The sequence below is a fragment of the Actinacidiphila glaucinigra genome (assembly GCF_035918135.1).
Taxonomy (GTDB): Bacteria; Actinomycetota; Actinomycetes; order Streptomycetales; family Streptomycetaceae; genus Actinacidiphila; species Actinacidiphila glaucinigra.
In genome coordinates this window covers 8,618,526-8,843,841 of the sequence record NZ_CP109144.1, presented here as the reverse complement: position 1 = coordinate 8,843,841, position 225,316 = coordinate 8,618,526, and the positions used below count along the sequence as shown (strand labels likewise).

The following is a 225,316-nucleotide window of genomic DNA, read 5'->3' as shown; positions in this document are numbered from 1 at the left end:
CGCCGGACAAGCGGCCGCAGCCGTTGGCGGCATGCGTGGATCGGCCCACGTCGGCGGCTCGGCAGGTTCGCCGACCGACCACCGAACACGCCCTATCCGGGGCATATTTGACTAACTGTCAGCCGTCCTCGGGTCACCTCGAGCGCGTGCGGCCGCCCTGGCTGAAACCGCCCGGGCCCTCGTGCCGGACGACGTCAGGGGCCCGAAGGCCGTGGCGACGGTCAGAGCCAGGTCGTCCCGAGCCAGGCGACCGCGACAGCGGTCGCCAGCAGGACGATGTTGAGACCGATCTGCCGCGTCTCCCCGCGCGAGACGTGGACGACGATCCCGCCGACCTGGACCAGAACGAGTCCGATCGCCGCGGCGATGGCCAGCCAGGGCGCGATACCGGTCAGCGGTGGCAGGATCATGCCCGCCGCGCCGAGAAGCTCCGCCGTCCCGATGAATCTGACGAGCGGCATGGGAACGCGATCGACCCAGCCCATCATGGGCTGGAGCCGTTCCCGGCTCTGCGCGACCTTCTTTCCGCCCGCGTAGAGGTAGAACACCGCCAGCAACACGGCGACGATCCAGAAAGCGACGTTCACAGTGACCCCCTGCGCGACGGTGCCGGGCGTAAGTGGCCTCATCATGGGTGACTGTCGGCGGGCCTGCAAAAGGCACACGGATGTGCGCAAGGCACAGGGAGTTGTGATGTCGCAGTACGAGCACACCTGCATGATTCGCGGCGACGGCGGACGGACGATCCGCGCGGTGCTGGACCGTATCTGCGACAAGTGGACGCTGCTGATCGTGGTGACCCTCGACCAAGGGCGCCTGCGCTTCTCCGACCTGCACCGCCGGATACCCGGCATCTCGCAGCGGATGCTGACGCTGACCCTGAAGAACCTGGAACGCGACGGCCTGGTGTCCCGCGCGGCGTACGCCGAGGTCCCTCCCCGAGTCGAGTACGCGCTGACCCCCATGGGGCAGAGCCTCATTCCGCCCGCCCTCGCTCTCGCGGGCTGGGCCACCGAGCACATCGCGCAGATCGAGGCCAGCAGAGCCGCCTACGGGGAGCGGATGTGACCTTTCCGGACTCGAAACAAGTTGATCGTTGCGTCATGCAGCAATTACGCTCTTGCATGGTCAAGTAAATTGTCGGCCTCCCGGACCGGGACCGCCCGACGAGGACACCTGACACGGCACCGGTCTGCCACGCACCGGGAAACGACAGGACGAGCGGCCCATCGGCGCCGCCCGAGCAGAGGAGGACTCCGGGGTGACCGGCAGATCGCACAACCCGTACGGCTTCTGGTACCGGCTGGCAGCGGCCATCGCGAAGCCCGTGCTGTTCGTCCTCGTGACACACCGGTGGCGCGGGCACGAGCACATACCCGCCGAGGGCGGTTTCATCACCGCCGTCAACCACATCTCGTACTTCGACCCGCTCACCTACGGGCACTTCCAGTACAACAGCGGCCGGCCGCCCCGCCTCCTCGCCAAGGCGTCCCTCTTCAAGATCCCCTTCGTCGGCATGGTGCTGCACAAGACCGGTCAGATCCCCGTCCACCGCGGGACCGCCGACGCCGCCACCGCACTCCGGGACGCGATCGCGGCCGTGAACAAGGGCGAGTGCGTCGCGGTCTACCCCGAGGGCACCGTCACGCGCGACCCGAAGCTGTGGCCGATGACCGCCAAGACCGGTGCGGCGCGTATCGCGCTGACGACCGGCGCGCCCGTGATCCCGGTCGCCCAGTGGGGTGCCCACCGCATCGCACCGCCGTACGCGCGCGGAGGCCGCGGCAACCGCCGCGTGTGGCTGGTGCCCCGCCAGACGGTGCACGTCGTGGCCGGACCACCGGTCGACCTCAGCCGCCACCACGGCAAGGACATCACCCCCGACGTCCTCAAGGCCGCCACCGAGGACATCATGGCCGCCATCACCGCCCTCCTCGCCGACATCCGCGGCGAGCAGCCGCCCGCCGAGCGCCACTCCACGCGCCGTTCCGCACGTCAGCACGCCGAGTAGTCGTGCGACAGCCGCCACCAACGAGCGGCCGTCCCGGGTGGAGCGGGTCGGACGCCGGCGCGTGACGGAGGCCGGCCGGGTCGCCGACAGCGACGAGCCGACCCCGACGACGAAGCTGCGACGCTCGCGGATGGCCCGGAAGTACGCGGAGATCGTCGAAGGCCTGTACCGGTGGCGGACGATGGGGTCCCCCGGGGCACCCACGGTGTCCCGGCGGCGGCCCCGCCGTGAGCCGGCCGCCACGACGTGCGCCAGGGCCTCTCGGTCGGTTGTGAACACCCTTCCATGACCCGGACTCGTTCGGCAGGTCACTTCACGGCGTTCCGGTCCGGTGCGTGAACGCGATCACGTCGATTACTCGCCGGCGATCCCGCGCAGCATGTCAGGCCGGCTCGAAGCGGCTCCGGAAGACGCCGCCGTACTCCCCGGGCGTCTCCCAGCACGTGTAATGACGGCCAGGAAGATCGGACAGTTCGATCCCCAGTTGCTGCGCCAGGTCGGCGGCACTGGTGTTGCGGGTCCGAGAGGGGTCATCGGCAGCTTGGTAGAGGGCATTGGCGCCGCGCAGTTCGATCACTACGTACTCCACACGCCTCCCCCCGCTGACCGCCGGTTCCCCGTAGTGGTGCTCGTGCCGGGCATCCATGGCCTACCCACAGAGCCCGCATTGAAGGTCGCCCCTGAGGTGTGCACGGCAGGCATCGTACGGCTCGCTCGAACCACATGCGGCCACCAGCCCTCACCTCAGAACCCCCGGGCATCGGTTCACCCGGCGGCCCCGCCCTCATGACCGATCCGAGAGGAACGCCCTAGGTCGTGTCGCCAAATGAACGTCGGCCGCCCGGAGGGCGGGCCCAGCGGCGTCTGGTGCGGTGCATCGCAAGGCGGAGAGTCGTCCTCGTAGTGGGCTACTCGGACGATTCGACAACGCAGCGAGGTGCCGTGCCAGGCGCCGCTGGGCAGGCGGGCATTTGACGACACGGCCTAGCCGCGTCGCCGCGCCTTCGCCGGGGTACGCGTGGCCGCGATGGGCTCGAGCAGCCGTCGCGGGGTGTTGATCGCGCTGGAGACGGGATCGAGGTCGGTTCCCCCCGGCTGGAAGCCGGGTCCCGGTTCGACGCGGATGTCCGGGACCGGGACGGCCGCGCCGCAGTCCTCGCAGCGTCCCTCGTGGTCCAGCACCCCGCCGTCGAGGTCGTGGCGGAGGAGGCGCTTGGTGCCGTTCGGGGAGTAGAAGGACTCTCCCCAGTTCATCAGAGCGTGTACGGCCGGCCACAGCGCGATGCCCTTGGCCGTCAGCCGGTACTCGACGCCGCCGGCCGCGTCGTCGTCGCGGGTGAGCACGCCTTCCTGCACGAGCGTCTTCAGCCGGCCGGTCAGTACGGCGCGCGGGATGCCGAGCTGGGTGACGAAGTCCCCGAACCTCCGCACCCCGTAGAACGCGTCGCGGACGATCAGGAGCGTCCACCGCTCTCCGACGACTTCAAGCGTTCGCGCGAGGGGGCAGTTCCCGTCGGCGTAGGTGTTGGGGAGGGTCATGCCCTCGATTCTACCAGCGGCGGTTCACTGACCGAACCGATCGGTGCTACGGTGAGAACGAGAGCAGTTCAGTCACTGAACTGACCGCATCGGTCCCGGGAGCATGCGCATGTACCAGTTCCTCGTCTCCTTCACCGTCCAGCCCGATCACCGCGCGGACTTCGTGCGGGCGGCGCGGAAGACCGCACGGGACTCCCTCGCGAGCGAACCCGGCTCCCGCCGGTTCGAGGTCATCGCCGACGAGGAGAACCCGGACGTCTTCTACCTGAACGAGGTCTACGCGGACGTCGAGGCGTTCAACACCCACGCCAGCGGCCCGCACTTCGCGGCGTTCTTCGCCGAAGCCGGTGCCTACGCCAAGGGCCCCACCTGGCTCATGAGGGGCAACCACGTCGACGACAGCGCCGCCGTCCGACCCGGGGAGAGCGGGAGACGGCCAGGCCCGAGGGCGTGAAGCGCACACGCCGGTACGTCCTCGCGGAGCGGCCCGCCACACCGGTCGGGCCACTGCGGGAAGGCGTCCCGCGCCACGAGGAGGACGTGCCCGTACCGCCGCAGCTGCTCTTCGACGGTACGAACACCGGCCGGCTCCTCGTGCGCATCTCCCACTCATGATCCACGACGCCGTACGGGCCGCCCGGTCGAGCCCCGGCACGACAACACACCCACCACGAAAGCCGAGGTCCCACATGCCGTCCGTACTCGTCACCGGAGCGTCCAGAGGCATCGGGCGGGCCATCGCCGTGGAGCTGGCGGACCGCGGCCACCGAGTGATCGCCACCGCCCGCAGGCCGGAAACGCTGGCCGACCTTCCCGTCGACCAGCGCCTGCGCCTCGACGTCACCGATCAGGAAAGCGTCGACCGGGCCGTCCGGGACGCCGGCGACATCGACGTACTGGTCAGCAACGCCGGGGAGACCGTGCGCGCGCCCCTGGAGAGCGTCCCGCTCGCGGAGGTCGAACGGCTCTTCCAGCTCAACACCCTGGGTGCGCTGCGGGTGGCGCAGGCAGTGCTGCCCGCCATGCGCGAGAGGCGCGCGGGCCGTCTCGTGTTCGTCTCCAGCATCCAGGGGCGTCTGGTGCTGCCGATGATCGGCGCGTACGGCGCCAGCAAATGGGCACTGGAGGCACTCGCCGAGACGCTGGCCATCGAGGCGGGTCACTTCGGCGTCAAGGTGAGCGTCGTACAGCCCGGCGCCGTCTCCTCCGGTGGCGGTGAGCGGGCGAAGGTGTTCCTGTCGGAGAACGATCCCTACGCCCCGCTCTACGAGGCTCTGCCCGCGCTCCGGGGCGAGCTCATCACCCCCGAGGACGTGGCCGCCGCGGTGGCCGACACGATCGAACGGGCCGCGCCCGCGTTGCGCGTGCCGGTCGGCGCGCCCGCCGAGAAGGTCCTGCGCGCCCGCAAGGAGGCCCCGGAGAACGAACCCTTCCTCGCGGCGAAGATCAACTGGTGAGACTGCCGGAGGCGCCCCTCGCCCGCCACAGGTCGCGGAGCAGCGCGATCTCGGCCATGTGGTGGATGAGTTCGAGGTTGGCCCCCGCCAGCACGGCGGCGAACGGCTCGTCGGGGTCGGAGCCGTACGGGTACTGCGAGAAGCCGATCGTGTCGAGCTGCTCGTCGGTGACGGTGGCGACGCTGCTACGCCAGCGGTCGATCACGGTCCAGAACCGCTCGAGTGCCACGGTCGCGGACGGCGTGAAGTCGACCAGCAGTTTGGGCTCCTGCCGCCGTTCGCCGAAGGTCCACTCCCATCCGCCCGCGAAGCAGAAGTGCAGGTGTCCCAGGCGCCACGCGATGGTGGTGACCGGCGTCTCGTCGGGCTCCGCCGGACCCGTGTGGGCCAGCACCTCCTCGACCCGCGCGACGCTCACGCTCCAGTCCTCGGCGATCTTGTCGACGCTCATCCCGCCGGCGGCCTGCCGGGCGACTTCCGCGTATTCGCTCGCCGGAATGTCCGGGGCGCCCAGGTCGAGCACCCACTCCCCCGGCCCGAACGCCCTGGGCGTCGTCGCCGCACCGCGCTGCCGGATCGACCAGCAACCGGGCACGGGCTCCCAGAGGTACTCCTCGTCGCCGAGGCCCGCCAGCCGTACCCGGGCCATCTCCCTGGCATGGTCGAACTGGTCGAGCAGCAAGCCCAGTCGGTCGGTCCGCACGCCCTCTGTCGCCATGGGCCGGCTCCCTTCGCCTCGGTCTCACATCTCGTCGCGCTCCGGCGGAAGCTAGCGGCTCGCGGCCGGGGACGCGAACGATTTACGGGCCAACGAACGGGTAGGGCTCGCCTCCTGACGTGCTTTCAGTGTCTCGCGCACGGTGCCCGGTGGTGTCCTGGATCAGATGCGGACGCCGAACTGGAACGGCATGTTGTTGATGGACTCGTAGCGCACGAACGTGCCGGTGCGCGGCGCGTGCAGGACCAGGCCGTTGCCCGCGTAGAGCCCCACGTGGTGCAGGTCGCCGTAGAAGAGGACGAGGTCCCCGGGCATCAGCTGGCTCATCGACAGCCGCGTACCGGCATTGGCCTGCCCCTGGGAGGGCCGCGGTATCCGGGCACCGGCCTGGGCGTAGGCCCAGGAGGTGAGGCCGGAGCAGTCGAAGGCACTGGGACCGGACGCGCCGAAGACGTACGGCAGGCCGGTCTTGGTCTTGGCGGCGGCGAGGGCCGCGGCGGCCAGCGAGGAGGCCGGGAGGTCGTTGCCCAGGTCGACCCGCTCGTCGGAGCGGTTGGCGCGGTCGTCGGCGGCGGCAAGAGCGGTGCGCTGGGCGGCGGTCAGCGAGTTGAGCAGCTTCTGCGCCTCACCGAGCTTCGCCTGGACTTCCTCCTTCTTCTCGCCCAGTTCGGTGCGGGTCTCGTCGAGCTCGTTGAGCTTGCTCGCGGCCTCCGCCTTCTGCTGGTTGAGGGTGCGCTTCTTCTCCGCGATCTGCTGGAGCCCCTCGGCCTGCTTGGTGCTCAGCTGGTCGAGCGTGGACGCCTTGTCGAGGTAGCTGTCCGGGTCGGCGGAGAGGAAGAGCTGGAGCGACGGGTCGATGCCGCCGCTGCGGTACTGGGCGCTGGCCAGGGTGCCGAGGTCGTCCTGCAGGTCGTTGAGCTCGGACTGCTCGCGGGCCACCTCGTCCTGCAGGTCCTCGACCTGCTTCTGCAGCTTCTGCTGCTTCTCCTTGGCGCCGTTGAACTTCTCGGTCGCCTGCTCGGCCTGCTCGTAGAGGCCGTCGACCTTGGCCTTCACGCTCTTGACGGAGGGCTTGGCGGGAGCGGCCTGGGCCGCCTGCGCGGACAGGGCGACGGCCGCGGCGGCGGTCGCGGTGAGCACGGTGACACGTGTGCGACCGGTCTGCTTGGGACGACGGTGGGACGCCACTGGCGCGGGCTCCTTCTTCCTCCAGCCGCCTGCCGCATGCCTCGCGAACTGCGTTCCCCGTCGCACGCACGGCATTTCGGATCGGCGGGACCTCCACCGCCATCCTGAATGGATGATCGACCGGGTGGAGGTCCGGGGCACGACACTAATCATCAACGCGCGGGGGAATCAAACCCCTGGAGGGAAAAGGCCGAACAGCTGTTGTTTCTTTACCCACTCCAGCACTTCTGTGACAATGTGGCGCAGGTCACACCCTGAAAAGTTGCCTCAGAGCCAGGAGATTTTCGGCCGAACCCGCGGCGGCATCAGACGCCCATCGCCAATACCCCGGACGGGATTTCCCGTATTCGGCGCGATGTGAAATGGCAATGCCCTTTTCCGGTGGCTCGCTGTCGGACCGGGGCGGTCGCCGTCGGCGTACGCGGGCATCGCCATGTTCTTCGCCTGGGGTCACGGGGCACTCTCCGGCGGATTGGGCATCCAGGAAACCCGCGAACTCACAGCGAGGCCGGCCCTATGACGGCAACTGCCGAGGTGAACGCATCGAGGAGTCCGTGCGCGGTGGTCCTCCCGCGCAATGAGCGCACTCCCTCATTCGACATGGTGCGGGGACAGGTCAGTCCGGCCATTGTCGTCCCGGCTCCGGCAACCGTGGTACTTATGAACAGAACAATTCAGGTCGCGCCGGCGCACGCGTTCCGGGGGCACTGCCAGTGCCCCATTGCATACTGACGCCCCCGCAGATGGCGGGCCGATGCACCCGGGCGGCGGGGATACCGCCCGGGTGCGAGCGGGGCGGGTCAGCCGCGCGAGAAGAGCCCGATGCCCTCGGGAACCGCGCGCTCGGCGCCACCGGTGGGGTGGTTCCGGACGACCGGCGCGCCGGAGACGGCGTCACGGGTCACGAGGGTGGAGGAACCGCCGCCGTCCAGGTTGACACCGTCCTCGGCGCCCACTGCCTGGAAGACGCCCGCGAGTTCGGCGATCGTCAGACCGGCGCCCGCCTCCGCGGTTCCGTCGAGCACCAGGAGGTGGAGCAGCCGGCCGTTGTCGCCGATCGCCGCTCCGGTCCTGGTCGCCACGGCCTTGGTGTCCAGGCCGGGAAGGGGTGCGCCGTCGCGCAGGACGGGGTAACCGCCGACCGCGAACTTCAGGCGCTTGCCGCTGGTGCTCCTCAGCTTGTCGGAGACGCGGACGCGCTCGCCCATCCGGAGCGTGCGGAGCTCCGCCGCGCCGGCCTCACGGCCGACCAGGACCACCGTGCCGGGCTCGATGGCGCCGGCGCCGATCGTGTCGGACTGCGAGACGACTCGGCCGTCCCGCACGGTCACCTCGTAGGCGTCCGTGGTGCACGCCGCGGCGCGCAGGGTGTCGGTGCCGCACACGGCGCGCCGGCGCGACACGTCTCCCCAGTGGGAGTCGAAGGCCCCGATCCCGCCCTCCGCGACGGCGTACTGGTTCAGCCCCTCGAGGTCGAACCGCTTGCCCTTCCGGGCCCGCACCGTGCCGTCGAGGGTGAGCTCGTCCAGCCGCGCCTTGTGGTCGTATCCGACGCCGATGACGTCACGGGTCGACGTGCCGGGCGGCAGGCCGGGGCCGAAGCGCTGACCGTTCGGCACTGCCGCCTTGAGGGCCACGCCGTCCGAGATCGCCGGTCCGACCGCGGAGCCGGTGGCCTGGACGCCGGGGTGCTGCGTCTCGTCGATGTTGAAGAAGTCGGCGTTGACGCCGGCCACCGCGCCCTGGGCCGCCACGAGCTGCGAGAGCTTGGCACGGGCCGCGACCTTCCCCGGTGAGAGCAGTCCCACGGAGACGTGGCGGTCGCGCAGGTCGGCGGTGACCACGTGGCCCGTGACGGTGCCGTGCGACGCGGTCACCGAGAAGGACTGGTAGGTGATGCCCGGCGCGACCGTCACACCGTCCGCCACCCGCACCCGCCCGACGGCGTCCGCCTGGCCGGCCCCCATGCCGAGCATCATCGTCGTCGTCGTGATCACCGTCGCCGCGGACACGGCTACCGCGCGGACCCGACCCATCGGTCTCGTCATCTGATGTCCTGTCGTCTTTGCGTGCATGACGCACAAGTACTGGCCGGAGCAATCAGAAGGGGCCCGGTGGAAGGGCTGGTAGCAGTTTCCTGACAGGTCGACGAACCCTGGCGGACCAGGGACATCGTCGGCCCGTACGGCGGGACTTACCGCCGCCGGGGGCGTTTCAGGTCATACGTCGTCGAGCCCGCGACCGCGGACCGGGTCCGGGAGACCGGCGCCATGGCCGGTACGGCGGGACCGGCTGCCGGCAGGGACAGTCGAGGGCTTCCTGCCGCCCTCGCCCATCACCCGCACCGCGGCGCGTGTGGTGGCGGCGACGCCCTGGACGTTCACGGCGAACTGGCGGTCGAACGCGGCCACGTCGGCGTCCTCGGCGTCGACCTGGCCGGTCACGAACACTCCGGCGTTGTTGACGAGGAGGTCGAGACGTCCGAACGCGTCGACCACCGAGTCGACCAGGCGCGCGGCCTGTTCGGGGTCGGCCTGGTCCGCGGCGAAGGCCACACCGCGCACTCCGTGCGCCTCGATGGCCTTCACCACCTCCTGGGCCTTCTCGGCGGACGCCTGGTAGCTGATGGCGACGTCCGCTCCCTCGCGGGCGAGCCGGACGGCCGTGGCGGCGCCGATCCCGCGGGATCCGCCCGTGATCAGTGCGGCCTTGCCGGTGAGTGCTCTCTCGGTCATGAGTGTTCCCGTCCCCGGCCATGCGTCGGCCGGCGTCGAAGGGGTGGTGGTGGGGCCGGCCGTGTCGCCGGTGGGAAACCGGCCGTGCGGTCTCCGGGCGATGGCGCGGTCGGAGCCGCCCGGCCGTCCGTCGGGTGCATCCGCTGTCCCCGCGGGCCCGTGCCAGGTGCTCGTGAGCACGGTCACGACGGTCGGTGGGGTATTTATTGAGTGCTTGCTCAATATATAGCCCTCGCAACTGGGCCTGTCAAACATGCGGAGCACGCCGGACAAGGGGCCTCGGGGAGCGGTGTCGAGCCACGTCGGCGCCCGTCGGGCGCGCGCCTGAACCAGGGGTCACTGGCTCAGTCGCCCACGCCTGACCCGCGCCGACGCGGATACGGACGTGGATGCGGACAGACCGCACCCCTCGACCCGGCGGGGGGTCGAGGGGTGCGGGGGACGGGCACAGGGTCCTTCGGCTCACGCCTCCCAGGGCAGGCGGCGCATGGCCAGGTCGACGAGACTCAGCAGCGTTTCGCGGTCGGCGCCCGAGGCCGCCTCGACGGCAATGCCCTCCGCGAGGGCGACCACGTACCGTGCCGCCACGCGGGGGTCGACGTCCGCGGAGAGCTCTCCGTTCGCCTTGGCCGCGGCGAGCCGCTCCGCGAGCATGACCTGGGCTGCCTTGCGCCGGGCGCAGAGGTCCTCGGCGATCTCGCGGGACTCGCCGCCGGTGGCGAGCGCGCCCTGCACCAGGAGGCAGCCGGCCGGAGTGGCCTCTCCCGTGGTGCTCTCCGCGGCCCCGGTGAGCCAGCGGTGGACGACCTCGCGGACGCTGTCCGCCTCGAGGCCGTTCGGGCCGTAGGAGAAGACGGTGGCGACGTACCGGTCGACGACCTGCTTGAACAGTCCGGCCTTCGAGCCGAACGCCGCGTAGACGCTCCCCGGCTTCAGGCCCGTCGCCTCGGTGAGGTCGGCCATGGTCGTGCCGTCGTAGCCCTTGGCCCAGAAGACGTTCAGCGCCGCCTGCAGGACCTCGTCGACTTCGAACTGGCGGGGTCGCCCCCTCGCCATGGCCCACCTCCGAATTGCGAAGTGCGCATTCAATATAACGCGTGCCGCCCCGGCCCGGCCCGCGCGGCTATGCGAGCGCCGACCCCGCCTTCCACTGCTCCCAGGACATATTCCAGCCGTTGAGGCCGTTGTCCGGGGCGATCGTCCGGTCGCGGGAGTGCTTGACGACGACCACGTCGCCGATGAGGGAGTTGTTGTAGAACCACGCCGCGTCCTGCCCGGAGTCACCTCCGCCCTGGACGTCGTTGAGCCCCACGCAGCCGTGGCTGACGTTGGAGTTGCCGAAGACGGAGTCCTGCGCCCAGTAGTTGCCGTGGATGAAGGTGCCGGAGGTGGACAGGCGCATCGCGTGCGGGACGTCGGGGATGTCGTACTCTCCCGCGTATCCGACCGTGGCGCCGTCCATGCGGGTGCTGGTGAACTTCTGGGAGATCACCATCTGCCCGTTGTACGTGGTGCTGCCCGGCGCGCCGGAGGTGATCGGGATGGTGCGGACGGTGTCGCCGTCGCGGACGACGCGCATGGTGTGCGTGCCGGCGTCGACGGTGGAGACCTGGCGGCGGCCGACGGTGAAGCGGACGGTCTTGTCCTGGGTCCCGTAGGCGTTCGCGGCGCCCTTCACGCCGTCCAGGCGCAGGCTCAGGGTGACCTTGGTGTGCGCCTTCCAGTACGTCTCGGGGCGCAGGTCGAGGCGCTGGTCGCCGAACCAGTGGCCGACGACCTCCTGGTCGCCGTCACTGGTGACGCGTATGCCGCGTTCGACGGCCTTCTTGTCGGTGACCGGCTTGTTGAAGTTCAGCGAGACGGGCATGCCGACGCCGACCGTCGAGCCGTCCTCGGGGGTGAAGGTGCCGATGAGGCGGTCGTCCTTCGCGAGCGTGGTGAAGGACAGGCTGCGGGTCTGCTTGCCGCCCGCCTCGTCCGACGCGTGGACGACGAGGCGGTACGCGGTGCCGTAGGCCAGGGCGGCGTCCGGGGACCAGCGGCGGTGGTCGGCGGCCGCGGTCCCGCGTACCGGGTCCCCGCCCGCGGTGGTGAGGGTGACGGAGGAGATCGTCCCGCCGGAGACCTCGATGTCGCCCGCGCTGCCGATGGACGCGTGCTTCTCGCCGTCGGTGGCGCCCGTGGTGAGCTTGAAGGCTGCCGCGGCGGCCCGCGGCCCGGTCGAGGACGCCTTGGTGGAGGGCGCAGCCCCTTGCGCGGCGGGTGCGGTGCCGGACTGCTGGCCCCCGCAGGCGGTGAGCACCGACGCTCCGACGACGGCGAGTGCGATCACGGTGAGGTTGGAATGGGACGACACGCTTGCTCCTGTTGGCCGCGGAACTGTCATCGGGCGAGAGAGGCCGCGTCGCCCATGACGACGACGGGGTGGTCGGCGGGGTTCAGCACCCGCAGCAACTGCTTCATGTGCGCCTTGGCGATGCTGACGCAGGCGTGCGTGGGGCCGCCGTGGTCGACGTGGATCCAGATGCCCATACCGCGGTTCGCGCCCATCGGCACGGCGCCGTTCATCGGCGACGTACCGGGCTGCCGGTTGTAGTTGATGGCGATGACGTAGTCGAAGGAACCGGCGAGAGACTCACCCAAGAAGCCAGTGGCGTTGGTGGAGAACGCGTTGGAGCGGTGGTAGGTCAGCTTGGTGCCGGGGTCCGCCAGGAGTCCCCCCGCGTCGGTGAGACCGAACACCCCGATGGGGCTGTGCAGATCGCCCTCGTAGTGCTCGTCGGTCCAGCCCTTGTAGCCGTTGTGCGCGTCCCACACCGCTCCGGGACGCCAGCCGCCGTCGACGCGCTCGTAGAGCACGACCTTGGACTTCGGGGACTTCTTGCCGGCTCCCGTGACCAGGACGACCTGCCGGGCGTTCGCCGGGATCTGCGACAGGGTCTTGGGGCCGAGCCCTGGCAACCGGTCGGGGTACTGCGGCCTCGGCGGGGCCGTCGTCGGCGGCGCGGCGGGCGCATCGGCCGGCTGCCCGGTCGCCGGCGCCGCGGCGTCCTGGACGACCGCGGCCGTCTCGGGGGCCGGAGTGGGGTTCCCCTCGGGCAGGTGCTGGTAGGCGGCGATGCCGAGCGAGGAGACGACGACGGCGGCGGCCGCGGATATGTAGGGCTTGTGGAGGCGCATGGGTGCAGGGCTTTCTCGGGAGAACGGGAGATCGTCGGGGAGTCGCGTGGCGGGGCTCGCGGTCCTTGAGGACCGGGTGGTGTCCGCGGGTGATGCGGCCCGCACGGCATCGCAGCCCTTGGCGTGGGCGCGGCCCTGGGCTGCGGGGGGGGTCTCACACCCGTTCAACCGGGCGGACTCCAGTTCGGGTTGCCCCGATGTCGGGGACCGCGCCGGGTCGAGGGGACCGCGTCGGCCACCTGGGCGGCGGCAGCCCTAAGGAGGGGACGCCGGCCGTCACCCGGGGATCCGCCGCGTCGCGTCAGCGGCGGATCCCCGGGCCCGTCAGTCGGCGCCCGCAGGCGGGCGAGTCGTCGTGGTGCGGGTTCTTCCTCCGGGCCGCGCGGGCCCGGTTCCGGGCTCAGCTGCGGGCGTTCCCCGGCACGGTGATCTGGCGCTCGCCCCAGCTCATCCTGGTGGTCGCGTTGTAGTTCACCGTCATGCCGGCGGCGAGCCCTGCTTCCTTGGCCCGGGCGGACGGGTCGACCAGTACGAGCACGTCGCTGAGCATGGCCCCGGTCGACGGGTCCACGATCAGCCGCTCCCGTGTCGTCCCCAGCGGTCCGCGGTAGCTGACGGGGAAGTCGACCCCGACTCCCTCACGTCCCAGGGGATCGGTGACCCGTCCGGTCACCCGGACTCCGGGCAGATCCGCCATCACCCGGTACGCGGCCGCCCGGACGCCGGGTTTCACGGGCATGGTGACGAGGTTGCCCGCCTGGCGCAGCATCCAGGCGCTGCGGTTCGAGGTGCCGGTGTCGGCTCCGTTGTCCCGCGCGTAGAGCCGCTCCAGGTGGCGGCGCAGTTCCGCGCTGGTGGACGGCAGTGCGCGCAGGTCCTTGTACGTGACGTTGTCGGGGCCGACGGCGTAGATCTTGTCGTCGACGTTCGTCCGCATGACCATCGGCCGCCTGGTTCCGATCACGGTGACGAGCCTGCCGGTCCCGGCCTTCTTCCCGACCTCGATCTCCACCTTGCTCGGCGAGCCCGCGGCGCGCCAGCGGTCCTTGTCCGCCGCGGTCCGGGGTTCGGTCACGGAGTCCAGGCCGGAGACCATCAGGCTTCCGGTTCCGGGCCGCACGCCCACCGACCACTCTTCGGTCGACGCGCTCCGCACCGCGAAGAGGTGCCCCTCGTCACCGGCGACGTCCACGTTCTCCGATCGCGTCGTGGTCTGCCAGTACGTCCCCTCCGTGACGGCGCTCTCCGCCTGCCGGGCCGCGCTGAGCAGTTCGATGTGGCCGTCGACGCGGAGGTCCGCGCCGTCGCCCGGCGCGTCCGTTCCGGCGGAGGACGGCGGCTGGGCGGTCGGCCGGTCGGCGGGCTCCTGCCAGTCGACGGCGCTCACGACCACCACGGACGCCGCCACGGCCGCGAGGGCCGCGGCTCCAAGCGGCCGGAAGGCGCTTCTGCGGCGCGGGGCGAGGAAGCGCGCCGTGCGGCCGTCAGTCGCCCCGGCGACGATGCGCGCCAGGTCGTCCCGCTGCCGCGCGGGGTCCACCAGCCGGGACGGGTCCAGTTCCTCGGGCCGTGCGTCCGCGAGCACCTTCAGGACGTCGGGCCGCCCGGACGGCTTGTGGGTGTTCTTCACGCGGGTGCTCCTTCGCGGTGGCTGGGGTACGGGGTCTCTGCGGGAGGTGCGGACGCCGGCTCCGCCTCGGAGGCCGCCGCGGGAGCCGCCCCCAGGGCCTTCTCCAGTCGGCGACGGGCCCGGTACAGCCGGACGGTCAGCGTCGCGGTGGTGCAGTCCAGGACCTGTGCGGCCTCCCGGGCGCTCAGGCCGTGCCAGGCGAGCAGCGTCAGGAGTTCCCGGTCGGCCTCCGGCAGGCCCGCGAGGGCCTGCAGCGCGTCGTGCCGGAGGGCGACCTCCGCCGCGACGTCTCCGGCATCGGTCCGCGCGCCGCTGCTGATGCGCTGCGCTTCCTCGGCGGCGAGGAGGTACTGGTGGGCGTCCCGGCGGCGCAGTTCGCGCACCAGGTTGCGTGCCACGCCCAGCAGCCACGGCAGCGCGGGGTCGGGGACGTCCCGCACCCGCCGCCAGGCGACGGTGAACGTCTCGCTGGTGATGTCCTCGCCCACCTGCCGTCCGACCAGGCTGGTGGCGTAGGCAAGCACACGCGGATAGCACTCCTCGTAGACGTCCCGGAAGCGTTGGGCATGTGTCACGCGCCGTCCCCTCATCTCGCACTCTCACCGTGCAATGAGCGCGGCGGCCCGTTTCTTACATCCCAGGGCGAGATTTTCCGCGGATGTGGTTCACATCACGCCGGGGGCGGGGTTCCCGGCGGTGGTCGACGGCCTGGACGGGTGAGGTCGTCGCGGCGTGCGCCGGTGCGCGGCCCGGCAGCCCGGGCGGAAAGGGCCGGGGCGCCCCGTGGACGTGGCGCGGCCGATGCCCCGGGGCTGCGCTCGTCACCTCCGGCGATCGCGGGATCCCCGGGACCGGCAGCCGCCCGGCGGCCGGGTGCCGGATCCGCGCGGCCCATGTGTCGGCGGTCCCGTTCACGTCGCGGCGGATGGTCGTCGAGGGGGCGGATAGCGGAGGTCGCAGGTGCTCCACCGCTCCGTGACCGCGCGCGGCACGCCCGGCCGACCACCCGCAGCAGACCGTGGACCCACCTCCGGCAGCGCGGCGCACCGCCGGGCCCGACGACGGCCGCCGCCCCGTGAAGGGGCGGCGGCCGTCGGGGAGAGCAGGTCAGTGGGGTGCGGCCGCCGGCTCCAGAACGAAGACCGGGATCTCACGGTCGGTGTTCTTCTGGTACTCCGCGTAGTCGGGCCACGCCTCCACCGCGCGGTCCCACCACTCGGCGCGCTCGTCCCCCGTCGCCTCGCGGGCGGTCATGTCCTGGCGCACGGGGCCGTCCTGCAGCTCCACCCGGGGGTCGGCGACCAGGTTGTGGTACCAGACCGGGTGCTCGGGGGCGCCGCCCTTGGACGCCACGACCGCGTAGCGGCCGTCGTGCTCCACGCGCATGAGCGGCGTCTTGCGGATCCTGCCGGACTTGACGCCCAGCGTCGTCAGGACGATCACCGGCTTGCCGCGCAACGTGGTGCCGTCGGTCCCTCCGGAACCCTCGTACAGCTCGACCTGGTCGCGGACCCACTGCTCGGGGCTCGGCTGGTACTCACCCACCAAGGGCACGTCGTTCTCCCATCTCTGTATGCGACATCGCCAACCTCAACATCCTCACCCACCTTCCGCCTTCCCGGCGGCACCGCCGCTACGCGCCACCGGTCCCGCTGCCGATCACCCGGACGGCGGGAAGGCGGTCATCGACGTCCGTTCACACACCCGCGACACGCGAAATGGCTCTGTCATGTCTCGGCCACACCATCCGTAACAGCCCGCCCTGAAGATCGGCGTGCACACCGGCAGATCGAGAGAGGGCGACTCATGACGCAGGGGCAGCCAACAGGGCTCGACCGCAGGGGATTTCTGCGCACCGTCGGCATCACCGGCGGTGCCGGAGCGATGTTCGCCACCATGGGCGCGCTGGGGCTCGCGCCGACGGCCGAGGCGGCCGGCCGCGGCAGCGACTTCCGCGCGCCGAGCACGGCCGACTTCCACCTCACGGGACGCAGAGCGGGCAGGGTCGTCGTGCTGGGCGCGGGACTGGCCGGGCTGACGACCGCGTACGAACTGGGCAAGGCCGGGTACGACTGCACGATCCTGGAGCCGCGCGACCGGCCGGGCGGCCGCAACTACACCGTGCGCGGCGGGGACACCCACACCGACCTCGACGGGCGCACCCAGACCGCGGGCTTCTCCCCGGGCCAGTACCTCAACGCCGGACCGGCCCGGCTGGCGCAGTGGATGGTCACGCTGGACTACTGCCGTGAACTCGGCGTCCCCATCGAGGTCTTCACCAACTCCAACGCCGACGCGTACATCTACCACGAGTCGGCGGGCATGCGGCCCGGGCAGCCCGTGCGATACCGCACCGCCAAGGCCGACACCTTCGGGTACGTCAGCGAACTCCTCGCCAAGGCCACCGACCAGGGCGCCCTGGACCAGGAGCTGACCGCCCAGGACAAGGAGCGGCTCCTGTCGTTCCTGGAGGACTTCGGCGAGATCGGCGGACGATCCGACGGATGGGCGTACGCAGGGGGCGCCAACCGGGGCTACGCCACCTGGCCCGGCGCCGCGGGCACCCCGGGGGCCCTGCTCGGGGAGCTGCCCACCGCCTCCGAGGTCTTCGCCTCGGGTGTCGGGCGGCACTTCGCGTTCGAGTTCGAGTTCGACCAGGCGATGCTGATGTTCCAGCCGGTCGGCGGCATGGACCGGATACCGCGGGCCTTCGCCCGCGCCATCGGCGATCACCGGATCCGCTACGCCTGCCAGGCCACCTCGCTGGTGCAGTCGGCGGACGGCGTCGCCGTGGGCTACACCGACCCCGGCGGACGGCCGCGGCGGATCGAGGCGGACTACTGCGTCGCGGCCATGCCACCCCATCTGCTGGCCGGGCTCACGCACAATCTGGGCCCCGACGTACAGACCGCGCTCACCACCATCCGCCCCTCGTCGGCGGGCAAGATCGGCCTGGAGTACCGCAGCCGCTGGTGGGAGACCGACCACCGCATCTACGGCGGCATCACCGAGACCGACCTGGACCTCTCCCACATCTGGTACCCGTCCTACGGTCACCACGGCAAGCGCGGCGTCATCGTCGGCTACTACAACACCGGTGCCAACGCCGACGCCTATGCCGCCCTGACGCCCGCCGGGCGCGAGGCTCGTGCCGTCATGCAAGGTGTGAAGATCCACGGCGAGAAGTACCGCAGCGAGCTCTCGAACTCCTTCTCCATCGCCTGGAAGCGCGTCCGGCACCTCGAAGGCGCCTGGCACAGCATCCCCGGCGGCACCGACGCCGCCGTCTACAAACCCCTCAACGAGCCCACCGGACGCGTCCTGTACGCGGGCGACTGGCTGTCCTACATGGACGCCTGGCAGCACGGCGCGATCCTCTCCGCCCGCAAGGCCGTCACGGCGCTGCACAGCCGCGCGCTGAAGGCCTGATCGCCGCCTGGGCCGGACGAGGTGTAAGGCCGGATCTCCCGGCCGGACACCTCGTCCCGGCGAAGGTGCCGCCCGGCGGTCGGCCGCCGCGCGGCCCCCTCGGGCGACCGGGTGCGCCCGTGGCGCTACCCGGTGTGTCCCGGACCCCGGTCCCCGGCCGGCGGCAGCGACCGGATGGCACGCCCGCTCACCTCGCCCGGTACCACGCGGATCCACAGCGCCCGCGTCCCCCCGGCCCAGGGTTCGCCACCGGGCCGCCTGCCGAGCGCCTCCGCGGCGGCGGCGTCGGTGATCGGCTCGGCGGCACCCCTCACCAGGACGCTCCAGCCGAGACGGTTCCCCTCGTCGACGAAGTCGGTCTCGAAGGCGAGCTTCGTGCCGGGTGCGACGGCCGCGGCACCGGCCGGATCCGTCCGGTAGACGACCGTCCGCCCGTCGACCAGGAAGTTGACGGGCACCAGCACCGGAGCCTCCTCCCCCGTACCGGCCGTGTGGGCCACGCGGCCGATGCCGTGGGTGCCCAGCCGTTCCCAGCACTCGCGCTCGGACAGGCGCTGCAGCACCGGCCGGGCCGCCGGGCCGCCCCGGCCCGGCGGCGCCTGACGGGGGCCCGAGGCCAGCTCCTCGTACGACACCCCGAGCACGTGGGCGACCCGCTTCAGCGCGGCGGCGTCGAAACCGGAGCCCAGCTCCTCGACCTGCCGCAGGTAGGCCGTCGACATCCCGGCCCTGGTGGCCAGCTCCTCGCGGGACATGCCCAGTTGCTCCCGACGCACGGCGACACGACCGGCCACGTCCTCGCCGTTCGAAGAGCCTCCGCCCGCCGGGCCGTCCTGGTCCGGACCACCCTGCACAGCCACTCACCTCCCGCGTCGCGTTCTCCCTTCAGCGCAGCAGACGCACCGGCCGCCCGCCAGTCCAGAGCCGGCGGACGCCGGCGGAGGTCAGGCGAGGGCCGGCTCGCGGGTGGCCGCGGCGAGTCCTCCGGCCCGCGACAGCAGCTGGACGCAGGCGGCGCACAGCAGGCCGGTCGCCGACAGGGCCAGCCAGGGCAGCCACGGCTTGTGGCTGTCGTCGGCGATGCCCCAGATGGCGCCGGTCGCGAGGTTGCCCACGGTGATGCCCACGCCGGAGACGGTGTTGTACCAGCCGTAGTGCGTGGCGACGAGGCGTTCTCCGGAGAGGGTGACGATGGTGTCCATCTCGAAGGGGTAGACCACCGCACTGCCCACCGCCAGCACCGCGACGGCGGTCACGAGCAGGGCCACCGCGATGACGGCGTCGGACGTGCCGCCGGACGGGTCGGGGCTCACGGCGAGGGGCGTGAAGGCCAGTCCCATCAGCAGGATCCCGCCGACGATCGCCTGCGGTCCGCTCCAACGCGCGCGGACCCAGCCGGTGATCCGGAGCTGGCCGAGGACGGCCACGACCGCCGAGACGATGAACAGACCGCTGGTGACGGCCTGTCCGCCGCTGCCGAGGAGTTTGTGCGCCTGCAGGGGAAGGGCCAGGTAGACCTGGAAGGACAGCACGTAGGAGCCGATCATGGCCAGCGAGAACAGCATGAACGGCCGGTTGCCCAGCACCTGCCGCCAGGAGCCCAGGACGCCCGCCGCCGCGCCGGAGCCGCCGACGTGTCCCGGCCTGCGGTCGGGCAGGGCCCGGCACTGCAGGACGGTGAGCACGGCGAAGACGGCCGCCGCCGTCAGGCACACGGCGCGGAAGTCCAGGGCGAGCAGGGCCAGGCCGACCAGGGGGCCGATCAGGACGCCCGCCTGGTAGAAGACGTTGAACAGGGCGAAGCCCTCCACCCGCCGATCGCCTGCCTCCACGGCCAGGTAGGCGCGGACCGCGGGGTTGAACAGCGCGCCGGCGAACCCGGCGGCGGCGGAGGCCGCCACCAGGGCGGGCAGGGAGTCGACCAGCCCCAGCAGCGCGAAGCCGAAGGTGCGCAGCGTGCAGCCGATGACGATGGGCGTCTTGTAGCCGAATCGGTCGGCGATGGTCCCGCCGAGCACGAACATGCCCTGCTGGGAGAAGTTCCGTACGCCCAGGACGAGGCCGACGGCCCAGGCGGCCAGACCGAGGCCGCCGGCCAGGTGGTCGGCGAGGTAGGGCATGAGCATGTAGAAGCCCAGGTTGATGGCGAACTGGTTGGCCATCAGCAGCCGGGCCGGGGTGTCGAAGGAGCGGACCTGCCGCCACAGGCCCCTCATCGGGCGCCCTCGAAGGGCATGCCGTCGAGCCGGGTGTCCGGCGCGGCGGCCAGCGGGTCCCGGACGGTGGTGCAGCGGGTCCAGCGGCCGACCACGGTCTCGCCCGGGTGCGCGATCTCGTCGGGATCCTCGGACGGTTCGTGGTGCAGCAGGCCGTGGTCCCGGCAGTAGGAGTCGTCGAAGACGGTCCCGACGTAGCGTTGCGGGCCGTCGGGGAAGATCGTCACGATCCTGGTCTCGGCAGGCAGCGTCCGGGCCAGCCACCGGGAGACCAGGGCGACGGCACCGACACTCCAGCCGCCGGTGGCGTAGTGGTCGCGGGCGAGGCGCCGGCTGGCCCACACCGCCTCCGCGGCGGCCACCCAGTGCACCTCGTCGAAGGCGGGGTAGTCGACGTTGCGGGGATGGATGCTGCTGCCCAAACCGCGCATGAGCCGTGCGGCGGGCGGCTGGCCGAAGATCGTCGACCCGGTGGTGTCGACGCCGACCAGCCGCAGGTGCGGGAAGAACGCGCGCAGCGGGCCGCTGACCCCGGCCGAGTGTCCCCCGGTGCCGACGCTCGCCACCAGGACGTCGATGCGGCCGAGCTGGGCGACGAGTTCGTGGGCGAGGACGGCGTAGGCGGCGACGTTGTCCGGGTTGTGGTACTGGTCCGGGCACCAGGCGGCCGGCTCGGCGGCGAGGAGTTCCCGCACCCTGTCGCGGCGGGCCTGCTGCCAGCCGCCCACCGGGTGCGGTGCGGTGACGACGTCGACGGTCGCCCCGTAGGCGGTGAGCAGGGCGACCAGGGGCGGTTCCATGCCGGGGTCGGTGACCACCGTGACCGCGTGCCCGTGCACGGCCCCCGCGAGGGCCAGGCCGAGGCCGAGCGTGCCGCTGGTCGACTCCACGATCGGCGCGCCGGGGAGGAGTTCGCCGCGGGCGCGGGCGGCCTCGATCATGTACAGCGCGGAGCGGTCCTTGATGCCGCCGGGGTTGAAGCCCTCGAGTTTGGCCCAGAAGCCGCGGCCGTCGGGGACGAAGGGCGATCCGACCCACAGCACGGGCGTGTTGCCGACCAGCCCGGCCGGGGTGCGGCGCGGTGGCGCGGTGGCGGCCAGCAGTTCGGCCGGGGAGGTGGGCGTGCCGGGATAGGGGAGGGTGCTCATAAGTGCTTCTCCTGCCGCCGTCGCCGTGGCGCGGCCGCTGCTCGTACGGGTCCTGGGGGCGCGTTCGGCCGTGCCCGCCGCGCGGTGCGCCGGGCCGGGCCGGGGCGCTGTCAGGTCCGCGATACGCAGAGCAGGCTCAGTGTCGCGGGGCCGGACCGTGCGGGTGCGCAGGGATGTCCGGCGCCTCCGGGCGCGGCCCGGGCGGGGTGGATCGCCGGAGCCGGTGCCCGCGGTGCGCCCTCGACGCCGGGGGCCGCGGGAGCGTCGGCCCATCGGGGGCGGGGATCGGGCAGCCGGTCGAGGGCGACTCCGCACAGCGCGTGGTGGTCGTCCTGCGGCCTGTTGCCGCGGGCGAGGTCCTGGTCCGGGAGCGCGGCGCCGCCCCCGGGCCGGCAGAGGGACGGGTCGGACGGGGCGGCGGCGAGGGTGTCGTTGCCCGCGCGGTCCGGGCCGTGCGCGCAGGCCAGCAGATGGATGCCCGTCAACACGAGCATGCCCAGGAGCAGGAGCACTCCGCGCGGGGAGACGCGCCGGCCCACTCGCCACATCATGCTACGTACAGTAGTCGATCACTCGCCGTACGCAGCCACCCGCCCGCGCCGCGGGGACGTGTCATCGGGGCGGCAGGTCGAGCCGCCGGAAGCGGCCCGGCGGGACGGACCAGGTCCGGCCGCCGAGGCGGACCCGCAGGGGTGCCGCGGCGGAGGCGGGGACGGCGATGCTGACGCGGTCCCCGTCGACGTGGATCCGCACGCCCCAGTGGTCCCGGTAGCGCACCGTGAAGGCGAACGGCGAGAGCTGCGGCAGCGGCACCGGATCGAGCCACAGGGCGTCCTCGCGGGCGTCCAGGCCGGTCAGGCCGCGCTGCACGAGGTCGAGGGTGCCGGCCATGGCGCCCAGGTGGATGCCCTCCTCGGTGGTGCCGCCCTGGATGTCGGTGACGTCGCCCAGCAGGGCCTCCTCCGCGCACGACCATGCGCCGGTCCGGTCGGCCCTGGCCAGCACCCAGGCGTGCACCAGTCCGCTGAGGGTGGATCCGTGACTGGTACGCCGCAGGTAGTAGTCGACCGTCGACCGCCACGTGCCGTCGTCCATGGGATACCCCAGACGCGCGAAGAGGCGCTGCAGTTCGCCGGGTGGGAACAGGTAGCCCAGCATGAGGACGTCGGCCTGCTTGGACGCCCGGTAGCGGTTGACGGAGTCCCCCTCGGCCTCCAGGATCCGATCCAGCCGGCGGATGTCCCCGTACCGTGCGCGGCAGCCCTCCCAGTCCAGCTCCTCCAGCTCGCCGTAGCCGTCGAACTGGCTGAGCACACCGTCGTGGCGAGGGACGAACAGCCTGCGCGAGACGTCCTCCCAGTGGTCCGTCTCCTCCGGCCCGAGGCCCGTGCGCTCGCGGAGTTCGTCGCGGCGCGGTGCCGGGAGGGTCCGCCACAGCTCCAGGGTCCGGTCCATCACCCAGGCGGCGGTGACGTTGGTGTAGGTGTTGTCGTCGACGCCGGGCGTCGCGGAGCCCGGGTAGCCGTCGTGGTACTCGTCGGGTCCGACGACACCGCGGATGCGATAGCGGCCGCCCGTGTCGCAGTCGGGGTCCCAGGTGGCGAGGCAGGCCCAGAAGCGGGCGATCTGCAGCAGCGTCTCGGCGCCCTTGGTGTACAGGAACTCCGTGTCGCCGGTGGCCTGGCCGTACCGCCAGATGTTGTAGGCCACGGCGGAGCCGACGTGGCGCTGGAGCCTGGTGTGGTCGGGCAGCCAGCGTCCCGAGCGCGGGTTGAGGTGGAGGGTCTGGGTCTCCTCGCGTCCGTCGCTGCCGCTCTGCCACGGGTACATGGCCCCGACGCAGCCCGCCTGTTCCGCCGCCCGGCACGCCTCCTCCAGGCGGCGGTGGCGGTACTCCAGCAGCGCCCGGGACACCTCGGGGAAGTGCAGGTCCAGGTAGGGCAGGACGAACAGCTCGTCCCAGAAGACGTGGCCGCGGTAGGCCTCTCCGTGCAGTCCCCTGGCGGGCACGCCCACGTCGAGTTCGGCGGTGTGCGGGGAGAGGGTCTGCAGGACGTGGAAGGCGTGCAGCCGCAGGACCCGTCCGGCCTCACCGGGGACGTCCAGGCCGGCGCGGCGCCACAGCCGCTCCCACGCGGCGGAGTGCGAATCGAGGAGGCCGGCGAAGTCCGGGGCCCGCTCGACCCGTTCGAGGGCAGCGTGCAGCGGGTCGCTGATCGCCCGGTCGCGGGAGGTGTGCAGGGCGACCGTCTTCTCGACGACCGCCGGACGGTCCGGCCCCACCGGGACGGTCAGCCGGAGGACCGCGGTGCGCTCCCCCGCGTCCGACGACCGGGCGGCCGCCGGATGCGGCGTGGCGTGCGTACGGGCGGCGAGCGCGACGCCGATGTCGGAGGCGGTCGTACGGCACCGCAGCCAGACCGTGTCGGGTTCCGAGGTCCCGGTGCGCACCCGGGTGAGGTGACGGCCGTTCAGGTCCCCGTAGCGGGCGACGCCCGCGTTGCACACGTCGCCGTCGAGTGCGGACTCCACCTCCAGGTCCGCGGCCCAGCCTCCCTCGGCGCGGAAGACGGTACGCAGGGCGGCGAGGTGCGGGTCCTGCATGTGCACCAGCCGGGTCTGCTCGACGGCGAGGATCCGCCCGCGCGGGTCACGCAGCCGGAACGTCCTGGCGAGGGTGGCGTGTTGGAGGTCGAGGTCCTGCCGGTGCTCCAGCAGCGAGCCGTCGTCGGGGGTGAACCACGCACCGCCGTCGCCGAGTCTGAACCTCAGGGGCAGCCAGTTGGGCAGGTTGACCATGTCCTCGTTCGCGACCTTCCGCCCGGCGACGGCGGAGTGGAGCCGGTTGTAGCAGCCGGCGGCGTAGGTGCCGGGATAGTGGTGGGGGCCGGCGACGGTCTCCGGGGCGGCGCCGCGGGTGGCGAAGTAGCCGTTGCCCAGGGTGCACAGTGCCTCGCGCAGGCGTTCCCGGGCGGGGTCGTAGCCCTCGTACGACCAGGTCCACTCCCCCATCGTCGCCCCTTTCCGGGATCCGGCGGCCGGGGTCCTCCCGTCCAGTCTCCCCCGGATGCACATGCCCCGCCCGAGGTGGCGGTGAGGGGCGGCCACGACCGGCAGGTCCGCCTGATCGAGCGGAGCGAGCAGCACACTGCGCCGGCGGCGGAGACCGGCGTGGGTGGTCGTCACGGCGCGCAGGGCCGTCGCCCAACTCGTCCGGCGCCCCGGGCAGGCACCTCGGCCGAGAGCTCCAGGCCCGGCCTGCGCAGGCGGGCCCGCTCCTGCCCGGAGGTTGCGATGTGCCGGGACATGCGGGCCTCGTCCTCGACCCGGTCGGCGGCTCGCAGCGCAGCGGAGACCGGTGCGCGCATGGGCCACTCGGCCCGGCCGGAGGGACGCCCGGCCGTGTCGGTGGCCCCACCGGCCCAAGCGGCGCCGGGTGGAGTCGACCGACAATGGGACCGGACCCGAGGGCACGCACTCCACCGTGTGCGGGGAGGCGGGGACGATGCACCACCGCAACGCCGGCGATCTGACGACCGGGGCGGTCGCTTCCGTCCGGCTGGCTCCCGCACACCGGTGACCCGGCCGGAAATGGCGGCAGCGGTCCAGGCACCGTGGTGAGGAGGACACGATGTTCGTCTACGGCCACATGAACGGCTGGGGCTGGGCCCTGATGTCCCTCGGCTGGCTGGTGCTGCTGGTCCTCGTCGTCCTGGCCGTGACCGTACTGCTGCGGCACGCCCCCGACGGCGGTGCGGGTCGTGCCGCCGACCGGGATCACCCGGGTGCGCGGGCGCTGCTCGCGGAGCGGTACGCCCGCGGCGAGATCGACGACGAGGAGTACCGGAGTCGGCTCGCGGTACTGGAGGACGCCACGGCTCACCGGCAGGGGTCGAGGTGACCGGACCCGGCACGCGTGCCGGCCGCGCCCGGCACGCCCGTCGAAGGAGGCGGCCATGAAGCCCGACCGGCATCCGGCGTCGGTGGGCGACGTGATGACCAGGAAGGTCGTCGCGGTCGCCCTGGGCACGTCGTTCAAGGAGATCGTGCGGACCCTGGAGCAGTGGAAGGTCAGCGCCCTGCCCGTGGTGGCCGAGGGCACCCGGGTCGTCGGCGTGGTCTCCGAGGCGGACCTGCTCCGCAAGGAGGAACGCCGCGAGGACGACGCCCCGCCCGTCGGCGCGGTCCCGGACAAGGCGTCCGCGGTCACCGCGGGGCAGCTGATGACGGCTCCGGCGATCACCGTGCGCGAGGACGCGCCCCTGGCACAGGCGGCGCGGGCGATGGCGCTGCACCGCGTGAAGCGGCTGCCCGTGGTCGACGCCGACGGCGCGCTGCGGGGCGTGGTGAGCCGGGGGGACCTGCTCAAGGTGTTCCTGCGGACGGATGAGGACCTCGCCCGTGACGTGCGCGGACTCCTCGCGGGGGAACTCCTGCCCGAGGCCTGGCAGTCCGTGGACATCGAGGCGGCCGACGGGGTCGTGACGGTGAGCGGCCTGCTCACCGACCGGTCGCTGGTGCCGGTCGTGGCCCGGATGGTGCGCTCCGTCGAAGGTGTCGTGGACGTGCGCTTCGACCTCACCTCGGGCCGCGTGTGAGGCTGGGCCGCCCACGCGCCCCGGCCGGATCACGGCGACGACCGGATGGCACTCACCCCTCCAGGACAAGGAAAGGACGTGACCGCCATGACGAAGCATCCCGCGACCACCGCGACCGGGGACATCGGGCGGCGCATCGCGATGCGCCGTGAGGAGCTGGGCCTGTCCCAGGAGGACGTGGCGGCACGCACGGGTATGGCGCCGGGCTATCTGCGGTACGTCGAGCAGGATGCCACCGCCGCTCCCGGCGTCGCGACGCTGCGCGGCCTGGCCAGAGCGCTGGACACGAGTGTGTCCGCGCTCAGCGGCGGCGACGCCGATCTGCCACCCGGCCGCGGGCGGGCGGCGGGACACGCGGAACTGGTGGAGCTGGGCGGCGAGGAGTGCTGGGAGCTGCTCTCCACGCACGGGGTGGGCAGGCTCGCCCTGTCGATGCCCGAGGGGATCACCGTCGTGCCGGTCAACTACTGCGTCGCCGACGGCACCATCGCCTTCCGCACCTCTCCGGCCGCCACCCCCGCGGAAGCCACCGACACCAAGTGCGCCTTCGAGGTGGACGAGGTGGACGACGCCCTGAGCCAGGGCTGGAGCGTGCTCGTCCGCGGCATGGCGCACACGGTCACCGACGCCGTAGGCGTCAGGCGGCTCGACGAGCAGGCCCGCACCGGGCCGTGGGCCGGCGGGGAACGTGATCTGTGGCTGCGCATCACCCCGTCGAGCGTGACGGGCCGCCGCATCGTGGTGGGCTGACATGCCGACGCAAGGAGGCCGCGCATGAGCGACACCGCCTACGGAGCGGGGACGCCCCACGCACCGCACGGGGAGGTCGTCGTGGGGGTCGACGGATCCGATCCCGCCGTGCGCGCCCTGGACCAGGCGGCCGAGGAGGCACGCCGGCGGGACAGCGTCCTGCGGATCGTGCTCGCGCTGCCGTGGCCCGATCCCGGCAGTGTCGGGTTCGGACTGGACACCGATCGCGACCGTCCGCCGGGCGAAGCGGCCCGGGTGATCCTGGAGTCGGCCGCCCGGCGGGTGGCGGACCGGCACCCCGGGCTGACCGTGGCGCTGGAGCAGACGGCCGAGCCCGCGGCCGCGGCGCTGGTGCGCCTGGGCCGGACCGCCGCCCTGACCGTCGTCGGCACCCGGGGCCGCGGCGGCTTCGCCGGGCTGCTCCTCGGCTCCGTGGGGCTGCGGGTGGCGGCGCACACCGCGGGCCCGTTGATGGTCGTCCGCGGTGAGGACGCCGCGGCGCGGCGGGGCCTGCTGCACGACAAGGTGCTGCTGGGTCTGGAGGACGAGAGCGACGCCGAGGCCGCCCTGTTCGCCTTCGAGGAGGCCGAACGGCGCGGCGCACGACTGCGGGTGCTGCACACGTGGACCCATCCGCACGTTCCCCTCGGCGAATGGCCTGCGTCCCACCGGCACGACGTGGCCGTGCAGGCCCGGCAGCACAAAGAGCTGGCCCGGTTCGCCGTGTCCAAGCCCGCCGAGCGCTTTCCGGGCGTCGCCGTACGGGTGGACACCGCTGCGGGACACGCGGCCGCGGCACTGGTGGAGGCGAGCCGCGCGGCGGATGTGGTGGTGGTCGGCGCCCACCGGCGGGAGGGCCGTCCGCTCGGAATGCGACTGGGGCCGGTGACGCACGCGGTACTGCACCACGCGCACTGCCCCGTCGTCATGGTCCCGATCGTCTGACCGCCGGGCCGCGCCGCCGGGCCGGCCGTCTCCGCCCCGGCGGACGCCCGCCTCCGGTACCGGCCGGACCCGCACAAGGGCCGGAAGGCCCCTGCGCACGGCGGTTCCGGGGAAGCAGGCTGGGGACGGGGACCGGGCCCCACCCGGGAGGAGGACCTCATGCACGGCAGCCCGCACGTCGTCAGCGACGTGATGACGCGATCCGTCGTCGCGGTCGGCCGGGACGCCTCGTTCAAGGAGGTCGTCACGACGCTGGAGGAGTGGAAGGTCAGCGCCCTGCCCGTACTGGAGGGCGAGGGCCGGGTCGTCGGAGTGGTGTCCGAGGCCGACCTGCTGCCCAAGGAGGAGTACCGGGACAGCGACCCTTCCCGCTACGAGCAGATGCGGCGGCTGCCGGACCTGGGCAAGGCGGGCGCCACCACCGCCGACGAGCTGATGAGCGCCCCCGCGGTGTGCGTGCACGCCGACGCCACCCTGGCCCAGGCGGCGCGCGCGATGGCGCGCCGGCACGTCAAGCGGCTGCCGGTCATCGATGGTGAGGGAATGCTGTGCGGCATCGTCAGCCGGGGCGACCTGCTGAGGGTCTTCCTGCGTCCGGACGGCGAGATCGCCGAGGAGGTCGGCCGGGAGATCGTCGCCTACCTGTTCCCCGGTGAGCCCCCGCCGGTGCGGGTCCGCGTCGAGGAGGGCGTCGTCCATTTCTCGGGCCCGCCGGGCGACCCGTCGCTGGTCCCGGTGGCGTCGCGGTTCGCCCGCGCGGTGGAGGGCGTCGTCGACGCCGTCTGGGACCCGAGAACGGACGACGATCAGCCGGGTCCGATCACCGTGCGCGGCAGTCCGCGGCGCCTCGGACCCCCGGGATCGAGGAGATGAGCGGCATGGCACCGAAGCCGTTTCCGGCCGCCCCTGGTGACATGGGGCGACGCGTGGCCAAGCGGCGCGACGAACTGGGTCTGACCCGTGAGGAGGTCGCGGCCCGGGCCGGCATGGCCACCAGTTATCTGCGGTTCATCGAGGAGCAGTCCACCGCCGCTCCCGGACCGGGGACGATGGGCACCCTCGCGGCGGCACTGGACACGACGGTCACGGCGCTCAGCGGAGGGGAGGCCGACCTCCCGCCCGGCCGCCGCGGACGCGCTTCGCCGCACGCACGCCTGGTGGAGCTCTCCCCCGGCGAATGCTGGTCGCGGCTGGACGGGCACGGTGTGGGCCGGGTCGCGGTGACGACTCCCGGTCACGAGGCCATCCTGCCCGTGAACTACAGCGTGGTCGACCGTTCCGTCGTCTTCAGGACCGCTCCGGGCTCCGGCCCCGCCGAGGTCGTCGGAACGGAGGTCGTCTTCGAGGTGGACCATGTGGACGAGGCGCTCAGCCAGGGCTGGAGCGTCCTGGTGCGGGGCCTCGCCCGACGCGTCGAGAACCCGGAGGCCGTACGGTACCTGGCGCAGCGGGTGTACAGCGGCCCGTGGCCGGGGGACGACGACCGCATCATGTGGGTCCGCATCGAAGCGGGCGCGATCAGCGGCCGCCGTATCGACATCCCCTGACGCGCCCGCTCCGTCGCCGCCGAGTCCGTCCGGCTCTGGCGTACACGGCGCTCGTCGGTGACGATCGCTGGGACACGGGACGACAGGCCGGCGTGGCGCTGCGGAAATCCGCCGTGGCCGGCGCCGCGACGGCGGCTCGGGCGTGGGCCGCGTCTGGGACCGACTGCCCCCGGTCCGCGACCGCGCCTGGCCCCGCCTGCGCCCACCGCGACCCCCGCCACCGGCCCGGGGAGCCGAGCTCCTCGGGCCCTGACGTCCTTCGAGAAGGAGCCCGGCACGCAGAGGTGGATCACGGTGTTGTTCCCGCGCCCGCGAAGGGAATCTGCGCCGCGTCGCCCGCCTGCCGGCCCAAAGGGTGCTGCCACAGGCCCTGTGCCCGGAGCTTCGGCAGGACCCCCTCCCCGAACCAGTACGCCTCCTCCAGGTGCGGATAGCCGGAGAGGATGAACTCCTCGATGCCGAGAGCGTGGTACTCCTCGATCCGCTCGGCGACCTCGTCGTGGCTGCCGACCAGCGCGGTACCCGCACCGCCACGGACGAGGCCGATGCCGGCCCACAGGTTGGGATGGACCACCAGGCGGTCGCGGCTGCCGCCGCGGTGCAGCTCGAGCATGCGCCGCTGGCCCTCGGACTCGCTGCGAGACAGTCCGGCCTGGACGGCCGCGACGGTCTGCGGGTCGAACCCGGCCAGGAGCCGGTCGGCCTCGGCCCAGGCCTGCTCGGAGGTGTCGCGCGTGATGACGTGCAACCGGATGCCGAAGCGCAGGGTACGTTCCCGTCCGGCCGCCAGGCCCCGGATCCAGGCGATCTTCTCGGCGACCTGCGCGGGCGGCTCGCCCCAGGTGAGGTAGACGTCGGCGTGCCGGGCGGCGACCTCACCGGCCACCGGCGAGGAACCCCCGAAGTACACCTCGGGAACCGGGTCGGGCACCCGGGCGAGCTTCGCACCCTCGACCTGCAGGTGCTCACCGCGAAGGTCGACGGACTTGCCCTCCCACAGCCCCTTCACGACCTCCAGGAACTCACCGGTGCGGCGGTACCGCGCGTCCTTGTCCAGGAAGTCGCCGTACGCCCGCTGCTCATGGCTCTCTCCCCCGGTGACGACGTTGAGGAGCAGCCGTCCGCCGCTCTGGCGCTGGAAGGTGGACGCCATCTGGGCGGCGAGCGTCGGCGAGACGAAGCCGGGCCGGAAGGCCACCAGGAACTTCAGCCGTTCCGTGTGCCGGCTGACCATGGCCGTGGTGAGCCACGCGTCCTCGCACCACGCGCCCGTGGGGGTGAGCGCGCCGACGAAGCCGAGGTCCTCCGCGGCGCGGGCGATCTGGCTCAGGTAGGCGATCGTCGGCGGCCGGTCGCGGCCGGACCCTGTGGCGGGGGTGCCGTGGCCGCCTCCGACGACGTGGCGGCTGTCGCCGTTGGTGGGCAGGAACCAGTGGAAGGTGAGGGGCACGAGAGCTCTCCGATCGGGGTGGTCCGTCGCAGCAGGCCGTGCCGGGGCGGCCTGGTGCCGTTGAGCACGTACCGGCCGATGTGCTGGACCTTCCAGCGGGCCGGGTCGTGCAGCGTGTGGGGGCGGGCATCGCGCCAGTGGCGGTGCAGGCCCAGGGAGTTGACTGCCGACCGGGTGCCGGAGACCTCGAAGAGGGCGCTCGCGACCTCCACCGCGGTTTCGGCCGCCGTCACCTTGGCCGCGGCGGCCGAGGAATCGGTCAGGTCGGCACGCTCGGCGTCCACGGCCTTCGCCGCGGCGGCGAGGAGCGCGTCGGCTGTCTCGTGCCCCTCCTCGACACGTCCCGCTCAGCGGCGCCCTTGCGGAAGTCGGCGGCGAGGGCCTCGGCGTCGTCGGTGATGGTGCTCGCGGCTCTCATCCCGTGGCCGCCAGAAGGGTGGGGTGACCGCCGAGCGCACGCGAGAACTGGTCCGTGACCTGCGACAGCGCCTCGGCCGAGGCGGGGGCCACGGTCAGTGCCCCGTCGTCGCCCACGGTGATGTCCTTGTCGAGGGTGAACCAGCCGGGCGTGATGTGCGCGGGGTTCATGGAGCTCAGCACGGGGCGCAGTGCGTAGTCGATGGCCAGGACGTGGGCGGTGGTGCCGCCGGTGGCCAGCGGGAGGACGGTCTTGCCCGCGAGCGCGTACTGCGGGAGCAGGTCGAGCAGCGACTTCAGCAGCCCGGAGTAGGCGGCCTTGTAGACGGGGGTGCCGATCACGACACCGTCCGCCCGCGCGAAGAGGCCCACAGCCTCGACGATCGCCGGATGACCGAAGTCGGCGTGCAGCAGGGCCTCGGGCGGGAGTGTGCGGACGTCCAGCGGGATCACTTCGTGCCCCTGGGCGGTGAGCCGGTCGTCCAGGTGGCGTAGCAGCCGCGCGGTGCGGGACGTTGCGGAGGGGCTTCCGGAGACGGACAGGACGGTGGCCATACCGGGACCTTCCAGGTGTCGGGGTGGAGTCGGTGAGCGGTGCGGGTGAGGGCGGGGCCGCCGCCGGCGGGCTGGGCGGCCTCCGACTCGCGGACGAGGGGCAGTACCCGCTTGCCGAAGTACTCGGCCTCCTCCAGGTAGTGCGGGAAACCGAGGAGGAAGAGGTCGACACCGAGACGCCGGATTTCAGGCGCGCCGGAGAGGCGTTCCCGGGCAGGCGGCGGTCACGGCAGAAGGCGGCCGCGGAAGGAATTCACAAGGGGATCGACGGGCGCGTGCGAGGGTTTCCCTCGGGCGCGTTCAGGCCCGGCGGCGACAGAAAGAGCTGGAGACACGCTCGAGGTCGACGTGGCGTCGCCGCGTGAGGTCCTGTCGCTTCATGTCTTCGATGGAACAGCAGGAAGCCCGGCCGGTCAAGAACGCCCGGATGCGATTCCACATGCTGAGAGACGGTATTCACGAGCCTGTGACAGGGATTCCCTTGAACCCGGCCCGCTTCCGGCGGCACTCTCCTGCCGTGCGCATCGAACAGCTCGAGTACATCGCCGCCGTGACCCGGTCGGGATCGCTGCGGCGTGCCGCCGAGGAATTGCACCTGTCCCAGCCCGCGCTCAGCGAGACCGTGCGGAACCTGGAGCGCGAGCTCGGGGTGGACCTGCTGGAACGCAAGCGGTCGGGGGCGAAGATCAGCGACGAGGGCAGGGAACTGCTGCCGCACATCCTGAGTGTGCTGGAGGCGGTCGACCGGCTCCGTGGCGCGGCCGGGGAGCAGCACCGTGTCAGCCGCATGGTCCGGCTCGGCACGGTCAACAGCGCCACCGTCCCGTTGCTCATCCCGACCGTGCGGGAGTTCCGGTCCTCGCACCCGGTGACGCAGGTCGAGGTGGTCGGTGCCCAGCAGGCGGACATCCACCGCGGGTTGCTGGAGGGCGGCTTCGACCTGGGGTTGGTCAACTACCTGCGGGACGACGACATGCCCCAGGGAATCGAGTCCACCGAGCTTCTGCGCGGCCGTCCCGTGGTGTGCGTCCGTCCCGACAGTCCGCTGGCGGCCCTGGACGCGGTCGACACCGACAGCCTCCTCGCTGAGCCGCTGGTCGTGATGCGGTCCGGCTACGTCATGCACCGTTTCGTGCACCGTCTGCTCGGCGGGCGGACGCCGTCCTTCTCGTACTCCACCGACGGCGCGGAGATGGGAAAGCTGATGGTCGCCGAGGGTCTGGGGGCCGCCGTGCTGCCGGACTTCAGTGTGGTCGGCGACCCCCTCGAGCGCAGCGGTGCGATCACGGCGCGCCCGCTCGCGGGGGACGCGACGGAGGTGCTGCTGGTGGTGCAGCGCCGCCACTCCGGCTCCGTCCCGCGGGCCGTACGCGATCTCCACGAGTTGTTCGTGCGCAACGCCGCGGCCCTCGGCGCCTGTTCGTGACGTCGTACCGGGGGGCCTTGACACTCCCGGGGCCCGACGACGTACGTTGAACCGACATCGACCGGACGGGTGGAGGCCCTCGATGCGTGCATCCGGCGCGGCACCGCGACGTGCCGGTGACGCGCGCCTGATCACCCGGCGGCATGTCGACTACTGCCGCACCTCCTCCGCGGTCTGTCCTTCCGCGCACCTCTGAGCCCTGCCGGCCGGCGCGGCCGGCCGTTCCGACGTGGCCCCACGGCCGCGGGTTCCCGTGCTCCCGGAAGGACCGCCCGCCCATGTCCCGTCCCCCTTTGCACCTCGCCGTGGAGATCGACGGCGAGGGCGCCCACCCCGCGGCCTGGCGCCGCGCGGACCACGCCCCCGACCGGCTCCTGACCCCGCGCCGCGTGGCCGGCGTGGCCGCCGTGGCGGAGAACGCCGGGTTCACCCTCCTCACCCTGGACGACGGCGTGCTGCCGCCCGGGGCCCCGCCGGATCCGGTGGGCCGTATCGGCGCGGTGGAACGGGCGGCTTTCATCGCCGCGTCCACGAGCACGATCGGGATCACGCCCGTCGTGCCGGTCACCTACGCCGAACCCTTCCACGTGTCCAGCCAGCTGGCGTCCCTGGACCACGTCTCCGCCGGTCGCGGGGGGTGGGTCGTCACCGAGGAGGACCATCCCGGGGCGGCTCGCGCCTGGGGGCGGCCGCCGGTCACCGACTCCCGCGCGCGGGCGGCGGAGACCCGTGACGCCGTGGAGGTGGTGCGGGCTCTGTGGGACTCCTGGGAGGACGACGCCGTCATCCGTTCGGTGGCCACCAGCCGCTACCTGGACCGTGACCGGCTCCACTACGTCGACTTCACCGGGGAGTCGTACGCCGTGAGGGGACCGGCGATCGTGCCGCGCCCGCCGCAGGGGCAACTGGTCGTCCTGGGCCGGCCACATCTCGTCCCCGCCTCCCAACTCGACGTCGCCCTGGTCGCCGGCCGGGACGTCAGGGCGGTCACGGCGGCCGCCGCTGCCGCGGGCACACCTCGCGTCTTCGCGGAGGTCGAGGTCGCGCTCGACACCCCGGCGGCCAGTGGTGCCGAGCGCGTCGCGGACCTGGAGCGGCACGCGCCGTGGACGGACCGGGGCCGGCTGCGGCACGTCGGATCCGCTGAGCGACTGGTCGCGTTGCTGCACGACCTGCGCGGTGCCGTCGACGGCGTGCGTCTGCATCCGCTGGTGCTGGACGAGGACCTCTCCGTGCTCTCCCGGCTCGTCCTGCCCGCCCTCGCCGAGCGGCGACTCGTCGCCCGCCCGCTGCCCGGCACGTCGCTGCGCTCGGCTCTGGGTCTCGCGCGCCCCGCCAACCGTTTCGCCGCCGCGGCCGCCCAGGAGGACGCCCGATGACCCGCACCGATCCTCTCGACGTCCCCCGGCCCCACGCGCAGTTGCATCTGGGGGTGTTCTTCCAGGGCGTCAACCACTGGACCGTCTGGTCCGCACCGGAGAGCGGCTCCCAGATCGATCCCGCTTCGTTCCGCCGGGTCGCCCGGACCGCCGAGCGGGGCCTGTTCGACGCCTTCTTCCTCGGCGAGGGGCTCCGGCTTCGCGAGGTCGACGGCCGCATCCACGACCTCGACGTGGCCGGACGGCCGGACGCGATCACCCAGCTCGCCGCGCTGGCCGCCGTCACCCGCCGTATCGGCCTGGTCAGCACCTCCAACTCCACCTTCAACGAGCCCGCAGACCTGGCCCGCCGCCTGTCCGGGCTCGACCTGCTCTCCGAAGGCCGCGCCGGGTGGAACGTGGTGACCACGGACAACGCCTGGACCGGCGCGAACTTCCGCCGCGGCGGCTACCTCGACCACGGCGACCGTTACCGGCGCGCCGAGGAGTTCCTCACCGTGGCCCGCGCCCTGTGGGACGGCTGGGAGGACGGTGCCGTCGCGGGCTCCGCGTCCGCGCCCGCCTGGGCGGTGCCGGGCGCCGTGGGCCGCGTACGCCACCAAGGGGCGCAGTTCGACGTCGACCTCACTCCGACCCTGCCGCGCAGCCCCCAGGGGCACCCCGTCGTCTTCCAGGCGGGGGACTCCGGTGAGGGTCGCGACTTCGCCGCCCGCAACGCCGACGTCATCTTCTCGGCGCACGGCACCGACTTCGACGACGCGCTGGCCTTCGCCGCGGACATCCGGCGGCGGCTGCGCGCGGCCGGGCGACCCGAGGACGACCTGCGCATCCTGCCCGGCACGGAGATCATCATCGGCGCCACGGAGGAGGAGGCGCGGGAGAAGAAGCACTGGATACGGTCGCAGCAGGTCACACGCGCCACGGCGCTGGGAATCGCCGGGCTGCTGTGGGGCATCGACCTGTCGGAGCGTGACGCCGACGGGCCGTTACCGAAAGAGGACCCGGTGGTCGGCGAGAACGACGGCTCCTTCGGTGCCCGGCGCGTGACCGATCCCCGCGTCGTGGTCGCCGAGTGGCGTGCCAAGGCGGAGGCACACGGCTGGTCGCTGCGCGAGACCGTCATCGCGCTCGGCCCCCAGCGCGGCCATGTCGGCACGCCCTCCGGCCTCGCTGACAAGTTCGCCCACTTCGTACGGCACGGGGCTATCGACGGCTTCAACGTCACGCCCTACCTGATCCCGGACGGTCTCGACGACATCGTCGACCTGCTCGTTCCGGAACTGCAGGAACGCGGCGTCTACCGCACCGGGTACACCGGTTCGACGCTCCGCTCCCACCTCGGCCTGCGAGAACCGCTCGCCCGCCGTACCGTGTCCGCCCACCGCGCGGCGGGCTGACCGGGCCACGGGATCATCGAGCGTCAGCGTCACGCACCGGCCGCCTGACCGGCAACCGTCCGGCGCGGTGGGGTGTTCCAGGCTCCAGGCTCCAGGCTCCAGGTGAAAGCCCGGCGGAATCACCCGCGATTCCGCAAGCGCGTGGCCCGTGGGCGGGGCCCGAAGAAGGGGAGGACCGGCATGCGCCACAACAGCGACCTGAGTGCCTCCCTCGCGGCGGCGACGCTGTTCTGCGGCCTCTCCCGCCGCCGCCACATCGATCTGCAGCGTTTCACCGGCTGCCTGTGTCCGGGCTGATCCGGATCCGCCCGGCCGGCTGACCTCCCCCGCCGGCCACGGCCACTGCCTTCCGTACCTCCCGGCAGGTGTGTCCGGTGCGTCGTCCCGCGCCACCGGACCCCTCCCTTCCCCAAGGCCTTCAGACCAGCGCTGATCCGTCGCGGCGTCGTGCCCGGCGGGGCGGCACGTCCGTGCACGGCCACGGCTCGCGTGGCCCGGTGTGCGGTGACACGAGTAGGAGAACCCTCCGTGACAGCTCATCAGCGTTCCCGATCCACCCGGTGGACGGCTCTGCCCGCCCTTCTGACCGCCGGCATCCTGCTGACCGCCTGCGGGCCGAGCGGCGGCGATCCCGGCGCCGGTACCGGCCGGGCCCGGCCCGGTGGCACCCTGACCTTCGCCGTGGGTTCCGACGCGGGGTGCGTCGATCCGCAGCAGGTCGGCAGCAACGACACCATCTACTCGCTGCGCCAGGTCGTGGACTCCCTGACCGACCAGGACCCGGAGACCGGGAGGATCGTGCCGTGGCTGGCCGAGAGCTGGGAGGTCAGCCCGGACGCGACGACGTTCACCTTCCACCTCAGACCGGGCGTCACCTTCAGCGACGGATCACCGCTGACCGCGCAGGTGGTCAAGGACAACTTCGACGCCGTCCCGAAGCTCGGCGCCCTCGCCATCCTCGCCCAGGGATACCTGAGCGGTGTCGAGAGCACGAGCGCGGTCGACACGCTCACGGTCCGGGTGAGGTTCAAGAAGCCGAACGCGCAGTTCCTCCAGGCCACGTCGACGCACTCGCTGGGCATCGAGTCGTCGGCGAGCGTGAAGAGGACCCCGCAGCGCCGTTGCAGCCAGGGCGTGGTCGGCTCCGGGCCCTTCGTGCTGGAGCGCTACGTGCAGAACCAGTCGATCACCCTGGCCAAGCGCACGGGGTACGCATGGGGTTCCCCGCGCTGGCGCAAGAAGGGCGAGGCGTACCTGGACCGGCTGGTGTTCAAGGTGGTGCCCGAGGCGGGGGTGCGGGCCGGCAGTCTGCGGTCCGGCCAGGTGGACGCGATCGGCAGCGTCGGCAGGGCGGACGAGGCGACGCTGAAGGGCGGTCAGGTGACGCTGCAGCGCCGGGCGAACCCGGGCGTCGTGTTCGGTCTGGGGCTCAACAACTCCCGGCCGGTCCTGAAGGACGCCGACGTACGGCAGGCGATCCGGTACGCCGTCGACCGGAAGCAGATCGCCGACACCGTGTTCCCCACCGGCACCCGGCCGGCGACCAGCGTCCTGGCGCACACCACGCCGGGCTACCGGAACCAGGGCCCCGACCTGGCCCACGACCCCGCGAAGGCGGCCTCCCTGCTGGACGCGGCCGGCTGGAAGCCCGGACCCGACGGCATCCGCTCCAGGAACGGCACCAGGCTGAACCTGACCGTGAAGTGGTTCGCGAACGCGGCCACGAACCAGCCGGCCCTGGAACTGGTACAGCAGCAGCTCAAGTCGGTCGGCGTGGACGTGGTGCTCAAGGAGCTGCAGATCTCCCAGATCGCCCAGGTGCAGCAGGCCGGTGACTTCGACGGGCTGTGGGGGAACGTGACCCGCGCCGACCCCGACATCCTGCGCAGCTCGTACTCCACCGGGCTCGCCAACGCGTACCGTCTGCCGCCGAGCCCGCTGGACTCGGTGCTGGACCGGCAGGCGGCGACGACCGACGCGGCCGAGCGGACCCGGCTGGTGGGCGAGGCGCAGCGGTTGCTCGTCCGGAACGCCTACTCCGTGCCGGTGGTCGAACTGCAGACCCAGCTGGGTGTGTCGAGGAAGGTGCACGACCTCGACTTCGACGCCTCCAGCCGGATCCAGCTGCACGACACCTGGATCGGCTAGCGCGTGTACCGCTACGTGATCGCGCGCCTCGCGCAGGCGGCCGGGGTGCTGTGGGCGGCATACACCGTGTCGTTCCTCGTCCTCGACTTCCTGCCGGGCGATCCGGTCTCGGCGATGGCGGGAGCCGGATCGGACTCGGCCGAGATCGAACCGGCGCAGCTCGCCGCGCTCCGGCACCGGTACGGATTCGACAAACCGGTACTGGCGCAGTACGCCGACCACCTCGGCCGGGCCGTGCGCGGTGACTTCGGCGACTCGGTCACCACCGGCCGACCGGTCTCGGCGACCCTGGCCGACGCGCTGCCGCAGACCCTGCAGCTCACCGGGGCGGCGCTGCTGCTCGCGGTGGTGCTCGGCGGCGGGGTGGCGGTGCTGGCGACCTCCACCGGGCACAGGTGGCTGCGGCAGTTGCTCCTGTCGCTGCCGCCGCTCGGGGTGTCGGTGCCGACGTTCTGGGTCGGGTTGGTCCTCGTCGAGGCGTTCTCCTTCCGGCTGCGCTGGTTCCCGGCCTTCGGCAACGACGGGCTGCGCGGGCTGGTGCTGCCCGCGGTGACACTGGCCGTCCCCACCGGCGCGCTCGTGGCGCAGGTGCTGGCCAAGAGCCTGCTCACGGCGCTCGACCAGGCCTACGTGGAGACCGCCCGTGCCAAGGGCGCCGACCGCTGGCGCGTCCTGTTCCGGCACGCGCTGCGCAACGCGTCCCTGCCGGCCCTGACGGTCGTCGGGCTGCTGGTCGGGCAGCTCGTCGCCGGTTCGGTGGTCGTGGAGACGGTGTTCTCCCGCGACGGCCTGGGCCGTGTGACGGCCGCCGCGGTCACCGCCCAGGACATCCCGCTCGTCCAGGGGGTGGTGGTGTTCGGGGCGCTGGTCTTCGTGCTGTCGAACCTGGCCGTCGACCTCGTCTATCCGCTGCTGGACCCGCGGGTCGTGGTGGCCTCGAACAGGAAGGCGCGTTTCGCATGAGCCAGAGCCTTGTCGAGGATTCGGCCGAGGCCGGGCCGGGCCCGGCACGACCGGGCGGCCCGGGACCCGGTACGGGCCCGGGACCCCGCCGCCGTGCCGGGGCACGGCAGGTCCTGCGGTTCCTGCTGCGCCCCCCGGGACTGGCGGCCTCGGCCCTCGTCGTCGTCCTGGTGGTCCTGGCCTCGTTCCGGCCGGGGCTGTTCACCTCGCGCGACCCGTTGGAGGGGGTACCGTCGCAGAACTTCCGCGGTCCGAGCGGCGAGCACTGGTTCGGCACGGACGAGCTGGGACGTGATCTGTTCTCCCGTGTCGTCCACGGGGCGCAGCTCTCCCTCAAGGCGACGCTGATCGCGGTGGGGGTCGCCTTCGTGGTCGGCGGCCTGCTCGGGCTGCTCGCCGGCTTCGTCGGCCGCTGGGTCGACGACGTCCTGATGCGCGTCGTGGACGTACTGCTGTCCATTCCGGCGCTGTTCCTGTCCCTGGCCCTGGTCACGGCACTGGGGTACGGGACGGTGAAGGTGGCCGTCGCGGTCGGGATCGCCAGCGTCGCCGGGTTCGCCCGGGTGGCGCGCTCGGAGGTGCTGCGGGTACGGCAGGCGGTGTTCGTCGAGGCGTCGCGCTCGTGCGGGGCCCGCTGGTACTCGGTGCTGGGCCGGCACGTGCTGCCCAACGCCGCGGGCCCGGTCGTCGTGCTGGCGACCCTCGAACTCGGCACCGCGATCCTGTCCGTGTCCGCGCTGAGCTTCCTGGGCTACGGCGCTCCCCCGCCGGCACCCGAGTGGGGGACGCTGATCTCCCACGGCCGCAACTACCTGGGCAACGCCTGGTGGCTCACCGCACTGCCCGGCCTGGTCATCGCCGCGACGGTCCTGGCCACCAACCGCATCGCACGCGCGCTGGACGGCGAAACATCCCGGCGGCGATGAACGCTCACCCGACCGACGCGACCCGAACGGACGAGGACATGACCACACCTCTGTTGGAGATACGCGGCCTGACGGTGTCGTACGACACCCGCGGCGGCCCTGTGCCGGCGGTGCGGGGCGTGGACCTCGACGTGCTGCCGGGTGAAGTGGTCGCGGTGGTCGGCGAGTCCGGGTCCGGCAAGAGCACGACCGCACACGCGATCACCCGGCTGCTGGCCGCGAACGGCAGGATCGACGCAGGCACGGTCCGCTTCGGCAGGCACGACCTCACCACCCTGCCGGAGGCGGAACTGCGGAGGGTGCGCGGTGCGCAGATAGGTCTCGTGCCCCAGGACCCGTCGGTGTCGCTCAACCCGGTCAAGCGCATCGGCGAGCAGGTCGCCGAGGTCCTGCGCATCCACGGGCTGGCGACCCGTCGCACTGCACCCTCGGAGGCGATCGACGTGCTGGGCCGGGCCGGGCTGCCCGATCCGGCGATCCGCGCGCGTCAGTACCCGCACGAGCTCTCCGGCGGCATGCGCCAGCGGGCGCTGATCGCCGTGGCCGTCGCCGCGAATCCGCGACTGATCGTCGCCGACGAGCCGACCAGCGCGCTCGACGTCACCGTGCAGCGGGTGATCCTCGACCGGCTCCAGGCCCTCACCGCGGAGCACGGCACCGCGGTCCTCCTCGTGACCCACGATCTCGGGGTCGCCGCCGACCGGGCACAGCGTGTCGTCGTCATGTCGCAGGGAAGGGTCGTCGAGACCGGCCCGACCCGCGCCGTCCTCGAGGATCCGCAACATCCCTACACCCGGCGGCTCCTGGCGAGCGCCGCCGGCCTGAACGCGGCTCGTCCCACGGCGACGGCCGGCCCGCCCGACGCAGGCACGCCGGCACCGCCGCTGGTCGACGTCCACCGTGCCGTCAAGGAGTTCCGGCTGCCACGCGCGGCGGGCGGTTCCCGGACGCTGCGCGCGGTCGACGACGTCAGCTTCACCATCCACCGGGGCCGGACCCTGGCCCTGGTCGGCGAATCCGGCTCCGGGAAGTCGACCACCGCCCGTCTGGTCCTGCGCCTGACGGATCCGACCGGGGGGCGCATCCTGTTCGACGGCGCCGACGTCACGGCCACTCGCGGCGAACGGGCGAGGCAACTGCGCCGCCGGGCCCAGCTCGTCTACCAGAACCCCTACGCCTCGCTGGACCCGAGGTTCTCCATCGGCGAGGTGATCACCGAGCCGTTGCGCGCCTTCAAGGTCGGCGACCGGCGCTCCCGGCTGGTCAGGGCCCGTGAGCTCCTCGACCGGGTGGCGCTGCCCGCCTCGACGCTGGACCGCCGCCCGGCCGAGCTGTCCGGCGGGCAGCGGCAGCGCGTGGCGATCGCTCGTGCCCTCGCGCTCTCCCCGGACCTGGTGGTGTGCGACGAGCCGGTGTCCGCGCTCGACGTGTCCGTCCAGGCACAGGTGCTCGATCTGCTCGCCGAACTCCAGGCCGCCACCGCGGTGGCGTATCTGTTCATCTCGCACGACCTGGCAGTGGTACGGCAGATCGCCCACCAGGTGGCCGTCATGCGGTCCGGGCGCATCGTCGAGACCGGGACGGCCGAGGAGTTGTTCACCCGCCCCCGTCACCCGTACACCCGAGAACTGCTCGCGGCGATCCCGGGCGGACCTCGCCCCTCCGCTGCCGCCGAGCCCACCATGCCGTGAGGAGAGCGCATGACCACCCCCAGGATCACCTCCCTGGCCTTTCTCACCCCGGGGAACTTCGACGACGACGATCCGTACACCGGCCTGGAGCACACGCTGCAGCTGTTCGAGTACGGCGAACGGCTCGGCTTCGACGGCGCCTGGATCCGGCAACGCCACCTCGAACACGGTGTGGGCTCGGCAGCGGTGTTCCTCGCCGCGGCCGGGCAGCGCACCCGGCGGGTCGAGCTCGGGACCGCGGTCATCCCGATCGGGTACGAGAGCCCGTTCCGGCTGGCCGAGGACCTGTCGCTGGCCGACGTGCTGTCGCGGGGGCGGCTCCAGGCCGGCTTCAGCACCGGCATGCCGCACGCCGAGCTGCTCGGCGACCTGGTGCACGACGGCGACTGGCGCGGCCTGGACCTGTCGTACGGCAGGATCGCCCGCCTCGTCGACCACCTGCGCGGCCACTACCTCGGTGGCCCGGACACGGTGATCCAGTCGCCCGGGAACACCCAGCGGCCACGGTTGCAACCGCACAACCCCGCACTGGTGGAGCGGATCTGGTACGGCGCGGGCAGCGTGCGTTCGGTCCGCTGGGCCGCCGGGAACGGGCTGAACCTGTTGTCCGGCAACATCGTCAGCAGCGAGGGCACCGCCGACTTCACGACGGCCCAGTCGACCCTGCTCTCCGAGTACCGGCGCGCCCTCGGCGATGCCCGGCCGGCGGCGCGGGTGGCACTGGGGCGTGTGATCGTGCCTCTCGACAGCGCCGACGCGGTCACCCGGGCCCGCTACCAGCGCTACGCGGCCGGCCGGCACGAGCGCACTCTGGCCCCGCGGGCCTTCGGTCCGAAGCGGATCCTGTTCGCTCCCGACCTGGTCGGAACCGCCGAGCAGATCCTTGAACGCCTGACCGCGGACCCCGTGCTCGCGTCGGTGACCGAACTGCGGCTGGAACTGCCCTACGAGTTCCAGCGGGAGGAGTACGAACAGATCCTGCACGACGTACGGCATCTGATCGCGCCCGAGCTGGGGTGGCGGCCCGCCGAGGACGACCTGCCCGCCGGACGGCCCCTCCCGGCCGGACGGTGACGCCGCGGCCGCGCCGGACCGCGTCCCGCGCCGATGCGGGCGCGGGACGTCACGGGACGCGGGCGACTCCGGCGTAGATGCCGCTGTCCTCGGGGGAAGGTGACCGGGGTGTCCTGTACCACTCCGGGGCCGTCACCAGGCCGGGGGCGACGAGGTCCAGCCCGTCGAAGAATCGGGCGACTTCGGGGCGGGTGCGGAAGCCGAGGCGGATGCCGCCCTTGGCGTACTCGGCGGTGACCTGCGCCGCGAGCTCCGGGTGGAGGTCGGACGCGGCGTGCGACAGCACGAGGTGGCTGCCCGGGGGTAGGGCGGACAACAGGGTGCGCACGATGCCGTGCGCGTCCTGTTCGTCGGGGACGAAGTGCAGCAGGGCGATGAGCGAGAGCGCGACGGGCCGGGTGAAGTCCAGGACACCGCGCGCGTGTTCGAGGATCTCCTCAGGACGGTGGACGTCGGCCTCGAGGAAGTCCGTGAAGCCTTCGGGACGGCCGGCCAGCAGCGCCTGGGCGTGGTGCAGCACGAGGGGGTCCTTGTCGCTGTAGACGACCTTCGCGGCCGGTATCACGCGCTGGACGATCTGGTGCAGGTTCGGTTCGGTGGGGATGCCCGAGCCGATGTCGAGGAACTGGTCGACGCCCTGCGCGGCGAGCCAGCCGGCGGCCCGCTGCATGAACTGCCGGTTCTGCCGGGCCGCGTCACGCGCCTCGGGCGGCAGCTTCTCGCCCACCGCCTCATCGGCGGGGTAGTTGTCCTTGCCGCCCAGCAGCCAGTCGTACACGCGTGCCGGGTGGGCTCTGCCGGTGTCGATCCGCGGCGGATGGGGGGTGCCGGTCGTCATGACGGACTCCGTCGCGCGAGGGGGGTCGTTGTGCTGTCGATCTCGGCAGTCTGGCACAGCAAGCAGCGCCTGAACATGGCCACTTGGCCGCTGCGACGCGCGTCCACGGGCTTTGGCGCCACAAATGGCGACATCTTCGGGTGCTCCCGAATTCACTGCACAACGATGGCACCAATGGGTGCGAGCGACTGCCGCAGCCTTGTCGAAACTTTCGCGGAAAGCGGACCCCGGGATCGCATCGATGTCGAATTCACATGTTTCCGGCGAGTAAACTTCCCTGCGGCTCCACGACACCTCGGGCGCATCGCCGCCGGATGAGCGAACTCGCAGGTCAGTAAGGTGTCCTGAGGCTCTTTCAGGTAATGGGCAACGGCCGCCATTACCTGGTCCCCGAACCACGCCCGCCAACTCGGAAATAACGCAGGCTACAGTCTGTTAGTTCGGCGTTCAAGTGCTTTACACGGACTCTTCAAGGGTGATCAGATTCCCCCGATAGTCCATCCTGGAGGGCAATGTGAGACCCCGTTTCCCCCGAAGATCTGCAGCGGCCGCAGCCACAGCTCTCGTCGCCGCTCTCGTGACACCCGGAGCGGCGCACGGCGCTCCTCCCTCCGCGCCGGCCGCGGTGACTTCCGAAGCCGCGGCCGCGGCGCAACGCCCGCCCACAACAATCACGTTGATCACCGGCGACAAGGTGACGGTGGCGAAGGGGCCGAAGGGCACGGCCCCCGCGGTGCAGGTCGAGCGCGCACCGGGGGCCACGGGCGCGGTGCGTGTCGCCACCGAGGGCCGGGACACCTACGTGTACCCCGACGAGGCGATGGCGTACATCGCGACGGGACGCCTGGACAAGCAACTCTTCAACGTGACGCAGCTGATGGCCCAGGGCTACGACGACGCGCATCTCGGCGCGCTCCCCCTGATCGTCACGCGCACCGAGGGCTCCGCCGCCCTCAAGCGGCGCGCCGAACTGCCGGGGGCGCGGACCACGCTCAGCCTTCCCTCCGTCCGCGGTGAGGCGGTCCGCACCGAGCGGTCGAAGGCCGCGGACTTCTGGGCGGCCCTCACCGGCAGCGCGCAGGACGGTGGTCAGCCGTCGGCGCGCCTGGCCGCCGGGGCCGACGAGGCAGACGAGTCCGGGGAGGAACCGCGCTTCTCCGCCGGCGTCGACCAGGTGTGGCTGGACGGCAAGGCGAAGGCGACACTCTCCGACACCACGGCGCAGGTCGGGGCGCCCGCCGCCTGGGCCGCGGGCGGCACCGGCGCCGGAGTGCGGGTGGCCGTCCTGGACAGCGGGGCGGACACCACCCATCCGGACCTGGTGGACCGCATCGTGGCCACCCGCAGCTTCGTCCCGGGTGACGACGTCATCGACCGCAACGGGCACGGCACCCACACGGCGTCCACCGTAGCGGGCACGGGCGCCGCGTCGGGCGGCAAGGAGCAGGGGGTCGCGCCCGGCGCCGACCTGCTGGTGGGCAAGGTCCTCGGCGACAACGGATCCGGGACGATATCCGGGATCATCGCCGGCATGGAGTGGGCGACGCGGACCGAGCACGCCAAGGTCGTCAGCATGAGCCTCGGCGTCAGCGGCTGGCACACCCAGGACGATCCGATGAGCCAGGCCGTGAACCGGCTGAGCGCCGAGACCGGCGCGCTCTTCGTCATCGCCGCGGGCAACGACGGGCCGGGGGCCTACAGCGTCGCCGCGCCGGGAACGGCCGACGCCGCGCTCACCGTGGGCGCGGTCGACGCGTCCGACCATCTCGCCGAGTTCTCCAGCGCCGGACCGCGCATGAACGACGACGCCCTCAAGCCCGACATGACCGCCCCCGGAGTGGACGTGCTGGCGGCGCGCTCGCAGTACATGGAGTGGGGCGAGGGCTTCTACCGGGTCGACAGCGGCACGTCCATGGCCACGCCCCACGTCGCGGGGGCGGCCGTGCTCCTGGCGCAGAAGCACCCGGGGTGGACGGGGCGGCAGATCAAGGACGCCCTGATGGGCACCAGCGTCCCGACCCCCGACTACAGCCCCTACCAGGCAGGAAGCGGCCGGCTGAACGTGGCGGCCGCGTACGGCCAGGACCAGGTCGTCGCGACCGGATCGGTCGACGCGGGGCTCGTTCGGTGGTCGCCCGGTACACAGCGGCAGCCGGTCAAGCGGAAGATCACCTACACCAACACCACGGCCCGTCCCATCACATTGCGGCTCTCGGTCGACCGCGGCGGCTCCCCGGCGCAGGCGTTCGCACTGTCCGGCGACCGCGTCACGGTGCCGGAGAACGGCACGGCCACCGCAGAGGTCGTGGTGAACGCCCAGGGCCTCGCGGCGGGCCAGTACGCCGCCCGGGTCACGGCGCGCCACGCGGGCGGTGAGGTGCACACGGCGGTGGGGATCTCCGTCGAGTCCGAGAAGCACGACCTCACCATCCGCCTGAAGGACCGTGACGGCCGGCCCGTGAGCGGCGAGGTCGAGATCAGGAGCGCGGACGGCGCGTCCACGTACATGTGGATCCCCGACGGGTCGCTCACCAGCCGCTGGGCTCCCGGTTCCTACATGGTCTCGTCGCTGGCGGACGTGCAGGGCCTGGGCGGCCGCCACTCCCTCGGGCTCGCGGTGCTGACGGCCCCCGAGGTCGAGCTCACCGGCGCCCGGGTCGTGGAACTCGACGCCTCCCGCGCCCGCCAGGTGAAGGTGGCCACACCCCGGCCGACCAGCGTGGTGAGCAGCAGGATCGACCTGTACCGCTCCTTCACCTCCGCCACGCCTACCCCCGGCGACGGAAACGCCCTGCGCGAGAGGATCTGGCCCTCGGCGGCCTACGACAGCCTGTGGGCGCTGCCGACCAAGGACAAGGTGAGGAAGGGCAGCTTCGCCTTCACCACCAGGATCCGCGCCGAACAGCGGCCGCTGGCGATCACCTACCGCGGACGCCTCCTCGACGACGCCCTCGTGCAGCCCGGTTCCCGGCCGCTGCGGGACGGCACCTCCCGTCTCGACGCCGTCTTCGCCGGCAACGGCACGCAGGCCGAGTACACCGGAGTGTCCGCCCGCGGCCGGGCCGTGGTGATCCGCGGCGGCGACGCCGTGACCCCCGCCGATCGGGCGGCGGCGGCGCGTGCCGCCGGTGCGGCGCTCCTCCTCGTGGTCAACGACGGCGAGGGCCGCGGGAGCGACTGGTACGGGGACCCCGACAAGGTGACGGCCGGGCAGCTCCCGGTCGCCTCGCTGACCCTGGACGAGGGGGAGGCGCTGATCAAGGAGATCGCCTCCGCGGGCCGGAAGGGCCTGCGGCTCGCGGTCGAGGCGCATCCGGCGCCGGCGTACCTGTACGACCTCCTCGACCAGCACCTCGGCGGGGTTCCCGCGGATCCCTCCGCGAGGACGGACGCCCGCAGCCTCGCCCGCGTCGACCTCGACTTCACCCCGCCCCCCGGACGGCGGGTCACCGAATCGCGGCTGGACTTCCCGTCGTACGACTACGCGCCGTACAAGGGGTTCTCGCCCAACGCCCTTCCCGCCGACGTGGTCGCGCCCGGACGGCGCACCGACTTCGTCACCGCGGGGGTCCAGTGGCAGCAGAACGCCGGGCTGGAGGGCTGGGGCGGTTCGTCGACCGACCTGGTGACCTACCGGCCGGGCAGCGTTCAGAAGGACCGCTGGTTCGGGCCGATCACCCGGCCCCGCATGATCACGTCCGATCTGCCCTACCGCGGCGAGAACGCGATGAGCGCCTACATCCAGGGCTTCGGCGACGCGGGGTCGGCGCACAGCGGCGGATCGGGCATGTACCAGGCAATCTCGTTCTACCAGGGCGACCGGGAGCTGTCCCGGATCGAGGGCTACCCCTGGTTCGGGGTCGGTGACCTGGCGCCCGAGAAGCTCCCGTACCGGCTGGTCGTCGACACCAAGGGCGACACCGCGCTCAGCCCCTACTCGACCGCCACCCGCACCGAGTGGCGCTTCACCTCCGGCGCCCCCGAGACCGTCCAGGCCGTCCCGTTGGTGCAGTTGGACTACGGCACGGACCTGGACGCCGAGGGCAGGGCGGAGCGCAGGACGGAGCTCGCCGTCACCCCGGTCGTGCTCGGCAGTCAGGCTGCCGGGGACGCGGTCTCCTCGGTCCGGGTCGAGGTGTCCTACGACGACGGGGCCACCTGGCTGCGGCAGGGACTCAAGGAGAAGAAGGGCACCTGGCAGGCGTCCCTGAACGCGCCCGGCCGCGCAGGCTACGTGTCGATCCGTGTCACCGCCGAGCAGCGCAACGGCGGCGGCGTCACCCAGACCGTCACCCGGGCCTTCGGCCTGAAGTGACACCGTGAGGGGCCGGTGCCCGGTACGACCACGTACCGGGCACCGGCCCCTTCGCGTTTCCGAAGCCAGCGATCTTGCGTAGAGCACTCAATAAATTGCGTTACCTCCGAGCGCACCGTGCGCCGACGCCGCCCCGCCCAGGGGCCACCCGAAGGATCTGCCTGGTGCTATGCCGCCGGCGCGTACGACTCGCCGCGCGCAAGCGCTCCGCAAGCAGCGCAAGCACAGACCGCCCTCAACTGCGCCCGGATTACGAGCTGTTGACAAACCCGAGACGTCCGAGAAACCTAATGACGCGCTTTCCGCAAGAAGTTGACTGCCTTACTCAATTGGCGTGCATGGCCGGCTCTCGTGTCGGGACGGCACCCTTCGGTCCCTGCTTCCCGCGCTTCCCCTGCTCCCCCTGGTTCCTCCTCGCCCGCCCGCCGCGCGCCCCGCCCCCCACGGAATAGAGGACCCCATGCGTTGGAGACCCCTCGGCCGACGGTCGCTGTCCGCCGCCGCCCTGGCCGGGCTCATGACCCTCGCGCTGTTGCCGATGTCCGCCCCCGCGACGGCAGCCCCCACGGCCTCGGACGCTGCCGCCGCCGACGTCAACCTCGCCCTCGGCCGCCCCGCCACCGCGAGCGGCTCCCACGGCGAGTACCCGGCCGGGAACACCACCGACGGCACCCAGGCCTCCTACTGGGAGGGCCCGGCCGGCTCCTTCCCCCACTGGGTGCAGGTCGACCTCGGCGCGACCCGCAGCGTCGACCGGATCGTGCTCAAGCTGCCCTCCGGATGGGAGACCCGGACCGAGACGCTCTCCCTGCAGGGCAGCACCGACGGCTCCTCGTTCGGCACGCTCGCCGCCTCGGCCGGACGGGTGTTCAACCCGGCGCAGGCCAACACCGTCACCGTGGACCTGGCCACCCCCTCCGACGCCCGGTACGTCCGCGTCAACGTCACCGGCAACACCGGCTGGGGTGCCGCTCAGTTGTCGGAGCTGGAGGTGTACGGCGAGGAGGGCGGCCCGACCGACCCTCCGCCCACCGGCACCAACCTGGCGCGCAACAAGCCGGTCGAGGCCACCTCGTCGGTGCACAACTTCGTCGCCGCCAACGCCACCGACGACTCCACCTCCACCTACTGGGAGGCGGCCGGCCACCCGGCGGACCTCACAGTCAAGCTCGGCTCGGCCGCGGACGTCACCGGCGTCGTGGTCAAGCTCAACCCCGACCCGGTGTGGGGGGCCCGCACCCAGGCCGTCCAGGTGCTGGGCCGCGCGCCGTCCGGGACCGGCTTCACCTCGCTGCGCGACCGAGCCGACTACTCCTTCAGCCCCGGCACGGGCAACGCGGTGACCATCCCGGTCAGCGGGCGCTGGGAGGACGTACGGCTGCGGTTCTTCGCCAACTCCGGCGCGCCCGGCGGTCAGGTCGCGGAGTTCCAGGTCGTCGGCACCGCCGCGCCCGCTCCCGACCTCACCGTCACGGGCCTGAGCTGGTCGCCGGCCACCCCGTCCGAGCGGGACGCGGTCACCGTGAACACCGGGGTCCGCAACGCCGGCACCGCGCGCTCCGCGGCGACGACCGTGGACGTGAGCGTGGAGGGCACGGTCGCCGGGTCCGCCTCGGTGCCCGCCCTCGACCCGGGCGAGTCCGCCACCGTCGCCGTCTCCACCGGCACCCGTGCGGCGGGCAGTTACGCGGTCTCCGCGGTCGTCGACCCGCGCAACACGGTGGCCGAGCTGGACGACAGCAACAACAGCCGCAACGCCGCGGACCGGCTGGTCGTCGGCCAGGCCCCCGGACCGGACCTCGAGGTCACCGGCATCACCACCAACCCGGCCAATCCGGCGGTGGGTTCGTCCGTCTCCTTCACCGTCGCCGTGCACAACCGCGGTACGACGGCCGCGGCGGCGGGTTCGGTGACCCGGCTCCAGGCGGGCTCCACCACGCTGAACGGCACGACCGGCCAGGTCGCGGCGGGCGCGACGGTGAACGTCGCGATCAGCGGCACCTGGACGGCGACCACCGGCGGCGCCACGCTCACGGCCACCGCGGACGCCACCGGGGTGGTCGCCGAGACCAACGAGAACAACAACGTGCTCGCCAAGCCCCTCGTCGTCGGGCGCGGCGCGGCCGTGCCGTACACCGAGTACGAGGCGGAGAACGGCCGCTACCAGGGCACCCTGCTGACGGCCGACGCCAAGCGGACCTTCGGGCACACCAACTTCGCGACGGAGTCGTCGGGCCGCAAGTCCGTCCGGCTCGACTCCGGTGGCCAGTACGTCGAGTTCACCTCCACCACCTCCACCAACTCCATCGTGGTCCGCAACTCCATCCCCGACACCGCGGGCGGCGGCGGATCGGACGCCACGATCAGCCTCTACGCCGACGGCGCCTTCGTGCAGAAGCTGCCGCTGTCCTCCAAGCACAGCTGGCTGTACGGCAGCACCGACGACCCGGAGGGGCTGACCAACCGGCCGGGCGGCGACGCACGGCGGCTGTTCGACGAGTCGCACGCGCTGCTGTCGCGCACGTACCCGCAGGGCACCACCTTCCGGCTGCAGCGTGACGCGGGCGACTCGGCCGCCTACTACGTCATCGACCTGATCGACCTGGAGCAGGTCGCTCCCGCGCTGAGCAAGCCGGCCAACTGCGCCTCGATCACCGAGTACGGGGCCGTCCCCGGCGACGGGCTCGACGACACCGACGCCATCCAGCGGGCGGTCACCGCCGACCAGAACGGCCAGATCCCCTGCGTGTGGATCCCTGCCGGGCAGTGGCGCCAGGAGCAGAAGATCCTCACCGACGACCCGCAGAACCGGGGCCAGTACAACCAGGTGGGCATCCGGGACGTCACCATCCGCGGCGCGGGCATGTGGCACTCCCAGCTCTACACCCTGACCCCGCCGCAGAACGCCGGGGGCATCAACCACCCGCACGAGGGCAACTTCGGCTTCGACATCGACCACAACACCCAGATCTCCGACATCGCCATCTTCGGCTCGGGCACCATCCGCGGCGGCGACGGCAACGCGGAGGGCGGCGTCGGCCTCAACGGGCGCTTCGGCAAGGACACGAAGATCACCAACGTCTGGATCGAGCACGCCAACGTCGGCGTCTGGGCCGGCCGGGACTACTCCAACATCCCCGAGCTGTGGGGGCCCGGCGACGGGCTGGAGTTCACGGGGGTGCGGATCCGCAACACCTACGCCGACGGCATCAACTTCGCCAACGGCACCCGCAACTCCACCGTCTTCAACTCCTCGTTCCGCAACACCGGCGACGACGCCCTCGCGGTGTGGGCCAGCAAGTACGTCAAGGACACCTCCGTCGACGTCGGCCACGACAACCACTTCCGCAACAACACGATCCAGCTGCCCTGGCGCGCCAACGGCATCGCGGTCTACGGCGGCTACGGCAACACCATCGAGAACAACATCGTCTCCGACACGATGAACTACCCGGGCATCATGCTCGCCACCGACCACGACCCGATCCCCTTCTCCGGCCAGACCCTCATCTCGGGCAACGCCCTGTACCGAGCGGGCGGCGCGTTCTGGGGCGAGGCGCAGGAGTTCGGCGCCATCACGCTCTTCGCCCAGGCCACCGACATCCCTGGGGTGACCATCAGGGACACCGAGATCCACGACTCGACCTACGACGGCATCCAGTTCAAGACGGGCGGCGGCTCCATGCCCGGTGTGAAGGTCACCAATGTCCGCATCGACAAGTCCGTGGGCGGCTCCGGCATCCTCGCGATGAGCGGCGCCCGCGGCAGCGCCACCCTCACCGACGTCACGATCACGAACTCGGCCCAGGGCGACGTACTGATCGAGCCCGGCTCCCAGTTCACCATCACCGGCTCACCGAACGGCGCGTCGACGGCGCGCAGGTCCCTCTGAGACGGGCGGGGTCTCCGGCTCACCACGAGCCGGAGACCCCGCGTGGTGTCACCTCCGCCTGCCGACCGGCGCCCGCGCCAGGAACGTGTGCACCACGCCGGTCTGCCAGCCGGGCAGCGGCAGGACCCGGACCTGCGTGAATCCCGCCCGCCGCATCCGTGCGGCGAAGACGTCGGCGGTATCGAACGCAAGGACGCTGCGCCACAGGTGCTCGTACAGGGAGCGGTCCCTGGTCAGGCGTGCGACGGGCAGCAGCAGTCCCCGGCACACCGCCGTCCACACCGCGCGATGACGCGGCCGCCCGCTGAGGGTGTACTCGTGGATCGCGATGCGCCCACCGGGGGCCATCGTGTCGCGCACCCGGGCCAGGACCAGATCGGGGTCGGCCACGTTGCGGAAGAGGTACGCGGCGAACACCGCGTCGAACGGACCGGCCGCCCCCGCTTCTGCGAGCCGCTCGGCAGGGGCGTGGAGGAACGTGACGCCGGGGTCCCACCGCTTGCCGGCCGCCACCCGGAGCATGCCCGCGGAGGAGTCGACCGCGGTGATCCGGGCACGCGGGGCAGCGGTGAGCAGGGCGGCGGTGGACGCGCCGGTACCGCACCCCAGGTCCAGCAGCCGCATCCCGCTCCCGCCGGCGGGCAGTCCCAGCCGCCGGGCGGACCGTCGCAGATGGGCGTGGTAGCCCGGATTGGCGGCGACCATCCGGTCGTAGAGCGTGGCGGCGTGATCGAACGCGGACGCGAGTTCACCACCGTGCATCACGGTCATGACGGGCTCCTCTGCTTCCGGGACAGGTGACGGGACGAACGCGCACCACGTCCGGCCGCTGTCCATCCCACCCCCGCTCCCGTCGAGGCGCACTTCGGCGGAGCACGTGCACGGACGGGTCAAGAACCGCGTGTCCGGCCCGGCCGTCATCCCTTCCGGCCGCGGAAGCGGCGATCATCGCCACAACCGCTCCGCACGCACCACCGTCCGGGAGGACCCCTTGTCCGAGGCCGGTACCGGGAGTGCCGTCGACGTCGTGATCGTCGGGGCGGGCGCCGCCGGGCTGTCACTGGCACACCGTCTGACGGCCTCGCCGGGCCCGGGGGGCCGCCCTGCGTCGCTCGTGCTCGTCGAGCCCCCGAAGGGTTCCCCCGGACGCTCCCCCGCACGCACATGGTGCTTCTGGGGGGACGAGCGCGACGAGTTCGACAGCCTGGTGACCGCCCGCTGGCACCGGCTGCGGATCACAGCCAGGGACGGCCACCGCGTCTGCTTCACGTCCCCCCGTGCCTACCAGATGATCCGTTCGGTCGACTTCCTCCACGGAGTCGGAGGTCTGCTCGCCCGCCGGCCCGGCGTACGGAGGGTGGAGGCGACCGTGGACCAGGTGCGTGACGTGCCGGGAGGCGCCGAGGTCACCGGCCACGACGCGGCGGGCCGTCCGGTCCGGCTCCACGCCCGCTGGGCCTTCGACTCGCGGCCCCCGCGCGAACTGCCGCCGGCCCGCACCACGCTCCTGCAACACTTCAGGGGCTGGTTCGTCACCGTGCGCGCCGACCGCTTCGAGCCCGGCGTCGCCGATCTGATGGACTTCCGCACCGCTCAGCCCGCCCAAGGTCTGTCCTTCGCGTACGTGCTGCCCTTCAACCGCCGCGAGGCCCTGGTCGAGTACACGGAGTTCTCCACCGCGCCACTGACGGAGTCCGCCTACGACGCGGCGCTGGAGGACTACGTCCACCGCGTGTGGCGGCCGGCCGGCCACGTGGTCACCGCGGTCGAACAGGGCATCATCCCCATGACGGACGGGCGCTTCCCCCGGTCTGCCGGAGAGAGCGTGTTCCGTATCGGTGTTGCCGGCGGTGCCACCCGGCCCTCCACCGGGTACGCCTTCGCGGCCATCCAGCGGCAGTCGGCCGCGGTCGCCGTCTCCTGGCACGCCGGCCGGACCCCGCGGCCACCGATGCCGCACGCGGCCCGCCACCGCCTCATGGACGCCGTCATGCTGCGCGCCCTGGCGACCGGCCGGGCCGGTGGGGCGGCCTTCTTCGAGGACCTGTTCAGGCGCAATCCCCCGGAGCGGGTACTGCGCTTCCTCAACGGCACGTCGACCCTGCGCGACGAGTGGGCCATCGGTCTGGGCACACCGGTGCCGGCCATGCTGCGTTCGCTCCTGGAACTCCCGCTGCTCCCGCGACGAAAGGCCACCGCATGCCCCTGAACCCCCCGTTCCGGCCGACGCGCCCGGGCCGCGACCGCAAGGCCGTCCTGTGGCCGGCGCGGGACGGCGCCGACCGGGTGCCGGCTCCCGCACCACACGCGGCCGTCGTGGGTGGAGGCATCGCCGGGATCGCGGCGGCCGTCGCGCTCGCCGAGCGCGGCGTGCGCGTCGACCTGCTGGAACGTGAGGACGTCCTCGGCGGCAGGGCTGCCGGATGGCGGACCGCTCTGGCCGACGGCCGGCAGGTCACGATGAGCAGGGGCTTCCACGCCTTCTTCCGCCAGTACTACAACCTCCGCGCGTTGCTCCGCCGGGCCGACCCGCGCCTCGACCGACTGCGGCCGCTCGCCGACTACCCGCTGCAGCGCGCCACCGGCGCGCGCGACAGCTTCCGCCACGTGCCGCGTACACCGCCGTGGAGCGTGCTGGGTTTCGTCGCGCTCAGCCCCGGCTTCCGCTGGTCGAGCCTGGCCCGGATGAACCCGCGGGCCGCCCTGCCGCTGCTGGACGTACGCGTCCCGGACGTGTACGAGCGGCTGGACGGGGTGAGCGCGTCCGCCTTCCTGGACGAGGTCCGTTTCCCGGAAGACGCCCGGGACCTGGCGTTCGAGGTGTTCTCCCGCAGCTTCTTCGCCGATCCGAAGGAACTGTCCGCCGCGGAACTGGTGCTGATGTTCCACATCTACTTCCTCGGGTCCTCCGAAGGACTGCTGTTCGATGTGCCCGGCGAGCCGTACCCGCAGGCGCTCTGGGACCCGCTCGCCGACCACCTGTCCGGTCTGGGGACCCGCGTCCGCACGGGCAGCACCGTCCTGGCCGTGAGCCCCGACGCGGAGGGTTTCCGCCTGGCGGTCGCCGCCACCGCCGCGTCCCGGACGCCGAAGGAGCACCGGTACGACGCGGTCGTACTCGCCCTCGACACGGCCGGCCTGCGGGCCGTGGTCGCGGCATCGCCCGGTGTGGGAACCCGCGGTTGGCGCGCGGGTGTCGAACGGCTCCAGCCGGCCCCGCCGTTCCTGGTCTCGCGCTACTGGCTGGACCGCCCCGTACGGTCCGACCGGCCGGGATTCCTGGGGACGAGCGGGTACGGCCCGGTGGACAACGTCACCATCCTCAGCCACTGGGAGGGAGAGGCGGCCGGGTGGGCGAGGACGACCGGTGGCTCGGTGGTGGAACTTCACGCCTATGCCGTCGGCCCGGCAGCCGACCGCAGCGCCGTCCAGGACGCCATGCGGCGCGAACTGTCACGGATCTACCCCGAGTGCGCCGGGGCGGCCGTGGTCGACACCCGCCACGAATGGCGGCAGGACTGCCCACTGTTCTCCGTCGGCGGCTACCGGGACCGGCCCGCGGTGCGCACCGCCCACCCCCGCCTGGTGCTCGCGGGCGACCACGTGCGCACCGCGCTCCCCGTCGCCCTGATGGAACGCGCGGCCACGACGGGAACGCAGGCGGCGAACGCCCTCCTGGCATCCTGGGGAGTGCGCGGCCACCCGCTGTGGTCGGTCCCGATGGGCGGGCGCAACACCGTCATGCGCGCCCTGTCCCGCTGGGGCTGAAGGCGTTGTGCCCCCACTGCGCACGAGACGGAACCTCAGCCGGGGAACCGGCCCTGGCTCCTCAGGGCGTAGCGGCGCTCGGCATAGGCCAGGTCGTCGCGCCAGAGGCGGGCGGCGCTGCGCCGCATGAGTGGCCGCAGCAGCGGCGCGCTCCGGCGCGCAAGGGCGAAGCCGGGGCGCGGTGAGTGGGCGACGACGGCCTCGGTCACGGCGGTCCGGGGTTCGCCGTCGCTGCCGGGGCCCAGGGGGGTCGCGTGGGTCTCGACGACGCTGGTGGCCCCCTCCCCGGAGACGATGCGCATCACCACGGTGCGCGGCCCGGGTGCGGTGAACTCGGCCCGCACCGGAACGCCGAGACGTCCGCGGACCCGGAAGGAGACGTCGACCAGGAAGCGGTCCGCGGCGGCGTCGGAGGCGTCCGTGCCGTGCGCGGCAGGAGCGTCGACGACGGTGAGGTCGGCGAAGGAGTAGGGGTGGAACCATGCCCCGTGCCACGGGTCCAGCCGGTTGGCGACCACGTCCTCGGGCTCGCACCGCCCCGCGACGGTCATGACGGCCGCCAGCGAGGCTCCTGGGGCGGGGCGCGCGGGGCCGGGCGGTGCCGGTGAGGGTTCCTCACCACCGACGGCGTCCAGCCGCACCCACACCAGGAGGCCGTCGTCGTGGGCCGGGTAGGGATCCCACCCCGGGTGTCCCGAGGGCTTGAGCGCGAGGCCGTGCCAGTGGCAGACGATCGTGCCGTCCCGCACGAAGCTGTCGCACAACGGAGCACCCAGGTGCGGGCAGGCGCCGGGAGCGGCTCGTACCTGCCCCTGCCGGTCGCGCCACAGCACCACCTCGAGGCCCGCCACGCACCTCCCGGTGATGCGGCGCCCATCGACCTCGGTGCTGGCGGCCACCACGTACCAGTTGCCGGACGGACGGGCCTGAGCACGCTTCAGCGCGGACGCGATGAGGGCGGGCCTGGCGTCACGCCAGGTGGGCGACTGGTCCTGCCACTTGCCGCCGGTGAGCAGGGCCAACGGATGGAACGGACGGCCGGAGCGGCTCATACGGTCGACTCCTCGGGCGTGTCTGATGTGGCGCCGCACGGCACCGGCCGCGGGCATGCCCGGTGGGTGACGCGGCTGGAGACGACGCCGGCGAGACCGCGGGCGGCTTCGCGGACGCGGTGGTGCCGGGGCACGGCCACGCGACGGTGGAGCACCGGGTAGTCGGCGGCCTCGATCTCGTCGAGGATGCCCCGGTAGAGCACCAGGGCCGTTCGGACGCAGGGGCGCGAGACGGGAGCGAGCATGGGAATGCCGACGGCGGCCCGCCGGTAGACACCGCGGGTGAGGGCGGCGGTCTCACGGAGGGCGCTGCGGACCCGCGGGTCGGTGGTACCGCGCCCGCGGCACCAGGTCAGCAGCGCGCGATCGGCCCCGTGGGCGGTGAGGATGTCGCCGGGGATGTAGACACGGCCACGGTCCAGGTCTTCCCCGACGTCGCGCAGGAAGTTGGTGAGCTGGAAGGCGACGCCGAGGGCCGCCGCGGCGGGGGCGGCCTCCTCCCGGGAGGTGACCGTCCCCAGCACCGGGAGGACTTGCAGGCCGATCACCGCTGCCGACCCGTGCATGTAGCCGGCCAGATCGGCGTAGGTGGGGTACCCGGTGACGGTCAGGTCCATCCGCATGGCGGCCATGAAGTCGGTGAACAGCGCGTGGTCGAGCCGGTGCCGGCGGACGGTGTCGGCGAGGGCGGTGACGACCGGATGGTCCGCCCGGCCCCTGCGCAGCCCGTCCAGCAGCACCGTCTCGAGGTCGGCGAGGTCCCGTTGCCGGGCCGCGGGCGCTCCGCCGCCGGGGCCGTTGTCGACGTCGACGATGTCGTCGGCCCACCGGGCGAAGCCGTAGAGGGCGTGGACGAAGGGGCGGCGGTCCGGGGTGAGCAGCCGGGTGGCCAGGAAGTAGGTCTTGCCGTGCCGCGCGTTCAACGCGCGGCAGCGCGTGTAGGCGTCCCGCGTCGCGGGCTCGGTGATCCCGGCGGCGTCGAGTTCACGGGCCGTCACAGGACGCTCCGTCGTGGCCCCCGCCGTGCCACCACCCGGTCCCCCGCGATGCGGGCGGCGGCGAGCTTTCCGGAGATCAGCACGGTGGGCACTCCGACACCCGGCACGGTGCCGCAGCCGGCCAGGACGACGTTCCCGGCGCCGTGGACGAGGTTGCGGGAGCGAAAGGGCCCCGTCTGGGCGAAGGTGTGCGCGGCCGAGAAGGGCGTGCCCGCCGCGTGCCCTTCCGCTGCCCAGTCGGCGGGCGACACGGTGCGCAGGGTCTCGACGGATGCCTCGAACCCCTCCAGTCCGCGCTTGTCCAGTTCCTCCATCAGGCGATCCCGGTAGGCGGGGGCCTCCTGGCTCCAGTCGACGCGGCCGGTGGCCAGATTGGGGCACGGGGCGAGGACGTAGTGCAGGTGCCGGCCCTCGGGCGCGAGCGAGGGATCGGTGGCGGTGGGGCAGGTGATGAGGAGGGAGGGGTCGCTCATGAGGCGTCCGAGACGGGTCAGTTCGTCGAAGGTGCGGGTCCAGGCGTCACCGAAGGAGAGGGTGTGGTGCGCCAGCTGCGGCCAGGTCCGGCGGGTCCCGGCGTGCAGCACGAACGCGGAAGGGGACCAGCGCAGCCGTACCGGCCGCCGGGGGACGCGGCCCAGGAGCCGGTGCACCACCGGCAGGTCGGGCGTCAGCACTACGGCGTCGCAGGGGATCCGTTCGCCCTCACCGGTGCGCACGGCCGTCACTCTGCCGCCGTGGCCGCGTTCCAGGGCGGCGACCTCGCTCCCGTAACGGAGGTCGGCCCCGGCGTCGGTGGCTTCGGCGGCGAGGCCGCGGGCGACGGCGTGCATGCCGCCCCGTGGGAAGTACACGCCGGCGACGGTGTCCATGTAGGCGATGACGGCGTACGCGGCCAGCGCCCGGGCGGGTGGCACCCCGGCGTACAGGGCCTGGAAGGAGAACACCCGCTGCAGGCGCTCGTCCTGGACGAAGCGCGCGATGCCCGGCTGGAGCCGGCCGAATCCACCGAGCGCCGCCAACCGGGCCAGGTCGGAGGTGAGAAGGGACAGGGGCGAGTCGAAGTTGACGTCGATGAAGCTGCGCATCTGCACCCGGTACAGCTCGCCCAGCCAGGACCGCAGCCGCCGGTACCCCTGCGCCTCCCGCCCGCCTGCGAACCGGGCGACCTCGGCCTCCATCACGTCCGGGTCGGTGTGGACGTCGAGGGCGGAGCCGTCGGCGAACCGCGCGCGGTAGGCGGGGTGCAGCGCCCGCAGCTCCACCCGTGAGGCGAGAGAGCCGCCGGTGGCCGCGAACGCCTCTTCGAGGAGGTCGGGCATGGTCAGAACCGTCGGGCCGGTGTCGATGCGGTAGCCCTGGAGCTCGAGCAGACCGGCGCGGCCTCCGGGTCCCGCGGCGCGTTCCAGGACGGTCACCCTGCGGCCGGCGCCCAGCAGGTGGAGGGTGGCGGCGAGCCCGGACAGCCCGGCGCCCACGACGACCACGTGGTCGGTGGGGCCTTGGATGGTCCTCATCATCGGCGGTCGTCCTCGCGTTCGGGGGCCCGGCGGACCGTGGTGGAGGTCATACGAGGGCCACCGCGCCGATACGGCGGGCCAGCCCGGCCAGAGGGCGGATGCCCCGCGGCGCGAGGAGACCGGTCGTGAGGAGAGCGGCGGCCTCGTCGGCCAGTGCGGCGATCCGGGCCTCCACCGCCCGCACCGCGCCCAGTTCCCGCAGCAGCCCGCGGAAGGCCTTCACCTCCGTCTCGTCCGCGAGGGGGTTGCCGAGCGTGGCACGGACGCGGGCCTCTGCCCCGGGGGAGCCGGACCGCCGGGCCAGTTGCACCGCCACGGCGGTGAGGTAGGTGGGCTTTCCCGAACGGACGTCGTCGCCCGACGGCTTGCCGGTCTCCGCGGGGTCCCCGTAGAGGCCCAACAGGTCGTCGCGGAGCTGGAAGGCCAGTCCGGTCCGGCGGCCGAACTCGTGCAGGACCTCGGTGGTGCGGTCGTCCGCGCCGGCGGCGACGGCGCCCACGGCCAGTGGACGGGCGACGCTGTAGAGCGCGGACTTCAGTTCGGCGGTGCGCAGCGCCGCCTGCGGGTCGTCGGAGCCTTCCGCCTGCAGGCGCAGCTCCATGTGCTGGCCCACCACCATCTCCGAGCGCATGGTCTCCCACAGCCCTTCGACCCTGCGCCTCACGGCGGTGTCCATCGGAACCGTCCTGAGCAGGTCTTCGGCCCACACCAGGGCCAGGTCCCCGGTCAGCACGGCTTGGGCGAACCCGTAGGCCACCGAGTCCCCCGACCAACCCGCGCGGCGGTGCTCATGGCTGAAGTGGGCATGCACCGCGGGGCCGCCGCGGCGGGTGTCCGAACGGTCCATCACATCGTCGTGGATCAGCGCGCAGGCCTGCAGCAGTTCCAGGGCCGCCCCCAGCCGAACCGGCACCGCGGCCTCGGCCGCCGAAGCCGGACCGCCGGCGGCGAGCCAGCCCCACCACACGCATCGTGCGCGCAGCCGGGCCCCGCCCCGCGAGACGAACTCCGTCAGGACGCCGGCGAGAGCGACGTCCGCGGCCGGCACACCTGCTCCGGTGAGGCGCCGCTCCGCCATATAGGCGGACAGCTCGGCCTCGACCGCTTCCACAACCTCGGTGTCCGCTCCCGCATCCGAGCTTCCCACGGCGGCCTCTCGGTCGGTGTCCCGGGCGGCCGTGCTCCGCGCGCGAAGACAGCTCCCACTGGTGGCCGCTTCCCGCCCCCGCGGCTTCGGCGCCTCGCGCCCGCCGGGAGGGCGTCCCCCATGGCGGCGCACGTTCACCCCGCGGGGTCGCACGGTCGCTCCCGACTCTGGCACCGGCCCGGCCACCGCGCATCCGCAGGCCGCCCGCGCGGGCGGTCGGGCCCTCGTCAGGCCCCGCAGCCGGTCCCCGCCCCACCGGGAGCGGCCGGAGATCACGTGCCGCTCGATTCGTTCGAGTCGAGGGCCCTCGGCGGCCCTGGTCGTGGATCTGCGGGATGGATGCTCGGCGGATGACGCCGCGCAGGGCCGCACGCCCGGCATCTGGCGTGCGGCCGTTGCCCCGCCGCGGTTGGAGGTGCCGCAGCGCGACGGCGGACAGCCGGTCAGCCGGCCGGCGCCGCCTTGCTGAGTTCGGGGGCCGGCGCGGTCCCCGCGTCGCCGGACGCGGCGCGGGCGGCGGGGATGGCCGCGGCAATGACCGCGGCGACCAGCGCGATGCCGCAGCCGATCACCAGGCCGGTGCGGAAGCCGCTCTCGGAGGTGAAGGTGTGGCCGCCCGCGGTCGTGGTCATCTGGGAGAGGACGACAGCGATCACGGCGGCGCCCACCGAGGTGCCGAGCGAACGCATCAGGGCGTTGAAGCCGTTGGCGGCGGCGGTCTCCGACAGCGGGACCGAGCCCATGATCAAGGCCGGCATCGAACCGTACGCGAGTCCCACGCCGCTGTTGACGACCATGACCGCCAGCATCAGGCCCCAGGCGGTGCCCGTCAGCGCCAGCGACAGTCCGTATCCGGCGGCGAGGACCACGGCGCCGCAGATCAGCGTGAACTTGGGGCCGCGGGAGTTGGTCAGCTTGCCGCCGAGGGGAGAGACGATCATCATCATGATGCCGCCCGGCAGGAGCCACAGACCCGCCGCCAGCATGGACTGGCCGAGGCCGTAGCCGGTCGCCTTCGGGAACTGCAGCAGCTGGGGGACGACCAGCATCCCGGCGTACATGCCGAAGCCCACGAAGACCGAGGCCACGTTGGTGATCAGCACCCTGGGCCGGGCCGTGGTGCGCAGGTCGACCAGCGGGTCGCGGGTGCGCAGCTCCCACCATCCCCAGGCCGCGAGTACGACGACGGCGGCACCGAACAGGCCGAGCGTGGTCGCCGACCCCCAGCCCCAGTCGGCGCCCTTGGAGACGGCCAGCAGGAGGCAGACCAGTCCGGCGCCCAGGCCGAGCGCGCCGGGCACGTCGAAGCGTTGGCCCTTGGCTCCGGCGGGAACCTCGGGGATGAAGAACCAGATCAGCACCGCGACGACCGCGGCCAGGCCCGCGGAACCCCAGAACAGCACACGCCAGTCGGCGTACTGGGCGATGGCCGCGGCGATCGGCAGGCCCAGGCCGCCGCCGATGCCCATGGAGGCGCTGACCAGGGCGATGGAGGAGCTGAGCTTCTCCGCGGGGACCACGTCGCGGAGCAGGGCGATGCCGAGCGGCACCATGCCCATGCCCATGCCCTGCAGACCGCGTCCGACGATCATCGGCACGACGGACGACGACAGGGCGCACACCACCGAGCCCGCGATGAGCGGCACCGAGCAGACCACCAGCATGCGGCGCTTGCCCACCAGGTCGCCGAGGCGTCCGAAGACGGGCACGCACACCGCCGCCACCAGAAGGGTGGCGGTGATCACCCAGGCGGCGTTCGAGGAAGAGGTGTGCAGGATCTGCGGCAGCTCCGTCAGCAGCGGGGTGACCAGCGTCTGCATGATCGCGGCGGTGATGCCGGCGAGGGCCAGCGTGGCGACCACGCCCCCGGCACGTGCTGTGGGTTGTGGGGCGTTCATGACGGCACTCCTCGCCTGGCGGTCGTACGTTCGGGATCGATGTGCATCGTACATAGGAAGTGCATCACGCACATGATGTGGCTGGTGCACGCCTTGTGCGAGGATGGCAGCGGGCGCCGAGGACGCACACCGGCGGCCCGGTGAACGGCAGGAGGCGGAAGGCACATGGGCAGGTCCACCCACGACGTCGAGTACGAGCAGATGCTCCTCAGCCGCCACGAACTGCTGCGCCACAGGTCCGGCGCCCTGGACCGCAGCGCCTACATCCTCCTCAGCCGGATCCGGGTCCAGGGGCCGATGTCGATCGGCGAGCTGAGCGAGGCCTTCGCACTCGACACCTCCACCCTCAACCGGCAGACCGCCGCGGCCATGCGCGCCGGCCTCGTGGAGCGCATCGCCGACCCCGAGGGAGGGATGGCCCGCAAGTTCCGCATCACCGCGCAGGGCGCCCGGATGCTCGACGGGGAACGGGACGCCATCATCGGCGGCCTGGACAAGGTCATGGCCGACTGGCCGGACCAGGACATCGCCGCCTTCGCGGGCTACCTCAGGCGCTTCAACACCGACATCGAACGCCTCGCCGGCCGGCCCTGGCCCCGCCCCTGAACCGGCACAGCCGATCGCCACAGCTGACTTCCATAAATAAATTCAGGTGTTAGCCTGAGTACGCGGGCCTGCTAAGGCCCGCGTTGTCGAGCTGCGTACGGAGCCCTGCCGAGAGGGCGTGTCGTAAGGAAAGCCGTATGGACATCAAGGGATCAGTCGCCCTGGTGACGGGAGCCAACCGAGGGATCGGGTACGCGTTCGCCCGGGCGCTCCTGGAGCACGGCGCCGCGAAGGTCTACGCCGGCGTCCGCGATCCGAAGAGCGTGACCGACCCGGACCTCGTCCCGCTGCGGCTGGACGTGACGGACGAACGACAGGCGGCCGCGGCGGCCGAGACCGCGGGCGACGTCTCCATCCTGGTCAACAACGCCGGCGTCGGCGGCGCCACCAGCGGACTCCTGACGGGCGGCCTCGACGGCGCCCGCCAGGCCATGGACGTCAACTACTTCGGCACATGGGCGGTCTCCCAGGCCTTCGCCCCGGTGCTGGCCCGCAACGGCGGCGGGGCGCTGGTGAACATGCTGTCGCTGGCCTCCTGGGTCGGGCAGCCGCAGTTCCCCGGTTACGCCGCGTCCAAGGCCGCGCAGTGGTCGCTGACGGACGCCCTGCGCAAGGGCCTGCACGGCCAGGGCACCCTGGTCGTCGGCGTGCACTGCGGATTCGTGGACACCGACCTGAGCGCCTGGACGGACGCGCCGAAGATCAGCGCCGCCAGCGTCGCCGAGCTGACCATGGAGGCCCTGACGCACGACCGGTTCGAGGTCCTCGCCGACGAACAGACGCGAACCGTCAAGGCCGCCCTCGCACACCCCCCGACGGTGCCGGCCGCCTGATCCGGCGCTCCGGCACGTCGAGCGGTCCCGCCCGGTGGGGCGGGACCGCCGCCGTCCGTTGCGCGCACACCATGACGCGCCAGGGGTTGTCAGGGTTTCCCTGACACCCCTACGGTGTCAGGGAAACCCTGACACCGTAGGAGTGACCCGTGACACCCTCCGACACCCAGGACGAATTCAGCCGCTGCTCCTTCTGCGGCAAGCCGGACCGCGAGGTCGAGAAGCTGGTCGCAGGCCCCGGAGTGCAGATCTGCGACCAGTGCGTGGCGCTGTGCGCATCGATCATCGACGGGAGCGCGGGCACCCCGGCCCGGCCGCCCGCCCCCCTGTGGGCGTCACTGACCGACCCGGAGATGCTGGGTCACATCCCGCGCGTCGCCGCGCACATCGACCAGGCCGAGACCGATCTGCGCTCATGGGTGCAGGAACTGCGGCGCCGTGGCGTCACCTGGACCCGGATCGGCGAAGCCCTCGGCATCACCCGCCAGTCCGCATGGGAGCGGTTCTCCGGCGAGGAGTGACCGGATCCCGCGGGCCCCCCCGGCACCGTCCGCCGATCGCCCCCGCCGGCACCGAACGACGCACCCGCACGCGCATCCACCCGACCGGGACCGCGGAATAGAACCGTCCGGTTGAACGTAATAAGGATGCAAAAGACGCTGGTCAAGCCACCCCGTCGTCCCAGTGGCGGACAGGGGGCTCGGTCGGCGTGGAGAGTGCGGACCTGCCTGGGAGGCAGCAGTGGGCATACGGCGGACGACCCTTCCGGGCATCGGGACGCAGTACGACGTGACCACGCGCACCGGGCAGAACCTGTCGGTGGTGGTGCACCAGGACGGACGGAGGTTCCTCGGCTTCTACGAGGCGGACGATCCCGACGCCTGCCGGATGTCGGTCCCGCTGGAGGCCGAAGAGGCCGCCGGGCTGGCGCGGTTGCTGGACCCGACGCCGCTGGAGGCGGTGCGGACGGACGGCATCGGGCTGGTCACCGAGCAGATCCCGGTCGACTCCAGGTCGCCGTACGCCGGGCGGCCGCTGGGCGACACCCGGGCCCGGACGCTGACCGGGGCCTCCGTCGTGGCGGTGATGCGGCGGACGAGCGCGCACCCCTCGCCCGGGCCGGACTTCCGGCTCGCGATCGGGGACATCCTCGTGGTGGTCGGCACGCGTGAAGGTGTGGACGCCCTGGCCGCGATCGTGGCGGGGAGTTGAGGGTGCACGACACCACCGCGCTGCTCGTCGAACTCGGTGCCGTCATCCTCGGGCTGGGCATCATCGGGCGCTTCGCGGGCCGGATCGGGCTGTCGCCCGTGCCGCTCTACCTGCTGGCCGGGCTCGCCTTCGGGCAGGGCGGCCTCGTACCGCTGTCGGCGAGCGAGGACTTCATCTCCGTGGGGGCCGAGATCGGGGTGGTCCTGCTCCTCCTGCTGCTCGGGCTGGAGTACAGCGCCTCGGAACTGGTCGGCAATCTGCGCGCCCAATACCCCTCGGGGGTCGTGGACTTCGTCCTCAACGCGGTACCGGGCGCCGTGGCGGCGCTGCTGCTGGGGTGGGGTCCGGTGGCCGCCGTCGCACTGGCCGGGGTCACCTGGGTCTCCTCGTCGGGCGTCATCGCCAAGGTGCTCACGGACCTCGGCAGGCTCGGCAACCGCGAGACGCCCGCGGTGCTCGGCGTCCTGGTCATCGAGGACCTGGCCATGGCGGTCTACCTGCCGCTGCTGACGACCCTGCTGGCGGGCCTCGGACTCGCGGCCGGAGGGGTGACGCTGGCGATCGCCCTCGGCACGGTGGGCACGGTGCTGTACCTGGCGTTGCGCCATGGGCGACTGCTCAGCAAGGCGGTCTCGTCCGACAACCCCGAGATGCTGCTCCTGGTCGTGCTCGGGCTGGCGCTGGTGGTGGCGGGCATCACGCAGAAGCTCCAGGTGTCCGCGGCCGTCGGCGCGTTCCTGGTGGGCATCGCCCTGTCCGGTGAGGTCGCCAAGGGTGCGGGACGTCTGCTGACCCCGCTGCGCGATCTGTTCGCCGCCGTGTTCTTCGTGTTCTTCGGGCTGTCCACCGATCCGGCGGCCATACCGCCGGTGCTGCTCCCGGCGCTGGCCCTGGCGCTGGTCACCACGGGAACCAAGATCGTCACCGGTTGGTACGCCGCCCGGCGGGCGGGCGTTCATGCGCGGGGGCGGCTGCGGGCGGGCGGCGCCCTCGTCGCACGCGGCGAGTTCTCGATCGTCATCGCGGGCCTCGCCGTCGCCACGGAGCCCCGTATCGGGCCGCTGGCCACCGCGTACGTCCTGATCCTGGTCGTCGCCGGTCCTCTGGCGGCCCGCTACACCGAGCCCGCGGTCGCCGCGCTCGGCCGGCTGCTGGGGCGGGACGCGTTCGCACAGCCGGTGCCGGAAACCGTCGAGGCCGTCGAGGCCTTCGGCACGTTCGAGGTGACGCCGCCCGAGGACTCCCCCGCCCGGCGGTGAGGGCGATCGGCGGTCATCTCCGATCGAGATGACTGACATCGTGAGCCATCTCCTTAACAGGGGAAGCAATCCTCCGGTGCGGGCGCTGCAGCAGTCGGCCGGGCAGCGCGAGGAGTCGCGCGACCGGCACTCCGCCCGCCCGAACCGCACCACCGGTTCCCGTCACGAGAAGGGCCCTCGTGTCCCCTGCGTCCAAGACCCCTTCCACGCGGCGTCCGGCGCCCGCCGCGACCGCCCAGGGCGTTCCCGGATGGCTGGTCGTGCTGCTGGCCGTCGCTTCCGGGATGACCGTCGCCAATCTCTACTACGCCCAGCCGCTGCTGTCGTCGCTGAGCCGGGTCTTCCTCCTCGGCACGGCGGCAGCCGGCACGCTGATCACGGTGACCCAGATCGGCTACGTGGTAGGGATGCTCTTCCTTGTCCCGCTCGGCGACCGGCTGGAGAAGCGCCGGCTGGTCACCGTGCTGCTCGCCGTCACCACCGTCGCCCTTGCGGTGGCGGGGACCGCCGCGGACTTCCCGGTGCTGCTCGTCGCTTCCCTGGTCAGCGGCGCCACCTCCGTCGTCGCGCAGATCCTGGTGCCGTTCGCCGCGGGCCTCGCGCCCGACCACGCCCGCGGCCGCGTCGTCGGCCGGGTGATGAGCGGGCTGCTCGCCGGGATCCTGGTGTCCCGCACGGTCAGCAGCCTGGTCTCCGACGTCGCGGGCTGGCGCTACGTCTACCTCGGCTCCGCGGTCCTGATGGCGCTCCTGGCCCTGGCGCTGCGCGCCGCCCTGCCCCAGCACGCCCCGACGACCTCCCTGCCCTACTCCCAGGTCCTGCGCTCGACGGTCCGGCTGGTGCGGACGCATCCGGCGCTGCGGCGCCGGGGGCTGTACCAGGCGGCCATGTTCGGCGCGTTCAGCGCCTTCTGGACCACCGTCTCCTTCCTGCTCACCGGTCCGTTCCACTACTCGCCGATCGGCGTCGCGGTCTTCGCGCTCGTGGGCGCCGCGGGTGCCGCGGTGGCACCGCTGGCCGGCCGCTGGGCGGACCGCGGACTCGTACGTCCGGTCACCGGCATCGCCTTCGGCGTGGCGGCCGCGGCCTTCGCCGTGGCGGGCTTCGGGCAGCACAGCATCGTCCTGATCGCCCTCGCCGCGATCCTGATCGACATGGCCGTGCAGACCGCCCTCATCCTCGGACAGCACACCGTCTACCAGCTCGACGCCGCCGCACGGTCCCGGCTGAACAGCGCCTTCATCGCCGTCTTCTTCGCGGGAGGCGCGCTCGGGTCGCAGCTCGGGTCGCTCGCGTACCACGCGGCCGGCTGGACGGCGGTCAGCGCCCTGGGGGCCGCGCTTCCCCTGATCGGCCTCGCCTACTGGGCGACGGAACGCCGCGCCGCCCGCGAGGGCGCGCCGACCGCGACCGCGCAGGACTCGACCGGGCAGGCCCCGTCCCGCTGACCGCGCTCAGCCGCGTCCCCCGGCCGCGGTGCGGGGGGTGATGTGGCGCAGCAGCGCCTCGACGGCGGGCGCCGGATCGCCTCCGGGCCTGACCACCATGACCTTCCAGGAGGGCGCGTGCCGCTCGAAGCGGCGTGCGGCGAGGTCCGGGAAGCGGGCGGCGATCGAGGCGGGCATGATGCACACCCCCAGGTCGTGCCGGACCAGCTCGGCCGCGGCGACGATGTCGTTCACCTCGAACACAGGGGTCCGTTCGGTGGTGGCGGCCCGGAACGCCCGGTCCACCTCGGAGCGGATCGCCCAGCCGGACGGGAAGTCCACGAAGGGCAGGCCGGAGACCTCCTCGAAGGTCACCACGTCGTCCTCGGCGAAGCCGCGCCCCGGCGCGGCGACCAGGAGCATCTGCTCGCGCGACAGCAGGCGGGTCACCAGCCCCCGTTGCTGCTGCCGGTCGAGGGCCACCACGGCGAGGTCCACCGTGCCCTCCCGCAGGGCCTGCCGGATGTCGGCCACCGCCGCCTGCCGCAGGCGCACGGTCACGCCGGGGTGTTCCGCGCGCAGGCGGGCCAGCGCCCGGTGCAGACCGGCCCAGACCCCCTGCATCGTGCCGACGGTCACCAGGCCCCGCAGCTCGCCCCGTACCGCGTCGACCGCCGCACGGGCCTCCTCGGCCGCGCGCAGCGCCGCGCGGGCGGCCGGCACGAACGCCTCCCCTGCCGGGGTCAGCGACACCCGGTGCGTGGTCCGCTCGAAGAGCGCGCTGCCCAGTTCCCGCTCCAGCGCCCGTACGGTGCCGGACACCGCGGACTGCACGACGTGCAGCCGGTGGGCGGCCGCCGTGAAGCCGCCCTCCTCGGCGACCGCGACGACCACTTCCATCTGCCGCAGGTCCATGCGTACCAGCTGCCTTTCCGTCGACCGGCCGGAAGCCGGTCATCTCCGCCGGCGATGATCCACCGCTTCCAGCATCGCACCGGCCGCCCGGGCGGCGGCCGACCCGCGCGGCATCGGCCACCGCACGTGACGGTGCGTCAGAACGCTGCCGACCCGACGGCCGCGCGCCGTCCGCCGGGCGCGGAGGAGAGGTGGGACCGTGCCTCACCGCACGCGTCGAACAGGTTCGCGACGCACGCCGTTGATCGCCCCCACGTGGCGTTCTCTCCGCGTACGATCACCCGATGGCCGACATGACCGAAACCACGCCCGGCTGGCTGTCTCCGGACGACCTGGAGCTGACCCGCGCACGCATGCCGATCCTCTACGTCGACGCCGTGCCCGTGCGGGTCGACGACAGCGGGGAGGTGACACACATCGGTCTCCTCCTGCGCATCGGGCCGGACGGGAGCGTCAGCCGCGCCCTCGTGTCCGGGCGGGTGCTCCACCACGAGCGTGTCCGCGAGGCACTGGTCCGCCATCTGGAGAAGGACCTCGGGCCCATGGCGCTGCCCCGCATCCCGGTCTCCCCGCAGCCCTTCACCATCGCCGAGTACTTCCCGACGCAGGGAGTGACGCCCTTCCACGACCCCCGGCAGCACTCGGTGTCGCTGGCCTACGTCGTCCCGGTGGCGGGCGACTGCCACCCCCGGCAGGACGCCCTCGACCTGGTGTGGTTCACCCCGCAGGAGGCGTCTTCGCCGCAGCTGCAGCAGGAGATGCAGGGCGGTCAGGGCGTACTGCTCCGGCAGGCCCTCGCGCACGTCGGCTGCCTCTCCTGAGTCCCGTGGCGGCCCGGGCGGCCCGCCGCCCGCGCCGCCACGCATAAGGGATCACCGCACGGGTACGGGGAGGCACGAGGGGGGCGACCGGCACCGGTTGCCGGCGCACACTCCGATCGCACGGGCCCCGGTCGCCTTCCGGCCTCGGGAGCCCGCCCCGGGAGGCACCCTGATGAAGCTGTCGTTCCTGCAACCGCTGTTCACCCGGCCGGGCCCGTGGGCGAGCGCCTACCTGGACACCTCCCGGGACGTCGAGGATCCCGACCGCGTCATCGCACGGCGCTGGCGGCACCTGCGGGACGACCTCACCGCCCACGGCGCCGACCCGGCCACCGTCCACGCCCTCCACGCCGCCGTGGGCACCGACGACGACCTGCCCGGGCGGCACGGCCAGGCCCTGTTCGCCACCCGCGGGGAACTCGTGCTGGCCGAGGAACTGCCCGAGCCGCCGGTGCGCGACACGGCCGGGCTCGAGACCCTGCCGGACGCCCTGCCGCTGGTGGTGCAGCGCGCCCCGGACGTGCCCTATCTGGAGCTGTTCGTCGGCCGCACCGAGGACGGCGACGGCATCCGGGTCGCCGCCCGGACCGGGCGCTGGCCGGCCGGACGCCCCGACCCGGATCCGGCCGTCCGGCAGACCGTCCCGGTGGAGGACTGGCCCCTGACCGCGCCACAGCTCGCCGGGGACCTGAGCGACCTGGCCGACCGCGGCGCGGCCGAGGTGCTCGTGCTGGGCCGCGACCCCGGCGACCCCCGGACGGCGGAGGTGCTCGTCCACCACATGCCGGAACGCCTGAGGAGCGACCTCGTCACGGTCGGCACGGCGCGTCCCGGCGGCACTCCCGGCCAGGCCCCTCTGGAGGAGCTCCTCGCCCGTGAGCTCGGCGGCCGCCTCAACGCCGCCGACCGGGCCTGCCTGGAGGCGTACCGGGTGCAGCGATCCCGGGACCGCACGGCCTGCGAGGGCACCGCGGCCGTCGTCGGTGCGCTGCGGGGCGCACGGGCGGCAGCGGTCCTGGTCAACGATCCCCCGCCGTCGCCCGGGTGCCTGTGGGCCGGGCCGGAGGAACCCGCCGGGGCCACCCTGCTGCGCGCCGCGGCGTGCAGCGGTGCGGAACTCGTGGTCGTGCCCCGCGGCACGCTCGCCCTGGACGACGGAGTCGGTGTCCTGCTGCGCCGGAGCGACCCCGGTACGTAGCCAGCGGCCTGCGGAATCGGCGGTGACCCAGCCGTGTTGTACCCACAGGTACAACGAGAGGGACGGGGATGGACACCGTCGAAGCGGGTCAATGTCCGGGCCGGCAGCCCGTGCCGGCCCAGGAAGAAAGCTGGACGCTCTCCTATCGGCCCGAAGCCCCCGCAGAGGCCCGCAAGCTCACCAAGGAAGCTCTGCGACGCTGGCAGGTACCGGCAGTCACTGCGGACGGAGTCCTGCTGGTCGTCTCGGAACTCGTCACCAACGCCTTCGAATACGCACGGCCGCCCATCGTGCTCCATCTCGGCCGCGACCGGAGCACCGGGCAGGTCCGCGTCGAGGTCACCGACGGCGGACCGGCCCCCGCCATCGGGGAATGGGCCGCGAGCTGCGGCGACTGCGAACACGGCCGGGGCCTGACCATCGTGGACCAGGTCGCCTCGGCGCACGGCGACCGCTGGGAGACAGGCCGTGCCACCCACTGGGCCGAGCTCGCTCCCGCGGCCTGACGGCGGCGGCGCGTACGCCGGGGTGCGTCGACCCGCGTGCGAGGGGTAACCGCGTTCCATGCAACCGGAACGGATCCACATGGCCCTGCCCCATGACTATCTCGTCGGCACCGTGCCGCTCATCGTGGGCGTCGCACTGGTGGTCGTCCTCATCGCGGCGGTGGCCGTCGGGCGTCGCGTACGCCGGAGGCAGCCACCCCCGGAGCGGAGCCCGCAGCCGCGTGCCTCCTCCTGGCGTACCCGCCGGGAGCACGACGCCGGCAGCACGGACGAGCACGGCTGACACCCCCTGGGAAGGGGCGGCGTCGCGGGCATCGCGCGTCCCCGCAACTGGACGTCGATCACCGGCTTCCGCTCCTGCCCGGGTCCGCGACCGGCGACAGGGGCGTCACCCCCCGCATCGCCGCACGGTACGTCGATTCGGCCGCACCTCGAGCTCCTCGACGCGGTCCGCGCCCCCGGGACAGCCGCTGCGCCTGGGGCCCCGAGCCGGAGAGCTCTGCTGACCGGGCACGCGGCCGCCGTTCCGCCCGGTTGCCGGGGGATCACGCCACTCGCATGGTGGAAGGACAGCCGCCACGCGCACGGCCCCACCGCCGACCGGGAGCGCCGCATGTCCCACCACCTCGACTCACCCCTCGCCCGGCAGGACCCCCGTCTGGACATCACCGACCTGTACGTCTTCCGCGGCGAGCGCGGCACCGTCTTCGTGACGAACCACTGCCACTCCCTGGCAGGTGAGGACGTCCCCCGGGGCTTCCATCCGGAGGGACGGTACGAGATCAAGATCGACGCGAACGGCGACGCCGTCGAGGACCTCGCGTACCGGTTCGTCTTCGCCGAGCGCGAGGGCGGCGGGGCGCAGACCTACGAGGTGTACCGGCTGGCCGGGCCCGAGGCGCGCGACCCGTCCGCCGAGGGGACCGTGATCGCCCGGGGCCGCACCGGCGGCACGGTCGGGACGGACGGCGGCGCCCGGGTGTGGTGCGGCGAGGCAGGCGACCCGTTCTGGATCGAGCCGGACGTCCTGCACGCGGTCGGCCACGCCTTCAAGGAGGGGACGACCGTCGATCTGTCGGGCTGGAACCGCGACGAGGCGAAGAACCTGTTCGCCGGCCACACGGTGTACTCCATCGTCCTGGAGGTCACCGACGAGGAGTTGCTGCCCGTCGCGGGTGAGGAACCGCGGATCGGTGTGTGGGCGCTGGACTCCCTCGCCACCGACGCGGGCGGCTGGCGCCCGGTCAACCGGGCCGGACTGCCCATGATCCACCCGCTGTTCACGCAGTTCGACGAGGAACTCGGGGACCGCCTCAACCAGAACGTCCCCGCCGACGACCTCCGGCTCCACGGCGACGCCGTCGTCGACGCGGTGGCGGGTGTGGTCCGCGCCTACGGCACGGCCCAGGACCCCCATGCGTACGCCGAGTTCGTCGTCGGCTGCTTCTGCCCGAACCTGCTGCCGTACACGATCGGCACACCCGCGTCCTTCGGCTTCGCCCGGTGGAACGGCCGGTCGCTGACCGACAACGCGCCGGACGTCATGTTCTCCTTCGCCGCCAACGCCCCTGTCACGCTGGGCATCGGCAGGGAGTCCGTCACGTCGAAGCCCGGCTCCTCGTTCCCCTACGTCCCGGCGGCGGCCTGAGGCACCACCGGTCAGGCGCCCGGCAGGGGTTCCCGCAGGAGGGCCTGTCCCGCGGCGCGGTGCTCGGCGGCGGCGGAGGGCTCCGTGGCGTCGAGCACGGCCGCGATCCCCTCGTGGGCCATCGCCTCCTCGTGGCGGTACCCCACCCTCGGCGCGAGGTCGAGCGCCTGCCGGTGCAGTCGCAGTGCCTCGTCCGGCAGGCCCGCGAGCCGGCATGTCTCCCCGTAGCCGTTGAGGAAGTGGATCTTCCACTGCTCCTCGAAGATCTCGTCGAGCAGCGCGAACGCCTCGCGGTGGCTGGCCAGCGCCTCCTCGTAGCGGCCCATGCGGCGCAGCGCGACGCCCAGGCAGTTCAGGCACCATGCCTCGTTGTGCCGGTGCCCGTCCTCACGGGCCAGGGCGAGCGCGCGGTGCAGATGGCCGAAGGCGTCCTCGGGTTCCTCGCGGGCGACGGCCACCCCGAGGGTGATGAGCGCGGTGAGCGCGGGCGGCCACGCGGGGTCGGTGTGCGGGGTCTCCAGCGCCTCGCGGGCCAGCCGCGCCGCCTCCTCGCGGTGTCCCGACTGCAACAGGGCCCAGGCCTCGTAGGCGGTGGCGTGGGCCGTGCCCATCGGGCAGCCGGCGTCCGCGTACAGCTTCCCCGCCAGCCGGAACTGTTCCAGCGGCTCCTCGACGTATCCCTGGTCCCACCCCAGGTAGCCGCGCCGCATGGTCAGTTCGGCCTCGGCCAGGACGTCCCCGGCCTCCGCCACCAGGGCGGCGGCCGCCTCGTACGCGGCGTCGGCCTCCGCCATCCGGCCCGCGTTGTAGCGGGCGAAGCCCAGGTCGCTGTAGGCCTCGCCCAGTTGCCGCGGGTCCCCCAGGCGGCGGGCGGCGGCCAGGGAGCCCTCGAAGAGGACGTTGAGCCGGGTGGTGCCGCAGCGCCGGGCGAAGTACGACCTCATGAAGCGCGGCAGCTCGCACACGTGCGCGTCGGCCCCGGCGGCGAGGGCCGCCTCGAAGGCCGTCAGCAGGTTGCTGTACTCGGCGCCGAACCAGGCCAGGGCCGTGTTCTTGCCGGCGAACTCCGGCAGCTCCGCCGGCGCGGGTCCCGAGCAGGCCACCCCGCTGCGGGACAGGAAGGGCATGGTGGCGTCGGCGGCGGCGGCTGCGTGCACGTAGTAGTCGAGCACCCGGAGCAGGGCCCGTTGCCGTGCGGCCGCCGGGTCCTGCTCGGTGGTCGCCCGCAGCGCGTGCCGGTGCACCAGGTCGTGCAGCCGGTAGCGGCCGGGGGCCGGCTGCTGGACCAGGTGTGCGTCGAGGAGGTCCTCGAGCATCGCCCGGGCGTCGCGCAGCGGCACGTCGGCGAGAGCGGCCACGACGTACTCGTCGAAGGCCGAGCCCGGCAGCAGGCTCAGCAACCGGAACAGGCGGCGCTGGTCGCGGTCCAGCTGGTTCACGGACATGGCGAACGCGGTGTCGAACTCGCTGGGGCCCTCCGCCATCCGCTCGACGAGGATGCCCACGGTCCAGCCCGGCCGGTGCCGCAGCCGTGCCCCGGCGAGCCGCAGCGCCAGCGGCAGGTTGCCGCACAGCCGCAGCACCTCGGCCGCCGCCTGCGGTTCGCGGGCCAGCCGTCCGTCGGTGCCCGCCGGCTCGCCGCCGGCGCGGGCGAGCAGTTCCGCGCTGTCCTGCGGGGTCAGCACGTCCAGCGAGACCGGCGGCACTTCTTCCAGGCCCAGCAGCCGGTTGCGGCTGGTGACCAGGGCGACGGAGTGGCCCGCGCCGGGCAGCAGCGGGCGGACCTGGTCGGCGTCGGCGGCGTTGTCCAGGACGACGACGGCCCGCCGATGGGCCAGCTCCGACCGCCAGCAGGCGGCGAGTTGCTCGACGCCCTCCTGCGGGATCCGCTCGGAGGGGACGTCGAGCGCGGCGAGCAACGCCCGCAGCGCGGGGTCGGGGTCGAGTGGCCTGCGGCCCTCGGTGAAGCCGTGCAGATCGAGGTAGAGCTGGGCGTCGGGGTAGTCGGCGGCGAGGCGGTGCGCGGCGTGCACCGCCAGGCAGGTCTTGCCGACACCGGCCATGCCGTCCACGGCGACCACCCGGCCGCCGGCGACCGCGGCGAGCACGGCGGCGAGTTCGGTCCGGCGCCCGGTGAAGTCGGGCGCGTCGCGCGGGAGATCGTTGCGAGGCGGGCGCGGGGCCGACGCGGGCGGCGTCGGGGGATGGATCTGGCGGCTGGTCCTCGGGGGCGCCGGCAGCGGGTGGGAGGCCCGTTCCCACAGGGGGCGCAGCGGGCGCGGGTCGCGTGTGACGAGACGGCAGAGCGCGACGACGGCGGGCCAGGGCGCGGTCCGGCCCGTGAGGTAGCGCGACAGCGACGACGAACTCAGCCCCGTGTCCCGGGCCAGGGCGCGTACGCCGCGCCCGGAGAGCTCCTGGAGCATGCGCAGCCGCGCGGCCAGCTCCTGCGGTGGGTCGGCCTCCGCCGTCCGTTGCTGCGCAACCACCCGTCCCCCGCCTTCCTGTCCCACCCCGGCTGAACCCGTCCGGGCCGCATTCCCGCTGTACACGGCCGCCCCGGCTGTCCCACGGCGTCCCACCGCCGTCGCCGTGGCAAGGCCCGCGCGCTGTCATGGAGTCACGCCCCGGGGCACGGGGCGCCGAACCGGAAGAGGGAGAACCACGATGCAGTCCCGTATGCAGAACCCGGCCATGGTCCTGTCCGGCGCGATGCAGCCCATCCAGGAGCTGATCAAGGCCGTGCACTCCGGCGGGGTGGACGGGCAGACGCTGGAGCTGGTGCACCTGCGGGTGAGTCAGATCAACGGCTGCAGCGCCTGCGTCGACGGCGGCGCGAAGACGGCGCGCAAGGCGGGGGTGAACGACGAGCGCCTGGCCACGGTCGCCGCATGGCGGGAGGCCCCGTACTTCAGTGAGGAGGAGCGGGCGGCGCTGGCACTGGCCGAGGCCGCCACGCGGCTGGCCGACCGTCCCGGGGCGGTCGGTGACGAGGTGTGGGACGCCGCCGCCACCCACTTCGACGAGAAGCAGCTGGCCGCGATCGTGCTGATGATCGGCGTGACCAATCTGTTCAACCGGCTCAACGCCACGACCCGGCAGATCGCCGGCGCCTGGGGATGAGGGGCGCGGCGTCCGCTCCCGGGCCGCGGGCGCGCCCGGGGCGGACCCGCACGGGGCGGGGCTGACAGAGGGCCCCGCCGGGCCGGGGCGACAGGTCGGAGGGCCGTGTCACACCGGCGGGAGCTGCCCGGTCAAGAGGTGGACGGCTCAACTTCTTCCTGGTGCGCCGTCCGGGCACGACCGACGGGTGAGGAGGCGCGCCATGCGGCACATCGCCAGGGCCGTGGCGGCGATCGGGGACGCGCGTGGACCCGGCCACGAGAGGTACGCCCTCGCGCCGCGGTGCCCGCTTGCGACGGCGTGTCGCGCCACCTCGGCGGACAAGTGGCTGGTGGGGTTCCGGGTCGGCGCCGGGGGAACCGCGGCCACCTGGCTCTACTACGTGGTGGATCATGCGAACGACGCGATGGACGCGAAGGAGAAGGCCATCTCCATGGCCGGTGACGAGATCGACGTCCCTCGCCCGCTCGGGCGTGACGGCGTGGGCAGGACGGAGATCCGGCTCATCCACGACGACGGGATCGGGCCACGACGTCTGCTGCCCTGCCCGTGACGGGGCTCCCTCGGCGAGGGCGCCCCGCACGGGCAGCGAACGCGGCCGCCGCCGGTGCCCGGACGTGGTCCGGGCACCGGCGGCAGCGGGGGTGCGCGCTACTACTTGGTGAGCGGGGAGAGCTTCGGGTCGTTGGCGTACGCCTCGGCCGCGTTCTCCTTGGTCACGATGACCGGCGGGAGCAGGTACGACGGGACGACCTTGCTGCCGTTGTTGTACGACTTGGTGTCGTTGATGGTCGGCTTGCCGCCCTTCTGCAGGGACTGGACCATCTTGATGGTCTCGGCGACGAGCTTGCGGGTGTCCTTGTTGATGGTGGAGTACTGCTCACCCGCCATGATCGACTTCACCGACTCGACCTCGGAGTCCTGGCCGGTCACGACCGGGACCGGCTTGCCGGCGCCCTTCACCGAGGTGATGATCGCGCGGGCGAGGGTGTCGTTCGGCGAGAGCACGCCGTCGAGCGTCTTCTTGCCGGTGTAGGTGGAGTTCAGCAGCGAGTCCATGCGGCTCTGGGCGTTCTCCGCCTTCCAGCCCTGGGTCGCGGTCTGCTTGATGTCGGTCTGACCGGAACCGACAACGATGTCGCCCTTGTCGATGGCGGGCTTGAGCACCTCCATCGCACCGTCGAAGAAGACCTTCGAGTTGTTGTCGTCCGGCGAACCGGAGAACAGCTCGATCGTGTACGGGCCCTTCGCCTTCTTGGCCTTCATGCCGTCCAGCAGCGCCTGACCCTGCAGCTGGCCGACCTTGAAGTTGTCGAACGCGATGTAGTAGTCGACGTCCGGCGTGTTGGTGATGAGGCGGTCGTAGGCGATGATCGTCGCACCGGCCTGCTTGGCCTGCGCCACCTGCGTGGACAGCTGCGAGGCGTCGGTCGCACCGATGACGATGACCTTCGCGCCCTTGGTGACCATGGAGGAGATCTGCGCCTGCTGGTCCGCGACGGTGGTCGAGGCACCCGCGTACTGGACGTCGGCCTTGAAGCCGGCGTCCTTCAGGCCGTTGGTGAACAGGTCACCGGCGAGCACCCAGTTCTCCGAGGTCTTCGCCGGCAGCGCGACACCGACCAGTCCGTCCTGCGCGAAGCCGCCCTTGGCGTCGCTGGTGTCCTTGCCGGTGGAGCCCTCGCGTTCGTTGGAGCACGCCGTGCCCAGGGCGAGCAGCGCGGCGGCGCCGATCACGGCGATGCCTCTGGTGATGGTTCTGCGCATGTGGGTTGTGCCCTTTCCTGGTGATGCGGGAGAGACGAGCGCCGCCTGGTGCGGCACCCTGGGGGGTACTGCCGGTCGGTCAGCCTGCGACCGGAGCCTTGTCGGGGTCGGAGGCCGGGTTCGGCGGGTCGACCGGTGTGGACGTCTCGTTCTGGCGGAACGGACGCATCAGGGTGCCGATGATCGAGAAGCGCCCCTGGCTCTTGCTGTAGACGTCGAACGCGACGGCCAGGAGGAGGACCAGGCCCTTGATGATCTGGACCATGTCCGAGCCCACGCCCTCCAGTTGGAGGCCGTTGTTGAGCAGCGCCATGACGAGACCGCCGACGATGGAGCCGCTGATGGTGCCGAGACCACCGGACACGGCGGCGCCGCCGATGAAGACGGCCGCGATGGCGTCGAGTTCCCAGCTCAGACCGTCCTGCGGGCCGGATGCCGCGGAACGGGCCACGAAGATCATGCCGGCGAGCGCGGCCAGCACGGACATGTTCATCATGACCAGGAAGTTGACGCGCCGGAGCTTGACGCCGGACAGCTCGGCCGCGCGGGAGTTGCCTCCGACGGCGTAGATGTGCCGGCCGCCGATGGTGTTGCGGGTGTAGTACGAGTACGCCAGCACCAGGGCGATCAGGATGATGCCGGAGATCGGGAAGCTGGTGCCGACCCGGCCGCCCGCGAAGCGCAGCGTCGTGAAGACGATGATGCCCACCATCACGGCCAGGCGGATCCCGGTCACCCACAGCGGCGCGGCGTCGGCGTGCATGACGCGCCGGGTCTGCCGGGCCCGCCACTCGCGCCAGGCCACGCCCGCGCAGGCGAGCAGGCCGAGCAGCAGCGTCAGGTTGTTGTAGCCGGTGTCCGGGCCCACCTCGGGCAGGAAGCCGGCACCGATGTCACGGAACCCGGTCGGGACCGGCACGGTGTCCGCGTTGCCGATGTACTGGTTGCCGCCGCGGAACAGGAGCATGCCGGCCAGGGTGACGATGAACGCCGGCACTCCCACGTAGGCGACCCAGAAGCCCTGCCAGGCGCCGATCGCCGCGCCGACGAGCAGGCCGAGCAGGATGCCCAGGGGCCAGGGGAGCGAGTGCTCCTGCATCGTCTTGGCGACCACGATCCCGGTGAACGCGGCCACCGAGCCGACCGACAGGTCGATGTGCCCGGCGACGATCACCATCAGCATGCCGATGGCCAGGATCAGGATGTAGGAGTACTGGCTGACCACGGCGATGAGGTTGCCGGAGGTCAGGGTCAGTCCCCCCGTCCAGATCTGGAACAGGAGCACGATCGCGACGAGCGTGGCGATCATGCCGAACTGGCGGGCGTTGGAGGCCGTGCCCCCGAAGAGGTTCTTCTGCAGGTCTGAGATGCGGCTCATGGGCTCGGTGTCTTCTTCATAGAGGTCATCTGTTTCATGAGGAGTTCCGGGTTCGCGTCGCGGCGCGTCACCTCACCGGTGATGGCGCCTTCGAACACCGTGTAGATGCGGTCGCACAGTCCGATGAGCTCGGGCAGCTCCGAGGAGATGACGATGACGCCCTTGCCCTCGCCCACCAGCCGCTGGATGATCCCGTAGATCTCGTACTTGGCACCCACGTCGATGCCGCGGGTGGGCTCGTCGAGGATGAGCAGGTCGGGGTCGGTGAACATCCACTTGGCCAGGACGACCTTCTGCTGGTTGCCGCCGGAGAGCTTGACGACCTCCTCGTCGACGCCGGGTGTCTTGATCCGGAGGTTCTGCCGGTACTCCTCGGCGATCCGGTGCTCGCGCACCGGGTCGATGACCTGGTGGCGGGAGATCTTCGACAGCTTGGCGGCGACCATCGAGGTCTTGATGTCGTCCAGCAGGTTGAGGCCGATCGACTTGCGGTCCTCGCTGACGTAGGCGAGGCCCTGCCGGATGGCCTCCGACACCGTCTTGAGGTGGATCTCCTTGCCGTCCTTGAAGACCCGTCCCGACAGGAAGGTGCCGTAGGAGCGGCCGAACAGGCTCATCGCGAGTTCGGTGCGCCCGGCGCCCATGAGGCCGGCGAAGCCGACGATCTCACCGCGCCGCACCGTGAAGGTGGAGCCCTTGCACACGAGCCGTTCGTCGGAGGCGGGGTGCCGCACGGTCCAGTCGCGGACCTCGAAGAACACCTCCCCGATGTCGGGAGTGTGGTCGGGGAACCGGCTGTCGAGTTCCCGGCCGACCATGCCGCGCACGATGCGGTCCTCGTTCACACCGTCGGCCTCGACGTCCAGGCTCTCGATCGTCCGGCCGTCGCGCAGGATGGTGATGGTGTCGGCGACCGCCTCGATCTCGTTCAGCTTGTGCGAGATCATGATCGAGGTGATGCCGCGGTCCCGGAAGCCGCGCAGCAGGTCGAGCAGGTGCTGCGAGTCGGTCTCGTTCAGGGCCGCGGTCGGCTCGTCGAGGATGAGCAGCTTCACGTCCTTGGCGAAGGCCTTGGCGATCTCGACGAGTTGCTGCTTGCCGACGCCGATGTCCTTGACGAGCGTGTCCGGGTCCTCCTTGAGGCCGACCTGCTCCATCAGCTCCAGCGCCCGGTGCTGTGCGGCCTTCCAGTCGATCGAGCCGCGTTTGCGCGGCTCGTTGCCGAGGAAGATGTTCTCCGTGATCGACATGCCGGGGACCAGCGCCAGTTCCTGGTGGATGATGACGATGCCGGCCTGCTCGCTGGCCCGGATGTCGTGGAACCTGACGGTGTCGCCCCGGTAGACGATCTCACCGGTGTAACTGCCGTGCGGGTGGACGCCGCTCAGCACCTTCATGAGGGTGGACTTGCCTGCGCCGTTCTCGCCGCAGATCGCGTGGATCTCCCCCTCCTTCACCACCAGGTTGACGTCCGCGAGCGCCGTCACGCCCGGGAACGTCTTGGTGATGGACCGCATCTCCAGCAGTACCGGGGCGCTGCTCATGCGCGGAGCTCCACGCCGCGGACGCCGCGAAGATCACGCGGGCCCGCCTCCCCTGGGATGCGACATTTCGTGGACATCAACTTGCCTCCGATGACACTGCGCCGTGCCTCCATGCCGGACCTGTTACGGCTTGGGCACCGGACTTTAAATCCATTTGTTTTACTAAGTCAACGCCCTTGAGCGGTATCGTCATTGCGGCAAGAGAGGAACGCGTGTGCGGCAAGCAGGAACAAACCTCCCCAAAGTCGGGCGGTACAACCGGGCGGTGGTCCTGGACCAGATCCAACTCGCGGACGGGATCAGCCGGGTCGAGATCGCCCAGAAGACGGGCCTGACCCCGCAGACCGTCTCGGGGATCGTGCGCCGTCTGCTGGACGAGGGGATCGTGCGCGAGGACGGGGCCAGCCGGGGCGCCGGCGGCGGCAAGCCCCGCACCACCCTGCGGGTCAACGCGGACGCGGGCAACGCCGTCGGTCTCGTCTTCGACCCGGTGGAACTCACCTGCTCCGTGGTCGACCTGCTCGGACGGCCGCTGGTCGTCAAGCGGCGCCCCACGCCCCCCGGCGCGGATCCGACACACGTGGTGGCCGCCATGGCCGACCTGGTCGCCGAGGTGCTGACCGAGGCCGACGTACCGCGCGGCAACGTCCTGGGGCTGGGCCTGGCCACCCCCGGCCCGATCGACCAGCGGAACGGCATGATCGTCGCCCCGCCGCAGCTCGCGCACTGGACCCGGGTGCCGCTGCAGCAGATGCTCAGCGACGCCACGGGCCTTCCGGTGACCCTCGACAACGACGCCACCGCCGCGGCGGTCGGCGAGCGCTGGTCGGGCGCGGGCCGGGGCGTGGCGAACTTCGCCTATCTGTTCTTCGGCACCGGCATCGGCGGCGGACTGGTCCTCAACCACCAGGTGTACCGGGGCGGTTCGCTCAACGCCGGCGAGTTCGGCCATTCCACGGTGGTGTCGGACGGGCCCGAGTGCTACTGCGGCAACCGGGGCTGCCTGGAAGGACTGGCGAACCCGTCCGCGATCGTGGCCGAGACGCACCGCCGCCTCATCGACAAACCCGGCGGCAGCGTGCTGTCACCGGCGTTCGACCGGGACCCGGCCTCCGTCGACCACGCCGCGGTCCAGCTCGCGGCGGGAGCCGGTGACCCGGTCGCGGCCGCGGTCGTCGACGAGGCCGCGCAGCACGTCGCCACGGTCGCGGTGACGATCGCCAACTTCATCGACGTGGACCTCATCATCCTCGGCGGTCACGGCATCCAGCACGTCGAGTCCCGCTACGTCGACGCGGTCGCCTCCGCCCTGACCGCGAAACCCCTGGCCCGGCACATCCGCGTCGTCCAGGTCGCGGCCTCCCCGCTCGGCGCCGACGCGGCCGTCGTGGGCAGCGCCGCGCTCGTACTGCACGCCACCTACTCGCCGCAACTGTCGTCGCTCGTCCTGGACTGACGGAGGACGGATGACGGGCGGACGACGGGGGTCACATGGGGTGACGTCAGCGGGCCAGCGCGCCGATGAGGCGCTCGACCGCCGCGACGTACCCGGAGTTGTCCAGTTCGGGATCCCAGGCGGTCTGCAGCGCCAGCCCCTGGTAGATCGCGACGAACACCCTGGCCAGGCCGTCGGCCGGCCACGCGGCGTCCAGTTCGCCGCGCTCCTGGGCCGCCCGGACCAGGTCGCCGACGACTGCGCGGGGACGGTCCACACCCTCGCGCGCCACCGCGTGCACCCGCGGTGCCCGCAGGGCCTCGGCCCAGATCTGGACGCCGAGTTGCACACGCTGCCGCTCGTCGGCGTCGGCCAGCGAGCGCAGGAGTTCCAGGTAGCCGCCGGCGACGCCCGGGAAGGCGTCGGCGGGGTTCCCGGCGGGTTCGTCCAGGTGCAGCCTGCGGGCCTGCTGATCGTGCCATTGGTCCGCGATGGCCACGACCATGTCGTCCTTGTCGGCGAAGTAGCGGTAGATCAGACCGGCGCTGAAACCGGACTCGGCCGCGATGTCCTGGATGGTGGTGCGGTGGAAGCCCGCGCGGGCGAAGCAGCGGGCGGCGGCGTCGAGGATCTGCGCGCGCCGTGCCCGCAGATGCTCCTCACTGACCTTGGGCATCACCTCACCTCGGCCTGGGCGATGCGGTAGAAGGGCGCGGCCGGCTCGTGCCGCCCCAGGGGCTCCAGATAGTGCGCGGCGGCCTCCCTCGCCGATCGGTCCAGGGTGAGCTCCAGCCCCCGCTCGGCGAGGTACGCCGGGAGTTCGTCGGGGACGAAACCGAAGGTGAACGGCTCCCCGGCCGCACGCACGGTGTCCGCCCAGGCGGTGACGCCGTCGAAGTCCCCGGTTCCGTCCAGGGCCCGCCGGTCCATGTAGGTGAGGACGATCCGGCTGCCGGGCGCCAGCGCGGTGGCGAGCGCCGTCAGCGTGGCGTGCACCGATGCCGCGTCGAGGTAGTTCGTCACGCCCTCCCAGACCACCACCGCCCGGTCGTCGCCCGGTCCCGCGTCGCGCAGCACGTCGCCGAGGTCCTCCCGCATCAGGTCCGCCGGAACGAACCGGACGCCGCCGCCCGGTCGCCCCGCACGGGCGGACCACGCGCCGGCCAGTCCGCGCTTGACCGTCTGCGTCGCCGGGTGGTCGACCTCCAGGACGGTGGCGGTGCGCGCCGCGTCCAGCCGGAAGGCCCGGCTGTCGTACCCCGCGCCGAGCAGGACGAGGTGCCGGGTGCCGTGTTCCAGGGCGTCCACGACCAGGTCGTCGATCAGCCGCGTGCGGACCACGGCCGAGGCGCGCGGACCGGCCGGCCAGCGCCGGTCGATCCGGCGCTCGAGGAACCGCGCCACGCCCGGGCAGCGGGCGACCGTCAAGGCCAGGCGGTGGCCGCGGCCGAGGCACGAGGCGGCGTACGGGTCGGTGAACAGGCGCGGCCCCCGGCGCACCGACTCCAGTGCCCGGAACAGGGCGACGTGCTGCGCTGTACGGCTGGCTGTGCTCTGCATGGGCCCATCATAATGAATGGACGTCCATTTTTTGTCCGGGGCTCCGGAACGGCCTCCGGCAGCAGGCCGTCACTCCTCGTCGGTAGGGGTCAGCCCCACCTCGAACAGGGCCCGGGCGGCCGCATCGGTCCGGCCCGGCAACCGGTCCACCCGCACCTCGCGGATACGGAATCCGAGCCGCCTGCAGGTCTCCGTCAACCGGGGCAGCAGGGCCGTGCCGGTGCGGTAGGTCAGTGGCAGTTCGGAGACCGTGGCCGTCGCGCCCGGCGGCAGGCGGCACAAGACGGGGGTACCCGCGCACCGCGTCCCTGCGCACGAGGATCAGGGCGCCGGCGACGCCGACCAGCGTGTGGGTACGCAGCCCCCGCAGCCCCGCGCTCCTCGGCTGGGCCGCCCGCTCCCGGCCGATCAGGGTGGACAGCACCAGGGCCGGCCCGAGTTCGGCCAGTTGCCGCAGACCCTGCCCGTTCGCCACGTCCCACAGCGGCGCCGCCACCTCGGCCATGCGCACCCCCACCCCACGCGACGGCGTCCGGGCGGGCGCCGCTACCGGTAACCCCACTCGTGTGCCCCGGACACGGAGGGCGAAAAGCACCGGCCCGGGATCGGCGCGGGACCTGCCGTCACGCCAACGGGAGCCTGACGCGCAGCAACGCGCCGCCCTGCGGGGCCGATCCGGCGTCGGCGTGCCCGCCGTGCCGCTGGACGATGTCACGGACGATCGCCAGGCCGAGCCCGGCGCCTCCCGCGTCGCGGGTGCGTGACTCGTCCAGCCGGATGAAGCGGTCGAAGACGCGTTCCCGGTCGGCCTCCGGGATGCCCGGGCCGTCGTCGGTCACCTCCAGGACGGCCCACCGGGCGTCACGGGTGACGCGCACCGCGACCGACCCGGTCGCGTGACGCCGGGCGTTGTCCAGGAGGTTGTCCAGGACGCGTTCCAGCCCCTGCCGGTCACCGCGGACCGTCACGGTCTCCGGGGCCTCGACGGTCACGGGCACCGCGCCCGAGCGCAGCGCGACCTTCTCGCGGGCCAGTTCGTCCAGGGCGACCGGCTCCATGGGGGTCTCCTCCCCCGCGTCGAAGCGGGCGAGCAGGAGGAGGTCGGAGGCGAGCGTCTGGAGCCTCGTGACGTCGTCCACCGCGCTGTCCAGGTCCAACAGGGCCGGGTGGGCGGCCGCCACCTCCAGTTCGGTGCGCAGCGCCGCGATCGGGCTGCGCAGTTCGTGGGACGCGTCGGCCACGAAGCGCCGTTGCCTTTCGACGGCGGCCTGCAGGGCCGTGAGCGTCTCGTTGGTGGCCCGCGCCAGCCGGGCCACCTCGTCGCGGGCCGGGGGCACGGGCACCCTGCGGGAGAGGTCGGTGCTGGAGGTGATGGCCTCCATCTCGGCGCGGATGGCGTCGACGGGGCGCAGCGCGTTGCGTGCGCCGAGCCAGGTCACCGTCCAGACCACGGCGAGCATCACGGGCAGGCCGGCCGACAGGAAGACGACCGCCGTGCGGACGGCGTCCTGTTCGGCGGAGAGGGAGGCGCCCGCGGTGACGGTGTAGCGCTCGCCGTCGCGTTCCCCCGAGAGGGCGGCGAACCGGTACGACGCCTGCCTGCCGTCCACGGTCGCGGTCCCCGTGCCGTACTCCGCCTCGGTCTCCGTGTCGCCGTCGTCGTCCGGGTCCGGCACCGGCGCACCGGTGATCTGCCGGACGTCCTCCCCGGCCGCGAGGAGGGTGCCGCCGCCGTCGGTGACCCGTACCGGGTACTCGTCGCCGTCCGGCAGGTCGAGGCGGTCGTACGGGGTCCCGGCGGCGATCTCGGCGGCCACCTCGCGCGCGGCGACCTCGGCCCGCAGGCCGGCCTGCCCGGTGAGGTTCGCCCGCAGGGCGAGGACGAGGCCGAGGCCCGCGAGGACCAGGGCGACGCCCACCACCGCGGTCGCGGACAGTGCCGTGCGGGCGCGGACGGACCTCATCCGGCCTCCATCACGTATCCGGCGCCGCGGACGGTGCGGATGGTGGCGGCCCCGAGTTTGCGGCGCAGCGCGCTGACGTAGACCTCGACGATGTTGGGGTCGCCGCTGTAGGCGAAGTCCCACACGTGCTCGATGATGTCGGCCTTGGTGACCACCTCGCCGGCGTTGAGCACCAGGTGCTCCAGCACGGCGAACTCCCGTGCGGTGAGCGGGACCTCGGCCCCGTCTCGGGTGACCCTGCGGCGGCCGGGCTCGACGGTCAGCGCACCGATGGTGACCACGGGTGAGCCGCCGTGGGAGCGCCGCCGCAGCAGCGCGCGGACGCGGGCCAGGAGCACGACGTACGCGAAGGGCTTCGTCAGGTAGTCGTCGGCGCCGGTGTCCAGACCCTCCGCCTCGTCGTACACCCCGTCCTTGGCGGTCAGCATCAGGATCGGGGTGTCGTCGCCCGCGGCCCGCAAGGCGGCGCAGACGCGGTAGCCGTTCATGCCGGGCAGCATGATGTCCAGCAGGATCAGGTCGTAGGCCTGCTGCGCGGCCTGGTGCAAAGCTTCGGCGCCGTCGTGCACCACGTCGACGCCGAAGCCCTCGGCTGTCAGCCCCTTGGCCAGTGAGGCGGCAAGGCTGCGCTCGTCCTCCACGATCAGCAGGCGCATGGGTACAGGGTGCCAAAACGCTCCTGAGGATTCCTTCAGGATCCTTCAGCGTGGCTTCAGGTGCGGCGGGCGACCGTGGTGGTCATCGGATCACCCACGGAAGGGACACATCATCATGAGGCGCAAGACGCTGATCGCCACCGCGGCCGCCGTCGCCGTCCTGGCCGGAACGGGAGGCGTCGCGGCGGCCGCCATGGCGGACGACGACCGTGAGCGACCCGCCGCCGTGGCCACCGACGACCGCGACGACCGCGACGCCGGTGACGACAAGGCCCGGGACGGCGGCACCCGCACGGTGAGCCTCTCCGACGCGGTCACCGCGGCACGGGCCGAGGCCCCGGGCACCGTGGTGTCGGCCGAACTGGACGAGGACCGCGGACGCGCCGAATGGGAGGTCGAGACGCTGGCCGAGGACGGCACCTGGCACGAGGTGACGATCGACGCCGCGAACGGCAAGGTCGTCACCACCCGCGAGGAGCAGGACCGGCAGGACGCCGACGAGGCCCGGGACGCACTGCGCGGCTCACGCACCGACCTCGTGGAGGCGGCGAAGGCGGCCGCCGGCGCCCACCCCGGTACGGTCACCTCCGTCTCCCTCGACGACGACACCCGCGGCTGGGAGGTCGAACTCCACGAGAACGGCACCGAGCACGAGGTCCGCGTCGACCCGGCCACCGGGGACACCACCTGACGGTGGGCCCGGGGCGCGGGACTCAGATCCGCGGCTCGGGCGGGAAACCGGTCCAGCGAAGCCCCTCCGGCAGGTGGCGCATGTCGTTCTGGACCAGGACGGAGACGGGCCGCCCCGGCATGTAGCGGATGACGGTGAGGGCCGCATTGGCCTGGTTCACACCGAGCCACCGCCATGCCGGGGCGTCCATGGCATGCCTCACCAGCCAGCCCACCAGGAAGTTGTGGGTGACGACCAGTTCGTGCCGCTCCCGGTCGCCCTCGGCGGGGCCGGTGAACTGCTCCAGCGCGCGCAGGGCCAGCGAGGGACCGACCGCGCGCTCCTCCGCCGTGGCGCCGTCCAGGAAGCGCAGGAGGTGGTCGGCGCTGTCCGGGGGCAGTTCCTCCCGCCGCGGGAAGTACGGGACGTAGTCGCCGGCGGTCTCCGAGACGCGGAGGTCGGCACCGTCCAGGTGCTCCCCGATCAGGGCCGCCGTCTGGGCGGCCCTGGGCAGCGGGCCGTGGTGGACCACGGAGATCGGCCGGCCCGCCAGCCGGCGGCCGAGCAGGTCCGCCTGGCGGCGCCCGTCGTCCGACAGCCCGCTCTCGTCCGGCAGTGCCTCTCCGTGCCGGACCAGATAGAGGTAGCGTGTGGCCGCAGCCGCCATGCCCGGGCTCCTTCGCGAAGCGTCGTGATCGTGTGGTCGTTCCCGGGCACGACGCCGTGGCCGCCGTCCCCGGTTCCCGCGGGCGGTGCGTCAGGGCAGCAGGGCGAGGGCGCTGTACCAGACCGGGCCCGGGTTGAGGCGGTCCGGGTGGAGCTGCAGCATCCGGTCGTAGAACGGGCGGGGGCGCGGTTTCTCCGCGAGCAGCCGCTGTGCGTCGAGCAGGTAGTCGCGGGTCTGCTCCAGGATCACGGGGTCGTCGGGCAGGGCCTTGTTCTTGTGGCCGGCCACGACCGCGCGCGGGTTCAGCGCGAGGACGGTGCCGATCGCGGTGAGCCACTTGTCGATGCCGCCGCCGGCGCTCTCCCGCAGGTACTGGTGCACGCCGTTGTAGGCCACGTCGCCGGCCACCACGAGGCCGATCGACGGGACGTGCAGCACGGTCGTGTCGTCGGTGTCGGTGTGGCCGGTCTCCACCACGTGCAGCGGGTGCCCTTCCAGCGCGAACCCGTCGTCCGGGACGACCCGGTAGACCACGGGGCTGTCCGGGATGAGCCCGGGGAAGTCCACGTCCCATCTGGTCCGGCGGCCCTCGCCGGCCTGCCGGTGCATCAGCCCGATGGTGCCCTCGGTCGCGTACGGCACCGCCCCGGGGAAGCGCCGCAGCAGCAGGCCGGTGCCGAACCAGTGGTCACCGTGGCCGTGGGTGGCGTAGACGTGGGTGAGCCGCCGGCCGGAGCGTTCGATCCAGTCGCCGACGTCGCGCACCTGGTCGCGGGTGAACGGCGGGTCGACGAGGACCGCTTCCGCGGCGCCGAGGATCAGGGTGGACGTCAGCGGCGAGGAGTGGATGGCGCTTCCGTCGGGCAACCGGGGGCCCTGGGCGCGGCGCAGCCCGTCGCACACGTGGGTGTCGTAGCGGAGATCCGTCATGCCGGTTCAGCCGAGCCCGGCGGGCACCGGCGCCTCCATCAGGGCCAGCAGGCGGGCGACCTTGTGGTCGAGTTCCAGGCCCACTCGGGTGATCTCCTCGCTCCCGTAGCTGCGGAAGTGGGAGCTCGGCTTGTCGATCACGAATCGCGGCCCGTCGGCCCCCCGGTAGATCTCGGTGCGCAGCGGCGCGTGCATCATGGCGGAGGGGTCGTGGCGGAACATCCGCTCGGCGATGGCGTAGTTGCCCATGAGGTACATCACGAACGGCGTCGCGTCCCCGGCGAGGGTCATGAGCGCCGTTCCCGCGTTCTTCCAGAAGATCATGAATCCGTGGGGCGCGTTGCTCGCGGCCAGGGCGAGGGCGCTCTCCCACGTGCCGCCGGAGCGGATGACGTCCTGGACCTCCGTTTCCCGGTAGTCGGGCACGAGGGACTCGTAGCGCCGCACGGCCTCCTCGAACGTTCCGGGCAGGGGGACGTCGAACCTGGTGACGTCGTAGTCGACCGTTCGTGCCTCGGACACCTGGATCACCTCGGACGGCACGGCGCACCGCCGCGCCCTCCTCCCATCGTCCCTCCGCGGCACGTCGGCGCAACTCCGTGCTCACACCCAGTTGCGCCGGGCCGCCGCGACGCCCGCGCCGAACCGGTTGGTGGTGCCCAGTTCCGCGTAGAGATCCTGGATCCGCCGGCGCAGGGTGCGCGTCGAGACACCGAACTGGCGGGCGATGGCGTCGTCCTTGACCCCGGCGGCGAAGAGCGCGAGCAGGTTCCGCTCCTCATCGGTGGGTTCGCGCACCGGGTCGCCCGGGTCGCCCGGGTCGGACGGCCGCGGCGCCGACGGCTGCTGGGAGCCCGGTCCGGCCAGCGGGACGGCGCCTGCCCAGTAGCGCTCGAAAAGCTCGGTCAGGGCCTCCAGCAACGGGGGCGCCTCGGTGTAGAGGGTGTCGGTGCTGTCGGGACCCAGACTCAGCGACACCATGGCCGCCGAGCGGTCGGCCATGGTCAGCTTGATCGGCAGCGAGGACACGACCCTGGCCTCCTCGCCGCGCGACACGAGGCTGCCCAGCTCCTGTCCCCCGCCGTCCTCGTCGAAGCTGGCGGCCGCGTAGACGACCCGCACCCGTACGCCGCGCCGTACGGCGGCCTCGTCGAGCGGCCCGTTCGGTGCGAAGTGGAAGGGGGGCCGGGCCAGGCCGCAGATCTCGTACGTGGCGGTCTGGTTCAACCGGTAGTAGCAGTCCCCGACTTCCTCCGGGCCGCTGATCGTCCGTGTGGCGGGTTCGCCGGCGCTGGACCGCCTGGCCTCGTCGAACAGCGCTCCGAGCGGCCCGGTGGCGTCGCGTATGGCGGCCAGTTGGCGTTCGCGGGACTCCACCAGTGCCCGCAGCGCGTGACGCGGATCCAGGGTCAGGTACTCGCCGGAGGAGCGGCGGCTGAGCAGTCCGGAGTGGTGCAGGCGTTCCAGCAGGGCCACCGCCGCTCCGGTGCCCAGCCCGAACGCCGCGGTGACGTCGTCGGCCGTACCGCCACCGTGGGCGAGCAGACCGCGGTAGACGGCCTCCGCCCCCGCGTCCAGTCCGACCAGCTCCAAGGGTGCGGCGCCTTCCGTCATCGTTCTCCACCTCTGACCTTCGTGCACGTGAGCGAACTGACGTCATATCACCAACGTGTGATAAGTGTGGCGCGGTACGGCGGCCGCTCACACCGTGCAGTGTGTCTCGCTTGCCGATCATTGCGCCGCTTTGCGCCCTGTCCACTTGGTGACATGGCACAGAAGTGCCAAAGGGCCGCCTTTACAGGGATCCGAACGGATGGCTGACTGCGTTCAACCCCAGCCCATCGATTCCATGAGGTTCCCTTGCGCATGCCTCCGTCCCGCAGACGCGGGTTGACAGCCGCCGTCGCCGCCCTCGTGGTGCTGACGGCCACGGGTCCGGTCGCGTCGGCCGACTCCTCGGCGACATCCCCCTCCCCCACCGCGACCGGTACCGCTCCCGCGGCCGTGCGCACCGTCACGCTGATCACCGGTGACAAGGTCACCGTGACCGGGAACGGCCGCACAGAGTCCGTCACCTCGGTCACCGGCCCGAACGGCAGGACCGCCGGCGCCCACGTGATGTCGGTGGGCTCGGACACCTATGTGTATCCCGAGGCCGCGGTGCCCTACATCGCGTCAGGAGCCCTGGACGAGGGGCTCTTCAACATCACCTCGCTGCTGGCGGACGGTTACGACGACGCCCGCACCGACCGGCTGCCGCTCATCGTCACCTACACCGACGCCGCCGCCCGCTCCCGCACCGCGAAGACCCCGGAGGGCGCGCGCAGGACGCTGACCCTCAGCAGCATCCAGGGCGCGGCGATCTCCGCCGAGCACGACCGGGCGGCGGACTTCTGGTCCTCTCTGACCGGTGCCGGGGCGAAGGCCGCCGGGACCGCCGCGAAGACGGCGGACGGCGCACGGCTGGCCGGCGGCGTCGCCAAGGTGTGGCTGGACGGCAAGGTCAAGGCCACGCTGTCCGACACGACGGCGCAGATCGGCGCCCCGGAGGTGTGGGGCGGCGGGGACACCGGGCAGGGCGTGGACGTCGCCGTGCTGGACACCGGCATCGACGCCGCGCACCCGGACTTCGCCGGCCGCATAGCGGCGACGGAGAGCTTCGTGCCCGACCAGGACGTCACCGACCGGCACGGTCACGGCACCCATGTCGCCTCCACCGTCGCCGGCACCGGCGCCGCCTCCGGTGGCACGGAGAAGGGCGTCGCCCCGGGCGCGTCCCTGCACATCGGCAAGGTCCTGGACGACTTCGGCAGCGGCCAGGACTCCTGGATCCTCGCCGGCATGGAATGGGCCGCTCGCGACCAGCACGCCAAGGTCGTCAGCATGAGCCTGGGCGGTGACGCGACCGACGGCACCGACCCGCTCAGCGAGGCGGTGAACCGGCTCAGCGAGGAGACCGGTGCGCTGTTCGTCATCGCGGCGGGCAACTCCGGCCCGGCGCCCTACACCGTGAGCGCCCCCGGTGCCGCCGACGCCGCGCTGACGGTGGGCGCGGTCAACGGGCCCGGCAAGGGCGTGGACCAGCTGGCGGAGTTCTCCAGTCGCGGCCCCCGCGTGGGCGACAACGCCGTCAAGCCCGACCTCACCGGCCCGGGGGTGAACGTGCTGGCCGCGCGCTCGCAGTACGCCCCTGAGGGCGAGGGCGCGTACCAGACGATGAGCGGCACCTCCATGGCGACGCCCCACGTCGCGGGCGCCGCGGCCCTGCTGGCCGCCAAGCACCCCGGCTGGACGGGGCAGCAGCTCAAGCAAGCCCTGGTCAGCACCACCGCGAGCACCCAGCGGTTCAGCCCCTTCGAGGCGGGCAGCGGGCGCGTGGACGTCGCCGCCGCCGTGAAGGCCACGCTGGTCGCCTCCGGTGACGCGTACGCGCAGACGCACTACCCGTACACGCCGGGCCAGACGGTCCGCAAGGACGTCACCTACACCAACTCCGGCGCCGAACCGGTCACCGTGGACCTGTCGCTGAACCCGGGCCAGCTGCCCGAGGGCCTGTTCACCCTGACCGAACCGCGGCTGACCGTGCCCGCCCACGGCACCGCCTCCGTGGGCGTGATCACCCACCTCGACGCGGCCGAGGACAACGGCGCCTACTCCACCCGCCTCGTCGCCACCGGCGCCGACGGCACGGCCCTGGCCCGCACCACGGTCGGGGTGAACAAGGAGGGCCGCCGGACCATGCTGACGGTCTCCGCGAAGGACCGCCACGGCAAGGCCCTGCCCGGCACCCTCATCCTCAAGGACGTGGAGCGCAACACCGCACCCAAGGCGTTCGCCGTCGACGCCTCGGGCCGCATCGACCTGCGCCTGTCCCCGAGCACCTACTCCGCGTGGCTGAACGCCGACGTGCCCGGCATCGACGGTACGCACACGCTGGGCTTCGCGATGTTCTCGGCGCCGCAGATCGACCTGGACGTGGACCGCACCGTGCGGTTCGACGCCGCGAGCCTGCGCAAGGCGGCCGCCGTCACGCCGCAGCCGACCGCGAACGAGTTCATGCGAGTGGACCAGTACCGCACCAACGGCGACCTGTTCCCGTTCCTGGACAGCTACATGCCCGAGTACTGGCGCTACGACAGCCTCTGGGTGACCCCGACGCCGAAGGTGACGAAGGGCTCGTACCACTTCGCGACCCGCTGGCGGCAGATCCAGCCGCCGCTGACGTTCTCCTCCGGCTCGCAGACCTACGACGACGTCACCATCCAGAGCATGTCCCCCAAGCTGGGGGACGGCACGGGCACCTACCGGGCGGTCTGGGCCGGTGACGGCTCCGCCGCGGACTTCGGCAAGGCCAAGGTGCGCGGCCAGATCGCGGTCGTCCGCCGCAGCGACACGGTGTCCGCCCCGGACCAGGCCGCCGCGGCGGCGAAGGCCGGCGCACGGCAGCTGCTGATCCTGAACAACGGCTACGGCAAGTACGACCCCTGGGCCGACCTGCCCGACGCCGCCCCGCTCCCCGTGGCCTCGCTCGGCACCGACGACAGCGCACGGCTGCTCAGCCGGCTCCGCAAGCCCGGCACAGCGACGCTGAAGGTGGTCTCGCACCCGTACCCGCGCTACGCGTACGACCTGATCCGCCACCACGACGGAGCGGTCCCGAAGGACCCGTCCTACCGTCCCCGCCCCGGGGACCTGGCCCGCATCGACGAGTCGTTCCGCAACAGCACGCAGGCCGAGGCCGTGGCGTACCGCGAGGACGTGTCGCTCGTCTTCAACCGGCCCACGCTCATCCAGGCGACGCGGGTCGCGGCCCAGGGCACCCTCACGTCCTGGGTCTCGGCGGGCGACGACGCCCGCTGGATCTCCTCCGCCGCCATGCGCGACCTCGGCCAGCGGGGCGTGACGCGCACCTACAAGGCGCGCAGCACGAACACCGAGACCTGGTTCTCGGCGATCCAGCACCCGCGGGTGCTCAACGACGGCATCAGCTGGACGGCTCCCTACCGGGTGGGCGACATCATCAGCACGTCCGTCCTGCCGGCCTGGGGCGACTCGGGCGGTCACTCGGGCGTCGCCTGGGTGGACGGCAACACCTCGAAGGTCTCGCTGTACCAGGGCGACCAGCTGCTCGGTGAGGACTACAACGAGCGCATCGTCACCGCCGAGGGGCTGTCACAGGACCCGCAGCCCTACCGGATCGTGGTGGAGGGCGAGCGGAACACACCGGACCGCCCGTACTCGACCCGCACCCGTACCGAGTGGGGATTCACCTCGAGCACCGCGGACTACTCGGTCATCACGCCCCTGCCGCTGGTGCAGCTCGACTACGCGGTGGCCGTCGACCTGTCGGGCAAGGCCCAGCGGCGGACCGGCCTGACGGTCACCGCCTCGCACCTGAAGGGCGCGGCGGGCGCCGGGGCGATCCGCACGGTGACCCTCGAGGTGTCGTACGACGACGGCGCCACCTGGCGCAAGGCGACGCTGCGGCAGTCGGGCGGCGGCTGGAAGGCGCAGCTCGACGCGCCGTCGCGGGCCCGCTTCGCGAGCCTGCGCACGACGGCGCGGGACTCGAAGGGGAACAGCGTCAGCCAGACCCTGATCCGCGCCTTCGGCGTCAAGTAGCCGAAGGCGGTACGGACGAAGGGCCCTTGTCCCCGGTGCGAACCGGGGACAAGGGCCTTTCCAGGGGTGTCGGCTCGGGTCGGGGCCGACGCGACGCGGGAGGCGTTGAGGAGGGGGTCGTCCTCCCGCGCCGCGGTTCAGGGGTGGTTACCCGGTGAATCCGATCCGGGTCCAGTCGGTGTCCTGGAACCCGAAGGCGCCGTAGTTGGCCACGTCGGACTTGGCCGCGACGATCTGCGGGCGCTGGTAGAGCGGCAGGTTGGCGGCCAGCTTCCACAGTCCGGCGTCGGCGGCGTCGAGGTCGGCGAGATAGGCGGAGTGGTCCACCTCGGTGCCGGCCTTGTGCATGTCGGCGTCGATGGCCGCGGTCCCGATGCGCGCGTAGTTCTGGCCGATGTTCCCGTGCTTCGGGGAGACGAAGGTCGCCGCGCCGTTGGTCAGCGGGAAGAACGGCACGGAGCCGATGCCGCTGAACAGCGTGAGGTCGAACTTCCCGGCGCTGACGTCGTTGAAGAAGTCGTCGCTCGGCTTGACCTTGGTGTCGAGCGTGACGCCCACGTTCTTGAGCATCGCCGTGAACAGCTGCGCCTCGTTGGCGGCGATGGGTGTGCCCGACGGGATGGTCAGGGTCAGCTCCAGCGGCTTGCCGTCCTTCTCGCGGACGCCGCCGTTCATCCGCCAGCCCGCCGCGTCCAGTTGACGCCCCGCCTCGGCGGGGTCGTAGCGGCCGAGCGAGCCCGCGTTGTCGCGGTAGGCGACGTCGTTGTTGACGAGGAAGTGGTTGTCGAGGGGCTTGGCCGGGAAGGGCAGGCCGTTGAGGTCGGCCTTGCCGATGGCCTGGCGGTCCAGGGCCATGAACAGGGCCCGGCGGACCCGGACGTCCTTGAGCAGCGGGCTCCGGCCGTTGACGACCATCTGGCGCAGGTTGGGGGCGCCCGCCACACGGATGGAGGTGTGCGGCACCTTCTGCGCCTGCTTGTAAGCGGCCACGTCCGGCCCGATGTCCTCGACGTCGATCTCGCCCGAGGCGAAGGCCCCGGGGGTCGACGCGGCGTCCAGGGTACGGAAGTTGATGCCGTCGAGCACCGGCTTCGGACCCCACCAGCGGGGGTCGCGGACCTCGGAGACGACCTTGGTCGTCGGATCCATCCTGCTGATCTTGAACGGGCCGGCGGTGACGGGGATGCGGTTCTTGTAGCCGGTGTCGAACTTCCGCGGGGTGTCGATCTGCGACGCCGGGTACAGCGGCGAGAACAGCGTCTGCCACTCGGAGAACGGCGTGGCGTAGGTGACGACGACGTGCCGTGCGTCGCTCCCCTGCGCGACCGAGGCGATCTGCTCGTAGCCGGAGGTGCTGACGGGCGTGTACTTGGGGTTCCTCCCGTTCTGCGCCTGCCAGTCCGCCCGGAAGTCCTTCCAGGTGATGGGGGTGCCGTCGGACCACCGGGCCCTGGGGTTGATCGCGTAGGTCGTGACCTGCCTGCCGTGCTTGACGGCGGTGGCCACCTCGCTGAGGTAGTCCGGGTTGGGGGTCCGCTTGTTGTCGGGGGTGCTGTGGAAGAGCGCCGGCAGCAGCGGGGCCATCGTCGTGGTCACGGCGACGGTGTTCTGCGACGCCGCGTTGAGGCTGTTCCACTGGGTGGCGTACTCGTCGACGGGGAAGTTGAGCGTGCCGCCCTGCCGGAGTTTCGCCGGGTCGACGGGGTTGATCTGGTTGAGCGTCGCCTTGGGCGGGGCCTTCGGCGCCGACGAGTTCGCGTCGCCCTTGCCTGCGCCGCACGCGGTGGCGCCGGCGAGGAGACCCGCGGACACCACGACTGCCGTGGCCAGCCTTACGGACTTTCGGTTCAACGGGACTCTCCTTGTGGGTTCCGTGGGTGGGGTGTCCGCCGCGCGGGGCGGCCGGGGCGCGGATGCGTCACGGGCCGTGGATGTCCCACGGGCCGTGGGCGCGTCACAGGACCTCCAGGGCGGCCGCGAAGTGGCAGGCGGCGCTGTGGTCCTCGCCCAGGGCCCCGGCGGCGGGGTCCTCGGTGTCGCACCGCCCGGACTCGGCCGGCGCGAGGTCGCGGTACTTGGGGCAGCGGGTGCGGAACCGGCAGCCCGAGGGGGTGTCCGCGGGGCTGGGGAGGTCGCCCTGCAGGATGATCCGGCGGCGCTGCCGCTCCTTGCGGGGGTCGGGCAGGGGTACGGCCGACAGCAGGGCCTGGGTGTAGGGGTGGGCGGGGCGGGCGAAGACGTCCTCGACGTCGCCGGTCTCGACGATGCGGCCGAGGTACATGACGGCGACGCGGTCCGCGATGTGCCGGATGACCGACAGGTCGTGCGCGATGAACAGGTAGCTGAGACCGAGTTCGGCCTGCAGTTCGTCGAGCAGGTTGATCACTCCGGCCTGGATCGAGACGTCCAGCGCGGACACCGGCTCGTCCAGCACGACCAGCTTGGGGTCCAGGGCCAGCGCCCGGGCGATGCCGATCCGCTGCCGCTGCCCGCCGGAGAACTCGGCGGGGTAGCGCTCGGCGTGCTCGGGCAGCAGCCCGACGAGGCGGAGCAGTTCCGGGACGCGCTCGGCGATGCGTGCCCGGTCCCAGCCGTGGGTGCGCAGCGGCTCGGCCAGGATGTCGCCGACCGGCATACGGGAGTCCAGTGACGCCATCGGGTCCTGGAACACCACCTGCAGGTCCCTGCGCAGCTCCCGCCGTCCCCTGCCGTCCAGCTGCCCGACGTCCTTGCCGAGGACGGCCACGCTGCCGGCGCTCCGGCCGGCGAGGTCGAGGACCTGCAGCATGGTGGTGGTCTTGCCGCAGCCGGACTCGCCGACCAGCGCGAGGGTCTCGCCCTCGCGGATGTCGAAGTCCACGCCGTCGACCGCCCGCACCGTGCCCACGCGGTGCTTGAACACCGAGCCCCGAAGGAGCGGGAAGTGCTTGGTGAGGTTGGTGACCCGCAGGACCTCGGGCCGCTCGGCGCGCGGGAGTCCGCCGGGGCGGCGCGGCGAGGCGGGGGTGGGGAACATGCCCGGCGACGGGATCCCGCCGGGCACGTCGATCTCGTGCCCGCGGTGGCAGGCCGTGGCGTGCGCGGCCCCCCTCGCGACGGCCCGCAGAGCGGGCTCCTCGGTACGGCAGCGGTCCACGGCCACCGGGCAGCGCGCCGCGAAGGGGCAGCCCGCCGGCAGGTCCACCATCGACGGCGGCGTGCCCTCGACGGGGGTCAGGGCCGTCCGGTCCCCGGCGTCCAGCCGCGGCACCGAGCCGAGCAGGCCGATGGTGTAGGGCATGCGGGGCGTGGCGAACAGCTCGTCGGCCGTCCCGGTCTCCACCGGCTTGCCGGCGTACATGACGACCACCCGGTCGGCCGTTCCGGCCACCACCCCGAGGTCGTGGGTGATCATGAGGATCGCCGCTCCGGTGACCTCCTGGGCCTTCTTCAGGACCTCCAGCACCTGCGCCTGGATGGTGACGTCGAGCGCCGTGGTGGGCTCGTCGGCGATGATCACCTCGGGGTCGTTGGCGATGGCCATGGCGATCATCGCCCGCTGGCGCATGCCGCCGGAGAACTCGTGCGGGAAGGCGTCGACGCGCCGCCCGGGGTCGGGGATGCCCACCAGGTCCAGCAGTTCCAGAGCCCGTTCGCGGGCCTGGGCGGCGGTGAGGTCCTGGTGGATCCGCAGGGCCTCCACCAACTGGGTGCCGATGGAGAAGACGGGGGTGAGCGCGGACAGCGGGTCCTGGAAGACCATGCCGATGTCACGGCCGCGGATGCCGGACATCTGCCGGTCCGGCAGCCCGAGCAGCTCGCGGTCCCCGAGCCGTACGGAACCGGTGACCTCGGCGTCGTCCGGGAGCAGTCCGAGCACTGCCGTGGCGGTGACGGACTTGCCCGAGCCGGACTCGCCGACGACGGCGAGGGTCTCGCCGGCGCGGAGCGTGAAGTCCACGCCGCGGACCGCGTGCACCCGTCCGGCCTCGCCCGGGAAGGACACCCGCAGGTCGCTCACGGTCAGGACCGGGCTGCCGGCGGCGGGCCGGGGGGAGGGGACGCCGAGGACGGCGGTGGGGTGGGTCATGGGGTGACTCCTTCCTGTGTGGCTGCCGCCGGGACGACTGCGGCGGTGGGCTTGCGGCGCGGGACCCGCCCGGCGCGCGCATGGCGCGACCTGGGCGTGCCCGGCCGGGCGCGCCTGCGGGACTTCGCTCCGCGCGCCGTCGGGTCGAAGGCGTCCCGCAGTCCGTCGCCGATGAACGCGACGGAGAGGCCGATCAGGACGAGGAAGGCGGCGGGGAAGAAGAACAGCCACGGGGAGGTGTTGGCGTCCGGCGTTCCGGCGGCGATGAGAGTGCCGAGCGAGACGTCGGGCGCCTGGATGCCGAACCCGAAGTAGGACAGCGAGGTCTCGCCGAGCACGATCGCGCCGACCTGTACGGTCGCGTCGATGATGAGGATCGAGGCCGCGTTGGGGAGGATGTGGCGGAAGATGACGACCAGCGGGTGCACGCCCATGTAGCGCGCGGCGAGCACGTACTCCCGTTCCCGCAGGGTCTGGGTCATGCTGCGCACCACCCGGCCGGTGATCATCCAGCCGAACGCCGCGAGCAGGATCACGAAGAACAGCCAGGTGCCGTGCTGGAACGCCGGTGACAGCACCGCGAGCAGCAGGAACGCCGGGATCACCAGCATCAGGTCGAGGAACCACATCAGGACCCGGTCGGTCCAGCCCCCGAAGTAACCGGCCGAGGCGCCCACCACCGCGGCGATCAGCGTGGTGAGCGGCCCCCCGACGAGTCCGACCACCAGTGACTTCTGCAGGCCCCTCAGCGTGAGCGCGAACAGGTCCTGGCCCGAGTGGGTGGTGCCGAACCAGTGCGCGGCGCCGGGCCCGGTGTCCAGACTGGCGAAGTCGTTGTCGTGGTACGTCCAGTGCAGGAAGGGCGGTACGGCATACGCCAGCAGCACCAGGGCGATGACCAGGGCGATGCCCACCAGGGCCAGCCGGTTGCGGGCGAAGCGGGCGAGGACGAGCGCGCCGCGGCTCCTGCTCCGGGGTGGCGCCGGCGTCCCGGCGGCGCTTGCGGGGGTGGTCATGGGGGAAACTCCTCGAGTCGGGCGATCCGGTCGTTCACCTGGGTTCACGTCTGTTCACCTGGGGCGACGTGGGCCTTCTCAGGTGCGGACCCGTGGGTCGAGCGCCGCGTAGACGAGGTCGGAGAGCAGTCCCGCGATCAGGACGATGCCGGCGGTGAAGATCGCCACGGCGGCGACCGCGTTGACGTCGTTGCTGGTGATGGAGTCGACCAGCCACTCCCCCATGCCGTGCCAGCCGTAGATCTCCTCGGTGAAGGTGGCGCCGGTGAACAGCAGCACGACGTTGTAGACCACCAGCGGCATCACCGGGATGACCGCGGTGCGCAGTCCGTGCCGCAGGACCGCCTGGCGGCGCCGCAGCCCCTTGGCGCGGGCCGTCCGCAGGAAGTCGCTGCCCAGGACGTCGAGCATGGTGCCGCGCTGGTAGCGGCTGAAGAACGGGATCTGGGCGAGCAGCAGGGTCAGCGTCGGCAGCACGAGGTGTTCGAGGTTGTTGAGGACGACCGGGAGGGTGCCGTGCACTTTCGGGTCGTACATCCCGATGTACTGCACCAGCGGCCCGTCGCCGGCGGTGTCCAGGGTCCGCAGTCCGACCGCGATCACCACGACCGGGGTGGCCAGCAGGACGTAGGAGACGATCGTCGACACCCGGTCGGACGGCCGGTACTGCCGCAGCGCGTTCCAGGCGCCCACCGCGACGCCGCCGACGGCGCCCAGGACGGTCGCGACGAAGAGGAGCTCGGTGCTCACCAGGACGCGGCGGCCCAGCTCGGTGTTGACGGACGCGCCGTCGTATGTCCTGCCGAAGTCGCCGTGCAGCACGATCCCGGTCAGCCAGCGCCAATAGCGGAGGTACACGGGTGTGTGCGGGTCGAGGTTGTAGCCGTGCAGGATCGTGTAGATCGAGTGCAGCGGCGGCCGGGGATTCTTCGACAGGTAGTTGATGTCGGGGTGGAGGGTGAAGGATGCGAGAAAATACGTCGCGCTGGCCGCGATGAACACCAGGATTGCGTAGTTGCCGAGGCGGCGCAGTAGGTAACGGCCCAACGTGCTTTCTCCTTCGTATGGCCCGCGCTGTGAGCAGGGCCTTCAACCGAGTCGGCGGGGGGCTCGCGAACAATGGGTGGCCATCGCCCGACGGCTCGGTAAATATCCTCCTGCAACCCGCATACACACCAGGCAATCCACGCACAAAGAATTGGCAATGCGCATTGTTGGACGGAATTACAGAAAAAGGGTTCCGGGTCTCCGGGAATTCCCTCTATGACGTGCGCCACCTTATTCGGCGCTTATCCGGCGCGCCGCTGCGGGCAGCACGAAGGGCGGGCGCGGAGTCGGCTCCGCGCCCGCCCCGGGGGTCGTCCGCGTCAGTCCACCGCGAGGGTGAAGACGTGGAGGTCCGTGTTGTCCGGCAGCTTCACGCTCGCGATGGTCCTGCCCTCAGGCGCCGCGAAGGGCTTGGTCGCGAAGACGTACGTGGCCACCGGATCCTTGTCCGCGCCTGCGACGTTGCGGTAAGCGGTCCTGGCGACCACCTCGTTGCCGAAACGGACGCTGCCGCCGCCCCCTCCCACGGTCCAGTCGGTGAAGGACAGGTCGACGGCGTCACTGCCGCCGTCGGTGTAGGTGACCGTCGCCGTCGTCTGCTGGTCGCCGTTGACCGCGCTGCCGACGAACGACAACCGCGAGGCAGGCGCGGACAGTTCGATGGTCTGGCCGGTCGCGGAGGCGTTGTCGGGGCGGCCGGCGGGCGAATCGGGCCAGGTGAAGGCGAGGCCTCCGGTCACCGTGCCCTGCGTGCCGCCGGTCAGGCCCGCCGCGGCGAGCGCCTGACGGGAGTAGCTCCAGCCGCCGCCGTCGTAGTCCGCCTCGTCGTGGTCGCCGGAGTCGTCGGAGACGCCCGTGCTGTTGTACGCCGCGATCAGGGAGCCGGGAGCGGCCACCGTCAGGGACACCGGCTGCTCGTACGACGTGTCCCCGTAGGTCACCGCGACCTTGGCGTCGTAGAAGCCCTGCTTGACGTCCCCGGCGGTGGACAGGGTGATCTCCTGGGATCCGTCCGTGAACGTCCCCTCCGAGGGGGACGCCGTGACGCCGTCGGGCACCTCGACCCGGAAGCGCACCTGCGGTGCCCGGCCGCCGCGCAGCGACAGGGCGCGGATGCCGACCTCGGCGCCGCCGCCCGGGGCGATCGTCGCCGTGGTCGGGCCGATGCCGACCTGGTACGGCTGCTCGCCCTCCCGGAAGGAGGGCGGCGCGTCGGACGCGTCCGTTCCCCAGGTGCGGTCCGCGGTGCCCGACAGCGTGTAGTCGAGCCGGCCGCCGTCCTCGACGAAGGAGGCGGGCAGCCACGGCCGGTCACTGGCACGGCCGTCGACCTTCAGCGACCGCACGTACGGCGCGTCGGCCGCCGCGCCCGCAGCGCGGATGGAGATGTCGTTCCCTGCGGGGCGTTCGATCTCGATCCGCGGGAACAGCGGTGAGCCCAGGACGAGTTCGGCGCGGGAGGGCACCTGCGGGTACATGCCGAGGGCCGAGAAGACGTACCAGGAGGACATCGCTCCGAGGTCGTCGTTGCCGGGGATGCCGCCCGGCTGCGTGGACCACAGGGCGCCCATCGCGGCTCGCACCGTCTCCTGCGTCTTGTAGGGCTTGCCGGCATAGGCGTAGAGGTACGGCACGTTGATGGAGGGCTCGTTGTCCATCTCCGACTTCTCGCCGCCGCTGCCGGTGAACGCCCAGCTGCCGTCGGCCTTGTGGAAGAAGGCGTCCAGCCGGTCGAGGGCCTCGTCACGTCCGCCCATCGCGGCGAACAGCCCGGCCGGGTCGTGCTGCACCATCCAGGTGTACTGGGCGGCCGTGCCCTCCACGAAGCCGTTGCCGGTGCCCGGGGTGAAGCCGGTGACCCAGCTGCCGTCGGCCGCGCGGTTGGCGATGTAGCCGCCGCTCGGGTCGGCGGCGAGGTTGAAGTTGTTCTGCCACCACTGGGAGCGCCGGGCGAAGTCGGCGGCGGTGCGCTTGTCCCCCGCGGCCGTGGCGAGCTGGGAGAGGGCGAAGTCGGCGCCCGACATCTCCAGGGTCTCGGCGGCACCGCCCCAGGCGTTGGACACGGACGGCATGTAGTGCAGCTTCAGATACTTGTCCAGGGAGGGGCGCTGGCCCACGGAGAGGATGGGCTTGCCCGCCGGCGAGAGGTCCCGCTCCGTCGGCACGGTCGCCGCCTTCACCAGGGAGCCCAGTGCGCCGCGCAGGTCGAAGTCCGTGCCGCCGAAGGCCCGGATCCCGGCGAGGGCGGCGGGCGACGGGTCGCCGTTCATGACGTGCGTGCCGGCCGCGCCGTGCAGCCAGCGGTCCCAGACGCCGCCGTTCTGCCGGGCGAACTCGTACAGCGACTGCGCGATGTCCGAGCCGGTGCGCGGGCTCAGCAGGGTGAGCAGCTGGACCTGGGAGCGGTAGACGTCCCAGCCGGAGAAGGTGCCGTACTGGGCCTGGTGGCCGCGGGCCACCGTGTGGACCTCGCCGTCGCTGCCCCGGTATCTGCGGTCGCTGTCGCTGATGACGTTGGGGTGCATCATCGCGTGGTAGAGCGCGGTGTAGAAGGTGGTTCGCTCGGCGTCCGTGCCGCCGCCCACCTTGATCGCGCCCAGCCGGTCGCGCCAGGCGCGGCGGGCCGCGTCCCGCACCGAGCCGAAGGAGCGGTGCCGGGGGTTCTCCGCGGCGAGGTTGGCCTCGGCGCCGGCCTGGCTGACGTACGAGATGCCGACCTTGACGTTCACCGGTCCGCCGCCGGGCGCGAACTCCACCCAGCCGCCGGCGCCCTTGCCGGCGACCGGGTTCCCTCCGTCGGCGAAGCCGCCGGTGCCGCCGGAGGCGCTGGTGGAACCGGGGGTGACCTTGTCGTCCTGCCAGGTGCCGGTCGTCTTGAAGGAGCGGTCGAAGCGGGCGGTGAAGTACAGGGTGTAGTAGGAGCGGCGGCCCTCGGGGTCGAGGTAGCCGCAGAAGTTCCCGGAGGTGACGGAGCCGGAGACGGTACGGGTCTTCGGGTCGATGGACACGGTCGAGTCCGTGGACCCGACCTCGGAGTTGGCGGTGCGGATCAGCAGGGAGGCGGGCTTGTCGGCGGGGTAGGTGAAGCGGCCGGAGCCCGTGCGCGCGGTGGCCGTCAGGTCCGCGGTGACGCCGGAGGACAGACCGACCTTGTAGCGGCCCGGCTCGGCGGTCTCGTCGGCGTGCTTGAAGCCGGCGGCGTACACCGCGTCCTCGGTGTCCACGGCGGGCGAGGTGGTGACCTGTCCGGCGTACGGCATGAACGGGATGTCGCCGCTGCCGCCCGCGCAGCCGGTGCCCGACATGTGGGTGAGGCTGAAGCCCCGGATGCGGGGAGTGTCGTAGTGGTAACCGCCGGGCGCCGTGGTGCGGGTGGCGTCGCCGCCGGTGGTCTCGGGGCTCCAGGACAGCATGCCCTGCGGCACGACGGCGCCGGGGAAGACGTTGCCGCCGTTCTTGGTGCCGATCAGGGGGTCGACGTAGGAGGTGGGGTCCTGCACGAGATCGGGTGGCGGCGCGGCGGGCGCCGCGAGGGCGGGAGTGGCGCCGCCGACCGCCAGGACGGCGGCCAGCAGCACGGACGTCGGACGCAAGCGCATGACGCGGCCCTTCTTCTCACGGACGGGTCGCGCGCCACGGTCACACAAGCCGCGGGGACAGTAACGCGCTCCACCGGCGTCCCGGAAGACCGCCTCGGCTGCACGTCAACTCCCTTGACAACGTTGCCTCCTGGGCCGGTATAGTCATGCGCAGCTCAAATGACAACGTTGTCTCGCATCACGGTTCCACAAGCCCCCCACGCACGTACCGGCACCGCCGTTCCCCCCTCCACCTCACCGCTGCCGTCCCGACCGTACCCGCCCCGAGCGCATCCCCGCGTCCAGGACGGATTGCCGTTGCCCACGCCGTCGACGCGTTCAGCCTCCCTTACAACCTCCGGGAACTCGCTCGGCGAGGCCGTGCCGGCGTGCGCGATACCGGCACCCTCCCCGCAGACACATGAGAGGTGCCACGGCGGTGACAGGGTTCGATCAGAGTGAACGACTCATCTGGGCCGGCAGAGCTGCGGCTTATGCGCGTTCGTACGCATCGCTGTGCGCTCACCCGGTGCCGCGGTTGCTGGACGTCGCGCAGGTGCGTCCGGACGTACGGGTGCTCGACGTGGGAACGGGTCCCGGGACGGTCGCCCTGGCCGCGGCCACCCGGGGTGCGGCCGTAACGGCCGTCGACGCGGAGCCCAGCATGGTCGAACTCGCCTGCGGGGCGTCGGGAGCGATCGACTTCCAGATCGCCACCTTGCCCGAGCTTCCCTTCAGTGACGGTGAGTTCGACTCCGTCACCTGCAACTTCGTCCTCAACCACGTGGGCCGGCCCCGGCGCGCGGTGGCAGAGCTGCTTCGCGTGGTGCGGCCGGACGGCTGGATCGCGCTGACGATCTGGCCGGTGCCCCCTGCAGCAGGGCAGGACCTGCTCGGCCGTGCGATCCGGGCTGCCGGCGCTGTTCGTCCGGCCCACTTGCCGACGCTCGCGCCCGAGGAGGACTTCCCACGTGACGAGGAGGGCCTGACCGATCTCCTCCGCGCGGCCGGCTTGCGGGAGGCCAGGTGCGAGACGCTCCGGTGGGACCACCGGACCACTGTCGAGGAATGGTGGAGCGGTCCCGCGGCCGGTGTGGCGTTCGCCGGACACCTCGTGCAGAGCCAGTCCTCGGGGACACGGTCCGCGATCGAGAGAAACTTCCGCAGTTTCAGCGAGGAGTTCACCGACGCGGACGGCATGCTCACGCTGCCGCACGCGGCCTTGCTGGCCTGGGGACGCCGTTGAAACCTTGCGCTCACCGTATTCCGGGCGCCGTCATCCACGAGGCACGGGCCGGGTGAACGGAGACGTGACGGAGCCCGGGAGCGGTATCCAGCTGCCCGGGCTCCTGAGGTGCCACCCAATTGCGCACACCGGCGGCGTTTAAGAGCCGCGGATCATTCTGAGATCGACGTGTTCTACCTTTGAACTACCGCGCCACGGAAGAGGCGCAGAGGGGAATTGAACCCCCATCCGTCGATGATCGTCCGCGCTCGGTCGATCCGGCGTTCGGCGGCGAATGCTGAGACTGGAGCGAGAGTCTGAGATTCACGGGGCTGCCTCTACCGATTGGGCCACCCCGGCGTGTGATGCCGGGGGAGGGACTCGAACCCCCACTGATACCCCTGGTCAGCTTCAACGTCAGTTTCAGCTTGCGCTCTCGGCGCACCCCCCGCTCTCACGGGGGGCGTTGATGAGGCTACCCGAACAAGTAGCCGAAGACCGCATCCCCCACGCGCTGGTCGGAGACGTCCGCGCCGTTGGCCTCCTCGCGGGCGAACTTGACGGCCTGCTGCAGCTTCTCGACCCTGCCGAGCAGCTCGTTCACGCGGCGCGCCGGCAGCGCGCCGGAGAACTTCACAGTCGTCCAGTACCCCACGGGCACGTCCTCGTAGTACACCTCGACCTGCGCCGGGTGCTTCTCCGTGGCCTCGGCCTTCACGTGGTTGCGCGGCACCTTCCTGGTGCGGATCGTCCGGACCGGGTCGGTCTTCCAGCAGTCCGTCGACGGGTCCGGGTTCCACGACTCCGACGCGTCGAGGACCGGCAGCTTGCGCACGAACGTGTGCAGGTCGGTGAGCTGCTTCTCCAGGAACAGCAGGTACGGGACGGGCACCTGCGCGAGCAGCACCCGCCCGTCCACGACCACGTCCGCGGCCGCGGTCCGGTTGGCCCAGTCCTTGGTCGCCGTCACGTCGAAGAGCCGCGTCAGGGTGCCCCCGACCGCGTGCAGGACGTCCTCTGCCTTCACCTGGACCCGGGTGGACTCCGGGGGCAGTTGCTCGCCCTCCTCGTCCTTGGGCTGGTACGTCCGCGAGATCCCGGCGAGCAGCGCGGGCTTCTGGACGTCGTGATGGGCCTGGGTCAGTTCCTGGAGGGACTTGGACTTGACGCCCTTTTCCACGGCGATGATCTGATTGAGCTTCGGCACGTCATGGAAATTAGCAGTGCCCGGTGCGCACACACACCCGATTTTCCGACGGGGGCGGACATCCGTTCGATGACCGCGCGCGGATATCGTCGCCGCATGCCCGAACTGGTCGCGCCCACCGTCCTCCTGCATGCCGCCTGGCTCGAGGCCCACGACGAGTGGGGGCCCGGCCGGCACGAGGACGGCTTCGGGCTGGGGCCGTCCGACGAGGTCGGCTCGGCGGACGGGTTCGCGGCCTGGGTGACGATGCTGGCCGGGCAGTCCGGTCCGGAGGCCGTGGCGGCGGGCCACGCGTGTACGTACCGGTGGATCGTCGAGGGCGACCGTGTGCACGGCGGCATCGCCCTGCGGCTGGGGCCCGACGACTACGTGCTGCGGTTCGGCCACATCGGCTACGGCATCCGGCCGTCCTCGCGCCGCCGTGGACTGGCCACCTGGGCCCTGGGGCGGATGCTCGACGAGGCGCGCGGACTGGGGCTGGAGCACATGCTCGTCGTCAGCGAGGCCTCCAACACCGCCTCCGCGCGGACGATCGAGCGCAACGGCGGCGTCCTCGAACCCGGAGGTGCCCGGGAGGCCGGGGCGGGCGCGGTACGGCGCTACCGGATCACGATCGCCTGAGTCGACGCCGCCTCAGGGGTGCAGCGCCCGCTGCAGGGCCTCGACGGCCAGCGTGCGGGCGACGACGGTCGCCTTGGAGTCGCGGAGGCTGTCGAGCATGAGGAAGTCGTGGACCATGCCGAGCACCCGGACCGCGGTGACGTCCACGCCCGCCTCGCGCAGCTTGGCGGCGTAGGCCTCTCCCTCGTCGCGCAGTACGTCGGCCTCGTCGGTGATGACCAAGGTGGTGGGCAGGCCGCGCAGCTGCTCGACGCCGGCGCGCAGCGGGGACGCGTAGATCTCGGCGCGCTGCCCGGGGTCGCTGGTGTAGGCGTCCCAGAACCACTTCATCCCGTCGCGGGTGAGGTAGTAGCCCTCGGCGAACTGCTGGTAGGAGGGCGTGTCGAAGTCGGCGTCGGTCACCGGGTAGAGCAGCACCTGGGCCGCCACGTCGATGTCGCCGCGGTCCTTCGCCATCAGCGCGAAGACGGTCGACATGTTGCCGCCGACCGAGTCGCCGCAGACGGCCAGGCGCGAGGCGTCGAGCTTGCGGTCCTCGCCGTTGCTCAGGATCCACTTCCCGACCGCGTAGTTCTGCTCGATCTGGGTGGGGTACTTCGCCTCGGGTGCCAGGTCGTAGACGGGGAAGACCACGGCGGCGTTGGTGCCGACGGCGAGTTCGCGCACGAGCCGGTCGTGGGTGTTCTCGTCGCCGAACACCCATCCGGCGCCGTGGATGTAGAACACCACCGGGAGAGTCTCCGTGGCCCCTTCGGGGCGGATGATGCGGGCCCGGACGCTGCCGTACTCTCCGGCGTCGACGGTCACCCATTCCTCGTCCACCGCGGGCTTGGGCACGCCCTCCCCCGCCTGCAGGTCGTCGAGGATCCCCCGGCCGCTCTCCGGCGGGACCTCGTAGATGCGCGGGTGCTGTGCGGTGGCGTCCGCCAGTTCCTTGGCCGCGGGTTCCAGGACGGGCGCCGTTGACGGGGATTCGGGCATGGTGAGCCTCCTGCCGGGGATTCCGTTCATGGGGTGGCGAATGCGGTCGCAAGGGGCCGTGCCGGCCGCTTTTCCATCGTCCCTCGGCGATTCGGCGCCGCAACTCCGGGAATCCACGCGGTCGCAGAGCGCTGACGGCAGGGCCACAGGCTGTCACGCCGCAGCGCGGCGGCGTCCCGCGGCGTGGTGTCTCGTGCCCGGCGGGGCCCGCTCCCTACGATGCGCGGGTGCGATTCGCGATGTCCATCCCGCAGTTCCACGCGGACGGCGAGTTCGATCCGGCCGCGTTCCGGACCCATCTGACACGCGTCGAGGAGCTGGGTTTCCACAGCGCCTGGGCGCAGGAACAGCCGCTGGGTACGAGGCCGCAGCTCGGGCCGCTCGAGGCGATGGCCTTCGCCGCGGCGTGCACGCAGCGGCTGCGCCTGGGGTGCTCGGTCCTCGTGTCCACGCTGCACAGTCCGGTGCATCTGGCCAAGAGCATCGCCTCGCTGGACCAGCTGAGCCGGGGCCGGATCGAGGCGGGCTTCGGAACGGGCGGCCCGCGGCGGCCCTTCGCGGCGTTCGGCGTCGCGCCGGAGCGTTATGCGTCCCGCTTCTACGAGGGCATGGAGGTCATGACCCGGCTGTGGCGGGACTCCCGTGTCGACTTCTCCGGGGAGTTCTGGCAGTTGGACGATGCGGCGATGGAGCCGAAGCCGTTCCAGAAGCCCTTTCCTCCGCTGTGGTTCGGGGGCAGCGGGCGTACCGCCCTGCGCCGCGCGGTGGCGAGTCCGGGGCTCTTCACCGGCTTCTTCGGCGCGGGTCAGGTCCGGACGGAGACGTTCGCCGAACAGGTCGGGACCGTGCGGCAGGCGCTGGCCGAGAGCGGCAGGCCCCTGGAGGCCTTCGGGATCGCCAAGCGCGTCTACATCGCGGTGGACGACGACTCCCGTCGCGCCCGCGACCGGATCGACGCGGAACTGGCGGCGCTGTACATGAGGAAGTCACCCGGGATCGAGGCCGCCGCGATCGCGGGGACGCCCGCGGAGTGCGTCCGCTCACTGCGCGAGGTTGTCACCGCCGGCGCGGAGCTCATCCTGTTCACGCCCCTGTTCGAGGCCTCCGAGCAGACCGAACGCCTCGCCGCCGAGGTCCTGCCGCGGCTCGGCTGACGCGGCGGGACGGGGCGCGCCTCCGCCAGGAACGAAGCGCGGCGGCGAGCAGATCGTGGGTCGCGGTGTCGAAGGCCACCAGCGTGATCCCCCGGACCCCGGTCGGCGTCGACCTGCGGACGGCGACCGCGATCCCCGCCGCCTCCTCCGCCGGATGTCCGTGGACGCCCGTGGCGATCGCGGGGAACGCGACGCTCGCCGCCCCCGGTTCGTCGGCGACCTCCGGACAGCGGCGGTAGCAGGAGGCGAGGACCTCGGCCTCTCCCTGGTCGCCGCCTTCCCACACCGGGCCGACCGTGTGCATCACGTGCCTGACCCGCGGTCCGAGGTCGGAGGCGGGCGTCGCCGTCGCATCACCCGGTGGACAGGGACCGACGGCGGCACCGGCCTGCGCCCGTCGCGGCCCCACTGCCCGGTGGGTGGCGCCGTCCACGCCACCGCCGCCCATCAGTGACTCGTCGGCCTCGGTCACGACGGCGACGGTGTCCTGAGCGGTGATGTCGCCCTGCTCAACGTCGATCACAGACATGCCCTGATCAGGCCGGACCGCCTGATCGTTCGAGTGTCCGAAGGTTGTTGTATGGTGCAGAGCCATTGATCGTTGTACAGGTTTTTACCCCCAGGGGGGAACTTTTCATGCGTATTCGTCGCCTTGTGGCGATCACCGCTGCGACCGGCACGCTCGCGCTCGGTCTCGCGGCCTGTGGTGACTCCGCCGAGGACGCCGCGCCGAAGGCCGGGTCGACGCAGGGCTCCGCCAAGCCGGCGGAGAAGAAGGAGGCCACCCCGGTCGAGGCGCTGCAGAACGCCACCAAGGCCGTGGAGCAGCAGGCTTCCGCGAAGGTCAGCGTCGACGCCGTCGATCCGGCGGATGGCAACACCAAGGCCGAGGGCACGCTGAGCTGGGAGAAGGGCTCCGAGGCGGCCGAGCTCAGCATGGACGCCGCTTCCGACCCCGACCTGCAGGACATGGCGGGCCCGGACGGCAAGGTGCACATGACGATGGCCGACGGCGGCGTGTACCTCCCCGTCGAGGGGGAGATGGCAGAGGCCGCGGGCGGCAAGAAGTGGCTGAAGCTCGACGGCGCCTCCGCGGAGGACAACCCGGCCGCCGACCTGCCGCACGGGCCCGCCGCGGCCCTCGCCGCCCTGTCCACCGCGCCGGACCTCGCCGAGGCCGGGAAGGAGCAGGTGGCCGGCGCCGAGGCGACCCACTACACGGGCACGGTGGACATCAAGAAGCTCGCCGCGGACACCGCCGTCCTGGAGCTCATCGGCAAGGACGAGCGTGACGCGTACGTCAAGGAACTGCGCACCACCGGCCTCAAGAACACCGTCAAGATCGAGGCGTGGATCGGCGCCGACGACCTCGCCGTGCAGACCGTGGAGTCCGGTACGACCGCCAAGGGCGCGGCCAAGCTGACGATCGGATACTCCGGCTACGGCAAGACCTCCGCCATCAAGGTGCCTCCGGCCAAGGACGTCACCACGTTCGCCGAGATGCTGCAGAACGCCGCCCAGGGCTGATCCCCTCGTGTCGGTGGGTGCGCCGCGACCGCGCGCACCCGCCGGCCGCGTGGCACAGCCCCGCGCGACCCCTCGGTCCGACGGCGTACCGCCGGACCGCTTCGCCGCGGTCGGCGACCCCGGAGCCCGCAGCCTGGGGCGGCGCGCGCAGCCCGTACCCTGAGGGGGCGATGAACCTCTTCAGCACGCCGTGGGGCGCACTCGAACTGACCCGATTCCCCGCGGAGCCGCGGGAGACGCTGCGGGCGTGGGACGCCGCGGACGACTACCTGTTGCGGCACCTCGCTGAGACGGGCACGGACCTGACGGGCACGATCGTCGTCCTGGGCGACCGCTGGGGAGCGCTGGCGACGGCGCTGGCCGCACACCGTCCCGTGCAGATCACGGACTCCCACCTCGGGCAGCAGGCCACGCGCGCGAACCTGCGGCGCAACGTGCCGGACGCCGAGGTGCGGGTGCTGACCACGCGCGACGAGCCGCCCGCCCGCATCGACGTGCTGCTGGTCCGGGTACCGAAGAGCCTCGCCCTGCTGGAGGACCAGCTGCACCGGCTGGCGCCAGCGCTCCACCCGGGCACCGTCGTCCTGGGTACGGGGATGGTCACCGAGATCCACACGTCCACGCTGCGGCTGTTCGAGCGGATCGTCGGGCCGACCCGGACCTCCCTGGCGGTGCGCAAGGCACGGCTGGTCTTCAGCACCCCCGATCCGGCGGCGGCCCGCGGGACGAACCCGTGGCCGCTGCGGTACGCGCTGCCCGACGGCATCGGGCCGTTGTCCGGACACACCGTCACCAACCACGCGGGAGTGTTCTGCGCCGACCACCTCGACATCGGCACCCGCTTCCTGCTCGAGCACCTTCCGGACCGCAAGGGCCCGGACCGCGTGGTCGACCTGGGCTGCGGCAACGGTGTGGTCGGCACCGCGGTCGCTCTGGCGAACCCCGACAGCGACGTGCTGTTCGTCGACGAGTCGCACCAGGCGGTCGCCTCCGCCGAGGAGACCTTCCGCGACAACGCCGGCCCCGGGGGCAGGGCCCGGTTCCTCGTCGGGGACGCCGCCGACGCCGTGGCCGCCGTCCGGCCCGAGGGGGCCGACCTCGTCCTCAACAACCCGCCGTTCCACTCCCACCAGGCGGTCACCGCCGCGACCGCCCAGCGCATGTTCGTCACCGCCCGGTCCGCGCTGCGGTCCGGGGGCGAGTTGCTGGTCGTCGGCAACCGGCACCTCGGCTACCACGTGCGCCTGCGGCGGCTCTTCGGGAACTGCGAGGTCGTCGCGTCGAATCCGAAGTTCGTGGTCCTGCGGGCCGTCAAGGTCTGACACCGGGCCGCCGCACCCTTGAGGCCGCTGGAACCGGGCAGGCGTTCCCCATGGTGGACGAGACCTACGGCGGCGGCGGAGCGGAGGCGGGCGGGCACCGTACGGTGCCGCACACCGCCGATGTGCGGATCGAGGCGTGGGGGCCGACCAGGGAGCAGTGCCTGGTCGAGGCGGTGATGGGGCTGGTCGCGTGCTTCGCGGACGTCGCCGGGGTGCGGCCCGCGTGTGTGCGGCGGGTACCGGTGGCGGAGGCCGCCGACGACGATCTGCTGGCCGACCTCCTCGACGAGGTCATCTTCCGGCTCGAGGTGCACGGGGAGGTGCCCGTCGACGTCGAGGCCGAGTCGGACGACGACGGCGGCGGGCTGGACGTACGGATGGCGGTGGCCGACGTCGGGTCGGTCGAGGTCGTCGGCGCGGTGCCGAAGGCCGTTTCTCTGGGCGAGCTCCATCTGGCGCCGGGCCCGTACGGCTGGACCTGCGCGGCGACCGTCGACGTCTGACCGCCCGTCCTCCGGAAGGTGGCTACCCCTTCACCACACCGAGGGGCACCAGGCGGACGACCCTGCGGCACAGTCCGGCGCCCTCGCTGGCCTCCACCACCGCCGAGACGTCCTTGTACGCCTCCGGGGCCTCCTCGGCGAGGCCGCGCCAGGACGAGGCGCGTACGGCGATCCCGCGGGCCTCCAGCCGCGCCCGCAGCTCCCTGCCGCTGACCCCGCGCGCGGCCTGGTGCCGGCTCTTCTCCCGGCCGGCCCCGTGGCAGGTCGAGTGGAAGGCCTCACCGCGGGGGACTCCGGTGAGGACGTACGAGCAGGTGCCCATGGTGCCGGGGATGAGCACGGGCTGGCCGAAGCCGCGGAGGTCGGCGGGCAGGTCCGGATGGCCGGGCGGGAGCGCCCGGGTGGCGCCCTTGCGGTGGACGCACAGGGTGCGCGGCGCCGCGTCCACCTCGTGCTCCTCGATCTTCGCCAGGTTGTGGGACACGTCGTAGACGAGCGTGAGACGGACGCCCGCCTCGCGGCGGAAGACGCGGCGGGACAGCTCGCCCAGCAGCTGACGGTTGGCCCGGGCGTAGTTGGCGGCGGCGGCCATCGCGCCGAGGTAGGCGCGGCCCTCGGGCGAGTCGACGGGGACGCAGGCGAGCTGCCGGTCGGGGACCTCGATGCCGTAGCGCCGCATCGCGCGGTCCATCGCCCGCACGTGGTCGGAGCAGATCTGGTGGCCCAGTCCCCGGGAACCGCAGTGGATCATCACGCAGACCTGGCCGAGCGCGAGGCCGAAGGCGGCGGCCACCGGCTCGTCGTAGACCTCGGCGACCTCCTGCACCTCCAGGAAGTGGTTGCCCGAGCCGAGGCTGCCGACCTGCCCGAGGCCGCGTTCGCGGGCGCGTGCGCCGACCTGGGCGGTGTCCGCGTCGGCCACCGCGCCGTCGTCCTCGCAGCGGCGCAGGTCGCCGTCCTCGCCGTGGCCCTCCTCCACCGCATAGCGGGACCCGCCCGCCAGCACGCGTTCCAGCAGGCGGTCGCTGCCCAGGTGCCAGACGGCTCCGGTGACCGCGCCGCGCGGCGTGTCCTGGCCCAGTCCGTCCATGATCGCGGGCAGGGCGGGTCCGATCGCGGCACGGTCGCAGTCGGCGGCCAGCAGCCGTACGCCGCAGGAGATGTCGAAGCCCACCCCGCCCGGGGAGACCACGCCGCCGTCGGCGACGTCGGTCGCGGCCACCCCTCCGATGGGGAAGCCGTAGCCCCAGTGGACGTCCGGCATGGCGTACGAGGCTCCGACGATGCCCGGCAGCGCCGCCACGTTGACGACCTGCTCAAGGGCCTTCTCTGCGTGGCTCAGCAGGTCGCGCGAGGCGAACACGACGCCGGGCACGCGCATCGGCGCGCGCCGGGCGATGCGGAAACGGTAGGGGTCCTCTTCCACGACTTCCATCACAGCTTCCATCACAGCCTCCGAAGCCGGCCGGCCGGCGAACACACCCCCAGGTGTCGCGTTGCCACAGCCGGCGGCCTCAAACGGCGCCCCGGCCGGATCCGGGTTCCGGACGTAGCATGAGAAAACGAGCAGGAACGCACTCACCTGCGACGGTCCGGCCACGGCGGTCCCGGTGCGACCGCGCCGGGGCACGGCGCCAGTCCGGCGCTCCACCGAGGAGCAGCTCATGATCCATTCAGCCGATATCCGCGAGTGGCGCGACCGCGACGTCATCGACCCCAAGGGTCACAAGATCGGCGCGCTGGAGGCGGTCTACGTCGACACCGCCACCGACGAGCCCTCCATGGCGACGGTGCGTACCGGGCTGCCCACGCGGCAGCGACTGGTGTTCGTCCCCCTCGACGAGGCGGTCGTGGGGCCCGGCTACGTCCAGGTCGCCCAGTCCAAGGGGCTGGTGAGGAAGGCTCCGTCCATCGGGACGGACGACGTCCTGCCCGTCGAGCAGGAAGTGGAGATCTTCCAGTACTACGACATGGCCTACCACCCGGGCGCCGGCGGCGAACGCAAGCTCGCCCGGCGCTGAGCGCACCACGTCGCGCCGGGAGGTGTTCCGACCATGGCGCTCTTTCTCTTCCTGCTTCTGGCGGCCGTCGTCCTCGGCCTCGTCGGTGTGGTCGCCGACGGTCTGTTCTACCTGCTGATCATCGGCATCGTCGTGCTCGTGCTCGACCTGGTCTTCGTCGGGGTCAGGTGGCGGCGTTCGCGCCGCGGTCTCCTGCGCTGACGCCGGCCGGCCGAGATGAGTGGCGCACAAACCGGTGGGTAGCAGGCATCAGATACGAAGAGTCCTCCGTGCGAAGAGGGAATCCGTCATGACGGACCAGAAAGCCGCCGCCCGCCCGATCGGGCCCGACAGCGACCTGGAACAGGTCTTCGAACTCGCCCAGCAGCTCCGTGTGGACTCCGTGCGGGCCAGCACCGCGGCCGGCTCGGGCCACCCCACCTCCAGCCTGTCCGCCGCCGACCTGATGGCCGTACTGATGGCCCGTCATCTCAGCTACGACTGGCGGCAGCCGAAGAACCCGGCCAACGACCACCTGATCTTCTCCAAGGGACACGCCTCTCCCCTGCTGTACGCGATGTTCCACGCCGCGGGCGCCGTCGACGAGCACGAACTCATGACGACGTACCGCACGTTCGGAGCGCGCCTCCAGGGCCACCCCACGCCCGTCCTTCCCTGGGTGGACGTGGCGACCGGATCGCTGGGCCAGGGCATCGCCTACGGCGTGGGCATCGCCACCGCGGGACGCGACCTGGAGCACGAGCCGTACCGGGTGTGGGTGTTGTGCGGCGACAGCGAGATGGCCGAGGGCTCGGTCTGGGAGGCCCTCGACAAGGCCGGCCAGCGTCAACTGCCCAACTTCGTGGCGATCGTCGACGTCAACCGGCTCGGCCAGCGCGGCCCGACGGAACTGCAGTGGGACACCGAGGCGTACGCCCGCCGCGTCGAGGCCTTCGGCTGCCGCGCCCTGGTCGTCGACGGCCACGACCTCCAGTCCGTCGACCGGGCGCTGACCACCGCCGCCGACAGGCAGGGGCCCACCGTCATCGTGGCCAGGACCGTGAAGGGCCAGGGCGTCCCGGAGGTCGCCGACCACGAGGGCTGGCACGGCAAGCCGCTGCCGCCGGACCTCGCGGAGCACGCCATCGCGGAGCTCGGGGGCGTACGTCACCTCACCGTCCGCGGCCCCCGGCCGCCCGAGGCCGCGCCGCGCCCGCCGACGGCGGCGACGGCCCCCATGGACCTGCCGCGCTTCCGGCTCGGGGACGAGGTCGCCACCCGGGTCGCCTTCGGCAAGGCGCTCGTCGTCGTCGGCGTCCGCCCCGACGTCGTGGTGCTGGACGCCGAGGTCGGCAACTCCACGCACGCGGAGGACTTCGGCAAGGCCTACCCCGACCGGTACTTCGAGACGTACATCGCCGAGCAGCAGATGATCGCCTCTGCCGTGGGCATGGCCGTGCGCGGTTACCGTCCGTACGCCGCGACGTTCGCGGCCTTCCTCACGCGGGCCCACGACTTCATCCGCATGGCGGCCATCTCGCAGATCTCGATGGCCCTGTCGGGCAGCCACTGCGGCGTGGAGATCGGTGCGGACGGGCCGTCGCAGATGGGCGTGGAGGATCTGGCGATGATGCGCGCGGTCCACGGCTCCACGGTGCTGTACCCCAGCGACGCCACGTCCGCGGCGGCACTGACGGCAGCCCAGGCCGACCTCGACGGCATCTCGTACCTGCGCACCACGCGCGGGGCGTATCCCGTGCTGTACGGGCCCGACGAGTCCTTCCCGGTGGGCGGTTCCAAGACCCTGCGGCAGTCCGGCGACGACGAGGTCACCCTCGTCGGGGCCGGGGTCACGCTGCACGAGTGCCTGGCGGCGGCGGACGCGCTGGCCGGTGAGGGCGTCACGGCCCGGGTGATCGACCTGTACTCGGTCAAGCCCGTGGACGCCGACGCCCTCGCGCGCGCCGCCCGCGACACCGGTGCCCTCGTCGTCGCCGAGGACCACCACCCCGAGGGCGGCCTGGGCGAGGCCGTCCTGTCGGCCCTCGCCGCACGGCGCCAGGGCCCGGCCTTCGCCCACCTGGCCGTCCGCGACCTGCCCGGCTCCGGCACGGCGGAGGAACTGATGGACGCCGCCGGCATCTCCCGCACGCACATCGCGGAGGCGGCAAGGCGCCTGGCCTCGGGCTGACCCCCGCCGCGTCCGATACGAGCACCGGCGGCCGCCGTCCCCCGTGACGGCGGCCGCCGCGGCGTCCGCCGGCCCGCGCCGAGCGCGCCGCGCCGGGCAGCCCGTCACCTGGACGGGCTAACCGGGTCGCCGGCCGGGGCGCCCCTCGGCTGTACGCCGGGACCGGCCCCGGGCCCCGGGGCACGCCCCGGCCCCGGGTCCCTCGCCGGGCGATCTTCCTCCGCGTCGCCCACGCTGGTGCCGGTGCCCGCCCACCCGGCGGCGCCGCCGCACGGCAGGGCGGCCTTCCCGGCCGCCACGACACCCCCACAAGGGAGCAGGCATGACATTGACGACGGATGCGCTCATACCCGCGCTCGAGGATGTGCGGGAGGCACACGCCGCGGTGGTCGACCGGTTCCGGGCCGACATGGCCGTCACCCCGGTCGGTCCCCATCGGCAGACCCTGGAACGTCATGCCGCCCAGACCCAGCACCACATCGCCCGCATCGACACCCACGTCCGGGACATGCGCCCGCGCCATCTGCTCCGGGACACCGGCGACATGGTCCGCACCGCGTCGGCGGGCGCGTTCCACACGGCGATGGCGCCCCTGCACATCGGCGCCCGCATGGTCCGCGGGATCCTGCCGGGAGGGGCGCACACCGACGAGCACCAACTGCTCAGGAACACCGAGGACGAGTACACCGCCACCGCGCGGGCGCTCGCCGCCTGCCGCGCCGGCGAGAGCATCGCCACCCTCGCCCAGGACGACCGCGCCTCCGCGCTGTTGAGCACGCTGCGCCGGCAGGACGAACAGCTCCTGCGCGAGCTGGAGTCCAGCGTCGAGGACCAGGCGCTGGCGCTGGCCACCACGGCGGCCGGCGACGGCCACCACCCCCGCGGCGCGGCCGGCATCGCCGACGCCGCCGTCCGCACGCTGCGCACCACCGCCCAACGGCTGCAGGCCGTCTGGACGGGCGGCGGGCAGCCGGCGGCCCGTCCCGCCGGCGACGCCGAGCGCCCGGCCGGAAAGGCCCCGAGGGCACACGCGCCGATGGCCCGCACCGTGGACCTGCCGCTGGCGGACTACGACCGGCTGCCCGTCGCCGAGATCATCCAGCGGCTGCGCATCTTCTCGCAGGCGGACCTCTCCATGATCGAGGACTACGAACGGGAGCACGGCGACCGGGTCGGCATCCTGAACGCCATCGAGAACCTGCGCGCCAACCAGCCCTGGCCCGGCTACGACACCATGAGCCCGGATCAGATCACCGCGCGGCTGCGCGGAGCCGAACCGCTGCTGGCCCGGCAGGCCATGGACTACGAGCGGCAGCACCGCGGGCGTCCCGACGTCATCAGCGCCGCCAAGCAGCGCACCCGCGCCGTCGTCTGAGCCGCCGCTGCACGAGGTCCCCGCCGTGGCACCACGGCGGGGACCCTCGCGTGGGCCCGAAAGGCGGTTCAGGCGGCGCGGTTTGGCACCGTCCCGTCCGGGCAGGCGCGGGCCACGAGGCGAAAGACGCCGCATCCCGAAGCGGATGCCGACCCGGAAGGTGGGCACATGTCGACGGTTGAGGAGTCGGTCGAGGTCGCGGTGCCGGTCACGACGGCGTACAACCAGTGGACGCAGTTCTAGGAGTTCCCCCACTTCATGGAGGGGGTGGAACGGATCGAGCAGCGCACGCCGACCCTGACGCACTGGGTCGCCAAGGTCGACGGCGTGACGCGCGAGTTCGACGCCGAGATCAGCGAGCAGATCCCCGACGAGAGGGTCGCCTGGACCACGGTCGGCGGCGACGTCCACCAGGCGGGGGTGGTCACCTTCCACCGCCTGGACGACAGGCACACCAAGGTGATGCTGCAACTCCGGCACGAGCCGCACGGCGTGGCCGACACGGTGGCCGACAAGCTCGGCGTCGTCAGGCGCCAGGCCAAGGGCGACCTGAAGCGCTTCAAGGCGCACATCGAGGCCCGCGGCATGGAGAGCGGCTCCTGGCGCGGCGCGGTGTAGGCTCCGCCGCCCGCGGCGAGCCCGAGGCGCAGGTCCCGGACACTCTTCGGTGTCCGGGACCTGCGTCGTCCGTTCGCGCCGCCATGGACGACGGCAGGCGGGGTAGGCGTACTTGTGCCGTCACGGAGCAGAAGGGAGCACTCCGATGGCCGACGCATCATTGAGGGCCGTCGGCTGGGCACGGTCGTTCCCCGTGTCCGGCGGGGTCAGGGCCGGCCGCCGGTGGACGCGGGACCATCTCGCCGCCCTGGACTGGACGAAGGACGCGCCGGACACGGTGGACGACATCCTGCTGGCCGTGTCGGAGCTCATCACCAACGCGCACGTCCACGCCCACAGCGACGCCGAGGTCGTCCTCACCTGGGACAGCAGGTGCCTGCACGTCAGCGTCCACGATGACGACGACACGGTGCCCGCCCCGCGCGACGCCGATGAGAACGCCACCGGCGGGCGCGGCCTGGCCCTCGTGGACGGTCTCGCCGACCACTGGCAGACGCACGCCCAGCACCACGGCAAGACGATAACGGCGTGCTTCACGCCGCCCGGCCCGAAGCGGGAGGGCTGGTAGGCCTGGGCCGCTTCCGTCGTTCGCCGCATGAGCCGCTGAAGAGCCACGCCTCAACTGACCATCGCCGCGCGGGGATTCCCTCTGACGGCCTTGCCGCGTGGGTTGGCCGGCCGCGGCCGCCCGTCAGGGACGGAAGACGACCGAGGAGTGGGGGAGCGGAGCGTGGTGCACGAACGCCGAGTTGTACGCGCAACGGTCGTCGTAGGCCTGCCGGCGGCGGGCCTGCTCGATGAGCAGGCCGTCGGCGTTCTCCGTGCGGCGGTTGCTGCGGCGCAGGAGCTTGACGACCAGGTACGTCACGAAGGACACGAGCAGGAGCAGGAGGATCCCGCGTTCGACCACAGCAGCTCTCCCCATGTGTCAGCAGCTATATCATCCGCATCGTAGCCGCGGGATGGTGGCTTGTCCCTCCCTCTTGAGCCTCATTTGAGCTTGCGGGAAACCCGGTTGGCGTCAGGGGGCCGCCGGGCAGACGGTGACGGCCGCCTTCAGCGCGCCGGGGTACCGCTCCGCCGCCGTCACGGCGTTCGGCATCGCGGCCTCGGGCGTACCCCGGTCCACGGCGAAGTGCGTGAGCGTCGAATTCACCGGCCCGATCGGCTTCCTGACGGTGCACCGGACCTCCCGGCTGGTGCTCAACGCGGGCTGGGTGGATGCCCGGCTCCCCGATGAGGACTGGGACGCATGGGACGAGACCGACGAGTCCGACGAGGACGCGGACGGGGCGGCGTGACGCGAGGCCGCCCTGCGCCGCGCTCAACGACCCCTGCCGTTGCGCCGTCGCTTCACCGGCACGCTGGGACCGGTCCTGCTCGCGGTCACCACGGCAGGGTGCGCCGATCCGGCCGCCACCCCCGGGGCCGTGGGCCGGGACCGCCAGGGGAAGGGCTTGCGCCGGCGGCGGTCCTGACGAAGCCGGCTGCCTCGGGGACCTCGCAGGACGCCCTGCGCGCGGCCTCGGCACGGGCCCTGCCACTGACACCCGATCAGATCGAGCTGCGGGGCGCCCGCTTCGATCCTCTGCGCGACGTGCTGGTCGGCGGTGGCGGGGGGCGGGTCTGCGTCAACGGCTCCGTGGACGACACGGGGAAGGCGGACGCCGAGGTCGTCGGGCGCACCGCGGACGGGGCGTGCCTGCCGGGGCTGGGCGGGCATCGAGCCCGCCCCGTCAGGCGGTCGCCTCGTCCAGCAGTTCCAGGACGTGCCGGTAGGGGCGGCCGGTGGCGCGGGTCATGCCCATCTCGCAGGTGCGGTTGCACGAGGCGTACGCGTCGAACGCGCCGGCGGTGATCTCCGCGGCCTGGGCGGCCGTCGCGGACTGAGTGACCTCGGGGTGGAGCAGGCCGCGGTCCCCGGCGAAGGCGCAGCAGCCCCAGTTGTCGGGGACGGTGACCTTGTCACTGACCGCGGCCGCGACCTGGCGCAGGGCGGCGTCGATGCCCAGGTGGACGGTGGAGCAGGTGGGATGCAGGGCCATGGTGCCCATGCGGCGCGCGGCGGGCAGGGCGGGGAGCAGGTGCTCGGCGGTGAAGGCGACGCTGTCGACGAACCGCAGGGCCGAGTAGCGGGCGCGCTCGGACTCCGCGAGGGTGTCGGCCAGTTGCTCGAGACCGTGGGTGCAGGAGGAGGCGTCGCACACGACCGGCAGCCGCCCGCCGTCGCTGGCCTCCCACAGTGCCTCCAGGGTCCGCCCGGCCATGGTGCGGTGCCCGTCGGTGTAGCCCTTGGACTGCCATGGCGTGCCGCAGCACAGGCCGGTCAGGCCGTCGGGGACCGTGACCTGGACGCCGGCGCGTTCGCACAGCCGCAGGAAGGCGGCGGCCGCGCCGCCGAAGTCCCCTTCGGGGGCGAAGACGCTGCCGATGCAGGCGGCGAAGAACACCGCCCGCGCCCCTTCGGGGTTCCGCGGGGCGGGACGGGCCGGGCCACCGCGCGGGATGTCGCCGGACCAGGTGGGCACCAGCTCCGTCGCCCCCAGCTTGCGGACCGCGCCGGTGGCGCCGCGCAGGACCGGGGCGGGCAGGACGTGGGCGGTGTTGAGGGCGGCGCGCACACCGGTGACAGCGCTCCCCCAGTGCCGGGCGGTGGTGTCGCCGAGGCGCTGGGCGGTGGGACTGTGGCGCTGCGCGCGCAGGCGCTTCATGACGGCGCCGGTGTCGATCGTGACGGGGCAGGCGGTGACGCACAGGCTGTCCGCCGCACAGCTGTCGACGGCCGCGTACGCGTAGTCCGCCTCCAGGGCGCGGCGGCGTTCCTCGTCGCCGGCGGCGGTGGCCAGGGCGATCTCGCGCTGCAGGGCGATGCGCTGCCGGGGTGTGGTGGTGACGTCGGCGGTGGGGCAGACCGGCTCGCAGTAGCCGCACTCCACACACGCGTCGACGGCCGGGTCGACCGGGGGGACGCTCTTGAGGTCGCGCAGGTGCGCGGCCGGGTCGTCGGTGAGCAGGACGCCGGGGTTGAGGATGTCGTGGGGGTCGCAGAGCCGCTTGAGCTCGCGCATCACGTCGTACAGTTCGTCGCCGTACTGGCGGTGGACGAAGGGGGCCATGGCGCGCCCGGTGCCGTGCTCGGCCTTCAGGGTGCCGCCGGCGTCCAGGACGAGGTCGACCATGGCGTCGGTGAAGCGGGCGTAGCGCTCGGTCTCGGCGCGGGTGTCGAAGTCCTGGGTGAGCATGAAGTGCAGGTTGCCGTCGCGGGCGTGGCCGAAGATGACCGCGTCCTGGTAGCCGTACCGGTCGAAGAGGCCGATCAGGCCCTCGCAGGTGCCGGTCAGCCGCTCCATGGGCACCGCGATGTCCTCCAGGAGGGCGGTCGTCCCGGCGGGGCGCGCTCCGGCGACGGCCGTGTACAGGCCCTTGCGCAGGTGCCAGAGGCGGCCGCGGACCGCGGCGTCGCGGGTGAGCGCGGCCCCGGTGACGGCGGGCAGCCGGTCCAGGACGGGCCGGGCGGCGGCCACGGTGGCGTCGAGCGCTTCGGCGTCGTCCTCGGCGAACTCCACCAGCAGGGCGGCGTGGCGTTCCACGCGCAGCCCGCGCAGTTCGTCGACGGGGTCGGCGGCCTGCTGTGCGACGCGCAGCGAGGCGGCGTCGAGGAGTTCGGCGGTGCGGGCACCGGCGGCCAGCAGCGCGGGCAGGGCGTCGGTCGCCTCGGCGAGGCCCGGCAGGATCAGCAGGCCGGTGGCGGTGTGCGGCAGCAGGGGGACGGTACGGAAGACGGCCTCGCCGACGAAGCCGAGGGTGCCCTCGCTGCCGATCATCAGGTGGGCGAGGATGTCGGCGGGGTCGGTGTGGTCGAGGAACGAGTTGAGCCCGTAGCCCATGGTGTTCTTCATCGCGAACAGCCGCTCGATGGTGGCGCGTGAGGCGGCCGAACCGCGGACCCGGTCGCGCAGCCGGAGCAGTCCGGCGTGCAGGTCGGGCTCGTGGGCGCGCAGGGCGGCGTCCGCGTCGGGTGCGGCGGTGTCGACGACGGTGCCCGAGGGCAGCACGAACTGCAGCGACTCCATGGTGCGGTAGGCGTTGTCCTGGGTGCCGCAGTTCATGCCGCTGGAGTTGTTGGCGACGAGCCCGCCGATGGTGCAGGCGCTCTCGCTCGCCGGGTCGGGGCCGAGCCGGCGCCCGTGGCGGGCCAGCCGCGCGTTGGCCTGGCGCACCGTGAGTCCCGGCTGCAGCCGGATGCGCAGGCCCTCGTCGAGGACCTCGGCGGAGCGCCAGTGCGTACGGACGTCCACCAGGACGCCGTCGCCGCCGGCTTGCCCCGCCAGGCTCGTACCGCCGGAGCGCAGCGTGAGCGGCACCCCGGCGCGGCGCGCGCCGGCCATGAGCGCGCCCACCTCGGCGGCGGACGCGGCGCGCACCACGGCCTGCGGCGTGAAGAGGTACGGCGAGGCGTCATGGGCGGCCGCGACCCTGCGGGGCACGTCGGTGGAGACCCGGGAGGGGTCGGCCACGCAGTCGGCCAGCCACCCGGCCGGGCCGGGGTCGGCGGTGCGGGACGTGGTGGCGGGGGTGGCGGCGGAGGTGCTCATGGTTCCTCGGGTACGACGGTACGACGCGGGGCCTGCGGCGCTCAGTGGGCGGGGTCGGTGATCCGCAGCAGGCGGGGCGGCTGCGCGGCGGGTTCGGGCAGGCGCAGCGGGGCCAGGCCGGGGGTGATGCTGCCCAGCAGCGTGGCGCGGCGGGCGCCGGTGCCCGAGGTGAGGGTGCCGGGCAGGCCGTTGACGGTGAGGAAGCCGAGCACGGCGAAGGCGAGGGCCTCCTTGGCGTCGGAGGGCAGGCCCAGGTCGTCGCTGGGCCGCAGCGTCACACCGGGCAGTTCCTCGCCGATCATGCCCATCAGCACGGGGTTGTGGGCGCCTCCGCCGGACACGACCAGGCTGGTGACCCCGTGGGCCCGGCAGGCGTCGGCGACGGTGACGGCGGTGAGCCTGGTCAGGGTGGCGAGGACGTCGTCGGTGCCGGGTGTCGGCACGGCGGCCAGGGCCCGCTGCAGGTACGGCAGGTGGAAGAGTTCCTTGCCGGTGCTCTTCGGTGCGGGCCTGCGGTAGTAGGGGTCGTCGAGGAGGACCTTGAGCAGGTCGGGGTCGGTGCGTCCGGCGGCCGCGCGGCGGCCGTCCTCGTCGTAGGCGGCGGCGCCGCCGGTGAAGTGGCGTACGGCCGCGTCCAGCAGGGCGTTGGCGGGGCCGGTGTCGAAGGCCAGGGGCTCCGCGCCGGGGGCGACGACGGTGATGTTGGCGATGCCGCCGAGGTTGAGCGCGGCGGGCACTCCCGGGAGCCCGCGCAGCAGCAGGGTGTCGGTCATCCCGACCAGCGGGGCGCCCTGGCCGCCCGCGGCCACGTCCCTGCTGCGCAGGTCGGACACGACCGGCAGCCCGGTGGTTTCGGCGATCCAGGCCGGCTGGCCCAGTTGCAGGGTGCCGCGGACGGTTCCGTCCTCGACCCAGTGGTGCATCGTCTGGCCGTGGGACACGACCAGATCGGCGGCGCCCCCGCACAGCTCGTCGAGCGCGCGTGCCGCGGCCCCCGCGAAGGCCTGTCCGACGCCCGTGTCCAGGGCGCAGACGTCCTGGGTGGTCGTCGTCGAGGGCGGCAGCGTGGCGGTGATGAGGTCCCGCAGTCCGTCGGCGTAGGGCACGGACAGATGGCCGAGCGGCCGCATGAGCAGGGTCTCGCCGTCCAGGGTGAGGTCGGCGGCGGCCGCCTCGATGGCGTCGTACGAGGTGCCCGACATCAGGCCGATCACACGCATTGCTTCTCCCAACTCTTGTGTGCGGGGCGGTCGTGTGGTGCCCCGGGGTGGGGGCCGCCCGTCGGCGGCCCCCACCCCGGGAGTCCTCATTCGACGCCGGCGCCCGCCGCGACGCGACCCGGACCGGAGCCGGACTCCGGTCCGCCGCCGGCCAGCTCGGCCTCGTGCACCTCGCGGACCTCGGGGGCCTGGTGGAACAGGCTCATCACACCGCCGATCACCAGGGTGATCACCACGCCGATCGGCACCAGCCACTGGGCGGCGATGGCGGTCGGCACCGTCGCCCCCGCCACGGTGACGTCGATCTTCACCGAGCGCACGATGTAGGTCATCACGCCGACCGTGACCAGGAAGGCGACGACCGCGTCGACCTCGTTGGCGCGCCTGATGATCCGGCCGAGCAGGAAGGCGCCGAGCAGCGCGCCGTAGGTGTAGCCCGCGATGGTCAGGCCGGTGAGGTAGACGTTGCCGGTGCTGGTGCTGAAGGCGCAGGCGAAGACCGCCATGAGCACGGCCCACACCAGCGTCATCACCCGGGCGAGCTTGAGCAGCGACTCCTCCGACGGGGTGCTGCGGAAGAAGCTGTGGATGATGTCGGCGACGGTCGAGTTGGACATGGAGTTCAGCGCGGAGGACAGGGAGCCCATCGCGGCGCCGAGGATGCCGGCCACGAGCAGACCGGAGATCACCACGGGCAGCCCGTGCAGGATGAAGTTCGGGTAGAGGTTGTCGGAGCTGTGCAGACCCAGCTCGGAGAAGCTCTTGCCCTTGTTGTACGACCACAGCAGCGCGCCGACGAGCGAGAAGGCGGCGAACTGGAGGGTGACGAAGACACCGGAGGCGATCATGGCCTTCTGGCCGTCGCGCAGCGAGCGGGTGGCCAGGACGCGCTGGACGATCAGCTGGTCGGAACCGTGGCTGGCCATCGCGAAGATGGCGCCGCCGATGATCGCGGTCGGCAGGGCGAACGGGCTGGTGAGGATGTGCGCCAGGTCGAAGTTGGTGTCGAACAGCTTGAAGTGGCCCGAGTGCAGGGCGTCGGAGAAGCCGCTGCCGCCGACGTGGCCGGAGAGCACGGCGATGGCGAGGATGGCGCCGCCGAGGTAGAGGCCCATCTGGATGGCGTCGGTCCAGATGACCGCCTTGATGCCGCCGAGGTAGGTGTAGACGACGGTGATCACGGTGAGGACGACGATGATCAGGCGGTAGCCCGCGTGCACGCCGAACTCGTCGAGCAGCAGCTTGATCGGGATCGCGGAGGCGAACAGGCGGACACCCTCGGCGAGGAGGCGGGTGAAGACGAAGGTGATGGAGGCCAGTCCTTGCAGCTTCAACCCGAATCTGTTGCCCAGGTACTGGTAGGCGCTGACGAAACCGCCGCGCTTGTACAGGGGGATCAGCACGGTGGCGACGACCACGCGGCCGATGACGTAGCCGAGGGCGAGTTCGACGTTGCCGAAGCCCTGCCCGCTGTAGGCACCGCCGGGCACGCTGATGACGGTCAGCACGCTGGTCTCGGTGGCCACCACGGAGAAGGAGACGGTCCACCAGGGCATGTGCCCTTCGCCGACGAAGTAGTCCTTCGCCGTCTTCTGCCGTCCGGCCAGTCGCAGTCCGATCCACGCGATGGCGATCAGATAGACGACGATCACGACGAGGTCGAGTTGACGCACGCTCGCTCCTAAACAACAGCCGGCGGGATCACCGGCATGGTGGGGACAGTAGGTGACGTCGTCCGGCCGACTCGGACGACGTGGGGTTCGTGCGGCACGGTGGCGTCCCGTGCCAGCAGGCGCGCGCCGTCCAGCGGGTCCCCGAGCGGGGGCCGCGGGTCCAGCGGTCGCGGGGAGGCCTCCAGCGCCGCGCGCAGCGGCGCCATGAGCGGTTCGCCGAGGCCGGTCAGCCCGCCGGTGACGGTGACGGGCAGGACCTCGCCGCCGATCCGGGCCGCGGCGGCGAGTACGGCCTCGCCGAGCGCGGTGGCGGCGTCCCGGACGATCATGTCGGCGACGGGGTCGCCGGATGCGGCGGCGTGGGCGACGTCCGGGGCGAAGGAGGCCGCGGTGCGGGCGGGGTTGCCGCCGGCGGCCAGGGCGGCGGGCAGCGTGTCCGGGTCGCCGAAGCGCCGGGTGGCCGCGGCCAGCAGCGCCGTGTCCGGTCCGCGGCCGTCGTGGGCCCGGAGCGCGGCCCGCAGGCCGGTGACCCCGATCCACGCGCCGCTGCCCTCGTCGCCGAGCCACGGGCCCCAGCCGTCGACGCGGGCGTACGAGCCGTCCTCGCCGATGCCGATGGCGACCGAGCCGGTGCCGATGGCCAGCACCACGCCCGTACGGCCGCCGAGAGCGCCCGCGTGTGCGGTGACGGCGTCGCTGGTGACGGCGACCTCGTCCGCGGGCAGGTCCTGGAGCAGCAGTTCGGCGAGGGTGCGGGCGGCCTCGGGGGCCGCGGCCGCTCCGGCGGCGCCGACGCAGACGGCGGCGAGCCGGCCGGGGGTGTGCCGCTCGATCAGCGGCCGGACGGCGGCGAGCACCGCGCCACGCGCGGCCTCGACACCGCCCTCGGCTGCGAGTCCGGGTGCCCCCGGAACCTCGTGGACGGGGCCGGCGGTGCCGTCCGTGCTGATGAGCACGGCACGGCAGCCCGTCTTCCCCAGGTCCACAGCCACTGCTGCTGTCATGCGGCACGCCCTCGTGTCGTACGGGATCCGGCACGGCGGGTGGTCACGGTCGGCGGTGACCGGTGCGGATCGCGGTGCAGCGAGTATCGGAAGGCAGACCTCCGTATGTCAATAAGTAACTTCACGAAATGCATCACGTAAATTTTTGACGCAGCCGACGGGGCGTGGTTACGCTGACGCCACCCACTCAGGAGGGAACCCATCCATGGCCTCCCAGGACCCGACCCGCACCTCCGCGCAGCCGGCACAGGAGACCGCCTCCGGCGGCGACACCCTGGCCCGTATCCGCGCGGCCCTGCCCGGCCTGGCGCCCTCCGAGCGGCGGGTGGCCGAAGCCGTCCTGGCCGATCCGGCACAGGCGGCGGAGCTGTCCATCAGCGCCCTCGCCGAACGGGCCACCACCTCCGTGGCCACCGTCATGCGCTTCTGCCGGACGATGAAGCTGGGCAACTACCCCCAGCTGCGGCTCGCCCTGGCCGCGGCCGCGGCCCGCGAACACGCGCTCGGCGGCGAGCGCCCGACACCGGGCACCGACATCAGCGCCACCGACACCCTCGAACAGATCGTCCACAAGATCGTCTACAACGAGGTCCGCGCCCTGGAGGACTCCGGGGCCGGGCTGGACATCGAGGCGCTCGGCCGGGCCGTCGACGCCGTGGCGGGCGCCCGGCGCGTGGACATCTTCGGCGTCGGCGCCAGCGCCTTCGTCGGACAGGACCTGCACCAGAAGCTGCACCGCATCGGCCACATGGCGTTCATCTGGACCGACCGCCACGCGGCTCTGACCGCCGCCGCCCTCCTCGGCCCCGGCGACGTGGCGCTGGCCGTCTCCCACTCCGGGGAGACCGAGGACACCGTCGAGCCCCTCCAGGCGGCCGCCGAACGCGGCGCCACCACCATCGCCCTCACCAACGTCCCGGGCTCCACCCTCGCCGACAGCGCCGACCTGGTGCTCGCGACCTGCGCCCGCGAGACCCCCTTCCGATCCGGCGCCACCGTCAGCCGGATCGCCCAGCTCGCTGTGATCGACTGCCTGTTCGTCGGCGTCGCCCAGCGCTCCTACGACGCGACGACCGCGGCGCTGCAGAAGACCTACGGAGCCGTGCAGCGCCGCAGGCGCCCGCAACCCCAGCGCCGCACCCCGGCCGACGACTGACGGCCGGCCCCGCACCACACCCCAGCACCACCGAAAGGACGACCGCGCCGTGGACCTCAGCACACTCGGCACCGAGACCCGCAACGAGCGGACCGCCGAACTGGACCGCATGCCGGTCTCCGAGCTCCTCACCGTGATGAACGCCGAGGACCAGACCGTCGCCCTCACCGTCCGCGAGGCGCTCCCCGACATCGGCACCGCCGTCGAGGCCATCACCGAGTCCCTGCGCCGCGGCGGCCGCCTCATCTACCTCGGTGCCGGCACCAGCGGCCGGATAGGCCTGCTCGACGCCGTCGAGTGCCCGCCGACGTTCGGCACAGCGCCCGAGCAGGTCGTCGGCCTGCTCTCCGGTGGCCCCGGCGCCTTCATCGTGGCCGTCGAGGGTGCCGAGGACGAGCCCGCCCGGGCGATCGCCGACCTCGACGAGATCGGCGTCAACGAACGGGACACCGTCGTCGGCCTCGCCGCCAGCGGCCGCACCCCCTACGTCATCGGCGGCCTCAAGCACGCCGCGACGCGGGGTGCCGTCACCGTCTCCGTGGCCTGCAACCGCGACGCCCTCGTCAGCCGCTACGCCGACATCCCGATCGAGGTGCCCACCGGCCCGGAGATCCTCACCGGCTCCACCCGGCTCAAGGGCGGCACCGCCGAGAAGATGGTCTGCAACATGCTCTCCACCGCGTCGATGGTCCGCGTCGGCAAGGTCTACGGAAACCTCATGGTCGACGTGCGCGCCACCAACAACAAGCTGGTCGACCGCGCGAGGCGCATGGTCGTCCAGGCCACCGGGGCCGACCCCGACACCGCCGCCGAAGCCCTGACCGCCGCCGGCGGCCACGCCAAGACGGCCATCGTGATGCTGCTCACCGGCGCCACCGCCGAGGAGGCCGCCCGGCGCATCGAGCAGGCCCACGGCGACACCCGCACCGCCGCCGGCCAGGCCTGACACCGGCGCCCGCCGGGCCGGGGCGGCCCGGCGGTCCGCGGCCACTCACGCCACGGGCGCCACATCCGGAACGCCGCCGTCCGCGTAGGCCCCGGTGATCGGGGGAATCTGCCGCACATCGCGGCGGTTTCCCCCTGGGGAGGCGAGCCTCCCCACACACGGCCAAGGACGAGACGATCCCGACATGCACGCAGCGGAACCGGGGGGCACACACAGCGGCCCGGCAGCGCACCAGGGCGGGGTCATCTCCGTCGACCCCGACGGCCGCGTCGACGGCTGGAGCGCCGGAGCCGAGAGCATCCTCGGCTACCGCCGGGACGAGGTGATCGGCCGCCCCGCGCTGGACCTCGTCGACACGGACGCGCGCCGGGCCCTGGCATCGGGTCTGACCGACCGCCGCTGGGCGGACCGGGCCGTGTTCCGGGACAAGGCGGGCCGCCGGGTGGAGGCCGACGTGCTGATCCGGCCGGCCTCCGCGGACGGAAGGTCCACCGTGTGGTTCGTCAGCGGGCCGCGCGGTCCGGCGGCGGACGAGGACACCGGCGGCGGTGACTGGACCGGCGCCGGCGGCATGGTGGAGCGGGCCTGGTCCCAGTCGTCCGCCGCCATCGTCGTGTGGTCCCCCGGCCTTCGCCTCCTGTGGGCCAACGAACGCACGGTCCGGCTGTTCAGCGCCGACGTCGACCGGATGCGGGGGCGCCTGCTCACGGAGATCCTCACCCCCGACAGCCAGCACTACGCCGTCGAGGAGGCGCTCCGCCGCGCCCGCGACACCGGCACGGCGCAGTACGTCCTCACCCACGAGCAGGTGCCCGGCGAGAAGCGGCCCCACGAATGGGCGATCCACATCGACCCCCTCCGGGACGAGGGCGGCACCCTGGTGGGGCTCTGCTCCATGGCGCGTGACAACTCCGCGGAATTCTGGGCCCGCCGGCGCCTGGTCCTCCTCAACGACGCCCGCCGCAGCATCGGGCTCTCCCTCGACGTGGGCAGGACGGCCCAGGAGCTCACCGACCTCGCGGTGCCCGACCTCGCCGACGTCGCCATGGTGCATCTGCTGCCCCAGGCACTCGAAGGCGGCGGTACGGCCTCCCGCGACCCGGTGGAGGTCCGGCTCGCGGCCGCGAGCGGGCGCGAGTGGCCCCTCCCCCGGCCGGACCGCCTCCCCGACGACCCGGGCACACCCCCCTGGCACGTCGTGGACCGGCGGTCCCTGCCCGGCCGCGCGCTGTCCGAGCGGCGGGCCGTAAGGGTCGACCTGCCGCACGAGGCCGCGATCTGGGCCGAGCGCGAGGGCGGCTTCGACCGGGACGCGCGCGGAGGAGCCGTCTGCGCCCCGCTGACCGCCCGGGGCAGCACCCTGGGCGTGGTGACGTTCCTGCGCCGAGGGGCGGCGTTCGACTCCGACGATCTGCTGCTCGCCGAGGAACTGGCCGCCACCACCGCCATCTCGATCGACAACGCCCGCAACTACCAGCGCGAGCACAGCACCGCCCTGACCCTGCAGCAGAGCCTGCTGCCCAGGGAACCGCCCGCCCAGAACGCGGTCGACGCCGCGTACGGCTACCGGCCCGCCGACCTCGCCGCGGGCGTGGGCGGCGACTGGTTCGACGTGATCCCGCTGTCCGGCGCGCGCGTCGCCCTGGTCATGGGCGACGTCGTGGGGCACGGGGTGCGGGCGGCCGCGACGATGGGACGCCTGCGCTCGGTCGTCCGCACCCTCGCCGACGTCGACCTCCCCCCGGAGGAGCTGCTCACCGGCCTCGACGACATCGTGAACCGGCTGGACCGGGAGACGCAGGCCAACGCCCCCGATCCGGAGGTCGGGGCGTCGGTCCTCTACGCGGTGTACGACCCCGTCTCGCGCCGGTGCCGGATGGCCCGGGCCGCCCACGTGGAACCTCTGCTGGTGCTGCCCGACGGCACGAGCCACCGGGTGGAACTCCCCGAGGGACCGCCCCTCGGGCTGGGCGGGCTCCCCTTCGAGTCCGTCGAGCTGACCCTGCCCGAGGACTGCCTGCTGGTCCTGTTCACCGACGGGCTGGTGAAATCCCGGCAGCAGGACCTCGACGAGGGGATCGCCAGGCTCCAGGCGTCCCTGGCCACGGCCTCGTCCTCGATCACGGCGGTCTGCGAGGACATCATGGACGCCCTGCTGCCCGAGGGCGGCAGTGACGACGCCGCACTGCTCGTCGCACGGCCCCGCGCGCTGGCCGCGGCCGACGTCGCCCACTGGGACGTACCGGCCGATCCCGCCGCCGTCGCGGCGGTACGCGAGGAGGCGAGCGCGCAGCTCACGGCCTGGGGACTGGAGGACCGGGCATTCGCCACCGAGCTCATCGTCAGCGAACTCGTCACCAACGCCCTGCGGCACGGACGCGCCCCCATCCGTCTGCGGCTCATCAGGGACCGCTCCCTGATCTGCGAGGTCACCGACGGGAGCAACGCCGCCCCCCATCTGCGCCGGGCGCGCACCTACGACGAGGGCGGGCGCGGGCTCTTCCTGGTGGCGCAGCTCTCCTCCCGCTGGGGCAGCCGGCCGACGGACTGCGGGAAGACCATCTGGGCGGAGCAGCAACTGGACCAGGCCGGCTGAGCCCGGCCGCCGCCCTTCCGGACGGGCCGCGGCACCGCACCGCCGATAGAGTGAAGATCACGGGGGCAGGGCGACCACGGGAAGGCGGCGACGGCCATGACCGGACGGTTCGGCTACCGGCGGATCTACGAGGACGCCTCGGCGCAGGAGGGCAAGCGCGTGCTCGTCGACCGGCTGTGGCCCCGGGGCGTGAGCAAGGAGCGGGCCCACCTGGACGAGTGGCTCCGCGACGTGGCGCCGTCCTCCGACCTGCGCCAGTGGTACCACCACGACACGGAGCGCTTCCCCGAGTTCCGCGACCGGTACATCACCGAGCTGGAGGACGCCGACCACCGGCCCGCCGTCGAGCACCTGCGCGACCTCGCCGCCCACGACAGGGTCACCCTGCTGACCGCCACCAAGGACGTCGACCACAGTGAGGCGGCCGTGCTCGCCGACTGGCTGGACTCCCCGAGGGCCGCACGGTCCTCGGGAGGGTAGTGACGGGAGGCAGGCCGGGGGCGCCACCGTTCGCGGGCCGCTCTTCGTCGTGTCCCCGCGCCTCGCACCGTCGGCGCACCATGGTCCCGGACCCCGAACGGCGCGCTAGCGTGGACGCATGCGCCACGTAGTGACCGATGCCGACACCGCCACGACGGCGGGCAGCGGCGACGTACCCGTGCTGTCCACACCGCAGCTCATCGCCTGGATGGAGGCGGAGACGGTGCACGCCGCGGCACCCTTCACCGCGGTTGGCCAGACGACGGTGGGGACGGCGCTGCGCGTCGAGCACGTCCGCGCCACGCCGGTCGGCGGCAAGGTCGACGTCTCCGCCGACCCTCCGCCCTCCCCCACCGGGCGCCGCCTCACCTTCCGGGTCCGGGCCGTGGACGACGCGGGCCGGCTCGTCGCGACCGGCGAGATCGACCGTGCCGTCGTCGACCGTGAGCGTTTCCTGGCGGCCGCACTCGATCCGGAGCACCCCGGCGAGGCATCCTGACGGAGGGGGCTCGGCCCCGGCGCCCGTGGGCGCGTGGGTCAGTGCTTGAAGACGTCCTTGGTCCTCTCCTTCGAGCCCCGCATCCTGCCGCGCGATTCGAGGGCCGCGCCCTTGGCCGCGAGCTTCTCCTTGTGCATCGCGTGGGCCGCCTTCCGCACCGACTTCCCGACGACCTGCTCCATCTTCGCCTTGGTCTTCTCTCCCGCGCTCATCTCGGCACCTCCACGACCTCTCACCGGCCGCGTGCCCGTACGGCGGTGGCTCAAACCCCCTGCCGCGAGGACCCGAAGGCGCGGGTTCCGGGCCGTAGGTCAGGGGGCGTCATGACGTGGCGGCTGGTGCGGGGGGGGACACCGTGATCGGCAACCTCGGCGACGACGGCTGCGACATGCCGTTCTTCCTGCTCCCCTGCACGCCCGAGCCGGGTTGGCGTTGCAGGACCTGGAGCTCACCCTCGAGGACGTAGAGGGCCGCAAGGCCTCACTGCGCGTCTGGCGCAACTGCTTCCTGCACATCTGCGGACCGGACGCCAGGTTGCGCCACTGAGTCCGCTCCGCCGGGTCAGAGCAGCGAGGCGGTGACCTCGGCGAGGCGCCGCCGGTACTGCGCGTCGTAGGCCTCGGCGGCCGCGCTGGCCTCCTTCTCGCCCTCGAAGTACCGGCCGGTGACGCCCTCCGTCTCGGGCGCGTCGACCAGGCGCCGGGTGGCGGCGACGCCCTGCTCCAGGGAGTCGACCACCTCCATCCCCGAGCGCCGGGACATGGCGGTGGGCATGAAGGTCGCCGGGTGGACGCTGTTGACGGTGATGCCGGTGCCGGAGAGTTCTCCTGCGAGGTCGAGGCTGTGGCAGATGAGCGCCAGCTTGGAGCGGCAGTAGGCGGCGACGTCGGTGTAGCCGCGGGTGAGTTCGGGGTCGTCGAGGTCGAGCGGCTGCTGGCCGATGGAGGCGACGTTCACGATCCGCGAGGGCGCCGCGCGGTGGAGCAGCGGGAGGAGCTCCCGGGTCAGCACCACCGGTGCCAGGTAGTTGACGGCGAGGCGCAGTTCGTGTCCGTCGGCGGACGTCTGCCGCCGGGTGCCCTCCGCGTGGAAGCCGACACCGGCGTTGTTGACGAGCACGTCCAGCCGGTCGTGCCGTGCGGCGATGTCGGCGGCCAGGCGCCGGACCTCGGCGAGCGAGGAGAGATCGGCCCGGTGGGGCTCGCCGCCGGTGGCCGCGGCGACCTCGGCGAGGCGCTCGGGGTCGCGGCCGTGCAGCAGCAGGGTGTGCCCGCCGTCGGCGGCGAGGTCCTCCGCGAGGGCGCGGCCGAGCCCGTCGGACGCGCCGGTGATGAGGATCGTGGCCATGTCGTACACCTTTCGGTTCCGGGGGCACGGCGGGTGCCGCCCGATGGAGCGGGGGTGACGATCCACCCGTTGACCTGCGGCGGAACGTTCCCGACCCTAGGTCGCACATCCATCGGCCGGCCAATAGGATCGTCGGCATGGCTCATCAGCATTCCGATGACAAGGGTGTCCGGCCGGACGAGGGGACGGCCCCCGGCCCGCCTCCCGGCGCCCCACTGGACCTCGGGCTGCTGCGCACGTTCCTCGCGGTCTACCGGGCCCGTTCGCTCACCACGGCCGCCCGGACGCTGCGCGTCTCGCAGCCCACCGTGACCGCGCAGGTGCGCGCCCTGGAGCAGCAGCTCGACCGGCAGCTCTTCGAGCGGCTCCCGCGGGGCGTGGCCGCCACCTCGGTGGCCGACGAACTGGCCGGGCGGATCGCCGGACCGCTGGACGCGCTGGCCGAGGTCGCCGGCCGCGGGCACCCGGGCCCCGATGCGCCCCAGGAACCGGTGCACCTGGCGGGGCCCGCGGAGATGCTGTCCGTCCGGGCGCTGCCCGTCCTCGCGCCGCTGGCGGCCGGGGGCGTGCTGCTGCGCGTCACCACCGGCCTCGCCGAGGACCTGCTCGAGGGCCTGCAGGGCGGCCGCTTCGACCTCGTGTTGTCGGCGGTGCGGCCGCGCGGCCGTACCCTGGCCGCCGTCCCGCTGATGGACGAGGAGTTCGTGCTGGTGACGACGCCGGAGTGGGCCGCCGGGATCGGGCCGCTCACCTGCGACGACCCGGGCCCGCTGCGCGAGGTCCCGCTGGTGGCGTACGCGGAGGACCTGCCGATCCTGCGCCGGCACTGGCGCCACGTCTTCCGCACGCGCCTGAGCGCCCGGCCCGCGGTGGTCGTCCCCGACCTGCGCGGCGTGCTCGGCGCCGTCGTCGCGGGCGCGGGCGTGACGGTGCTCCCCCGTTACCTGTGCGAGGCGGAACTGGCGTCGGGCGCGCTGGTGGAGTTGCTGACGCCGGAGGATCCGCCGATCAACACCGGCTTCCTGGTCGGACGGGCGGGCGCCCCCGCCCGCGCGCCCGTCACCGCCGTGCGTGAACGGCTGCTGGCGGCGGCCCGCGACTGGTGACGCCGACCCCCCGGCCGCCGCAGCATATCTGACACTACGTCAGCTCTCGCCCGGAACGGGGGTCCACCAGGAGCACCACGCGCCCGACCGCGGGGTCGAACCCGAGTACGGGGTTGCCGTAGTCGCCCTCGGGCGACATCAGTACCGGCTTGCGCAGGCGGCGGCCGATGGCCCGGAGGAAGGCGCACAGGACGTCCACGCCCCTCTGGCCCCGCAGTTCGCGGAGGTCGACGTCGAAGCCGACTTCGCCGGCCGAGAACAGCCGGAAGACCGCAAGCACATCCGGAACCGGCGAGACGTGCAACGTCGCCGTCTCCGCGTCCTCCTGACGCACCAGGACCTCCGCGGCCCGGGGCAGTCGCCCGGCGACGCCTCCCTCCGCGTACGTCCACGCCCACCCGCGTGCCCGGACGGGATGGAACACCGCCTGCCAGTCCTCGGCCGTCGTGCCGGGCACGCACACGTCCGGAAGGCTCCCCGTCAAGTGGGGGTCGAAAAGGTCCTGGACGTCGTCCCACAGCAGATCCGGCACCGCACCATGCTGCCCGCCGGCAGATCCCGGCCGCACCTTTGTTTCGCCGTGTGCCCCGGCTCCCGGTCGCGGCGGGCCTTGTCGTCACACGACGGCGTTCGGGCCGCCCCGCGATGACACAACTGTGCCATGGCACAAGAGCGACGCCTGGATCCCTTGAGCGGGGACGCGGCCACCTCGAAGATCAAGGGCCGTCCACTCTTCACATGGCTTGAGGAGTTTCCTTGCCCACGGTTCACATCCCCCGGCCCAGGCCCGGGGCGATCACGCTCGGCGTGGTCGCCGCCCTGGCACTCGGGGTCATACCGGCCACGGCCGCCGTATCCGCGGACCACGCCGGTCGCGGGCCCGCCGCCGGTGCCGCACAACGCTCACCCGGCAACGGCGGCACGCACACCGTCACCCTGATCACCGGTGACAAGGTCACCATCGGCACCGCGCCCGACGGCACCGCGATCCGGTCCTTCGAGGGCGTGAACGGGACCACCACCGGTTTCCACCGCGCCGTCGTCGACGGGGCCACGTACGTCTACCCCGACGCGGCCCTGCCCTTCGTCGGCGCCGGCACGCTGGACAAGCAGTTGTTCAACGTGACGAAGCTGATCGCCGACGGTTACGACGACGCGCACTCCGCCCGGTTGCCGCTCATCGTCGGCTACACCGACGCCGCGGCCCGGTCCCGGACCCAGCCGGCCATGGCCGGTTCGAAGGTCGTCCGCCGACTGGACAGCGTCCAGGGCGCGGCCGTCACCCAGGACCGCGCGCAGGCCTCGAAGTTCTGGTCCGCGCTCACCGGGGGTCCCGGTGCCGCGGCCCGCTCGGCGAAGCCCTCCTTCGCGGGCGGGATCGCCAAGATCTGGCTCGACGGGAAGGTGAAGGCCGACCTGGCCGACTCGACGGCGCAGATCGGGGCGCCGGAGGTCTGGGCTCAGGGCAACACCGGAGAGGGCGTCAAGGTCGCGGTGCTCGACACCGGCGTGGACGCCGAACACCCCGACCTCGCCGACCGGATCAACACCAGCGCCAGCTTCATCCCGGACGAGCAGGACACCCTCGACTACCAGGGTCACGGCACGCACGTCGCCTCGACGATCGCCGGTACGGGCAGCGCGTCGGACGGCAAGGAGCGGGGCGTCGCCCCCGGTGTCCGCCTGGACATCGGCAAGGTGCTCAACAGCGAGGGCAGCGGCCAGGAGTCCTGGATCATCGCCGGCATGGAGTGGGCGGCCCAGGACCGGCAGGCCAGGATCATCAGCATGAGCCTGGGCGGCGGCGGTGACCACACCGACCCGATGAGCCAGGCGGTCGACCGGCTCAGCCGCGAGACCGGCGCGCTGTTCGTCATCGCGGCGGGCAACAGCGGCCCGCACTCCATCGGCAGCCCCGGTGCGGCGGACTCCGCGCTGACCGTCGGCGCCGTGGACTCCTCGGACCGGCTGGCCGACTTCTCCAGCACCGGCCCGCGTGCCGGCGACGCCGGGCTGAAGCCCGAGATCACCGCGCCCGGCGTCGACATCCTGGCGGCCCGCTCCCACTACAAGCGGGGCTCGGGCTACTACACCACGATGAGCGGCACTTCGATGGCGACGCCGCACGTCGCCGGTGCTGCCGCGCTGCTGGCCGCCGCCCACCCGGACTGGACCGGCCCGCAGTTGAAGGAGGCGCTGGTCAGCAGCGCCAAGGCCACCCCGTCGTACTCCCCGTACGAGGCCGGTGCCGGCCGGCTCGACGCGCCGGCTGCCGTCCGCACCTCGGTCTTCGCGACCGTCAGCGCCTTCTCCGGCTTCTACGCCTGGCCCCAGAAGTCAGGTGCGACCGACGTCCGGAAGGTGACGTACACCAACACCGGTGACGCACCGGTCGGCCTGAACCTGGCGATCGACTCGAAGGCCCCGGCAGGGCTGTTCACCCTCTCCGAGGACAGGGTCACCGTTCCGGCGCACGGCACGGCCTCGGTCTCCCTGACCGCAGAGCTGGACCGGCTGCCGCTCGACCAGTCGGTCAGCGGCATGATCACCGGCGCGGACGGCACCGGAACCGTCCGGGCCAGGACCCTGATCGGCGCCGCCAAGGAGGGCCGTCGGCAGACGCTGACGATCAACGCCAAGGACCGCTCGGGCAAGCCGCTGGCGGGCCGGGTCATGCTCACCGCCGAGGGCCTCTTCACGACGATCGACCTCGACGAGTCCGGCACCGGCACCGCGCGGCTGCCCGTCGGCACCTACAGCGGCTGGCTCACCGCGGACGTCCAGGGGGCGGGCGGCCCGCACTCCCTGGGCATGGCGCTGCTGGCCTTCAACGACGTGAGCCTGGACCAGGACCGCACCGTCACCCTCGACGGCCGCAAGATGCGTCAGATCCTGGCACGTGCCCCGCAGCAGACCACCGCCGTCGCCCCGCGCCTGGACGTCCACCGCTCGTTCGGCGACAGCCTGGTCGAGTCCTCGATGCTGCCCAACGAGACGTACGACAGCATGTGGGCGCTCCCGACCGGCAAGAAGGTCACCGACGGCGAGTTCGAGTTCGGCGCCCGCTTCCGCCTGGAGCAGCCGGCGCTGACGGTGGGCACGGCGACGAAGACCTACGCCGACCCACTGGTCAAGCGCGGGGCCGAGCCGCTGTCCGCCGGCACCCGCACGCTCACGGCGGTCTACGCCGGTGAGGGCACGGCCGCCGAGCTGGCCCGCCACAAGCCGCGCGGCAAGGCCGTGGTGGTCCGGGGCGGCGACCCGGCCGGGATCCAGGCACAGGCGGAGGCCGCCGCGGCGGCGGGCGCGCAGGTGCTCGTCGTCGTCAACGACGGCATCGGCCGGCTGCAGCCGTGGGACGAGTCCCCGTGGAGCCCGGAGAGCCCGGCCCCGCTGACGGTGGCGACCCTCGACGCCGACCAGGGCGCCGACCTGATCGGAGCGCTCGGGCGCGGCACGGTCAGGCTGAAGGTCGCCTCCAACCCCACGACCGACTATGTCTACGACGTGGTGCACCACTGGTCCGGCGCGGTACCGGCGGACCCGACCTGGCGCGTCACCCAGCGCGACCTGGGCAAGGTGGACGTCTCCTTCCGGAACCACCGTCAGGGCAAGGCACTGGAGTTCCGCCCCGACGTCTGGCGCGGCTGGGTGGTCGGCAACCAGCTCACCGCTCCCGCCCAGGGCGACCGGACCGACTGGGTCACCGCCGACGCCAGTTGGCTGGACGACGCCTTCATCGCGGGCGAGACGGGGCAGCACTCGATGGACCTCCTGCGCTACCCGGCCGGGAAGACGGCCGAGGTCAGCTGGTTCGGCCCGATCCAGCGGCCCCGGATGGGCCCGATCGGCTACCAGCCGGTCCGCTACCTCGACGGGGTGTACATCCCGGCCCCCGGCTGGGGCGACTCGGGCTCGGGCCACGTCGGCGAGGCCTACGCCAACTACAAGGTGAAGGACTGGATGTCGCTCTACCAGGGCGACCGGCAGCTCGACTGGGGCAATGCCGAGTACCTGCCCGTCACCGGGCTCGCCCCCGAGCGGCTGCCCTACCGGCTGGTGGTCGACAACGACCGTGCGGAATGGACCGCCCCGTACTCGACGCACACGCTGACGGAGTGGAACTTCACCTCCGCGGCCACGGGCAGCGAGTCGGCGGTGTCCCTGCCGCTGATCCAGCTCGACTACGGCGTGGACACCGACAAGGCCGGCCGGGCCGACCGGCACGCCGGGCTGACGGTGACCGCCTCGCACCTGCCCGGCACGACCGCCGCCATCGGGAAGCCCTCGCTCGAGGTCTCCTACGACGACGGGAAGACCTGGCAGCGGGCCGGCCTGGACCGCTGCGGTGACGGCTGGCGGACGGGGCTGCGTGCCCCGAAGTCCGCGGGCTTCGCCACGCTCCGGGTCACCGCCCGGGACGACGCGGGCAACACCGTCTCGCAGACGATCACCCGGGCGTTCGGCCTGCGCTGACGCACCGACGCACCACCTGGCGGGCGGGACCGCGAGCAGCGGTCCCGCCCGCCGGCGTCTCGCGGCCGGGTCCGGCCGCGAGACAGCGCCGGGTCAGCGGCCCGCGGGCGGGACGCCGGCGCCCAACGCGGCGACGGCGTCGAAGAAGCGGAGCGCCTGGCCGACGAAGTCCTCGCGGGAGAACTCGAGGCCGCCGTCCGCCCAGTTGAGCAGGATCTGGTTGACCCCGCCGACCACGGCCATGGCCATCGCGGTCACGTCGGCGCCGGGGGCGTTCCAGTCCTCGCGGAGCAGGGACTCCACGAGCGAGGCGAGGTGGCGGAGGCCTCGGCGTCGTTCGGCGGCGGTGAGCGGCCCGCCGGCGAGGGACTCGACGAGTTTGATGCGGCCCTTGCGGGGGTCGTCGACGACGCCTCCGGCCAGGACGTCGAGCATGCCGCGTGCCCGGTCGCGGCGCGTGCCGGCGACGGCGAGGACGAGGCCGTCCGGCTCGCCAACGACTCCGCGTACGGTCTCGCGGGCACGGTCTGGACCGCCGACCCCGAGCACGGCACGAGCGTCGCCCGGCGCATCCGCAGCGGCACCGTCGGGATCAACGGCTACGTGCCGGACATCGGCTCTCCGTACGGCGGCATGAAGTCCAGCGGCCTCGGACGGGAACTGGGCCCGGAGGGACTCCAGGCGTACCAGCAGTTGCAGTCGGTCTACCAGCCCTGACGTCCGTGTCATGCCGTGGCGGCTGTCACCGGCCCGAAGATCGTCACCTGCTTGACAGGTGACGCCGCCTGTGCGACCGTCGGCATCAGCCGCGGTGGTATCCGACTCCGCCGATCCCCCACCGGAGGATTCCCGTGAAGGTGCTCAACGTCATGAAAGTGGCCACGGTAACCGTGGCCATCGTCACCGTCGCCTGCGGGTGTTTCCTCCAGGTCTTCTGAGGACGACGCAGCGAGAGAGAGGACCGGCATGCCGAACACGCAGAAGGCCGTCAAGGTCGTGAAGGTGGTCAGGGCCGCGGACAACGGCGCGACGACGCGACGGGCCCGCTTCGGCGCCCTGCCCGAACGCGTCCGGCCGGAGGACACCACCGAAGTGGTCCCCATAGTCGAGCGCTATCCGTCGCAGGATCTCTACGACCCCGAGAAGTGGCTCACCTGCAGGTGGGTGTAGCCGCGGGCGCCGCGCCCCCGGGCGGACTCAGGTCCGCCCGGGGCGCGGCCGTGGGACCGCCACGGCTCACCGCCGCCCGGCGGCCCCCAGGAGCCTGCCGAGGGGACCCTCGTGGAGGCCCTCGCTGGTGAGGGCGTGGTAGAGGATCACCACGGCGATGCAGACCACCCCCACGACGGGGGCGATGAACCAGCCGCCGATGCCGCAGACCACGTACATGACGAGACCGGTCAGCGGCCGGATCCTCTGCGTCTGGAGGTAACGGGGCGGCACCCCGGGCTGCAGCAGCTCCGGATGCTCCCGCAGGTAGGTGAACACCCCCCACCACGGAGCCGACATGACAGCCGCGACCAGCGCGTACAGCACCACCGCCACGCGCTGCCCGTGGGGGTTCCCCGCGTCGCCGAGTGCGTCCCCCAGCACCGCGGTGGGGAACGGCACGATGACGGCGCTGAAGAGGATGGCGAGGTTGATCCACAGCAGGCCGACGTCCATGCGCCGGATGCGGCGGAACAGCCCGTGGTGGTTGAGCCAGATGACGCCGACGTAGACGAACGAGACGAGGAACGCCACGTAGGCGGGCCACGCGGCGGCGAGCCCCGGCACGAGTCCGCCGGGCCCGTGGTGGGGATCGTAGAGGTCGAGGACGAGCAGCGTGATCACGATGGCGAACACGGCGTCGCTGAAGCCCTCGACCCGGCTGGTGTCCGACAGGCGCATGCCGTCGTCGGCGGCCGGGCCTGACGGGACGTCACGATCCGGTGGGTTTGCCATGGTGTGATCCTATGGACCGGGGTGCGGGGGCGATCAGAGGTCGTGCAGCATGTCGGCCGCGGGGGCGCCGAGGGCACGACGCGGCGGTCCGGTACCTCCGGTGCGGGATTCCCGCTTCCTTCGTTGGCCATTCGAGCTGCGCATGCCCCATCGGTCGCGGATTCCCTGGGTGTTGATCAAAGATGGATTGATGGACTACAGCTTTGAGGTCGTCATCGTGCCGGTGACGGACGTCGACCGGTCGTCGGCGTTCTACACGGAGCGCGCCGGGTTCGTCCTCGACGTCGACTACGCACCCGCCGACGGCTTCCGCGTCGTACAGCTGACGCCGCCGGGGTCGGCGTGCTCGGTGCAGATCGGCGTCGGCCTCACCGATGCCGTCCCGGGGTCGCTGCGCAACCTCCACCTGGTCGTCGACGACATCGAGCGGGCGCGCCGGGAACTGGCGGAACGGGGCGTCGCCGTCGGCGAGGTGCGGCACAAATGGCCGGTCGGGGAATGGCGGGGCGGCTTCCGGCCCGGAGTGGACCCGGAGCGCCGTGACTACGCCAGTTTCGTCGGCTTCGCCGACCCGGACGGCAACACCTGGGTGGTGCAGGAGCGCGGTTTTCACCGCGCTGCATGAGCCGTGGGGTCCCATGGGTGCCCGCGGGGGCCCGCCGTCACACGGGGGTCGTTTTCGGCTTATGTACGTTTCGAACAGTTCGGATAGATTTTACATATGGCGACACTGCGGGCACTGGAGTGCCTGGTGGCCCTGGTCGAGGAGGGTTCGGTCACCCGGGCCGCGGCCTCCCTGCACATGTCCCAGCCGGCGCTCTCCCACCAGGTCGCGGCGCTGGAGCGGGAACTCGGCACCCCCGTCGTCGAGCGGCTGGCCCGTGGTGTGCGGGTGACGGCGGCCGGCCGCGCCGCGGCCGAGGAGGCACGGATCGCGCTGGACGCCGCGGCCCGGGCCGTTCGCGTCGGACGGCAGGTCGGCGCCGGCAACGGCGGGCGGCTGCGGATCGCCTGCGCGGAGACCATGACGGCGTGGCTCCTGGTGCCGGTGCTGCGGCGCTGGCGCGCGCGCCGGCCCGGGGTACGGCTGGAACTGACGGAGTTCACCAGTGCCGACCGCATGGTGGAGCATCTGATGAACGGCGCCACCGACCTGGTCGTGGGCCCGGAACCCACCGCGACCACGGCCCACGTCGAGGTGCTGGGACGGGAGGAGATCGTGGTGGTCACCTTCCCCTCCCATCCGTTCGCCTCGCGGGTTTCGGTCGCGGTCGAGGAGCTCGCCGACGAGCCCTTCGTGCACTACGACCCGGACAACGGGATGGCGGTCTGGGTGGACCGGTTCGCCGCAGCGCACCAGGTGAGCCTCAGCCCCGTACTGAGGACCCGCAGCCCGCGCACCGCCGCCCAGCTCGCGGGCGCGGGAATGGGGGTGACCCTGGTGCCGGTCTCCGCCCTGGCGGGCCGCCCGGCGGCGGTCGTCCGGCGGCTGGAGCCCCGTGTGCACCGCGAGATCGTGGCGCTCACGCTCACGCCTTCGGACGCCCTGGTCCGGCGGTTCGTCGCCGACCTGCGCGGCCGGGGGCTGCCCGAGGTGGACACGGCCGCCGCGCTCCCGACCGCGTAGGCCCGCCCGGATCGGCGGTCCGTCGGTGGTCACCGGATACACAACCCGATCACAGCGCCCGAGGAGGCCCGAGATGACCGGCACCGTCCACTACCGCACCGTCAAGGTCAACGGCCTGGAGGTCTTCCACCGGGAGGCCGGTGACCCCCGGGCCCCCGTCCTGCTGCTGCTCCACGGGTTCCCGACGAGCTCGCACATGTTCCGGAACCTGATCCCCGCCCTCGCCGACCGCTACCGGGTGATCGCCCCCGACCACATCGGCTTCGGCCAGTCGGCCATGCCCCCGGTGACGGACTTCCCGTACACCTTCGACGCCCTCACCGACGTCACCTCCGGCCTGCTCGAACACCTCGGCGTGGACCGGTTCGCCATGTACGTCCAGGACTACGGCGCCCCCATCGGATGGCGGCTGGCGCTGGCGGACCCGCGGCGGATCACCGCGATCGTCAGCCAGAGCGGCAACGCGTACACGGAGGGCTTCGCGAGGCCCTTCTGGGACGGCCTGTTCGCCTACGCCGAGGACCCGAACCCCGGGACCGAGGCCGCGGTGCGCGGCGCGCTCACCCTCGAGGTCACACGCTGGCAGTACCTGAACGGGGTGGACGACCCGAGCCTGGTCAGTCCCGACAACTGGGTCCACGACCAGGCGCTGCTGGACCGCCCCGGCAACGCCGAGATCCAGCTGAGCCTGTTCCGCGACTACCCGCGCAACATCGACGCGTACCCGGCGGTCCACGAGTACTTCAGGGACTCCCAGGTCCCGCTGCTGGCGGTGTGGGGCGAGCGCGACGAGATCTTCGGACCCGACGGTGCCCGCGCCTTCCGGCGGGACCTGCCGGACGCCGAGGTCCACCTGGTGGACTCCGGGCACTTCGCGCTGGAGAGCCACCTGGAGACGGTCACGGAGCACATCCGGGGCTTCCTCGGCCGGGTCCTGACCTGAGCCGCGGGACGCCGCCGGGGCCCGGCGGCTCAACCGGCCGGGGTGCGCCCCGCGCGGCTGCGTGCGTAGTGGCGGGCGACGCGCGTCCGGTTCCCGCAGATGTTGCCGGTGCACCACTTGCGGCGCCTGTTCCCCGCCAGGAACAGCATCGAGCACTCCGGGTTGGCGCAGCGCCGCAGGAGCCCCAGCCGGCCGGGACTGCCGAGCAGCGCGACGGCCTCGGCCGCGATCACGGCGAGGGCGGCGTTCCCTCCGTACTCGGTGTGCCGCCGGGAGGTCTCCCGCAGGCCTTCGGGGGTGACGACGAGCCGGGGGCTGACGGGCGCGGAGGAGGCCGCGGCATTGATGTCCTCCACCGCGGCGGGGTCGACGGGCCTGCCCTCCAGATGGGCGTCCAGCGCCTCCCGGACGGCCGCGCGGAGCCTGCGTGTCGCCACCGGATCGGGGGCCGGTCCCGGGGGGAGCCTCTTCGCCTGGATCTCCCACCAGGCGGCGGCCGCGGCCGGGGTCTCGAGCAGGTCGACGGCCGGGCGGCGTGCGGTCATGACGGTGTCGGCGAGGTCCAGCACGACCAGGGGCTCGCCGCCCATGGGGAAGCCCGCGGCCTGCAGCTCCTCGATCCCCACATGAACACTCACGCGCCAAAGGTATCCATGAGGACACCGGGAAACCAACGGATCCCGGACCCCGGATCCCGGAGCGCCGAATCGCGAGGCAGTCGAGTTACGAGGCACTCGCATCCACAAGACGAATCCTTGATCACTTGTTCGGCGTCACTAACGGTTCTAACGTCGAAATAACCATTACAACCGCCCACGAGGAAGGAAGGGCCATGGGACTGTCCTGGCAGCAGGGGCCGCTCTCCACCACCCGGATCGGACACTTCCTGGTGCCCGATCCGCTTCCCGAACGGATGCTCTTCGCCGAGCGCCTGCGACGCCGCATGAGGGTCCGCTTCGCGGGCGAGTGGATCGCCGACAGCGAGGACGTGGTGCTGCTCCACGAGCCGGGCCGCTACCCGGTCGCGTACTTCCCGCGTTCCGACGTCCTGCCGGAGGCGCTGGTCGCCGGGGACCACGTCACGCGGCACAAGGACCTCGGGGAGACGGCCTGGTTCGCGGTACGGGCCGGCGGCCGGACGACCGAACGCGCCGCCTGGGAACTGGTCGCCCTCCCGGACCACGCGGCCGACCTCCGGGGACGGATCGCCTTCGCCTGGCGGGCGATGGACGCCTTCTACGAGGAGGACGACCGCATCCTCGGCCACGCCGCCGACGCCTACCACCGCATCGACGTCCGCAGCACCTCCCGCGTGCTGGAGGTCCGCTCCGGGGGCCGTGTCGTGGCCCGCTCCGAACACCCCGTGGCGCTGTACGAATCGGGTTTCGCGCCCCGGTGGTACGTGCCCCGCGCGGACATCGACCAGACGGCGCTGACCGCCGTCGAGGACCGGACCTTCTGCCCGTACAAGGGGATCGCCGACTACTACGACATCGGCGGCGTCCGGAAGGCGGCGTGGTCGTACCGCGACGCCTACCCGGAGGTCGGCCGCGTCGCCGACCTGGTCTCCTTCGAGCCGGACAAGGTCGAGGTCACCCTCGACGGCAAGCGGCTGGAACCGGAGCCGGGTCAGCAGGTCCTGCCGCACGGCGTGGACCGCGGCCTGGACACCGACGAGGTACGCCGCCGCTGACGGCAGCGCACCGACCGCACGCGACGAGATCGAGGGAGAGTCCCATGTCAGCTTCTCTGCAGGACCGGACGGTCCTGGTCGTGGGCCGCGGCAGCGGCATCGCCCGGGCGGTCGTCGACGCGGCGCTCGCCGAGGGCGCCCGGGTCGTCGCCGCCGGGCGGACGCCGGGGGACCTGGAGGACGCCTACCACGGCACGGACGTCACCGTACGACGGGTCGACCTCACCGACGAGGCCTCGATCGCCGCACTCGCCGAGGACCTCGGCGGTGTCGACCACGTGGTCTCCACGGCGTCCGCCCGGGCCCGCGGGAAGGTCTCGGAACTGGCCCCCGAGGCGATCATCCTGTCGTTCCACACCAAGGTGGTCGGGCCGATCATGCTCGCCAAGCACTTCGCCCCGCGCATGCCCGAGGACGGCTCCTTCGTCCTGTTCTCGGGCGTGGCGGCCCTCGAACCCGACCCGGGCTTCCTCGCCGTCGCCGCGACGAACGGCTCGGTGAACACCGTCACTCGGTCGCTGGCCGTCGAGCTCGCCCCGATCCGCGTCAACGCCGTATCGCCCGGCACCATCGACACCGGCGCATGGGACGGGCTGGGCGACGCGGGCAAGTCCGAGCTCTTCGCCCGCCTGTCCGGCAGCAACCCCGCGCGGCGGATCGGCACGCCGCGGGACGTCGCCCAGGCCGTGGTGTTCGCGATGACCAACACGTTCATGACCGGGGTCTCCCTCGCGGTCGACGGCGGCCAGCCGCTCGTGTGAACGACGGCCCGTGAACCGGCGCCCGCTCCCCCGGGACGCACAGCACCGTTGACCGAGCGGCGGCGGTCCCCCTGCCACCTCGGCCCCAACGGCCGGTCCCCGCACGGCGGCAGTGACGCGCCGGAGCGTGGGGGCCGCCCGTCGTCCTGCCCGCGCCCCTCGGTCTGCTACCCCGCGCCGCGCGGCTCGAGGGCGTCCAGCTGCCGGTCGTGCACCCTGCCGAGCAGGAGCAGCGCCAGCACGGCGCCGACCAGGGCGCAGAACATGTCCCACTGGGTGTCCCAGACGTCCCCCTGCGTGGCGAGGAACGCGTCCGCGGCGTCGCCGCCGATCAACGCGGCCCACCACTCGAGCAGTTCGAAGAACGCGCTGAAGGCCATGCAGGCGCAGACGGTCAGCGGCGCGAGCCACCTGCTGCCGCGCAGCGGCGAGGTGCGGACGAGGATCTCGCGGACCAGCACGGCGGGCACGAAGCCCTGCATGAGGTGCCCGATCCGGTCGTACGGGTTGCGCGACAGGTCCAGGGTGTCGCGCAGCCACTCCCCGAACGGAACCTGGGCGTAGGTGTAGTGACCCCCCACCGACAGGACCAGGGCGTGCAGGGCGAGCAGCGCGCACAGCAGCCCGGTCAGCGGGAACCTGCGGCGCAGGGCGACCGCGAGCGGCACCCCGATCATGATCCAGAAGGTCTCCAGCACCCATGTGCCGCGGTCACGGGGCTGGATCCCGGACACCACCAGGGCGGCGAACGCGAAGGCGGCGGCCGCCACGGGCAGGCCGACACGCCGGACGGGGACGGTGAGGTCTGTCATGCCCCCCAGGGTCGCGAGGTGCGGCACGGAGGCGCATGAGTACGGCTACTCAGCTTGGAGACGCAGCTCACACCGGGCCGTGTCACTGGGCCGCGGGCTGCCTCGTCCCAGGGGGTGAGTCCGTGGACGACCACGGACGGCGGACACCTGAGGAGCACACCATGGACGCGCGACTGGACTACTTCGCCGACCCGACCGCGGGCAAGGCCCTCAAGCACTTCATGGCGGTGGGCAGGGCCTTCAAGGAGTCGTCCCTGCCCGCCGCGACGCAGGAACTCGTGGCGCTGAGGGTCAGCCAGATCAACGGGTGCGCCGCCTGCGTCGACATGCACACCAAGGAGGCCGCCGCCGCGGGCGAGACCCCGGTACGGCTGCACCTGGTCGCGGCGTGGCGGGAGGCCACCGTCTTCACCGAGGCCGAGCGTGCCGCCCTGGAGCTGGCGGAGGAGGGCACCCGGATCGCGGACGCGGGCGCCGGGGTCCGCGACGAGGTGTGGGCGCGCGCCGCCCGGCACTTCGACGGCGAGCAGCTGACCGCCCTGGTCCTCCTGGTCTCCTTCATGAACGCGGTGAACCGGCTGAACGTCATCACCCGGCAGCCGGCGGGTGACTACGAGCCCGGCCGGTTCCACTGACCGGGACCGGGGGAAGGGGAGCCGGCGTGAGCAAGGTGGAGGACTTCGAGGAGCTGCGGCCGCTGCTGTTCTCGATCGCGTACCGGATCCTCGGCAGTGTGGGCGAGGCCGAGGACGCGGTGCAGGAGACGTGGCTGCGCTTCGACGCCTCGTCGACCCGGCCCATGTCGACGAAGGCGTTCCTGTCGGCGGCGGTGACACGCGTGTCGATCGACGTGCTGCGCTCCGCGCGGGTGCGGCGGGAAGAATACGTCGGGCCGTGGTTCCCCGAGCCGTTGCTGAGCGACCCGTACGAGGATCCGGCGCGTTCGGCGGAGCTCGCCGACTCGGTGTCGATGGCCGCGCTCCTGCTGCTGGAGCGGCTCAGCCCGCTCGAGCGGTCGGTGTTCGTGCTGCGCGAGGTGTTCGGCTTTGGCTTCGGCGAGGTCGCCGAGGCGGTGGGGCGTTCGGAGGCGGCGTGCCGTCAGCTGGTGGTCCGGGCGCGCCGGCACATGGAGGCCGGGCGGCCGCGGTTCGCGGCGGACCGCAGGGCACGGCAGGAGCTCGCGCAGCGGTTCTTCGACGCGCTGAAGGACGGCGACGTCGGCGCGCTGCGGGAACTGCTCGCCGCCGACGTGCAGCTCGTCGGGGACGGCGGCGGCAGGGCGCCGCAGCTGGCGCGGGCCGTCGTGGGCGCGGAGAACGTGGCCCGGGTGCTGGGCACGGTCTTCCCCTTGCTGAGCCGGGTCGACGTGACGTTCGAGCCGCGAGAGGTCAACGGCCAGCCCGGGGCGATCTTCCGCGACCGGGACGGCAGCGTCCTGCACACCCTCACCCTCGACGTGCTCGACGGAAGGGTCCAGGCCGTCCGCACGGTGCTCAACCCCGACAAGCTGGGCCACCTCGGCCCGGTCGCCGACGCCTGGGCCGTCCACCGGGAGGTGAAGCGGGCGCGCCGGCGGGTCGATTGACGGGTGGGTCGCCGGGGGGCAGCCCGGCCGGGGCCGCCCGGGCCGGTCCTGGCTCCGCCCCGCGACGCCCCTCCCCCCGGCGAAACCGTGTGCGCGGGCCGGGAAGGCAACCTACGCTCCGGCCATGGACCTTCGCGAAGAGCTTCCGGGCGACGCCGAGTCGGTGCGGGACGTCCATCTGCGGGCGTTCGGCGGCCACGGACGGGCCGTGGCCGACCTCGTGGACACCCTGCGCGCGAGCGTCACGCCCGCGGACGGGCTCTCGCTGGTCGCCGAGCACGACGACCGGGTCGTCGGGCACGTCATGTTCACCCGCGGCCTGCTCGACGCCCCGCGGCGGCTGGTCGACGTGCAGGTGCTCAGCCCGCCGGCCGTCCTGCCCGAGCACCAGAGGACGGGCATCGGCGCGGCGTTGGTCCGGCACGGCCTGCGGACCCTCGCCGGGCGGGCCGTCCCTGTCGTCTTCGTCGAGGGCGATCCCGCCTACTACGCGCGCCTCGGGTTCCTGCCCGGCGGCGACCACGGCTTTCGCAAGCCGTCCCTGCGCATCCCCGACGCGGCCTTCCGGGCGATGGCGCTCCCCGCGTACGAACCCTGGATGACCGGCACCCTCGTCTACGCTGAGCCGTTCTGGAGGCACGACGCGGTCGGCCTGCGCGACCCGGCGGCGCCGGAAAACCATGTGCCACGCGGCGCCCCGCAACCGACAATCCACGCGTGGCCACCATGAACGCCGACGGCACCGAACGGGGCCGGCATCCCCGCCCCTCCCTGACCGCACAGGCCGGGCGCGCCTACGGCGCGATCCCGCCCACGGCGCTGGTGCTGCTCGGCATCGTCAGCGTGCAGGTGGGCTCGGCACTGGCCAAGCACCTGTTCCCCGAGGTGGGCAGTTTCGGTACGGTCGCGTTGCGGCTCTTCTTCGCGGCGGCGGTGCTGACGCTGTTCTGGCGGCCGTCACTGCGCATGAACGGCCGGGCGTGGACGGTGGTGCTCGGCTACGGCGTGATCCTCGGCTCGATGAACCTGTGCTTCTACCTGGCGCTGGCCCGGATCCCGCTGGGGATCGCGGTGACGGTCGAGTTCCTCGGGCCGCTGGCGGTGGCCCTGGCCGGGTCGAGGCGGTGGCTGGACGCCTTCTGGGCGGTGCTCGCGGCGGGCGGCGTCGTCCTGCTGATGGAGGGGCGCGGCGAACTCGACGCTGCCGGCCTCCTGTTGGCCCTCGCGGCGGGAACGTGCTGGGGCCTGTACATCCTGGTCGGCGCGGCGCTGGGCCGGCACACCGCGGAAGGCAACGGCCTGGCCCTGGGCATGGCCGTCGCCGCCCTGGTGACCGTGCCGTTCGGCGTGGCCGACGGCGGAACGGCGCTGGTTCAGCCGTGGGTCCTGCTCGCGGGCCTCGGCGTGGCGCTGTTGTCCTCGGTGATCCCGTACTCGCTGGACCTGGAGGCACTGCGCAGGATCCCGCCGCGTGTGTTCGGCATCCTGATGAGCCTGGAACCGGCGATGGCGGCCCTCATCGGCCTCGTCGTGCTCCAGGAGTCGCTGCACTGGTCGCAGTGGATCGCGGTGCTGTGCGTGGTGGCCGCGTCGGCGGGCGCCGCACGCGAGGCGCGCCCGGACGCGTGAGCGCCGGCAGCGGGGAACCGTACGCGGCCGGTTCACGCACGGCGGGCTCGCCGGTAAGGGTTCCGCCGACGGGCGAAGGCCGTGCGGGCCTGAGCCGGTTGTACTGCGGATCGAAGCCGAGCAACCCCATCGAGCCGGCGAGCGCCGCGGCGAAGGCCGAGGCCTCGTCGGCGCTCGCCGGGGCCGGGCCGTCCAGGCTGTGCGAGGTCGCGGCGGTCCGGGCCGAGGAACGCGCGCCGGACGGGGAGTTCGTCGACCCGGACATCGCCCGGGTGATCGTGGAGGAACCGGCAGAGTGCGCCGCCGACACGGGACGCCGGGGCGAGGGCGTCTGCCGCCGGGGCGGGTGAGCGGGCACCCGGCTCCCGGGCCCGGTGCCGCTCAGCGCGCGGGGACGGGGAAGAGCATGCAGCTGCTCGTGGCGTGGGCGAGGAGGCGGTCCGTGGCGTCGAACAGCTCGGCCTGGGCGAGGGCGGTGCGGCGGCCCTGGTTGAGGACGGTGCCGACGGCGCGGACCTTGCCGGTGTCGACGGTGATCGGGCGCAGGAACTTCAGGTTCAGGTCGAGCGAGGTGTAGCCCATGCCCTCCGGGAGGACGGACTGCACGGCGCAGCCGGCGGCCGAGTCGAGGAGGGTGGCGTAGACGCCGCCGTGCACGCTGCCGATGGGGTTGTAGTGCTCCTCCCCCGGTTCCATGGCGAAGACCGCGCGGCCCTCCTCGACCTCCTCCAGGGTGAAGCCGAGGGTCGAGGCGATGGGCGGCGCGGGAAGCCGCCCGGCCAGCACGTCGCGCAGGAACTCCAGCCCGCTGGTGCGGCCGACCGCGGCCGCCGAGACCTCGGGGTCCCCCCACTCGAACGTGCGCGACCTCGCCATGGGGCGTTCCCTCCCTGACCGACTGACTTTGACAAGCGAAGTTAGCCAGCCGCACATCTGGATGTCAATGCCGAAGCCAGCCTACGATGACCGCATGACCTGGCTGGACACCAGTACCGAGAACTGCACGGTGCAGCGCACCCTCGACCTCGTCGGCGAGAAGTGGTCGCTGCTGGTGCTTCGGGACGCCATGAACGGCGTGCGCCGCTTCGACGACTTCCGCCGGCACATGGGACTGTCCGAGGCGGTCCTGGCGGACCGGCTGCGCAAGCTGGTCGCCGCGGGGATCCTGGACACCGTCCCGTACCGCGAGCCGGGCAGCCGTACGCGCAACGAGTACCGGCTCACGCCCAAGGGCTGGGACCTGTGGCCCGCGATGATCGCCCTCAAGCAGTGGGGCGACCGGTACACCGCCGACCCCGAGGGCCCGCCCCTGGAGGTCCGCCACCGCGACTGCGACGAGCCCGTCGAGGCGGTCGTCGTCTGCGCCGGCGGCCACGACGCGCTCGCCCCCCGGCAGGCCTACACCCGGCCCGGTGCCTCCGCCCGCACGCCGGGCTGAACCCCGCACACCGGGTGGAGTCGGCGAAGCCCTCCGCTCCGCAGCCACCGTGACGGGCGTCGACACCCCCTCCCCCGTACCCCCCGCCGAGGGCGTCGGCGTCCAGGCCACCGGTCAGGACGCTCCCCCGGTCCCCGATGGCCTCACGAGCGCGAAGCCGAAGGGGCAGGGCCCCCGCCCTCCCCCGCTTCGTGCAGTGGCTCCGTTGTCGGTGCCATGACGATGATGGCAGGGTGGATGGCCCGTACACATTGCCGGTTCCCGGCAGCGTCGACGCCTTGTTGACGGCCTGTTGACGGCGGGGCGCCCGGAACTAGAGCGGCTGGTCGGGCCAGCCGAGCAGCCGCGCGCCCATCGCCGCGGTCTCCAGGGTGTAGCGGTGCAGCGGGTCGCCGGGGTCGTAGCCGGTCAGCACCTTGATGCGCTCCAGGCGGTACGTGAACGTCCGGACGCCGAGGCCGAGCCGGCGCGCCGCCTCCGCGTTGACGTGCCCGGCCTCGGCGTGCGCGGTGATGGTCTCCAGCAGCGGTCCGGCCCCGCCCCGCGCCTGCTCCAGCGGCCCCAGAACGCTGTGGACGAGGTCGGCCATGGCGGCCCGGTCCCGCATCAGCACGGGGAAGACCAGCAGTTCCTCGGCGCGCAGCACGGGGGGATGCAGGCGCAGCCGGTCGGCGACGTCCAGCGCCCCGAGGGCCTCCTCGTAACTGCGCACGATGCCGCTCGTGCCGGAGTGGGTACGGCCGACCGCGACGCGGCGGGCCACACCGTACCCGGGGCCGGGGCGCAGCGCCGTGTCGGCGAACGCCTCGAAGACGGCGCGCTCGCCGCCGGGCGCGATGCACACCAGCCGGCCGTCCTTGCCGGCCACCAGGACGTCGCGGTGGCCGAAGCGGCCCACCAGTTCCCGCTCGACGCGCCGCACCACGGGCTGGCTGTCCTCGTAGGCGTCCTCGCCGCGCGCCACCGCCACCGCGTGCCCGCGGCCCAGCCGCAGGCCGAAGCGCTCGGCGCGCTCGGCGAGCCGTCCCGGGTCGCTGCGCCCGTACAGCAGGTCGTCGACGAACTCCCCGCGGGCCGCCTCGTCCTGACGGACCAGGAGCCGCTGGGCGCGCTGGTGGCCCTCGCCGAGCGCGAGCACCGCGGCGTCCAGGGCGGTCAGCACCGCCTCCCCGGCCCGCTGCACCTCCGTGGCGGAGTCGGCGGCCGCCACGCCCCGCAGCGTGCCCCACGCGTCGCGCGTCGCCGCCAGGTACGCGCCGACGAGGCCGCGCAGTCCGCTCCCCCCGCCGCCCGCGCGCTCGCCGGACCCGCGGAGCGCGTCGAGTTCGTCCCGTCGCAGTCGCCGGCCCGTCACCGAGACCTCGCCCAGCATCCGCGCGTACGCCTCGAGCTCTTCCTCCGGTACGCCCCCCATGCTCCCGTCCCCCTCCAGGCACACGTCATTGCCGTCCCCCGGCAACCTGGACCGTATCAACCTGCCCGGTCGGACGATCGACACCCCCGCGGCGGACGCTGTGCCGATGGGGACCAACGCCCCTTCCCCACGGGCGACTTGACGTACGGCCGTTCGAGGGACGATGATCTCCGCACACTCCCCAGGTCTCCCCCCGTGGCCTGGGGAGTGCTGCGTTCAGCGGTCCGCACCCGCGGCGAGCAGGTCGCCGGAGGCGGTGCGCCGGTAGACCACGCGGCGGTCGACGCGGGTACCGGTGACCAGTCCGGCGTCGCGCAGCACGGCCAGGTGGCCGCCGACGGTGCCGAGGGACAGACCGAGGTGGGCCGCGAGTTCGCTGGTGGTGGCAGGACGCTCCAGTTCCCGGAGGATCGTCGCGCGGCCGGTGCCGATCAGCCGCCCCAGAGCTCGCCCGGGTTCGGGGCGTGGCGCGGCCCCTGCGGCACCGCGAGCCGGGTAGACCAGCGCGTACGACGCCGGAGGTGCCTCGCACAGCCATGTGCCCCGGGAGAGGGCGGCGACCGGTACGAACAGCATCCCGTCGTCGCCGACGACCCGGTCCGGGGCACCCCGGTGGCTGAAGCGGATCGCGTCCGCGCCGACCCAGGCGCTGTGCCGGCTCATGTGCTCCAGTGCGCGGGGCCAGCCGTAGGCGGCGAGCAGCCCTGCCCGGTGGGTGATGTCCCGCTCCAGCAGGGCCCGGCGGCGTGGCCAGTCGGGGGCGACGTGCGCGGTCCAGGTGTGCCGGAAGAGCTCGGCGGTCCTGGCGGCCCAGTCGCGTCCGGTCAGCCAGCCGAGGTCGTGCTCCTTCCAGCTGTGCGCCACCGACTTCTCCAGCTCGGCGCGCACCTGTGCGTCGGGCACCCTGGCCACCTCGGCCAGTTCGCCGTCGATCGTGGTCCGCATGCCGCCCGCCGGCGGCAGGACGATGTGCGCCGGCATCCACTTCGTGGACCCCAGCAGCCGCACCAGGCCCTTCGCGAAGGGGTCGGCGTCGAGCGCGGCACGGAACGTTCCATGGTGGCGGTCGTACCAGGAGGCCAGCCACGGGTCGCAGTACCCCGCGCCCAGCACATGCAGCGACGCGAGGGTCTCGGCCAGCGGCGACAGGGCGAACCGGGACCGCGACAGGGCCAGGGGACTCAGTCGCAACAAGGTCATCTCTCGCCTCCCGCCGAAACGATAGTGCCCCGCGCGGCGCCTCCAGCAGACTCCGCCCGTGCTTCCGTCCCTTCCGCCGCACCGCGACTTCCGCTGGTTCCTGACCGCCCAGACCGTGTCCCTGCTCGGCACCGCGATGGCCCCCGTCGCCCTGGCCTTCGCGGTCCTCGACGCCTCGCCCGGCCTCGGCGACCTCGGTGTCGTCCTCACCGCGTACATGGTGCCGCTGCTGGTGTTCCTGCTCGTCGGGGGCGCCACGGCCGACCGTCTGCCGCGCCGCACGGTGCTGGTGGCGGCGAACCTCGGTTCGGCCGTCACCCAGGGCGCCGTCGCCGCGCTGCTGCTGACCGGGCGGTACGCCCTGTGGCCGGTGGCCGCGCTGGGGTTCCTCAACGGCGTCCTCGCCGCCTTCACCACGCCCGCGCTGCGCGGCATCGTGCCCGAACTCGTCCCCGGGGACCGGATCCGGCAGGCGAACAGCCTGCTGGCCTCGGCGCGCAACGCCACGAAGATCCTCGGGCCGAGCCTGTCCGGCGTTCTGGCGGCGTCCGTCGGCGGCGGACCGGCCATCGCCTTCGACGCGCTGACCTACCTCCTCGCCGCCGGGTGCCTCACCCGCCTGTCGTCCCTCACCGCCCCCACCGCCGCACGCCGTCCCTCGCATCTGCTCGCCGACATCCGCGAGGGCTGGGCCGCGTACCGCCGGATCCGCTGGGTGTGGACGGTGTCGCTGTGCTTCTGCGTGGTCAACCTGGTGCAGGTCGGCACCTGGCAGATCCTGGGCCCGGTGCTCACCCGGCAACTCGCCGACGAGGCCGCCTGGGGCTTCGTGCTCAGTGCGCGCGGCGCCGGACTGCTGGTGATGAGCACGCTGATGTACCGGCTGGCGGCCCGTCACCTGCTGCGGCTGGGTGTGCTGGCCGGCGTGCTCGGCGCGCTGCCCCTGCTCGCGCTCGGTGCGCACCTGGGTGCCCCGTGGCTGATCGCCGCCGCCTTCACCGCCGGGCTGGGTTCGTCGGTCGCGGGCGTCGGCTGGGACACCTCCCTCCAGGAGCACGTTCCGTCCGGCACCCTGTCGCGTGTGTCGTCCTTCGACGACCTGCTGTCCTACATCGCCATTCCCGTCGGCCAGCTCAGCGTGGGGCCGCTCGCCGACCGCATCGGGGGGTTCCGGGTCGCCGCGGCCGCCGGAGTCGTGTACGCCGCCGCGGCCCTGGCCCCGATGGCCTCGGCGGCCGTGCGGCGCCTGCCTCACGGCCGTCCCGCCGCGGCGGGAACCGGCGACGGAGCCGCGGCCGCGCCGCCCGAGCCGATCGGCCGTTGACGGCTCCGACCGTTCCGGTCGGCACCTGCGCGGCAGACCACAGAGGCGGCGCGAGGAGGGCCGCAAGAGCCCACTCGGCTGTTGAGTCGCCACATGCCGGTATCTGCGGGTACCGGCTGCGGATGCACCGCTGGCGGTCGGGTGGGATCACGCGGTAACGATGTGCCACACCTTCCGCCACCGGACATAGGTCACGCTGCCCACCGCCGGCCGGCCACCCCGACCGGCGAGGCCGCCCGGGCCGCCGGAGCTCCCGGACGATCGCGGTTGGCGCGATGTCCCCCGGCCGTCCGCACCGTTCGTTGCTCACCCCGGCACATCGGGGCCCCGCGCCGTCAGCCCGCGGGCAGCAGGACACCCGGGTTGAGGATGCCCGCCGGGTCGAGGGCGGACTTGGCGGCGGTGAGGGCCGCGGCGAAGGGGCCGGGGCGCTGGGTGTCGTACCAGGGGCGGTGGTCGCGGCCGACCGCGTGGTGGTGGGTGATCGTGCCGCCGTGGTCGGCGATGGCCTGGGAGACTGCGGCCTTGATGTCGTCCCACTGGGCCACCGTGCTGCCCCAGCGTCCCGCGGCGTAGATCCCGAAGTAGGGAGCGGGCCCGTCGGGGTGGACGTGGCTGAAGCGGCAGGTGACGACGCCGGTGCCGCAGACGGTACGGATCGCCTCGTTCGCGGCGTGCGTGACCGCCGCGTGGAGTTCCTCGAAGCGGTCCCAGGTGCAGGCGGTCTCGAAGGTCTCCACGACCAGGGACTGCTGGGCCAGGGCGTCGCGCTGGTAGGGCATGCGCAGGAAGGACGAACGCCAGGAACGGTCCGCCCCGGCTCCCCTTTCCGCGGCCGCGCCGCCGGCACCCGTGTCGGTGTGGCGGGCCGGCGCGGGCAGGTGGCCGCCGTGGTCCCGGCACAGTTCCAGGGCCCGGTCCATCCAGGGTCCCAGCGGGTGGTCGGCCGACTCGAAGGCCAGGATCAGGACGCTGCCGCCGGTGGTGACGCCCGCGTTGACGAGCGCCTCGGCGGGGTCCAGCAGACGGCAGTTGGACGGGTGGAGCCCGGACTGGGCCAGGACGCGGGTGGCCGCGACGGCGGCGGTGAAGTCGGCGAAGTGGACGGAGGCGTCCGCGCGCCACCGGGGGCGTCGCTGCAGGCGCATCCAGGCCTCCGTGATGACCCCGAGGGTTCCCTCGGAGCCGAGGAACATCCGGTCGGGCGACGGCCCGGCGCCCGAGGCGGGCAGCCGCCTGGACTCGCCGGTGCCGGACGGCGTGACGACACGCAGCGCCTGCGTGAGGTCGTCGATGTGGGTGTAGAGGGTGGCGTAGTGGCCGCCCGCCCGGGTGGCCAGCCAGCCGCCGAGGCTGGAGTACTCGAACGACTGCGGGAAGTGACGCAGCGTCAGCCCGGAGGGCCGCAGCTGGTCCTCCAGGTGCGGGCCGAGCACGCCGGCCTGGATGCGGGCGGACCGGCTCACCGGATCCACCTCCAGGACGCGGTCGAGGTGCCCCGTGTCGAGGGTCACCGCCGGGCGGCCGTCGGCGAGGCGGGGTTCCACGCCGCCGACGACGGAACTGCCGCCGCCGAAGGGGATGACGGCGATCCCCTCGCGGGTGCACCAGTCGAGGAGGTCGGCGACGTCCTGCTCGGTGCGGGGGCGGGCGACGAGGTCGGGGGCGTGGCGCAGGTCGCCGTGGAGGTTGCGGACGACGTCCCGGAAGGCTTTGCCGTGGGTGTGCGCGGCGCGGTCGTGCGGGGTGGCGGAGCACAGGCGGGCCAGTGACCGCGGCGCCGTGACCCGTACGGGCGGCAGGGCGAGGGAGGCGACGTCCGGGGGGAGGTGGACGGTGAGGTCGGCGTCCGGGAGCAGGCCGGCCACCCGGTCGGTGAGCGCGGTGCGTTCGGCGCCGCGCACCGCGTGCTCGACGGTGCCCCATCCCCACCACGAGCGTGTTCCGGTGTGCGTCATGTCTGTCCCGCCCCTCGCCTCGCTGCGATATGACCGGCAAGTAAATTACCACCGGGTCACATCCTTGGGGAGAGTGAACTGACCTCGAGGTCAGTTCACTGCCTACAATCACGGACGTGGCGAACGCGCGAACCCGTACCGCCGGGACCAAGGGCGTACCCCGCGCCGAACGCGAGGAGCAACTGCTCACCGCGGCCGTCGAGGAGTTCGGCCGCCATGGCTACGGCGGCGCCTCGATGGCGGCCATCGCCGAGCGGGTCGGGGTCACCAAGCCGCTGCTGTACCAGTACTTCGGGTCCAAGGACGCACTGTACGCCGCGGCCCTGGAGCGGGTCGCCGGCTCGCTGACGCGCGCGCTCACCGCCGCGCTGGTCCCCGGTGTGACCTCACTGGCAGCGCCGCTGTCCGTGCTCGGCGCGATCTTCACCACGCTGGAGGGGCAGCGCCACGCCTGGTTCGTGCTGTACGACCGGACCTTGCCCGCCACGGGTGCGCTGCGCGAGGCGGCCGAGCGCCACCGTGCCGCCATCGACGGTCTGGCGGCCGCGGGCAGCGCGGAGTTCCTCGCCGCCCGCGGGATCGGCGACCCGCTGGACTCCGACGCGCTCAAGCACCTGTGGACCGGCACCGTCAGCACCCTGGTCACCTGGTGGATCCACCATCCCGGCGAGTCCGCGCGGGAGATGGCGGAGCGCTGCCGGCGGCTGATCGCCGCGATCGTCGCCTGACGCGCAACGCCCCGTCGACGCCCCCGTCCCCGCCCCGGCCACGTTCAGAGGGTGACGAGCCGTATCGCCGCGAGCAGGGTCAGGGCGACCGTGACACGCTCGAAGACCTTCGGGCTGATACGGCTGATGGTCGCGCGGCCGGCGACGGCCCCCGCGAGCACCGCCGGGGCCGCCATCGCGCCGAAGAGCAGGGTGTCGGGCGTGATCAGCCCCAGGGCGGCGCTGAAGGGCACCTTGAAGGCGTTGAGCAGCAGGAAGAACCAGGCGCTGGTGCCGAGGAAACCCAGCATGGGCAGCCCCACGGCCAGGAAGTACAGCGCCATGATCGGGCCCGCCGCGTTGGCCGTCATCGTGGCGAAGCCCGCCAGGATCCCGGCGCCCGCGGCGACGGCCCTGTGCTGGGCGACCGGGTCGTCCGGGCCCCGGCGCCGGCTCCACCAGTGGACGGCGAGCATCGACAGCAGCAGCGCGCCGATGAGTTCGCGCATCCGCGTGTCGTCGACCCGGTCGACGACCACCGCGCCCAGCAGCACCCCGACCACGACCCACGGGAAGAGCCGGACCAACCGGCCCCAGTCGGCGTGCCGGCGGTACGCGGCCACGGCCACCACGTCGCCGACGAGCAGCAGGGGCAGCAGCACGCCGGTGGACAGCTTGGCCGGCAGGACCAGCGCGAACAGCGCCACCCCCACCGTCCCGGCCCCGGACACCCCGGTCTTGGAGTAGCCGACGAGGAAGAGGGCGAGCAGCGCCACGGCCCACTGCGCGGGGTCGAGCGAGGGCATCAGGGCCGCCGGGGGGCGGAGGGTACGAAGGTCACGGCACGTTCTTACCTGGCCCCCGCCGTGCCGCCGCGGCCGGGGTGTGCCCCGCGGCAGGGCCGGGGTGGGCCCGCCGCCGCGGCCGGGACAACTGCGCCGTGACCGCTCCCGGTTGTCACCGAGGGTTCCCCCCGGGTCCGTCGTCGCGTGGGCTGCCCGTCCCCGTACGGGTCTGGGATGACGGATCAAGGACCGGGCAGCGCCACGCACCGCCCGGTGGAGACGAACGTCAGGAGAACGCATGTCCGTCACAGCCGCCGAACCGCGTGACAGGGCGCGCCGGGTGGGGAAGGCCGCGCGGAGGGGGGCGGTGTTCGCCGCCGCCCTGGCGCTGGTCGCCGTCGTCCCGCCGGCCCTCGCGGGGGCGCAGTCGCCCGCGGACTCCGGCACGCACGGCATCGCGTGGACGACGCAGCAGGTGGCGCCCGGCCTGGAGGTCCGCAGCGGCGTGCTGCGGGACCCGTCGGCCGCCGGGGTGTGGACGGTGACCGTGCAGGCCCCCACCGTCAACCGGCTGACCGGCGCCGCCACGTGGGCCCCGCTGGGTGACCGTGCCTGGGCCGACGCGACCGCCGGGCGGCTGCGCGAGGCCGGGCTCGAGCCGCGGCTCGAGGCGGTGGAGTGGGACACCTACGCCGACACCCCGCGCGGCGTGATGGGCTGGCAGGTCCGGGTCGGCCGGTACGCCACGCAGGCCGAGGCGGGCACGGCGAACGCGGCGGTCGTGGCGGCCGGTTTCCGCACGTCGACGGAGTGGACCGGTTACGACGGGCGGCAGGCCGCCGACGGCGAGCGCATCCACGTGGCCGTGGTGGACCCGGCGCGGCTGCGCGGGTCGGTCGCGGTCAGCGACGGCGGCAACGTCGCCGACCGGGAGAAGACCTCGGTGGTCGCCGGCCGACTGGGGTCGCTGCTCGGCGTCAACGGCGGCTTCTTCATCACCTCGGACTCCGACGGCGTCCAGGGCACCGTCGCGGGTCTGTCCGCGGTGGACGGCAAGCTGGAGTCGATGGCGGTCGGCTCGCGGGCGGCGCTGGTCCTCGGCGACGGCGGACGGCGGCCGCGGATCGCGGACCTGTCCACCACGGTCACCGTGCGGGCCGGCTCCGCCCGCCACGCGGTGCAGGGCATCAACCGCCTGCCGGGCAAGGTCCGCAACTGCGGCCGTCCCGGTGGCGTCCCGACCGAGCAGCCCCGCCACGACACGACCTGCACCCTGGCGGACGACCTCGTGGAGTTCACCCCCGCGTTCCGTGCGGCGCTGCCCACGGGCAGTGGCGCGCAGGCGGTGCTCGACGCGCACGGGACCGTGCTCTCCACCGGCGCCCGCGGCGGGTCCGTCCCCGAGCGCGGCACGGTGCTGCAGGGCACCGGCGCGGCCGCGGCGTGGCTGACCGAGCACGCGCGGACCGGCAAGCGGCTGGTCGTGAAGGAGGTCGTCCGGGACTCCGAGGGACGTCGGGTCCGGCTCGGCCGCGGCGACAGCATCGTGAGCGCGGCGCCCACCCTGGTGGAGGACGGCCGTGTCCACATCGACGCCGCCACCGAGGGCACCCTGGACCCGCTGGACCTCTCCTTCGGTTTCGCGTGGTCCAACGTGCGCCAGCCGCGGACGATGGCCGGCATCGACGTGCGGGGCCGTCTGCTGCTGGTGACGGTGGACGGGCGGCAGCCCGGGGTGAGCGAGGGCTTCACCCTCGGCGAGGCGGCCCGCTTCATGACGTCGCTGGGCGCGGTGCAGGCCCTCAACCTCGACGGTGGCGGCTCGTCGGCCATGGTGGTCGAGGGTGTCCTGGCCAACGTCCCCTCCGACGCGACCGGTGAGCGTGCCGTCGGCGACACGATCCAGGTCCTGCCGGGGCGCCGCGGCGAGAACTGACCCGGGGCCGGTACGGCCCGGCCGCCGCCGACGACCTCCGACCGCCCCGGGGCCCGCTCCCGGGGCGGTCCGCCGGTCCATCCATCGGACGGGCGCTTCTTCGTCGCTTTTGCCCCGGTATGATGCGCTTCGTGATCATGTCCGGATGGCTGCGGCGCCGACGTGCCCGCCTCGACGGCCGCTGGGGCGTCGGCCGGCCGGCCCCGGTGATCCTGACCGTGCTCATCGCCGCCCTGGCCTTCTCCACCCCGCGCGAGATCGCGATCAGCCGTCTGCTGCCCGTGGCACCCGCCCTGGCCGCCGCGATGTGGCCGGTGCTGGCGACCGTGCTGCTGGGCGCGTTCTGCCTGCTCGTCATGGTGGGCCTGAGCTTCGTCTACACGGACCTGGGCACCCCGTACACCGGGGCCGCCATCGTCGCGGTCACCCTGGCGGCGGCATACGCCAGCCATGTACGGATCCAGCGCGAGGAGGCGCTCTTCCACGCCCGGACGGTCGCCGACGCGGCGCAGGCGGTACTGCTGCGGCCGCTGCCGCGGCAGATCCAGGGCATGGAGATCGAGTCGCTGTACCTGGCGGCACAGGAGCAGGCGCGCATCGGCGGCGACTTCTACGAGGTGGCCGACACGCCGTACGGGGTGCGGCTGCTGATCGGCGACGTACGCGGCAAGGGACTGTCCTCCGTGGGCGCGGCCTCCGCGCTGATCAGCTGTTTCCGGGAGGCGGCGCACGACGAGCCGGACCTGCGGGGCATCATCCACCGCCTGGAGACGAGCATCGGGCGCCACAGCTCCGGCTACCCCGGCGAGGACCTGCCGGAGCGCTTCGCCACCGCCGTGATCGCCGAGATCCCGCACGACGGCGGCCGCCTGCGGCTGCTCAACTGCGGGCACCCCCCGCCGATCATCGTGCACGCCGGCCGCGTCCGGGTGCTGGAGCCGAGCGCCGCCTCCCCGCCACTGAACCTCGCCGACCTCATCGGGGACCGCTACTTCGTCGACACCCACGCCTTCGCCGCCGGCGACCAGTTGCTGCTCTACACCGACGGCGTCACCGAGACCCGCGACCGCACCGGGGCGTTCTTCCCGCTGCCGGAGTGGCTGCTGCGCCAGAGCCCGGCGGCGCCCCGCGAACTGCTGGACCGGCTGCACCGCGAACTGGTGCGCTACAGCGGCGGGCGGCTCGAGGACGACATCGCCGCGCTGGCCGTGCGCCGGCCGGACGTCCCGGCCGGCGACGCCCCGTAAATCGCTGTCGCGCGGGCCCGGTCCGGTTCTACGCTCGCCGCCATGCCCCGACCCCAGGGATTCTCCTACCGCCGGCACGGCGACGGCACCGTGGTCGTCACCCACGGCGCGCACACGGCCGCCGTCCTGCGCGGGGAACGCGCCGAGCGGTTCCTGGAAGAGGTGGAGCGCGGCGACGCCCAACTGGTCATGGCCCGCTGGACCGGCAACTACAAGCGCGGCAACGAACGCGGCGCCCGCGCCCACCCCCGCAACCAGGGCTGACGGGCCGCGGCCCCGCACTCGCTCCCCGCTTCCGCCGTACACAAAATGTACAGACTCGGTCCCTTTTGTAGTCTTTCCTTATGGAACGTCGTCGGCCGGCCGGTGCCGGATCCGCGACCGCGGTGGGCGCACCGCGGGTGAGCCTGCGTACCGAGCAGCGTGACCTGACCCGCAACCGGGTCCTGGACGGGGCGGTCGAGGTCTTCGCCGCCAAGTCGTCCGTCGCCGCCACCATGGAGGACATCGCCCGCGCCGCCGGCGTCACCCGGGCCACGGTGTACGCGCACTTCCGCGGCAAGGCGGAGATCGTCGCCGCCTTGACGGACCGGGTGTACCAGGCCAGTGACGCCCTCTACGCCGAACTGGCCGCCGTCCCCGAGTGGACGCGCGTCGCCGTACGCGAGTGGCTGGAGCACGCCGCGGCGAGCTGGCGGGCCCTCGCGCCGACCATCCGTGTCCTGCTGGCCGCCACCCCGTCGGCGGCCGGTGACGACGGCAGCGCCCGCGACCGCTACCTGGCGGCGCACGAACGCTACGTGGCCCTGCTGACCGCCGCGCCCCGCCGATGGAAGCGCGTCACCCCCGCGCAGGCCCGGCAGCGGGCCCTGATGGCCGTGCTCCAGACCGGGTCGTTCCTCACCGCCTGGATCGCCGGCGGCCTTCCGGTCGACACCGACGACCCGCTGGAACTCCTCGCCGACGACCTGTGCCACCTGCTGCGCCCCGCCCTCGCCGGCCGGCCCGCCGCGCCGCGCCGTCCCCCCGGCCCGTCGTGAGGACCGCACCCGACCCCCCGAGTCCACTGGAGGCATGCGCCATGGCCGCGACCGAGCCCCGCAACTACCCCTTCACCGAAGCCGACCGGCTGACCGTCGACCCGGCCTTCGCCGGACTGCGCAGGGACGAGCCGCTGTGCCGGGTCCGGTTCCCCTACGGGGAGGCCGCCTGGCTGGTCACCCGGTACGAGGACGTCAGGACCGTCCTGGGCGACCCCCGGTTCAGCCGGGCCGAGGCCGTCCACCGCGACGAGCCGCGCCTGCGGCCGCACCGGGGCCTGGAGGGCAGCATCCTCGACCTCGACCCACCGGACCACACCCGGCTGCGGCGGATCGTGGCCAAGGCCTTCACCGCCCGGCACATCGAGCTCCTGCGGCCCCGCACCGAGCAGATCGCGGCCGAACTGGCCGACGGCATGGCCGCCCGCGGCGCGCCCGCCGATCTCGTGGCGGACTTCGCCCTGCCGCTGCCCGTCACCGTCATCTGCGAACTGCTCGGCGTCCCCCTGGCCGACCGCGCCGACTTCCGCACCTGGTCCGACGCTCTGCTGTCCACCACCAAGTACACCCCGCAGGAGATCCAGGACTGCACGGACGCCCTGATGGCCTACATGGCCGGGCTGATCGCCGAACGCCGCACCGCGCCGCACGAGGACCTCCTCGGCGCGCTGGTCGACGCCCGCGACAACGGCGAGCGCCTGTCGGAACGGGAACTGCAGGTCCTGGCGGTCTCACTGCTCGTCGCGGGCCACGAGACCACCGCCTCGCAGATCCCCAACTTCGTCTACACCCTGCTCACCCACCCCGAGCAGCTCGCGGCGCTGCGCGCCGACCCCGGCCTCGTCCCCGGCGCCGTCGAGGAACTGATGCGCTACGTCCCCCTGGGCAACGGCGCCGGCATGCCCCGCTACGCGCTGGACGACGTCGAACTCAGCGGCGGCACCGTACGCACCGGGGAGGCGGTGGTGGTCTGCCCCGTGTCGGCCAACCGCGACGAAGCGGTCTACACCGACCCCGACCGGCTCGACGTGCTGCGCCAGGAGGCCTCCCACGTCGGGTTCGGGCACGGACCGCACCACTGCCTGGGTGCCCAACTGGCCCGCATGGAACTGCAGGTGGCCCTGAGCACCCTGCTCGACCGGCTGCCCGGACTGCGCCTGGCCGGGCCGGAGGAGAGCGTCCTGTGGAAGTCCGGCGTCGCGCTGCGCGGACCCGAGCGGATGCCGGTCACCTGGGACCGGGCCCGAGACGCCTGACGACACCCGACGAGACCTGACGACCCCGAAGGAGGTGCACCATGACCTGGCAGATCGAGGTGGACCGGAACACCTGCATCGGCACCGGTTCCTGCGCCGGAATCGCCCCCGAGCACTTCGAGCTCCGCGACCGCAAGTCCTGCCCCAGGCACCCGACGGCCGAACCGGACGAGCTCCTGGTCGACGCCGCCGAGTCCTGCCCGGTGGAGGCGATCACGATCCGGGACGCGACCAGCGGGGAACTGATCGCGCCCGAGCCGTAGGGCCCGGGCGGCCCTCAGACCAGCGTGCGGGGGCGGAGCTCCGGCTCGGTGGAGGCATCGGTCATGACCGCGTAGACGCTGCCCTCCTGCCCTGCCGCACCCCCGTGCCGCCCGTCGGGGGTCAGCGCCAGCGCCCGCAACTCGGACCGGAACTCGTCGGGCAGGCCGGCCGCCTCCTCCAGGGCGACCCGGCACGCGTCGGCGGGCTCCTTGCCCAGCGCCAGCAGGTCGACCACCGTACGCGCCGTCCCGCCGCGCAGGCTCAGCTCGCCGCGGCCGGTGCAGGCCGCCCCGCCACCGCGCAGATCGCACCAGTTGCCCGCCCCCGGGACGGCGGAGTCGCCCACCCGTCCCGGGTACTTGAAGGGGTAGCCCGAGGTCGAGACGCCCACGCACATCTCGCCGTGCGCGTCGAGCGCGACGATGTTGATCGTCCCCCACGGCCCCTCGTGCGGCGCCATCCGCCGTACCAGCTCCAGCGCCGCCCGCCGGTAGCGGTGGTCACCGTCGACCGCGGGGGTGTTCTCCCCCTCCACCGCCTCGGCGGCGGTCAGCAACTGCTCGCGCCACATGGCCCGGGACTCGTCGGTCAGCAGTTCGGCGCCCTCGAACCCGTTCTCCCGGGCGAACAACGCCGCGCCCTCCCCCACCAGCAGGCAGTGCTGCGGCAGCCGCTCCATCACCGCGCGCGCCACCGAGATCGGGTTGGGGAACCCGCGCAGCGCGCCGACCGCGCCGAACCTGCGGTCCGAGCCCGTCATCACGGAGGCGTCCAGCTCGACGACGCCCTGCGCGTTGGGCAGCCCGCCGGTGCCGACGTAGTGGTCGGTGAGGTTGTCCTCGCAGCGGCGCATCGCCGCCTCCACGGCGTCCAGCGCCGTCCCGCCCCGCCGCAGCACGTCCATCCCGGCCGGCAGGCCGACCTCGCTGCGCTCGCTTCCGATGATGACGGGCTGCGTCATGGCGTTCCCTTCGATGGCGGGTCGGGCCGCGCGGGCCGCCGGCGGGCCCGGATACCCGCGACGACCTGGTCCGACGTCGCCGCGAGCCTAGCGGGGGGCTCGCGGACGCCGGTCAGTGCCCGGGGCCGGCCGCCAGGGCGCGCAGGTCGTCGCGAATCGGCCGACGCAGGCGTGCCGGTCGGTGCGGTCCTCGTCGGGCAGGCCGCCGGTACCGTCCAGGAGGTGGACGCCCAGCCGCGTCCGTCCCGCGATCCGGGCCCTGGCCTCCCACTCCTCTTCCCGGGACAGGCCCCGCAGCGTATCGCGGCGCCGGCCGCGTCCGGCACGTCCCGGTCCGCCCGACGGTCCTCACGGCGGCGGAACCTCCCCCTGCCGCCGGCGGATCCGCCCAACGCCCCGTACACCTCCTGGTCCATCCCCAGGGGGAAGAACCACGCCCCTTCGTCCCCGCCCGGCATCTCCATGCGCGTTCCGTACCCAGGGCCCGGGGCCCGTATTCACCCGTCCGGCCCTTTCGCCGAGCGCGGAGGGAAATCCACGCTGTCTGCGGGCGCAATGACGACGCGCATGATCACAGTTGCCACTGCGCCGCCCGTAGTTGCGCCCTCCACGCCGCTCACCCGGGTCCCACGATCGGCGCTGGTGACACCGCCCGCACCGCGCCCGCGCGGTGTTCCCGGGCTGCCCCGGCCCGGCCCGCCGCCCAAGCTGGAGTTGACGGATGCGGTCAGGACTTGTCGACGAACACCTCGAGGTGAGCAGATGGCACAGACGCCGATTACCCCCGAGAACGTGCGCAGGACGCAGTTCACCACCGTCCGCCTCCGCGAGGCCTACGACGAGCGCGAGGTCGACGACTTCCTGGACGAGGTGCAGACCGAGCTGACCCGGCTGCTGAGGATCAATCAGGACCTGCGCGCCGAGCTCTCCGCCGCCGAGGCCGCAGCCGCCCGGCAGCACGAGGAGCCCGCACTCGAGGTGGCGTCCGCACCTGAACCGAAGCCCGAGCCGGAGCCCGAACCCGAAGTCGTGCCGGAACCGGAGCCCGCCCCCGTCGTCGCCACCGAAGCCGCTGAGCCCGCTGAGCGCGGGGAGACCGGGGAGGCCGTGGAGGACGCCGAGAAGCAGCCCGGGTTCGCCGTCGACAGCACGGCCCGCCTGCTCGCCCTGGCCGAGCGCACCGCCGAGCAGGCCGTCTCCGAGGCCCGCGCCGAAGCCCACAAGATCGTCGGTGAGGCCCTCGGCCATGCGGAGAACCTGCGCCGCGACGCCGGCGAACGCGCCCAGTCCCTCGAGCACGAGGCCCGCGAGAAGCACCGTCAGGCGATGATCGCGCTCACCTCCGCCCGCACCGCGCTCCAGCGCAAGGTCGACGACCTCCGCACCTTCGAGAACGCCTACCGCGGCCGTCTGACCGCCCACATGCAGTCGCAGCTCCGCCGCCTCGACCGCGACCTGGCCCGTTCCCTCGCGCCGCCCCCCGCTCCCCCGACGGTCTCCCTCACCCGCGCCACCGCCAAGCGCGTCGCGCAGGCCCAGCCCGTCCCCCCGGCTCCCGCCCCGGAGGCCGTGCCGGCCCCGGAGACCGCCACGCTCACCGCCGCGGGCTCCCTGAGCGGGGAGGAGGACTAGACCACCGGTCACCGCTCGGCGGTGGGGAGCCGGTAGACGGAGACATGGGAACGGGATTCGGCGGTGAACTCGGCGCCGTGCCAGTCGGCGTGGCGGGACTCCAGGTCGAATCCCCCGAGCCGGGCCATGAGGTCGAGCTCGGCGGGCCAGACGTAGCGGTGCGGGGTGCGGAACAGCCGTGTCCGCTCGCCGTCGGCGAAGCGGAAGTGGTGCGAGACGACCTGCTGCCGCAGGACGTCGTAGGTGTCCACGCCCATGGAGCCGGATTCGGAGTGCCAGACCACGGCCTGCTGGCCGGGCGGCAGTTTGCGCAGCTCGGGGACCCACAGTTCGATCACGAAGCGCCCGCCCGGTGCGAGATGGCGGGCGGCGTTACGGAAGCAGGCGACCTGTTCGGCCTGGGTGAGCAGATTGGAGATCGTGTTGTAGACGAGGTAGACGAGCCGGAAGACGCCTGGGGCGCGGGTGGTGGCCATGTCGCCGGTGACGACCGGGATCGTCGCTTCGTCCGCCTTGGTGCGCAGCCGGTCGATCATCGGCTGCGACAGCTCGATGCCGCTGACCGGCACGCCTCGCCCGGCGAGCGGCACGGCGACGCGGCCGGTACCGATGGCGAATTCGAGCACCCGCCCGCCGTCGGCGAGTTCGGCGAGGCGGTCCACGGCCGGACCGAGTACCTCCGGGGCGAACATGCCGGTGCCGGGGGTGTCGTAGCTCCGGGCGGTCTCCGCGCCCCAGATGTCGTCCTGTCGCATGCGCCCGACGATTCACGAAGCGAGCGGAGAAGTCGAAGGAATTCCGCGCGGGGCATCACCCGGCGAAAGGCGGGGAACACGGATCGAACACCGTTCTGCGGGGCATGGATGTCCCAACACGGCGACGGGACCCGGGGAGGCGCCCGTGAAGGTGGCACTGCTCACGCGGGAGTACCCGCCGTACGTCTACGGCGGGGCGGGCGTCCACGTGGAGTTCCTGGCCCGCGAGCTGCGATCGCTGACGGATCTTCAGGTCCACTGCTGGGCCGGGACGGACGGCGGGGACGGCGGGGACGCCCCAGGCGTCGTCACCCGGCATGCCGCCGCCTCGGAGCTCGAGGACGCGAACGAGGCGTTGCGCAGCCTGTCGGTGGACCTGTCGATGGCGGCCGCGCTGGCCGGGCGGGACCTGGTGCACTCGCACACCTGGTACACCAACCTCGCCGGCCACCTGGCCAAGCTGCTGTACGGCGTGCCGCACGTGCTCACCGCCCACTCCCTCGAACCGCTGCGTCCCTGGAAGGCCGAGCAGCTCGGCGGCGGGTACGCGCTCTCGAGCTGGGCGGAACGGACGGCGGTCGAGGCCGCGGACGGCGTCATCGCCGTGTCGCACGGGATGCGCGCGGACATCCTGCGGAGCTACCCCGCGCTCGACCCGGCGCGGGTGCACGTCGTCCACAACGGCATCGACACCCGGCTCTACCGGCCCGACGCGTCCACCGGGGCACTGACCGCGCACGGCGTCGACCCCGGCCGCCCGTACGCGCTGTTCGTCGGGCGGATCACGCGGCAGAAGGGGGTCCCGCACCTGCTGCGGGCCGCCCGCCGGATCGATCCGGGCCTGCAGATCGTGCTGTGCGCCGGGGCGCCCGACACCCCGGCGATCGACCGGGAGTTCCGCGAACTGGTGGAGGAACTGCGGGCGGTGCGCGGCGGGGTGATCTGGATCCCGGAGATGCTGCCACGTCCCGAGGTCGTGCAACTGCTCACGCACGCGGCGGTGTTCGTGTGCCCGTCGGTGTACGAACCGCTGGGCATCGTGAACCTGGAGGCGATGGCGTGCGGCACTCCGGTGGTCGCCTCCGCGGTGGGCGGGATCCCGGAGGTGGTGGAGGACGGCGTGACCGGGCTCCTGGTGCCGTACGAGGAGAAGGATTCCGAGGCGTTCGAGGCGGGACTGGCCGCGGCGGTCGACACGCTCGCCGGCGATCGGGCGGCGGCGGCGCGGATGGGGGCCGCGGGACGTGAGCGTGCGGTGGCGGAGTTCGGGTGGGACGCGGTGGCCCGCCGCACCGTGGGCGTGTACGAGGAGATCTGCAACTCGCAAGGGCGGTAGCGGCAGAGGGGGCAGGGATGCGCGGCGGACCTTCGGTGCTCGGAATCGTGCTCGCGGGCGGGGAGGGCAAGCGGCTGATGCCGCTGACCGCCGACCGCGCCAAACCGGCGGTGCCGTTCGGCGGCGCCTACCGACTGGTGGACTTCGTCCTGTCCAACCTCGTCAACGGCGACGTCATGCGCATCTGCGTCCTGACGCAGTACAAGTCGCACTCACTGGACCGGCACATCACCACGACCTGGCGGATGTCGAACCTGCTGGGCAACTACGTCACGCCCGTCCCTGCGCAGCAGCGGCTGGGCCCGCGGTGGTTCCTGGGCAGCGCGGACGCCATCTACCAGTCGCTCAACCTGGTGTACGACGAACAGCCCGACTACATCGTGGTGTTCGGCGCCGACCACGTGTACCGCATGGACCCCCGGCAGATGCTGCGCCAGCACATCGAGGCCGGCGCGGGCGCCACGGTCGCGGGCATCCGCGTCCCGCGCGACCAGGCGCCCTCCTTCGGGATCATCACCCCGGGACCTGGCGGGGTGCGGGTGGAGCGGTTCCTGGAGAAGCCCACCGATCCCCCGGGCCTGCCCGGCGACCCCGACCGGGTGTACGCCTCGATGGGCAACTACGTGTTCACCACGAAGGTGCTGCTGGACGCGCTGGCCCAGGACGCCGAGGACGACGCGTCGGTGCACGACATGGGCGGCAGCATCATCCCGCTGCTGACCGCCAAGGGGCAGGTCCAGGTCTACGACTTCGACGACAACCACGTGCCCGGCGAGACCACCCGCGACCACGGCTACTGGCGGGACGTGGGCACCCTGGACGCGTACTACGACTCCCACCAGGACCTGATCTCCGTCCAACCGGTCTTCAATCTGTACAACGACCAGTGGCCGCTGTACACGCACTCGCTGCGGCTGCCCCCGGCGAAGTTCGTGGCCGGCGGGATCGCGAGCGAGTCGATGGTCAGCCCGGGCTGCATCATCTCCGGGCAGGTCACGCAGTCCGTGCTGTCGCCGGGTGTGGTGGTCGAGGAGGGCGCGGTGGTGCAGGGATCGGTGCTGCACGACAACGTCCGCATCGGGCGGGGCGCGGTCGTGCGCCGCGCGATCCTCGACAAGAACGTGGCCGTACCCGCGGGCGCCACGGTCGGCGTCAACCCGGAGCGCGACCGCGAGCTCTACCACGCCTCCGCGAACGGGATCATCGCGCTGGGCAAGGGGCAGCGCGTGCTTTGACCGTGCCGGTCCGCCGACACCGTCGGACGGGGTCGCGTCCATGGTCATCTCGGGGCCCGGCTTGGGCCAAGGGTGCGCAAAGGCCGGGTGCGGGTGTGAGACACCGGGCCCGGCGGCCGCGTATGGAGGGTGAAGTCCTTCACGCCCCCCTGCCCGCCCGGAGGTAGTACCCACGTGACCGTCACCAAGGAGGCCCCGGCGCCGGCCGGGACCGCGCGGCCGGACCCGGAGCAGGGGTGGCGGGTCAGTTCGCCGCTGGTGCTGACGCTGCTGCTGCTCGTCGTCCTGACGTTGCAGGGGCCCGTGCGGCAGGCGCTGTCCGCGCCGGTGATGCAGAGCTGGACGACCGTGTTCGTCGCGGTCGTGGTGCAGGCGCTGCCGTTCCTGGTACTGGGCGTCCTGCTCTCCGCGGTGCTCGCGGTCTGCGTCCCGCCGTCGTTCTTCGCGCGGGCGCTGCCGCGCCGCCCCGCGGTGGCGGTGCCGGTGGCAGGCGTGGCGGGGGCGGTCCTGCCGGGCTGCGAGTGCGCGTCGGTGCCGGTCGCGGGGGCGATGGTGCGGCGGGGGGTGGCTCCGGCGGCGGCACTGACGTTCCTGCTGTCCGCGCCGGCGATCAACCCGGTGGTGCTGACCGCCACGGCCGTGGCCTTCCCGGGCGAGCCGCGCATGGTCGTCGCCCGGTTCGCCGCCGGCCTGCTGGTCGCCTGCGCCATGGGCTGGCTGTGGCAGCGTCTGGGGCGCCCCGACCTGCTGCGCCCGAAGGCGCACCCGTCGGCCGAGGGGCAGGGCAGGGGCGCGGCGTTCTGGGGTTCGGTGCGGCACGACGTCATGCACGCCGGCGGGTTCCTGGTCGTCGGGGCGATGGCGGCGGCGACACTCAAGTCCTTCGTGCCCGAGGACGTCCTGCGCCTCGCGTCGGGGAACCCGGTGGTGTCCGTGCTCGCGCTGGCGGTGCTCGCCGTGGTGCTGTCGATCTGCTCGGAGGCCGATGCGTTCGTCGCGGCGTCGCTGTCGCAGTTCTCCCTCACCGCCCGGCTGGTGTTCCTCGTCGTGGGGCCGATGATCGACCTGAAGCTCTTCGCCCTGCAGGCGGGCGCCTTCGGACGTGCCTTCGCGGTGCGGTTCGCGCCCGCCACCTTCGCCGTGGCCGTCGTCCTGGGCTCCGCAACCGGGGCGGTGCTGCTGTGAACCGGGAGGCGCAGGCCGTCGTTCTGCTGCTGACCGGGGTGGCGCTGCTGCACGCGGGGCTCAGCGACCTCTATCTGCGGTACGTCAAGGCCGGGCTGCAGCCGCTGCTGCTGGCGGCCGGCGCCGTGCTGGTCGCCGCCGCCCTGGCGACCGTCTGGTACGAACTGCGCGGGCCCCGCCGCCGCACCGGGCAGGGGCCGGACGACGGGCACGAGGACGCGCACGACGCGCACGACACGGGGCACGCGCACGCGCACCACGAGCCGAAGGTCGCGTGGCTGCTGGTGCTTCCGGTGCTCGCGCTGGTCCTGGTGGCCCCGCCCGCCCTGGGGTCCTACTCCGCCTCCCGGACCGGCACGTCCGTCCCCCGGCCCTTCGGGTTCCCCGCCCTGCCCGCCGGGGACCCGCTGCGGATGGAGACCGGGGACTACGCGGGCCGAGCGGTCTACGACCGCGGGCGTTCCCTGAGCGGCCGTCAGGTCACCCTCACCGGTTTCGTCAGCATCGGCCGCGACGGCACCCCGTACCTGACCCGCATGGTGCTGAACTGCTGCGCCGCCGACGCCCGCCCGGTCAAGATCGGCCTGACCGGGCAGGTGCCGCCCGTCCTGCGGCCGGACGCCTGGCTGGAGGTGACCGGGACCTACACCCCGCGCCGGGCCAAGGATCCGGTCAACGACGGTCCCGTCCCGTTCCTGGACGTGAGCCGCGCCCGGCCGGTTCGGGAGCCTGCGGAGCCGTACGAGGGCTGACGCGTCGGTGCCAGGTCAGCCCGGCTGGCTGCTGTCCTTGAGCGTGCCCCAGCCGTGCCACCGCTCGATCTCGATGAAGGCGCTGAAGCGCTCGCGGTCCCGCTGGGGGTAGGCGCGGCCCAGGTACTGCTGGGCCAGCCGGTCGATGCCGGCGAGACCGGTGTCCTCGCGCAGTTCGGCGACGCGCCCGATCAGGGTGACGTGGGTGTACCAGTTCCCCTCGTCCAGGACCGTGAGGGTGACCCGGGGGTCGTTGCGCAGGTGGTCCAGGCGCTTGCGGCCGCCGTCCATGTTGACCAGCACCCGGCCGTCGTCCCACAGGTACCAGGTGGCCGTGGACACCGGCTGGCCGTCGGCCCGCAGTGTCGTGATCACGGCCGGGTTCGGCTTCTTCAGCATCTCGACCGCGGCCGGGGGAAGCGGGGGCTTGGACACGGGGGCTCCTTCTCGGTGATCTTCGGCGCTGCGCCTCACCGTGCCACATCCCGTCCCGCCGGGCGGCGGCCCGGGCCCGGCGCGCCCTGCGCTGTCCGCCGAAGGGGGGCGCCGGGCCCGCGCGTCAGCGGAACCCGCGCGCTCGGGCAGCACCCCAGGCCGCGGCGGCGGCCGGGGTCCCCAACCGGCGCCCGTGCCGTGCTGAGCGGCGCTCCCGTTCCGTTGACCGGTCGCTGCCATGCGCCCATGCCTGACGACGGCCTGATCGGCGTGACCCTGGTCGACGCGGAGGACGGCCGGCGGTTCGGCCGCTCCGGACCGCCTGCCGGACAACTGCCGAATCCTTCGCGCCGGAGACCCGGCTCGAGCTCGGCGGGGCGGTGTGGGAGGCCGTACGGGCGGATCCGGCCGACCGTTCGGCCTTCCTGGCCGCCGGGCGACTCGTCCTGACGCTGCGCCGCCTGCCGTCGGCGGACCCCCGGCAGGTCGGCTGCACCCTGCCCACGCTCTGTGCGGAGCTGCCCCCGCTGACGCCGCCGGACGACAGCGCGGACGACCTGAAGCGGGAGCACGCGCGGACGGTCGGGGAAGGCGGTTCGGCGGTCCGGGTGTTCGACGAACTCCGTCTGCGGGAGACCCCGGCGGAACCGCTGACCGGCGCGCTCACCCGGCGGCGGCTGTGCCAACTGCTCCCGGCGGCGCACGTGTACACGGGCGTGGCGCTGCGGGACGGACAGGGCCGGGTCGCCGACTCGTTCGCCGCTCGCGTCGGGCCGGTGGCGGTGCGCGGACGCTGCGCCGGCGACCGGGTCGTCACCCCTGGGCCCGACCCCGGCGGCACGGGCGACGGTGGCAGCGGTCCCGGGACTGACCGGGCTCATGCGGGAGTTGGGCCTGGTGCTCGTCGGCTGGTGCGCGGTGCGGTGCGAGGAACCGCAGTAGGCGGTGGCCGGGGCTCTCGCGGCGGGGCCTCAGGTCCACACGCCGGGGCCGGCCCCGGCGCCGTTCGACGAGGTCCGGGGCGTCGGGTCGATGGCCTCGGGATCGAGGCCGGCGCGCCGCAGGAACTCCTGGAAGTCGCGGAGGTGGTACGCGATCCCCGGGATCCCGCCGTCCGCACGGACGCGCCGGCCGCCGCTCGTCGATGGCGGCATCACGATGACGCGACGCTGCATGCCGCCAGGACGACACGTCCGGCCCCGCCCCGCATCACGGCCTGACGGCGACCCCGCGGTGGCACCCGGATGGCCCGACCGCCGCTGCCGGGGACGGCAGGGCGTGCCAGGCTGGCCGGGATCCGTCAGCCCAGCGAGGGAGCCTCCGGTCATGACCGAACGGACGATGCGGGCCGTCGCCTCCTACCGGGGTCTGCCCGTGGGGGACCCCGAGAGCCTCGTCGACGTCGAGTTGCCGCTGCCGGATCCCGGGCCCCGTGACGTCCTGGTGCGCGTGCAGGCGGTGTCGGTCAACCCCGTGGACGTCAAGGTCCGCGCGGGGCTGCCCGCCTCCGACGGGCCCCGCGTCCTCGGCTTCGACGCCGCGGGCGTCGTCGAGGCGGTAGGCGGGGAGGTGACGACCCTTCAGGCCGGGGACGAGGTCTGGTACGCCGGGGACCTCGGCCGAGCCGGCAGCAACGCCGAGTTCCAGGCCGTCGACGAGCGCCTCGTGGCCCGTAAGCCGCGCAGCCTCGGCTTCTCCGAGGCCGCCGCCCTGCCGCTGACCGGCATCACGGCCTGGGAGACCCTCTTCGACCGGTTCGCCCTCGACAGCAGGTCGACCGGCACCCTGCTGGCGCTGGGCGGCGCCGGAGGCGTGGGCTCGATCCTCATCCAGCTGGCGAAGCAGCTGACCGGCCTGCGGGTGCTGGCCTCGGCCGGCCGGCCCGAGACGGCGCAGTGGGTCACCGGGCTCGGGGCCGACGTCGTGGTCGACCACCACGACCTCGCCGCGACCGCCGCCGCGGCCGCCCCGGAGGGCGTCGACTACCTGCTCTCCCCGCACTCGGCCGGCAACGTCGGCACCTACGCCCGGATCATGCGCCCCGGCGGACACATCACGGCGATCGACGAGCCCGAGGGCCTTGACCTGCTACCGCTCAAGGCCAAGAGCATCGCGTGGCACTGGGAGTTCATGTTCACCCGGCCGATGTTCCGGACCCCCGACATGATCGAGCACAAGAACCTGCTGCAGAAGATCGCGGCCCTGGTGGACGACGGCCGCATCCGCAGCACCGTCACCACCACCATCGAGGACTTCTCGGCCGCCGGGCTGCGCCGCGCCCACGAGATGGTGGAGTCCGGCCGGAGCATCGGCAAGGTCGTCGTCACCCGCTGAGGGCTCCCCCGGCGACGGGCGCGGAACGTCCCCGCGCACCGCCGCGGCGGAGTCCGCCCGGCCACCGCACGGCCCGCGTCGCTCTTCGGCGACTGCCTGCCGGTGGCACGCGGAGCCTTGGGATCCGGCCGCGATCAGACGGTTTCCCCGCCCTCCCGGCGGCGGATGGTGACGTACTCGCCGGCGTCGCGGCCGGCCAGGCGGCGCTGGAGGGATCCCCCGATGCGCCCGGCCTGCAGCTTGGCGAGTTCGGCCTTCTCGCCGTGGAAGAGTTCGTCCACCGTCAGCGACCACAGCGCCAGCCAGCGGCCGAAGTGCTCGGGCCCCAGGGAGGCCATGCGGTGCAGGGCCAGATGCGGGGCGAGCGCGTTGCGCCGGTACCGGCCGGCGGCGAACAGCACCGATTCCCAGAAGTCGCACATGATGGGCATGTGCGCGTCGAGGTCCATCCGAGCCACCTCGGTGAAGATCGGGCCGATCAGGGGGTCGGCGAAGGCCCGGAGGTAGAAGGCGGTCACCAGCCGTTCGACGTCCGCACGGTCCGTGAGGTCGCGACCCGTACCGCCCTGCGTGGCGACGGGCCCGGGCGCGCTCACAGCCGCTCCAGGACGAGCGTCGCACCGCATCCGGCCAGGCACAGCGCCTTGACCACCTCGAGCGCGACGTACCGCAGATGGGCCCGGCTGCGCGGGCCGGCCTCCCCCGCGAGGACGGCGGCCGTGCGGCGGTTCAACGAGGGCCGTACCACGAGCAGTTGCACCAGGAGCATGGCGACGGCTCCGGCGCCCAGACCCAGCGCGACGGGTCCCGGCACCTCCCACGCCAGCGCCACGGCGGCGATCGCCGCGAGTACGGCCTCGACCCGGTTCAGCGCGCGGAAGACGACCCGCCCGATGCCCAGGCCCAGGGGCACGGTGATCCCCTCGGCGCGGAACTTGAGGGGGGCCTCCAGGAACGAGATCCCGAGCACCATCCCCAGCCACACGAAAACGGCGGCCACCTGCGCCAGCACGGCGCCGGCGTTCACCGGGCCCCCCGCTCGGAGCGGCTCCGGGCGGTACGCACGGGGTGACGTCTGCTGCGGTGAAGGTCCATGCCTCCACCCTAGCGTAAATTGGTATCTCAGATGCAAATTAGAGTCGGCCGTCACATCCCCCCAACCGGCTTGGGGATCAGGCGGGTCGACGCCGAGAATGGCCCGATGACCCCGCCCGATCTGCTGCCCGACCACCGGCTCGAACTCACCTCCGTCGTCGCCAACAGCACCATGAACCGCGAGCGGGGTCTGACCGGCGCCAACAGCTACGCCCGCGAACTCGGCTTCGACCCGGCCGGCCATCTGCTCTCCCACGCCCCCGAACCACGCTGGCTCGACCTGTGCAGCGGGGAAGGGCTCGCCCTGCGGGAGGCCGCCGGCCGCCTGCCGGCGACGGCGCGACTGACCGGTGTCGACCTGGTGGGGCCCCTGGCGGTCGCGCCCCCGCCGCCCACGGTGGAACTGGTCTCCGCGTCGGTGACGGTCTGGGAGCCGGCCGCGCCGTTCGACCTGATCACCTGCGTCCACGGCCTCCACTACATCGGTGACCGGCTCGGACTGCTGACCCGTGCCGCCGGCTGGCTCCGGCCCGGCGGCCTGCTCGTCGCCCATCTCGACCCCGCCGCGATCCGATGGGCCGACGGCGGTCCCGCCGGGCGGTTCGCCCTGGCCGCCCTGCGGGCCGGGGGGTTCGCCTACAGCGCCCGCCACCACCGCCTCACGCTCACCGGCCCGCGCGCCGTCCGCCTCCCCCTTCGCTACGTCGGCGCCGACCCCGACGCAGGCCCCAACTACACCGGCCAGCCCGGCGTCGCCGCCCACTACCGGCGCGCCGACTGAGCCGCGGACCGGCGGCGCCCGGATCGGCGGCACTTCTGTCAAGTCCCGGGATCCAGCGACATGACGCCCGGGCGGCCGCACGGCTTACTGGAGACATCACCAACCTCCCCGGATCGGGAAAGAGAACTCCCGCCGCGGACCTCCGCCCATCCGCACCCGCCCCACCTCCTCACCTCCCGGAACGGAGCACCTGCCATGCCCAGGCACACCCTGCGGCGCCCCGTCGCCACCGTGATGGCCGCCCTGGCGGTCGCCGCCGGTACAGCGGGAGCCGCGCAACTGACCCACCCCGGCGCCGACCGCCCCGCCCCGTGCTCACGGGAGGGCCACCAGGGGGGCGCCGATACGGCGCGGGAGGCCCTGCCCGGCCTGCCCGTCGCGGCCGCCGCGTCCGGCTGCACCGCTTCCGGCGCCCTGCCGGACAAGTCGGAGGACCGGCTCTCCGCCGTCGACAAGGCCCGCGTCGTGGTGCTCATGGCAGGCGGCGACGCCCGCGGTTCCGAGGTGGCGGCGAAGTACCAGGTGTCCGAGGACCAGGTCGCCGCCTGGAAGGGGCAGCTGCTCCTGGGCGACTGGTTCGGGCTGCTGCGCCCCGCCTCAGGCGCCCTGCGCTGACCGCCGCGCCCCGCCTCCACCCCGGTCGCCGCGCATCGTCTTGGTCGACGCCGTCGCGACCTGGACGGCCCGCCGGGCAGTTCCGGCCCAGCGGATCCTCGATGGTCCCCTTGATCCGCAGCCGCCGGCAGGTGACCGTCGTCCCGGTCGACCCGTCGAAGGTCGAGGTCGGCGACAACGTGCTCGCCCGCGTCGCGGGCACGGTGTACCTGCACCTGGTGTCCGCGGTGGACCCGGCCAGGAAGCGGGTGCAGATCAGCAACAACCGGGGCCATGTCAACGGCTGGACGGGACACGGCCGGGTCCACGGCATCTGCACGGCGGTCGACAGCGTCCCCCGCCCTCGGACGGCCGGAAAAACTCTGGCCTCGTGACACGTCCGTGACAGTCGGCGGACAGGGTGATGACGCCGCAGCGCGAAGGTAGTGGATGTAGGGCAAAACGCCCTAATCGGACATCCGCCTCCCGCTTCCGAGGGCGCGAGCAGCCACGACAGCCGCCCCGCCGAAGGACACCCCCATGAGCCCCGCACCCGCCACATCCCACGCCGACACCGACGCCGAGACGGGTGCCGACACCGGCACCGGGCTCCCCGAACTCGCCCCCCGCGAACGCGAGACGCTGCGCCACATCGCCGCGGGCCGCACCTACCTCCAGACCGCCCGCCACATGGGACTGTCCAAGCACACCGTCGACGCCTACCTCCGCCGCATCCGCGCCAAGCTCGGCATCCACAGCACCGCCGAACTCACCCGCACCGCCATCGCACTCGGACTGTGAGACCGGCGGCACGGAAGGTGACCGGACGGGAAGCGGACGACCTGGTCCGACACCTCGTCCGCGGTCCTCCGTCACCGATCTGGGCCCGATCCGCCGGCCGGCCGGCCGCACGCGCCAAGTCACCCGGGCCGAAGCGGGGTTTGGCGGTCAGGTGGCGTCGGCGTGGAGGTTCTTGACCTTGATCCAGTCACGGCTGCGGCGACCGGGCAGATACGTACTGGTCAACCGCTTCGCCACCACCCCGTCGTACCCCTCCTGCCGGATGTAGTGCAACGCCTCACTCGCCATCGCCGGCCAGTACGGCGGCACCACCACATGCGGCCCCGACACCCCCAGATCATCCAGCAACGCCCGCCGCGCCGTATACGGCGAATGCAACACCGGCTCCCCCAAATGCAGAATGTCGTACACCACCAACCGCACCGGCATCGCCGCCGCGGCCTCCGCCACCGCCGCCGGATGCCGCACACTCATCCGCCGCTGCAACCGCTCCACCGACACCCCGCCATGCTTCCCCAACGCCACCACCTCCCCGTCCAGCACCCCCACCAGACCCGGCGGCAACACCCCCGCCAACCCCTCCAACTCCGGATACCCCGCCGTCACGTCCTGCCCGATCCCCGACACCAACCGCACCCGCCCGTCCCCCGGCAGATACACCAGCACCCGGGCCCCGTTGAACAACGGCTCGAACCCGTACTCCGCCTCCACCCCCACCCCCGGCAACGGACCCGCCACCGCCAGCATCGGCGACCACGCGGGCAGATCCGCCCGAGCCACAGAATCCGCAGGAACACGCGTACCCATATACACCAGCATCCCCCCACACCCCCCGACCGGCGAATCAAACACCGCGGACCCCCGTACACCCCCGCACACCCCGGTCGCCCGCCGCCTCCCGCGGCACACTGGAGGCATGGACGCGGACAGCGGGACCGGTCTGCCGTGACAGACCGGGGACATCGGGACGGTCGCGACCGAACTCCGGCCGCCAGGTGTGGTGTTCGCCGAGTGCGCGGCGCCCGCCGGGTACGGCGCCGGCCGGCCGGTCCGCTGAGGCACCGTCCGTGGGAGCTGCCATGAGTTCGACCGCGATCGCAGACTACGCACTGATCTCCGACCGGCACTCCGCCGCGCTGGTGAGCCGGGACGGCTCGGTCGACTGGTTGTGCTTCCCCCGTTTCGACAGTCCCTCGGTCTTCGCGCGACTGCTGGACGGCGCGGCAGGGCACTGGTCGGTCCGGCCGTCGGTCCCGTACGAGGCGACGCGGCAGTACGTGGACCGGTCCATGGTGCTGGAGACGACCTTCCGCACCGGATCCGGGACGGTCACGCTCACGGACGCGCTGCTGACCGGCCCCGACGGCGATGCGCACAGCCTCGGGGCCGGCGCGCCGCGCCTGCTGGCCCGCAGGCTGACCTGCACCGGGGGCGAGGTGCCGATGGAGACGGAGTACCGTCCGCGTCCGGAGTACGGGCTCGTGGCGCCGATCCTGTCGGAGACCGCGGGCGGGGTCACGTCGCGGGGCGGGGCCGAGTGGCTGGTGCTCACCACCGCGCACCGCATGGACTTCGCCGACGCCACGGCCCACGGCGCCTTCACCCTGCGGGGCGGGGAGTCCGTCTGCCTCGGTCTGCAGCGTTCGACGCTGGAGGAGCCCCCGGCCCACGTCTGGACGCAGGAGGACCTCTCCGACCGTCTGGACGCCACGATCGCGGCGTGGCAGACGTGGTCGGACATGCACCAGGCGTACGACGGGCCCTGGCGCGACCTGGTGCACCTCAGCGGCCGGGTGCTGCAGGCGCTGTCGTTCCAGCCCAGCGGCGCCATCATCGCGGCCGCGACCACCTCGCTGCCGGAGGGCGTGGGCGGCGAGCGCAACTGGGACTACCGCTACACCTGGGGCAGGGACGCGTGCCTGACGATGGAGGCCCTGTGGGTGGCGGCCTGCCCCGACGAGGCGCACGACTTCTTCGCCTTCCTGGCGACCGCCGCGCCGTCGCTGGGCGCGGACCGGACTCTGCAGATCATGTTCGGCGTGGGCGGCGAGCACGATCTGAGCGAGCGCACCCTCCCCCACCTGCGGGGATGGCGGGACAGCCGGCCGGTGCGGGTGGGCAACGGCGCGTGGTGCCAGCAGCAGATCGACGTCTACGGGGAGCTCCTCGACGCCGCGTACCGCCTCGCCGACCAGTTGGACCGCATCGACGACGACACCCGGCGCTTCCTCGTCGCCTGCGCGGACGCGGCGGCGGAGCGCTGGACCGAGAAGGACCAGGGCATCTGGGAGGTCCGTGGCGAACCCCGTCACTTCCTGTACTCCAAGGTCATGTGCTGGACGGCGCTGGACCGGGCCATCAGGCTCGCCGGGCCTCTGGGCGCGCCCCGCGGGAAGGTCACGGGCTGGCGCAGGACCCGGGACGAGATCCACCGGACCGTGCTGCGCGAGGGCTGGAGCGAGGAGGCGGGTGCCTTCACGCAGTACTTCGGCTCGACCGCCCTCGACGCGTCGAACCTGATGATGCCGATCGTCGGTTTCCTGCCCGCCGACGACGCGCGGGTCCGCGCCACCATCGACGCGACGGAGCGGGACCTCACCGATGACGCGGGTCTGGTCTACCGGTACCGCACCGAGGAGGGGGTGGACGGCCTCGCCGGGGAGGAGGGCACCTTCCTGCTGTGCACCTTCTGGCTGGCCCAGGCGCTGGCCCTGGCCGGCAGGGCCGAGCGGGCCAGTGACGTCTTCGCCCGGGCGGCGGCGTACGTCAACGACGTGGGCCTCCTGGCAGAGGAGATCGACCCGGCCACCGGTGAACTGCTCGGCAACTTCCCGCAGGCGTTCAGCCACATCGGTCTCGTCACCGCCGCGTGGGCGATCAGTGAGGCCCGGCAGTCCATCGCCGCCTGATGGGACGTCAGAGGCGGTGCGGCGGTGCGGAGTCGGCCGGAGGCCGGGGCTCAGGGACGTACGAAGCGGGCCCGGGGCCGTTTCATCGGGGGCCACTCCGGGGCCCCGGGCCGCTGATGCCATCAGACACCCGCCGGGGCGTTCCCGCGAGCCGGACTGACCCACCCGGGGCTCAACCCGGCTTCGCGCCGGGCGGTGTGACGGGGCGTCCGGTACGGATTCGGCGCCGCGTGGCGACGGTTCCCGACGCGCTGCTCACCATGAGCGCGCCGTACGATCCGCGCCGGCCGGGAAGGGGGCCAGGCCGGCGCCGAATCGGAGCGGGGCCGTTCTCCTGCTCCGCGGGCTCCGTGGGGGCCGGACCGCTCGTCGGTTCCCGTGGAGCCCCGAGGCAGGTCTCCCGCGCCTGGTGCAACCGTGAAGCGGACTCCCTCATTCCCCGTCCGGTCCGCAGAGGTGGTGACGCCGCTACCGGTCGTCGGCGAGCAGGCCGAACAGCAGGTCGTCGGTCCATTCCCCCTTGATCCAGGTGTGGGCCGGGCGGCGGCCCTCCAGCCGGAACCCCACGCGTTCCAGCAGCCGGGCTGAGGCGGTGTTGCGGGCGTCGCACTCGGCGGACACGCGGTGCAGACCGCCCTCGGTGAAGAGCAGGTCCAGCAGCGCGGTGACGGCCTCGGTGGCGTAGCCGTGGCCCTGGTGCGCGCGGGCGAGGGTGAAGCCGAGGTCGGCCTGCATCCGGTTGTCGTGCAGGCACACGCCGATGTCGCCGATCAGCTCGCCGGTGGCGGTGAGCTCCACCGCGTACTGGAACCAGCCGGGCTCCTCGGGATCCCCTGCGGCGAAGCCCGCGACGAGGCCGGCGGCCTCCTCGTGGGACACCGGTTCGCTCCAGCCCTGGTAGCGGGCGACGGCGGGGTCGGAACGGTAGGCGGCCAGGGCCGGCGCGTCAGCCGGGCGGAAGCGACGCACGCGCAGCCGGGAGGTCTCCAGGAACATGCCCGCGATGCTCTCACGCCCCGGCGCACCTTCCGGCGGCCCCGCCCGGTATGCCGATCCGCTGCGTTGGTGCTCGCTCTTCGCAGGCACGATGCTGGTCAGTGGATGGCCTGGCCGAGCCCGGTTCCCCCGGCCCAGCGGGGGAAAGAACCTAGCGAGGGCGAGATGACAGCCATGGAGCCACTTCCCACCGCCGCCGGTGGACAGCCGGAGTCCCGGGGCGCCGACGGCGGTACCGCCTACACCGCCTCCGCGACGCTCGACGACCACGGGGTCGTCACCGGCTGGAGCGCCCAGGCCCACCATCTGCTCGGCCACACCCCCGCCGAGATCATCGGCCATCCCGCCACGCTGCTCCTCGCCGGACCCCCGCCGCACGCCCCGTCGCCCTCCACGCCGCGCTGGTCCGGGACGCTCGCACTCCGCCACCGGGACGGACACACCCTGCGGCTGCGGCTGCTCGCCCACCACCGCGGGACCGAGGACGGGGGCGACGGCAGGGAGCCCGGCCGCGACGGCGGCGGCCACGGCAGGGGCGGCTGGCTCGTCGTCGCGGCGGTCCCCGCCTCCTCGGGCGACCCTCCGGCCCACGACGCCCTCCGCGGCTGGGCGTTCGCGCAGTCACCGTGCCCCCAGGCGGTGTTCGACGCCGGCCTGCGTCTGACGCGGGCCAACGCCGCCTTCGAGGACACCCTGGGCCTGCGCGAGGCCGAGATGCGCGGCCTGCGACTGGCCGACCTCGCCCCCGGTGACACCGCCCGGCAGACGGAGACGCACATGCGGAGCGTGCTGACCAGCGGCCGCCCGCAGCATGCCCCGGCGCCCTTCGCGGCGGACGGCTCCACCGCCGCCGGACACAACGGGATGCCGGACACCCGGCACGGGGACGAAGACCGGGCGCACGACGGGACGGGCGCGGTGGACGGCCCCGACGGGGAACACGCCCTGCGGGCGACGCTCACCCCGCTCGCGGACCCGGCGGGGACGGTGCGCGGGGTGGTGCTCACCACGCACCCGGCCGCCGAGGACCCCGAGGTCCGGCGCCGTTCGCATCTCCTGCACGACGCGGCCACCCGCATCGGCACGACCCTGGACACCACCCGCACCGCGCAGGAACTCACCGACCTGGTGGTGCCCGAACTCGCCGACTACGCCGCCGTCGACCTGATCGAGCCGTCCACCCGCGCCCGGGCGTCGGCCTCGGACGCTCCGGTGACCGTGACCCGCACCGCCGCGAGGTCCATCCTGCCCGGCACGCCCGAGGCCCTGATCGCCCTCGGCGACACCGCGACCTATCCCCCGGGCTCCCCTCCCGCGCAGACGCTGGCCACCGGGAAGGCCGCGCTGTACGACATCACCGAGGCCACCCTCGCCCGCTGGGCCGCCCAGGACCCGCGGGCCGCGTGGATACGCGAGGCGGGCACCCACTCGGTCATCGCGATCCCCCTCACGGCCGGCGGAAGCACCTTGGGGCTTGCGGTCTTCAGCCGGCACCGCAATCCCGTCCCGTTCAGCGCCGACGACCTCGCGCTGACCGGGAAGCTCGCCCACCGGGCGGCCACCGCGATCCACAACGCCCGCCGCTACGCCCGCGAGCGCACGACGACGATGACCCTGCAGCGCAGCCTGCTGCCGCACACCCTGCCCGAGCAGGCCGCCCTGGACGTCGCCACGCGCTACCTCCCCGCGACGACCCACGCCGGGGTGGGCGGCGACTGGTTCGACGTGATCCCGCTGTCCGGGACCCGTGTCGCCCTCGTGGTCGGCGACGTCGTCGGGCACGGCATCCGCGCCTCGGCCACGATGGGCCGGCTGCGCACCGCGGTGCGGACCCTCGCCGACGTGGACCTGCCCCCGGACGAACTCCTCACCCACCTCGACGACCTGGTGATCCACCTCTGTTCCGACGACGCCGGGGACGACCAGGACGCGGAGACCGCGGGCGGGATCGGCACCACGTGCCTGTACGCGGTGTACGACCCGACCACGCGCCAGTGCAGCCTCGCCCGCGCGGGGCACCCTCCACCGGCCGTGGTGACCCCCGACCACGCCGTCCACTTCCTGGACGTCCCCGCGGGCCCCCCGCTGGGCCTGGGCGGGCTGCCGTTCGAGACGATGACCACGAACCTCCCCGAGGGGACGGTCCTCGCCCTCTACACCAACGGGCTGCTGGACCCGCACCACCACGACATCGACCAGTCCCTGGACAAGATGTTCACGGCCCTCGCGCACCCGGCCGGGTCCCTGGACTCGATCTGCGACCGGGTCCTGACCACCCTCATCACGCACCGTCCGACGGACGACATCGCCCTGCTGGTCGCCCGGACCCGCACGCTGCCACCGGACCACATCGCCACCTGGCAGTTGCCCAGCGACCCCGTCACCGTCGCCCAGGCCCGCCACCACGCCACGACGCAGCTCACGGCATGGGGCCTGGAGGAGACCTCGTTCACCACCGAACTCCTCGTCAGCGAACTGGTCACCAACGCCATCCGCTATGGCAAGCCGCCCATCCAGCTGCGTCTGATCCACAACACCACGGCGCTGATCACCGAGGTCACCGACACGAGCAACACCACCCCGCACCTGCGTCGTGCCCGTACGTACGACGAGGGCGGGCGGGGTCTGCTCCTCGTGGCGCAGCTCGCCCAGCAGTGGGGCACCCGCCATCATCCCCGCGGCAAGACGATCTGGACCGAGCAGACTCTGACGCCCGTGTGACGCACGCCTGACAGGCATACCCCCACCCCGTATCCCCCGCAGGTGCCCACACGCCTTGGCACATACCCCCTGGGGGTATATATTCTGGGGTCGCGCGCCCGCCCGGCACGCGACGTCCCTCGGCCACGGCACCCACGGAGCACCCTTGAACACCGGAACGAAGATCACCGCGTTCGCCGTCGTCCTGGCGGCCTCCTTCGGCACCGCCTACGGCGTGGGCGCGGCCCTCGGCCCGGTCCGCACCGCCGCCCCCGGCGCGAACGCGCCGGGGGCGGCGCACGCGCACGACGCCGCCGGCGAGGCATCGGCCGTGCCTCCCGCGGGCGGCCTGGCGATCAGCGAGGCGGGCTACACCCTCGATCTGCTCACGCCGCACATCGCGTCCGATCGCCCGGCCGACCTGCGCTTCCTCATACGCGACGCCGACGGCCGGCCGCTCACCTCGTACCGGCGCGCCCACGAGAAGGAGCTGCACCTGATCCTCGCCTCACGCGACCTGACCGGCTACCGCCATCTGCATCCCGTCCGCGCCGCCGACGGCACGTGGAGCACCGCGGTCAGCCTCCCCCGCGCCGGCGACTACCGGGTCTTCGCCGACTTCACCCCCGCCGTGAAGGACAGCCGGAACCTCACACTCGGCGCGGACCTCTCCGTGGCCGGTGACTACCGGCCCGCCGCCCCCGCGCCGGCCTCCCGGACGGCGACCGTGGACGGTTACACCGTCACCCTCGGCGGGGCCCTGCGGCCCGGCGCCGAGCGGGAGCTCCGGCTGACGGTGGCCAAGGACGGCCGGAAGGTCACCGATCTGCAGCCGTACCTCGGTGCGTACGGCCACCTGGTCGCACTGCGCGCCGGCGACCTGGCGTATCTGCACGTGCACCCGGGCGGCGCCCCGGGTGACGGCGACACCGCGCCCGGGCCGGACGTCTCCTTCGACGCCACGGCCCCGAGCGCGGGCACGTACCGGCTCTTCTTCGACTTCAGGCACGAGGGGACGGTCCGCACCGCCGCCTTCACGGTCACGGCCGGTCCGGGCGGCGTACATGCCGACACGGACGGCGCCGGCACCGGCGGGCACGGCCACTGACGGCGGGAGCGGTCCGCGGGCAGGCCCCTCAGGCGAAGCGGCGCCGCAGTCGGCGGGCACCGAGAACGGCTCCCGCGCCGGCGATCAACCCGCCCGCGGCAAGGCCGGCCAGAGCGCCGGCGTCGGACCTGCGCCCGCCGGAGCCCGAGCCGGTGTCCGCCAGCGCCGGGGAGGACCCGGCGGCCGTGGCGGCCTGCAGGATCAGGTCGGCGACGGCGTCGGGCCGCGCGATCAGGGACACGTGGCAGGTGTCGAGCTCCACGGTGTGGGAGTGCGCGCGCTTCGCCTGGAAGCGTTCCTGGTCGGGGTTGATGGTCATGTCCTGGCGGCCGACGAGGGCCCAGGAAGGAATGGTCTTCCAGGCCGCGACCTTGGCCTTCTCCGAGAACGCGGTGGTGGCCGCGGGCCGCTGGGTGACGCCCAGCAGGTTCGCCTGGCTCTCCGGCAGGCAGGCGGCGAACACCGGGTGCACCTTGTCGCGCTTGAGGTAGAGGTCGGTACCGCTCACGCCGCCGCCCGCCCGGTACGGCACGGACCTGGTGGCGGTGCCCAGCGCACTGGGGAACCGCGCGCCCAGCGACATCCCGCTCTCACCGACGTCGGGCATCAGCGCCGAGACGTAGACCAGCGACTTCACGTGGGGGTTCCCGGCCGCGGCCGTGCTGATCACCGCACCGCCGTAGGAGTGGCCGGCCAGGACGATGGGGCCCTTGACGCTCTCCAGCACGGAGGCGATGTACTCGGCGTCGCTGTACAGCCCGCGCAACGGGTTGGCCGGGGCGATGACGGGGTAGCCGCGGGCCTCGAGCCGCTCGATCACCCCGTTCCAGCTGGAGGCGTCCGCGAACGCCCCGTGGATCAGGACCACCGTCGGCTTCGTCCCGGTTGTGTCCCCGTCAGCGGCGGCGGGGGCCGCGGCTGACGCGCACAGCGCGAGGGCGCAGCCGGCCGCGGCGACGTGGGCGCGACGTATGCGACGCCGGGAGCGGGAATCCAGTGTTGCCGCCATGCCGTATCTCACTTTCCTCGGTGCTCAGGGCGGGGGCCCTACGGCACCTGAGTGTTCACGGCTCCCCGGCGACAGGCCCGGCCGCGTGTGCCGACCGGGTCACGCGCATGGGCCGTCGGGGTGAAATCCGCCCCGCGGCGGTGTGACGCCTGCGGCGCGGCCACTTCGGCCGTGCGGGAGGCGTCGGGAAAGCGGGGCCGCCCGGCGGACCGGCGCCCACGCCGGAGCGGTGCGCTCGGGCAGGACCGGGCACGCGCAAGGCGGCCGTGCCCCGCCCACTGCTCGGAAGCGAATCCGGTGCGGCCGGAGACAGGTCTGCGGGACTACGACGCGGCACCCCCCGTCCGCGCGACCGGCCGGGCCACGTACGACCGGCGCCGGAACCGGCGTCAGTCGTGGTCCAGGGAGCGGTGCGGATGCGCCGGGTAGACGCCCATGATCCGCACCTCGGAGGAGAAGAAGCGCAGCTCCTCCAGGGCCAGGGCCACGCTGCTCTCCTGCGGGTGGCCCTCGATCTCGATGTAGAAGCGGCTGGCCTTCAGCCCCGCGCCCACCTGGTAGCTCTCGATCTTGGTGAGGTTCACCGCGTTGCTGGAGAAGCCGCCGAGCGCCTTGTAGAGCGCGCTCGGGATGTTGCGCACGGAGAAGAACAGGCTGGTCATCATCGGCGTGTCCGAGACCGGCGGGAACTCGGCGTCGCGGGCGAGGACGACGAAGCGGGTGGTGTTGTCCGAGGTGTCCTCGACGCCGCTGCGCAGCACCTGAAGCCCGTACAGGTCCGCGGCACCGGGCGGGGCGAGGGCCGCGTGCCGCGGGTCGCCGAGCTCGGCGATCTCGCGGGCGGCGCCCGCGGTGTCGTCGCTCACCAGCGTCTGCCAGCCGCCCTCGCGGATGATCTTCCGGCACTGCCCCAGGGCGTGCACATGGCTGCGGACGAAGGCGACGTCCTCCAACGTGGCGCCGGGCACGGCCATCAGGTCGAAGCGGATCGGGAGGAAGTACTCCGCGATGATCGAGAGGTCCGACTCCGGCAACAGGTGGTGGACGTCCGCGACACGACCGGCGGCGGAGTTGTCCACGGGGATCACGGCCAGGTCGGCGGTCTCCAGCGCCACCGCCTCCAGCGCCTGCTCGAAGGTCGTGCAGGGCAGCTCACGGCTGTCGGGGTACAGCCTGCGGGCGGCGGCGGCCGAGTTCGATCCGGGTTCTCCCTGGTAGGCGATGGTCACCATGTGCGCGTCGGTATCTCCGGATCGGTGGTCTGTGCGTGCGGCGGGGCCGTCCTTCGCATGCTACTGCGCGCGGCGCGCCGACCTCGTATCCGTCCGAGGGCCGGACGACCGCGGCCGGATCGGGAGGCCCGGGCTCACCGGTGCCCGGGGGCGGGGGCGGGGGCGGGTGCCCCCGGGCGGCCCCCACCGCCCGGGGGTTCCGCGTTCCGCGCCGGCCGGGGTGGCCGGCGCGGCGTTCACCACGGAAGCGGCGCGCTTCGGTCGCCGAAGGTCCCGGTCGGGCCGTCCTGGCCGACCGTGGCGTAGCGCACGATCGCCGCGGCGCCCTCTTCCGGTGTCTGGATGCCCTGGCCGCTCAGGCCGTGCAGGTCGGTGGCGCTGAACCCGGGCTCGACGGAGTTGACACGCATGTGGGGCAGGCCCTTGGCGTACTGCACCGTGAGCATGTTCACCGCTGCCTTCGACGCGGAGTAGACGGGCGTGACGTAGCGCGACTCGTTCTTCCCGGGGTCGAGGACCGTGCCGAAGGAGCCGAGCCCGCTGCTGACGTTGACGATGACCGGCGCGGCGGACTCCCCCAGGAGGGGGAGGAAGGCGTGCGTCACGCGCACCAGGCCGACGACGTTGACGTCGAGGACGGTCGCCATGTGGGCGCCGGAGGCCTCCGCGGCGCCGACCATGCCCTCGAAGACGCCCGCGTTGTTCACCAGGACGTCGAGCCGGCCCTCGCGGCGCCGCAGCTCCTCGGCCGCCGCGGTCACGGAGGCGTCGTCGGTGACGTCGAGCACGAGCGGCTCCGCGCCGAGCTCCTCGGCGGCCGCCCGTCCGCGGGCGGCGTCCCGGGAGCCGATGTAGACGGTGTGGCCGAGCTTGATCAGACGGCGGGCGGTCTCGCGGCCGAGGCCCTTGTTGCCGCCGGTGACGAGCGTGATGGTCATGACGTGCTCCGTGCTCCCTGGGGGTCACGACGTGCGGGTGACCGCGCGCGGACAGGTTCGGGGGTGTGTTCGGGGGTGTGTTCGGGGGTGTGTTCGGGGGTGTGTTCGGGGGACGTGCGGCCGGTCAGGCGGCGATGCCGTCGAGTTCCGCGAGGGCGTCGGCGGGCAGTTCCAGGGCGGCCGCGGCGACGTTCTCGCGCAGGTGCGCGAGCGAGGACGTGCCGGGGATCAGGACGGTGGTCGCCGACCGGCGGAGCAGCCAGGCGAGGGCGACCTGCTGCGGCGAGGCGCCCAACCGCGCCGCCATGCCCGCGAGTTCGGCCGACTGGAACGGGGTGAAGCCGCCGAGCGGGAAGAAGGAGGCGAAGGCGATGCCTTCGGCCGCGCACCGGTCGACGAGGGCGTCGTCCTGCCGCTTGACCAGGTTGTAGAGGTTCTGCACGGCCACGACGGGGGCGATGGACTGCGCCTCGGTCAGCTGGGCATCGGAGACCCCGCTGAGGCCGAGGTGCCGGATCAGGCCCTGTTCGCGCAGTTCCGCGAGGGCACCGAACCCCTCGGCGATCGACTCCTCGCCGGTGCCCTCCACGGAACCGAGGCGCAGGTAGACCACGTCCAGCACGTCGAGTCCGAGGTGCCGGAGGTTCTCGCGCACCTGGGCCTTGAGGTCCTCGGGCTCCGTGGAGGGGATCCAGCCGCCGGTGCCGTCGCGGCGGGCGCCGACCTTGGTGGCGATGCGCAGGGCGTCCGGATAGGGGTGCAGCGCCTCCCTGATGAGCTCGTTGACGACCGCGGGACCGTAGAAGTCGCTGGTGTCGATGTGGGTGATCCCCAGCTCGACCGCCTCGCGCAGCACCGCGAGGGCCTGGTCGCGGTCCTTCGGGGGACCGAAGACACCGGGACCGGCCAGTTGCATGGCGCCGTATCCCATGCGGCTGATGACGAGGTCGTCCGCGAGCCGCAGCGCACCTCCGGGTAGATTCCGGGCATTACTCATGTGTCGCACCTTTCGCGCATGGGTGTGGGGGGGATGACGAACCGGTCGGCTCCGGCCGCTCTCCACTGTGCGCGGCGTGGGGCGCGGGTGGCAGTGCCCCGCTGTTCCTGGGGGTGAGGGGACCAGCCACCTCACCCGCCGGGACGCATCCCGGCGTCCGTGCGGCGCGTCGCACGGCGATCCGGCCGGTCCGTCACGTCGCCTGGTCACGACAACCGGCGACGGCACCCATCTCGGAAGGCCCGACATGAGCACGTACCTGATCAACCACCTGCGCATCCCCGGCGGCATCCCGAATGACGAGGGCCTGGACTACCTGGAGCGCGTCGACGCCACCTTGCGACCCTACGGCGGCACGTGGCTCGCGAACGGCGAGCCGACCGTGGTGGAGGGCGCCTGGCCCGGCATGGTCGTCCTCCTGGAGTTCCCGGACCGGGCCGCGGCCCGGAACTGGTACGACTCGCCCGAGTACCAGGAGATCCTGCCGCTGCGCACCCGCAACGCGATCTCCGACCTGGTGCTGATCGACGGCCTTCCCGCGGACTACACCGTCGCGGGCTTCGCCCGGCAGGTCCGGGCGTCGGTCGCCGGTGCGTCCAGCACGGACGGGTGACGCGGGCTCAGCAGCACCCTGGCCGGGGCGGGTCGATCCCGCCCCGCTGACGTGGCCGGTCCCCGGCCTCGTTCGCGCCCGGCTGCCCCGCCGTCCACGAGGCCAGGATGCGCAGGGCGTCGTACGACGGGGTGCCGGGCTCCGCGGTCAGCACCATGAGGCGCTGCCCCGAGTCGTCGGGGCTGCTCCACGTGTCGCAGTCGAGCGTGAGGTCACCGACCACCGGGTGCCGGTAGTGCTTGGTGCCGTAGGCGGTGGTGATGACGCGGTGTTCCGCCCACCAGGTACGGAAGTCGGCGTCCTGGACCGACAACTCGCCGACGAGGCGGGAGAGTTCGGGATCGCCGGATTCCGAGGCGGCCTGCATGCGCAGCGCGGCGACGGCGTCGCGGGCGTCGTGCTCCCACTGCCGGTGCATGCCGCGGACGGCCGGGTCCGTGAAGAGCAGGTGCACGTAGTTGCGGCGGTCCGGCGGGATCGCGGAGAAGTCGGTGTAGAGGGCCGCGGCAGCGTCGTTCCAGGCCAGGACGTCCATCCGCCGGCCGAGGACGACGGCGGGCGTGGCCGTGAGCTGGTCCAGCAGGCGCCGCATCGCCGGACGTACGCGCTGCGGGGGAGGGCGGCGCCGCGGATGCGCGTCGGCCTTGCCGGCCAGCTCGTACAGGTACCGCTGCTGGTCGTCGTCGAGACGCAGCGCACGGGCCAGTGGGGCGAGGACCGATGCAGACGCCCGGACGCGGCCCTGCTCCAGCCGCGTGTAGTAGTCGACGCTGATCGCGGCGAGCTGGGCGACCTCCTCCCGGCGCAGGCCGGCGACCTTGCGCGCGGAACCGGTCGGCGGCAGACCGCATTCGTGCGGTGCCAGCTGTGCCCGGCGGGCCTTCAGGAAGGCTCCGAGTTCGCGGGGGCCGGATGCCGCAGTCATGTGCCCCATTCTCCCGCGCAGTCCCCCGGTTGTGAGGGGGCAGGTTTCCTCCCGGGCAGGAATCCGCCTCTTCCGCCCGCTCCGGCCAGGGCGGATGGTCGGGAAGCGCCCGGCACGGATCCGGGCGGCAGCGGGCCCGCCGAACGGGCGCGGCCCCGCCGAACAACGAACACGGAGCATCCTGTGACCAAGACCACCGTCACGTTCGACAGCGCCGGCATCCCGCTCGCCGGGCACCTCTACTCCCCCGACACCGCCGGCGTGCCGGGCCCCCGGCCCGCGATCGTCGTCGGTCACCCCGGCACCGGCGTGAAGGAGCAGACCGCGGGCCACTACGCGCGGCGCCTGGCGGAGCGGGGCTTCGTCACGCTCGCCTTCGACGCGGCCCACCAGGGCGAGAGCGGCGGCGAACCCCGCGGCCTCGAGGACCCGGCGCAGCGCGTCGAGGACCTCAAGGCGGCCGTCTCCTACCTGACCACCCGCGGCGACGTCGACGCCGAGCGCATCGGCGCCCTCGGCATCTGCGCCTCCGGCGGCTACGTCCTTCCCGCCTCGGCCGGCGACCGGCGGATCAAGGCCGTGGGCACCGTCAGCGCGGTCGACGTCTCCCGCCAGTTCCGCCTGGGGGCGGACGGGACCCAGGACGCGGCCGTGTTCCAGGGCATGCTGGAGGCCGCTGCCGCCGCCCGCACCGCCGAGGCCCGCGGCGAGACGCCGCCCGTCCTGACCCTGTTCCCCGACACCGCGGACCAGGCACGCGCGCTGGGCGGTGAGCACGGCGTCGAGGGCTTCGACTACTACCGCACCGCGCGGGCCCGGCATCCGCGGGCGGCCGACTTCTTCACCTGGTCGAGCGTCGACAAGATGGCGGCCTTCGACGCCTTCGCCGCCGTTCCGCTGCTCGGGCCGCGGCCCCTGCTGATGGTCGTCGGATCCCGCGCGGTCACCGCCTGGATGAGCGTCGACGCGTTCCAGCGCGCCACCGGCCCCAAGGAGTTGCACTGGATCGAGGGCGCCGGTCACGTCGACCTCTACGACCGGGAACGGTACGTCGACCCCGCCGTCGAGAAGCTCGCCGGCTTCTTCACCCGGAACCTGGACCCGGCCGCGGGTCGCTGAACCGGGCGACCCGGGAGGGCTACGCCGGCAGGGTCCCCCGCATGCGCGAACTCGCCACCGGCGTCCGGCACTGGCAGGCGCCGCACCCGGACCGGACGCCCGACGACCGGTGGCCGCGGGAGGTGTCCTCGTACACCGTCGACGACGGCACCCGGCTGCTCCTCATCGACCCGCTGTCCGTGCCGCCCGGACTCCTCGCGCGCGCGGCGGACCGGCAGCCGGTGGTCGTGCTCACCGCGCCCCGGCACGAGCGCGACACGCGGAATCCGGTCGAGCGCCTCGGCGCGCCGGTGTTCACGCCCCCGCCGGACACCGCCGACGACCTCGTGCGGAAGTTCGGCGTCACCCGCGAACAGGCGGGCGACGGCAGCCTCGACCTCGCCTGGCTGCGCACCGGCACCGGCGGCGCGGGCCGGTTGTACGCTGCGGGTGACCGGCTACCGGTGGGGGTGGAGGCGTTCGCCGGGCGGGAGCACAACGACCTGCTGCTCTGGGACGGCCGGGTGCGGGCCGTGATCCCGGGCGACACCCTGGTCGACTTCGGCCAGGGCCTGCAGATCAACGACTGGCTGCGGGGCGGCGTCACACGCGCGCAGGTGGCGGAACGGCTGCGCCCGCTGCTCGCCCTCCCCGTCGAGATCGCGCTCCCCGCCCACGGCGCACCGGCCGACCGGGCCGCGCTGGAGCGTGCGTTGTCGCTCTGACGTCACCGCGGCTCGGCACCATGCGGGTGTGGTCCTCGGAGCGGTCGACGCCGTGAACCGGTCGTAGGGCCTTCCGCCCAGGAGGCCGCGCGGACCTGGTCGGTGTACTGCTCGGCCACGGTGTCGCAGGACGTGCGCGTGTCCGCCGGCCGGCCGTCGGTGTCCTTGTCCGGTCGCGGTGGCCGACCGGGGGATCCGCGCTCAGGCGGGGAACCGTACGCCCGTCAGCCGCTCGCTCGCCGTCCACAGCCGCTCGCCCTCGGCCGGGTCGTCCGCGCCGCGCGGCAGCGGCACCAGGACGGGGGTACCGGAGGTCTGGTCGCGTCCGGCGGGGCCGGTGAAGTGCCCGCTGCGGACGTCGGGGCTGGTGGCGGCGTACAGCGAGGGCCACGCGGCGCCCTCCTGCGAACCCATCAGCGCCCGTGCGGCCATGGCCACGAGCATCCGGGAGAGCGGGCCGCTGCTGTGCCGCTGCAGGTTGGTCATCGCCGAACCGGGATGAACGACGACCGCCTCGACGCGAGTGCCGGCCAGACGGCGCGCCAGCTCCCGGGTGAACACGACATTGGCGCGCTTGGACTTGGCGTAGGCGGTCATCGCTCCGTACCGGCGCTCGCTGTTCAGGTCGTCCAGGCGGCCGCTGCGCCATCGCGCGGCGACGGCGCTGACGGTCACGACGCGGGCCGCAGGAGACCGGAGCAGGGCCGGCATGAGCCCGGCGGTGAGCGCGAAGTGGCCGAGATGGTTGGTGCCGAAGGTCAGCTCGAACCCGTCGGCGGTGGTGCGGCGCCCGGGCACGTTCATGACGCCCGCGTTGTTGATCAGCAGGTCGATCACCCGCGGCTCCGCGGCCAGCCGTTCGCCCGCCCGCCGGATCGAGGCGAGGTCGCCGAGGTCGACGACGACCGTGCCGACCTCGGAGCCGGGCTGTTCCGCGCCGAGGGCGGCCGCCGCCTCGTCGAGCGTGTCCTGACGGCGCCCGGCGAGGATCACGCGGGCGCCGTGGCGTGCGAGGACGCGCGCGGTCTCCAGCCCGATGCCGCTGTTCCCGCCCGTGACGAGGGCGGTGCGGCCGCGCTGGTCGGCGATGGCGTCGGGGGTCCAGTGATGGGCGGTGGCGGCGGTGTCGCCGAGCATGCCGGGACTCCTATCAAATGAACGTCCCCACCTCCGGGCGAGTTGTCAAATGAACGTTCAATAGCCGAGGATGCGTGCATGCGCACACGCGATCCGGACCTGAAGCGCCGGCTGCTTCTGGAGGCGGCGCTGGCCGAATTCGCCGAGTACGGCGTCGCCGGGGCGCGGGTCGACCGGATCGCCAAACGCGCCGGGGTGAGCCCCGGCCTCACGTACTCCTTCTTCGACGGCAAGGAGGGCCTGTTCGAGGCCGTCTACGACGCCGTCGTCGAACAGGCCGTCGCCGGCATTCCCATCGACGCCGACGACCTGCCCGGTTATGCCGGCCGCCTCTACGACGCCGGCCTCGACCACCCCCAGGTGATGCGTTTCGTGACCTGGTACGCCCTCGAACGCGGCGACGGCCGCGAGGTCCGGCCCCTCGTGGCCGCGTCCATGGCCGACAAGATCGCCGCGGTCGAGGACGCCCAGCGGCGCGGCACCGTCACCGACCGCATGGGCGCGGGAGAACTGCTGGCACTCGTCCTGGTGATCGCCAACATGTGGCAGCGCCAGGGGGAGGACGTCCGCTCCCTGGTCCCGGCATCGGAGCGCAGGCGGGTCGTCGTGGAGTCGGTCCGGCAGCTCGCCACCCCCTGATCGCGGCACGCGGCCGCATCGGCTGAGCGCCGCCCCGTCATACGCGGCAGGGTCGTTGACGTCCCGCCTCGGCCCTCGGCCGGACACCACGCGACGCGACGCGACCGAAGGCTGCGCCCCCGCCCCGTCCGGCGCAATCGCCACACCCCCGGCCTGCGCGGCGAGCACCCGCGGGGCAGCCTGGGAAGCGGAGCCCGCCCGGCCGCCCTCGCACGCCGACCGGGCGGGCCGCCACGTCGGCGGGCGGCGGGATGACCTCGCGGGCCTCGGCGGTTGTACGCAGTGGAGCAGTACACCGTCACGCGAGGGAGCAGCGGACATGACCGCGCAGGACGTCGACCGCAGCGGCTTCACCGAGCGGTGGGAGCGCTGGCACCGCGCCAAGGAGGAGGTGCTCGCCGGTCCGCACGGCTTCCTGGCGATCACCAGTCTGCGCCGGCCGGGCCCGCGACCGGAACGCTACGACGACGCGCCCGGCGCCTGGTCGGCCGCCGACGGGCACGTGGTGGTCGAGCTGGACGACGGCGAGGAGTTGACCGTCGGCGGGACGGCGGTGCGCGGCCGGTACGACTTCGGCGTCATCGGCGAGCGCGACAGCGTGTACGCCGGCTTCGGCGCCGCCGTCGTCGAGGTCGCCAAGCGCGGCGGGCACGACATCCTGCGGCCGCGCCACCCGGACAACCCGCTGCGCACCGGCTTCACCGGGACACCCGCCTACACTCCCGATCCCCGCTGGGTCCGCGAGGCCCGGTTCGCGCCCTACGACGCCCCGCTTCCGGTGACGGTGGGCGCGGTGGTCGAGGGCCTGGAGCACGTCTACGACTCCCCCGGGCAGGTGGAGTTCGACGTGGACGGCGCGACGTACCGGCTCACCGTCTTCAACGGCTCACGGCCGGGCGCCCTGATGGCACTGTTCACGGACGCGACGTCCGGGGTGACCACCTACGCGGCGAACCGCTCCCTGCAGATCGACCCGCCGGACGCCGGGGGCAGGGTGAGTCTGGACTTCAACCGCGCGGCCAACCTGCCCTGCGCGTACACCGACCTCGCCACCTGCCCCCTCCCGCCCGCCGGCAACCGGCTGCCGTTCGCCGTCGAGGCGGGCGAGAGGATTCCCCTGGAGCGGGGCGGCCAGGTCTGACGCCGGTCGCTCAGCCGCGCAGGAACTGGCGGCCCGGCCGACGGCGGGCCGGATCCAGGGCGGCGTCGACCTCCTTGTTTCGCGCGACGTCCAGCACGATGGCGGCAGCATGGTGCTCCCGGCGCTCCACTGCGGCGCGGCGCAGGTGGGTCGGCGGGTGGGTCTGGTCCTCGGCGTGGGCGGTGAGAACGGACACCCGGCGCCGCCGCTCGATCTCGTGCTCCGGGATCGACGCCACGTACTCCTTGAGGCGTTCCCAGACCGCCTCGTCGGGTTCCCGGCCGCTGCACGCACCGCGGGCACGGTCTTCCCCCGTCGGTCTCCATGCCGGCCCGACAGCCGGATGTTCAGCGGGCCGGCCGCCGCCGGTACAGCCCCTCCTGCACGACGGAGGCGACCAGGCGGCCGTCCCTGGTGAAGAACTGGCCCCGGGCCCGGCACGGACCCGCCGGTCACCGGCGGTGCGGGGACCAGCGGTTGAGGGTGGTGCCGTCGGCGGCCAGGGTGAGCCAGGTGCCGTCGCCGAGCGCGACGGGATTGTCGCCCCGGCCCGGGTACCGGTCCCCGTCCGGGTAGGCGACCGGGCCGAGCGGGCGCAGCGTGAGCGCGTCCAGCAGCCAGTGCCGGGACGCCTCCCGGTGGTGGTGGGCATCGTAGGCGGCGGCGATCACGGTGTGCCCGTCGACGAAGCCCGCGACGAAGTCCCAGGCCGGTTCGGTCCCGTCGCCGTCGTCCTCGCCGCCCGCGAGGTCCGCGGCGTCCCGGTCCATCAGGACGCGGCCGTCCGGGAAACGGTGCAGCCAGAGCGAGTCGTAGCCGTGCGGGGTGCTCAGGAATGCCCGGCCGCCGGGGTGGACGGCGACCGGGATCCGGAAACCGTCTCCGATCTCCCGGACGGTCAACGCCGATCCGTCCCAGTGACCGACGTAGGCGGGAGAGCCGTCCTGGCCCTGGCCGGTGCCGAGGATCATCCGGGTGCCGTCGGGGTGCGGGAGTTGGTGCGAGCCCTGGGAGCCGCCCTCGATCCGGGCGACGCCGAGGACGGTGCCGGCGGCGGCGTCCAGGACGAGCCACTGCTCGCACGAGTCGGTGACCGGGTTCCCGTGGTCGATGTCCGGCAGGACGTGCGCCCAGACGAGCCCGCCGTCCGCGCCGACCTGTACGGATCCCCGGGAGAGACCGGGGCACGGCTCGGGCCCGCCGTGACGGTGGGGCGCGTCGCCCCAGCAGCCGTGCCGGTACTCCCAGCGGGTACGGCCGTCGGGTTCCAGGGCGAGCACCGAACGCTGCCCGGAGAGGACGATGAGGCCGCCGTCGGCACTTGCCGCGCGGGCGCTGTTCCGCCACCCGGGCAGGGGGTTCGCGACGGTGGCGAGCACCGCCGTCCGGCCGGCGAACGCGGCGTCCAGATCGACCAGTGCCAAGGCGTCGTCCTCCTGGTGCAGCAGCGCGTGGTGCGCGCCGCCGGGATGCCGCAGCAGCGCATGGCCCGCCGTCACGGATCCGGCGCCCGGGAGGCAAGCCGTGCCGGCCGGACGCGCGCGGATGGGCGCCGGATCAGCGGGCACGGCCCGCCGCGGCACCGCCTCAGCGGTGGCGTGATGTCGTCGGAGCTCCCCGGAATCCACGCCCGCACCCTAGTCCCCGCGCGGCGCGGTGACGTCGTACGAGATCCGCCCGGCGGGCAGGTAGAACAGCGCGATGAGGGCGCCGCCGCGGACCTCGGGGTAGTGGTGGCTGCCGGGGGCGGGGGCCGTCCAGCCCGGGCCCTGCCAGCCGCCGGGACCGGCCAGCTGCGCGTCCCGGTCGACGGGTGCCACGAGGTTGATCTCACCGTAGGGGTGGGCGTGGTACTGGCCCCGGAAGGGGGCCTGGCTGTCCATGTACACCGCGGTGATGCTGAAGTACCGCGTCTCCGCCGAAGGCGGTGCGATCAGGCTGCGCCGGTAGCGCGGGCCGTCGACCTCGATGTTCGCGGCCCAGCCCTCCTCGACGCCGTGCTTGATCAGGCGCGAGAGGTGCCCGTGGAGCTCGCTGTGCGGGCCGTGGGTGCCGTTCAGCCAGTCCTCCAGTTCCCTGCCCGGGGTCCGGTTCCTGACCTCGTCCAGGAACCGGATGCTGCGTTCGATGAGCTCTCGCCTGTGATCCATCGTCCGTCCTCCTCGGCGCCCGGGGTGACCCTCGCACCCCGTCGGAGCCAGCGTGGCAGCAGGTTTCTTTACGGTCAACACTTGTAATGCAACCTGCTTCGACCGCACGGAATCCCCGCACCGCGCGTTAACGTTACAGTCCCTAGATGTAATGAAATGTCCACCTTCGCTCGCGCCCCCGTCGCGAGGTGGAGGGCCAGGCGAGGAGGTCAGGCCGGTGCACAAGCTCATCCGGCGTGCGGGGCGGCCCGCACCCGTCCCGGTCGCCGCGGGAACACCTCACGGCCGCCCCGCCGGGGGCCGCACGGCACCCCGAAGGCGGCAGCGGTCCAGGTCCTGGCAGGCATTGCGGCTGTCCGAGGTGGGCGCCCCCGTCGTGCTCGTGCTGATCATCACGACGATCGGTTTCGTCGCGCCCTCCGACGTGCACCTGGCGTCCCTGCTCATCGCGGCGCCCGCCCTGATGGCAGCGATCTCGACGGCGCGCGCCACCTCCGCGGTGGCCGCGCTGTCGCTGGTGGCCGCGGTGATCTGCGACGTCCACGACGGCCTGCTCCGCTCCCCCATCCTGCCGACGCACATCGCCGCCCTGGTCGCGGTCTCCGCCTTCCTCGTCGCCTTCTGCAGCACCCGCGACCGCAACCGCCGGGAGGCGAGCCAGCTGCGGGCGATCTCCGAGGCGGCGCAGCAGGTCGTCCTGCGGCCCCTCCCCCGCCGGATCGAGGATCTGAAGGTCGCCTCGGCGTACCGCGCGGCCGAGAGGATGGCCGAGGTCGGCGGCGACCTGTACGCCGCGGCGCGGACGCCGTACGGCATCCGGCTGCTCATCGGCGACGTCAAGGGCAAGGGCCTGCAGGCGCTGGACGACACGGCGGCGCTGCTCGGCGCCTTCCGTGAGGCGGTGCACCAGCACCGCACCCTGCCCGCCCTGGCCGCGGCGCTCGAGGGCAGCGTGCGCAGGCACGTGGCGGAGGCGTCCGCGACCGACGCCCACGCACCGGAGCGGTTCATCACCGCGCTGCTGGTGGAATTCCCGCCCTGCGGCGGGCTGGTGCGCACGGTCAGCTGCGGGCACCCCCTGCCGCTGCTGCTGCGGGACGGCCTGATCACCGCGCCGGCGGGCCCGGCGCCGGCGCCCCCGCTCGGGCTGGCCGGCCTCGGCCCCGCCGCGTACCGGGAGGACTGCTTCCCGCTCGCCCCGCGCGACCTGCTCCTGCTCTACACCGACGGCCTCGCCGAGGCCCGCGACCGCTCGGGCGCCTTCTACTCCGTGGCCGACCGCGGGATCCCGCGGGATGCTGCCACGTGCGACCCGGAGTCCCTGCTCCGGGACGTCATGGCGGACCTGCTCCGCCACACGGACGGGCGGCTCAACGACGACGTGGCGCTGGTGGCCGTGCAGTACGTCCCGGAGCCCGGTCAGCCGGAGCCGGAGGGGTGCGCCGCGATGGCGGGCCAGAGGGTGCCGACGACGCGGTCCGCGACGTCCGCACCGGAACCGCCGGTGCGGAGGTAGTCGGCGAAGTAGCTGCCGAAGCAGAGCGTCACGACGGTGTCGAGGTCGACGTCCTCGCGGACCTCGCCGCGTTCGCGAAGGCGCAGCAGGGTCTGCGCCAGTTCCTCGCACCGGGGCCCCACGCCGTGCTCGCGCAACTGCTCCAGCAGACCCGGGGCGCGTTCGACCTCGGCCATGAAGTTGCCGTGCAGGGCCATCGCGCCCCTGTTGTGGTAGCGCGGGTCGAGCCGGCGCACGGCCTCCCTGAACGCCTCGACCGCGGGCAGGGCGTCCATGTCGACGTCCGGGTACGCCTCGCGCTGGGCACGGAAGCCGTACTGGAGGGCGTCGACGACCAGGTCGTACTTGTTGGCCCAACGCCGGTACAGCGTGGGCCTGGTGACCCCGGCGTCGGCGACGATGTCCCCGATGGTCATCTGCGCGTACCCGTCGGCGACCAGGCGCTTGCGCGTCGCCCGGATGATCGCCTCCTCGATCGCCGGGTCCCGCGGCCGGCCACCGGCACGCGAGCCTGCGCCGCGGCCGGCCTCCTTGCCGTCACCGACGCCTTCGACGCGGTCCTCTCCGCTCATCCGCGGTCCTCTCTGCACCCGGGGGCCGGCTCCATGCCATCGATGGCGGCCGTTACATTACAGAAGCGTAATGTAACGACCTCTCGCCTCGCCGCACGGACGACTTCCGCACCGGGGTGCGGACCCGGGAGGCCGGGGGGCAGCATGTACGTCGCCGGGGCGCTCGCGGACCGGCGGTGCGTCCGCGGCCCGCGGGGGCGCGGCGCGCCGGCGGTGGGGGTGCCGAGCGGGGACGGCGCAGCTATCGTACCGACTGGACGGTATGAGCCGACCCCCCGCGAGCCCCCAAGGAGCACCGCATGCCGCGCGCGAAGTCCAACGGAATAGAGCTCGAGTACGACACCTTCGGCAGCCCCGGCGATCCGGCGCTGCTGCTCGTCATGGGCCTCGGTGCGCAAATGACCCTGTGGCGGACGGAGTTCTGCACCGCGCTCGCGGACCGCGGCTTCTTCGTCGTGCGCTACGACAACCGGGACGCGGGGCTGTCGACCGGTCTCGACGAGCACCCCGTCCCGGACATCGGCGCCGTCCTGTCGGGCGACCCCTCCGGCGTCCCCTACCTGCTGGCCGACATGGCCGACGACGCCGTCGGGCTGCTGGACGCGCTGGACATCCACGCCGCGCACGTCGTCGGAGCCTCGATGGGCGGCATGATCGCCCAGCAGCTGGTGATCGACCACCCCGACCGCGTGCTGTCGCTGTGTTCGGTCATGTCCACCACCGGCGACCGGTCGGTCGGCCGCGCCTCGGCGGAGGCCATCGCGGCGATGCCCGGCTCGAACGGCGTCCCCCTGACACGCGAGGCCGTCATCGACGAGGCGGTGCGACGGGCCGCGGTGATCGGCTCCCCCGCCTACCCGCCGGCTCCCGAGGAGCTGCGCGAGCGGGTGACCGCCGCCTACGACCGCGCGTACCGGCCGGAGGGCTACCTGCGCCAGTACGCCGCGATCCTGGCCTCCCCCGACCGCACGCCGGGACTGCGGTCGGTGACGGTGCCGACGGTGGTCGTGCACGGCGAGCAGGACCCCCTGGTCGACCGCAGCGGCGGCCGGGCCACGGCGGCCGCGGTCCCCGGCAGCGAGCTGCTGCTGATCCCCGGCATGGGCCACGACCTGCCGGAGCAGGTGTGGCCGGCGGTCGTGGACGCGATCGCCCGCAACGCCGCCAGGGGCATCTGAGCCCGAACGCCCTGACCGGCCCCGGCCGACGCCTGCGGGCAGGGGCCGGGGCCTACGCCTTCCGCAGCGACGCCGCGGGCGGGCGCTCGCGCAGGGCGCCGTAGGCGATGAAGTACGCGGGCACGCGCTTGAGCCAAGGCGTGGAGTTGAGCAGGCCGGCGAGCCGCCCGGCGCGGTCGGCGTCGCCGAGGGGGGAGTTTCCGGCCAGCACGGGGGCGATGAAGCGGCGGTGGGCCAGGCGCTGCAGTGCCTGGGTGGCGGCCGCGGTCGGCCACCGGCGGAGCTGCACGGCGCGGACGTCCCGCAGCCCGACACCGCCGCGGCGCAGCGGCTCCACGAGATGGCGGGCGGCGGCGACGGCGTCCTCGACCGCGAGGTTGATGCCGATCCCGAACACGGGTGACATCGCGTGGGCGGCGTCGCCGATGCACAGCAGACCCGGGCGATGCCAGCGCTCCAGCCGGTCGCAGCGTACGTCGAGGAGCTTGACCTCGTCCCAGGAGCGCACCGTGCGCACGCGGTCGCCCAGCCAGGGCACGGCGGCCGAGAACGCGGCGAGGAAGCGGTCGAGGCCCGCGGCCCGGCGGTCGGGGTCGCTGCCCTTGGGGATCAGCGTGGCGCACTGCCAGTACTCGCCGCGGTCGATCATCGCGGTGAGGAAGCGGTCGCCGACCCCGGCCACCAGCCCCTGCGGGTCGCCCGGGTGCCGTGGCACCCGGAACCACCACGCGTCCATCGGGCAGCCGAACTCCCGCAGGCCCAGTTCCGGCCGCGACCGCGCCAGTGAGCCCCGGCCGTCGCAGGCCACGGTCAGGGTGGCCCGCAGTTCGCCCTCGCGGCCGTCCGCGGTGCGGTAGCGCACGCCCGTGATCCGGCCGCGTTCCTCGAGGAAGGAGGTCGCCTCGGTGCCCATGCGCAGCGTGAACGCCGGCTCGCGTCCCGCCTCCTCCGCCAGGAGGTCGAGCAGGTCCCACTGCGGCACCATCGCCACGTAGTTGTACGGGCCGCGCAGTGTGCCGACGTCCGAGACGGTGACCAGGGACCGCCCGGGGCCGATCGGCAACTGGACCGTGGTGAGGCGGCGTTGCGGCAGCGCGGCGAAGCGCTCGGCCAGGCCGAGCTCGTCCAGCAGGGCGAGGGTCGAGGGGTGCACGGTGTCGCCGCGGAAGTCCCGCAGGAAGTCGCCGTGCTTCTCCAGGACGGTGACCTCCACCCCCGCCCTCGCCAGCAGCAGGGCGAGCACCATGCCCGCTGGGCCGCCGCCCACCACACAGCACGTGGTCCGCTCCGTCACCCCGCCCTCCACCGCCATCCCCGACTCGACATAACCGGACACATTACCCTTGAACGGTGCACATTGATGCCGTCATGAAGTGCCACGCACTCCCGGAGGCCTGATGAGCCAGCAGCCCGTCACCCTGCCCTTCACCGATCCGGCGTTCGTCGCGGATCCCTTCCCCCTCTACCGGGAGCTACGCCAGGAGGGCCCGGTCCGCCGCGCGGTCATCCAGGGCGAACTCGAGGCCTGGCTGGTCACCCGGTACGAGGACGGCCTGGCGGCCCTCACCGACCCGCGGCTGAGCAGCGACGTCCGGGACGCTGCGGACCCGCGGCTCATGGAGCGGCTGCCGACCACCGAGCGCGAGTCGATGATCCGCACGATGCTGCGCGCCGACCCGCCCGACCACACCCGGCTGCGCCGGCTGGTCTCCAAGGCGTTCACCGCCCGGCGCGTGGCCGAACTGGAGCCGCGCGTCCAGGCCATCGCGGACGAACTCCTCGACGCGATCGTCCCGGCCGGGCGCGCCGACCTCGTCGAGGACTTCGCGGTGCCGCTGCCGGTCACGGTCATCAGCGAACTGCTGGGTGTGCCCGTCTCCGACCGCTTCGACTTCCAGCGGTGGACCGACGACATGGTCCTCCAGGGGCCCCAGCCGCCGGACCCGGCCAAGATCGAGGCGGCCTGGCAGCAGATGCACGGCTACCTCACCGCGCTGCTGGACGCCAAGCGGGCGCACCCCGGGGGCGACCTGCTCAGCGCCCTGATCGCCACCCACGACGACGAGCAGCGGCTGGACCGGCACGAACTGATCTCGATGGCCTTCCTGCTCCTGGTCGCCGGGTACATCACCACCGTCAACCTCATCGGGAACGGCATCGCGGCGCTGCTCACCCACCCCGAGCAGCTGCGCATGCTGCGCGAGGACCCGGAGCTGCTGCCCGGTGCGATCGAGGAGTTCCTGCGCTACGACGGACCGGTCAACCCCGGCATCGCGCGTTTCGCCCGCGAGGACCTGACCATCGCGGGGGTGGCGATCCCGCGCGGCGCGACCGTGCTGGTCGCCTCCGCCATCGCCGACCGCGACCCGGCGCGGTTCGCCGACCCGGACCGCCTGGACGTCACACGGGCGGACAACGCCCACCTCGCCTTCGGCCACGGCATCCACTACTGCCTGGGCGCGCCGCTGGCCCGGCTGGAGGGCAGGATCGCCATCGGCACCGCCCTGCGCCGCCTGCCCGGCCTCGCGCTCGCCGTGCCGGAGGAGGAGCTGCGCTGGCGGCCGCGCGTACTGCGCGGCCCCTCGCGGCTGCCCGTCACCTTCGGTTCCGCCCAGGGATAGGGCGGGCGCCGGGGTCCTCGGACCTCGGACACGCGGACCGCCGGGCGAGCGCGCAAGGGGCTCGCCCGGCGGAGCGGATTCCGGCGGGAGCCGGTCAGATGCGTGCGCCCCCTGTGGGGCCCCTCATGTCCGAGGACTTCCCGCGGCCGGTGCCCGGCCGCATCGAGGCCGCCGCCAGCGCGAGCAGGAGCGCGATGACGCCGACGACCACATTGTTGACGATCGTGCGCGTCGTGCTGACGTTCCCCGCGATGCACCAGGGCGAGATGATCGTCCACAGCCCGATGACGGCCGCGGCCCACGCCATGGAGTGGGTGCGCTCGAAAGCCCTGCCCACGCCGCCCATGAGCATGGCGTACGCGATGCCGGCGATCAGGTTGCCGACGGCTATCGTCGACAGGCCGTTGAAGCCCACGATCCAGGGGGACGCCGCCAGGTAGGTGCCTGTCACCAGGCCCATCGCCTCGATCGCCTGGCCCCGGTTGGTGGCGGTCGTCCGTTCGTACTCCGCACGCAGCGCCAGCAGGTCGGGGTGCTGCTCGATACTCGGTCGCGTAGAGGCCATCTAAACCATCCCCACTCATTTCGGACCTTTCACCCCACACTTACCCACGTGGCGGCGGCCGAGACGTGGAGATTCCCGCAGGAAGGTTCGAGGGGCCCGTCCGAGGGTCCTTTCCCCGCTGTTCAGGCCCTTCGTCCCGGTCCCGAGGAAGCAGCGGGCGCACACCCGGCTCACAGGCAGGGCGCTTCACGAGCGCTGCGGGACCCGGGTCGGGGTCAGTCGATCTGCTCGGTGTCGATCCGGGCGTCCACGCGCTTGTAGGCGTCGGGCTGCTGGGTGAGGACCGGCAGGCCGGTGGAGAGCGCCAGGTGGGCGGCGTGGGCGGTGGCGATGTCCGTCGCGCGCTCGTGAGCGATCTGCGCGACGGACCAGCAGGTGGCCTCGCCGAGTGCCCGGAAGACGAAGCACGGTGCCGCCATGGCGTCCTGGAGGCGTTCGTACACCTCACCGAGGACCGACTCGGTCAGGCCCTGCGCGAAGGGGACCGCCGGGACGTACAGCGGAACCGCCGTCTGCGCCGAGCGGATGACCCGGGCGACCATGTACGGCCGCCCCAGGGCCAGGGCCCGGACGGCGGTGTGGTCGAGGATGTACCCGCCGCTCACGCCGCCTGACCCGGGTCGGCGGAAGGAGCGGTCTCGAAGCCGCGCCTCGCGTCGGCGGAGGCGACGGCCTCGAGGGCGGCCTCCCACTCGCCCGGGTGGTCCTGACGGGCCCGGGCGGCGAGCCAGTCGACGGCGCGCAGGGCGCGTTCGGTGCGCTGGAGCCGTTCGGTGACGGCCGCCTCGATGAACGCGGACCGGTTGCCCCCGGGGCCGCCGGCCAGCTTGTCGACGGCGGCGACGGTGTCCTCGTCGAGGGTGATGGTGACCTTCTGTTTCGCCATACGGTCACCTTACCGATGTATGGCCGGACGGGCGACGATTGTCACCCGGGCGGACGACCGCGTCGTGTCGGACCCGGATGGGACGATGTCCCGCAGCACGCACGGACTCAGGGGAGGCTCCACCGGCCATGTCGCTCATCCACCGCACGACACTCACGCCGACCAAGCTGGAGCTGCTCACCGACTGGCTCCCCCGGCAGCCCTGGTACGCGGGGTCGGGGCGGCGGCCGGAGCTCGCCAAGGCCGGCGGCTTCCGCCTGGACGACCCCCTGGGCGAGGTGGGGGTGGAGTTCATGGTGGTCACCGACCAGGACGGCACCGCCTACCACGTGCCCATGGCCTACCGCGGCGCGCCGCGGGCCGGCGCCGAGGACGCGCTCATCGGCACCACTGAGCACGGGGTGCTCGGCAGGCGCTGGATCTACGACGGCGCCCACGACCCGGTCGTGGTGGCCCAGTTGATCGCCCTGGTGCGCGGTGAGGCCGAGGCGCAGGCCCAGAGCGTCAGCGACACGCCCGACCCGACCGTCGCCCGCCACTACGCGGGACCGGCGGACGCGGCCGTGTCCGGCGCCGGATCCGTCACTGACGGCCCGGAGGCCACGACCGACGTCACCGTCGACGCCGGACCGGCCGGCCGCCTGGTCCTCCGTGTGACGCGCGCCCTGCGGCCCGGTGCCGCCGACGGCGGGGCGGGCGACGCGCTGGGGCACGTCGACGCCTCCTGGCGGCAACCGGACGGCACCGGGGCCCGCGCCGTCCTCGCGAGCCTGCGGAAGGCCGCGGACGGCTGATCCACGGAACGGTGATCGCCGAACGGCCGTGCGGGGACGGCCAGTTCGCTAACCTCCCGACATGAAGATCATGGGGGGCCTGGCCGCGGGAGCCGTCTTCGGGGTGTTCACCTCGCTCGCCAACGCGCTGTCGTCGCCGTACACGGCGCTCGGCGCCCCGATCACCGGCACCCCCTGGGGCGCCACCGCCAAGGTCCTGAGCCTGCTGCTCGACGCGGGCTGGTCCTGGGCGGCCCTCGCGGTGGTCGCGGGCCTGCTCGCCGGGACGCCGCCCCTCGGCGCGCTGGCCGGACCGCTGGCACTGATCGCCGCCACGGCGACGTACTACGCGGCGGACCACCTCGTGGTGAACGCCGGCTCGGACGGCCTCATCTGGGCGGTGTTCGCGGTGTTCTTCGGACCGCTGCTGGGCATGACGGGTGCGGCCGTCCGGCGCCCCGGACCGACCGGCCTCCTGGCCGCGTTGACGGTGCCGGTCGGTGCCGCCGTCCAGATGGCCGTCCTGCCGCCCCGGCCGCACCTCACCATCACCCCGGCGATCGCCGTCGCCGAGGCCGTCGTCTGGACGGCCTCGGCGGCCGGTGCGGCCTGGGCCCTCCACCGCTTCCTCGCCGAGAGGCGTGCCGTCAGGGCCCGGTGACGACGGCGGTCGCTCACCGCGCGGCGGGATGCGGCCGGGCGGAGACTGGGAGGAGCACACTCTGCCGCCGTGATCGCCGACCGGCTCGCCCCAGGGAGCGGACATGCGCATCGACCTCACCGGACGGACCGCCTTGGTGACGGCATCGACGCAGGGCATCGGAGCGGCCATCGCGGCCGGTCTCGCGCGCGCGGGAGCCCGCGTGGGCGTCAACGGCCGCGACCCGGAGCGGGTGGACCAGGCGCTCGAGGAAATGCGGGACGAGCTGCCGGACGGCGAGTTCGTCGCCGTCGCAGCCGACGTGGCCACCGACGAAGGCGCCGAGCGGGCCCGCGAGGCGGTCCCGGACGTCGACATCCTCGTCAACAACCTCGGCGTCTACGGCGCCAAGGACGCACTCGAGATCGACGACGCCGAATGGCGCCGGTACTTCGAGGTGAACGTCCTGTCCGCGGTCCGCCTCACGCGGATGTACATGCCGCGGATGCTGGAGCGGGACTGGGGCCGCATCCAGTACATCTCCAGCGAGTCCGGCGTGGCGATCCCCGTCGAGATGGTCCAGTACGGCATGACCAAGACGGCCATGCTCGCCCTCGGCCGCGGCTTCGCCAAGAAGGCCGCGGGATCGGGCGTCACGGTGAACTCGGTGCTGGTCGGTCCGACCCGTACAGCGGGCGTGGAGGAGTTCGTCCAGGGGCTGGTCGGCGGCGAGTTGCCCTGGGAGGAGGCGCAGCGCATCTTCATGCGCGAGCACCGCCCGCAGTCGCTGCTGCAACGCCTCATCGAGCCGGCGGAGATCGCCAACATGGTGGTGTACCTCAGCTCCGACCTCGCCTCGGCCACCACGGGCGGCGCCCTGCGCGTCGACGGCGGCTGCGTGGACGCCATCGTCCCCTGAGGGGACGTCAGCGGGCCGGCGACGCCGTGCGTACCGCGGCCTGGCGGCCGCGTCCTCCGGCGCCCCGTCGAGGAGCGCGAGGGGCGCCTGAGCCGGCGCGAGCCTCCGTCGGCGAGGGTCCCGCCGCGTGGGTGCCGTTCCGGCAACAACGCGGCGGTGGGCGCTCCGCGCGGCGCAGTAGCCTTGCGATCATGACGGACTGGGACCTGCGGCCGGCTGCGGCCGCAGACGTCGAGGCGGTGGCGGAGCTGCGGGCCGTGGTGATGCGGGCCGACCTGGAACGGCTCGGGCGGTACGACCCGTACCGCGTACGGCAGCGGCTGCGGGACGCCTTCGCGCCGGAGCACACCTGGGTCGTCGACGTGGACGGCGCCTTCGCCGGCTGTGTCGCCCTGCGGCCCGCCGGGGACGCCCACTGGCTGGAGCACTTCTACCTGGCCCCGTGTCTGCAGGGCGGCGGCATCGGCACGGCCGTCCTGCGCGCGCTGCTCGACCGGTGCGACCGGGACGGCGTCCTGGTCCGGCTCAACGTGCTGCGCGGCAGTGCGGCGCGCCGGCTGTACGAGCGGCACGGGTTCACCGTCGGCACCGAGGACGCGGTCGACGTGTTCATGGTGCGCGAGCCCCGTGCCGCCGTGGGCGGGGGTTGATTTCCGGCGGCCGTCCGAGCGTTACGGTCAGGTCAGCCGCGCCGTCCGACACGGGGCGGCGTGGCCGTACCGTGCAGTTTCCTGGCGTAGGCGCGGTACCGGCGGCGGCACCGCATCGGCATGAGCACGCGGACACGCAGCGGCGCGCCCTTCAGGAGCCCCTTCATCACGGCGGGGTCGCCCTCGTAGAGGGTCATCCCGAACTGGAGGTCCAGCCGGTCCGGTGACGTCCTGGACGTGCCATGGGCCCCGAGTTCGGCCCACTCCGCGGCCGTGATGTGCTTCTCGGCCAGCGGCAGGATCGACTCCTCCTCCAGCCGCATGTGCTCGAACGCGATGCGGTTCAGACGGTCGGCGATCTCGGCGACCTCCTTCCCCCGCAGAGCGTCACCGGTGTCCCGCCAGCTCCGGACCGCCCAGGCCAGTTCGTCGCAGACGGCGTGCAACTCCTCGTGCTGCTCCTCCATCACGTGCACCAGCGGGGCGAGTTCACCGCTGACCCGCTCCAGGAGCCGGGGCCACAGCCCGATGTCCTCGCCTTCGTGGTGCCCGATCAGCGCGGAGAGCATGATGTCGATGTGCTCGGCCACGATGCGGGTACGGGTCAGGTCCCCGTCGGCGACGCCCCGCACGAGTGCGGGCGTCAGCCCGAACTCCCGCCGGAACATCGTGTGCACGACGTGCATCTCCTTGACGTTGGCCATCGGCACGGCGTTGTCGGTGCTCATCTGCTCTTCCTGGTGGGAAAACACGTTCCGCGGCGGACCGGGGGCGCGGTGCGGGCACGCAGCGCCGGCCCGGGAGCCAGATACTTGCTTCGTCAAGTACATAATCGCGCCCCGCCGCGAATGTCAACCCGGCCCGGTCCTGCCCAGACCCCGGTCACGAGGCCGGCATGCCGCCGTGGGGGCTGTTCACCACGAGGGACACCGATCCCTCGACCGGGTAGGGGTGCTCGGGGAAGTGGTCGATGGGGAGGTGACCGCCGTCCTCGGCGGCCGCCATGGCGCGCAGGTTGTCCGCCAGGAGCTCCCTTGCACCGGGGTCACCGCTGATGACGGGGATCCGCCGCGCGGTGTCGACCTCGATCCGCACCCCCGGACCGGCCGCCGTCCTGACGCCGACCCCGGTCAGGGCGTCGCCGTCCGCCGTCCCCGCCGCCCCGACGAGCCCGTCGCCCGCGCCCACCGCGCCCGCCAGGGCGACCAGCTCTTCCGCGGACGCGGCGAGATCCACTTCGCCGTACACCGGATCGACGGTCAGTCGCATGCGCGGCGCCCCTTGGGTCCCGTCCCGCGGTCCCGCGGGAGGCTGCGCCCAGACGCGGGAGGCGTAGGCCGGGAAGTTGCGGCCGAGGATCTCCTCGATGCGCTCGGAGCGGTAGCCGCGGCGTTCCAGCAGGCGGACGGGTTCCCCGAACTGGTCCACGTCGCGCAGGTCGACGACTAAGGGGAAGGTGTCGGCGCGTTCGCCCGCCGCGCCGCCACCTGCCGCGCGGCGCCGGGGTCGTCCATCCGACTCAGCGGGTTGACGATCACGGGCGCGGGGTTCACCGGCACTCCTCGAACTCGGCGCGGTCGAAGCGGTGTCCGCGCTTGACGGTCAGCGTGACGCTGCACAGGTTGGCGATGTCGCGCAGCGGATCCTCGTCCAGGACCACGAAGTTGGCCAGCTTGCCCGGCTCGACGCTGCCCATGGTGGCCTCGGCGCCGGCGGCGCGGGCACCGATGAGCGTGGCGGAGCGCAGGACGTCCGCGGTGGGGATGCCGCAGCGTCCGACGAGGAAGGCGAGTTCGTCGTGGAGGGCGGGGAAGGGGGCCCCGGGGGCGGTCTCGTGGTCGGTGCCCGTGGAGAGGGCGACGCCCGCCCGGTGGGCCTGGGCGGTGACGGCGGCGGCGAGTTCGGTGTTGGCGCGGGCCCGGGCGGCGTCCTCGGGGCCCTCGCCGGCGAGTTCGTCGCTCTCCCACATGGCGGCGGTGGCGTCCAGGACGGTGCCCCGCGCGCGCATGGCGGCGAAGAGCCGGTCCAGGTGCGGGTCGTCCCCCGCGGCGAACCGGGCGTGGTCGACGGCAGGTTTGGTCTTGTAGCTGGTGAGCCCGTCGGGGGTGCCTTCGTAGGCGAGCAGGGTGACGTGGGAGACGGTGTCGACGCCGGCGGCGACGACCTGGCCGGGTGTCGCGGGGAAGACGGTGGCGTGCGCCCAGACGGGGATGCCCTGGCGGTGGGCCTCGGCGGTGACGGCGGCGACCAGGGCCGCGTCGAGGTCCGCGTAGACCTTGATGGCGGCGGCGTAGGTGCCGCGGGCCATGGCGACGGCCAGGGTCAGGTCGGTGGCGGTGGTGACGGCCTGCATCCAGGGCACTTCGCCGGGCACGGCGCCCTGGGAAACCTGGTGGGTGCGCGGGTCGTCGAAGAAACCGGGGCCTGCCATCAGGGCGGCGTAGCGGATGTCGGGGCCGGGGATCTCGCCGACGAGGGTGGCGCGGGCGAGGTCGCCGATCTGCCGCAGGTCGTCGGCCATGTCCCGGACGGCGGTGATGCCGCTGTAGACGTGGCGGCGCAGTGCCGCCTCCGCCACGGGCCGGTCGGGCGGGGTGGCGAGGTGCTGGTGGGTGTCGATCAGCCCGGGGATGACGAAGCGTCCGTCGAGGTCGAACACCACGGCGTCGCCGGGGAGCCGGGTGGCGAGGTCGGCGTCGGGCGCGACCGCCGTGATCGTCTGACCGTCGGTGACGATCGTGGTCGCGGACCGGGGCGGGCGGCCGGTGCCGTCGAAGAGGGTCGCGCCGCGGTAGACCGCGGTCGTGCCCGCGGCGGGCGCCGCACAGGGGGTGGGGGCGCCCTGGGACTGGTCGGCCATGCTCACCTCGGTTGTTGCATACTGCGTAACATCTGTATTGTCTGACGAAACGCTCGGTACTGTACTGCAGCCGCCGCGGAACGAGAAGGAGTGGCCGCGATGCCCGAGGCCCCGCGTACCGCGGTGGACAAGGCGCTCGACCTGGTCGAGGCCGTCACCCGCGCGCCGCGTCCCGTCCGTCTGACGGATCTGGCCGGCGAGGTCGGCCTGCACCGCGCGACGGCCTACCGGATCCTGCTGGACCTGGTGCGCAGGGGCTGGGTGCTGCGGGCAGGGGACCGCTACCTGCCCGGCACCGCCGTGCTGCGCATGTCGGCGGCCGCGGCGGGGAACTCGCTGACCGCCCTGGCCCGCCCGGTGCTGCGGGACCTGTCCGGCCGTACGGGGATGATGGTCAACCTTCAGGTGCTGGAGACCGACCGGGCGCGGGTGATCGACGTCGTCCGGCCGGAACGGCTCGCCATGATCAGCCACTTGCTGGGCGAGGCGCTGCCGGTGCACCGTTTCGCGGGACCGCTGGCACTGGTCGCCGCGCTCGATCCGGCGGCCCGCGCCCCCTACCTGCGTCCCGCGGAGGACGACGGGTACCCGCTCGACGGGGACGGCGGGCTGCTGGCGGACATCGCGCGCACCGAGCGAACGGGAGTCGCCGTGGAGCGCGGGCGCAACGAGAAGCTGGTCGCCTCGATCAGCGGCGCCGTGACACCGGGCCCGGGCGCGCCCGTCTGCGCGCTGACCGTCGTCGGGCCGGACGCGGAGTTCGACGAAGCCCGGCTGCCGGCCCTGGAGCAGGCCCTGCGCGACGCCGGCGAGGAGCTCCGGCGCGTCCTGACCGACCCTCAGGGAGGTACGGCATGAGCGGTGTCCTCGTCCTGGACCGGGCGCAGACCCGGACCGCGCTCGACACGCGCCGCGTCGTGGACGCCGTGGCCACGGCCCTCGTCGCGATCAGTCGCGGCGAGGTGTCGGCGCCGCCGCGGATCGCGGCGCGCACCCCGGCCGGGCTGCTCGGCGCGATGCCGGGCCATGTGCCGGGGCTGGGCCTGGCGGCGAAGCTGGTGTCGGTGTTCGGCGATCCGGCACGCCCCGGGCGCAGTGCGCACCGGGGCATGGTCGCGTTGTTCGACGAGCACGACGGACGCCCGCTGGCCCTGATGGACGCCGAGTCGCTGACGGCGGTGCGCACCGCCGCGGCGGCCACGCTCGGGGCGCGGGTGCTGGCCCGTCCGGGGGCGCTGCGCCACACCGTGGTCGGCACCGGGGCCCAGGCCCGTGCCCAGGTCGCCCTGCTGGCGGAACTCCATCCGGCCGCGGAGGTCGTCGTCGCCGGCCGGGATCCCGGGGGTGCCCGTGAAACCGCGGCCCGCCACCCCGGGGCGCGAGTGGCGGACGGCGTCGAGGAGGCGGTGCGCGGGGCCGACGTCGTCTTCTGCTGCACCGGGGCGACGCGTCCGGTCGTACGCCGCGCGTGGCTCGCGCCGGGCACGCACGTGAGCTCGGTCGGCGGTTCCCACGGGCCCGAGATCGACGCCGACACCGTCAGGGACGCCGCCCTGTTCGCCGAATGGCCCGGCGCGGCGGGTTCCCCTCCCCCGGCCGGGGCCCACGAACTGCAGGGCCTCTCCCCCGGCCGCGAGGTCGTCCTGCTCGGCTCGGTGCTCGCGGGTGACCACCCCGGCCGCGGCGGAGGTGACGGGCTGACCGTCTTCAAGTCCACGGGGCACGCGGCGCTGGACGTGGCCGCCGCCCACGTCGTCCACGCCGTGGCCCGCGCGGAGGGACTGGGCACGACCGTGGACATCTGAACGTTCCCGTCCGCACGCAGACCAGGAGCGCGACCTTGCAGCCATCACAGCACCGGGCACAGCGGCAGCCACTGGAGGGCGTCACCGTCGTCTCCGTGGAGCAGGCCGTCGCCGCACCGTACGCGACCCGCCAGCTCGCGGACCTCGGCGCGCGGGTGATCAAGGTCGAGCGGCCGGGCGGCGACTTCGCGCGGGACTACGACCAGGCCGCCAGGGGTGAGTCCGCGTACTTCGTCTGGTGCAACCGCGGCAAGGAGAGCGTGGTCCTGGACCTCAAGCAGGACGCCGACCGGGCGCTGCTCGACCGGATCCTGGCCGAGGCCGACGTCTTCGTCCAGAACCTCGCCCCCGGCGCCGCCGAACGGCTGGGCCTGGGGGCGGAGGCGCTGCGCGCGCGGCATCCGCGGCTGATCTGGTGCGGTGTGTCGGGCTACGGCGACGACGGGCCCTACGCGGCGAAGAAGGCGTTCGACCTGCTGGTGCAGTGCGAGTCGGGCCTGGTGTCGCTCACGGGCACGCCGGAGAGCCCCGCGCGGGCCGGCATCTCCGTCGCCGACATCGCGGCCGGGATGTACGCGTACACCGGCGTCCTCACCGCCCTGTACGAGCGCGAACGCACCGGCGAGGGCAGCGCCTTCGACGTGGCGATGCTCGACGCGCTCGGCGAGTGGCTGGGGCAGCCGCTCTTCCACGGCCTGTACGGGAGCGCGCCGCTGGCCCGCAGCGGCGCCCGGCACCCGTCGATCTCGCCGTACGGCCACTACCGGGCGGGCGACGGCGGGGAGGTCTTCATCAGCGTGCAGAGCGACCGTGACTGGGTCGCGCTGTGCGAGAAGGTGCTGGAGCGGCCCGAACTGGCCCGCGACCCGCGCTTCGCGGACAATCCGCTGCGCCACGCCCACGACGACGAGCTCACCGCGATCATCGAGGAGCACCTCGACGCCTTCGCGGCGGACGAGGCCCTGGAGCGCCTGGACAGCGCTGGGATCGCGAACGCCCGGCTGCGGTCGGTCACGGAGTTCGCGGCTCACCCGCAGCTCGAAGCCCGCGACCGCTGGCGGGAGTTCGGCACGCCGTCCGGCCCCCTGCCCGGGCTGCTGCCGCCGGTGACGGTACGCGGACGTGAGGGCCTGATGGGGGCGGTGCCGGCGCTGGGCGAACACACGGAGGCCGTGCGCGCCGAGTTCTCCGGCGCGAGGGAGGGGGCGGAAGGCGGCCGCTGAGCGACCACGCGGCGATCGCGTCGGAGCGACGGCTCGTCACCCAGCCCGAGCTCACAGGCCCGGGCACGGCGCACTGCGGGTCAGGGGGCGGGTGACGAAGGCCCGCGGACGACCATCGGTTTCGCGGCCTCGGCCCGGGCACGGGCCGAGGCGCTCTCGACCTGGTCACGGGTGACTTCCATGTAAAAGCGTTCCCCATGGGCGTCGGTGATGTCGATGACGATGCCGGTCCACTCCTCGGCGGGTTCCTCGGGCACATGCCCGAGCTGGTATTCGGCGTCCCGAAGCAGTTCCTCCGTCACCCGGACCCCGGTCAGCCGCTCGGCGAGGGCGAAGGCCGCGGCCTTGGTGTCGACGCCCCCGCCTGTCCCGTATTCGTCGTCCGACAGTGCCCAGCCGACCTCGCGGATCGACGAGTTGAGGGCATCGGGGGTGCTGCCTGCCCTGACTGTGGGCCGTTCGAACGTGGTCCGGAGTTCGCCGTCCTCATACCAGTAACAGAAGTCCATGGGCTTGCCTCCGTTGCTGGAGTGCACCACGGCGCGCCCGCCCGCCGACAGGGCCTCCAGGAAGCGCGGCTGCATCCCCGTGCCCCCCTCTCCGACGTGCAGGACGAGCGTCCAGTCACCGCCTTCACCCGGGACGGTGAACGCGCCCGCGACGAAGGAATCGTCCCAGTAGTCCATCGGGTCGCGCAGTTCGTCCTGCCGCTCGATCAGCGCGTCGGCTCCCGTGCATGCGCCCTGGGGCTCCGCCCCCATCACTCGCAGCGCCTCCCCCGGGGTGGCGCCCCGCGCCAGGGTCAGGGTGTACCCGCACTCCAGCGCGTAGCCGAACAACGGAGAGGAACGTATCCATGCGTAGTCATGTGCGGTCGCCGAGGTCATACATCGCAGCCTGCCTGCCGCCACCGACAAGGCCGTGAAACGGACCAGAGGTCGGAGCTGTTCGCGAGCATCGCCGTAGACAGTGTCTACGACCACTGGTAGACACTGTCCATGACGGATGGCGGCTCCCTGCGGGAGCGACTTGTCGATGCCGGCGTGGACCTCGTGCTGGCCGGGGGCACCGCGTCGGTGGGGCTGCGCGAGATCGCCCGGCGGGCGGGGGTGTCGCACGGCGCCCCGCGGCGCCACTTCCCCACCCACGATTCCCTGCTGTCGGCGATCGCCCGGCGCGGCTTCGAGGACCTGCACGCGCGGTTCGCGACCGCGACCGCCGGCGCGGCCGCGCCGCGTGCCCAACTGGCGGCCGCCGCCCGCTCGTACGTCGGGTACGCGCTGGACCACCGCGGCATGTTCGAGCTGATGTTCCGCCACGACCTGCTGGACGGCGCGCCGCAGGCGGACGGCGGCCCGCGGCTGCGGGAGACGTCGCTGCCCTTGTTCCGGGCCATCGTCGACCTCGTCGTCCGGTGCCGGGCGGAGCAGGACGCCGCCACGGCCGCCGCCGCGCCGCCCGCCGCTGTGACGGCGGCGGCCCTCTGGTCGAATCTGCACGGTCTCGTCCAGCTGTGGACCTGGGGCAGTCTCCAGGTCGTCCTGGGCGCCGACGGCCCCGGCGCGGAGTCGCCGCGCTACGAGCAACTCGTCACGGCGGTCATCGACGCCCACCTCGGGCCGGTGCCCGCGTGATCTCCCCCGCGCGGCGGCGGCACGCCCTGGCGGCGAGCGCCGCCGGTGCCGCGATCGTCGCCCTGGACGGCGGCGTCCTGCTGGTGGCGCAGCCCAGCCTCCAGCGCGACCTGGGCGCGAGCGCGGCCGAGGTCCAGTGGACCAGCACCGGTTACCTGGTGGCGGTGGCGTCCCTGCTCGTGCTGGCGGGGCGCCTCGGGGACCGCTTCGGTCACCGGCGCCTGCTCTGCGCGGGGGTGCTGGGTTTCGGGGCGGCGTCGGCCGGGATCGCCGTCGCGGGCAGCGTCGGGTGGGTGATCGCGCTGCGCGTGGCCCAGGGCGTGTTCGGGGCGCTCCTGCAGCCCGCGACGCTCGCGCTGCTGCGGCTGGCGTACCCCGAGGACCGGCTGGGAAGGCCGATCGCCGTCCGGACGAGCGCGCTCGCGGTGGCCGCGGGGGCCGGTCCCGTCCTCGGCGGGCTCGTCGTGGCGCACCTGGGGTGGCGCGCCGTGTTCTGGATCAACGTCCCCGTCGCGCTCGCGATCGCCGCGCTCACGCTCGCCGTCCGGGTGCCGGCGCCGGAACGGCCGGCGGACGGCGGAGGGCGGGTCGGCCTGGCCGGCGCGGCCCTGCTCGCGACGGCGCTCGCGGTCCTCGTCCACGCGCTGGCGGGCATCCCGGAGCGCGGGTGGACGGGTACCGGGACACTGCTCGAACTCCTCGCCGCGGCCGGGGCCCTCGCGCTGCTCGTCGCGTACGAGCGGCGCGCGAGGCACCCCAACGTGCCCCGTGCGGTCGCCCGTTCGGTGCCCCTGGCGGCGTCCGTCGCGATCCTGCTGGTGACGACCGCGGGGCTGTTCGGCACGCTGTTCCGGGCCACCTTCCACCTGCAGGACGTGCTGCGTCTCGATCCGCTGGCCACGGGCCTGCGGGTGCTCCCGCTGACGGCGCTCATGGTGCTCGGCGCACCCGTCGCGGGTGCCGCGCTCCGCCGGTACGGGCCGCGGCGTACCGCGGTCTGCGGCACGCTCCTGGTCGTCCTGGGCATCGCACTGCTGTCGCGGTCCGGGCCGGGCGGCGGGTGGGCCGCCATGGCCGCCGCCTTCGCGGTGCTCGGCGCGGGCTTCGCGACCGTCATGGTGACGGCCACCGCCTCCGTCGTGGGCGACGCGCCGCCCGGGTACGCCGGGGTCGTCGGGGGCCTGAAGCAGACGGCGATGAACGTCGGGCCGACCCTGGGCATCGCGGTCGCTGCCGGGACGACGGGAGCGACGGGGGTGCCGGGCGCCACGATGGGCACCACCCTGCTCCTCCTCGCCGCGCTCGCCGCCCTCGGCCTGCTTCCGGCGTCGCTGCTGCCCCGGCCCGCAAGGGCGTAGCCGGGGCCGACCGTCCCATCGGCTGGGAGACCTGGCGCATGCTGCGCTTCCCCCGGGCCACTGGCTCTCGGCTCTCGGATCCGACCGTGAGATCGTCGTGCTCGTGCTTGAACACTGGGCGATCGATGAAGACGACCCTGCGCGCGTGGAGTCCGGGACGGTGGTGGAGATCCTCCGGTCGAGAATCGGCAGCATGCGGCTTGAGACGTGGCTGACCAGTTCGTCGGGGCGATTGCTGGCCTTCGTGACGAATGCCGAGCGCGCGATGGTGATGCTCCTCGAAGGAGAGGGAGATCCCGGCGAGCATGCCGTGGACCCGGAGGCCGTGGGATCCAGCGAAGGGTTCGTCCTGTCCAACGGGCAGCACGACGAGTACCCGGACGAGGACACCGTCCCCGTCACTGAGGCGTTCAGGCTCGTCGAGCACATCGTCAGCACGGGGTCCTGGCCGACGGACGCGCCCAGGGTGATCGATCGCTGAGGTGCCCGCTGGACCCCCACCGCAAGCGCCTGGGCCGCTGAACGCCGCCGCCCCGGCCGGCCGCACGGGGAGGTGCGGCCGGCCGGGGCACGCCGTACCGCCCGAGGTCAGGCGCCGGCGCGGTAGATCGAGGTGAACGTCCAGTCGCCCGAGCCCACTTCGTAGACCCGCTCACCGTCACCGGAGCGGACGAGGCGGGCGCCCCTCGGCGCGGCCACGTCACCTGAGGTCACCGGCACGTGCACCTCGGCCGTGGTGCCCGCGGGGACGGTCAGCCGCAGCCGGTACGCGTCCCCGTCCAGGCGCCACGAGGTGCTGACCGCGCCGTAGGGGGTGCGGTACGAGCCGGAGGCGGAGGTGAGGCCCGCCACGAGGGCCGGGTCCACGAGGAGTTCGCGGTAGCCGATGGAGCCGGGCGCCTGCTGGATGCCCGCGAGGCGGGCGGTGAACCAGGCGTCGATGGCGCCGAGCATGAAGTGGTTCTGCGACTGGCCGGGCCCGCCGTCCCAGCTCTCGCCGAGCGTGGTGTTGCCGTGCAGCACCTGGTAGCCGTAGCTGGGGCTGGTGGTCTGGGTGGCGATCCGGCCGACCACGTCGTCGTGCCCGGACTCCGAGAGCACCCGGAAGGCCGCGGGCAGGGAGATCTCGCCGAGGTTGAGGTGGAAGTCCGCCGCCTCGACACTGGCGACGAAGTGGCCGAGCAGCCGGTCGCGCTGGTCGGCGGGGACGGCGCCCATGTCGAGGGCGAGGGCCTCCGCTCCGTGCCCGCCGCCTCCGAAGGTACCGGTCGCGGGGTCGTAGTACTTGTCCGCGAGGGCCTTGGCGGTGGCGTCGGCCTTGGCCCGGTACTCGGCCGCGGCGTCCTGGTCGCCGAGGAGTGCGGCAATGCGGCTCATCGCGTCGACGACGCGCCAGTAGCCGTAGGTGCCGGCCACCGCGCGGGGGAAGGTGGTGTCCGGGGTGAACCAGTCGCCGAGTCCGTAGTCGAGGATGCCGCCGGAGACCTTCTCCTCCAGGAAGGTCACGTACTTCCGCATCTGCGGGTAGTACGTGGCGAGGGTCTGCTCGTCGCCGTAGGTGGTGTAGAGCTGCCACGGCACGAGGACGAAGGCGCCGCCCCAGTTGGAGTCGTTGCGGTAACCGCCGGGCAGGGCCGTGTACTCCGGGGTGGTGGAGGTGATCAGGCCCTCGGGGGTCTGACCGTCGGACATGTCGCGGACGATCTTGCGGAGCTGGGACTCCATGTCGTAGTTCGCGGCGAGGGTGGGGAAGACGAGCTGGTTCTGCTCCAGCCAGCCGAGCTTCTCGCGGCTCGGGCAGTCGGTGAGGACGCTCATCATGTTGCCCTCGACGGAGCGGCGGATGATGGAGTGGATGCCGTTGATGAGGTCGTCGGAGCTGGTGAAGTCACCGGCCGAGGTGTTGTCGGTGTGCAGGACCTTGCCGCGCACGGTCACCGTGGCCCCGGCGGGCAGGCCCTTGAGCTCCAGGTAGCGGAAGCCGTGGTAGCCGTACTCGGGGTGCCAGGTCTCGGCGCCGGAGCCGCCGGTGGTGTAGCTGTCCCACAGGGGCCCGCCGACGTTGCTGATGGACTGGAAGGCGTGACCGTCCTTCAGGCTCTCGGCGGGCAGGATGCGGACGGTGGTCCCGGCGGGTGCCGCCACCGTGACCTCGGGCCAGCCGGCGATGTTCCTGCCCAGGTCGAAGACCCGGCTGCCCTCGGCGCCGGGCACCTCCTTGCCGGTGAGGGTCTCGACGACCCGGATCGGTTCGGTCTCGCGGGCGCTGAGCCGGGCGGGCGCGTCGGCGGTACCGGGGCCGGCGACGGTCACGACCCCGTCCCAGCCGGCGCGGCTGCCGCGGGGCTCGTCCCAGTGCGGGACGGCGCGGCGCGCGTCGTAGTCCTCGCCGCCGTACCAGTTGGAGGAGGTGGTGGGGCCGAGCGTGGTGCGCCAGTCGTCGCCGCTGCTGATGCGGCGGACGGTGCCGTCGGCGAGGGTGACCTCCAGTTGGGCGATCAGCTTGGGGTCGCTGATGTTGCCGTAGAGCTTGCGGTAGCGGTCCGCGGTGCTGACGACGTTGGAGATGCCGTTGCCGAGGGAGACGCCGACGGTGTTGCCGCCGGTGCGCAGCAGGTCGGTGACGTCGTAGGTGGCGTACTGGACGCGTTCGGTGAAGGTGGTGTTGGCGGGTTCGAGGACGGCGTCGCCGACCTGCCTGCCGTTGATGGTGGCGTCGTAGATGCCGAGGCCCGAGACGTACAGGCGGGCGCTGCGCACGTGCTTCGGCAGGGCGAAGTCCTTCGTGAACAGCGGCAGTCCGGACGGCAGCCAGGGCTCGGGCGGCTGCTGCCCGGTGACGGCGGCGGCCTGGGTGAAGGGCCCGGTGGGGGTGTCGGCGGTGGCGAGGGTGTAGTCGGTGGGGAAGCCGGGAACGCGGCCGTCGTCGGTGAGGACGTCGGCGCGGGGGTAGAGGGCGACCTCGTCGAAGGTCTTCACGGACTTGAGGTCGAGAGTGAGCGTGACGGGCTGCTGGGAGACGTCCGGCCCGGTGTGCGCGGCGCTGGAGTAGCCGGCGGCGGTCTGGAGGGCGCTGTTGGGGAGGCCGTCGACGGCGAGGGCCGGCTCCCAGGTCTTGCGGAGGGTGTTGGACTCCGAGGCGGTGACGGCGGCGCCCTTGGCGAGGCCGGTGGTGCCGGAGGCCGTGTCGCGGACGTCGATCTCGCCGAGCTGCAGGCGCCAGGCGCGGTCGGGGAAGTTCTCCTGCAGGGGCAGGCCGAGGCGCGTGACGTCGAGGCGGAGGTAACGGGCGGTGGTGCGGGGCAGTTCGACGACCACGGGGGTGATCTGGCGCTTGCCGAGCTGCCAGTCGGCGTTGGTGATCCAGTCGGCCTGCCAGTCGCTGCTCTTGGTGAGGCCGGTCTCGAAGGACGCGGGCGCGCTCCAGTCGGCGGCGTGGCCCGCGCCGTGCGAGCCCGTGGCGGACCAGAGCATGACGCGCCAGTAGACGCGGGTGCGGGAGCCGAGTTCCTTGCCCGCGTAGACGGTCTGCGGGACCGCGGAGCCGACCTTGCCGGAGTCCCACAGGTCGGGGCGGCCCTGCCGGAGCCTGGTGGGCGAGGTCGCGGCCTGGACCCGGTAGGCGGTCTGGACGAGCCCCGTGGAGCGGCCGGTCAGGGCCCAGCTCAGTTCGGGGGTGGTGTCGTCGATGCCGAGGGCCTGGCTGAGCTTCTGGGTGCGCAGGGCGGTCGCGGTCAGCGACGCGGGCGCGCCGGCCTCCGCGGTGACGGCGGTGGGCAGGATCGTGACGAGCGCGGTGAGACCGGTCGCGACGGCGAGGGCCGGGCTGCGCCGGGCTCCTCTGCGCGGGGGTCGGGGCATGCGGGTGCTCCTTGACGGCGGTTCGATGGGCGGGTGCTGCGGGTCGGGCGCCGCGGTGGACGGCACGTCAGATCCGGCGCAGGGCGGCAGTGACCTTGCGGTAGGGCCGCAGGGTCACCGGGCCGAGGAGGCCGGACGGCAGGGGCTTGTTGCGCTCGTTCGACAGGGTGTTGGACACCCGCACCGTCAGGGTGTTGCGTCCCGCGCGCAGCAGGTCCGTCACATCGGCGGTGTACGGGGTCCACAGCAGCGGGGGCAGCTCGGTGCCGTTGACGGTGACCTGGGCGACCTCCCTGACCTGGCCGAGGTCGAGGCGGAAGCCGCGGCCGTCGAGGGTGCCGGCGTCCAGGACGAGTTCGGTGGTGTAGACGCCGCTGCCGGAGAACAGCGGCTCCACGGCCGTCCAGCTGCCGAGCGGGCCGGTGACGGGGGTGGCCCCGGCGCGCTGCAGGGTGAGCGTCCAGTCGCCGGCCACGGGGACGGGCGCGAGCGGGTCGGTGACGCTCACCGTGCCCCGGTAGGCGCGGCCGCCGTCGGTGCCGGTGAGGACATGGTCGCCGGGGGCGTCGAGGACGGCGGTGACGCGCAGGGTCTGTCCCGCGGCCGTGACGGAGGCGATGGCCGCGGCGGGCAGGGTGCTGTCGGTGAGGTGCGGCCGGGGCCTGTCGCCGGCGCGCACCACGACGGCGAGGGTCTCGTACGGGGCGAGCCGCAGCGGCAGTCGGACGCCGCCGTGCTTCTGCTGCCGGTGGACGGGCGCCGGGCGCACGGTGCCGGTGACGGGGTCCCAGAGTTCGGGGACGCCGTCGGCGGGGAGCACGGCGACGGTGTCGACCGGTGCGCCGCTCTCGTTGTTGAGGAGGAACGCGACGTCCTTGCCGCGGGTGGTGCGCAGCACGCGGACGGCCGGTGCCTGCGGTTCGAGGACGGCCGCGGCGACTCCGGCGTCCCGCGCCGCGTCCCCGAGGGCGGCGGTGCCTGCGACACGGACGGCGGTTCCCGCGCCGACGCGGCGGCTGCCCGGGACGGCGTCGCCGAAGAGGGCGCTCAGTGCCCGCTCCAGGGTGCGGTCGCGACCGTCGGCGTCCTCCTGGGGCAGGGTGCCGACGGCGACGACGGTGCCGCCCTGCCGGGCGAAGGCGTCGAGGCGCGCGACGGCGGCGGCGTCGAGGGTCGGGGTGACGGGGAGGACGGCGAGGTCGTAGCCGGCCTCGCCGACGACGAGCCGTCCCTGGTGGACGCGGGCGTGGGCGAGCAGTTCCGGGTCCCCGGACAGGGCGCCCTCGTGGACGAGGTCGAAGTCGACCTGCGCGCTCTCCAGCGCGTACGCGGCGTCGGTGAAGGCGCCGTCGACCTCGCCCTGGCGGGTGGTGCCGCGCCACTGCTCGGCGGCGCGCTGCGGCTGGATCAGTGCGGTGCGGGCGCCGGAGGTGCCGCGGGCGACCTCCATGACGCGGCCGATCCAGTCGGCGATCGGCTCCATCGCCCACCACCAGGGCGCGCGCGGGCCGAACGGCGGCGGGAAGAACACGCGCTGCTCGTCGGTCCACAGCGCGTGCAGCACGGTGAGGTTGACGCCGCGGGCGGCGTTCGCGCCGACCAGCGCCCGCACGAAGTCGGGGGCGACCTGCCAGCCCATGTTGCCGAAGCACTCCAGCAGCGCCCGGTCGCGGCCCATCTGGTGGGCGACGCTCACCGGGTTGCGGGGGATCATGGTGGGCTGTCCGGCCACGTACTCGGCGGTGATGATGTCGCCGCCGGGCACCTGCGCCCACTGGTGGACCTTGTGCAGGTCGCCGGTGGAGACGATCCGCTTGGAGGGCGAGGTCTCGTCGTACAGCGGGTTGGTGATGAGCGCGACGCCGCGCTTCTCGTACCACTGCGACTGCTTGCGGAAGTAGCCGGCGAACCGGTCCGAGACGGCCTGCCAGTAGCGGCCCCTGGTGATGCGGCCGGTGCGGCCGAGGTCGTCGAAGGCCGTCGCGTAGGCCGTGCCGGGCTCGGTGCCCGTCTTGCGCAGGGCGGCGGCCAGGGTGGGCGACCACGGGAGGCGCTTGAAGTGGGCCTCGGCGGAGGCGAAGAACGGCTCGTCGTCCCAGAAGCCGGGGATGACGTTGCCGAAGTAGCGGGCGAACCTGCGGTGGTACTCGCCGGGGACGATGTCCAGGAACAGCTCCACCGGCTCGTCGTCGAGGAGGTCGACGTAGCTGCGGCTGTAGCCCTGGGAGTCGTCGATCAACGGGGTTCCGCCGAAGACGTCGATCAGCCAGTCGCCCTCGGGGACGCGCCAGGTGCTGCCGTCGCCGAGCTCCCCGGTGAGTTCGACGAGCCGGTCGCCGGAGGTGGCGCCGACCGGGCGGGCGGCGGCCGCGACGGGAGTCGCGACGCCGGCGGGCGGGATCCGGGCGGGGAAGTCGCCCGCGGCGGCGGGGTTGTCGAAGGCCGTCCTGGAGTACAGGGCGGTGCCGTCGCCGGCGGTCACGCCGAGGCTCGCCCACAGGGCGCGCTGGTTCCCGGTGGCGCGGACGCCGACACCTCCGGCGGGGTGCGTGGTGTCGGTGACGGTGCCCTTGGCCTTGCCGTCGAGGGTCATGGTCAGGGTGGCGCCGCTGACGGTGACGGCGAGGGTGTGGAACTTGGTCTTGTTGAAGCCGTCGGTGCGGGTGGAGCGGGCGAGTTCGACGGGGTCGCGGTCCTTCCGGAGGAGCGAGACGGTGACGACGCCGGTCTGGTCGAACTCGACGGCGTAGCCCGCGGCGCCGTCGGCGGCGGCCCGCACGACGAGTCCGGCGGCCACCTGGTCGGCCCGGGCGCTGCCGGTGACGGTGTAGTCGTGCCACTCCTCTCCCCCGCGCAGCACGGCGGCACCGCCCAGGACGGCGGCGTCGGCGACCAGCGAGGTGGCGTCCACGCCGACGCCCGTGGTGGTGCGCAGGTCGACGGTGGCGGGGCCCGAGACGACGGTGCTGGACCGCCACAGGGCCTTCAGCCGCAGGTCCGGGCGGGGCGGGTAGGTGCGTGAGCCGACCTGGCCGCCCTTGACGATGTACTCGCCGGAGCGGCCGCTGGGGAAGTGGTCGTCGTTGAAGATCCACACCCGCATGCCGGTCTTCTCGGCGGTCTTCAGGACGTGGCCGACGATCGCGAACCATTCCTCGGTGAAGAAGACCGGCTGCATCTCCGCGTTGTCGAAGGGGAAGAGGACCACCTCGTACATCCCCTTGTCCTGCAGATCGGCCATCTGGGCGTCGACGAGTTCCGGGG

208 protein-coding genes, 4 pseudogenes and 1 riboswitch (1 of these 213 running past the window's edge) are annotated in these 225,316 nt (G+C 73.1%); of the genes and pseudogenes, 113 read left to right on the top strand and 99 right to left on the bottom strand.

Annotation, left to right across the window (positions count from 1 at the left end):
• Positions 1 to 221: 221 nt before the first annotated feature.
• Entirely contained in the window at positions 222 to 587 is a 366-nt protein-coding gene (locus OIE69_RS40170) for a DoxX family protein (protein WP_326580250.1), read from the bottom strand.
• 106 nt (positions 588 to 693) lie between these two features.
• Between OIE69_RS40170 and OIE69_RS40165 the strand changes: the two genes are divergently transcribed.
• Together OIE69_RS40165 and OIE69_RS40160 are read left to right on the top strand one after the other, a co-directional pair.
• Positions 694 to 1,068 (top strand): winged helix-turn-helix transcriptional regulator, encoded by a 375-nt coding sequence (locus tag OIE69_RS40165; protein ID WP_326580248.1) that lies wholly within the window; start codon positions 694 to 696, stop codon positions 1,066 to 1,068.
• A 193-nt stretch (positions 1,069 to 1,261) separates the two neighbouring features.
• Entirely contained in the window at positions 1,262 to 2,011 is a 750-nt protein-coding gene (locus OIE69_RS40160; RefSeq protein WP_326580246.1) for a lysophospholipid acyltransferase family protein, read from the top strand.
• Positions 2,012 to 2,393: 382 nt separating this feature from the next.
• Here OIE69_RS40160 and OIE69_RS40155 read toward each other — a convergent pair whose 3' ends face one another.
• Together OIE69_RS40155 and OIE69_RS40150 are read right to left on the bottom strand one after the other, a co-directional pair.
• Positions 2,394 to 2,600 carry a hypothetical protein gene (locus OIE69_RS40155; RefSeq protein WP_326580244.1) on the bottom strand — a complete coding sequence of 69 codons (207 nt, stop codon included), beginning with the start codon at positions 2,598 to 2,600 and terminating at the stop codon, positions 2,394 to 2,396.
• A 395-nt stretch (positions 2,601 to 2,995) separates the two neighbouring features.
• On the bottom strand, positions 2,996 to 3,550 hold the full coding sequence (locus tag OIE69_RS40150) for a winged helix-turn-helix transcriptional regulator (RefSeq protein ID WP_326580242.1): 555 nt from the start codon (positions 3,548 to 3,550) through the stop codon (positions 2,996 to 2,998).
• A 109-nt stretch (positions 3,551 to 3,659) separates the two neighbouring features.
• On the opposite strand from OIE69_RS40150, the gene OIE69_RS40145 reads away from it, so the two are divergent.
• The 3 genes from OIE69_RS40145 to OIE69_RS40135 all read left to right on the top strand — a co-directional run bounded on the left by OIE69_RS40145 (position 3,660) and on the right by OIE69_RS40135 (position 5,007).
• On the top strand, positions 3,660 to 4,004 hold the full coding sequence (locus tag OIE69_RS40145; protein ID WP_326580239.1) for a putative quinol monooxygenase: 345 nt from the start codon (positions 3,660 to 3,662) through the stop codon (positions 4,002 to 4,004).
• Complete coding sequence (locus tag OIE69_RS40140; protein ID WP_326580237.1) at positions 4,001 to 4,165, top strand: hypothetical protein; 165 nt, start codon at positions 4,001 to 4,003, stop codon at positions 4,163 to 4,165. Before OIE69_RS40145 ends, OIE69_RS40140 begins: the two co-directional genes overlap by 4 nt.
• Positions 4,166 to 4,239: 74 nt before the next feature.
• Entirely contained in the window at positions 4,240 to 5,007 is a 768-nt protein-coding gene (locus tag OIE69_RS40135) for an SDR family oxidoreductase (protein ID WP_326580235.1), read from the top strand.
• Here the strand turns inward: OIE69_RS40135 and OIE69_RS40130 are convergent.
• From OIE69_RS40130 to OIE69_RS40085, 10 genes are all read right to left on the bottom strand, one after another.
• A complete protein-coding gene (locus tag OIE69_RS40130) occupies positions 4,997 to 5,725 on the bottom strand; it encodes a DinB family protein (protein ID WP_326580233.1) in 729 nt (242 codons plus the stop codon). The genes OIE69_RS40135 and OIE69_RS40130 overlap by 11 nt on opposite strands.
• A gap of 162 nt (positions 5,726 to 5,887) precedes the next feature.
• A complete protein-coding gene (locus tag OIE69_RS40125; RefSeq protein WP_326580231.1) occupies positions 5,888 to 6,913 on the bottom strand; it encodes a C40 family peptidase in 1,026 nt (341 codons plus the stop codon).
• 800 nt (positions 6,914 to 7,713) lie between these two features.
• On the bottom strand, positions 7,714 to 8,961 hold the full coding sequence (locus OIE69_RS40120) for a phosphodiester glycosidase family protein (protein ID WP_326580229.1): 1,248 nt from the start codon (positions 8,959 to 8,961) through the stop codon (positions 7,714 to 7,716).
• 171 nt (positions 8,962 to 9,132) lie between these two features.
• A complete protein-coding gene (locus OIE69_RS40115) occupies positions 9,133 to 9,648 on the bottom strand; it encodes an SDR family NAD(P)-dependent oxidoreductase (protein ID WP_326580227.1) in 516 nt (171 codons plus the stop codon).
• 462 nt (positions 9,649 to 10,110) lie between these two features.
• Positions 10,111 to 10,704: a TetR/AcrR family transcriptional regulator gene (locus OIE69_RS40110; protein WP_326580225.1), complete on the bottom strand. Its 594-nt coding sequence runs from the start codon at positions 10,702 to 10,704 to the stop codon at positions 10,111 to 10,113.
• 67 nt (positions 10,705 to 10,771) lie between these two features.
• Positions 10,772 to 12,004 (bottom strand): L,D-transpeptidase, encoded by a 1,233-nt coding sequence (locus OIE69_RS40105; protein ID WP_326580223.1) that lies wholly within the window; start codon positions 12,002 to 12,004, stop codon positions 10,772 to 10,774.
• 26 nt (positions 12,005 to 12,030) lie between these two features.
• Positions 12,031 to 12,828: a hypothetical protein gene (locus OIE69_RS40100; RefSeq protein WP_326580221.1), complete on the bottom strand. Its 798-nt coding sequence runs from the start codon at positions 12,826 to 12,828 to the stop codon at positions 12,031 to 12,033.
• 400 nt (positions 12,829 to 13,228) lie between these two features.
• The gene (locus tag OIE69_RS40095; RefSeq protein WP_326580219.1) at positions 13,229 to 14,458 is read right to left on the bottom strand and encodes a CU044_5270 family protein; all 1,230 of its coding nucleotides are present in this window, start codon (positions 14,456 to 14,458) and stop codon (positions 13,229 to 13,231) included.
• On the bottom strand, positions 14,455 to 15,033 hold the full coding sequence (locus OIE69_RS40090; RefSeq protein WP_326580217.1) for an RNA polymerase sigma factor: 579 nt from the start codon (positions 15,031 to 15,033) through the stop codon (positions 14,455 to 14,457). The genes OIE69_RS40095 and OIE69_RS40090 overlap by 4 nt, the downstream gene beginning before the upstream one ends.
• Before the next feature lie 532 nt (positions 15,034 to 15,565).
• Positions 15,566 to 16,012 (bottom strand): nitroreductase family deazaflavin-dependent oxidoreductase, encoded by a 447-nt coding sequence (locus OIE69_RS40085; protein WP_326580215.1) that lies wholly within the window; start codon positions 16,010 to 16,012, stop codon positions 15,566 to 15,568.
• Positions 16,013 to 16,264: 252 nt separating this feature from the next.
• Here OIE69_RS40085 and OIE69_RS40080 point away from each other — a divergent pair, with 252 nt between their 5' ends.
• Positions 16,265 to 17,887, top strand: a complete 1,623-nt coding sequence (locus tag OIE69_RS40080; protein WP_326580213.1) for a flavin monoamine oxidase family protein — start codon at positions 16,265 to 16,267, stop codon at positions 17,885 to 17,887.
• A gap of 125 nt (positions 17,888 to 18,012) precedes the next feature.
• Here OIE69_RS40080 and OIE69_RS40075 read toward each other — a convergent pair whose 3' ends face one another.
• From OIE69_RS40075 to OIE69_RS40055, 5 genes are all read right to left on the bottom strand, one after another.
• Positions 18,013 to 18,741: a helix-turn-helix domain-containing protein gene (locus tag OIE69_RS40075; protein ID WP_326580211.1), complete on the bottom strand. Its 729-nt coding sequence runs from the start codon at positions 18,739 to 18,741 to the stop codon at positions 18,013 to 18,015.
• A gap of 90 nt (positions 18,742 to 18,831) precedes the next feature.
• On the bottom strand, positions 18,832 to 20,103 hold the full coding sequence (locus OIE69_RS40070) for an MDR family MFS transporter (RefSeq protein ID WP_326580209.1): 1,272 nt from the start codon (positions 20,101 to 20,103) through the stop codon (positions 18,832 to 18,834).
• Positions 20,100 to 21,251: a PLP-dependent cysteine synthase family protein gene (locus tag OIE69_RS40065; RefSeq protein WP_326580207.1), complete on the bottom strand. Its 1,152-nt coding sequence runs from the start codon at positions 21,249 to 21,251 to the stop codon at positions 20,100 to 20,102. The genes OIE69_RS40070 and OIE69_RS40065 overlap by 4 nt, the downstream gene beginning before the upstream one ends.
• Positions 21,252 to 21,361: 110 nt before the next feature.
• Positions 21,362 to 21,802 carry a hypothetical protein gene (locus OIE69_RS40060; RefSeq protein WP_326580205.1) on the bottom strand — a complete coding sequence of 147 codons (441 nt, stop codon included), beginning with the start codon at positions 21,800 to 21,802 and terminating at the stop codon, positions 21,362 to 21,364.
• A 61-nt stretch (positions 21,803 to 21,863) separates the two neighbouring features.
• Entirely contained in the window at positions 21,864 to 24,263 is a 2,400-nt protein-coding gene (locus tag OIE69_RS40055; protein WP_326580203.1) for a glycoside hydrolase family 65 protein, read from the bottom strand.
• Positions 24,264 to 24,882: 619 nt separating this feature from the next.
• On the opposite strand from OIE69_RS40055, the gene OIE69_RS40050 reads away from it, so the two are divergent.
• The 6 genes from OIE69_RS40050 to OIE69_RS40025 all read left to right on the top strand — a co-directional run bounded on the left by OIE69_RS40050 (position 24,883) and on the right by OIE69_RS40025 (position 29,091).
• A complete protein-coding gene (locus tag OIE69_RS40050; protein WP_326580201.1) occupies positions 24,883 to 25,152 on the top strand; it encodes an SHOCT domain-containing protein in 270 nt (89 codons plus the stop codon).
• 55 nt (positions 25,153 to 25,207) lie between these two features.
• Positions 25,208 to 25,849, top strand: a complete 642-nt coding sequence (locus OIE69_RS40045; protein WP_326580199.1) for a CBS domain-containing protein — start codon at positions 25,208 to 25,210, stop codon at positions 25,847 to 25,849.
• An 87-nt stretch (positions 25,850 to 25,936) separates the two neighbouring features.
• Positions 25,937 to 26,599 carry a helix-turn-helix domain-containing protein gene (locus OIE69_RS40040; protein WP_326580197.1) on the top strand — a complete coding sequence of 221 codons (663 nt, stop codon included), beginning with the start codon at positions 25,937 to 25,939 and terminating at the stop codon, positions 26,597 to 26,599.
• A gap of 24 nt (positions 26,600 to 26,623) precedes the next feature.
• The gene (locus OIE69_RS40035; protein ID WP_326580195.1) at positions 26,624 to 27,544 is read left to right on the top strand and encodes a universal stress protein; all 921 of its coding nucleotides are present in this window, start codon (positions 26,624 to 26,626) and stop codon (positions 27,542 to 27,544) included.
• 159 nt (positions 27,545 to 27,703) lie between these two features.
• On the top strand, positions 27,704 to 28,417 hold the full coding sequence (locus OIE69_RS40030) for a CBS domain-containing protein (protein WP_326580193.1): 714 nt from the start codon (positions 27,704 to 27,706) through the stop codon (positions 28,415 to 28,417).
• Positions 28,414 to 29,091: a pyridoxamine 5'-phosphate oxidase family protein gene (locus OIE69_RS40025; RefSeq protein WP_392567628.1), complete on the top strand. Its 678-nt coding sequence runs from the start codon at positions 28,414 to 28,416 to the stop codon at positions 29,089 to 29,091. Before OIE69_RS40030 ends, OIE69_RS40025 begins: the two co-directional genes overlap by 4 nt.
• 289 nt (positions 29,092 to 29,380) lie before the next feature.
• Here OIE69_RS40025 and OIE69_RS40020 read toward each other — a convergent pair whose 3' ends face one another.
• The 5 genes and pseudogenes from OIE69_RS40020 to OIE69_RS44865 all read right to left on the bottom strand — a co-directional run bounded on the left by OIE69_RS40020 (position 29,381) and on the right by OIE69_RS44865 (position 31,894).
• Positions 29,381 to 30,541: an LLM class flavin-dependent oxidoreductase gene (locus tag OIE69_RS40020; protein WP_326580189.1), complete on the bottom strand. Its 1,161-nt coding sequence runs from the start codon at positions 30,539 to 30,541 to the stop codon at positions 29,381 to 29,383.
• Positions 30,542 to 30,570: 29 nt separating this feature from the next.
• Positions 30,571 to 30,879: pseudogene (locus tag OIE69_RS40015) on the bottom strand (acyl-CoA dehydrogenase family protein); the annotation flags it as partial.
• 76 nt (positions 30,880 to 30,955) lie between these two features.
• Complete coding sequence (gene ssuE / locus OIE69_RS40010; protein ID WP_326580187.1) at positions 30,956 to 31,513, bottom strand: NADPH-dependent FMN reductase; 558 nt, start codon at positions 31,511 to 31,513, stop codon at positions 30,956 to 30,958.
• 68 nt (positions 31,514 to 31,581) lie between these two features.
• Positions 31,582 to 31,725 (bottom strand): annotated as a pseudogene (locus tag OIE69_RS44870) (dimethylsulfone monooxygenase SfnG); the annotation flags it as partial.
• An 88-nt stretch (positions 31,726 to 31,813) separates the two neighbouring features.
• Complete coding sequence (locus tag OIE69_RS44865) at positions 31,814 to 31,894, bottom strand: putative leader peptide (RefSeq protein ID WP_392567699.1); 81 nt, start codon at positions 31,892 to 31,894, stop codon at positions 31,814 to 31,816.
• A gap of 136 nt (positions 31,895 to 32,030) precedes the next feature.
• Here OIE69_RS44865 and OIE69_RS40000 point away from each other — a divergent pair, with 136 nt between their 5' ends.
• From OIE69_RS40000 to OIE69_RS39960, 9 genes are all read left to right on the top strand, one after another.
• A complete protein-coding gene (locus tag OIE69_RS40000) occupies positions 32,031 to 32,939 on the top strand; it encodes a LysR family transcriptional regulator (RefSeq protein ID WP_326580183.1) in 909 nt (302 codons plus the stop codon).
• A gap of 278 nt (positions 32,940 to 33,217) precedes the next feature.
• A complete protein-coding gene (locus OIE69_RS39995) occupies positions 33,218 to 34,318 on the top strand; it encodes an LLM class flavin-dependent oxidoreductase (protein WP_326580181.1) in 1,101 nt (366 codons plus the stop codon).
• Positions 34,315 to 35,715, top strand: coding sequence for an NtaA/DmoA family FMN-dependent monooxygenase (locus OIE69_RS39990; RefSeq protein ID WP_326580179.1), 1,401 nt, complete (start codon positions 34,315 to 34,317; stop codon positions 35,713 to 35,715). Before OIE69_RS39995 ends, OIE69_RS39990 begins: the two co-directional genes overlap by 4 nt.
• 10 nt (positions 35,716 to 35,725) lie before the next feature.
• A riboswitch (SAM riboswitch) is annotated at positions 35,726 to 35,861 on the top strand.
• 34 nt (positions 35,862 to 35,895) lie between these two features.
• On the top strand, positions 35,896 to 36,012 hold the full coding sequence (locus OIE69_RS39985; RefSeq protein ID WP_326580178.1) for a putative leader peptide: 117 nt from the start codon (positions 35,896 to 35,898) through the stop codon (positions 36,010 to 36,012).
• Between the two features lie 231 nt (positions 36,013 to 36,243).
• Entirely contained in the window at positions 36,244 to 37,863 is a 1,620-nt protein-coding gene (locus OIE69_RS39980) for an ABC transporter substrate-binding protein (protein WP_326580177.1), read from the top strand.
• A gap of 3 nt (positions 37,864 to 37,866) precedes the next feature.
• Positions 37,867 to 38,826: an ABC transporter permease gene (locus tag OIE69_RS39975; RefSeq protein ID WP_326580176.1), complete on the top strand. Its 960-nt coding sequence runs from the start codon at positions 37,867 to 37,869 to the stop codon at positions 38,824 to 38,826.
• Positions 38,823 to 39,752 carry an ABC transporter permease gene (locus tag OIE69_RS39970; RefSeq protein WP_326580175.1) on the top strand — a complete coding sequence of 310 codons (930 nt, stop codon included), beginning with the start codon at positions 38,823 to 38,825 and terminating at the stop codon, positions 39,750 to 39,752. Before OIE69_RS39975 ends, OIE69_RS39970 begins: the two co-directional genes overlap by 4 nt.
• Positions 39,753 to 39,790: 38 nt before the next feature.
• A complete protein-coding gene (locus OIE69_RS39965) occupies positions 39,791 to 41,443 on the top strand; it encodes an ABC transporter ATP-binding protein (RefSeq protein WP_326580174.1) in 1,653 nt (550 codons plus the stop codon).
• A gap of 9 nt (positions 41,444 to 41,452) precedes the next feature.
• Positions 41,453 to 42,517 (top strand): LLM class flavin-dependent oxidoreductase, encoded by a 1,065-nt coding sequence (locus OIE69_RS39960; RefSeq protein ID WP_326580173.1) that lies wholly within the window; start codon positions 41,453 to 41,455, stop codon positions 42,515 to 42,517.
• A 49-nt stretch (positions 42,518 to 42,566) separates the two neighbouring features.
• Here the strand turns inward: OIE69_RS39960 and OIE69_RS39955 are convergent, their stop codons facing one another.
• On the bottom strand, positions 42,567 to 43,355 hold the full coding sequence (locus tag OIE69_RS39955; protein ID WP_326580172.1) for an SAM-dependent methyltransferase: 789 nt from the start codon (positions 43,353 to 43,355) through the stop codon (positions 42,567 to 42,569).
• A 676-nt stretch (positions 43,356 to 44,031) separates the two neighbouring features.
• On the opposite strand from OIE69_RS39955, the gene OIE69_RS39950 reads away from it, so the two are divergent.
• Positions 44,032 to 47,670: a S8 family serine peptidase gene (locus tag OIE69_RS39950; protein ID WP_326580171.1), complete on the top strand. Its 3,639-nt coding sequence runs from the start codon at positions 44,032 to 44,034 to the stop codon at positions 47,668 to 47,670.
• A 460-nt stretch (positions 47,671 to 48,130) separates the two neighbouring features.
• A complete protein-coding gene (locus OIE69_RS39945; RefSeq protein ID WP_326580170.1) occupies positions 48,131 to 51,562 on the top strand; it encodes a CARDB domain-containing protein in 3,432 nt (1,143 codons plus the stop codon).
• A 48-nt stretch (positions 51,563 to 51,610) separates the two neighbouring features.
• On the opposite strand, the gene OIE69_RS39940 is transcribed toward OIE69_RS39945, so the two are convergent.
• Complete coding sequence (locus tag OIE69_RS39940) at positions 51,611 to 52,333, bottom strand: class I SAM-dependent methyltransferase (protein ID WP_326580169.1); 723 nt, start codon at positions 52,331 to 52,333, stop codon at positions 51,611 to 51,613.
• A gap of 220 nt (positions 52,334 to 52,553) precedes the next feature.
• On the opposite strand from OIE69_RS39940, the gene OIE69_RS39935 reads away from it, so the two are divergent.
• Together OIE69_RS39935 and OIE69_RS39930 are read left to right on the top strand one after the other, a co-directional pair.
• Entirely contained in the window at positions 52,554 to 53,771 is a 1,218-nt protein-coding gene (locus tag OIE69_RS39935; RefSeq protein WP_326580167.1) for a lycopene cyclase family protein, read from the top strand.
• A complete protein-coding gene (locus tag OIE69_RS39930) occupies positions 53,762 to 55,330 on the top strand; it encodes an NAD(P)/FAD-dependent oxidoreductase (RefSeq protein WP_326580165.1) in 1,569 nt (522 codons plus the stop codon). The genes OIE69_RS39935 and OIE69_RS39930 overlap by 10 nt, the downstream gene beginning before the upstream one ends.
• Before the next feature lie 35 nt (positions 55,331 to 55,365).
• Here OIE69_RS39930 and OIE69_RS39925 read toward each other — a convergent pair whose 3' ends face one another.
• The 5 genes from OIE69_RS39925 to OIE69_RS39905 all read right to left on the bottom strand — a co-directional run bounded on the left by OIE69_RS39925 (position 55,366) and on the right by OIE69_RS39905 (position 61,942).
• Positions 55,366 to 56,382 carry a DUF5914 domain-containing protein gene (locus OIE69_RS39925; RefSeq protein WP_326580163.1) on the bottom strand — a complete coding sequence of 339 codons (1,017 nt, stop codon included), beginning with the start codon at positions 56,380 to 56,382 and terminating at the stop codon, positions 55,366 to 55,368.
• Positions 56,379 to 57,380 (bottom strand): phytoene/squalene synthase family protein, encoded by a 1,002-nt coding sequence (locus OIE69_RS39920; RefSeq protein ID WP_326580161.1) that lies wholly within the window; start codon positions 57,378 to 57,380, stop codon positions 56,379 to 56,381. The genes OIE69_RS39925 and OIE69_RS39920 overlap by 4 nt, the downstream gene beginning before the upstream one ends.
• The gene (gene crtI / locus OIE69_RS39915; protein ID WP_326580159.1) at positions 57,377 to 58,897 is read right to left on the bottom strand and encodes a phytoene desaturase family protein; all 1,521 of its coding nucleotides are present in this window, start codon (positions 58,895 to 58,897) and stop codon (positions 57,377 to 57,379) included. Before crtI ends, OIE69_RS39920 begins: the two co-directional genes overlap by 4 nt.
• 46 nt (positions 58,898 to 58,943) lie before the next feature.
• The gene (locus OIE69_RS39910; protein WP_326580157.1) at positions 58,944 to 60,044 is read right to left on the bottom strand and encodes a polyprenyl synthetase family protein; all 1,101 of its coding nucleotides are present in this window, start codon (positions 60,042 to 60,044) and stop codon (positions 58,944 to 58,946) included.
• 443 nt (positions 60,045 to 60,487) lie between these two features.
• Positions 60,488 to 61,942: an MFS transporter gene (locus OIE69_RS39905; protein ID WP_326580155.1), complete on the bottom strand. Its 1,455-nt coding sequence runs from the start codon at positions 61,940 to 61,942 to the stop codon at positions 60,488 to 60,490.
• Between the two features lie 165 nt (positions 61,943 to 62,107).
• On the opposite strand from OIE69_RS39905, the gene OIE69_RS39900 reads away from it, so the two are divergent.
• From OIE69_RS39900 to OIE69_RS39875, 6 genes and pseudogenes are all read left to right on the top strand, one after another.
• Positions 62,108 to 62,548, top strand: a complete 441-nt coding sequence (locus OIE69_RS39900; protein ID WP_326580153.1) for a MarR family winged helix-turn-helix transcriptional regulator — start codon at positions 62,108 to 62,110, stop codon at positions 62,546 to 62,548.
• A gap of 137 nt (positions 62,549 to 62,685) precedes the next feature.
• Positions 62,686 to 63,381 carry an SDR family oxidoreductase gene (locus OIE69_RS39895; RefSeq protein WP_326580151.1) on the top strand — a complete coding sequence of 232 codons (696 nt, stop codon included), beginning with the start codon at positions 62,686 to 62,688 and terminating at the stop codon, positions 63,379 to 63,381.
• Between the two features lie 149 nt (positions 63,382 to 63,530).
• Positions 63,531 to 63,671 (top strand): annotated as a pseudogene (locus tag OIE69_RS39890) (ClpX C4-type zinc finger protein); the annotation flags it as partial.
• Positions 63,672 to 64,122: 451 nt separating this feature from the next.
• Positions 64,123 to 64,593: a cation:proton antiporter regulatory subunit gene (locus OIE69_RS39885; protein ID WP_326580149.1), complete on the top strand. Its 471-nt coding sequence runs from the start codon at positions 64,123 to 64,125 to the stop codon at positions 64,591 to 64,593.
• 2 nt (positions 64,594 to 64,595) lie between these two features.
• A complete protein-coding gene (locus tag OIE69_RS39880) occupies positions 64,596 to 65,852 on the top strand; it encodes a cation:proton antiporter (protein ID WP_326580147.1) in 1,257 nt (418 codons plus the stop codon).
• A 179-nt stretch (positions 65,853 to 66,031) separates the two neighbouring features.
• Positions 66,032 to 67,300, top strand: coding sequence for an MFS transporter (locus OIE69_RS39875; RefSeq protein ID WP_326580145.1), 1,269 nt, complete (start codon positions 66,032 to 66,034; stop codon positions 67,298 to 67,300).
• Between the two features lie 6 nt (positions 67,301 to 67,306).
• On the opposite strand, the gene OIE69_RS39870 is transcribed toward OIE69_RS39875, so the two are convergent.
• Positions 67,307 to 68,194: a LysR family transcriptional regulator gene (locus tag OIE69_RS39870; protein WP_326580143.1), complete on the bottom strand. Its 888-nt coding sequence runs from the start codon at positions 68,192 to 68,194 to the stop codon at positions 67,307 to 67,309.
• 284 nt (positions 68,195 to 68,478) lie between these two features.
• Between OIE69_RS39870 and OIE69_RS39865 the strand changes: the two genes are divergently transcribed.
• From OIE69_RS39865 to OIE69_RS39845, 5 genes are all read left to right on the top strand, one after another.
• Positions 68,479 to 69,015 (top strand): NUDIX hydrolase family protein, encoded by a 537-nt coding sequence (locus OIE69_RS39865; protein ID WP_179279992.1) that lies wholly within the window; start codon positions 68,479 to 68,481, stop codon positions 69,013 to 69,015.
• Between the two features lie 172 nt (positions 69,016 to 69,187).
• A complete protein-coding gene (locus OIE69_RS39860; protein ID WP_326580139.1) occupies positions 69,188 to 70,213 on the top strand; it encodes a baeRF2 domain-containing protein in 1,026 nt (341 codons plus the stop codon).
• Positions 70,214 to 70,281: 68 nt separating this feature from the next.
• Positions 70,282 to 70,719, top strand: coding sequence for an ATP-binding protein (locus OIE69_RS39855; protein ID WP_326580137.1), 438 nt, complete (start codon positions 70,282 to 70,284; stop codon positions 70,717 to 70,719).
• Positions 70,720 to 70,798: 79 nt separating this feature from the next.
• Positions 70,799 to 71,002 (top strand): DUF6479 family protein, encoded by a 204-nt coding sequence (locus OIE69_RS39850; protein WP_326580135.1) that lies wholly within the window; start codon positions 70,799 to 70,801, stop codon positions 71,000 to 71,002.
• A gap of 330 nt (positions 71,003 to 71,332) precedes the next feature.
• On the top strand, positions 71,333 to 72,367 hold the full coding sequence (locus OIE69_RS39845; protein WP_326580133.1) for a DUF4331 family protein: 1,035 nt from the start codon (positions 71,333 to 71,335) through the stop codon (positions 72,365 to 72,367).
• An 11-nt stretch (positions 72,368 to 72,378) separates the two neighbouring features.
• Here the strand turns inward: OIE69_RS39845 and OIE69_RS39840 are convergent, their stop codons facing one another.
• Positions 72,379 to 74,856, bottom strand: a complete 2,478-nt coding sequence (locus OIE69_RS39840) for a tetratricopeptide repeat protein (RefSeq protein ID WP_326580131.1) — start codon at positions 74,854 to 74,856, stop codon at positions 72,379 to 72,381.
• A 178-nt stretch (positions 74,857 to 75,034) separates the two neighbouring features.
• Between OIE69_RS39840 and OIE69_RS39835 the strand changes: the two genes are divergently transcribed.
• Positions 75,035 to 75,490 carry a carboxymuconolactone decarboxylase family protein gene (locus OIE69_RS39835; RefSeq protein WP_326580129.1) on the top strand — a complete coding sequence of 152 codons (456 nt, stop codon included), beginning with the start codon at positions 75,035 to 75,037 and terminating at the stop codon, positions 75,488 to 75,490.
• 202 nt (positions 75,491 to 75,692) lie between these two features.
• Complete coding sequence (locus OIE69_RS39830; protein WP_326580127.1) at positions 75,693 to 76,043, top strand: hypothetical protein; 351 nt, start codon at positions 75,693 to 75,695, stop codon at positions 76,041 to 76,043.
• Positions 76,044 to 76,144: 101 nt separating this feature from the next.
• Here OIE69_RS39830 and OIE69_RS39825 read toward each other — a convergent pair whose 3' ends face one another.
• From OIE69_RS39825 to mmsA, 3 genes are all read right to left on the bottom strand, one after another.
• Positions 76,145 to 77,257: a sugar-binding protein gene (locus OIE69_RS39825; RefSeq protein ID WP_326580125.1), complete on the bottom strand. Its 1,113-nt coding sequence runs from the start codon at positions 77,255 to 77,257 to the stop codon at positions 76,145 to 76,147.
• A gap of 79 nt (positions 77,258 to 77,336) precedes the next feature.
• Complete coding sequence (mmsB, locus tag OIE69_RS39820; protein WP_326580122.1) at positions 77,337 to 78,635, bottom strand: multiple monosaccharide ABC transporter permease; 1,299 nt, start codon at positions 78,633 to 78,635, stop codon at positions 77,337 to 77,339.
• A complete protein-coding gene (gene mmsA / locus OIE69_RS39815) occupies positions 78,632 to 80,179 on the bottom strand; it encodes a multiple monosaccharide ABC transporter ATP-binding protein (RefSeq protein WP_326580120.1) in 1,548 nt (515 codons plus the stop codon). Before mmsA ends, mmsB begins: the two co-directional genes overlap by 4 nt.
• A gap of 265 nt (positions 80,180 to 80,444) precedes the next feature.
• On the opposite strand from mmsA, the gene OIE69_RS39810 reads away from it, so the two are divergent.
• Entirely contained in the window at positions 80,445 to 81,635 is a 1,191-nt protein-coding gene (locus OIE69_RS39810) for an ROK family transcriptional regulator (protein WP_326580118.1), read from the top strand.
• Between the two features lie 46 nt (positions 81,636 to 81,681).
• Here OIE69_RS39810 and OIE69_RS39805 read toward each other — a convergent pair whose 3' ends face one another.
• From OIE69_RS39805 to OIE69_RS39785, 5 genes are all read right to left on the bottom strand, one after another.
• Positions 81,682 to 82,290, bottom strand: a complete 609-nt coding sequence (locus tag OIE69_RS39805; RefSeq protein ID WP_326580116.1) for a TetR/AcrR family transcriptional regulator — start codon at positions 82,288 to 82,290, stop codon at positions 81,682 to 81,684.
• Positions 82,290 to 83,174: a class I SAM-dependent methyltransferase gene (locus tag OIE69_RS39800; RefSeq protein ID WP_326580114.1), complete on the bottom strand. Its 885-nt coding sequence runs from the start codon at positions 83,172 to 83,174 to the stop codon at positions 82,290 to 82,292. Before OIE69_RS39800 ends, OIE69_RS39805 begins: the two co-directional genes overlap by 1 nt.
• Positions 83,175 to 83,243: 69 nt before the next feature.
• Positions 83,244 to 83,456 (bottom strand): hypothetical protein, encoded by a 213-nt coding sequence (locus tag OIE69_RS39795; protein ID WP_326580113.1) that lies wholly within the window; start codon positions 83,454 to 83,456, stop codon positions 83,244 to 83,246.
• Between the two features lie 341 nt (positions 83,457 to 83,797).
• Positions 83,798 to 85,138: a sensor histidine kinase gene (locus tag OIE69_RS39790; protein ID WP_326580112.1), complete on the bottom strand. Its 1,341-nt coding sequence runs from the start codon at positions 85,136 to 85,138 to the stop codon at positions 83,798 to 83,800.
• Positions 85,135 to 85,794 (bottom strand): response regulator transcription factor, encoded by a 660-nt coding sequence (locus OIE69_RS39785; RefSeq protein ID WP_326580111.1) that lies wholly within the window; start codon positions 85,792 to 85,794, stop codon positions 85,135 to 85,137. Before OIE69_RS39785 ends, OIE69_RS39790 begins: the two co-directional genes overlap by 4 nt.
• 115 nt (positions 85,795 to 85,909) lie before the next feature.
• Here OIE69_RS39785 and OIE69_RS39780 point away from each other — a divergent pair, with 115 nt between their 5' ends.
• Positions 85,910 to 86,485 carry a PepSY domain-containing protein gene (locus OIE69_RS39780; protein ID WP_326580110.1) on the top strand — a complete coding sequence of 192 codons (576 nt, stop codon included), beginning with the start codon at positions 85,910 to 85,912 and terminating at the stop codon, positions 86,483 to 86,485.
• Positions 86,486 to 86,507: 22 nt separating this feature from the next.
• Here OIE69_RS39780 and OIE69_RS39775 read toward each other — a convergent pair whose 3' ends face one another.
• From OIE69_RS39775 to OIE69_RS39760, 4 genes are all read right to left on the bottom strand, one after another.
• Positions 86,508 to 87,131 carry a histidine phosphatase family protein gene (locus tag OIE69_RS39775; RefSeq protein WP_326580108.1) on the bottom strand — a complete coding sequence of 208 codons (624 nt, stop codon included), beginning with the start codon at positions 87,129 to 87,131 and terminating at the stop codon, positions 86,508 to 86,510.
• Positions 87,132 to 87,221: 90 nt separating this feature from the next.
• Positions 87,222 to 88,061: an MBL fold metallo-hydrolase gene (locus OIE69_RS39770; protein ID WP_326580106.1), complete on the bottom strand. Its 840-nt coding sequence runs from the start codon at positions 88,059 to 88,061 to the stop codon at positions 87,222 to 87,224.
• A gap of 6 nt (positions 88,062 to 88,067) precedes the next feature.
• Positions 88,068 to 88,583 (bottom strand): hypothetical protein, encoded by a 516-nt coding sequence (locus tag OIE69_RS39765; RefSeq protein WP_326580104.1) that lies wholly within the window; start codon positions 88,581 to 88,583, stop codon positions 88,068 to 88,070.
• A gap of 81 nt (positions 88,584 to 88,664) precedes the next feature.
• Complete coding sequence (locus OIE69_RS39760) at positions 88,665 to 89,675, bottom strand: LuxR family transcriptional regulator (RefSeq protein ID WP_326580102.1); 1,011 nt, start codon at positions 89,673 to 89,675, stop codon at positions 88,665 to 88,667.
• Between the two features lie 252 nt (positions 89,676 to 89,927).
• On the opposite strand from OIE69_RS39760, the gene OIE69_RS39755 reads away from it, so the two are divergent.
• Complete coding sequence (locus tag OIE69_RS39755; protein ID WP_326580100.1) at positions 89,928 to 93,683, top strand: S8 family serine peptidase; 3,756 nt, start codon at positions 89,928 to 89,930, stop codon at positions 93,681 to 93,683.
• Between the two features lie 147 nt (positions 93,684 to 93,830).
• On the opposite strand, the gene OIE69_RS39750 is transcribed toward OIE69_RS39755, so the two are convergent.
• From OIE69_RS39750 to OIE69_RS39730, 5 genes are all read right to left on the bottom strand, one after another.
• A complete protein-coding gene (locus tag OIE69_RS39750; protein WP_326580098.1) occupies positions 93,831 to 95,534 on the bottom strand; it encodes an ABC transporter family substrate-binding protein in 1,704 nt (567 codons plus the stop codon).
• A 103-nt stretch (positions 95,535 to 95,637) separates the two neighbouring features.
• Positions 95,638 to 97,752, bottom strand: coding sequence for an ABC transporter ATP-binding protein (locus OIE69_RS39745; RefSeq protein WP_326580097.1), 2,115 nt, complete (start codon positions 97,750 to 97,752; stop codon positions 95,638 to 95,640).
• Positions 97,749 to 98,768 (bottom strand): ABC transporter permease, encoded by a 1,020-nt coding sequence (locus OIE69_RS39740; RefSeq protein WP_326580095.1) that lies wholly within the window; start codon positions 98,766 to 98,768, stop codon positions 97,749 to 97,751. The genes OIE69_RS39745 and OIE69_RS39740 overlap by 4 nt, the downstream gene beginning before the upstream one ends.
• A 78-nt stretch (positions 98,769 to 98,846) precedes the next feature.
• Positions 98,847 to 99,815 carry an ABC transporter permease gene (locus OIE69_RS39735; protein WP_326580093.1) on the bottom strand — a complete coding sequence of 323 codons (969 nt, stop codon included), beginning with the start codon at positions 99,813 to 99,815 and terminating at the stop codon, positions 98,847 to 98,849.
• A gap of 320 nt (positions 99,816 to 100,135) precedes the next feature.
• Positions 100,136 to 103,414 carry a GH92 family glycosyl hydrolase gene (locus tag OIE69_RS39730; protein ID WP_326580091.1) on the bottom strand — a complete coding sequence of 1,093 codons (3,279 nt, stop codon included), beginning with the start codon at positions 103,412 to 103,414 and terminating at the stop codon, positions 100,136 to 100,138.
• 418 nt (positions 103,415 to 103,832) lie between these two features.
• On the opposite strand from OIE69_RS39730, the gene OIE69_RS39725 reads away from it, so the two are divergent.
• Positions 103,833 to 104,639 (top strand): class I SAM-dependent methyltransferase, encoded by an 807-nt coding sequence (locus OIE69_RS39725; RefSeq protein ID WP_326580089.1) that lies wholly within the window; start codon positions 103,833 to 103,835, stop codon positions 104,637 to 104,639.
• Positions 104,640 to 105,093: 454 nt separating this feature from the next.
• Here the strand turns inward: OIE69_RS39725 and OIE69_RS39720 are convergent, their stop codons facing one another.
• The gene (locus tag OIE69_RS39720) at positions 105,094 to 105,825 is read right to left on the bottom strand and encodes a DUF7873 family protein (RefSeq protein ID WP_326580087.1); all 732 of its coding nucleotides are present in this window, start codon (positions 105,823 to 105,825) and stop codon (positions 105,094 to 105,096) included.
• A 96-nt stretch (positions 105,826 to 105,921) separates the two neighbouring features.
• On the opposite strand from OIE69_RS39720, the gene OIE69_RS39715 reads away from it, so the two are divergent.
• Positions 105,922 to 106,446 (top strand): GNAT family N-acetyltransferase, encoded by a 525-nt coding sequence (locus tag OIE69_RS39715; RefSeq protein WP_326580085.1) that lies wholly within the window; start codon positions 105,922 to 105,924, stop codon positions 106,444 to 106,446.
• A 12-nt stretch (positions 106,447 to 106,458) separates the two neighbouring features.
• Here OIE69_RS39715 and OIE69_RS39710 read toward each other — a convergent pair whose 3' ends face one another.
• A complete protein-coding gene (locus OIE69_RS39710) occupies positions 106,459 to 107,427 on the bottom strand; it encodes an alpha/beta hydrolase (protein WP_326580083.1) in 969 nt (322 codons plus the stop codon).
• A 227-nt stretch (positions 107,428 to 107,654) separates the two neighbouring features.
• Here OIE69_RS39710 and OIE69_RS39705 point away from each other — a divergent pair, with 227 nt between their 5' ends.
• Positions 107,655 to 108,581, top strand: coding sequence for an LLM class flavin-dependent oxidoreductase (locus tag OIE69_RS39705; protein WP_326580081.1), 927 nt, complete (start codon positions 107,655 to 107,657; stop codon positions 108,579 to 108,581).
• Here the strand turns inward: OIE69_RS39705 and OIE69_RS39700 are convergent.
• Complete coding sequence (locus OIE69_RS39700) at positions 108,511 to 109,110, bottom strand: macro domain-containing protein (RefSeq protein WP_326580079.1); 600 nt, start codon at positions 109,108 to 109,110, stop codon at positions 108,511 to 108,513. The two genes, OIE69_RS39705 and OIE69_RS39700, sit on opposite strands and share 71 nt — an antisense overlap.
• Before the next feature lie 107 nt (positions 109,111 to 109,217).
• Here OIE69_RS39700 and OIE69_RS39695 point away from each other — a divergent pair, with 107 nt between their 5' ends.
• The 3 genes from OIE69_RS39695 to OIE69_RS39685 all read left to right on the top strand — a co-directional run bounded on the left by OIE69_RS39695 (position 109,218) and on the right by OIE69_RS39685 (position 111,933).
• Positions 109,218 to 110,108, top strand: coding sequence for a hypothetical protein (locus tag OIE69_RS39695; protein ID WP_326580077.1), 891 nt, complete (start codon positions 109,218 to 109,220; stop codon positions 110,106 to 110,108).
• 170 nt (positions 110,109 to 110,278) lie between these two features.
• On the top strand, positions 110,279 to 111,430 hold the full coding sequence (locus OIE69_RS39690) for a methyltransferase (RefSeq protein ID WP_326580075.1): 1,152 nt from the start codon (positions 110,279 to 110,281) through the stop codon (positions 111,428 to 111,430).
• A 50-nt stretch (positions 111,431 to 111,480) separates the two neighbouring features.
• Entirely contained in the window at positions 111,481 to 111,933 is a 453-nt protein-coding gene (locus OIE69_RS39685) for an archease (protein WP_326580073.1), read from the top strand.
• Between the two features lie 22 nt (positions 111,934 to 111,955).
• On the opposite strand, the gene OIE69_RS39680 is transcribed toward OIE69_RS39685, so the two are convergent.
• A complete protein-coding gene (locus OIE69_RS39680) occupies positions 111,956 to 113,368 on the bottom strand; it encodes an RtcB family protein (RefSeq protein WP_326580070.1) in 1,413 nt (470 codons plus the stop codon).
• A 229-nt stretch (positions 113,369 to 113,597) separates the two neighbouring features.
• On the opposite strand from OIE69_RS39680, the gene OIE69_RS39675 reads away from it, so the two are divergent.
• The 6 genes and pseudogenes from OIE69_RS39675 (at position 113,598) to OIE69_RS39650 (ending at position 118,685) form a co-directional block, all read left to right on the top strand.
• Positions 113,598 to 113,954, top strand: coding sequence for a PRC-barrel domain-containing protein (locus OIE69_RS39675; RefSeq protein WP_326580068.1), 357 nt, complete (start codon positions 113,598 to 113,600; stop codon positions 113,952 to 113,954).
• A 33-nt stretch (positions 113,955 to 113,987) separates the two neighbouring features.
• A complete protein-coding gene (locus OIE69_RS39670) occupies positions 113,988 to 114,155 on the top strand; it encodes a hypothetical protein (RefSeq protein ID WP_326580066.1) in 168 nt (55 codons plus the stop codon).
• Positions 114,156 to 114,243: 88 nt separating this feature from the next.
• Complete coding sequence (locus tag OIE69_RS39665; protein ID WP_326580064.1) at positions 114,244 to 116,124, top strand: transketolase; 1,881 nt, start codon at positions 114,244 to 114,246, stop codon at positions 116,122 to 116,124.
• Positions 116,125 to 116,446: 322 nt separating this feature from the next.
• Positions 116,447 to 117,499, top strand: a complete 1,053-nt coding sequence (locus tag OIE69_RS39660; RefSeq protein ID WP_326580062.1) for a hypothetical protein — start codon at positions 116,447 to 116,449, stop codon at positions 117,497 to 117,499.
• Between the two features lie 168 nt (positions 117,500 to 117,667).
• Positions 117,668 to 118,117 (top strand): annotated as a pseudogene (locus tag OIE69_RS39655) (SRPBCC family protein).
• A 145-nt stretch (positions 118,118 to 118,262) separates the two neighbouring features.
• Positions 118,263 to 118,685, top strand: a complete 423-nt coding sequence (locus OIE69_RS39650) for an ATP-binding protein (RefSeq protein WP_326580060.1) — start codon at positions 118,263 to 118,265, stop codon at positions 118,683 to 118,685.
• A 123-nt stretch (positions 118,686 to 118,808) separates the two neighbouring features.
• Here OIE69_RS39650 and OIE69_RS39645 read toward each other — a convergent pair whose 3' ends face one another.
• Together OIE69_RS39645 and OIE69_RS39640 are read right to left on the bottom strand one after the other, a co-directional pair.
• On the bottom strand, positions 118,809 to 119,027 hold the full coding sequence (locus OIE69_RS39645) for a hypothetical protein (protein WP_326580058.1): 219 nt from the start codon (positions 119,025 to 119,027) through the stop codon (positions 118,809 to 118,811).
• Between the two features lie 111 nt (positions 119,028 to 119,138).
• Positions 119,139 to 119,273 carry a hypothetical protein gene (locus tag OIE69_RS39640; protein ID WP_326580056.1) on the bottom strand — a complete coding sequence of 45 codons (135 nt, stop codon included), beginning with the start codon at positions 119,271 to 119,273 and terminating at the stop codon, positions 119,139 to 119,141.
• Between OIE69_RS39640 and OIE69_RS39635 the strand changes: the two genes are divergently transcribed.
• Positions 119,257 to 119,418, top strand: a complete 162-nt coding sequence (locus OIE69_RS39635; protein WP_326580054.1) for a hypothetical protein — start codon at positions 119,257 to 119,259, stop codon at positions 119,416 to 119,418. The genes OIE69_RS39640 and OIE69_RS39635 overlap by 17 nt on opposite strands.
• Positions 119,419 to 119,853: 435 nt before the next feature.
• Here the strand turns inward: OIE69_RS39635 and OIE69_RS39630 are convergent, their stop codons facing one another.
• The 4 genes from OIE69_RS39630 to OIE69_RS39615 all read right to left on the bottom strand — a co-directional run bounded on the left by OIE69_RS39630 (position 119,854) and on the right by OIE69_RS39615 (position 126,609).
• Positions 119,854 to 122,712 carry an FAD-binding and (Fe-S)-binding domain-containing protein gene (locus OIE69_RS39630; protein WP_326580052.1) on the bottom strand — a complete coding sequence of 953 codons (2,859 nt, stop codon included), beginning with the start codon at positions 122,710 to 122,712 and terminating at the stop codon, positions 119,854 to 119,856.
• A 41-nt stretch (positions 122,713 to 122,753) separates the two neighbouring features.
• Positions 122,754 to 123,932 carry an anhydro-N-acetylmuramic acid kinase gene (locus OIE69_RS39625; RefSeq protein WP_326580050.1) on the bottom strand — a complete coding sequence of 393 codons (1,179 nt, stop codon included), beginning with the start codon at positions 123,930 to 123,932 and terminating at the stop codon, positions 122,754 to 122,756.
• Positions 123,933 to 124,018: 86 nt separating this feature from the next.
• On the bottom strand, positions 124,019 to 125,605 hold the full coding sequence (locus OIE69_RS39620; protein WP_326580048.1) for a sodium:solute symporter: 1,587 nt from the start codon (positions 125,603 to 125,605) through the stop codon (positions 124,019 to 124,021).
• Positions 125,606 to 125,613: 8 nt separating this feature from the next.
• A complete protein-coding gene (locus OIE69_RS39615) occupies positions 125,614 to 126,609 on the bottom strand; it encodes an N-acetylglucosamine kinase (protein WP_326580046.1) in 996 nt (331 codons plus the stop codon).
• Between the two features lie 205 nt (positions 126,610 to 126,814).
• Here OIE69_RS39615 and OIE69_RS39610 point away from each other — a divergent pair, with 205 nt between their 5' ends.
• From OIE69_RS39610 to OIE69_RS39590, 5 genes are all read left to right on the top strand, one after another.
• Positions 126,815 to 127,765, top strand: a complete 951-nt coding sequence (locus OIE69_RS39610) for a MurR/RpiR family transcriptional regulator (protein WP_326580044.1) — start codon at positions 126,815 to 126,817, stop codon at positions 127,763 to 127,765.
• 49 nt (positions 127,766 to 127,814) lie between these two features.
• The gene (gene murQ / locus OIE69_RS39605) at positions 127,815 to 128,711 is read left to right on the top strand and encodes an N-acetylmuramic acid 6-phosphate etherase (protein WP_326580042.1); all 897 of its coding nucleotides are present in this window, start codon (positions 127,815 to 127,817) and stop codon (positions 128,709 to 128,711) included.
• A 184-nt stretch (positions 128,712 to 128,895) separates the two neighbouring features.
• Positions 128,896 to 131,307 (top strand): SpoIIE family protein phosphatase, encoded by a 2,412-nt coding sequence (locus tag OIE69_RS39600; RefSeq protein WP_326580040.1) that lies wholly within the window; start codon positions 128,896 to 128,898, stop codon positions 131,305 to 131,307.
• A gap of 96 nt (positions 131,308 to 131,403) precedes the next feature.
• Positions 131,404 to 131,787 (top strand): DUF488 domain-containing protein, encoded by a 384-nt coding sequence (locus OIE69_RS39595; RefSeq protein ID WP_326580038.1) that lies wholly within the window; start codon positions 131,404 to 131,406, stop codon positions 131,785 to 131,787.
• A 118-nt stretch (positions 131,788 to 131,905) separates the two neighbouring features.
• Positions 131,906 to 132,286 carry a thioesterase family protein gene (locus tag OIE69_RS39590; protein ID WP_326580036.1) on the top strand — a complete coding sequence of 127 codons (381 nt, stop codon included), beginning with the start codon at positions 131,906 to 131,908 and terminating at the stop codon, positions 132,284 to 132,286.
• Between the two features lie 38 nt (positions 132,287 to 132,324).
• On the opposite strand, the gene OIE69_RS39585 is transcribed toward OIE69_RS39590, so the two are convergent.
• A complete protein-coding gene (locus OIE69_RS39585) occupies positions 132,325 to 132,498 on the bottom strand; it encodes a hypothetical protein (protein WP_326580034.1) in 174 nt (57 codons plus the stop codon).
• A gap of 349 nt (positions 132,499 to 132,847) precedes the next feature.
• Positions 132,848 to 133,633 (bottom strand): SDR family NAD(P)-dependent oxidoreductase, encoded by a 786-nt coding sequence (locus OIE69_RS39580; RefSeq protein ID WP_326580032.1) that lies wholly within the window; start codon positions 133,631 to 133,633, stop codon positions 132,848 to 132,850.
• A 137-nt stretch (positions 133,634 to 133,770) separates the two neighbouring features.
• Here OIE69_RS39580 and OIE69_RS39575 point away from each other — a divergent pair, with 137 nt between their 5' ends.
• Positions 133,771 to 134,739, top strand: a complete 969-nt coding sequence (locus OIE69_RS39575) for a LysR family transcriptional regulator (RefSeq protein WP_326580030.1) — start codon at positions 133,771 to 133,773, stop codon at positions 134,737 to 134,739.
• A gap of 34 nt (positions 134,740 to 134,773) precedes the next feature.
• Here the strand turns inward: OIE69_RS39575 and OIE69_RS39570 are convergent, their stop codons facing one another.
• The gene (locus OIE69_RS39570; RefSeq protein ID WP_326580028.1) at positions 134,774 to 135,271 is read right to left on the bottom strand and encodes a hypothetical protein; all 498 of its coding nucleotides are present in this window, start codon (positions 135,269 to 135,271) and stop codon (positions 134,774 to 134,776) included.
• Between the two features lie 224 nt (positions 135,272 to 135,495).
• On the opposite strand from OIE69_RS39570, the gene OIE69_RS39565 reads away from it, so the two are divergent.
• Positions 135,496 to 139,215: a S8 family serine peptidase gene (locus OIE69_RS39565; protein ID WP_326580026.1), complete on the top strand. Its 3,720-nt coding sequence runs from the start codon at positions 135,496 to 135,498 to the stop codon at positions 139,213 to 139,215.
• 93 nt (positions 139,216 to 139,308) lie between these two features.
• Here OIE69_RS39565 and OIE69_RS39560 read toward each other — a convergent pair whose 3' ends face one another.
• A complete protein-coding gene (locus OIE69_RS39560; RefSeq protein WP_326580025.1) occupies positions 139,309 to 139,518 on the bottom strand; it encodes a hypothetical protein in 210 nt (69 codons plus the stop codon).
• Positions 139,519 to 139,530: 12 nt separating this feature from the next.
• Between OIE69_RS39560 and OIE69_RS44860 the strand changes: the two genes are divergently transcribed.
• Together OIE69_RS44860 and OIE69_RS39550 are read left to right on the top strand one after the other, a co-directional pair.
• Positions 139,531 to 139,932, top strand: coding sequence for an aldehyde dehydrogenase family protein (locus OIE69_RS44860; protein ID WP_392567627.1), 402 nt, complete (start codon positions 139,531 to 139,533; stop codon positions 139,930 to 139,932).
• Positions 139,933 to 140,181: 249 nt separating this feature from the next.
• Entirely contained in the window at positions 140,182 to 140,385 is a 204-nt protein-coding gene (locus tag OIE69_RS39550; RefSeq protein ID WP_326580023.1) for a hypothetical protein, read from the top strand.
• A gap of 66 nt (positions 140,386 to 140,451) precedes the next feature.
• On the opposite strand, the gene OIE69_RS39545 is transcribed toward OIE69_RS39550, so the two are convergent.
• Positions 140,452 to 141,159 (bottom strand): TMEM175 family protein, encoded by a 708-nt coding sequence (locus tag OIE69_RS39545; RefSeq protein WP_326580021.1) that lies wholly within the window; start codon positions 141,157 to 141,159, stop codon positions 140,452 to 140,454.
• A gap of 190 nt (positions 141,160 to 141,349) precedes the next feature.
• Here OIE69_RS39545 and OIE69_RS39540 point away from each other — a divergent pair, with 190 nt between their 5' ends.
• The 3 genes from OIE69_RS39540 to OIE69_RS39530 all read left to right on the top strand — a co-directional run bounded on the left by OIE69_RS39540 (position 141,350) and on the right by OIE69_RS39530 (position 143,729).
• Complete coding sequence (locus tag OIE69_RS39540; protein ID WP_326580020.1) at positions 141,350 to 141,784, top strand: VOC family protein; 435 nt, start codon at positions 141,350 to 141,352, stop codon at positions 141,782 to 141,784.
• A 96-nt stretch (positions 141,785 to 141,880) separates the two neighbouring features.
• Positions 141,881 to 142,786: a LysR family transcriptional regulator gene (locus OIE69_RS39535; protein ID WP_326580017.1), complete on the top strand. Its 906-nt coding sequence runs from the start codon at positions 141,881 to 141,883 to the stop codon at positions 142,784 to 142,786.
• 73 nt (positions 142,787 to 142,859) lie between these two features.
• Positions 142,860 to 143,729, top strand: a complete 870-nt coding sequence (locus OIE69_RS39530) for an alpha/beta fold hydrolase (protein ID WP_326580015.1) — start codon at positions 142,860 to 142,862, stop codon at positions 143,727 to 143,729.
• A gap of 29 nt (positions 143,730 to 143,758) precedes the next feature.
• Here the strand turns inward: OIE69_RS39530 and OIE69_RS39525 are convergent, their stop codons facing one another.
• Positions 143,759 to 144,367: a CGNR zinc finger domain-containing protein gene (locus OIE69_RS39525; RefSeq protein WP_326580013.1), complete on the bottom strand. Its 609-nt coding sequence runs from the start codon at positions 144,365 to 144,367 to the stop codon at positions 143,759 to 143,761.
• A 194-nt stretch (positions 144,368 to 144,561) separates the two neighbouring features.
• Here OIE69_RS39525 and OIE69_RS39520 point away from each other — a divergent pair, with 194 nt between their 5' ends.
• Complete coding sequence (locus tag OIE69_RS39520; RefSeq protein WP_326580011.1) at positions 144,562 to 145,422, top strand: DUF427 domain-containing protein; 861 nt, start codon at positions 144,562 to 144,564, stop codon at positions 145,420 to 145,422.
• Between the two features lie 44 nt (positions 145,423 to 145,466).
• Positions 145,467 to 146,183 (top strand): SDR family oxidoreductase, encoded by a 717-nt coding sequence (locus OIE69_RS39515; protein WP_326580009.1) that lies wholly within the window; start codon positions 145,467 to 145,469, stop codon positions 146,181 to 146,183.
• Positions 146,184 to 146,350: 167 nt separating this feature from the next.
• Here OIE69_RS39515 and OIE69_RS39510 read toward each other — a convergent pair whose 3' ends face one another.
• Positions 146,351 to 146,995 carry a DUF2238 domain-containing protein gene (locus tag OIE69_RS39510; protein ID WP_326580007.1) on the bottom strand — a complete coding sequence of 215 codons (645 nt, stop codon included), beginning with the start codon at positions 146,993 to 146,995 and terminating at the stop codon, positions 146,351 to 146,353.
• 161 nt (positions 146,996 to 147,156) lie between these two features.
• On the opposite strand from OIE69_RS39510, the gene OIE69_RS39505 reads away from it, so the two are divergent.
• From OIE69_RS39505 to OIE69_RS39485, 5 genes are all read left to right on the top strand, one after another.
• Entirely contained in the window at positions 147,157 to 147,630 is a 474-nt protein-coding gene (locus OIE69_RS39505; RefSeq protein WP_326580005.1) for a carboxymuconolactone decarboxylase family protein, read from the top strand.
• A 26-nt stretch (positions 147,631 to 147,656) separates the two neighbouring features.
• Positions 147,657 to 148,580 carry an RNA polymerase sigma-70 factor gene (locus OIE69_RS39500; protein ID WP_326580003.1) on the top strand — a complete coding sequence of 308 codons (924 nt, stop codon included), beginning with the start codon at positions 147,657 to 147,659 and terminating at the stop codon, positions 148,578 to 148,580.
• A gap of 124 nt (positions 148,581 to 148,704) precedes the next feature.
• Entirely contained in the window at positions 148,705 to 149,310 is a 606-nt protein-coding gene (locus tag OIE69_RS39495; RefSeq protein WP_326580001.1) for a GNAT family N-acetyltransferase, read from the top strand.
• Positions 149,307 to 150,209 (top strand): EamA family transporter, encoded by a 903-nt coding sequence (locus OIE69_RS39490; RefSeq protein ID WP_326581547.1) that lies wholly within the window; start codon positions 149,307 to 149,309, stop codon positions 150,207 to 150,209. Before OIE69_RS39495 ends, OIE69_RS39490 begins: the two co-directional genes overlap by 4 nt.
• Positions 150,206 to 150,559, top strand: coding sequence for a hypothetical protein (locus tag OIE69_RS39485; RefSeq protein ID WP_326579999.1), 354 nt, complete (start codon positions 150,206 to 150,208; stop codon positions 150,557 to 150,559). Before OIE69_RS39490 ends, OIE69_RS39485 begins: the two co-directional genes overlap by 4 nt.
• A gap of 31 nt (positions 150,560 to 150,590) precedes the next feature.
• Here the strand turns inward: OIE69_RS39485 and OIE69_RS39480 are convergent, their stop codons facing one another.
• Positions 150,591 to 151,085: a PaaI family thioesterase gene (locus tag OIE69_RS39480; protein ID WP_326579997.1), complete on the bottom strand. Its 495-nt coding sequence runs from the start codon at positions 151,083 to 151,085 to the stop codon at positions 150,591 to 150,593.
• Between the two features lie 94 nt (positions 151,086 to 151,179).
• Between OIE69_RS39480 and OIE69_RS39475 the strand changes: the two genes are divergently transcribed.
• Complete coding sequence (locus OIE69_RS39475) at positions 151,180 to 151,647, top strand: winged helix-turn-helix transcriptional regulator (RefSeq protein ID WP_018557760.1); 468 nt, start codon at positions 151,180 to 151,182, stop codon at positions 151,645 to 151,647.
• A gap of 313 nt (positions 151,648 to 151,960) precedes the next feature.
• Here OIE69_RS39475 and OIE69_RS39470 read toward each other — a convergent pair whose 3' ends face one another.
• Entirely contained in the window at positions 151,961 to 153,061 is a 1,101-nt protein-coding gene (locus OIE69_RS39470) for a PucR family transcriptional regulator (RefSeq protein WP_326579994.1), read from the bottom strand.
• A gap of 216 nt (positions 153,062 to 153,277) precedes the next feature.
• Entirely contained in the window at positions 153,278 to 154,261 is a 984-nt protein-coding gene (locus OIE69_RS39465; protein WP_326579992.1) for an ArsR family transcriptional regulator, read from the bottom strand.
• Between the two features lie 58 nt (positions 154,262 to 154,319).
• On the opposite strand from OIE69_RS39465, the gene OIE69_RS39460 reads away from it, so the two are divergent.
• Positions 154,320 to 155,585: an MFS transporter gene (locus OIE69_RS39460; protein ID WP_326579990.1), complete on the top strand. Its 1,266-nt coding sequence runs from the start codon at positions 154,320 to 154,322 to the stop codon at positions 155,583 to 155,585.
• Between the two features lie 335 nt (positions 155,586 to 155,920).
• Here OIE69_RS39460 and OIE69_RS39455 read toward each other — a convergent pair whose 3' ends face one another.
• A complete protein-coding gene (locus OIE69_RS39455) occupies positions 155,921 to 157,543 on the bottom strand; it encodes an FAD-binding oxidoreductase (RefSeq protein ID WP_326579989.1) in 1,623 nt (540 codons plus the stop codon).
• A gap of 116 nt (positions 157,544 to 157,659) precedes the next feature.
• On the opposite strand from OIE69_RS39455, the gene OIE69_RS39450 reads away from it, so the two are divergent.
• A complete protein-coding gene (locus tag OIE69_RS39450) occupies positions 157,660 to 158,271 on the top strand; it encodes a TetR/AcrR family transcriptional regulator (RefSeq protein WP_326579987.1) in 612 nt (203 codons plus the stop codon).
• Positions 158,272 to 158,315: 44 nt separating this feature from the next.
• On the opposite strand, the gene OIE69_RS39445 is transcribed toward OIE69_RS39450, so the two are convergent.
• Complete coding sequence (locus OIE69_RS39445) at positions 158,316 to 159,056, bottom strand: sulfite exporter TauE/SafE family protein (RefSeq protein WP_326579985.1); 741 nt, start codon at positions 159,054 to 159,056, stop codon at positions 158,316 to 158,318.
• A 277-nt stretch (positions 159,057 to 159,333) separates the two neighbouring features.
• On the opposite strand from OIE69_RS39445, the gene OIE69_RS39440 reads away from it, so the two are divergent.
• The 6 genes from OIE69_RS39440 (at position 159,334) to OIE69_RS39415 (ending at position 164,777) form a co-directional block, all read left to right on the top strand.
• Positions 159,334 to 160,971 carry a phosphodiester glycosidase family protein gene (locus tag OIE69_RS39440; protein ID WP_326579983.1) on the top strand — a complete coding sequence of 546 codons (1,638 nt, stop codon included), beginning with the start codon at positions 159,334 to 159,336 and terminating at the stop codon, positions 160,969 to 160,971.
• A gap of 131 nt (positions 160,972 to 161,102) precedes the next feature.
• Positions 161,103 to 162,218, top strand: a complete 1,116-nt coding sequence (locus OIE69_RS39435) for a PP2C family protein-serine/threonine phosphatase (protein ID WP_392567626.1) — start codon at positions 161,103 to 161,105, stop codon at positions 162,216 to 162,218.
• 42 nt (positions 162,219 to 162,260) lie between these two features.
• Positions 162,261 to 162,482 (top strand): hypothetical protein, encoded by a 222-nt coding sequence (locus tag OIE69_RS39430; RefSeq protein WP_326579981.1) that lies wholly within the window; start codon positions 162,261 to 162,263, stop codon positions 162,480 to 162,482.
• Positions 162,483 to 162,562: 80 nt separating this feature from the next.
• On the top strand, positions 162,563 to 163,258 hold the full coding sequence (locus tag OIE69_RS39425) for a TetR/AcrR family transcriptional regulator (RefSeq protein WP_326579979.1): 696 nt from the start codon (positions 162,563 to 162,565) through the stop codon (positions 163,256 to 163,258).
• Positions 163,259 to 163,299: 41 nt separating this feature from the next.
• Positions 163,300 to 164,514 carry a cytochrome P450 gene (locus OIE69_RS39420; RefSeq protein WP_326579977.1) on the top strand — a complete coding sequence of 405 codons (1,215 nt, stop codon included), beginning with the start codon at positions 163,300 to 163,302 and terminating at the stop codon, positions 164,512 to 164,514.
• A 41-nt stretch (positions 164,515 to 164,555) separates the two neighbouring features.
• On the top strand, positions 164,556 to 164,777 hold the full coding sequence (locus OIE69_RS39415; RefSeq protein ID WP_018557771.1) for a ferredoxin: 222 nt from the start codon (positions 164,556 to 164,558) through the stop codon (positions 164,775 to 164,777).
• A gap of 14 nt (positions 164,778 to 164,791) precedes the next feature.
• On the opposite strand, the gene OIE69_RS39410 is transcribed toward OIE69_RS39415, so the two are convergent.
• Complete coding sequence (locus OIE69_RS39410; RefSeq protein ID WP_018557772.1) at positions 164,792 to 165,739, bottom strand: N(4)-(beta-N-acetylglucosaminyl)-L-asparaginase; 948 nt, start codon at positions 165,737 to 165,739, stop codon at positions 164,792 to 164,794.
• 762 nt (positions 165,740 to 166,501) lie between these two features.
• Here OIE69_RS39410 and OIE69_RS39405 point away from each other — a divergent pair.
• Positions 166,502 to 167,371, top strand: coding sequence for a DivIVA domain-containing protein (locus tag OIE69_RS39405; RefSeq protein ID WP_326579972.1), 870 nt, complete (start codon positions 166,502 to 166,504; stop codon positions 167,369 to 167,371).
• A gap of 8 nt (positions 167,372 to 167,379) precedes the next feature.
• On the opposite strand, the gene OIE69_RS39400 is transcribed toward OIE69_RS39405, so the two are convergent.
• Entirely contained in the window at positions 167,380 to 168,126 is a 747-nt protein-coding gene (locus OIE69_RS39400; protein ID WP_326579970.1) for a class I SAM-dependent methyltransferase, read from the bottom strand.
• A 145-nt stretch (positions 168,127 to 168,271) separates the two neighbouring features.
• On the opposite strand from OIE69_RS39400, the gene glgA reads away from it, so the two are divergent.
• The 4 genes from glgA to OIE69_RS39380 all read left to right on the top strand — a co-directional run bounded on the left by glgA (position 168,272) and on the right by OIE69_RS39380 (position 172,634).
• The gene (gene glgA / locus OIE69_RS39395) at positions 168,272 to 169,462 is read left to right on the top strand and encodes a glycogen synthase (RefSeq protein ID WP_326579969.1); all 1,191 of its coding nucleotides are present in this window, start codon (positions 168,272 to 168,274) and stop codon (positions 169,460 to 169,462) included.
• 17 nt (positions 169,463 to 169,479) lie between these two features.
• Positions 169,480 to 170,697 carry a glucose-1-phosphate adenylyltransferase gene (glgC, locus tag OIE69_RS39390; protein ID WP_326579968.1) on the top strand — a complete coding sequence of 406 codons (1,218 nt, stop codon included), beginning with the start codon at positions 169,480 to 169,482 and terminating at the stop codon, positions 170,695 to 170,697.
• A 174-nt stretch (positions 170,698 to 170,871) separates the two neighbouring features.
• Positions 170,872 to 171,882 (top strand): permease, encoded by a 1,011-nt coding sequence (locus OIE69_RS39385; RefSeq protein ID WP_326579967.1) that lies wholly within the window; start codon positions 170,872 to 170,874, stop codon positions 171,880 to 171,882.
• Positions 171,879 to 172,634 (top strand): TIGR03943 family putative permease subunit, encoded by a 756-nt coding sequence (locus OIE69_RS39380; protein ID WP_326579965.1) that lies wholly within the window; start codon positions 171,879 to 171,881, stop codon positions 172,632 to 172,634. Before OIE69_RS39385 ends, OIE69_RS39380 begins: the two co-directional genes overlap by 4 nt.
• A 15-nt stretch (positions 172,635 to 172,649) precedes the next feature.
• On the opposite strand, the gene OIE69_RS39375 is transcribed toward OIE69_RS39380, so the two are convergent.
• Both OIE69_RS39375 and OIE69_RS39370 read right to left on the bottom strand, forming a co-directional pair.
• Positions 172,650 to 173,069: a PPOX class F420-dependent oxidoreductase gene (locus OIE69_RS39375; RefSeq protein ID WP_326579963.1), complete on the bottom strand. Its 420-nt coding sequence runs from the start codon at positions 173,067 to 173,069 to the stop codon at positions 172,650 to 172,652.
• Positions 173,070 to 174,040: 971 nt separating this feature from the next.
• On the bottom strand, positions 174,041 to 174,244 hold the full coding sequence (locus tag OIE69_RS39370; RefSeq protein ID WP_326579961.1) for a hypothetical protein: 204 nt from the start codon (positions 174,242 to 174,244) through the stop codon (positions 174,041 to 174,043).
• Positions 174,245 to 174,395: 151 nt separating this feature from the next.
• On the opposite strand from OIE69_RS39370, the gene OIE69_RS39365 reads away from it, so the two are divergent.
• Positions 174,396 to 175,403: a zinc-binding alcohol dehydrogenase family protein gene (locus tag OIE69_RS39365; RefSeq protein ID WP_392567625.1), complete on the top strand. Its 1,008-nt coding sequence runs from the start codon at positions 174,396 to 174,398 to the stop codon at positions 175,401 to 175,403.
• Between the two features lie 134 nt (positions 175,404 to 175,537).
• Here OIE69_RS39365 and OIE69_RS39360 read toward each other — a convergent pair whose 3' ends face one another.
• Together OIE69_RS39360 and OIE69_RS39355 are read right to left on the bottom strand one after the other, a co-directional pair.
• Positions 175,538 to 175,999, bottom strand: a complete 462-nt coding sequence (locus OIE69_RS39360; RefSeq protein WP_326579959.1) for a group III truncated hemoglobin — start codon at positions 175,997 to 175,999, stop codon at positions 175,538 to 175,540.
• Positions 175,996 to 176,430, bottom strand: coding sequence for a hypothetical protein (locus OIE69_RS39355; RefSeq protein ID WP_392567624.1), 435 nt, complete (start codon positions 176,428 to 176,430; stop codon positions 175,996 to 175,998). Before OIE69_RS39355 ends, OIE69_RS39360 begins: the two co-directional genes overlap by 4 nt.
• A gap of 174 nt (positions 176,431 to 176,604) precedes the next feature.
• Here OIE69_RS39355 and OIE69_RS39350 point away from each other — a divergent pair, with 174 nt between their 5' ends.
• The 4 genes from OIE69_RS39350 to OIE69_RS39335 all read left to right on the top strand — a co-directional run bounded on the left by OIE69_RS39350 (position 176,605) and on the right by OIE69_RS39335 (position 178,674).
• Positions 176,605 to 177,279 (top strand): class I SAM-dependent methyltransferase, encoded by a 675-nt coding sequence (locus OIE69_RS39350; RefSeq protein ID WP_326579957.1) that lies wholly within the window; start codon positions 176,605 to 176,607, stop codon positions 177,277 to 177,279.
• Positions 177,280 to 177,474: 195 nt separating this feature from the next.
• A complete protein-coding gene (locus OIE69_RS39345) occupies positions 177,475 to 177,894 on the top strand; it encodes a hypothetical protein (RefSeq protein ID WP_326579955.1) in 420 nt (139 codons plus the stop codon).
• 101 nt (positions 177,895 to 177,995) lie between these two features.
• On the top strand, positions 177,996 to 178,268 hold the full coding sequence (locus tag OIE69_RS39340) for a S26 family signal peptidase (protein WP_326579953.1): 273 nt from the start codon (positions 177,996 to 177,998) through the stop codon (positions 178,266 to 178,268).
• A gap of 145 nt (positions 178,269 to 178,413) precedes the next feature.
• Positions 178,414 to 178,674: a response regulator transcription factor gene (locus tag OIE69_RS39335; protein ID WP_326579951.1), complete on the top strand. Its 261-nt coding sequence runs from the start codon at positions 178,414 to 178,416 to the stop codon at positions 178,672 to 178,674.
• Between the two features lie 147 nt (positions 178,675 to 178,821).
• On the opposite strand, the gene OIE69_RS39330 is transcribed toward OIE69_RS39335, so the two are convergent.
• A complete protein-coding gene (locus OIE69_RS39330) occupies positions 178,822 to 179,493 on the bottom strand; it encodes an ATP-dependent DNA ligase (RefSeq protein WP_326570665.1) in 672 nt (223 codons plus the stop codon).
• Between the two features lie 260 nt (positions 179,494 to 179,753).
• On the opposite strand from OIE69_RS39330, the gene OIE69_RS39325 reads away from it, so the two are divergent.
• On the top strand, positions 179,754 to 181,583 hold the full coding sequence (locus tag OIE69_RS39325; protein WP_326579948.1) for a glycoside hydrolase family 15 protein: 1,830 nt from the start codon (positions 179,754 to 179,756) through the stop codon (positions 181,581 to 181,583).
• A gap of 468 nt (positions 181,584 to 182,051) precedes the next feature.
• Here the strand turns inward: OIE69_RS39325 and OIE69_RS39320 are convergent, their stop codons facing one another.
• Positions 182,052 to 182,579 (bottom strand): GNAT family N-acetyltransferase, encoded by a 528-nt coding sequence (locus OIE69_RS39320; protein ID WP_326579946.1) that lies wholly within the window; start codon positions 182,577 to 182,579, stop codon positions 182,052 to 182,054.
• Between the two features lie 174 nt (positions 182,580 to 182,753).
• On the opposite strand from OIE69_RS39320, the gene OIE69_RS39315 reads away from it, so the two are divergent.
• Positions 182,754 to 185,300, top strand: coding sequence for a SpoIIE family protein phosphatase (locus OIE69_RS39315; protein WP_326579944.1), 2,547 nt, complete (start codon positions 182,754 to 182,756; stop codon positions 185,298 to 185,300).
• Between the two features lie 145 nt (positions 185,301 to 185,445).
• Positions 185,446 to 186,387 carry a hypothetical protein gene (locus OIE69_RS39310; protein ID WP_326579942.1) on the top strand — a complete coding sequence of 314 codons (942 nt, stop codon included), beginning with the start codon at positions 185,446 to 185,448 and terminating at the stop codon, positions 186,385 to 186,387.
• A gap of 28 nt (positions 186,388 to 186,415) precedes the next feature.
• Here OIE69_RS39310 and OIE69_RS39305 read toward each other — a convergent pair whose 3' ends face one another.
• From OIE69_RS39305 to OIE69_RS39290, 4 genes are all read right to left on the bottom strand, one after another.
• Entirely contained in the window at positions 186,416 to 187,396 is a 981-nt protein-coding gene (locus OIE69_RS39305; protein ID WP_326579940.1) for an alpha/beta fold hydrolase, read from the bottom strand.
• Positions 187,397 to 187,785: 389 nt separating this feature from the next.
• Positions 187,786 to 188,628 (bottom strand): prephenate dehydratase, encoded by an 843-nt coding sequence (locus tag OIE69_RS39300; RefSeq protein ID WP_326579938.1) that lies wholly within the window; start codon positions 188,626 to 188,628, stop codon positions 187,786 to 187,788.
• 236 nt (positions 188,629 to 188,864) lie between these two features.
• Positions 188,865 to 189,566, bottom strand: a complete 702-nt coding sequence (locus OIE69_RS39295; protein ID WP_326579936.1) for an SDR family NAD(P)-dependent oxidoreductase — start codon at positions 189,564 to 189,566, stop codon at positions 188,865 to 188,867.
• A 124-nt stretch (positions 189,567 to 189,690) separates the two neighbouring features.
• Complete coding sequence (locus tag OIE69_RS39290) at positions 189,691 to 190,563, bottom strand: oxidoreductase (protein WP_326579934.1); 873 nt, start codon at positions 190,561 to 190,563, stop codon at positions 189,691 to 189,693.
• Positions 190,564 to 190,810: 247 nt separating this feature from the next.
• Here OIE69_RS39290 and OIE69_RS39285 point away from each other — a divergent pair, with 247 nt between their 5' ends.
• A complete protein-coding gene (locus tag OIE69_RS39285; RefSeq protein ID WP_326579932.1) occupies positions 190,811 to 191,176 on the top strand; it encodes a DUF1330 domain-containing protein in 366 nt (121 codons plus the stop codon).
• A 7-nt stretch (positions 191,177 to 191,183) separates the two neighbouring features.
• Here the strand turns inward: OIE69_RS39285 and OIE69_RS39280 are convergent, their stop codons facing one another.
• Positions 191,184 to 192,101: a helix-turn-helix domain-containing protein gene (locus tag OIE69_RS39280; protein WP_326579930.1), complete on the bottom strand. Its 918-nt coding sequence runs from the start codon at positions 192,099 to 192,101 to the stop codon at positions 191,184 to 191,186.
• Positions 192,102 to 192,284: 183 nt separating this feature from the next.
• Here OIE69_RS39280 and OIE69_RS39275 point away from each other — a divergent pair, with 183 nt between their 5' ends.
• Positions 192,285 to 193,220 carry an alpha/beta hydrolase gene (locus OIE69_RS39275; protein ID WP_326579928.1) on the top strand — a complete coding sequence of 312 codons (936 nt, stop codon included), beginning with the start codon at positions 192,285 to 192,287 and terminating at the stop codon, positions 193,218 to 193,220.
• Positions 193,221 to 193,261: 41 nt separating this feature from the next.
• Positions 193,262 to 193,924: an MBL fold metallo-hydrolase gene (locus OIE69_RS39270; protein WP_326579926.1), complete on the top strand. Its 663-nt coding sequence runs from the start codon at positions 193,262 to 193,264 to the stop codon at positions 193,922 to 193,924.
• A gap of 201 nt (positions 193,925 to 194,125) precedes the next feature.
• Here the strand turns inward: OIE69_RS39270 and OIE69_RS39265 are convergent, their stop codons facing one another.
• The gene (locus OIE69_RS39265; protein ID WP_326579924.1) at positions 194,126 to 195,061 is read right to left on the bottom strand and encodes an oxidoreductase; all 936 of its coding nucleotides are present in this window, start codon (positions 195,059 to 195,061) and stop codon (positions 194,126 to 194,128) included.
• A gap of 78 nt (positions 195,062 to 195,139) precedes the next feature.
• On the opposite strand from OIE69_RS39265, the gene OIE69_RS39260 reads away from it, so the two are divergent.
• Both OIE69_RS39260 and OIE69_RS39255 read left to right on the top strand, forming a co-directional pair.
• Positions 195,140 to 195,700, top strand: coding sequence for a TetR family transcriptional regulator (locus tag OIE69_RS39260; RefSeq protein WP_326579921.1), 561 nt, complete (start codon positions 195,140 to 195,142; stop codon positions 195,698 to 195,700).
• A 319-nt stretch (positions 195,701 to 196,019) separates the two neighbouring features.
• Positions 196,020 to 196,841, top strand: coding sequence for a DUF1684 domain-containing protein (locus tag OIE69_RS39255; protein WP_326579920.1), 822 nt, complete (start codon positions 196,020 to 196,022; stop codon positions 196,839 to 196,841).
• 10 nt (positions 196,842 to 196,851) lie between these two features.
• Here OIE69_RS39255 and OIE69_RS39250 read toward each other — a convergent pair whose 3' ends face one another.
• The 3 genes from OIE69_RS39250 to OIE69_RS39240 form a co-directional block, all read right to left on the bottom strand.
• A complete protein-coding gene (locus OIE69_RS39250) occupies positions 196,852 to 197,079 on the bottom strand; it encodes a hypothetical protein (protein ID WP_326579919.1) in 228 nt (75 codons plus the stop codon).
• Positions 197,080 to 197,293: 214 nt separating this feature from the next.
• Positions 197,294 to 198,340, bottom strand: a complete 1,047-nt coding sequence (locus OIE69_RS39245) for a hypothetical protein (protein WP_326579918.1) — start codon at positions 198,338 to 198,340, stop codon at positions 197,294 to 197,296.
• 138 nt (positions 198,341 to 198,478) lie between these two features.
• Positions 198,479 to 198,991 (bottom strand): 4-hydroxylaminobenzoate lyase, encoded by a 513-nt coding sequence (locus tag OIE69_RS39240; RefSeq protein WP_326579917.1) that lies wholly within the window; start codon positions 198,989 to 198,991, stop codon positions 198,479 to 198,481.
• A gap of 217 nt (positions 198,992 to 199,208) precedes the next feature.
• On the opposite strand from OIE69_RS39240, the gene OIE69_RS39235 reads away from it, so the two are divergent.
• Positions 199,209 to 200,507, top strand: coding sequence for a PP2C family protein-serine/threonine phosphatase (locus tag OIE69_RS39235; RefSeq protein ID WP_326579916.1), 1,299 nt, complete (start codon positions 199,209 to 199,211; stop codon positions 200,505 to 200,507).
• Here OIE69_RS39235 and OIE69_RS39230 read toward each other — a convergent pair.
• The gene (locus tag OIE69_RS39230) at positions 200,411 to 201,079 is read right to left on the bottom strand and encodes a TetR/AcrR family transcriptional regulator (RefSeq protein WP_326579914.1); all 669 of its coding nucleotides are present in this window, start codon (positions 201,077 to 201,079) and stop codon (positions 200,411 to 200,413) included. The genes OIE69_RS39235 and OIE69_RS39230 overlap by 97 nt on opposite strands.
• A 299-nt stretch (positions 201,080 to 201,378) precedes the next feature.
• On the opposite strand from OIE69_RS39230, the gene OIE69_RS39225 reads away from it, so the two are divergent.
• Positions 201,379 to 202,257: an alpha/beta fold hydrolase gene (locus tag OIE69_RS39225; protein WP_326579912.1), complete on the top strand. Its 879-nt coding sequence runs from the start codon at positions 201,379 to 201,381 to the stop codon at positions 202,255 to 202,257.
• 52 nt (positions 202,258 to 202,309) lie between these two features.
• On the opposite strand, the gene OIE69_RS39220 is transcribed toward OIE69_RS39225, so the two are convergent.
• Positions 202,310 to 203,569, bottom strand: a complete 1,260-nt coding sequence (locus OIE69_RS39220) for an FAD-dependent oxidoreductase (protein ID WP_392567698.1) — start codon at positions 203,567 to 203,569, stop codon at positions 202,310 to 202,312.
• 85 nt (positions 203,570 to 203,654) lie between these two features.
• Here OIE69_RS39220 and OIE69_RS39215 point away from each other — a divergent pair, with 85 nt between their 5' ends.
• A complete protein-coding gene (locus OIE69_RS39215) occupies positions 203,655 to 204,878 on the top strand; it encodes a cytochrome P450 family protein (RefSeq protein WP_326579910.1) in 1,224 nt (407 codons plus the stop codon).
• A gap of 94 nt (positions 204,879 to 204,972) precedes the next feature.
• Here the strand turns inward: OIE69_RS39215 and OIE69_RS39210 are convergent, their stop codons facing one another.
• The 3 genes from OIE69_RS39210 to OIE69_RS39200 all read right to left on the bottom strand — a co-directional run bounded on the left by OIE69_RS39210 (position 204,973) and on the right by OIE69_RS39200 (position 206,329).
• Positions 204,973 to 205,443 carry an SPW repeat protein gene (locus tag OIE69_RS39210; protein WP_326579909.1) on the bottom strand — a complete coding sequence of 157 codons (471 nt, stop codon included), beginning with the start codon at positions 205,441 to 205,443 and terminating at the stop codon, positions 204,973 to 204,975.
• 215 nt (positions 205,444 to 205,658) lie between these two features.
• Entirely contained in the window at positions 205,659 to 206,048 is a 390-nt protein-coding gene (locus OIE69_RS39205) for a hypothetical protein (RefSeq protein WP_326579907.1), read from the bottom strand.
• Complete coding sequence (locus tag OIE69_RS39200; RefSeq protein ID WP_089225586.1) at positions 206,045 to 206,329, bottom strand: ribbon-helix-helix domain-containing protein; 285 nt, start codon at positions 206,327 to 206,329, stop codon at positions 206,045 to 206,047. Before OIE69_RS39200 ends, OIE69_RS39205 begins: the two co-directional genes overlap by 4 nt.
• A gap of 128 nt (positions 206,330 to 206,457) precedes the next feature.
• Here OIE69_RS39200 and OIE69_RS39195 point away from each other — a divergent pair, with 128 nt between their 5' ends.
• From OIE69_RS39195 to OIE69_RS39180, 4 genes are all read left to right on the top strand, one after another.
• Complete coding sequence (locus tag OIE69_RS39195; RefSeq protein WP_326579903.1) at positions 206,458 to 207,123, top strand: maltokinase N-terminal cap-like domain-containing protein; 666 nt, start codon at positions 206,458 to 206,460, stop codon at positions 207,121 to 207,123.
• Positions 207,124 to 207,184: 61 nt separating this feature from the next.
• The gene (locus OIE69_RS39190; protein ID WP_326579901.1) at positions 207,185 to 207,763 is read left to right on the top strand and encodes a hypothetical protein; all 579 of its coding nucleotides are present in this window, start codon (positions 207,185 to 207,187) and stop codon (positions 207,761 to 207,763) included.
• Between the two features lie 103 nt (positions 207,764 to 207,866).
• Positions 207,867 to 208,661: an SDR family NAD(P)-dependent oxidoreductase gene (locus OIE69_RS39185; protein ID WP_326579899.1), complete on the top strand. Its 795-nt coding sequence runs from the start codon at positions 207,867 to 207,869 to the stop codon at positions 208,659 to 208,661.
• Between the two features lie 191 nt (positions 208,662 to 208,852).
• On the top strand, positions 208,853 to 209,311 hold the full coding sequence (locus OIE69_RS39180; protein WP_326579897.1) for a GNAT family N-acetyltransferase: 459 nt from the start codon (positions 208,853 to 208,855) through the stop codon (positions 209,309 to 209,311).
• A 32-nt stretch (positions 209,312 to 209,343) separates the two neighbouring features.
• Here OIE69_RS39180 and OIE69_RS39175 read toward each other — a convergent pair whose 3' ends face one another.
• The 3 genes from OIE69_RS39175 to OIE69_RS39165 all read right to left on the bottom strand — a co-directional run bounded on the left by OIE69_RS39175 (position 209,344) and on the right by OIE69_RS39165 (position 212,171).
• Positions 209,344 to 210,039 (bottom strand): hemerythrin domain-containing protein, encoded by a 696-nt coding sequence (locus tag OIE69_RS39175; protein ID WP_326579895.1) that lies wholly within the window; start codon positions 210,037 to 210,039, stop codon positions 209,344 to 209,346.
• 154 nt (positions 210,040 to 210,193) lie between these two features.
• Entirely contained in the window at positions 210,194 to 210,739 is a 546-nt protein-coding gene (locus OIE69_RS39170) for an Imm32 family immunity protein (RefSeq protein WP_326579893.1), read from the bottom strand.
• A 121-nt stretch (positions 210,740 to 210,860) separates the two neighbouring features.
• Entirely contained in the window at positions 210,861 to 212,171 is a 1,311-nt protein-coding gene (locus OIE69_RS39165) for an amidohydrolase family protein (RefSeq protein ID WP_326579891.1), read from the bottom strand.
• A gap of 99 nt (positions 212,172 to 212,270) precedes the next feature.
• On the opposite strand from OIE69_RS39165, the gene OIE69_RS39160 reads away from it, so the two are divergent.
• Genes OIE69_RS39160 through OIE69_RS39150 form a run of 3 tightly spaced genes read left to right on the top strand, consistent with a single transcriptional unit; the run spans position 212,271 to position 215,199 of the window.
• Positions 212,271 to 213,029, top strand: a complete 759-nt coding sequence (locus OIE69_RS39160; protein WP_326579889.1) for an IclR family transcriptional regulator — start codon at positions 212,271 to 212,273, stop codon at positions 213,027 to 213,029.
• Positions 213,026 to 213,976 carry an ornithine cyclodeaminase family protein gene (locus tag OIE69_RS39155; RefSeq protein ID WP_326579887.1) on the top strand — a complete coding sequence of 317 codons (951 nt, stop codon included), beginning with the start codon at positions 213,026 to 213,028 and terminating at the stop codon, positions 213,974 to 213,976. Before OIE69_RS39160 ends, OIE69_RS39155 begins: the two co-directional genes overlap by 4 nt.
• Positions 213,977 to 214,011: 35 nt before the next feature.
• Complete coding sequence (locus OIE69_RS39150) at positions 214,012 to 215,199, top strand: CaiB/BaiF CoA transferase family protein (protein WP_326579885.1); 1,188 nt, start codon at positions 214,012 to 214,014, stop codon at positions 215,197 to 215,199.
• A gap of 80 nt (positions 215,200 to 215,279) precedes the next feature.
• Here OIE69_RS39150 and OIE69_RS39145 read toward each other — a convergent pair whose 3' ends face one another.
• Positions 215,280 to 216,086 (bottom strand): DUF6461 domain-containing protein, encoded by an 807-nt coding sequence (locus OIE69_RS39145; protein WP_326579883.1) that lies wholly within the window; start codon positions 216,084 to 216,086, stop codon positions 215,280 to 215,282.
• 111 nt (positions 216,087 to 216,197) lie between these two features.
• On the opposite strand from OIE69_RS39145, the gene OIE69_RS39140 reads away from it, so the two are divergent.
• The 3 genes from OIE69_RS39140 to OIE69_RS39130 all read left to right on the top strand — a co-directional run bounded on the left by OIE69_RS39140 (position 216,198) and on the right by OIE69_RS39130 (position 218,672).
• Positions 216,198 to 216,833, top strand: coding sequence for a TetR/AcrR family transcriptional regulator (locus OIE69_RS39140; RefSeq protein ID WP_326579881.1), 636 nt, complete (start codon positions 216,198 to 216,200; stop codon positions 216,831 to 216,833).
• Entirely contained in the window at positions 216,830 to 218,191 is a 1,362-nt protein-coding gene (locus tag OIE69_RS39135; protein ID WP_326579879.1) for an MFS transporter, read from the top strand. Before OIE69_RS39140 ends, OIE69_RS39135 begins: the two co-directional genes overlap by 4 nt.
• Positions 218,192 to 218,288: 97 nt before the next feature.
• Positions 218,289 to 218,672 carry a hypothetical protein gene (locus OIE69_RS39130; protein WP_326579877.1) on the top strand — a complete coding sequence of 128 codons (384 nt, stop codon included), beginning with the start codon at positions 218,289 to 218,291 and terminating at the stop codon, positions 218,670 to 218,672.
• 107 nt (positions 218,673 to 218,779) lie between these two features.
• Here OIE69_RS39130 and OIE69_RS39125 read toward each other — a convergent pair whose 3' ends face one another.
• Together OIE69_RS39125 and OIE69_RS39120 are read right to left on the bottom strand one after the other, a co-directional pair.
• Positions 218,780 to 222,052 carry a family 78 glycoside hydrolase catalytic domain gene (locus OIE69_RS39125; RefSeq protein WP_326579875.1) on the bottom strand — a complete coding sequence of 1,091 codons (3,273 nt, stop codon included), beginning with the start codon at positions 222,050 to 222,052 and terminating at the stop codon, positions 218,780 to 218,782.
• 67 nt (positions 222,053 to 222,119) lie between these two features.
• Positions 222,120 to 225,316, bottom strand: partial view of a glycosylhydrolase-like jelly roll fold domain-containing protein gene (locus tag OIE69_RS39120; RefSeq protein ID WP_326579873.1) — the 3' portion only. Its footprint extends 205 nt past the window's final position; 3,197 of the gene's 3,402 nt are visible here — the last part of the coding sequence; its start codon lies beyond the right edge, outside the window; it ends in the stop codon at positions 222,120 to 222,122.

Coding starts and splice junctions, on each gene's coding strand:
- OIE69_RS40165 (WP_326580248.1), top strand. CDS start 694: ATGTCGCAGTACGAGCACACCTGCATGATTCGCGGCGACGGCGGACGG.
- OIE69_RS40150 (WP_326580242.1), bottom strand. CDS start 3,550: ATGACCCTCCCCAACACCTACGCCGACGGGAACTGCCCCCTCGCGCGA.
- OIE69_RS40145 (WP_326580239.1), top strand. CDS start 3,660: ATGTACCAGTTCCTCGTCTCCTTCACCGTCCAGCCCGATCACCGCGCG.
- OIE69_RS40135 (WP_326580235.1), top strand. CDS start 4,240: ATGCCGTCCGTACTCGTCACCGGAGCGTCCAGAGGCATCGGGCGGGCC.
- OIE69_RS40130 (WP_326580233.1), bottom strand. CDS start 5,725: ATGGCGACAGAGGGCGTGCGGACCGACCGACTGGGCTTGCTGCTCGAC.
- OIE69_RS40120 (WP_326580229.1), bottom strand. CDS start 8,961: ATGACGAGACCGATGGGTCGGGTCCGCGCGGTAGCCGTGTCCGCGGCG.
- OIE69_RS40115 (WP_326580227.1), bottom strand. CDS start 9,648: ATGACCGAGAGAGCACTCACCGGCAAGGCCGCACTGATCACGGGCGGA.
- OIE69_RS40110 (WP_326580225.1), bottom strand. CDS start 10,704: ATGGCGAGGGGGCGACCCCGCCAGTTCGAAGTCGACGAGGTCCTGCAG.
- OIE69_RS40100 (WP_326580221.1), bottom strand. CDS start 12,828: ATGCGCCTCCACAAGCCCTACATATCCGCGGCCGCCGCCGTCGTCGTC.
- OIE69_RS40080 (WP_326580213.1), top strand. CDS start 16,265: ATGACGCAGGGGCAGCCAACAGGGCTCGACCGCAGGGGATTTCTGCGC.
- OIE69_RS40070 (WP_326580209.1), bottom strand. CDS start 20,103: ATGAGGGGCCTGTGGCGGCAGGTCCGCTCCTTCGACACCCCGGCCCGG.
- OIE69_RS40065 (WP_326580207.1), bottom strand. CDS start 21,251: ATGAGCACCCTCCCCTATCCCGGCACGCCCACCTCCCCGGCCGAACTG.
- OIE69_RS40060 (WP_326580205.1), bottom strand. CDS start 21,802: ATGATGTGGCGAGTGGGCCGGCGCGTCTCCCCGCGCGGAGTGCTCCTG.
- OIE69_RS40055 (WP_326580203.1), bottom strand. CDS start 24,263: ATGGGGGAGTGGACCTGGTCGTACGAGGGCTACGACCCCGCCCGGGAA.
- OIE69_RS40050 (WP_326580201.1), top strand. CDS start 24,883: ATGTTCGTCTACGGCCACATGAACGGCTGGGGCTGGGCCCTGATGTCC.
- OIE69_RS40045 (WP_326580199.1), top strand. CDS start 25,208: ATGAAGCCCGACCGGCATCCGGCGTCGGTGGGCGACGTGATGACCAGG.
- OIE69_RS40040 (WP_326580197.1), top strand. CDS start 25,937: ATGACGAAGCATCCCGCGACCACCGCGACCGGGGACATCGGGCGGCGC.
- OIE69_RS40035 (WP_326580195.1), top strand. CDS start 26,624: ATGAGCGACACCGCCTACGGAGCGGGGACGCCCCACGCACCGCACGGG.
- OIE69_RS40030 (WP_326580193.1), top strand. CDS start 27,704: ATGCACGGCAGCCCGCACGTCGTCAGCGACGTGATGACGCGATCCGTC.
- OIE69_RS40025 (WP_392567628.1), top strand. CDS start 28,414: ATGAGCGGCATGGCACCGAAGCCGTTTCCGGCCGCCCCTGGTGACATG.
- ssuE (WP_326580187.1), bottom strand. CDS start 31,513: ATGGCCACCGTCCTGTCCGTCTCCGGAAGCCCCTCCGCAACGTCCCGC.
- OIE69_RS44865 (WP_392567699.1), bottom strand. CDS start 31,894: ATGAAGCGACAGGACCTCACGCGGCGACGCCACGTCGACCTCGAGCGT.
- OIE69_RS39995 (WP_326580181.1), top strand. CDS start 33,218: ATGTCCCGTCCCCCTTTGCACCTCGCCGTGGAGATCGACGGCGAGGGC.
- OIE69_RS39990 (WP_326580179.1), top strand. CDS start 34,315: ATGACCCGCACCGATCCTCTCGACGTCCCCCGGCCCCACGCGCAGTTG.
- OIE69_RS39985 (WP_326580178.1), top strand. CDS start 35,896: ATGCGCCACAACAGCGACCTGAGTGCCTCCCTCGCGGCGGCGACGCTG.
- OIE69_RS39970 (WP_326580175.1), top strand. CDS start 38,823: ATGAGCCAGAGCCTTGTCGAGGATTCGGCCGAGGCCGGGCCGGGCCCG.
- OIE69_RS39965 (WP_326580174.1), top strand. CDS start 39,791: ATGACCACACCTCTGTTGGAGATACGCGGCCTGACGGTGTCGTACGAC.
- OIE69_RS39960 (WP_326580173.1), top strand. CDS start 41,453: ATGACCACCCCCAGGATCACCTCCCTGGCCTTTCTCACCCCGGGGAAC.
- OIE69_RS39955 (WP_326580172.1), bottom strand. CDS start 43,355: ATGACGACCGGCACCCCCCATCCGCCGCGGATCGACACCGGCAGAGCC.
- OIE69_RS39945 (WP_326580170.1), top strand. CDS start 48,131: ATGCGTTGGAGACCCCTCGGCCGACGGTCGCTGTCCGCCGCCGCCCTG.
- OIE69_RS39940 (WP_326580169.1), bottom strand. CDS start 52,333: ATGACCGTGATGCACGGTGGTGAACTCGCGTCCGCGTTCGATCACGCC.
- OIE69_RS39930 (WP_326580165.1), top strand. CDS start 53,762: ATGCCCCTGAACCCCCCGTTCCGGCCGACGCGCCCGGGCCGCGACCGC.
- OIE69_RS39925 (WP_326580163.1), bottom strand. CDS start 56,382: ATGAGCCGCTCCGGCCGTCCGTTCCATCCGTTGGCCCTGCTCACCGGC.
- crtI (WP_326580159.1), bottom strand. CDS start 58,897: ATGATGAGGACCATCCAAGGCCCCACCGACCACGTGGTCGTCGTGGGC.
- OIE69_RS39905 (WP_326580155.1), bottom strand. CDS start 61,942: ATGAACGCCCCACAACCCACAGCACGTGCCGGGGGCGTGGTCGCCACG.
- OIE69_RS39900 (WP_326580153.1), top strand. CDS start 62,108: ATGGGCAGGTCCACCCACGACGTCGAGTACGAGCAGATGCTCCTCAGC.
- OIE69_RS39895 (WP_326580151.1), top strand. CDS start 62,686: ATGGACATCAAGGGATCAGTCGCCCTGGTGACGGGAGCCAACCGAGGG.
- OIE69_RS39870 (WP_326580143.1), bottom strand. CDS start 68,194: ATGGACCTGCGGCAGATGGAAGTGGTCGTCGCGGTCGCCGAGGAGGGC.
- OIE69_RS39865 (WP_179279992.1), top strand. CDS start 68,479: ATGGCCGACATGACCGAAACCACGCCCGGCTGGCTGTCTCCGGACGAC.
- OIE69_RS39860 (WP_326580139.1), top strand. CDS start 69,188: ATGAAGCTGTCGTTCCTGCAACCGCTGTTCACCCGGCCGGGCCCGTGG.
- OIE69_RS39855 (WP_326580137.1), top strand. CDS start 70,282: ATGGACACCGTCGAAGCGGGTCAATGTCCGGGCCGGCAGCCCGTGCCG.
- OIE69_RS39850 (WP_326580135.1), top strand. CDS start 70,799: ATGGCCCTGCCCCATGACTATCTCGTCGGCACCGTGCCGCTCATCGTG.
- OIE69_RS39845 (WP_326580133.1), top strand. CDS start 71,333: ATGTCCCACCACCTCGACTCACCCCTCGCCCGGCAGGACCCCCGTCTG.
- OIE69_RS39835 (WP_326580129.1), top strand. CDS start 75,035: ATGCAGTCCCGTATGCAGAACCCGGCCATGGTCCTGTCCGGCGCGATG.
- OIE69_RS39830 (WP_326580127.1), top strand. CDS start 75,693: ATGCGGCACATCGCCAGGGCCGTGGCGGCGATCGGGGACGCGCGTGGA.
- OIE69_RS39825 (WP_326580125.1), bottom strand. CDS start 77,257: ATGCGCAGAACCATCACCAGAGGCATCGCCGTGATCGGCGCCGCCGCG.
- mmsB (WP_326580122.1), bottom strand. CDS start 78,635: ATGAGCCGCATCTCAGACCTGCAGAAGAACCTCTTCGGGGGCACGGCC.
- mmsA (WP_326580120.1), bottom strand. CDS start 80,179: ATGAGCAGCGCCCCGGTACTGCTGGAGATGCGGTCCATCACCAAGACG.
- OIE69_RS39805 (WP_326580116.1), bottom strand. CDS start 82,290: ATGCCCAAGGTCAGTGAGGAGCATCTGCGGGCACGGCGCGCGCAGATC.
- OIE69_RS39800 (WP_326580114.1), bottom strand. CDS start 83,174: ATGCAGAGCACAGCCAGCCGTACAGCGCAGCACGTCGCCCTGTTCCGG.
- OIE69_RS39790 (WP_326580112.1), bottom strand. CDS start 85,138: ATGAGGTCCGTCCGCGCCCGCACGGCACTGTCCGCGACCGCGGTGGTG.
- OIE69_RS39785 (WP_326580111.1), bottom strand. CDS start 85,794: ATGCGCCTGCTGATCGTGGAGGACGAGCGCAGCCTTGCCGCCTCACTG.
- OIE69_RS39780 (WP_326580110.1), top strand. CDS start 85,910: ATGAGGCGCAAGACGCTGATCGCCACCGCGGCCGCCGTCGCCGTCCTG.
- OIE69_RS39775 (WP_326580108.1), bottom strand. CDS start 87,131: ATGGCGGCTGCGGCCACACGCTACCTCTATCTGGTCCGGCACGGAGAG.
- OIE69_RS39770 (WP_326580106.1), bottom strand. CDS start 88,061: ATGACGGATCTCCGCTACGACACCCACGTGTGCGACGGGCTGCGCCGC.
- OIE69_RS39760 (WP_326580102.1), bottom strand. CDS start 89,675: ATGACGGAAGGCGCCGCACCCTTGGAGCTGGTCGGACTGGACGCGGGG.
- OIE69_RS39755 (WP_326580100.1), top strand. CDS start 89,928: ATGCCTCCGTCCCGCAGACGCGGGTTGACAGCCGCCGTCGCCGCCCTC.
- OIE69_RS39745 (WP_326580097.1), bottom strand. CDS start 97,752: ATGACCCACCCCACCGCCGTCCTCGGCGTCCCCTCCCCCCGGCCCGCC.
- OIE69_RS39740 (WP_326580095.1), bottom strand. CDS start 98,768: ATGACCACCCCCGCAAGCGCCGCCGGGACGCCGGCGCCACCCCGGAGC.
- OIE69_RS39730 (WP_326580091.1), bottom strand. CDS start 103,414: ATGCGCTTGCGTCCGACGTCCGTGCTGCTGGCCGCCGTCCTGGCGGTC.
- OIE69_RS39715 (WP_326580085.1), top strand. CDS start 105,922: ATGCCCGAACTGGTCGCGCCCACCGTCCTCCTGCATGCCGCCTGGCTC.
- OIE69_RS39710 (WP_326580083.1), bottom strand. CDS start 107,427: ATGCCCGAATCCCCGTCAACGGCGCCCGTCCTGGAACCCGCGGCCAAG.
- OIE69_RS39700 (WP_326580079.1), bottom strand. CDS start 109,110: ATGTCTGTGATCGACGTTGAGCAGGGCGACATCACCGCTCAGGACACC.
- OIE69_RS39695 (WP_326580077.1), top strand. CDS start 109,218: ATGCGTATTCGTCGCCTTGTGGCGATCACCGCTGCGACCGGCACGCTC.
- OIE69_RS39690 (WP_326580075.1), top strand. CDS start 110,279: ATGAACCTCTTCAGCACGCCGTGGGGCGCACTCGAACTGACCCGATTC.
- OIE69_RS39685 (WP_326580073.1), top strand. CDS start 111,481: ATGGTGGACGAGACCTACGGCGGCGGCGGAGCGGAGGCGGGCGGGCAC.
- OIE69_RS39680 (WP_326580070.1), bottom strand. CDS start 113,368: ATGGAAGTCGTGGAAGAGGACCCCTACCGTTTCCGCATCGCCCGGCGC.
- OIE69_RS39675 (WP_326580068.1), top strand. CDS start 113,598: ATGATCCATTCAGCCGATATCCGCGAGTGGCGCGACCGCGACGTCATC.
- OIE69_RS39670 (WP_326580066.1), top strand. CDS start 113,988: ATGGCGCTCTTTCTCTTCCTGCTTCTGGCGGCCGTCGTCCTCGGCCTC.
- OIE69_RS39665 (WP_326580064.1), top strand. CDS start 114,244: ATGACGGACCAGAAAGCCGCCGCCCGCCCGATCGGGCCCGACAGCGAC.
- OIE69_RS39660 (WP_326580062.1), top strand. CDS start 116,447: ATGACATTGACGACGGATGCGCTCATACCCGCGCTCGAGGATGTGCGG.
- OIE69_RS39650 (WP_326580060.1), top strand. CDS start 118,263: ATGGCCGACGCATCATTGAGGGCCGTCGGCTGGGCACGGTCGTTCCCC.
- OIE69_RS39630 (WP_326580052.1), bottom strand. CDS start 122,712: ATGAGCACCTCCGCCGCCACCCCCGCCACCACGTCCCGCACCGCCGAC.
- OIE69_RS39625 (WP_326580050.1), bottom strand. CDS start 123,932: ATGCGTGTGATCGGCCTGATGTCGGGCACCTCGTACGACGCCATCGAG.
- OIE69_RS39615 (WP_326580046.1), bottom strand. CDS start 126,609: ATGACAGCAGCAGTGGCTGTGGACCTGGGGAAGACGGGCTGCCGTGCC.
- OIE69_RS39610 (WP_326580044.1), top strand. CDS start 126,815: ATGGCCTCCCAGGACCCGACCCGCACCTCCGCGCAGCCGGCACAGGAG.
- OIE69_RS39600 (WP_326580040.1), top strand. CDS start 128,896: ATGCACGCAGCGGAACCGGGGGGCACACACAGCGGCCCGGCAGCGCAC.
- OIE69_RS39595 (WP_326580038.1), top strand. CDS start 131,404: ATGACCGGACGGTTCGGCTACCGGCGGATCTACGAGGACGCCTCGGCG.
- OIE69_RS39590 (WP_326580036.1), top strand. CDS start 131,906: ATGCGCCACGTAGTGACCGATGCCGACACCGCCACGACGGCGGGCAGC.
- OIE69_RS39585 (WP_326580034.1), bottom strand. CDS start 132,498: ATGAGCGCGGGAGAGAAGACCAAGGCGAAGATGGAGCAGGTCGTCGGG.
- OIE69_RS39580 (WP_326580032.1), bottom strand. CDS start 133,633: ATGGCCACGATCCTCATCACCGGCGCGTCCGACGGGCTCGGCCGCGCC.
- OIE69_RS39575 (WP_326580030.1), top strand. CDS start 133,771: ATGGCTCATCAGCATTCCGATGACAAGGGTGTCCGGCCGGACGAGGGG.
- OIE69_RS39550 (WP_326580023.1), top strand. CDS start 140,182: ATGCCGAACACGCAGAAGGCCGTCAAGGTCGTGAAGGTGGTCAGGGCC.
- OIE69_RS39545 (WP_326580021.1), bottom strand. CDS start 141,159: ATGGCAAACCCACCGGATCGTGACGTCCCGTCAGGCCCGGCCGCCGAC.
- OIE69_RS39540 (WP_326580020.1), top strand. CDS start 141,350: ATGGACTACAGCTTTGAGGTCGTCATCGTGCCGGTGACGGACGTCGAC.
- OIE69_RS39535 (WP_326580017.1), top strand. CDS start 141,881: ATGGCGACACTGCGGGCACTGGAGTGCCTGGTGGCCCTGGTCGAGGAG.
- OIE69_RS39530 (WP_326580015.1), top strand. CDS start 142,860: ATGACCGGCACCGTCCACTACCGCACCGTCAAGGTCAACGGCCTGGAG.
- OIE69_RS39520 (WP_326580011.1), top strand. CDS start 144,562: ATGGGACTGTCCTGGCAGCAGGGGCCGCTCTCCACCACCCGGATCGGA.
- OIE69_RS39515 (WP_326580009.1), top strand. CDS start 145,467: ATGTCAGCTTCTCTGCAGGACCGGACGGTCCTGGTCGTGGGCCGCGGC.
- OIE69_RS39510 (WP_326580007.1), bottom strand. CDS start 146,995: ATGACAGACCTCACCGTCCCCGTCCGGCGTGTCGGCCTGCCCGTGGCG.
- OIE69_RS39505 (WP_326580005.1), top strand. CDS start 147,157: ATGGACGCGCGACTGGACTACTTCGCCGACCCGACCGCGGGCAAGGCC.
- OIE69_RS39495 (WP_326580001.1), top strand. CDS start 148,705: ATGGACCTTCGCGAAGAGCTTCCGGGCGACGCCGAGTCGGTGCGGGAC.
- OIE69_RS39490 (WP_326581547.1), top strand. CDS start 149,307: ATGAACGCCGACGGCACCGAACGGGGCCGGCATCCCCGCCCCTCCCTG.
- OIE69_RS39480 (WP_326579997.1), bottom strand. CDS start 151,085: ATGGCGAGGTCGCGCACGTTCGAGTGGGGGGACCCCGAGGTCTCGGCG.
- OIE69_RS39475 (WP_018557760.1), top strand. CDS start 151,180: ATGACCTGGCTGGACACCAGTACCGAGAACTGCACGGTGCAGCGCACC.
- OIE69_RS39470 (WP_326579994.1), bottom strand. CDS start 153,061: ATGGGGGGCGTACCGGAGGAAGAGCTCGAGGCGTACGCGCGGATGCTG.
- OIE69_RS39465 (WP_326579992.1), bottom strand. CDS start 154,261: ATGACCTTGTTGCGACTGAGTCCCCTGGCCCTGTCGCGGTCCCGGTTC.
- OIE69_RS39455 (WP_326579989.1), bottom strand. CDS start 157,543: ATGACGCACACCGGAACACGCTCGTGGTGGGGATGGGGCACCGTCGAG.
- OIE69_RS39445 (WP_326579985.1), bottom strand. CDS start 159,056: ATGCCCTCGCTCGACCCCGCGCAGTGGGCCGTGGCGCTGCTCGCCCTC.
- OIE69_RS39440 (WP_326579983.1), top strand. CDS start 159,334: ATGTCCGTCACAGCCGCCGAACCGCGTGACAGGGCGCGCCGGGTGGGG.
- OIE69_RS39430 (WP_326579981.1), top strand. CDS start 162,261: ATGCCCCGACCCCAGGGATTCTCCTACCGCCGGCACGGCGACGGCACC.
- OIE69_RS39425 (WP_326579979.1), top strand. CDS start 162,563: ATGGAACGTCGTCGGCCGGCCGGTGCCGGATCCGCGACCGCGGTGGGC.
- OIE69_RS39420 (WP_326579977.1), top strand. CDS start 163,300: ATGGCCGCGACCGAGCCCCGCAACTACCCCTTCACCGAAGCCGACCGG.
- OIE69_RS39415 (WP_018557771.1), top strand. CDS start 164,556: ATGACCTGGCAGATCGAGGTGGACCGGAACACCTGCATCGGCACCGGT.
- OIE69_RS39410 (WP_018557772.1), bottom strand. CDS start 165,739: ATGACGCAGCCCGTCATCATCGGAAGCGAGCGCAGCGAGGTCGGCCTG.
- OIE69_RS39405 (WP_326579972.1), top strand. CDS start 166,502: ATGGCACAGACGCCGATTACCCCCGAGAACGTGCGCAGGACGCAGTTC.
- OIE69_RS39400 (WP_326579970.1), bottom strand. CDS start 168,126: ATGCGACAGGACGACATCTGGGGCGCGGAGACCGCCCGGAGCTACGAC.
- glgC (WP_326579968.1), top strand. CDS start 169,480: ATGCGCGGCGGACCTTCGGTGCTCGGAATCGTGCTCGCGGGCGGGGAG.
- OIE69_RS39370 (WP_326579961.1), bottom strand. CDS start 174,244: ATGCAGCGTCGCGTCATCGTGATGCCGCCATCGACGAGCGGCGGCCGG.
- OIE69_RS39365 (WP_392567625.1), top strand. CDS start 174,396: ATGACCGAACGGACGATGCGGGCCGTCGCCTCCTACCGGGGTCTGCCC.
- OIE69_RS39350 (WP_326579957.1), top strand. CDS start 176,605: ATGACCCCGCCCGATCTGCTGCCCGACCACCGGCTCGAACTCACCTCC.
- OIE69_RS39345 (WP_326579955.1), top strand. CDS start 177,475: ATGCCCAGGCACACCCTGCGGCGCCCCGTCGCCACCGTGATGGCCGCC.
- OIE69_RS39340 (WP_326579953.1), top strand. CDS start 177,996: ATGGTCCCCTTGATCCGCAGCCGCCGGCAGGTGACCGTCGTCCCGGTC.
- OIE69_RS39335 (WP_326579951.1), top strand. CDS start 178,414: ATGAGCCCCGCACCCGCCACATCCCACGCCGACACCGACGCCGAGACG.
- OIE69_RS39330 (WP_326570665.1), bottom strand. CDS start 179,493: ATGCTGGTGTATATGGGTACGCGTGTTCCTGCGGATTCTGTGGCTCGG.
- OIE69_RS39325 (WP_326579948.1), top strand. CDS start 179,754: ATGAGTTCGACCGCGATCGCAGACTACGCACTGATCTCCGACCGGCAC.
- OIE69_RS39320 (WP_326579946.1), bottom strand. CDS start 182,579: ATGTTCCTGGAGACCTCCCGGCTGCGCGTGCGTCGCTTCCGCCCGGCT.
- OIE69_RS39315 (WP_326579944.1), top strand. CDS start 182,754: ATGGAGCCACTTCCCACCGCCGCCGGTGGACAGCCGGAGTCCCGGGGC.
- OIE69_RS39305 (WP_326579940.1), bottom strand. CDS start 187,396: ATGGCGGCAACACTGGATTCCCGCTCCCGGCGTCGCATACGTCGCGCC.
- OIE69_RS39300 (WP_326579938.1), bottom strand. CDS start 188,628: ATGGTGACCATCGCCTACCAGGGAGAACCCGGATCGAACTCGGCCGCC.
- OIE69_RS39295 (WP_326579936.1), bottom strand. CDS start 189,566: ATGACCATCACGCTCGTCACCGGCGGCAACAAGGGCCTCGGCCGCGAG.
- OIE69_RS39290 (WP_326579934.1), bottom strand. CDS start 190,563: ATGAGTAATGCCCGGAATCTACCCGGAGGTGCGCTGCGGCTCGCGGAC.
- OIE69_RS39285 (WP_326579932.1), top strand. CDS start 190,811: ATGAGCACGTACCTGATCAACCACCTGCGCATCCCCGGCGGCATCCCG.
- OIE69_RS39280 (WP_326579930.1), bottom strand. CDS start 192,101: ATGACTGCGGCATCCGGCCCCCGCGAACTCGGAGCCTTCCTGAAGGCC.
- OIE69_RS39270 (WP_326579926.1), top strand. CDS start 193,262: ATGCGCGAACTCGCCACCGGCGTCCGGCACTGGCAGGCGCCGCACCCG.
- OIE69_RS39265 (WP_326579924.1), bottom strand. CDS start 195,061: ATGCTCGGCGACACCGCCGCCACCGCCCATCACTGGACCCCCGACGCC.
- OIE69_RS39260 (WP_326579921.1), top strand. CDS start 195,140: ATGCGCACACGCGATCCGGACCTGAAGCGCCGGCTGCTTCTGGAGGCG.
- OIE69_RS39255 (WP_326579920.1), top strand. CDS start 196,020: ATGACCGCGCAGGACGTCGACCGCAGCGGCTTCACCGAGCGGTGGGAG.
- OIE69_RS39240 (WP_326579917.1), bottom strand. CDS start 198,991: ATGGATCACAGGCGAGAGCTCATCGAACGCAGCATCCGGTTCCTGGAC.
- OIE69_RS39230 (WP_326579914.1), bottom strand. CDS start 201,079: ATGAGCGGAGAGGACCGCGTCGAAGGCGTCGGTGACGGCAAGGAGGCC.
- OIE69_RS39225 (WP_326579912.1), top strand. CDS start 201,379: ATGCCGCGCGCGAAGTCCAACGGAATAGAGCTCGAGTACGACACCTTC.
- OIE69_RS39220 (WP_392567698.1), bottom strand. CDS start 203,569: ATGGCGGTGGAGGGCGGGGTGACGGAGCGGACCACGTGCTGTGTGGTG.
- OIE69_RS39215 (WP_326579910.1), top strand. CDS start 203,655: ATGAGCCAGCAGCCCGTCACCCTGCCCTTCACCGATCCGGCGTTCGTC.
- OIE69_RS39210 (WP_326579909.1), bottom strand. CDS start 205,443: ATGGCCTCTACGCGACCGAGTATCGAGCAGCACCCCGACCTGCTGGCG.
- OIE69_RS39200 (WP_089225586.1), bottom strand. CDS start 206,329: ATGGCGAAACAGAAGGTCACCATCACCCTCGACGAGGACACCGTCGCC.
- OIE69_RS39195 (WP_326579903.1), top strand. CDS start 206,458: ATGTCGCTCATCCACCGCACGACACTCACGCCGACCAAGCTGGAGCTG.
- OIE69_RS39190 (WP_326579901.1), top strand. CDS start 207,185: ATGAAGATCATGGGGGGCCTGGCCGCGGGAGCCGTCTTCGGGGTGTTC.
- OIE69_RS39185 (WP_326579899.1), top strand. CDS start 207,867: ATGCGCATCGACCTCACCGGACGGACCGCCTTGGTGACGGCATCGACG.
- OIE69_RS39180 (WP_326579897.1), top strand. CDS start 208,853: ATGACGGACTGGGACCTGCGGCCGGCTGCGGCCGCAGACGTCGAGGCG.
- OIE69_RS39175 (WP_326579895.1), bottom strand. CDS start 210,039: ATGAGCACCGACAACGCCGTGCCGATGGCCAACGTCAAGGAGATGCAC.
- OIE69_RS39165 (WP_326579891.1), bottom strand. CDS start 212,171: ATGGCCGACCAGTCCCAGGGCGCCCCCACCCCCTGTGCGGCGCCCGCC.
- OIE69_RS39160 (WP_326579889.1), top strand. CDS start 212,271: ATGCCCGAGGCCCCGCGTACCGCGGTGGACAAGGCGCTCGACCTGGTC.
- OIE69_RS39155 (WP_326579887.1), top strand. CDS start 213,026: ATGAGCGGTGTCCTCGTCCTGGACCGGGCGCAGACCCGGACCGCGCTC.
- OIE69_RS39145 (WP_326579883.1), bottom strand. CDS start 216,086: ATGACCTCGGCGACCGCACATGACTACGCATGGATACGTTCCTCTCCG.
- OIE69_RS39140 (WP_326579881.1), top strand. CDS start 216,198: ATGACGGATGGCGGCTCCCTGCGGGAGCGACTTGTCGATGCCGGCGTG.
- OIE69_RS39125 (WP_326579875.1), bottom strand. CDS start 222,052: ATGCCCCGACCCCCGCGCAGAGGAGCCCGGCGCAGCCCGGCCCTCGCC.